Source organism: Micromonospora sp. NPDC049230 (assembly GCF_040647875.1).
Lineage (GTDB): Bacteria > Actinomycetota > Actinomycetes > Mycobacteriales > Micromonosporaceae > Micromonospora.
Window position 1 is genome coordinate 56,778 of record NZ_JBEZCZ010000004.1, and the last position, 230,686, is coordinate 287,463.

The 230,686-nt window shown below is 71.8% G+C and carries 202 protein-coding genes, 3 pseudogenes and 1 riboswitch (2 of these 206 only partly in view); of the genes and pseudogenes, 93 read left to right on the forward strand and 112 right to left on the reverse strand.

Annotation, left to right across the window (positions count from 1 at the left end):
• Positions 1–850 carry the 3' portion of a hypothetical protein gene (locus tag AB0A95_RS04760; RefSeq protein WP_357554244.1) on the forward strand. It extends 587 nt beyond the left edge of the window, so only the last 850 of its 1,437 coding nucleotides appear in the window; the start codon falls outside the window, past its left edge; its stop codon occupies positions 848–850.
• A gap of 85 nt (positions 851–935) precedes the next feature.
• On the opposite strand, the gene AB0A95_RS04765 is transcribed toward AB0A95_RS04760, so the two are convergent.
• The 3 genes from AB0A95_RS04765 to AB0A95_RS04775 form a co-directional block, all read right to left on the reverse strand.
• Positions 936–2,591 (reverse strand): carboxylesterase family protein, encoded by a 1,656-nt coding sequence (locus AB0A95_RS04765; RefSeq protein WP_357554245.1) that lies wholly within the window; start codon positions 2,589–2,591, stop codon positions 936–938.
• 304 nt (positions 2,592–2,895) lie between these two features.
• A complete protein-coding gene (locus AB0A95_RS04770) occupies positions 2,896–4,083 on the reverse strand; it encodes an MFS transporter (protein ID WP_357554247.1) in 1,188 nt (395 codons plus the stop codon).
• Positions 4,084–4,359: 276 nt separating this feature from the next.
• Positions 4,360–5,718: a glycoside hydrolase family 6 protein gene (locus AB0A95_RS04775; protein ID WP_357554249.1), complete on the reverse strand. Its 1,359-nt coding sequence runs from the start codon at positions 5,716–5,718 to the stop codon at positions 4,360–4,362.
• A 305-nt stretch (positions 5,719–6,023) separates the two neighbouring features.
• Here AB0A95_RS04775 and AB0A95_RS04780 point away from each other — a divergent pair, with 305 nt between their 5' ends.
• From AB0A95_RS04780 to AB0A95_RS04795, 4 genes are all read left to right on the forward strand, one after another.
• Entirely contained in the window at positions 6,024–7,610 is a 1,587-nt protein-coding gene (locus AB0A95_RS04780) for a hypothetical protein (protein ID WP_357554251.1), read from the forward strand.
• A 787-nt stretch (positions 7,611–8,397) separates the two neighbouring features.
• A complete protein-coding gene (locus AB0A95_RS04785; RefSeq protein ID WP_357554252.1) occupies positions 8,398–9,780 on the forward strand; it encodes a lectin in 1,383 nt (460 codons plus the stop codon).
• 287 nt (positions 9,781–10,067) lie between these two features.
• The gene (locus tag AB0A95_RS04790; RefSeq protein ID WP_357554497.1) at positions 10,068–12,413 is read left to right on the forward strand and encodes a ricin-type beta-trefoil lectin domain protein; all 2,346 of its coding nucleotides are present in this window, start codon (positions 10,068–10,070) and stop codon (positions 12,411–12,413) included.
• Positions 12,414–12,569: 156 nt separating this feature from the next.
• Entirely contained in the window at positions 12,570–13,814 is a 1,245-nt protein-coding gene (locus AB0A95_RS04795) for a PP2C family protein-serine/threonine phosphatase (protein ID WP_357554253.1), read from the forward strand.
• Positions 13,815–13,823: 9 nt separating this feature from the next.
• Here the strand turns inward: AB0A95_RS04795 and AB0A95_RS04800 are convergent, their stop codons facing one another.
• The 9 genes from AB0A95_RS04800 to AB0A95_RS04840 all read right to left on the reverse strand — a co-directional run bounded on the left by AB0A95_RS04800 (position 13,824) and on the right by AB0A95_RS04840 (position 23,522).
• Complete coding sequence (locus AB0A95_RS04800) at positions 13,824–14,171, reverse strand: STAS domain-containing protein (RefSeq protein ID WP_357554255.1); 348 nt, start codon at positions 14,169–14,171, stop codon at positions 13,824–13,826.
• Between the two features lie 120 nt (positions 14,172–14,291).
• Positions 14,292–14,462, reverse strand: a complete 171-nt coding sequence (locus AB0A95_RS04805) for a hypothetical protein (protein WP_357554256.1) — start codon at positions 14,460–14,462, stop codon at positions 14,292–14,294.
• A gap of 114 nt (positions 14,463–14,576) precedes the next feature.
• A complete protein-coding gene (locus AB0A95_RS04810; protein WP_357554257.1) occupies positions 14,577–15,764 on the reverse strand; it encodes an alanine racemase in 1,188 nt (395 codons plus the stop codon).
• Positions 15,761–17,359 carry an IucA/IucC family protein gene (locus AB0A95_RS04815; RefSeq protein ID WP_357554260.1) on the reverse strand — a complete coding sequence of 533 codons (1,599 nt, stop codon included), beginning with the start codon at positions 17,357–17,359 and terminating at the stop codon, positions 15,761–15,763. The genes AB0A95_RS04810 and AB0A95_RS04815 overlap by 4 nt, the downstream gene beginning before the upstream one ends.
• On the reverse strand, positions 17,356–18,981 hold the full coding sequence (locus AB0A95_RS04820; RefSeq protein WP_357554261.1) for an IucA/IucC family protein: 1,626 nt from the start codon (positions 18,979–18,981) through the stop codon (positions 17,356–17,358). Before AB0A95_RS04820 ends, AB0A95_RS04815 begins: the two co-directional genes overlap by 4 nt.
• The gene (locus AB0A95_RS04825; RefSeq protein ID WP_357554263.1) at positions 18,978–20,147 is read right to left on the reverse strand and encodes a siderophore biosynthesis protein; all 1,170 of its coding nucleotides are present in this window, start codon (positions 20,145–20,147) and stop codon (positions 18,978–18,980) included. Before AB0A95_RS04825 ends, AB0A95_RS04820 begins: the two co-directional genes overlap by 4 nt.
• 91 nt (positions 20,148–20,238) lie before the next feature.
• Positions 20,239–20,937 (reverse strand): hypothetical protein, encoded by a 699-nt coding sequence (locus AB0A95_RS04830; RefSeq protein ID WP_357554264.1) that lies wholly within the window; start codon positions 20,935–20,937, stop codon positions 20,239–20,241.
• Between the two features lie 24 nt (positions 20,938–20,961).
• Positions 20,962–21,618 (reverse strand): DUF305 domain-containing protein, encoded by a 657-nt coding sequence (locus AB0A95_RS04835; protein ID WP_357554266.1) that lies wholly within the window; start codon positions 21,616–21,618, stop codon positions 20,962–20,964.
• Positions 21,619–21,632: 14 nt separating this feature from the next.
• Entirely contained in the window at positions 21,633–23,522 is a 1,890-nt protein-coding gene (locus AB0A95_RS04840; protein WP_357554267.1) for a sigma-70 family RNA polymerase sigma factor, read from the reverse strand.
• Positions 23,523–23,839: 317 nt separating this feature from the next.
• Here AB0A95_RS04840 and AB0A95_RS04845 point away from each other — a divergent pair, with 317 nt between their 5' ends.
• Positions 23,840–24,025 carry a hypothetical protein gene (locus tag AB0A95_RS04845; RefSeq protein ID WP_357554268.1) on the forward strand — a complete coding sequence of 62 codons (186 nt, stop codon included), beginning with the start codon at positions 23,840–23,842 and terminating at the stop codon, positions 24,023–24,025.
• A gap of 220 nt (positions 24,026–24,245) precedes the next feature.
• On the forward strand, positions 24,246–25,058 hold the full coding sequence (locus AB0A95_RS04850; protein WP_357554270.1) for an RNA polymerase sigma factor SigF: 813 nt from the start codon (positions 24,246–24,248) through the stop codon (positions 25,056–25,058).
• A gap of 23 nt (positions 25,059–25,081) precedes the next feature.
• Here the strand turns inward: AB0A95_RS04850 and AB0A95_RS04855 are convergent, their stop codons facing one another.
• Positions 25,082–26,149: a DUF2855 family protein gene (locus tag AB0A95_RS04855; RefSeq protein ID WP_357554272.1), complete on the reverse strand. Its 1,068-nt coding sequence runs from the start codon at positions 26,147–26,149 to the stop codon at positions 25,082–25,084.
• A 69-nt stretch (positions 26,150–26,218) separates the two neighbouring features.
• A complete protein-coding gene (locus AB0A95_RS04860) occupies positions 26,219–27,430 on the reverse strand; it encodes a PP2C family protein-serine/threonine phosphatase (protein WP_357554274.1) in 1,212 nt (403 codons plus the stop codon).
• A gap of 269 nt (positions 27,431–27,699) precedes the next feature.
• On the opposite strand from AB0A95_RS04860, the gene AB0A95_RS04865 reads away from it, so the two are divergent.
• Entirely contained in the window at positions 27,700–28,764 is a 1,065-nt protein-coding gene (locus AB0A95_RS04865) for an ice-binding family protein (protein WP_357554275.1), read from the forward strand.
• A 56-nt stretch (positions 28,765–28,820) separates the two neighbouring features.
• Here AB0A95_RS04865 and AB0A95_RS04870 read toward each other — a convergent pair whose 3' ends face one another.
• From AB0A95_RS04870 to AB0A95_RS04905, 8 genes are all read right to left on the reverse strand, one after another.
• Positions 28,821–30,311 (reverse strand): glycoside hydrolase family 130 protein, encoded by a 1,491-nt coding sequence (locus AB0A95_RS04870; protein ID WP_357554277.1) that lies wholly within the window; start codon positions 30,309–30,311, stop codon positions 28,821–28,823.
• On the reverse strand, positions 30,308–31,360 hold the full coding sequence (locus AB0A95_RS04875) for a glycosyltransferase (protein ID WP_357554278.1): 1,053 nt from the start codon (positions 31,358–31,360) through the stop codon (positions 30,308–30,310). Before AB0A95_RS04875 ends, AB0A95_RS04870 begins: the two co-directional genes overlap by 4 nt.
• The gene (locus AB0A95_RS04880; protein ID WP_357554279.1) at positions 31,357–32,493 is read right to left on the reverse strand and encodes a glycosyltransferase; all 1,137 of its coding nucleotides are present in this window, start codon (positions 32,491–32,493) and stop codon (positions 31,357–31,359) included. The genes AB0A95_RS04875 and AB0A95_RS04880 overlap by 4 nt, the downstream gene beginning before the upstream one ends.
• 106 nt (positions 32,494–32,599) lie before the next feature.
• A complete protein-coding gene (locus AB0A95_RS04885; protein ID WP_357554281.1) occupies positions 32,600–33,604 on the reverse strand; it encodes a glycosyltransferase family 4 protein in 1,005 nt (334 codons plus the stop codon).
• Complete coding sequence (locus AB0A95_RS04890) at positions 33,601–33,774, reverse strand: hypothetical protein (RefSeq protein WP_357521035.1); 174 nt, start codon at positions 33,772–33,774, stop codon at positions 33,601–33,603. Before AB0A95_RS04890 ends, AB0A95_RS04885 begins: the two co-directional genes overlap by 4 nt.
• Before the next feature lie 318 nt (positions 33,775–34,092).
• Complete coding sequence (locus AB0A95_RS04895) at positions 34,093–35,124, reverse strand: medium chain dehydrogenase/reductase family protein (protein ID WP_357554282.1); 1,032 nt, start codon at positions 35,122–35,124, stop codon at positions 34,093–34,095.
• Positions 35,125–35,232: 108 nt separating this feature from the next.
• Positions 35,233–35,775 carry a TetR family transcriptional regulator gene (locus AB0A95_RS04900; protein WP_357554284.1) on the reverse strand — a complete coding sequence of 181 codons (543 nt, stop codon included), beginning with the start codon at positions 35,773–35,775 and terminating at the stop codon, positions 35,233–35,235.
• A 60-nt stretch (positions 35,776–35,835) separates the two neighbouring features.
• Entirely contained in the window at positions 35,836–35,964 is a 129-nt protein-coding gene (locus AB0A95_RS04905) for a hypothetical protein (RefSeq protein ID WP_357554285.1), read from the reverse strand.
• 29 nt (positions 35,965–35,993) lie between these two features.
• Between AB0A95_RS04905 and AB0A95_RS04910 the strand changes: the two genes are divergently transcribed.
• Positions 35,994–36,860: an oxidoreductase gene (locus AB0A95_RS04910; RefSeq protein WP_357554286.1), complete on the forward strand. Its 867-nt coding sequence runs from the start codon at positions 35,994–35,996 to the stop codon at positions 36,858–36,860.
• 6 nt (positions 36,861–36,866) lie between these two features.
• Here AB0A95_RS04910 and AB0A95_RS04915 read toward each other — a convergent pair whose 3' ends face one another.
• Positions 36,867–38,414 carry an MFS transporter gene (locus AB0A95_RS04915; protein WP_357554288.1) on the reverse strand — a complete coding sequence of 516 codons (1,548 nt, stop codon included), beginning with the start codon at positions 38,412–38,414 and terminating at the stop codon, positions 36,867–36,869.
• 105 nt (positions 38,415–38,519) lie between these two features.
• On the opposite strand from AB0A95_RS04915, the gene AB0A95_RS04920 reads away from it, so the two are divergent.
• The 3 genes from AB0A95_RS04920 to AB0A95_RS04930 all read left to right on the forward strand — a co-directional run bounded on the left by AB0A95_RS04920 (position 38,520) and on the right by AB0A95_RS04930 (position 41,365).
• On the forward strand, positions 38,520–38,999 hold the full coding sequence (locus tag AB0A95_RS04920; protein ID WP_357554289.1) for a helix-turn-helix domain-containing protein: 480 nt from the start codon (positions 38,520–38,522) through the stop codon (positions 38,997–38,999).
• Positions 39,000–39,664: 665 nt separating this feature from the next.
• Positions 39,665–39,838, forward strand: coding sequence for a hypothetical protein (locus tag AB0A95_RS04925; protein ID WP_357554290.1), 174 nt, complete (start codon positions 39,665–39,667; stop codon positions 39,836–39,838).
• Between the two features lie 276 nt (positions 39,839–40,114).
• Positions 40,115–41,365 carry a DUF222 domain-containing protein gene (locus AB0A95_RS04930; protein WP_357554292.1) on the forward strand — a complete coding sequence of 417 codons (1,251 nt, stop codon included), beginning with the start codon at positions 40,115–40,117 and terminating at the stop codon, positions 41,363–41,365.
• Positions 41,366–41,763: 398 nt separating this feature from the next.
• Here the strand turns inward: AB0A95_RS04930 and AB0A95_RS04935 are convergent, their stop codons facing one another.
• Positions 41,764–42,534, reverse strand: coding sequence for a serine/threonine protein kinase (locus AB0A95_RS04935; protein WP_357554294.1), 771 nt, complete (start codon positions 42,532–42,534; stop codon positions 41,764–41,766).
• Between the two features lie 180 nt (positions 42,535–42,714).
• On the opposite strand from AB0A95_RS04935, the gene AB0A95_RS04940 reads away from it, so the two are divergent.
• Positions 42,715–43,008 (forward strand): hypothetical protein, encoded by a 294-nt coding sequence (locus tag AB0A95_RS04940; protein WP_357554296.1) that lies wholly within the window; start codon positions 42,715–42,717, stop codon positions 43,006–43,008.
• 51 nt (positions 43,009–43,059) lie between these two features.
• On the opposite strand, the gene AB0A95_RS04945 is transcribed toward AB0A95_RS04940, so the two are convergent.
• From AB0A95_RS04945 to AB0A95_RS04960, 4 genes are read right to left on the reverse strand one after another with little or no spacing between them, the layout of a single operon-like run.
• Complete coding sequence (locus AB0A95_RS04945; protein ID WP_357554298.1) at positions 43,060–45,147, reverse strand: alpha-galactosidase; 2,088 nt, start codon at positions 45,145–45,147, stop codon at positions 43,060–43,062.
• Positions 45,144–45,965 (reverse strand): carbohydrate ABC transporter permease, encoded by an 822-nt coding sequence (locus tag AB0A95_RS04950; RefSeq protein ID WP_357554300.1) that lies wholly within the window; start codon positions 45,963–45,965, stop codon positions 45,144–45,146. Before AB0A95_RS04950 ends, AB0A95_RS04945 begins: the two co-directional genes overlap by 4 nt.
• Positions 45,965–46,882, reverse strand: a complete 918-nt coding sequence (locus AB0A95_RS04955; protein WP_357554302.1) for a sugar ABC transporter permease — start codon at positions 46,880–46,882, stop codon at positions 45,965–45,967. Before AB0A95_RS04955 ends, AB0A95_RS04950 begins: the two co-directional genes overlap by 1 nt.
• Position 46,883: 1 nt before the next feature.
• On the reverse strand, positions 46,884–48,179 hold the full coding sequence (locus AB0A95_RS04960) for an extracellular solute-binding protein (protein ID WP_357554303.1): 1,296 nt from the start codon (positions 48,177–48,179) through the stop codon (positions 46,884–46,886).
• 158 nt (positions 48,180–48,337) lie between these two features.
• Here AB0A95_RS04960 and AB0A95_RS04965 point away from each other — a divergent pair, with 158 nt between their 5' ends.
• The 8 genes from AB0A95_RS04965 (at position 48,338) to AB0A95_RS05000 (ending at position 55,475) form a co-directional block, all read left to right on the forward strand.
• Positions 48,338–49,084 carry an SDR family oxidoreductase gene (locus AB0A95_RS04965; RefSeq protein WP_357554304.1) on the forward strand — a complete coding sequence of 249 codons (747 nt, stop codon included), beginning with the start codon at positions 48,338–48,340 and terminating at the stop codon, positions 49,082–49,084.
• Between the two features lie 35 nt (positions 49,085–49,119).
• Positions 49,120–49,830 (forward strand): FadR/GntR family transcriptional regulator, encoded by a 711-nt coding sequence (locus AB0A95_RS04970; protein WP_357554306.1) that lies wholly within the window; start codon positions 49,120–49,122, stop codon positions 49,828–49,830.
• On the forward strand, positions 49,827–50,972 hold the full coding sequence (gene dgoD / locus AB0A95_RS04975) for a galactonate dehydratase (RefSeq protein WP_357554307.1): 1,146 nt from the start codon (positions 49,827–49,829) through the stop codon (positions 50,970–50,972). Before AB0A95_RS04970 ends, dgoD begins: the two co-directional genes overlap by 4 nt.
• A complete protein-coding gene (locus AB0A95_RS04980) occupies positions 50,966–51,805 on the forward strand; it encodes a hypothetical protein (protein WP_357554309.1) in 840 nt (279 codons plus the stop codon). Before dgoD ends, AB0A95_RS04980 begins: the two co-directional genes overlap by 7 nt.
• An 11-nt stretch (positions 51,806–51,816) precedes the next feature.
• Positions 51,817–52,437 carry a bifunctional 4-hydroxy-2-oxoglutarate aldolase/2-dehydro-3-deoxy-phosphogluconate aldolase gene (locus AB0A95_RS04985; RefSeq protein ID WP_357554310.1) on the forward strand — a complete coding sequence of 207 codons (621 nt, stop codon included), beginning with the start codon at positions 51,817–51,819 and terminating at the stop codon, positions 52,435–52,437.
• A complete protein-coding gene (locus tag AB0A95_RS04990; RefSeq protein ID WP_357554312.1) occupies positions 52,434–53,375 on the forward strand; it encodes a sugar kinase in 942 nt (313 codons plus the stop codon). Before AB0A95_RS04985 ends, AB0A95_RS04990 begins: the two co-directional genes overlap by 4 nt.
• 20 nt (positions 53,376–53,395) lie before the next feature.
• Positions 53,396–54,277: an SMP-30/gluconolactonase/LRE family protein gene (locus tag AB0A95_RS04995; RefSeq protein ID WP_357554313.1), complete on the forward strand. Its 882-nt coding sequence runs from the start codon at positions 53,396–53,398 to the stop codon at positions 54,275–54,277.
• Between the two features lie 94 nt (positions 54,278–54,371).
• Positions 54,372–55,475, forward strand: coding sequence for an L-dopachrome tautomerase-related protein (locus AB0A95_RS05000; protein WP_357554314.1), 1,104 nt, complete (start codon positions 54,372–54,374; stop codon positions 55,473–55,475).
• 19 nt (positions 55,476–55,494) lie between these two features.
• Here AB0A95_RS05000 and AB0A95_RS05005 read toward each other — a convergent pair whose 3' ends face one another.
• A complete protein-coding gene (locus AB0A95_RS05005; protein ID WP_357554315.1) occupies positions 55,495–56,250 on the reverse strand; it encodes a dienelactone hydrolase family protein in 756 nt (251 codons plus the stop codon).
• Positions 56,251–56,383: 133 nt separating this feature from the next.
• Between AB0A95_RS05005 and AB0A95_RS05010 the strand changes: the two genes are divergently transcribed.
• The gene (locus tag AB0A95_RS05010; RefSeq protein WP_357554317.1) at positions 56,384–57,346 is read left to right on the forward strand and encodes an SDR family oxidoreductase; all 963 of its coding nucleotides are present in this window, start codon (positions 56,384–56,386) and stop codon (positions 57,344–57,346) included.
• 7 nt (positions 57,347–57,353) lie between these two features.
• On the opposite strand, the gene AB0A95_RS05015 is transcribed toward AB0A95_RS05010, so the two are convergent.
• The 8 genes from AB0A95_RS05015 to AB0A95_RS05050 form a co-directional block, all read right to left on the reverse strand.
• On the reverse strand, positions 57,354–59,363 hold the full coding sequence (locus AB0A95_RS05015) for an FAD-dependent oxidoreductase (RefSeq protein ID WP_357554318.1): 2,010 nt from the start codon (positions 59,361–59,363) through the stop codon (positions 57,354–57,356).
• Between the two features lie 103 nt (positions 59,364–59,466).
• Positions 59,467–60,147 carry a response regulator gene (locus tag AB0A95_RS05020; protein WP_357072439.1) on the reverse strand — a complete coding sequence of 227 codons (681 nt, stop codon included), beginning with the start codon at positions 60,145–60,147 and terminating at the stop codon, positions 59,467–59,469.
• On the reverse strand, positions 60,144–62,696 hold the full coding sequence (locus AB0A95_RS05025; RefSeq protein ID WP_357554319.1) for a DUF4118 domain-containing protein: 2,553 nt from the start codon (positions 62,694–62,696) through the stop codon (positions 60,144–60,146). Before AB0A95_RS05025 ends, AB0A95_RS05020 begins: the two co-directional genes overlap by 4 nt.
• A 72-nt stretch (positions 62,697–62,768) precedes the next feature.
• Entirely contained in the window at positions 62,769–63,650 is an 882-nt protein-coding gene (locus tag AB0A95_RS05030; RefSeq protein WP_357554321.1) for a potassium-transporting ATPase subunit C, read from the reverse strand.
• Positions 63,650–65,833 (reverse strand): potassium-transporting ATPase subunit KdpB, encoded by a 2,184-nt coding sequence (kdpB, locus tag AB0A95_RS05035; RefSeq protein ID WP_357554323.1) that lies wholly within the window; start codon positions 65,831–65,833, stop codon positions 63,650–63,652. The genes AB0A95_RS05030 and kdpB overlap by 1 nt, the downstream gene beginning before the upstream one ends.
• 20 nt (positions 65,834–65,853) lie before the next feature.
• A complete protein-coding gene (gene kdpA / locus AB0A95_RS05040; RefSeq protein ID WP_357554324.1) occupies positions 65,854–67,509 on the reverse strand; it encodes a potassium-transporting ATPase subunit KdpA in 1,656 nt (551 codons plus the stop codon).
• Positions 67,509–67,598: a K(+)-transporting ATPase subunit F gene (kdpF, locus tag AB0A95_RS05045; protein ID WP_036410889.1), complete on the reverse strand. Its 90-nt coding sequence runs from the start codon at positions 67,596–67,598 to the stop codon at positions 67,509–67,511. The genes kdpA and kdpF overlap by 1 nt, the downstream gene beginning before the upstream one ends.
• Positions 67,599–68,029: 431 nt before the next feature.
• Entirely contained in the window at positions 68,030–69,070 is a 1,041-nt protein-coding gene (locus tag AB0A95_RS05050; RefSeq protein WP_357554326.1) for an SAM-dependent methyltransferase, read from the reverse strand.
• A 72-nt stretch (positions 69,071–69,142) separates the two neighbouring features.
• Between AB0A95_RS05050 and AB0A95_RS05055 the strand changes: the two genes are divergently transcribed.
• Positions 69,143–70,003, forward strand: a complete 861-nt coding sequence (locus AB0A95_RS05055; protein ID WP_357554328.1) for a zf-HC2 domain-containing protein — start codon at positions 69,143–69,145, stop codon at positions 70,001–70,003.
• 10 nt (positions 70,004–70,013) lie between these two features.
• Here the strand turns inward: AB0A95_RS05055 and AB0A95_RS05060 are convergent, their stop codons facing one another.
• A complete protein-coding gene (locus tag AB0A95_RS05060; RefSeq protein WP_357554330.1) occupies positions 70,014–70,658 on the reverse strand; it encodes a TetR/AcrR family transcriptional regulator in 645 nt (214 codons plus the stop codon).
• 290 nt (positions 70,659–70,948) lie between these two features.
• Here AB0A95_RS05060 and AB0A95_RS05065 point away from each other — a divergent pair, with 290 nt between their 5' ends.
• On the forward strand, positions 70,949–71,965 hold the full coding sequence (locus AB0A95_RS05065; protein WP_357554331.1) for a peptidoglycan recognition family protein: 1,017 nt from the start codon (positions 70,949–70,951) through the stop codon (positions 71,963–71,965).
• 111 nt (positions 71,966–72,076) lie between these two features.
• Here the strand turns inward: AB0A95_RS05065 and AB0A95_RS05070 are convergent, their stop codons facing one another.
• On the reverse strand, positions 72,077–72,475 hold the full coding sequence (locus AB0A95_RS05070; protein WP_030486426.1) for a VOC family protein: 399 nt from the start codon (positions 72,473–72,475) through the stop codon (positions 72,077–72,079).
• Positions 72,476–72,574: 99 nt separating this feature from the next.
• Here AB0A95_RS05070 and AB0A95_RS05075 point away from each other — a divergent pair, with 99 nt between their 5' ends.
• From AB0A95_RS05075 to AB0A95_RS05100, 6 genes are all read left to right on the forward strand, one after another.
• A complete protein-coding gene (locus AB0A95_RS05075; protein ID WP_357554333.1) occupies positions 72,575–73,552 on the forward strand; it encodes a YafY family protein in 978 nt (325 codons plus the stop codon).
• 59 nt (positions 73,553–73,611) lie between these two features.
• Entirely contained in the window at positions 73,612–74,772 is a 1,161-nt protein-coding gene (locus tag AB0A95_RS05080) for an acyl-CoA dehydrogenase family protein (RefSeq protein ID WP_357554334.1), read from the forward strand.
• A complete protein-coding gene (locus AB0A95_RS05085; protein WP_357554335.1) occupies positions 74,762–75,976 on the forward strand; it encodes an acetyl-CoA C-acetyltransferase in 1,215 nt (404 codons plus the stop codon). Before AB0A95_RS05080 ends, AB0A95_RS05085 begins: the two co-directional genes overlap by 11 nt.
• Positions 75,977–75,992: 16 nt before the next feature.
• Positions 75,993–78,158, forward strand: a complete 2,166-nt coding sequence (locus AB0A95_RS05090; protein WP_357554338.1) for a 3-hydroxyacyl-CoA dehydrogenase NAD-binding domain-containing protein — start codon at positions 75,993–75,995, stop codon at positions 78,156–78,158.
• Positions 78,159–78,292: 134 nt separating this feature from the next.
• A complete protein-coding gene (locus AB0A95_RS05095) occupies positions 78,293–79,381 on the forward strand; it encodes a CaiB/BaiF CoA-transferase family protein (RefSeq protein ID WP_357554339.1) in 1,089 nt (362 codons plus the stop codon).
• Positions 79,382–79,470: 89 nt separating this feature from the next.
• Entirely contained in the window at positions 79,471–79,737 is a 267-nt protein-coding gene (locus AB0A95_RS05100) for a hypothetical protein (RefSeq protein ID WP_357554340.1), read from the forward strand.
• Here the strand turns inward: AB0A95_RS05100 and AB0A95_RS05105 are convergent, their stop codons facing one another.
• From AB0A95_RS05105 to AB0A95_RS05115, 3 genes and pseudogenes are all read right to left on the reverse strand, one after another.
• Positions 79,738–80,136: a cytochrome c oxidase assembly protein gene (locus tag AB0A95_RS05105; protein ID WP_357554342.1), complete on the reverse strand. Its 399-nt coding sequence runs from the start codon at positions 80,134–80,136 to the stop codon at positions 79,738–79,740.
• A gap of 79 nt (positions 80,137–80,215) precedes the next feature.
• A pseudogene (locus AB0A95_RS05110) lies at positions 80,216–80,560 on the reverse strand (cytochrome c oxidase assembly protein); the annotation flags it as partial.
• Positions 80,557–81,039 carry a DUF2243 domain-containing protein gene (locus AB0A95_RS05115; protein WP_357554344.1) on the reverse strand — a complete coding sequence of 161 codons (483 nt, stop codon included), beginning with the start codon at positions 81,037–81,039 and terminating at the stop codon, positions 80,557–80,559. The pseudogene AB0A95_RS05110 and the gene AB0A95_RS05115, both read right to left, overlap by 4 nt.
• A gap of 346 nt (positions 81,040–81,385) precedes the next feature.
• On the opposite strand from AB0A95_RS05115, the gene AB0A95_RS05120 reads away from it, so the two are divergent.
• From AB0A95_RS05120 to AB0A95_RS05130, 3 genes are all read left to right on the forward strand, one after another.
• The gene (locus AB0A95_RS05120; RefSeq protein WP_357554345.1) at positions 81,386–82,648 is read left to right on the forward strand and encodes a DUF2786 domain-containing protein; all 1,263 of its coding nucleotides are present in this window, start codon (positions 81,386–81,388) and stop codon (positions 82,646–82,648) included.
• A gap of 207 nt (positions 82,649–82,855) precedes the next feature.
• On the forward strand, positions 82,856–83,212 hold the full coding sequence (locus AB0A95_RS05125) for a YciI family protein (RefSeq protein WP_357554498.1): 357 nt from the start codon (positions 82,856–82,858) through the stop codon (positions 83,210–83,212).
• Entirely contained in the window at positions 83,209–84,486 is a 1,278-nt protein-coding gene (locus tag AB0A95_RS05130) for a DUF6596 domain-containing protein (protein ID WP_357554346.1), read from the forward strand. The genes AB0A95_RS05125 and AB0A95_RS05130 overlap by 4 nt, the downstream gene beginning before the upstream one ends.
• A 24-nt stretch (positions 84,487–84,510) precedes the next feature.
• Here the strand turns inward: AB0A95_RS05130 and AB0A95_RS05135 are convergent, their stop codons facing one another.
• The 7 genes from AB0A95_RS05135 to AB0A95_RS05165 all read right to left on the reverse strand — a co-directional run bounded on the left by AB0A95_RS05135 (position 84,511) and on the right by AB0A95_RS05165 (position 90,537).
• The gene (locus AB0A95_RS05135) at positions 84,511–85,959 is read right to left on the reverse strand and encodes an alpha/beta hydrolase (RefSeq protein WP_357554348.1); all 1,449 of its coding nucleotides are present in this window, start codon (positions 85,957–85,959) and stop codon (positions 84,511–84,513) included.
• Between the two features lie 120 nt (positions 85,960–86,079).
• Entirely contained in the window at positions 86,080–86,349 is a 270-nt protein-coding gene (locus AB0A95_RS05140) for a hypothetical protein (RefSeq protein ID WP_357554350.1), read from the reverse strand.
• Positions 86,346–86,693, reverse strand: coding sequence for a helix-turn-helix domain-containing protein (locus tag AB0A95_RS05145; protein ID WP_357554351.1), 348 nt, complete (start codon positions 86,691–86,693; stop codon positions 86,346–86,348). Before AB0A95_RS05145 ends, AB0A95_RS05140 begins: the two co-directional genes overlap by 4 nt.
• A gap of 164 nt (positions 86,694–86,857) precedes the next feature.
• The gene (locus tag AB0A95_RS05150; protein ID WP_110564605.1) at positions 86,858–87,031 is read right to left on the reverse strand and encodes a CsbD family protein; all 174 of its coding nucleotides are present in this window, start codon (positions 87,029–87,031) and stop codon (positions 86,858–86,860) included.
• Between the two features lie 74 nt (positions 87,032–87,105).
• Positions 87,106–89,358, reverse strand: coding sequence for a heavy metal translocating P-type ATPase (locus AB0A95_RS05155; RefSeq protein WP_357554353.1), 2,253 nt, complete (start codon positions 89,356–89,358; stop codon positions 87,106–87,108).
• 13 nt (positions 89,359–89,371) lie between these two features.
• On the reverse strand, positions 89,372–90,313 hold the full coding sequence (locus AB0A95_RS05160; RefSeq protein WP_357554499.1) for a hypothetical protein: 942 nt from the start codon (positions 90,311–90,313) through the stop codon (positions 89,372–89,374).
• A gap of 14 nt (positions 90,314–90,327) precedes the next feature.
• Complete coding sequence (locus AB0A95_RS05165; protein ID WP_357554355.1) at positions 90,328–90,537, reverse strand: copper ion binding protein; 210 nt, start codon at positions 90,535–90,537, stop codon at positions 90,328–90,330.
• A 95-nt stretch (positions 90,538–90,632) separates the two neighbouring features.
• On the opposite strand from AB0A95_RS05165, the gene AB0A95_RS05170 reads away from it, so the two are divergent.
• From AB0A95_RS05170 to AB0A95_RS05180, 3 genes are all read left to right on the forward strand, one after another.
• Positions 90,633–90,929, forward strand: coding sequence for a metal-sensitive transcriptional regulator (locus AB0A95_RS05170; RefSeq protein ID WP_357554357.1), 297 nt, complete (start codon positions 90,633–90,635; stop codon positions 90,927–90,929).
• Between the two features lie 302 nt (positions 90,930–91,231).
• A complete protein-coding gene (locus AB0A95_RS05175) occupies positions 91,232–92,602 on the forward strand; it encodes a YibE/F family protein (protein WP_357554358.1) in 1,371 nt (456 codons plus the stop codon).
• A gap of 166 nt (positions 92,603–92,768) precedes the next feature.
• Positions 92,769–92,899, forward strand: a riboswitch (cyclic di-AMP (ydaO/yuaA leader).
• A gap of 4 nt (positions 92,900–92,903) precedes the next feature.
• Complete coding sequence (locus AB0A95_RS05180) at positions 92,904–93,923, forward strand: hypothetical protein (RefSeq protein WP_357554360.1); 1,020 nt, start codon at positions 92,904–92,906, stop codon at positions 93,921–93,923.
• Positions 93,924–93,980: 57 nt separating this feature from the next.
• Here AB0A95_RS05180 and AB0A95_RS05185 read toward each other — a convergent pair whose 3' ends face one another.
• Complete coding sequence (locus AB0A95_RS05185) at positions 93,981–94,688, reverse strand: carbonic anhydrase (protein WP_357554500.1); 708 nt, start codon at positions 94,686–94,688, stop codon at positions 93,981–93,983.
• Positions 94,689–94,928: 240 nt separating this feature from the next.
• Here AB0A95_RS05185 and AB0A95_RS05190 point away from each other — a divergent pair, with 240 nt between their 5' ends.
• Both AB0A95_RS05190 and mycP read left to right on the forward strand, forming a co-directional pair.
• Positions 94,929–95,264, forward strand: coding sequence for a helix-turn-helix domain-containing protein (locus AB0A95_RS05190; RefSeq protein WP_357554362.1), 336 nt, complete (start codon positions 94,929–94,931; stop codon positions 95,262–95,264).
• Positions 95,265–95,314: 50 nt separating this feature from the next.
• Positions 95,315–96,556, forward strand: coding sequence for a type VII secretion-associated serine protease mycosin (gene mycP / locus AB0A95_RS05195; RefSeq protein WP_357554364.1), 1,242 nt, complete (start codon positions 95,315–95,317; stop codon positions 96,554–96,556).
• A gap of 126 nt (positions 96,557–96,682) precedes the next feature.
• On the opposite strand, the gene AB0A95_RS05200 is transcribed toward mycP, so the two are convergent.
• The 3 genes from AB0A95_RS05200 to eccCa form a co-directional block, all read right to left on the reverse strand.
• Positions 96,683–96,961: a WXG100 family type VII secretion target gene (locus AB0A95_RS05200; protein ID WP_357072537.1), complete on the reverse strand. Its 279-nt coding sequence runs from the start codon at positions 96,959–96,961 to the stop codon at positions 96,683–96,685.
• A 25-nt stretch (positions 96,962–96,986) separates the two neighbouring features.
• On the reverse strand, positions 96,987–97,295 hold the full coding sequence (locus tag AB0A95_RS05205) for a WXG100 family type VII secretion target (protein ID WP_088986628.1): 309 nt from the start codon (positions 97,293–97,295) through the stop codon (positions 96,987–96,989).
• A 304-nt stretch (positions 97,296–97,599) separates the two neighbouring features.
• Positions 97,600–101,565, reverse strand: a complete 3,966-nt coding sequence (gene eccCa, locus AB0A95_RS05210; protein WP_357554366.1) for a type VII secretion protein EccCa — start codon at positions 101,563–101,565, stop codon at positions 97,600–97,602.
• Between the two features lie 166 nt (positions 101,566–101,731).
• Here eccCa and eccD point away from each other — a divergent pair, with 166 nt between their 5' ends.
• Complete coding sequence (gene eccD, locus AB0A95_RS05215) at positions 101,732–103,129, forward strand: type VII secretion integral membrane protein EccD (protein WP_357554368.1); 1,398 nt, start codon at positions 101,732–101,734, stop codon at positions 103,127–103,129.
• 22 nt (positions 103,130–103,151) lie between these two features.
• Here the strand turns inward: eccD and AB0A95_RS05220 are convergent, their stop codons facing one another.
• Positions 103,152–104,339, reverse strand: a complete 1,188-nt coding sequence (locus AB0A95_RS05220) for a type VII secretion protein EccE (RefSeq protein WP_357554369.1) — start codon at positions 104,337–104,339, stop codon at positions 103,152–103,154.
• 161 nt (positions 104,340–104,500) lie between these two features.
• On the opposite strand from AB0A95_RS05220, the gene eccB reads away from it, so the two are divergent.
• The 8 genes from eccB (at position 104,501) to AB0A95_RS05260 (ending at position 111,209) form a co-directional block, all read left to right on the forward strand.
• Complete coding sequence (gene eccB, locus AB0A95_RS05225; protein ID WP_357554370.1) at positions 104,501–106,015, forward strand: type VII secretion protein EccB; 1,515 nt, start codon at positions 104,501–104,503, stop codon at positions 106,013–106,015.
• Between the two features lie 88 nt (positions 106,016–106,103).
• The gene (locus tag AB0A95_RS05230) at positions 106,104–106,472 is read left to right on the forward strand and encodes a hypothetical protein (RefSeq protein WP_357554372.1); all 369 of its coding nucleotides are present in this window, start codon (positions 106,104–106,106) and stop codon (positions 106,470–106,472) included.
• Positions 106,465–107,730, forward strand: coding sequence for a hypothetical protein (locus AB0A95_RS05235; protein ID WP_357554374.1), 1,266 nt, complete (start codon positions 106,465–106,467; stop codon positions 107,728–107,730). Before AB0A95_RS05230 ends, AB0A95_RS05235 begins: the two co-directional genes overlap by 8 nt.
• 206 nt (positions 107,731–107,936) lie before the next feature.
• A complete protein-coding gene (locus AB0A95_RS05240; RefSeq protein WP_357554376.1) occupies positions 107,937–108,299 on the forward strand; it encodes a hypothetical protein in 363 nt (120 codons plus the stop codon).
• 155 nt (positions 108,300–108,454) lie between these two features.
• Positions 108,455–109,252, forward strand: a complete 798-nt coding sequence (locus AB0A95_RS05245; protein WP_357554377.1) for a hypothetical protein — start codon at positions 108,455–108,457, stop codon at positions 109,250–109,252.
• A gap of 111 nt (positions 109,253–109,363) precedes the next feature.
• A complete protein-coding gene (locus tag AB0A95_RS05250) occupies positions 109,364–109,705 on the forward strand; it encodes a YkvA family protein (RefSeq protein WP_357554379.1) in 342 nt (113 codons plus the stop codon).
• 31 nt (positions 109,706–109,736) lie between these two features.
• Positions 109,737–110,144, forward strand: coding sequence for a TIGR03618 family F420-dependent PPOX class oxidoreductase (locus AB0A95_RS05255; RefSeq protein WP_357554380.1), 408 nt, complete (start codon positions 109,737–109,739; stop codon positions 110,142–110,144).
• A 426-nt stretch (positions 110,145–110,570) separates the two neighbouring features.
• Positions 110,571–111,209, forward strand: coding sequence for a C39 family peptidase (locus tag AB0A95_RS05260; protein ID WP_357554501.1), 639 nt, complete (start codon positions 110,571–110,573; stop codon positions 111,207–111,209).
• 10 nt (positions 111,210–111,219) lie between these two features.
• Here AB0A95_RS05260 and AB0A95_RS05265 read toward each other — a convergent pair whose 3' ends face one another.
• Positions 111,220–112,623 (reverse strand): FUSC family protein, encoded by a 1,404-nt coding sequence (locus tag AB0A95_RS05265; protein WP_357554382.1) that lies wholly within the window; start codon positions 112,621–112,623, stop codon positions 111,220–111,222.
• Between the two features lie 84 nt (positions 112,624–112,707).
• Here AB0A95_RS05265 and AB0A95_RS05270 point away from each other — a divergent pair, with 84 nt between their 5' ends.
• Positions 112,708–113,313, forward strand: coding sequence for a hemerythrin domain-containing protein (locus AB0A95_RS05270; RefSeq protein ID WP_357554384.1), 606 nt, complete (start codon positions 112,708–112,710; stop codon positions 113,311–113,313).
• A gap of 123 nt (positions 113,314–113,436) precedes the next feature.
• Positions 113,437–114,540, forward strand: a complete 1,104-nt coding sequence (locus AB0A95_RS05275; RefSeq protein ID WP_357554386.1) for an AI-2E family transporter — start codon at positions 113,437–113,439, stop codon at positions 114,538–114,540.
• A 3-nt stretch (positions 114,541–114,543) separates the two neighbouring features.
• On the opposite strand, the gene AB0A95_RS05280 is transcribed toward AB0A95_RS05275, so the two are convergent.
• Entirely contained in the window at positions 114,544–115,194 is a 651-nt protein-coding gene (locus tag AB0A95_RS05280) for a hydrolase (RefSeq protein WP_357554388.1), read from the reverse strand.
• Positions 115,195–115,363: 169 nt separating this feature from the next.
• Between AB0A95_RS05280 and AB0A95_RS05285 the strand changes: the two genes are divergently transcribed.
• Entirely contained in the window at positions 115,364–115,558 is a 195-nt protein-coding gene (locus tag AB0A95_RS05285; RefSeq protein ID WP_357072596.1) for a hypothetical protein, read from the forward strand.
• 75 nt (positions 115,559–115,633) lie between these two features.
• Here the strand turns inward: AB0A95_RS05285 and AB0A95_RS05290 are convergent, their stop codons facing one another.
• The 10 genes from AB0A95_RS05290 to AB0A95_RS05335 all read right to left on the reverse strand — a co-directional run bounded on the left by AB0A95_RS05290 (position 115,634) and on the right by AB0A95_RS05335 (position 129,184).
• Positions 115,634–118,012 (reverse strand): glycosyl hydrolase family 65 protein, encoded by a 2,379-nt coding sequence (locus tag AB0A95_RS05290; RefSeq protein WP_357554390.1) that lies wholly within the window; start codon positions 118,010–118,012, stop codon positions 115,634–115,636.
• Positions 118,009–118,815, reverse strand: coding sequence for a beta-phosphoglucomutase family hydrolase (locus tag AB0A95_RS05295; RefSeq protein WP_357554392.1), 807 nt, complete (start codon positions 118,813–118,815; stop codon positions 118,009–118,011). Before AB0A95_RS05295 ends, AB0A95_RS05290 begins: the two co-directional genes overlap by 4 nt.
• Before the next feature lie 59 nt (positions 118,816–118,874).
• Positions 118,875–119,339, reverse strand: coding sequence for a DUF4442 domain-containing protein (locus tag AB0A95_RS05300; protein ID WP_357554394.1), 465 nt, complete (start codon positions 119,337–119,339; stop codon positions 118,875–118,877).
• A gap of 63 nt (positions 119,340–119,402) precedes the next feature.
• Positions 119,403–120,383, reverse strand: a complete 981-nt coding sequence (locus AB0A95_RS05305; RefSeq protein ID WP_357554396.1) for a hypothetical protein — start codon at positions 120,381–120,383, stop codon at positions 119,403–119,405.
• Between the two features lie 95 nt (positions 120,384–120,478).
• Positions 120,479–121,777 carry an ABC transporter ATP-binding protein gene (locus AB0A95_RS05310; protein ID WP_357554502.1) on the reverse strand — a complete coding sequence of 433 codons (1,299 nt, stop codon included), beginning with the start codon at positions 121,775–121,777 and terminating at the stop codon, positions 120,479–120,481.
• Positions 121,778–121,900: 123 nt separating this feature from the next.
• The gene (locus AB0A95_RS05315; protein WP_357554397.1) at positions 121,901–124,111 is read right to left on the reverse strand and encodes a bifunctional glycosyltransferase family 2 protein/CDP-glycerol:glycerophosphate glycerophosphotransferase; all 2,211 of its coding nucleotides are present in this window, start codon (positions 124,109–124,111) and stop codon (positions 121,901–121,903) included.
• Between the two features lie 15 nt (positions 124,112–124,126).
• Positions 124,127–126,124, reverse strand: coding sequence for a DUF5941 domain-containing protein (locus AB0A95_RS05320; protein WP_357554503.1), 1,998 nt, complete (start codon positions 126,122–126,124; stop codon positions 124,127–124,129).
• Between the two features lie 41 nt (positions 126,125–126,165).
• Positions 126,166–126,912 (reverse strand): ABC transporter ATP-binding protein, encoded by a 747-nt coding sequence (locus AB0A95_RS05325; protein WP_357554399.1) that lies wholly within the window; start codon positions 126,910–126,912, stop codon positions 126,166–126,168.
• Position 126,913: 1 nt separating this feature from the next.
• Complete coding sequence (locus tag AB0A95_RS05330; RefSeq protein WP_357554401.1) at positions 126,914–127,741, reverse strand: ABC transporter permease; 828 nt, start codon at positions 127,739–127,741, stop codon at positions 126,914–126,916.
• Between the two features lie 72 nt (positions 127,742–127,813).
• Positions 127,814–129,184, reverse strand: a complete 1,371-nt coding sequence (locus tag AB0A95_RS05335) for an L-serine ammonia-lyase (RefSeq protein WP_357554403.1) — start codon at positions 129,182–129,184, stop codon at positions 127,814–127,816.
• A 572-nt stretch (positions 129,185–129,756) separates the two neighbouring features.
• On the opposite strand from AB0A95_RS05335, the gene AB0A95_RS05340 reads away from it, so the two are divergent.
• Positions 129,757–129,966 carry a PspC domain-containing protein gene (locus AB0A95_RS05340; RefSeq protein WP_357072623.1) on the forward strand — a complete coding sequence of 70 codons (210 nt, stop codon included), beginning with the start codon at positions 129,757–129,759 and terminating at the stop codon, positions 129,964–129,966.
• A gap of 407 nt (positions 129,967–130,373) precedes the next feature.
• Here the strand turns inward: AB0A95_RS05340 and AB0A95_RS05345 are convergent, their stop codons facing one another.
• The 7 genes from AB0A95_RS05345 to pdxH all read right to left on the reverse strand — a co-directional run bounded on the left by AB0A95_RS05345 (position 130,374) and on the right by pdxH (position 136,538).
• Positions 130,374–131,225 carry a DUF4230 domain-containing protein gene (locus AB0A95_RS05345; protein ID WP_357554407.1) on the reverse strand — a complete coding sequence of 284 codons (852 nt, stop codon included), beginning with the start codon at positions 131,223–131,225 and terminating at the stop codon, positions 130,374–130,376.
• Positions 131,226–131,324: 99 nt separating this feature from the next.
• Positions 131,325–132,485, reverse strand: coding sequence for an acyl-CoA dehydrogenase family protein (locus AB0A95_RS05350; protein ID WP_357554409.1), 1,161 nt, complete (start codon positions 132,483–132,485; stop codon positions 131,325–131,327).
• Between the two features lie 88 nt (positions 132,486–132,573).
• The gene (locus AB0A95_RS05355) at positions 132,574–132,879 is read right to left on the reverse strand and encodes a type II toxin-antitoxin system VapB family antitoxin (RefSeq protein WP_357554411.1); all 306 of its coding nucleotides are present in this window, start codon (positions 132,877–132,879) and stop codon (positions 132,574–132,576) included.
• Between the two features lie 187 nt (positions 132,880–133,066).
• On the reverse strand, positions 133,067–133,669 hold the full coding sequence (locus tag AB0A95_RS05360; protein WP_357554413.1) for a nitroreductase family protein: 603 nt from the start codon (positions 133,667–133,669) through the stop codon (positions 133,067–133,069).
• Positions 133,669–134,598 (reverse strand): aldose 1-epimerase family protein, encoded by a 930-nt coding sequence (locus tag AB0A95_RS05365; RefSeq protein WP_357554415.1) that lies wholly within the window; start codon positions 134,596–134,598, stop codon positions 133,669–133,671. The genes AB0A95_RS05360 and AB0A95_RS05365 overlap by 1 nt, the downstream gene beginning before the upstream one ends.
• An 18-nt stretch (positions 134,599–134,616) precedes the next feature.
• Positions 134,617–135,912 (reverse strand): MFS transporter, encoded by a 1,296-nt coding sequence (locus AB0A95_RS05370; RefSeq protein ID WP_357554416.1) that lies wholly within the window; start codon positions 135,910–135,912, stop codon positions 134,617–134,619.
• Positions 135,909–136,538, reverse strand: coding sequence for a pyridoxamine 5'-phosphate oxidase (gene pdxH / locus AB0A95_RS05375; RefSeq protein WP_357554504.1), 630 nt, complete (start codon positions 136,536–136,538; stop codon positions 135,909–135,911). The genes AB0A95_RS05370 and pdxH overlap by 4 nt, the downstream gene beginning before the upstream one ends.
• A gap of 284 nt (positions 136,539–136,822) precedes the next feature.
• Between pdxH and AB0A95_RS05380 the strand changes: the two genes are divergently transcribed.
• The 4 genes from AB0A95_RS05380 to AB0A95_RS05395 all read left to right on the forward strand — a co-directional run bounded on the left by AB0A95_RS05380 (position 136,823) and on the right by AB0A95_RS05395 (position 140,806).
• Positions 136,823–137,929 carry a citrate synthase 2 gene (locus AB0A95_RS05380; RefSeq protein WP_357554417.1) on the forward strand — a complete coding sequence of 369 codons (1,107 nt, stop codon included), beginning with the start codon at positions 136,823–136,825 and terminating at the stop codon, positions 137,927–137,929.
• A 204-nt stretch (positions 137,930–138,133) separates the two neighbouring features.
• Positions 138,134–139,261, forward strand: coding sequence for a phosphoserine transaminase (serC, locus tag AB0A95_RS05385; RefSeq protein WP_357554418.1), 1,128 nt, complete (start codon positions 138,134–138,136; stop codon positions 139,259–139,261).
• Between the two features lie 185 nt (positions 139,262–139,446).
• Positions 139,447–140,529, forward strand: coding sequence for a septation protein SepH (sepH, locus tag AB0A95_RS05390; protein WP_357554419.1), 1,083 nt, complete (start codon positions 139,447–139,449; stop codon positions 140,527–140,529).
• Positions 140,530–140,545: 16 nt separating this feature from the next.
• Entirely contained in the window at positions 140,546–140,806 is a 261-nt protein-coding gene (locus tag AB0A95_RS05395) for a hypothetical protein (protein ID WP_357554420.1), read from the forward strand.
• Positions 140,807–140,897: 91 nt separating this feature from the next.
• On the opposite strand, the gene AB0A95_RS05400 is transcribed toward AB0A95_RS05395, so the two are convergent.
• Positions 140,898–141,737: an alpha/beta hydrolase gene (locus AB0A95_RS05400; RefSeq protein ID WP_357554421.1), complete on the reverse strand. Its 840-nt coding sequence runs from the start codon at positions 141,735–141,737 to the stop codon at positions 140,898–140,900.
• 15 nt (positions 141,738–141,752) lie between these two features.
• Positions 141,753–142,421, reverse strand: a complete 669-nt coding sequence (locus tag AB0A95_RS05405) for a DUF4097 family beta strand repeat-containing protein (RefSeq protein WP_357554422.1) — start codon at positions 142,419–142,421, stop codon at positions 141,753–141,755.
• 236 nt (positions 142,422–142,657) lie between these two features.
• Between AB0A95_RS05405 and AB0A95_RS05410 the strand changes: the two genes are divergently transcribed.
• A complete protein-coding gene (locus AB0A95_RS05410; protein ID WP_357554423.1) occupies positions 142,658–143,470 on the forward strand; it encodes a helix-turn-helix domain-containing protein in 813 nt (270 codons plus the stop codon).
• 52 nt (positions 143,471–143,522) lie between these two features.
• On the opposite strand, the gene AB0A95_RS05415 is transcribed toward AB0A95_RS05410, so the two are convergent.
• The 4 genes from AB0A95_RS05415 to AB0A95_RS05430 form a co-directional block, all read right to left on the reverse strand.
• Positions 143,523–144,032 (reverse strand): hypothetical protein, encoded by a 510-nt coding sequence (locus tag AB0A95_RS05415; protein WP_357554424.1) that lies wholly within the window; start codon positions 144,030–144,032, stop codon positions 143,523–143,525.
• Between the two features lie 97 nt (positions 144,033–144,129).
• Positions 144,130–145,413 carry an MFS transporter gene (locus AB0A95_RS05420; protein ID WP_357554425.1) on the reverse strand — a complete coding sequence of 428 codons (1,284 nt, stop codon included), beginning with the start codon at positions 145,411–145,413 and terminating at the stop codon, positions 144,130–144,132.
• Positions 145,414–145,485: 72 nt separating this feature from the next.
• The gene (locus tag AB0A95_RS05425; protein WP_357554426.1) at positions 145,486–145,935 is read right to left on the reverse strand and encodes a MarR family transcriptional regulator; all 450 of its coding nucleotides are present in this window, start codon (positions 145,933–145,935) and stop codon (positions 145,486–145,488) included.
• A gap of 115 nt (positions 145,936–146,050) precedes the next feature.
• Positions 146,051–147,529 (reverse strand): NCS2 family permease, encoded by a 1,479-nt coding sequence (locus tag AB0A95_RS05430; protein ID WP_357554505.1) that lies wholly within the window; start codon positions 147,527–147,529, stop codon positions 146,051–146,053.
• 88 nt (positions 147,530–147,617) lie between these two features.
• Here AB0A95_RS05430 and AB0A95_RS05435 point away from each other — a divergent pair, with 88 nt between their 5' ends.
• A complete protein-coding gene (locus AB0A95_RS05435) occupies positions 147,618–147,863 on the forward strand; it encodes a DUF2530 domain-containing protein (protein ID WP_357554427.1) in 246 nt (81 codons plus the stop codon).
• A gap of 37 nt (positions 147,864–147,900) precedes the next feature.
• Here AB0A95_RS05435 and AB0A95_RS05440 read toward each other — a convergent pair whose 3' ends face one another.
• A complete protein-coding gene (locus AB0A95_RS05440) occupies positions 147,901–148,830 on the reverse strand; it encodes a DUF3027 domain-containing protein (protein WP_357554428.1) in 930 nt (309 codons plus the stop codon).
• On the opposite strand from AB0A95_RS05440, the gene AB0A95_RS05445 reads away from it, so the two are divergent.
• The 3 genes from AB0A95_RS05445 (at position 148,829) to AB0A95_RS05455 (ending at position 152,176) form a co-directional block, all read left to right on the forward strand.
• Complete coding sequence (locus AB0A95_RS05445) at positions 148,829–150,430, forward strand: MFS transporter (RefSeq protein WP_357554429.1); 1,602 nt, start codon at positions 148,829–148,831, stop codon at positions 150,428–150,430. The two genes, AB0A95_RS05440 and AB0A95_RS05445, sit on opposite strands and share 2 nt — an antisense overlap.
• Positions 150,427–151,110 (forward strand): futalosine hydrolase, encoded by a 684-nt coding sequence (locus AB0A95_RS05450; RefSeq protein ID WP_357554430.1) that lies wholly within the window; start codon positions 150,427–150,429, stop codon positions 151,108–151,110. Before AB0A95_RS05445 ends, AB0A95_RS05450 begins: the two co-directional genes overlap by 4 nt.
• Before the next feature lie 217 nt (positions 151,111–151,327).
• Positions 151,328–152,176 (forward strand): 1,4-dihydroxy-6-naphthoate synthase, encoded by an 849-nt coding sequence (locus AB0A95_RS05455; RefSeq protein WP_357554431.1) that lies wholly within the window; start codon positions 151,328–151,330, stop codon positions 152,174–152,176.
• Here the strand turns inward: AB0A95_RS05455 and AB0A95_RS05460 are convergent.
• Complete coding sequence (locus AB0A95_RS05460; protein WP_088986676.1) at positions 152,137–152,523, reverse strand: cold shock domain-containing protein; 387 nt, start codon at positions 152,521–152,523, stop codon at positions 152,137–152,139. The two genes, AB0A95_RS05455 and AB0A95_RS05460, sit on opposite strands and share 40 nt — an antisense overlap.
• A 27-nt stretch (positions 152,524–152,550) precedes the next feature.
• A complete protein-coding gene (locus tag AB0A95_RS05465) occupies positions 152,551–153,174 on the reverse strand; it encodes an HAD family hydrolase (protein WP_357554432.1) in 624 nt (207 codons plus the stop codon).
• Between the two features lie 84 nt (positions 153,175–153,258).
• Between AB0A95_RS05465 and AB0A95_RS05470 the strand changes: the two genes are divergently transcribed.
• Complete coding sequence (locus AB0A95_RS05470) at positions 153,259–155,745, forward strand: helicase-associated domain-containing protein (protein WP_357554433.1); 2,487 nt, start codon at positions 153,259–153,261, stop codon at positions 155,743–155,745.
• Positions 155,746–155,775: 30 nt separating this feature from the next.
• On the opposite strand, the gene AB0A95_RS05475 is transcribed toward AB0A95_RS05470, so the two are convergent.
• Complete coding sequence (locus AB0A95_RS05475) at positions 155,776–156,012, reverse strand: hypothetical protein (protein WP_357554434.1); 237 nt, start codon at positions 156,010–156,012, stop codon at positions 155,776–155,778.
• Between the two features lie 520 nt (positions 156,013–156,532).
• Between AB0A95_RS05475 and AB0A95_RS05480 the strand changes: the two genes are divergently transcribed.
• Positions 156,533–158,212, forward strand: coding sequence for a DNA repair helicase XPB (locus AB0A95_RS05480; RefSeq protein ID WP_357554435.1), 1,680 nt, complete (start codon positions 156,533–156,535; stop codon positions 158,210–158,212).
• Positions 158,213–158,388: 176 nt separating this feature from the next.
• On the opposite strand, the gene AB0A95_RS05485 is transcribed toward AB0A95_RS05480, so the two are convergent.
• On the reverse strand, positions 158,389–158,961 hold the full coding sequence (locus AB0A95_RS05485; RefSeq protein WP_357554436.1) for a TetR/AcrR family transcriptional regulator: 573 nt from the start codon (positions 158,959–158,961) through the stop codon (positions 158,389–158,391).
• A gap of 88 nt (positions 158,962–159,049) precedes the next feature.
• On the opposite strand from AB0A95_RS05485, the gene AB0A95_RS05490 reads away from it, so the two are divergent.
• A complete protein-coding gene (locus AB0A95_RS05490) occupies positions 159,050–159,421 on the forward strand; it encodes a DUF4267 domain-containing protein (RefSeq protein WP_357554437.1) in 372 nt (123 codons plus the stop codon).
• 191 nt (positions 159,422–159,612) lie between these two features.
• Here the strand turns inward: AB0A95_RS05490 and AB0A95_RS05495 are convergent, their stop codons facing one another.
• The 3 genes from AB0A95_RS05495 to AB0A95_RS05505 form a co-directional block, all read right to left on the reverse strand.
• The gene (locus AB0A95_RS05495; RefSeq protein WP_357554438.1) at positions 159,613–164,544 is read right to left on the reverse strand and encodes a carbohydrate-binding protein; all 4,932 of its coding nucleotides are present in this window, start codon (positions 164,542–164,544) and stop codon (positions 159,613–159,615) included.
• Positions 164,545–164,696: 152 nt separating this feature from the next.
• Positions 164,697–165,416 (reverse strand): hypothetical protein, encoded by a 720-nt coding sequence (locus AB0A95_RS05500; RefSeq protein ID WP_357554439.1) that lies wholly within the window; start codon positions 165,414–165,416, stop codon positions 164,697–164,699.
• Positions 165,417–165,587: 171 nt separating this feature from the next.
• A complete protein-coding gene (locus tag AB0A95_RS05505; protein ID WP_357554440.1) occupies positions 165,588–165,755 on the reverse strand; it encodes a type II toxin-antitoxin system HicB family antitoxin in 168 nt (55 codons plus the stop codon).
• Positions 165,756–165,847: 92 nt separating this feature from the next.
• Here AB0A95_RS05505 and AB0A95_RS05510 point away from each other — a divergent pair.
• Positions 165,848–166,100: pseudogene (locus AB0A95_RS05510) on the forward strand (hypothetical protein).
• A gap of 337 nt (positions 166,101–166,437) precedes the next feature.
• On the opposite strand, the gene AB0A95_RS05515 reads toward AB0A95_RS05510, so the two are convergent.
• The gene (locus tag AB0A95_RS05515) at positions 166,438–167,190 is read right to left on the reverse strand and encodes a TIGR03089 family protein (RefSeq protein WP_357554441.1); all 753 of its coding nucleotides are present in this window, start codon (positions 167,188–167,190) and stop codon (positions 166,438–166,440) included.
• 294 nt (positions 167,191–167,484) lie between these two features.
• On the opposite strand from AB0A95_RS05515, the gene AB0A95_RS05520 reads away from it, so the two are divergent.
• Positions 167,485–168,426 (forward strand): esterase-like activity of phytase family protein, encoded by a 942-nt coding sequence (locus AB0A95_RS05520; protein WP_357554442.1) that lies wholly within the window; start codon positions 167,485–167,487, stop codon positions 168,424–168,426.
• A gap of 588 nt (positions 168,427–169,014) precedes the next feature.
• Positions 169,015–171,801, forward strand: a complete 2,787-nt coding sequence (locus AB0A95_RS05525) for a putative Ig domain-containing protein (RefSeq protein ID WP_357554443.1) — start codon at positions 169,015–169,017, stop codon at positions 171,799–171,801.
• 189 nt (positions 171,802–171,990) lie between these two features.
• On the opposite strand, the gene AB0A95_RS05530 is transcribed toward AB0A95_RS05525, so the two are convergent.
• The 3 genes from AB0A95_RS05530 to ligD (AB0A95_RS05540) all read right to left on the reverse strand — a co-directional run bounded on the left by AB0A95_RS05530 (position 171,991) and on the right by ligD (AB0A95_RS05540) (position 174,988).
• Positions 171,991–173,040: a hypothetical protein gene (locus AB0A95_RS05530; RefSeq protein WP_357554444.1), complete on the reverse strand. Its 1,050-nt coding sequence runs from the start codon at positions 173,038–173,040 to the stop codon at positions 171,991–171,993.
• A gap of 105 nt (positions 173,041–173,145) precedes the next feature.
• On the reverse strand, positions 173,146–174,057 hold the full coding sequence (ligD, locus tag AB0A95_RS05535; RefSeq protein WP_357554445.1) for a non-homologous end-joining DNA ligase: 912 nt from the start codon (positions 174,055–174,057) through the stop codon (positions 173,146–173,148).
• On the reverse strand, positions 174,047–174,988 hold the full coding sequence (gene ligD, locus AB0A95_RS05540; protein WP_357554446.1) for a non-homologous end-joining DNA ligase: 942 nt from the start codon (positions 174,986–174,988) through the stop codon (positions 174,047–174,049). The genes ligD (AB0A95_RS05535) and ligD (AB0A95_RS05540) overlap by 11 nt, the downstream gene beginning before the upstream one ends.
• Positions 174,989–175,073: 85 nt before the next feature.
• On the opposite strand from ligD (AB0A95_RS05540), the gene AB0A95_RS05545 reads away from it, so the two are divergent.
• The 6 genes from AB0A95_RS05545 (at position 175,074) to AB0A95_RS05570 (ending at position 180,401) form a co-directional block, all read left to right on the forward strand.
• On the forward strand, positions 175,074–176,099 hold the full coding sequence (locus AB0A95_RS05545; protein ID WP_357554447.1) for a Ku protein: 1,026 nt from the start codon (positions 175,074–175,076) through the stop codon (positions 176,097–176,099).
• 75 nt (positions 176,100–176,174) lie between these two features.
• A complete protein-coding gene (locus tag AB0A95_RS05550) occupies positions 176,175–176,813 on the forward strand; it encodes a DUF4241 domain-containing protein (RefSeq protein WP_357554448.1) in 639 nt (212 codons plus the stop codon).
• A 146-nt stretch (positions 176,814–176,959) separates the two neighbouring features.
• Entirely contained in the window at positions 176,960–177,634 is a 675-nt protein-coding gene (locus AB0A95_RS05555) for an FKBP-type peptidyl-prolyl cis-trans isomerase (protein WP_357554449.1), read from the forward strand.
• Between the two features lie 214 nt (positions 177,635–177,848).
• A complete protein-coding gene (locus tag AB0A95_RS05560) occupies positions 177,849–178,676 on the forward strand; it encodes a hypothetical protein (RefSeq protein WP_357554506.1) in 828 nt (275 codons plus the stop codon).
• A complete protein-coding gene (locus tag AB0A95_RS05565) occupies positions 178,673–179,362 on the forward strand; it encodes an HAD family phosphatase (protein WP_357554507.1) in 690 nt (229 codons plus the stop codon). Before AB0A95_RS05560 ends, AB0A95_RS05565 begins: the two co-directional genes overlap by 4 nt.
• A gap of 28 nt (positions 179,363–179,390) precedes the next feature.
• The gene (locus tag AB0A95_RS05570; RefSeq protein ID WP_357554450.1) at positions 179,391–180,401 is read left to right on the forward strand and encodes an NADPH:quinone reductase; all 1,011 of its coding nucleotides are present in this window, start codon (positions 179,391–179,393) and stop codon (positions 180,399–180,401) included.
• 186 nt (positions 180,402–180,587) lie between these two features.
• Here the strand turns inward: AB0A95_RS05570 and AB0A95_RS05575 are convergent, their stop codons facing one another.
• Positions 180,588–182,237, reverse strand: a complete 1,650-nt coding sequence (locus tag AB0A95_RS05575; protein ID WP_357554451.1) for a fatty acid--CoA ligase — start codon at positions 182,235–182,237, stop codon at positions 180,588–180,590.
• Between the two features lie 56 nt (positions 182,238–182,293).
• Here AB0A95_RS05575 and AB0A95_RS05580 point away from each other — a divergent pair, with 56 nt between their 5' ends.
• Positions 182,294–182,785 (forward strand): NUDIX domain-containing protein, encoded by a 492-nt coding sequence (locus tag AB0A95_RS05580; protein WP_357068488.1) that lies wholly within the window; start codon positions 182,294–182,296, stop codon positions 182,783–182,785.
• 94 nt (positions 182,786–182,879) lie between these two features.
• Here the strand turns inward: AB0A95_RS05580 and AB0A95_RS05585 are convergent, their stop codons facing one another.
• Positions 182,880–183,914: an aldo/keto reductase gene (locus AB0A95_RS05585; RefSeq protein WP_357554452.1), complete on the reverse strand. Its 1,035-nt coding sequence runs from the start codon at positions 183,912–183,914 to the stop codon at positions 182,880–182,882.
• A gap of 127 nt (positions 183,915–184,041) precedes the next feature.
• Here AB0A95_RS05585 and AB0A95_RS05590 point away from each other — a divergent pair, with 127 nt between their 5' ends.
• Positions 184,042–184,674, forward strand: coding sequence for a TetR/AcrR family transcriptional regulator (locus tag AB0A95_RS05590; protein WP_357554453.1), 633 nt, complete (start codon positions 184,042–184,044; stop codon positions 184,672–184,674).
• Between the two features lie 130 nt (positions 184,675–184,804).
• Here the strand turns inward: AB0A95_RS05590 and AB0A95_RS05595 are convergent, their stop codons facing one another.
• Positions 184,805–186,481, reverse strand: coding sequence for an MDR family MFS transporter (locus AB0A95_RS05595; protein WP_357554454.1), 1,677 nt, complete (start codon positions 186,479–186,481; stop codon positions 184,805–184,807).
• 178 nt (positions 186,482–186,659) lie between these two features.
• Complete coding sequence (locus AB0A95_RS05600) at positions 186,660–187,199, reverse strand: type 1 glutamine amidotransferase domain-containing protein (protein WP_357554455.1); 540 nt, start codon at positions 187,197–187,199, stop codon at positions 186,660–186,662.
• 155 nt (positions 187,200–187,354) lie between these two features.
• Here AB0A95_RS05600 and rfaE2 point away from each other — a divergent pair, with 155 nt between their 5' ends.
• On the forward strand, positions 187,355–189,175 hold the full coding sequence (gene rfaE2 / locus AB0A95_RS05605; protein ID WP_357554456.1) for a D-glycero-beta-D-manno-heptose 1-phosphate adenylyltransferase: 1,821 nt from the start codon (positions 187,355–187,357) through the stop codon (positions 189,173–189,175).
• Positions 189,172–190,050 (forward strand): glycosyltransferase family A protein, encoded by an 879-nt coding sequence (locus tag AB0A95_RS05610; RefSeq protein ID WP_357554457.1) that lies wholly within the window; start codon positions 189,172–189,174, stop codon positions 190,048–190,050. The genes rfaE2 and AB0A95_RS05610 overlap by 4 nt, the downstream gene beginning before the upstream one ends.
• 1 nt (position 190,051) lies before the next feature.
• Here AB0A95_RS05610 and AB0A95_RS05615 read toward each other — a convergent pair whose 3' ends face one another.
• Genes AB0A95_RS05615 through AB0A95_RS05625 form a run of 3 tightly spaced genes read right to left on the reverse strand, consistent with a single transcriptional unit; the run spans position 190,052 to position 192,221 of the window.
• Positions 190,052–191,158 carry a glycosyltransferase family 9 protein gene (locus AB0A95_RS05615; protein ID WP_357554458.1) on the reverse strand — a complete coding sequence of 369 codons (1,107 nt, stop codon included), beginning with the start codon at positions 191,156–191,158 and terminating at the stop codon, positions 190,052–190,054.
• Positions 191,159–191,166: 8 nt separating this feature from the next.
• Entirely contained in the window at positions 191,167–191,718 is a 552-nt protein-coding gene (locus AB0A95_RS05620) for an Hsp20/alpha crystallin family protein (RefSeq protein WP_357554459.1), read from the reverse strand.
• Positions 191,718–192,221 (reverse strand): DUF2231 domain-containing protein, encoded by a 504-nt coding sequence (locus AB0A95_RS05625; RefSeq protein WP_357554460.1) that lies wholly within the window; start codon positions 192,219–192,221, stop codon positions 191,718–191,720. Before AB0A95_RS05625 ends, AB0A95_RS05620 begins: the two co-directional genes overlap by 1 nt.
• 166 nt (positions 192,222–192,387) lie before the next feature.
• On the opposite strand from AB0A95_RS05625, the gene AB0A95_RS05630 reads away from it, so the two are divergent.
• Positions 192,388–193,005, forward strand: a complete 618-nt coding sequence (locus AB0A95_RS05630) for a pyridoxamine 5'-phosphate oxidase family protein (RefSeq protein ID WP_357554461.1) — start codon at positions 192,388–192,390, stop codon at positions 193,003–193,005.
• A gap of 87 nt (positions 193,006–193,092) precedes the next feature.
• Here AB0A95_RS05630 and AB0A95_RS05635 read toward each other — a convergent pair whose 3' ends face one another.
• Positions 193,093–194,232, reverse strand: a complete 1,140-nt coding sequence (locus tag AB0A95_RS05635; protein ID WP_357554462.1) for an MFS transporter — start codon at positions 194,230–194,232, stop codon at positions 193,093–193,095.
• A 124-nt stretch (positions 194,233–194,356) separates the two neighbouring features.
• Between AB0A95_RS05635 and AB0A95_RS05640 the strand changes: the two genes are divergently transcribed.
• The 4 genes and pseudogenes from AB0A95_RS05640 (at position 194,357) to AB0A95_RS05655 (ending at position 197,536) form a co-directional block, all read left to right on the forward strand.
• On the forward strand, positions 194,357–195,130 hold the full coding sequence (locus AB0A95_RS05640; protein WP_357554463.1) for a helix-turn-helix transcriptional regulator: 774 nt from the start codon (positions 194,357–194,359) through the stop codon (positions 195,128–195,130).
• Positions 195,131–195,237: 107 nt separating this feature from the next.
• A complete protein-coding gene (locus AB0A95_RS05645) occupies positions 195,238–196,089 on the forward strand; it encodes an aminopeptidase (RefSeq protein ID WP_357554464.1) in 852 nt (283 codons plus the stop codon).
• Between the two features lie 106 nt (positions 196,090–196,195).
• A pseudogene (locus AB0A95_RS05650) lies at positions 196,196–196,898 on the forward strand (LPXTG cell wall anchor domain-containing protein); the annotation flags it as partial.
• A gap of 110 nt (positions 196,899–197,008) precedes the next feature.
• Positions 197,009–197,536 (forward strand): GNAT family N-acetyltransferase, encoded by a 528-nt coding sequence (locus tag AB0A95_RS05655; RefSeq protein ID WP_357554465.1) that lies wholly within the window; start codon positions 197,009–197,011, stop codon positions 197,534–197,536.
• A 157-nt stretch (positions 197,537–197,693) separates the two neighbouring features.
• Here the strand turns inward: AB0A95_RS05655 and AB0A95_RS05660 are convergent, their stop codons facing one another.
• Genes AB0A95_RS05660 through AB0A95_RS05670 form a run of 3 tightly spaced genes read right to left on the reverse strand, consistent with a single transcriptional unit; the run spans position 197,694 to position 200,501 of the window.
• Positions 197,694–198,092, reverse strand: coding sequence for a peptidase inhibitor family I36 protein (locus AB0A95_RS05660; RefSeq protein WP_357554466.1), 399 nt, complete (start codon positions 198,090–198,092; stop codon positions 197,694–197,696).
• A 10-nt stretch (positions 198,093–198,102) separates the two neighbouring features.
• Positions 198,103–199,155 carry a polysaccharide deacetylase family protein gene (locus AB0A95_RS05665; RefSeq protein ID WP_357554467.1) on the reverse strand — a complete coding sequence of 351 codons (1,053 nt, stop codon included), beginning with the start codon at positions 199,153–199,155 and terminating at the stop codon, positions 198,103–198,105.
• Positions 199,156–199,196: 41 nt separating this feature from the next.
• Positions 199,197–200,501 (reverse strand): aspartate aminotransferase family protein, encoded by a 1,305-nt coding sequence (locus AB0A95_RS05670; protein ID WP_357554468.1) that lies wholly within the window; start codon positions 200,499–200,501, stop codon positions 199,197–199,199.
• 203 nt (positions 200,502–200,704) lie between these two features.
• Between AB0A95_RS05670 and AB0A95_RS05675 the strand changes: the two genes are divergently transcribed.
• The 3 genes from AB0A95_RS05675 to AB0A95_RS05685 all read left to right on the forward strand — a co-directional run bounded on the left by AB0A95_RS05675 (position 200,705) and on the right by AB0A95_RS05685 (position 204,705).
• A complete protein-coding gene (locus AB0A95_RS05675) occupies positions 200,705–202,021 on the forward strand; it encodes a helix-turn-helix domain-containing protein (RefSeq protein WP_357554469.1) in 1,317 nt (438 codons plus the stop codon).
• A gap of 117 nt (positions 202,022–202,138) precedes the next feature.
• On the forward strand, positions 202,139–203,530 hold the full coding sequence (locus tag AB0A95_RS05680; protein WP_357554470.1) for a condensation domain-containing protein: 1,392 nt from the start codon (positions 202,139–202,141) through the stop codon (positions 203,528–203,530).
• A complete protein-coding gene (locus AB0A95_RS05685; RefSeq protein WP_357554471.1) occupies positions 203,527–204,705 on the forward strand; it encodes a cytochrome P450 in 1,179 nt (392 codons plus the stop codon). Before AB0A95_RS05680 ends, AB0A95_RS05685 begins: the two co-directional genes overlap by 4 nt.
• 29 nt (positions 204,706–204,734) lie before the next feature.
• On the opposite strand, the gene AB0A95_RS05690 is transcribed toward AB0A95_RS05685, so the two are convergent.
• Both AB0A95_RS05690 and galE read right to left on the reverse strand, forming a co-directional pair.
• Positions 204,735–205,994: an FAD-binding protein gene (locus tag AB0A95_RS05690; protein WP_357554472.1), complete on the reverse strand. Its 1,260-nt coding sequence runs from the start codon at positions 205,992–205,994 to the stop codon at positions 204,735–204,737.
• A 29-nt stretch (positions 205,995–206,023) separates the two neighbouring features.
• The gene (gene galE, locus AB0A95_RS05695; RefSeq protein ID WP_357554473.1) at positions 206,024–206,980 is read right to left on the reverse strand and encodes a UDP-glucose 4-epimerase GalE; all 957 of its coding nucleotides are present in this window, start codon (positions 206,978–206,980) and stop codon (positions 206,024–206,026) included.
• A 167-nt stretch (positions 206,981–207,147) separates the two neighbouring features.
• Between galE and AB0A95_RS05700 the strand changes: the two genes are divergently transcribed.
• Genes AB0A95_RS05700 through AB0A95_RS05710 form a run of 3 tightly spaced genes read left to right on the forward strand, consistent with a single transcriptional unit; the run spans position 207,148 to position 210,002 of the window.
• The gene (locus tag AB0A95_RS05700) at positions 207,148–208,272 is read left to right on the forward strand and encodes a glycosyltransferase family protein (RefSeq protein WP_357554474.1); all 1,125 of its coding nucleotides are present in this window, start codon (positions 207,148–207,150) and stop codon (positions 208,270–208,272) included.
• Positions 208,273–208,287: 15 nt separating this feature from the next.
• Positions 208,288–209,493, forward strand: a complete 1,206-nt coding sequence (locus AB0A95_RS05705) for a nucleotide disphospho-sugar-binding domain-containing protein (RefSeq protein WP_357554475.1) — start codon at positions 208,288–208,290, stop codon at positions 209,491–209,493.
• Complete coding sequence (locus AB0A95_RS05710; protein WP_357554476.1) at positions 209,490–210,002, forward strand: S-adenosylmethionine decarboxylase; 513 nt, start codon at positions 209,490–209,492, stop codon at positions 210,000–210,002. The genes AB0A95_RS05705 and AB0A95_RS05710 overlap by 4 nt, the downstream gene beginning before the upstream one ends.
• Here AB0A95_RS05710 and AB0A95_RS05715 read toward each other — a convergent pair.
• Positions 209,920–210,987 (reverse strand): polysaccharide deacetylase family protein, encoded by a 1,068-nt coding sequence (locus AB0A95_RS05715; RefSeq protein WP_357554477.1) that lies wholly within the window; start codon positions 210,985–210,987, stop codon positions 209,920–209,922. The two genes, AB0A95_RS05710 and AB0A95_RS05715, sit on opposite strands and share 83 nt — an antisense overlap.
• Before the next feature lie 71 nt (positions 210,988–211,058).
• Here AB0A95_RS05715 and AB0A95_RS05720 point away from each other — a divergent pair, with 71 nt between their 5' ends.
• Complete coding sequence (locus AB0A95_RS05720) at positions 211,059–212,141, forward strand: hypothetical protein (protein WP_357554478.1); 1,083 nt, start codon at positions 211,059–211,061, stop codon at positions 212,139–212,141.
• Between the two features lie 200 nt (positions 212,142–212,341).
• Here the strand turns inward: AB0A95_RS05720 and AB0A95_RS05725 are convergent, their stop codons facing one another.
• Genes AB0A95_RS05725 through AB0A95_RS05745 form a run of 5 tightly spaced genes read right to left on the reverse strand, consistent with a single transcriptional unit; the run spans position 212,342 to position 219,813 of the window.
• Positions 212,342–213,154 (reverse strand): phytanoyl-CoA dioxygenase family protein, encoded by an 813-nt coding sequence (locus tag AB0A95_RS05725; RefSeq protein WP_357554479.1) that lies wholly within the window; start codon positions 213,152–213,154, stop codon positions 212,342–212,344.
• Entirely contained in the window at positions 213,151–214,212 is a 1,062-nt protein-coding gene (locus AB0A95_RS05730) for an alpha/beta hydrolase (protein ID WP_357554480.1), read from the reverse strand. The genes AB0A95_RS05725 and AB0A95_RS05730 overlap by 4 nt, the downstream gene beginning before the upstream one ends.
• Positions 214,209–214,946 (reverse strand): alpha/beta fold hydrolase, encoded by a 738-nt coding sequence (locus tag AB0A95_RS05735; protein ID WP_357554481.1) that lies wholly within the window; start codon positions 214,944–214,946, stop codon positions 214,209–214,211. Before AB0A95_RS05735 ends, AB0A95_RS05730 begins: the two co-directional genes overlap by 4 nt.
• Entirely contained in the window at positions 214,943–216,847 is a 1,905-nt protein-coding gene (locus tag AB0A95_RS05740) for a non-ribosomal peptide synthetase (protein WP_357554482.1), read from the reverse strand. The genes AB0A95_RS05735 and AB0A95_RS05740 overlap by 4 nt, the downstream gene beginning before the upstream one ends.
• A 23-nt stretch (positions 216,848–216,870) precedes the next feature.
• Positions 216,871–219,813, reverse strand: a complete 2,943-nt coding sequence (locus tag AB0A95_RS05745; RefSeq protein ID WP_357554483.1) for a beta-ketoacyl synthase N-terminal-like domain-containing protein — start codon at positions 219,811–219,813, stop codon at positions 216,871–216,873.
• 76 nt (positions 219,814–219,889) lie between these two features.
• Here AB0A95_RS05745 and AB0A95_RS05750 point away from each other — a divergent pair, with 76 nt between their 5' ends.
• Positions 219,890–222,856 (forward strand): amino acid adenylation domain-containing protein, encoded by a 2,967-nt coding sequence (locus AB0A95_RS05750; RefSeq protein WP_357554484.1) that lies wholly within the window; start codon positions 219,890–219,892, stop codon positions 222,854–222,856.
• A 12-nt stretch (positions 222,857–222,868) separates the two neighbouring features.
• Here AB0A95_RS05750 and AB0A95_RS05755 read toward each other — a convergent pair whose 3' ends face one another.
• On the reverse strand, positions 222,869–223,660 hold the full coding sequence (locus AB0A95_RS05755; protein ID WP_357554485.1) for an LLM class F420-dependent oxidoreductase: 792 nt from the start codon (positions 223,658–223,660) through the stop codon (positions 222,869–222,871).
• Positions 223,657–224,574: a glycosyltransferase gene (locus AB0A95_RS05760; protein ID WP_357554486.1), complete on the reverse strand. Its 918-nt coding sequence runs from the start codon at positions 224,572–224,574 to the stop codon at positions 223,657–223,659. Before AB0A95_RS05760 ends, AB0A95_RS05755 begins: the two co-directional genes overlap by 4 nt.
• A gap of 158 nt (positions 224,575–224,732) precedes the next feature.
• On the opposite strand from AB0A95_RS05760, the gene AB0A95_RS05765 reads away from it, so the two are divergent.
• The 4 genes from AB0A95_RS05765 to AB0A95_RS05780 all read left to right on the forward strand — a co-directional run.
• Entirely contained in the window at positions 224,733–226,622 is a 1,890-nt protein-coding gene (locus tag AB0A95_RS05765; RefSeq protein ID WP_357554487.1) for an ABC transporter ATP-binding protein, read from the forward strand.
• Positions 226,619–228,412 (forward strand): ABC transporter ATP-binding protein, encoded by a 1,794-nt coding sequence (locus tag AB0A95_RS05770; RefSeq protein ID WP_357554488.1) that lies wholly within the window; start codon positions 226,619–226,621, stop codon positions 228,410–228,412. The genes AB0A95_RS05765 and AB0A95_RS05770 overlap by 4 nt, the downstream gene beginning before the upstream one ends.
• A gap of 86 nt (positions 228,413–228,498) precedes the next feature.
• Positions 228,499–229,392, forward strand: a complete 894-nt coding sequence (locus AB0A95_RS05775; RefSeq protein WP_357554489.1) for a glycosyltransferase — start codon at positions 228,499–228,501, stop codon at positions 229,390–229,392.
• A gap of 9 nt (positions 229,393–229,401) precedes the next feature.
• Positions 229,402–230,686, forward strand: the 5' portion of a protein-coding gene (locus AB0A95_RS05780) for a GMC family oxidoreductase (protein WP_357554490.1). It continues 338 nt past the right edge of the window; 1,285 of the gene's 1,623 nt are visible here — the first part of the coding sequence; it begins with the start codon at positions 229,402–229,404; the stop codon falls past the right edge of the window.

Here is a 230,686-nt window from a genome sequence, read left to right on the forward strand (position 1 = left end):
CATCGTTGAGGTGTGGGACAGCGGCGTCGTCGGGCACGAGGTGACGCACCTGCTCGGCGCCGGCCACGCCTACATGTCCGAGCACGTCTGGCAGGACTCCAACGGTAACTGGCTGGCCGAGCAGTACTGCCCCGACATCACCATGTGCTGGGGCGACTGGTGGGCCTACGACATGGGCTACCGCCAGAACTACGACCCGAGCGAGACCAGCGCGTCGTTCTATGTGGACAACTACCCCTCGACGACGACGAGAAACACGGCGGTGCATCCGCTGCTCACCTCGCCGGTCTGCTGCGACGTCGGTGCCAACAACGACCTGCTGACCGCGCAGGAGCGGACCATCGAGGCACAGGCACCGGGCACCGCGAACCCCACCGGGTTCACCACCTCCGGCTCCGGGGCCGCCATCTCGGTGACGCCGCAGGGCTCGTTCACCGGGATTTCCGCCCGCTACTTCGACAACCGCCGCTCGCTACAGTTCGTCAGCTCGCCGCAGTCGGCGGAGAAGTCGGTGCTGGTGAGCCGTAAGCCGTCGGTGACGGTCGGGCACAACTACAAGTTCTTCGTCCGGCTGCGCGCCGACTCCGGCAACGCCGCGCTGCGCCTGCGGTGGTACAACTCCGGCGGCACGCTGCTGTCCACGTCGACAAGCAGCTCGTTCGCCCTGACGTCGAACTGGCTTGAGTGGTCCCACCAAGCGGTCGCACCGTCGAACGCGGCCACTGTGCAGATCTCCGTGGTGGCGCCGGCCGGTGGTTCGCAACCGGCGACCCTGACCATGAACGTGGACACCCTGCAACTGACCGACTGTAGCGCCAACGAGAGTTCGCTGTGCCGCCCCACCACCTGATCCCACCCGGGTGATCCGGTCTTTCCCCACGTCGCGCGAGCGCGACGTGGGGAAAGACGTGGGGGGACACCGACCCGACGAGGAATCAGCGGGGAACGCTCGACCAGAACCCGCACTGGTGCTCGGCGGCCAGGTCAACGTTGCCGCTCCGGTCATCGGCGAAGGTCTGCACATAGGGCATGCGGGGCCAGCCGGGTGTGCCGGTGGAGGCGAAACGCGACCACGCGGTCACGAATCGGGATCGCAGTTCGGGCTGGGTCTGGTCGGTCAGGAAATCCATGTCGAACAGGTAGGCCAGTTCGAGACCGTGCGCGGCACCCCAGGGATAGCGTGGGTCCAGGACCGGGCCGTCGCGTTCGGCAAATTCGTAGCCGTAGACGCGGTTCCGCTCGGCGAGCAGGCGGGTCTGTTCCAGTGTCGGGCAGGCCCAGATGCGGTCCGTGGCGACGGCCGCCCAGGCCAGGCCGGGCGTGCCCCACGCGGCGACCGGATAGCGGGCCTCGACCTGGCCGGCCCGGTCACCGAATGCCGTACGCAGCGCGGCCCGGTAGTCGCCCGGCGTGTACGGCTTGGGGACCGGGTACAACTCGGTGAAGCCGAGGAAGGCGCGATGCTCGTCGAGGTTTCCGCCTTCCAGGACCGGCATGTGCTGGTACCGGCCGCTGCGCAGGGCGTCGGCCGGGCGTGCCGGCAGCAGCGGGGTGCCGTACGCGGGTGTCGCGAACGCCGCCAGGCCGGCGCCCTGGGTCTGGTGGAGAAGATCGGTGTACGAAGCGGCGCGCAGGCAGGCCACTGTGGCGCAGCCGAACCGATCCCGGAGCTGCGCGCCCTGGTTCTGCACAGCGGCCAGGCTGCTGAACTGCGAACCCGCCTTGATACCGGGCAGGAACAGCCCGTCCGGCCAGTCGGTGAGACACGACCCGGACTGGATGATCGCCTTGTCGAACAGTCCCACCGCCGACGGCGCGGTCAGCTGGGCGCACACGCTCATGCCGCCGCTGGATTCGCCGGCGAGTGTCACGTGGCGCGGGTCCCCGCCGAACGCGGCGATGTTGCGCTGCACCCAGCGCAGTGCGGCCTGCTGGTCCTGAAGGCCGAAGGTGCCGGAGCCGGGCAGGCCGGGCAGGCCGAAATAGCCGAAGACGCCGAGCCGGTAGTTGACAGTGACCACGACCAGGTTGCCGTCGGCGGCGAGGCGGCGCGGGTCGTACTGGTTGGCGGAACCCGCGGTGAACGAGCCGCCGTGCAGGAAGACCAGCACCGGGTGCCTGCCGGTCCGGTTGGGGGGCGTCGTCACGTTGACGTGGAGGCAGTCCTCGGCACCGGTGATCGGGCCGCCCCCGCCTATCGGGTTCTGGGCGCACTCGGCGGGCAACGTGGTCGCGTCCCGGACGCCGTGCCAGTCCGTTGCCGGCTGCGGTACGCGCCAGCGGTTCGGGCCGGTGGGTGGCGCCGCGTACGGCACGCCGTTGAAGACCCGGTATCCGGCTCCGCTCGCGCCCTCGATCAGACCGTTCTCCGTGCGGGCGAGCGCACGGGCCGGCGTGTCGGCCGCCGGGCTCGCGAGCCGCTGACTGCCGGCGTACGCGGGAGTCACCGCGAGCACCACGGACAGCGCCGCGACCGCGGCCGGTAGAAGTTGTCGCACGTGTTCTCCTTCGACGTCGGCGTCGCCGACCGGCCGGTCGAACCAGGTGACCGGCCGGTCGAACCAGGTCACTGTGCCCGGCGGGACCAGCACGATCGAGACAGTGATGGTCTTGAGGCAGCGGGGGCCTTACCGGCACCGTTGGGGTCGAGCAGGGCGTCGACAGTGCCGGCCCCGATCGCGCGGTCGAGATCGTCGACAGGGCCGACGGGGGCCGAAGCGCCGGGTGACTCGGGACAGCTGCGCCGCAACGGCATTCATGCGGTCCACGCTAGGAACATGGCGAGGATGCCAGCAGAGCCACGAATACCGGATTCGCTGTGACAAATGTACCGACGGCAGTGCCCCGTCGCGGGCGGTCAGCCGGTGTCGGTGTGTGCGCGTAGTCCCGAGAGGGTCAGGTGTCCGTGCGCCGGCCGCGTTCCTCGCGGCGGCGGGCGGCGGCCGAGGCGAGCGCGACCGGTGCCATGATCATCGCGACGACCCCGATGAATCCGACGGCGACCGACAGGTTCGTCAGCTCCGCCACGCCGCCGATCGTGGGGGGGCCGATGAGGAACCCCGAGTAGGCGATGGTCGTGACGAACCCGATCTCCCGCTCGCCGCCGGTGCCGTCGCTGCGGCGGCCGACGGCACCGGCCAGGTCGATCGCCACCGGGAAGGCGAACGCGACGCCGCCGCCGGCCAGCACGTACCCGGCGTAGGTGAGCCAGGCCACCGGCACGACGGCCGCCAGCAGCAGGCCGGCCCCGGCGAGCAGCGAGCCGACGACCAGGACCCGGATGGCGCCGAAGCGGCGCTGGATCCGTTCGCCGAAGAGCCGGACCACCCCCATCGCGAGACAGAAGACGGAATACATGACGGCGCCGGCCGCCTCGGACAAGCCCCGCTCACGGACCGCGAACAACGCCGACCAGTCGCCGTTGGAGCCCTCGACGACGGCGGAGATGAACGCGACGCCGCCCAGCAGCCACAGGACCGGGCGGCGCAGCATGCTCCGGTCGAGCCCGCCCCGCTCCCGGTGGGCGCCGGTGGTCGGCTCCGCGGTCGGCACGAACCGGATCACGGCGGCGGTGACGGCCAGCGACGCGAGCGCGACCAGGGTGAAGTACGGGAGCAGGCCCACGCGGTGCCCCGCGGCGACCGCGGCGGCCAGTGAGCCACCCAGCGCGCCGAAGCTGAAGCCGGCGTGGAAGACCGGCATGAGGGGCCGGTCCGCGCGGCGGATGACGGTCACGGCGGCGACGTTCATCGACACGTCGAACACGCCGAAGGACGCACCGAGCAGGACCAGGACGAGGGCGAGTTGCACCGGCGAGGTGACGAGCGCGAGGACGGGCAGCAGGCCGGCGGCTGCGACCGCCGACACCAGGATCATCACCCGGGCGCCGAAGCGGGCGCACAACCGGCCCGCGACCGAGGCCGCCGCCGCCAGCCCGACGCTCGCGCCGAGCAGGACAAGACCGAGCACCCCCGGGCTGGCGCCGATCTGTTCGGCGAGGCTCGGCATGCGCGGCGCCCACGAGCCGGCGATGATCCCGTTGAGCAGGAAAACGACGAACACCGGAACTGCCCTCGTGCGCACCTGGTCATCCCCTCTCTGGCGGGCACCTGGCCGGCACCGCTCGCACAGGACTTCCACGGCAACGGCGTGCCGGTCGGTGCGGTGCGGCCGGTCCGGAGTGCATGAACGTCCTACCGCAGGGTTGCCGGATGCGCTACCACACGTTCGTGGACGAGAGCGGCTGAGCCGACAGGTCCACACGGCGTAGGGCAGCCATGTTGGTCCGGCCGTACCGCAGAACGGGGGCGGGCCCGGCGCGGAGGGTGGTCCTCCGTGCCGGGCCCGACATCGGGTGGGTCAGCTGGCCGCGCAGGTGGCCGTCGTGCTCGGGCCGGTGCCGGCGCCCTGGAAACCGAAGCTTGTCGACTGCCCGGCGCCGACGTGTCCGTTGTAGCCCACGTTGCTGAACCGGACGGTGCCGCTGGTGCCGCTGGCCTGGGCACTCCAGGTGCCGGTGACCGAGGCGCCGCCGGGCAGCGTGATGGTCACGGTCCAGCCGTTGATGTCCGCGGAGCCGGCGGTGACCGTCACGCTCGCGGTGAAGCCGCCGGTCCACTGGTTGATCGCCACGGACGCGAGGCAGCCGTTACCGGTCGGCGGCGGGGTCGTCGGCGGAGCCGTGGTCGGCGGAGCCGTGGTCGGCGGAGCGGTCGTCGGCGGAGCGGTGGTGGGCGGGTTGGGCGCGCCGTTCGCCAGGCTGAAGGCCAGGTCGGGCTGGAACGAACCGGCCGTGAAGCGGCAGCCATCCGCCTCCCCCGGCGGCTTCACCCAGAGGTACGCGTCGATGTTGCTGTCGCCGGTGTTGGTCGTCGGGTACTGCCCGATGCGCCGGTCGGTGTTGTCGTCACCGCACCAGTCCCCGCTGGCGCCCCCGTTGCGGCTGGTGTCGATGACCTGGCGCTTGCCCGAGATGCCCATGCCGTTGAGGGCGGAGATGACCGCCCGGCCGAAGTTGGCCTCACTGGAGGTGGAGTTGTAGTTCGACACGTTGGTGAAGAAACCGTCGGCGTACTGCACGCCGGCCGCCCGGAGCCGGTTGGCCGTCTCACCCGCGCTGTTCCAGGTGGAGTGGCCGCCGTCGAGGTACACCTTGGCGTTGGGGTTGCCCGACTTGATGGTCCGGGTGGCCGTCGAGATCGCCTGGTTGCGGGCGTTGATCTCGCCGCTGTTCAGGCACGTCAGCAGGGCGAGTGAGTCGGTTTCCAGGATGATGATGACGGTCTGGTTGCCCAGCCCTCTGGCGAAGTTGGACACCCACGTCTGGTACTGGTTGAGGTCCGGCGCTCCACCGGCGCTGGCCCCGCCGCAGTCCCGGTTGGTGATCTCGTACACCGCCAGCACCGGGATCTGCTGCGCCGCGTTGGCGGCGCCGACGAACCCGGAGACCTCGGACTGCACTGTCGACGGGTTGAAGTTGGCGAACCAGCGGGCCTGCGGCTGACTCGCGATCTTGTCGCGGATGACAGCGGTACGCGAGTCGCCGGGGTTGGCGGCCACCCAGCGGATGACTGCCGAACTCGGGTCGCGGTAGAGCGATCCGGACAGCGCGCCGGCGGAGGCGCTGCCGACGGCGAGGCAGACGCCGACGGCGGTGGCACCCGCGACGGCCGCCACGCCAGCCGCCGATCTGCGGCGGAGCGAGGAGAGGATAGCCACGACGTGTTGCCTCCTGATCACATCGATGTTTCTAAGTTTATGGGAGCGTTCCCATGGACGGTAGCGGAGGTGCGCGCCGCTGCCAAGATGTGCGGACGCGCCCATTGGGGCAACGGCCTGAATCGATGCCCCAAGAGGCTCGCGCGGAAGCTCGCGTACCGAATGTAGGGTTTTTTCGCATAAGCCCGGTTGATGCGAGTAACGCTCAACTACCGTCACCCTTGGCGACGACAACCGATTTGTTGCCGTCTGCACCTCATGTCACGTGCAGAGACACGGTGTACGGAGAAGGGCCAGGTAGCTCGATGTCCAACTATCCACACCCGAACATGAGCGAGGCGGCGGGAGCCCAGCCGCGTCGACCGAGGGGGCGGCGGTCGCGCTGGCTCGTCGCCGGGGTCGCCGGCCTGACCGGAATGGCTGGCCTGGCCGCCTTCACGCCGGGGGTGAGCGGGGCGTTCGGGAAGAGCGGAAGCAGCCTGTCGAACGCCGCGACGCAGCTCCTCGCCGACGGCGACCGGACCAGCGGCGACGACCATGGTGGCCAGGACCCGGGCGGCCGCGACGGCAAGGACCACAAAAAGGGTGACGACCACCAGAGGGGTGACGACCACCGTGCCGGCCGGGGCGACGACGTCCGGGCCGTACCCTGCGGCGCCGACGAGCTGATCGCGGCGATCGTCAGTGCGAACGCCGGTCAGGGAGCGAAACTCAGGCTCGCCGAGAAGTGCACCTACACGCTCACCCGGTCCGCGCCGCTCCCGCCCGTGCCCTTCGGCGCCGTCGGCCTGCCGATCATCACCCAGACGGTGACCATCGACGGCAACGGGTCCACCATCGTCCGCGCGGCCAACGCCACACCGTTCCGGATTCTCGAGGTGGGCTCCGGCGGAGACCTGACGCTGCGCGACGTCACCATCAAGGGCGGTCAGGCCGACAGTGGGGTCGGCGGCGGCGGCGGTGGCATCCGGGTCGACGCCGGTGGCAGAGCCACCATCGAGAACACCGACGTGGTCTACAACCGCACAAACGGCCTGGGGGGCGGCATCGCCAACTTCGGCGTCACGAAGATCCTCGGCAGGAGTGACCACGGCGAGGGCTGGGACAGCAAGGACAAGAACAAGGACAAGGACAGGCACGGGGACGGCCGCAGCGACATCAGCAACAACAGTGCCGTGTACGACGGCGGGGGCGTCCACAACAACGGCACCCTCACCGTGGAGAACACCCGACTGAGTTACAACAACACGATCGGGGTCTTCACCATCCTGCCGCTCGGCGGCGCGGGCGGTGGGCTGTCGAACAGCCGGAGCGCCGTACTCCACAACGTCCAGGTGGACAACAACACCGCTGGCTTCCGCGGCGGTGGCATTCGCGGCGGCATCAACTCCACCACCGAGGTCACGAACGCCGAGATCAACAACAACAGGGCCGGCAGCGAAGGCGGCGGAATCTTCACCGACGGCACCTTCCACCTCACGCACGGCAAGGTCCACCACAACGAGGCCGGCCAACGCGGCGGCGGCGTCTACAACCAGATCGGCCAGTTCACGGCCGACGAGAGCCGGATCAACGAGAACACCGCCAGCACGAACAGCAGCATCGAACACGGCGGCGGCATCTACAACGGCAGTGGCACAGTCGTCCTGCGCCGCACGGAGGTCGACCGGAACCGGGCCGTGGGTTCGAGTTCGCAGGCCGGCGGCATCTACAACAACGCCACACTCACACTGACCGAAACCAGGGTCACGGAGAACATCTCCACCCTGGCACCCGGCGGGATCTTCAACGACGGCGGCCAGGTCACCGTCGACCAGAAGTCGGCCATCACCGGCAACCGCCCCACCAACTGCACACCCAGCGCGCCCGCTGTCCCCAACTGCTTCGGCTGATCATCGATCACTCCCGCAGTCGGATCGGCAGAGGTAACGCGACGGAGTATCCGGTCCCGCCGCAGGTTCGATCACCACGATCGGACCTGTGCGGGACCGGATGCCCGTCTACGCGCCAACCGGCGTACGTGCTCGTCGAGACCGGCCCCGAGCAGGCCCTCACCTGGCGGACCGGCCACCTGGGACACGGCTGCGGCGCGCTACCCGACCTGTTCTTCCCCGCCGACCGCTCATGGCTGGTCGCCGCGGGCTCTGGAACGACACCTGGACCTGCGTCGGCGGCCCGGAGCCACTGATCCACACGCTCCACCGCGCCCCCGGACCAACGGGTGCCGGGTTCGACTCGACGAGGACGCGCTGCCACCGGGGCTGACCCGAGAGTGACAGCAAACATCTGACCTAATCGCGTCGGACGCTCGCCGGACCGCAACCTGCCGGACATGCCATTGACATCATTCACTGTGAGTTCTAGCGTCGGGACGAATCGATTCGGCGTCGAGCTGGGTGCTCCGGCGCCGTCCGGCGGTCGGTCACGTGGGGTTCGGGCACGCACGGCGTGGGCCACCAATGATCCGACGACCGACCGGTCCCGCGTGGGCGGCGAGACCGGTGGCAGAAGCCTGTGGCGACGAGCCGTTCGGGGCGCCGTGGGCACATTGCGCCTTCCGGGTTTCGTCCGCGGCGAGTGTGGCCGGCGGGGCAGCCGGGAGTGGCGCGTCGTGGCGGTGTGGAGGTCGCCGTGACCCCCGCACCTGAGTCAGTTCGTGTCGAGTGGCGGGAGCCCATCATGACAAGACGTAGACCCATCCTCGGATTACTCGCGACGGCGGCGGCTGTCGTCCTGACCGTGAGCGCGGGGGCACTGGCCGGCGGCCTGGGCACCACCGCGTCGGCCGCCGACATCGCACCGGCGGCGGCGACCGCCGGGTGCGGCAAGGCGCCCACGTTGACGAGCGGTCAGCGGTCCATCCAGAGCAGCGGTCAGAACCGTAGCTTCATCCTGCGGATCCCGGACAACTACGACCGGAACCACCCGTACCGGTTGATCTTCGGATTCCACTGGAACGGCGGCACGATGAACGACGTCGACGGTGGCGGGTCGGACGGGGCGGCCTGGTCCTACTACGGGCTGCGGCAGCAGGCGAACAACAGCACCATTTTCGTCGCCCCCCAGGGCAACGGCAACGGCTGGGCCAACCCCAACGGCCAGGACGTCACCTTCGTCGACAACATGATCAGCCTGATCGAGGCGGACCTGTGCGTCGACACGACGCAGCTCTTCGCGCTCGGCTTCAGCTACGGCGGAGGCATGAGCTACTCGCTGGCCTGCTCCCGGCCGACCGTCTTCCGCGCCGTCGCTGTCTACTCGGGCGGGCAGCTCAGCGGGTGCAGCGGCGGCACCCAGCCCATCGCGTACATGGGGATCCACGGCATCGGGGACCCGGTGCTCAACATCTCCGCCGGACGGTCCCTGCGGGACAGGTTCGTCCGCAACAACGGGTGCACCGCGCAGAACCCGCCCGAGCCACGAGCGGGCAGCCAGACCCACATCACCACCACCTACTCCGGCTGCCGATCCGGCTACCCGGTGGTGTGGGCCGCCTTCGACGGCGGGCACGGCCCCGGCCCGGTAGACGGCGGCGGCGACAGCGGCGCCCGGACCTGGACCAAGGGCGAGGTGTGGAGGTTCTTCACCCAGTTCGGCAGCACCGACCCGACGCCGACCCCGACCATGTCACCCACCACGTCGCCCACCTCCAGCCCGACCACTCCGCCACCGGGCGGCACGTCGCCCCTGCGTAACGCGTCCTCCGGACGGTGCCTGGACGTCAACGGCGCCTCGCAGGCCAACGGCTCGACGGCGATCATCTGGGATTGCCACGGCCAGACCAACCAGAGCTGGACCTCGACCGCCGCCGGGGAGCTGCGCGTCTTCGGGGGCAAGTGTCTCGACGTCAGCGGCGCCGGCACCGCGAACGGCAGCTCGGTGATCATTTGGGACTGCAACGGCCAGTCCAACCAGCGGTGGACGGTCAACGCCAACGGCTCGATCACCGGTGTTGGTTCGGGCCGGTGCCTGGACGTGGTCAACAGCGGTACGGCCAACGGCACGCGCGTCCAGATCTGGGACTGCAACGGTGCGGCCAACCAACGATGGAGCCGGAGCTGACCCCGGCGAACGTCGCGGGACGGCAACGGTAGGTCCGGCTCGGCGGCGGAACCACAGGGTTTCGCCGCCGACGCCGGCGCAACAGTGACATTCGATGGAAGCGACCGCGTGCGGTACGCCAGCTCGACGTGCGACGTACGGCTTCGCTGTCGAAACCGACTGGGGAGGCGGTTCAGATGTTCGATTGGGAGAGTCAACGGCGCGGTGTCGGCGAGATTGGGCCACGCGGGCGGTCCTGGCGGCGCACGTGGCGTCCGCGTCGGTTGACCGTCGCGGTGGTGGGGGCAATGGTGGCGGCGGCGGCTGTGCTGACCGGCTTCGCCTCCCCCGCCCAGGCGGCAACCGCAATCACGATCAACGGTGGGTCCGGTGGCCGGGCGCTCGACGGGATCGGCGCGGTCAGCGGTGGCGGTGGCAACAGCAGGTTGCTGATCGACTACCCGGAACCACAACGCAGTGACATCCTCGACTACCTGTTCAAGCCGGGCCGCGGCGCCGCGATGCAGCTGCTGAAGGTGGAGATCGGCGGGGACACCAACTCCACCTCTGGCGCGGAGCCCAGCCACGAGCACACCCGGGGCAACGTGAACTGCAACCGGGGCTACGAGTGGTGGCTGATGGAGCAGGCGAGGGCACGCAACGCCAACATCGCCCTGGCCGGCCTGTCCTGGGGGGCGCCGGGCTGGATCGGGAACGGCAACTTCTGGTCCAACGACTCGATCGACTACCTGCTGGCCTGGCTGGACTGCGCGGGTACCCACGGGCTGACCATCAACTATCTCGGCGGGTGGAACGAGAAGGGCTACAACGCCACCTGGTACAAGAACCTGCGTTCGGCCCTCAACTCCCACGGCTACAGCGCAGTGAAGATCGTCGCCTCGGACGACTTCGGCTGGGGCGCCGCCGACGAATCGCTGCGGGACCCGGCGTTCGCCAACGCCGTACAGGTCTTCGGCAGCCACTACGTCTGCGGCTACCGCAGCGCCCAGACCAGCTGCCCCAGCTCCGGCAACGCGGTCTCCACCGGCAAGTCGCTGTGGGCCAGTGAGAACGGCTCCGACGACTACAACGCCGGGGCGCAGGCCCTCGCCCGTGGCATCAACCGCGGCTACATCGACGGCAAGATGACCGGCTACATCAACTGGCCCGCCATCGCCGCCATCACCCCCAACATCCCCTGGGCGACCACGGGTGTGGCAGTGGCCCAACAGCCCTGGTCTGGTGCCTACTCGATCGGCAAGAACGCGTGGGTGATGGCGCAGACCACGCAGTTCACCGCCCCGGGCTGGCGCTACCTCGACGCGTCGAGCGGCTACCTCGGCGGCAACCGCAACAACGGCAGCTACGTCTCGCTGAAGTCGACGAACAACAGCGACTACAGCACCGTCATCGAGACGATGGACGCCGGGTCGGCGCAGACCCTCGACTTCACCGTCACCGGCGGGTTGTCCACCGGCGCCGTGCACGTCTGGTCGACGAACGTCAGGTCGAACAACACCGCGGACCACTTCGTCCGGGGCAGCGACATCACGCCGAGCGGGGGGCGTTTCTCGCTCACCGTCCAGCCCGGCTACGTCTACAGCATCACCACCACCACCGGTCAGGGCAAGGGCACCGCGGTCAGCCCGGCGCAGGGCAACCTGAAGCTGCCGTACAACGACACCTTCGACAGCTACGACGTGGGGCGCGAGGCGAAGTACCTGATGGACCAGCAGGGCTCGTTCGAGATCGTCGCCTGCGCCGCTGGTCGCGCCGGCCGGTGCGTACGGCAGATGTCGGAGCAGACGCCGATCTTCTGGACGTCCGGCAAGGCTGAGCCGTTCACGCTGTTGGGTGACCTGTCCTGGCGCAACTACACGGTCTCCTCGGACGTGCTGCTGGAGAAGTCCGGCTACGCGCAGCTCATCGGGCACGCCAACACGTACAACCACCAGGGGCCACAGAACCTCAACGGCTACTACTTCCGGGTGACCGACGGTGGCGCGTGGTCCATCCGTAGCAACAACACAAGCGGCAACTGGCGCACGCTGGCCAGCGGAAACACCTCGGCGCTGGGCACCGGACGCTGGCACACCCTGGCGCTCACCCTCAACGGGAGCACCCTCACCGCGGCCATCGACGGCACCACCGTCGGCACGGTCTCCGACTCGACCTGGGTCGCCGGCCAGATCGGGTACGGCACGGGTCAGGGAGTCACCGCCCAGTTCGACAACCTCACCATCACGCCGGTCGGCAACTCCGGGGAGCCGGGCGCGACGACGGCGATCCGGGGCGCGGGTTCCAACCGGTGCCTGGACGTCAACGGAGCCAGCCAGGCCGACGGCTCGGTCGTGCAGATCTGGGACTGCAACGGCGGCGCCAACCAGCAGTGGACGCTCACCACGAGCAACCAACTGACCATCTACGGCAACAAGTGCCTCGACGTGGCGGGCACCGCGACGGGAAGCCGCGCGCGGATCATGACCTGCAACGGCGGTAGCGGCCAACAGTGGCGAGTGAACGCCGACGGCACGATCTCCGGGATCGGATCGGGGCTCTGCCTGGACGTCAACGGTGCGGGCACCGCCAACGGCACAGCAGTCCAACTCTGGACCTGCACCGGTGGCAGCAACCAGCAGTGGGTCCGCGGCTGACCGGTTGGTGCGCGTACGAGGACTCGTACCCGATTCGTGGCTGCCGGCCGCTCACCTGAGCGGCCGGCAGTCGTCCGTGGCCGCCACGACTGGCCGACTGCGCCGCACGGCTGGCAGACCACGCCAGCGCAGCCACTGGTTGCCTATGCTCGACGGGTGGAGGACAACGATCAGGCCGTGCTGGCCGGGATGCTCCAGTCGGCCGAGGAGGCCGCTCCGGTCGAGGCGGTCCAGGCCGTCACCGGCACCATCGCCACCGCGTTGGACGCGCTCGGCGTCTCGCTGCTCATCGCCGACCTCAGCGGCCGGGCACTGGTCCGGCTGACCCACCAGTCGGCCATCGGCCGCCCCGATCGGCGTCAGGGCGCGGAGGCCGCAGAGGTCTTTCCCTTCGACGGCGGGCCGTACGAGCGCACACTGCGCCAACAGAGCACCCTGGTGCTCCCCGGCGACGGCCACTGGACGGTGCTCGCACCCGTCACCGAACGCGGTGAGGCCCTCGGCCTGCTGGAGATCGACCTGCCCGACGAGCCGGACGCCACAACCGTCGCGGAGATCGCCCGCACCGCGCACGCGCTGGCGTTCGTGGTCATCGCCAACCGCCGACACACGGACCTGTTCGAATGGGGGCAACGCAGTACCCCGTTCACGCTCTCCGCCGAGATCCAACGCCGACTGCTGCCCGCCTCGTTCACCTGCGAAGCCGGGGCGTTCGCACTCTCCGGCTGGCTGGAGCCCGCGGCGAGCGTCGGCGGGGACACCTTCGACTACAGCGTGGCCCGCGACACGCTGCACGTCAGCGTCACCGACGCGATGGGTCACGGCGTGGCCAGCGCGCTGACCGCCACCCTCGGGGTGGGCAGCCTGCGCAACACCCGCCGCCGCGGCGAGAGCCTGATCAGGCAGGCCGAGGAGGCCAACCGAGCCGTCGCCGAGCACGCCAACGTCCGCGGCGCCTACGTGACCGCCGTGCTGGGCCGCGTCGACCTGACCACCGGGCGGTGCGAGTTGCTCAACGCCGGGCACGTGCCGCCGATGCTGGTCCGGGACGGCCGGGCCGCACCACTGGAACTGCCCGCCAACTTCCCGCTGGGCATGTTTCCCGACGAGGGCTACCGCAGCGGCCAGGTGCCCCTGCGGCCCGGTGACCGGCTGGTCATCGTCACCGACGGGATGCGCGAACGCAACGCCGCCGACCTGGACCTGCCCGCCGCCCTGCTCCGCATCGCCCACCTGCATCCACGCGAGGCCGTGCGCGCGTTGTCCGACGCGGTGCTGGCAACCGCCGGGCCGGCCCTGGCCGACGACGCCACACTGCTCATCATCGACTGGTACGGCGGCCGGGAGCGACGGTCGAGCAGCGCCGGCGCGGACACCGCCCGCGCCAGCACCCTCCCCTAGCGAGGGTGGTCACGACACGCGGGACGCCTCCTCGGCGTCGTTAACCGTGTCGAAGACGTCGATGACCCGGTCCACCGAGGTGATCGACAACACCGTACGCACCGGCGGAGCGACGCCGGCCAGGGCGAGCGAGCCGCCCCGCTCCCGCAGATCCTTGTAGGCGACCACGAGGATGCCCAGGCCACTGGAGTCCATGAACCCGACGCCGCTCAGGTCGACCACCACCGACTGGGCGCCGCTCCGCACCACCTCGCGCAACCGGTCCCGTAGCTCCGGCGTGGTGCTCATGTCCAGGTCGCCGGCAACCTCGACCACGGTGCCGATCCGCCCCTGCCGCGTCGACAGCGTGAAGTCCACGAAACCCCCTCGATACGGCGCCGTCACCGGCAACTCGGTGACACGGCGCGCCGTACTCACGGTGCCAGAAACTGGCCGCGAGCGCTCGTCGACGCGTGCCCGCACCGGATGCGGCGGTCCTCACCGGCGGGCCTCGTCCAGGCAGGCGGCGTTCGCGCCGACCAGCCTGGGGAGCGCGGCCAGGAACTCACGCAGCACGTGCCGGGGGTCGTGCTCCCGGGTGTCCGCGACCCCGGCCTGCGCGCCGGCGTCGGCGACGACCTGGCAGACGTCCCACAGGCTGTCGCCCACGCTGCTCCACTCCGAGCCGGGCCGGCCCGATGTCCGACGGCACGTTGTTGCGGATGGACATGACATCCGTGTGGGAGCGCAACGGCTCTCCTTCCCGCTCTCGTGTCGGCACGGTCATCCGTCCAGCATGTCGTACGACGTCGCCTCGTCGGGCAGCGCGAAGCCCAACGGTCGGGCCGCCCACTCGGCGGCCACCTTCTGCGGGTCACCGGTGCGGAACAGCGGCGGTTCGTGCAGCAGGAAGTCGCGGTGGCTGATGTTCCAGGCGTACGCGCCGGCCATCGCGAAGGCCAGCACGTCACCCACGCCGATCGGCCCGGCGGTGGCCGAGAAGGACAGGACGTCCTTCGGGGTGCAGAGCTGCCCGACCACGGTGACCGGCCCACCGTCGGTGCGTACCGCGTCGAGCCCGCGCCGCCGGTGCACGGTGAACGGCTGCGGGTGCCCCTTCGCCGCCGGTGTGCGCAGGTGGTGGGTGCCGCCGGCCACCACCACGAACCACTCCCCGTAGGAGCGCTTCACGTCGATCACCTCGGTGAGGTACGCCCCGCAGTAGGCGGCGACCGACCGACCCGGCTCGATGCGCAGCCGCACCGCCGGGTACGCGTCGACGACGTCGGCCAGACCCCGGCCGTAGCCGACCCAGTCGAATCGTGCCGTCGGGTCGGCGTAGTCGACGGCCATGCCCCCGCCGACGTCGACCTCGACCGCACCGACCTCGGCTGCCGCCCAACGCACCACGGCGGCGGCGACAGTGGCGGCGAGCGGGGCGTCCAGCCCGCTGGCCAGGTGGGCGTGGACTCCGCGTACGTCGATGCCGGCGGGCGGGTTGCGGGCACACTCCACCGCATCGGCCGGGTCCATGCCGAACGGGCTGGGCCCGCCGCCCATGAGCAGGCTCGCGCCGGGCGCGTCGACCGGCAGGTTCACCCGCAGCAACACCGGGACCGACCGGCCCGAGGCGGCGGCCAGCGCGCCGAGTCGCCGCAGTTCGGCTGGCGACTCGACGTGGATGCGGCGCACCCCCGCGGCGAGGGCGGCGGCGAGGTCCGGGTCGGTCTTGCCCGGTCCGGCGTACGCGGCCGGGGCACGCCCCGGCAGCACCTCGGCCAGTCGGCGCAGCTCACCCCGGCTCGCGGCCTCGAACCCGTCGACCACCGGGGCGAGGGTCCGCAGCACGCCGGGATCCGGGTTGGCCTTGACCGCGTAGAGCAGCTCGACCGGGCTGGGCAGCGCCGCCCGGATGGCGCCGACGTGTGCGGCAAGCGCGTCGAGGTCGTGGACGTAGACCGGTCGCGTCACAGTGGCCCGCCCATCGGGTTGGGCACCGGCACGAACGGCGCGGCCCGGTCCGCGTCGCGGTGCCACCGGACCAGGAGGTTCGCCTTGGCCACCAGCGGCTCACCGTCGAGCAACGCGCGCAACTCGGGCGGATCGTCGAGGTCGGCGGCCACCACCTCGATCACGGCCCGCAACTCCTGCCACAGCCGCCGTTCGATCCCCGGGCGCGCGTCGGCGAGGGCCCCGCAGATGCCACCGAGGTGATTGACGAACAGGCAGTAGACGATCCGCCGGCGGGCGTCTCCGGGGCTGTACCTGACCTGCGCCGGTACGCCGTCCGGCCAGGTCGCCCAGCGCTCGGTGTCGAGTTTGACGCCCTCCAGGTCGCGCAGCAGCATGCGGACCGGGCGGTGGTCGCCGTCGAGCACGACGACAACGTTCTGTAGGTGTGCCTCGTGCACGACACCGTGGCGGAGCCAGCAGCGCAGCACCGCCGGCACCAGCAGCCCGACGTACGCCCGCCACCAGGCCACCGGGTCCGGTGTCCCGAGCGGCGTGGCGGCCAGCGCCGCGGCCAGTACCGGAGTGTCACCGGGACGCAGGTGCGGGCGTAGACCCTCGCGCAGGATCGTCCCGTACGCCTCGTCCGGGCCGGGCACGTCGACAGTGCGGTAGGCGGGTTCGGCGAGCAGCCCGACCCCGTCTGGCAGCGGCACCCGGGCCAGCAGGTCGGTCAGGGCCACCGCGCCGGTGAGTTCGTAGCGGGCGTTCTTGCGCAGGCAGTTGGTGATCCGGACGTGCAGGCTGGTCTTGACGAACAGGTCGGCCGCCGGGGCGTAGAGGGTGCGGACGCTCGCCGTCGGCCGCACCGGCACGCCGCCCTCCCCCAGGTCACGCAGCCGTGGGTGGGTCGGCGGAAGCAGCGACAACTGCCAGGGGTGCACCGGCAGGACGCGGTGCCCGTGCGGAGGTCGCGGCGGGTCGAGGGCGGCCACGAGCGGATCGAACGGGCCGGCGCCGGCGACCAGCTCATCCGGTACGGCAAGCCAGTGCAGCCGGAACGAGGTGCGCAGTTCCGGTGCGTACGCCCGCCACCGGTCCGGATCACCGCTGCGCCACTTCGGGGTCGGGTGGTGCGGGTGGCCGAAGACGAGCGACTGTTCGGAGTCGACGTACGCGTCGATGGCCGGCTCACCGGTGGGGGTGGGATCCTCGGCCGGTCGCTCGGCCAACAACCGGGCCACGGTGTCCCGACTGGCCCGGACCTGCTCGGCGAACTCGTCGTTGGCCAGGTCGGTACGACCCGCCAGTTCCGCGGCGACCAGACCGGCCAGCCCGTCGGCGTCCAGGTCTGCCCAGCCTCCGGTGTCGGTCGTCCGCTGCACCGGGCCGGTGTAGCGGTGCGCACCGAGCGGTGAGATCCGCGCGACGGCGCAACGCAGCGTGACGCGCTGGTGCCGCAGCAGCACCCGGGCGGCACCGTCGACCACTGTCGGCGTGCCTTCGGGCGGGGCGAGTTCGCGGAGCACGCAGCCGAAGACGGCGTGGGCGGCGGCCAGGTCGGCGAGCTGGCCGGTGGCGGTGGCCGGCCGGGAGCGCAACCGCACGCTCGTCATCGTGTCTCCCGGAGGTAGTTCGGGCCGGTACGCAGGTAGTACTTGTTGATGTCGGTGCAACCCAGCCGCTGCTTGGGCAGCAGGGTGCCGGCGGTGAGCATCGCCTTGACCGGCAGGTGGGCGGCGCACAGGACCCGTTCGGTGAGGGTCCGTGCCGTCGGCCCGTCGCCCCACCGGTCGCGGGCGGCGGCGAGCCGGGGCGCCAGCGCCTCGGCGGGGGACGGCACGGGCAGCCCTCGGGCGGCCAGGGCGACAAGCGGTGCGGCGGCGGCCAGGTGCAGGGTGATGGTGGTGAACACGTCGGCCAGCTCCCGCGGGTCGCGTGCCCACATCCGGTCGTCGTCCAGGGCGAGCCCGCGCGGGCCACCGTGCCGGGCGTCGAGTCGCGCGCCGTCGTTGTCCTTGTAGAGCAGGCCGATCGTGCCGTCCGGATGGACCAGCAGGTGGATGTTCTGCGGGTGCGCCTCCAGGGCGATGCCGTGGCGGAGCCACAGGAAGACATGCCAGTCGAGCAGCAGGTCCAGGTAGGACTCCAGCAGCGCCACGGGCCGCTCGGGGCTGATCCGTTCCAGGACGGTGCCCGCGACCGGGTCGGCCGCGGCGAGGGCCGCGACCGGCACCACGTGGACCCCGGCCAGGTCGCGGGGGAATCGGCGCAGCAGGAAGCTGCGCCGCTCGTCGCCGTCGACGTGTGCCCAGGTGCTCTCGTCGGCGTGCCGGATCCGGCCGGTGAAGGCGGGTTCGGTGCCGGCGATCCGGTCGAGCAGCCCGGCCACGGCCGCGCCGTCGGCGAGCGAACCCGGGCGCAGGGTGCGTCGGTTGCGGGCGCCGAGGCTCGCGGTCGGCAGCGGCAACTTGAGATGCAGGTACGGGTCGTGGTCGAGCGCCACCGTCCGCATGGAGAGGGTGGGCCGCACGGAGACCGCCGGCCGGTCCGTCACCGGTAGGGCGGTGCGGGCGGCGGTGATCGGGTGCACCGGCAGCAGCAGCTGGTCCGGTCGCGGCGCGCGCGGCCACCAGGACGGCAGCTCACCGCTGAGCCGGACGTCGTGGGCGGGTGCGGCGTACCACCGCAGCGTGAGACGTGGGGCGTGCTCCGGGGCGTACCGGAGCAGGTCGTCCTCTGTGAGATCGTGCCGGCACCGGTCGGTGGGGTAGACCGGGTGGCCCTGGTGGGCGGCGAGCACGTCGTCCAAGAGCGCCGCCGGCAGACCGGTCGGGGTGCTGGCGCGTTCGGCGGCCACCTCGGCGAACACCAGTGGTCGGTGCCGGGCCGCGAGTCGCCGGGCCAGCAGGTCGGCACGGCACTCGGCCTCGAAGTCCCGCCAGCCGGCCGCCGCCTCGGCGTCGTCGCGCGGGGCGAGCAGCGTCAACAGCCCGCCCAGGGTGTCCGTCCGGTGGGTGACGCCGTCGGCCAGCAGCAGCACCGTCGGCGCGGCGCTGCGCAGGGCCTGCTGGAAGCCGTCCACCCGCACCGGGATGCGCAGGAGGCCGGCGGGGTGCGGCACCTGCCACCAGTCCGGCCCGTCCGGTCGGCCAGCGCTGAACAGACCGAGGTGATCCTCGCGCAGCAGGGCGTCGAGCACCCGCGTGAACACCTCCCGCTCGCAGTCGTCGCTCACTCGACGATCGTCCACTGGAGGTCGCCGCGGAAGGCGGCCAACGCCTGCCGGACGCTGTCCTGGTCCGGGCCGATCGCGTGCAGCACGGCGAGGTAGTCGCGGTTCGTGCCGGTGTGCTCGGCGAAGTGGCCCACCGCACGCAGCGGTCGGCAGCCCAGCCGGACCTCGCCGTGGACGGTGTCCAGTGGGCCCGGCGCGGCGGTGAGCCGGCCCGAGGTGTCCGCGCAGACGTACTCGACCTGGGCGTGGCTGTCGACGGTGGCGGGCAGGCCCAGGGCGCTCACCGGCTCGCCCAGGTGCAGCCGGATGACGTGCTCGAACAGCGGCACACCGAGCAGCTCGGCGAGGATCAGGTCCATCCGGTCGCCGATGAGGCGGTAGTTCACCTCGATCAGCCGGACCCGGCCGTCGGAGATGACGTACTCGGTGTGGCAGGCACCGAAGCCGACCCCGAGCGCGTCGAGGCACGCCCGCAGTTGGGTGCTCGCCGGTTCTGCCGGTGGCGACCAGGCGAGGCTCTCCTCGGTGAAGGTCGGTGGTGGGCCGAGGCCGGTGCACCACCCGCCGAGGGAGGCGAGCGTCGTGCCGTCGCCGAGGCTTTCGAAGGTCCGCAGTTCGCCGGCCAGGTATTCCTCCACCACCAGGGCGACGTCCGGCCGCCGGCCACGGATCTCGGCGACCCGGGCGAGCAACTCGGGCAGGTCCGCCACCAGGTACGCGTCCTCGCTGGCCACCCCCTCGCGGGGCTTGACCACCGCCGGGAACATCCCAGCCGAGACCTCCGGCGTGGTGCCCGGGTCGACGGTGACGGTGCGGACCAGATCGAGGCCGGCAGTCGCGATGGCCCGCCGGGCCGCGGCCTTGTCCTTGCAGAGACGGGCGGCGTCCGGGTCCTTGCCGGGCAGGCCGAGCTTTCGGGCGGCGATCGCGGTGGCCTCCTGGAGATGGTCGCTGTTGGACAGTAGCGCCACCGGCCGGTTCGACACCGTCGCCGCGACCACCGCGGCCGCGTCCCGGACCGCGCAGCGCGTCACCGGCGCGTCCGCCGGCCATTCCGTGGGCCGGTCGGTCAGCACCGTGGCCGACAGCCCCAGCGACTCCGCCGCCGGGAGGAACCCTTCCAGGACAGCGTCGGTGGGGTTGAGCGCGGTCAGATAGATCCTCATACCGCCTCCGTCGACTACCCGATGTCGCGATTAGGGTAGCCTACCCTTATTGGCTCTTCTCGATCAGCATCAGCACGGCAGGCGGTCGGCGTCAGCCGTTGGCGTTCCAGAAGCCGACGAGAGTAGCGGTCCACCAGCTGAGCTGGGACAGGGTGGTGGCGGCGACGCCGGGGAGCAGGGCGGACCAGGGCGGACGGCCCCGCACCGCGACGAGGCGTTCCCGGACCCGGCCGAGGAACAGCCCGTTGACCCCGACCAGCAGCACCGCGAGCAGCTTGACCCAGACCAGCCCGGACGACGTGTCCGGGCCCAGGGCGGCGCCGCTGGCGAGCAGACCCACAAGGCCCAGCCAGATGAGCAGGTGCGCGCCCCGTGCGGCGGTCAGCACCGTGCCGAGCGGTTCCCGGCGTAGCAGCCAACGGAGGCTGAACCAGTCCACCGTCAGCACCGCGCCGAAGCCCACCACCAGGCAGGTCAGGTGGCAGAAGAGGGCAACCATCCGCCAACCCGGCGAGAGGGTGACGTGTGGCGCGGCGAGGATCGCGAGCAGCCATCCGACGCTGACCGTCAGGATCGAGGCGGTGACGGCGGCCCGCCCGGCCGCGCGACGATGGCCACCCCGCCAGCCCGCCGTCGGTGTCGAGACGAACGCGTCGGGCGGCGACGCTCTCCCCGTACGATCCGCGGCACGCCGAGCGGGGCGGGCGCCGTTCGACGTGCCGGCGCGGTGCGTCGCACGACGGGACGCCCGCGACGAGGACATGTCGGCCTGCGGGTCAGCTGTCCGCATCGGCCGGTCCCATGGGCGGCATGCTCAGTTGACCGGCGCTGCCCCGGGCGTGCCGGGCCGACTGTCCAGGGTCCTCAGCTCGGTGGTGCGCGCCTGCTGGATCCGGCCGGCGAGCGCCTTCAGCTCCGGGCTTCCACCGGCGGCCTGCTCACCCCGGCACAGCACCACGGTCTGCGCGAGGTGCGCTCGGAGCAGTGCAGCCGCCCGGTCCGGCACCTCGGCGTCCGGCGCGCCGCGCAACTCGGCGAGACTGGCGTCGGTGACCATGCCGGGCATCTGATGCCCCTGGTGGATGTTCAGCTCCGGAACGTTGCCCTCGGCCAGCAGCCCACGGAGGTCCCGCAACTCCGCCTGATGAGTCTCCCGGACCTCGCGCAGAAGCGTTCGCAGCGACGGATCCGCGTCCGCCGGCCGGGTGTCGAGGTGCTCGATCAACGCGAGCACACCTTCGTTCATCGGGATCAGCAGTTGGATGAAGGCGTCGTCGGTGCCGTTGAGCAGCACGGGCGCTGTCGTCACCGGAGCGGACGACCCGGCGGAGGGCGGCTGGTCGGGGCTGCCCCAACCCTGGGTGAGACCGACGGTCAGCGCCGTCGCGACAAGGGTCACCGCGACGCCGACGATCCGCCAGGCGTGGACGGTGAACCCGTGACGTTCGCCGCCGGTCTGGTGCTCGTCCATTTGTCCGCCCCCGCTCACCGGGCGGCTTGGAACGCGCGGCCGACGACTGTCGCCCCGGTGCCGTCGGTGAACAACCCGGATCGGTCCTTGTCCGTGGCGGGCAGGCCGAACCAGGCGTATCGCTGCACGTAGGACAGTTGGCCGAGCATGGCGGTGGCCGCGGTGAGGAACGCTGCCTGCTGCTCCTGGCTCGGGAACTGTTGACGGCCACCGTCGAAGCGGATCAGGGCGAACTCGGTAAGCCAGATCGGTTTCCGGTAGCGCTGGTGGACAGCCTCCAGATACTGCCGGAGTTGGTCGACGGCGGTGGCGCTCGTGAAGTCGGCGCCGAACCAGTGCAGCGTGACGAAGTCCACCCGGTGGCCCCGGGCCTGGGCGCCGGTCATGAACCGGTCCAGCCAACCCTGCGGGTCGGGCGCGCCCCAGGCAACCGCCGGGCTGCCCAGCCTGCTGCCCGTCGCCATCAGCTGCGGCCACAGGTCCAGCGCCTGCTCGACTGTCATGTTCGCCTGCTCGGGCAGGTCCGGTTCGTTGAAGGTGAGCAGCTCCGGCCCCACCGCCTTCGCCCGGGCCAACTCGGCGGCGGTGACGTTCTCCACGCCACGGATCATGGGCACGAACGTCACGCCCCGCGGCGTGCTGATCCCCGGGTGCTGGGTGCCCCACGTGTAGTACCAGCCGGCCTTCGAGTTCGCCAACGCCTGACTGGCTCCGGCGAAGTTCCACACCCCGACGCCCTTGCGGGCGGAACTGACCGCCGGGGCGACCGGAGCCTTCGACGAGGGACGTGCGCTCGGCGACGGCGGGCCGCTGGGCGAGGCCACGGCGGTGGGCGCCGCGGACGGCGGGGCAGCCCACGAGGGCGCCACCGGATCCTCCGGCTGGATGACCACCGCCAGGGTGATGGCGGCAACGGCCGCGGCGACACCGGCGGCCAGGGACGGCAGCAGGCCACGTGGCCGGTGCACCGCGAGGTCGAGAGCACTCGGACCGCCGCCCGCGTCGGTGGGCACGCCGCCGGCCGGGGTCTGCCCGGCGGCGTGTCCGGCCGGCGGGCCTGCGGAGTGGTACCCGACGGCCTCCGCACCACCCGGAGGCACCGCCGCGCCGGGAAGGTGAGCGCCGAGACCGGCCGGCAACGGCAGCATCGGCAGTCCGGCGAGCAGCCTGTCGATCGGCAGGAGGGTGGTGCCCAGTCGTCCACAGAACGCGCAGTCGCGGACGTGTCGGGCCAGTCGCTTGCGCCACAGCGGGCTGGGAGTGCCATCCCAGTCGGCGGTCACGGCCGCCAGGTCCGCACAGCCAGGGCGGGCGCGCAGCGCGCGGACCACACCACGGGCGCTCTGGATCTGCTCCTTCATCCGGTGGATCCGCACCGCGACGTGCCCGGGAGACAGGCCGAGCGCGTCGGCGACCTCGTCCCGGGCGATCTCGCCGGTCTCCTCCAGCCACCACAGCGACAGCAACTCCTGGTCGTCCGGGTCGAGCCAGCGGGTCGCCTCGGCGACCTCGCGTCGCTGGTCGGTGAGGCCGAGCCGCAGGATGGTCATGCCGGCGAAGTCGGAGGCGGGGTCGGGCACGTTGTGGATCGCGTCGAGCCCGGCGTCGCGGTTGAGGGCGAGACGTCGGCGCTGTTCCCAGTCGCGCACCTGGCGGATGGTGATCGCCACCAGCCAGGACCGGTACGCCGCCGGGTCGTTGAGCGCGGGCAGGTGCCGGATCACCCGTATCAACGTCTCCTGGACGACGTCGTCGACGTCGGCGTGGCCGCGCAGCGCACGCCCGACGATGTTGTAGACAAGCGGGAGCGAGGCCGCCGCGACGTCGTCGAGGGCGCGCTGGTCGCCCTGTCGGGCCGCGACGACCAACCCGACATCGGGTAGTGCTCGACCGGCTGACGACATGGGTCTCACTCCTCGTGTGCTGATCCGCGTGGTCCCGCACGGTGTGCGCTGACCGCCCTCACGTTTGGAGACTGGCACCGGTGGGTCGGATTACCGAAATTCTCGGTAATCGGTGGGTCCGCCGCGACCGGGGGGCGTCGGCGGCGCGTGCGGGTGGACGACGCCGGGTATGGTGCGAGGTGTCGGTGTCGCCGGGCGTTCGCCCGAGCACGAGACACCCTGATCGGGCGCCCCTGTGTGCGCCGCACCGTCCCGAGGTCGCACGGCAACGAGTGCCGTGGCCCGGACGCTCCCCTTCACCGAAGACAGGATTCTGCATGACATCGAACGACAACGCTCGACCCGCCCTGTTCCTCGCCACGTCGACGGCCGACGGGTCCGACGGGTCGGTGGCGACGGTCGACGGCAGCGAGGAGGCCATGCGCCGGCTGCGCCACCCGTTCGCGGTGCAGCCGGCCCCGCAGAGCCCGGCCGCCGCCGACGACGGCAACCGGCGCGGCTGATCCGGCAGGGCCGGGGCCCACTCATACTTTTGGCTAGTAATTAATAATCCTTTCGGGTAGGGTCCGGGTCAACGAATGAACGACATGACGCGGTGGCGAGGCCCGTGATCGTGGCCTTGCGACAGCGCATCTTCGCCCGTATGTGCGCTCCGGCGGCAGGCCGGTTCGGAGATCCTCCGGTCGATCCGATCGACGGGCAGGTTTGGGAAGGACCATCCCCATGGCCAGCATCGTCGGCACCGCCACCAGCACCCGCGTCGAGCAGCAGAGCGGCGACCAGAGCCCAGACGACCTCCTGGTCGCCCTGGCGGCGACCGACCCGAACGACCCGCGCCGCCCAGCCCTGCGGGCCCGCGCCATCGAGGCGTGGCTGCCGCTCGCCCGGCACCTGGCCCGCCGCTACTCCGGACGCGGCGCACCCGACGAGGATCTGACCCAGACCGCCTCGGTCGGGCTCATCAAGGCCGTGGACCACTTCGACCACGACCGGGGCGTCGACTTCAGCGGGTACGCCATTCCCACGATCATCGGCGAGATCAAGCGATACTTCCGGGATCGCACCTGGGCGGTGCGCGTGCCCCGCCGCCTCCAGGAGCTGCGCCTGTCGATCAGCGCGGCGAACAACGCGCTGACCCAGACCCTCGGTCGCTCGCCGACAGTGGCCGACATCGCGTCGCACCTCGACCTGTCCGAGGAGACCATCCTGGAAGGGCTGGAGGGCGCCCGCGCCTACCGGGCCACGTCGCTGTCCACCCCGGCCGGGGTCGACGGCAGTCGGGAGCTCGGCGACACCCTCGGCGGCGACGACCACGAGTTCGATCTCGTCGAGATCCGTGTCGCCCTCGGCCCGGCCCTCGCCACGCTGCCGGAGCGCGAACGCCAGATCCTGACCCTGCGCTTCTACGGCAACCTGACCCAGGCCCAGATCGCCGACCGGGTCGGCGTCTCGCAGATGCACGTCTCCCGCCTCATCACCCGGTCGTTGGCGGCGCTGCGGCACCACCTCGCCGACCTCGACCACAGCGCGTTCTGAGGCTGGCACCGCCGCTCGGCGGCTCAGAGTTGGACGACGTGACCCACCCGTGGCGGCGTACGACCGCCGAGGACGTCGAGCCACGCGCGCTGGAGGGCCTCCGGCCCGGCACCGACCTGGACGTCGAGCCACCCGCTCACGATGGCGGCGAAGCGCTGCCAGGCGTCGGTGAACCGCTGGTCCAGCCCGGCCCGGCCCCAGTCCTGGGCGCGCTTGCGCATCTGGACCGGCGCGAAGAACACCTCTTCGGCGGCGTCGGCGTTCGGCGTCTGGTTGGTGAGCCCGACCGCGATGTCCCGGACGAGGCGGTCGCCGAGGTGCCGACGCAGGGCGGCACGGGTCGCGGGTGCGCCGGACAGGTCGAGGTAGACGGTCGGCACCGCGTCCAGAGCGGCGATGTCGTCGTACGGGACGACCTCGTCGTAGCAACCGAGCGAACGGGTGAAGGCCAGGTTGCCGGGTGAGGTGAGCCCGACCAGGCGCGGCCCGCGACCGCGCAGCTCGAACGCGGCGGCGTACGCGGTCTTGCTCGACGCCGACGACAGCAGCAGCGCCTCGGCGCCGTAGAAGTCGTTGTCGACGACCTGGTCGGCCAGCATGAACGAGGTGAAGAACAGCGGCCGGAACAGGATCAGCAGATCCTCCTGGTCGGGCTGGTACGCCGGGTCGCCGGTGGTCGACCGGTACGCGTTGTACGGTGACGGCAACTCGGCCCGGTGCGGGCTGGCGTCGCGGAAACCGGTGGCGTCCACCCGGCTCGGCCGCACCAGCAGGTGGCCGGAGGGCGGGAGGTAGCCGTAGACCCGCTGGCCCACCTCGACGCCCGCGACTGTCGACGTGACCACCTCGGCGAAGCCCCAGAGCGGCGGCAGGCCCCACTGTGGCCCGAGCCCGACCGACGCCGGCGGGAAGAACTCCCAGTAGCGCATCGCGTCGCCGAGCACCGCGTAGGTGACGTTGTTGGCGGTGAGGCCGACCCGGTCCACCCGCAGCAGCGCCTCGCCGTCGGCCACCGGGGGCGGGGTGCCATCGACGAGAGTGGTCTGCCCGAGGTCGTCACGCGCCACGGCGAAGGTCCATGAGTCGGCCATGAGCTGACGCTAGACACCCCTGGAGACCGAGACAAGTGCACTGGGAGTGCAAAATCCCACTGTGCCCGGTCAGGTCCGGGCCGCGAGGTCGCGCAGGTGCGCGAGCGGCAGGTGCGGCGGTCGCCACTCCACGAAGAGGGCCGTCGCGTCGTCCTCAAGCCTGTCGTCCTGGTAGCCGACGACGGCGCGGACCAGACGACGCATCGTCTCCGGGCTGGGCAACCCGTCGTTGAGGGTGCGGTTGACGAAGTCGACGAGCCGGTCCAGCCCGAACTGTTCCCCGTCGGCGTTGCGCGCGTCGGTGATGCCGTCGGTGTAGGCGAGGATGCGGTCGCCCGGGTGCAGGTCCTCCACGTGCACCCGCGGGCGGCGGGCCGACAGGTGGCCCAGGCCGAGCGGCAACGCGGTCGGCCCCGGCAGCTCCCGAATGGCCTTGCCGTCGCGCAGCAGCATCGCACCGGGGTGACCCGCGTTGATCATGCCCAGTCGGCCGGTCCGATGGTCCAGCTCGATGAGCAGCCCGGTCGCGAAGAAGTTCGGGTGCTCGGAGCGCACCCATTTGTCGATGCTGATCGCCGTGTCGACCAGGTCGAGGCCACACCGGCGTGCGTTGCGGTACGCGCTCACCACCAGCGAGGCCAGGGTGCTCGCCTTGATGCCGTGGCCGCAGGTGTCGAAGAGCCCGACACTGAGCACGTCGTCGTTCAGCGCGTAGTCGAAGATGTCGCCGCCGACGTCGTAGCAGGGCTCGAGGATGGCGGTGACCACCAGGTCGTCGGTGGCGAAGGTCAGCGGCGGGAGCAGGCCCCAGACGATCTCGGCCGCGACCTGCATCGGGAGACGCCGCCGCATCCGCTCGACCACGTCACCGTAGAGCCGGCGGTTGACCAGGATCTGGGCGACGTTGACCGCCACCTCCCAGGCCGGCCCGTCCATGGCCGCGTCGGCGGCCAGCGGCGAGACGATCTCCAGCACGCCCATCCGTTCGCACCCGAGCAGCAGTGGCACCCAGACCCGATCCGGGTTGTCGGGCGCGCGCTGGATGTCGAGGCCGGTGAAGGCCCGACCGGCGAGGGTCGTCTCGATCGACAGCTCGTCCCGGACGAGACCCGCGCCGAGCAGCGGCACCAGCAGGGACTGCGTGTAGTCGGCCAGGTAGATCACGATCTCGGTGGCGTCGATGCCGGGAGCCGCCCGGGCGACGAGCTGGGACAGCTCGTCCGGGCCACCACGGGGTGCGTTGAGCTGTAGCCACCGCACCATCTCGCCGACGTCGCCCACCCTCCACCTCCCCCCCGTTTTCCCGAACCGTACGACCACAGCAGCGCGAGCGGTGAGGCTACCGCGCCCGGCCGTCATCCTCGCCCGCCGATCACCCGCTCCCGGTCGGCCGGGTCCCCTTTCGTCCCAGTCGTCACAGCCATCTCAGTCGTTTCGCAACTATTGCGTATTAGGTGTGCAAAAGTCCGATTGAGCAATCCGTGTGCGGTGTGGTTTCCGACCGCTGCACAACCGGCGTCTGGTGAGATGCCTTCGCGAAAGGGCACGTCGTGACAACCAAACTACTCAGCCATCGACGACGCGCGGCAATGTCCGCACTGGCGGCCGTCGCCGCCAGCGGCACAGCCGTCGCTGTCCTGATCTTCAGCGGCACCGGCGCGAGCGCCGCCGAGGCACCAGTCGACCTCGGTACGGCGGCGAACTTCTCCGTGCTGGCCGGCTCCACCGTCACCAACACCGGGCCAAGCTTCCTCGCCCAGAGCCTCGGCGTCAGCCCCGGCAACACCGCACCCGGCTTCCCGCCCGGCATCGTCGGCGGTGAAACCCACCTCGGTGACGCCGTCGCGTTGCAGGCCAAGAACGACCTGACCACCGCCTACAACGACGCCGCCGGCCGAACCCCGTTCACCAACCTTCCGGCCGAACTGGGCGGCACCACGCTGCTGCCCGGGGTCTACCGGATCGGGGCCGCGCAGCTGACCGGCACCCTGACGCTCGACAGCCAGGGTGACCCGGCTGCGGTATTCATCTTCCAGATCGACTCGACCCTCATCACCGCGTCCAACAGCAGCGTGGTGTTCATCAACGGGTCCTCGCCCTGCAACGTCTACTGGCAGGTGGGCAGCTCGGCCACCATCGGCACGGGCACCCGGTTCATGGGCAACATCCTGGCCCAGACCTCGATCACCATGAACACCGGCGCCACCCTCCAGGGCCGTGCCCTGGCCCAGACCGGCGCGGTCACCCTGGACACCAACACCATCAACGCCCCCGTCTGCCTCCAGCCGACGGGTACGCCCACCCAACCGACCGGAACACCAACCGGCACGCCCACGGGCACACCGACGAGCACGCCGACTGGAACCCCGACCGGGGCACCGACGGGCACCCCCACCGGTACGCCGACCGGCCAGCCCACGGGTACGCCCACCGGCCAGCCCACGGGTCAACCCACCGGCCAGCCCACGGTCACGCCCACCCGCACGAAGCTGCCCGTCACCGGCGGCAGCGGGGGCAGTGCTCTGGTGCCCGTCCTGACCGGGATCGGCGGTGTCGCCGTCGCCAGCGGCGCGGCCCTGCTGCTCCTCTACCGGCGTCGGACGACCGACTCCTGACCGAGGCGCCCCGGCGGCCGGTAACCAACCGGCCGCCGGGGCGGCCCCACCGCCTGTCACCCGTCCCGCCCACCCGCTGGCGAAGACTCCACCATCGCAGCGCGGAGGGCGGCCAACGACACTGTGGCGAAACCCACCCGGGAGTCACTCGCCCCGTACGGCAGCCACACCTCACCATCGTGGATGAGCGCCCCGCAGGAGTAGACGACGTTGGGTACGTACCCGTCCTGGTCGTCCTCCTCCGGCGACAGGAGCGCACCGGGAAGGTGCGCCACGACCCGCTCCGGTCGGTCCAGGTCCAGCAGGAGCGCGCCGATCGCGTACCGGCGCATCGGCCCGACGCCGTGGGTGAGCACGAGCCAGCCGGCGTCGGTCTCGATCGGAGATCCGCAGTTGCCGACCTGGATCAACTCCCAGCTGTCCCGCGGGCCGTGCAGCGGGATCGCTGCCTGCCAACGGTTCTCGCCGTCCAGGACGGTCAGGCCGATGGTCTCGCCGTCGGCGCGACAGAGCGCCAGGTGCCGGCCGCCGACAGTACGCGGAAACAGCGCGAGCCCCTTGTTGCGGGCACCCGGCCCGCGCATCGGGGTGGTCTCGAAGCGCCGCAGGTCGCTGCTGACCAGGGCGCGGGTGGCGATGCTCCGGCCGTCGTAGGCGGTGTAGGTGGCCCGGTACACCCGCCCGGACTCGTCGTCGAACCGGACGAACCGCGCGTCCTCCATGCCGTTGCTCTCGGCGGGGCTGGCCGGCCAGAGCACCCGTTGGTGCAGAGCCGTGTCGGCGGGGAAGGCCGTGGCGTAGCTGCCGGCGTTGGTGCGTCGCAGTTGTTCGAGGGTGCCCATCCCGGTGCTGCGGGAGAGCAGATCGGGTGGCAGGGCCCCGAGCACCCGCTCGAAGGTGGCCTCGTCGTACCGCTCGGGCAGGGCGTCCAGCACGGTGGCGGCCACCTCGTTGTCGCAGTCCTCCTCGGCGAGGCCGGCGACGAGCAGGTCCCGGCGGTGCCGTACGCCCGTCCGCTGCCCGACGGCCAGCGGCCCGGCCCGATCGGCGACGGTGAGCTGACGCCCGGGTCCGAGGACGGCGGTGGCGAACCCGATGGACGACACGTGACCCTCGCCGATCTGGCGCAGGCTGACCGCGACGCGCAACTGCCCGGTGCCCAGACCGGTCTGGTCCGGGTGGGCCACCATCGACGGGTTGCAGAGGGCGGCGGCCTCGACGGCGTACTCGTGGCTGAAGTAGGCCCCGACCAGCAGCCGGCTGGTCGGCGAGAGGTCTCGGGCCCGGGCGGCACGATGCCGGACGAGGTCGTAGTGGTGGTGGAACGTGCCGGCCAGGTCGCGGTGCCGGGCGCCGAAGCGGTCGAAGGTGTCCCGCAACAGCCGGCCGGCCTCCTCGTCGTCGAGGCGCGCGACCCGGTCGATGAGTGCCCGCGCCCGGGTGCGGACGACCGCCGCGTCCTCCCCCGGAACGAAGAGCTTGACGATGACCCGCCGAGGATCCGGGGCGAGAGTGGCGTCCTGCCGGACGGCCAGCCTCCGGGTCACGACCACCGCCGGGCGTGTTGCAGTGTGGAGATGAGCGCCAGGGTGGACTCGGCGCCCTGGTTGAGGTTGGGTCCGTGCGCGGTCAGCCCGTCGTAGCCGCCGCCGGTGGCCGGGTCCCACATCGGCGTGCCGAGGTCGTTGTCGCCGAGGAACCAGCCGACCGCCTGTCGCACCCCGTCGTCCCACCCGGGGTCGCCGGTGACAGTGGCCGCCGTGGCGCAGGCGTCGGCGAGCGCGGCGACCTCGATCGGCTGCTGGTCGTGGTGCAGCCGTACGCCGCCGTGCCGCCAACCACCGACCGGCACCACCGACAGCCGCCCGTCGCGCAGCTGGACGTCGCGCAACCAGGCCAGCATCCGCAGGCCGTCGTCCAGGGGTGGGCCACCCTCGCGCAGTTGACTGGCGACGATGACCACCTCGGCGAGGGCCGCGTTCGCGTAGGTCAGCTCCTGCCGTGGCCACGGCCAACGCGGGTCGGTGCCCGCCGGGCCGACAGTGCGGGCCGCGTCCGCCAGCAGCGACGCCGCGACCACGTGACCCGGGTGGCGGCGCAGCACCTCGGCCGCGCCCAGGCCGGCGAAGGCCATCGCGTGGGTGAACTTGGTGCGCCGGCCCGCGCCCCGGCTGAAGGCGACGAGCGCCTCCTCCCGTACCCAGGACGCGGGGCTGCGGGCGACGGCCGTGCCCAGGCCCCACAGCGCCCGACCCCACCAGTCGCCGAGCCCCGGTTCGTCGGCCCAGCGCCGGTCGTGTCCGAGCCGGTTGTGGAAGCCACCGTCGGCGTGCTGCGCGTGGGTCAGGAACGCGAGGTAACGCTCCGCGAGCCAGATCAGCTCCTCGCTCGGCTCCGGCTCGCGGCTGACGACGACCAGGCCACGGGCCACGTCGTCGGTGCAGTAGCCGTGTTCGCGGCGGACAATGGCGTGCCGGGCGTGTTCGAAGAGACCTGTGTCGTCACTCATCCGGAGCAGGTGCGCGAAGCTCGGCGCGGGCGCCGTCACCCAGCGTCCCCGCGTGGCTGTTCGGGGCCGGCCGATGGTCGCGGTCATGCCGGCACCACGCTGACCGCCGGCGGGCGGGCTTCGCTGAGCTGCTCCGCGAGCGTTTCGTACCGGGCCGCCACCGCCGGCCAGCGCAGGTGCGCGGCCAGCGGTCGGACCCGGCCGGCGAGCCGCGCCGGCAGGCCCGGCTCGGTCAGGACCCGCCGGATCGCCGCGGCCAGCGCCGCCGGGTTCTGATGGGGTACGACAAGACCCGGCCCGCCGGTCAGCAGCTCCACGGCGTGCGGGAACGCGGTGGCCACGACGGGCACCCCGGCGGCCACCGCCTCGATGAGTACGCCGGAGGTGACCTGTTCGCGGGAGTCGTAGGGCAGGACCACCACGTCGGCGGAGCGGATCAACCGGCCCAGCGCCTCCTGGTCGTGGTAGACGTCCTGGTAGTCGACGGCGTGCGCGACGCCCAACTGGGCGCCGAGCTGGTGCAGCCCCGCCCGGTACGCCTCGCCGTGGTGCTCGACCACCTTCGGGTGGGTCCGGCCGGCCACCGTGTAGGTGGGTGTCGGTTCCAGATCCTGCAACCGCGCGAGGGCCCGCAACGACCACTCGATGCCCTTGCCGGGGCCGAGCAGCCCCCAGGTCAGCAGGTGCGGGCGGGTGCGCCGCTCGACGGGTACGCCGGCCAGTTCGGCGGCGCCGTGCGGGATGACAGTCACCTTGGCCGGCGGCACGGCGTAGCCGATCAGCAGCCGGTCCCGCGCGGTGTCGGTCATCGTGACGACCGCCCCGGCGGTGGCCACGATCCGCTCCAACAGGGACTTCTGCCGGGCGGTGGGCTGGCGGAGCACTGTGTGCAGGACCACGATGCTGGGCACTGTGAGCCGCCGCAGCAGCGGCAGGACGTCCTCGCCGTCCGTGCCGGGGTAGATGCCGTACTCGTGCTGGACGATCGCCACGTCGAAGGTGTTCAGGGCGGCCGCCGCGTCCCGCCAGCCGCCCGGGGTGAGCGCCGACCAGGTGTGCACGACCCCGGGCACCGGACGCTGGTCGTCGCCGTGGTCGGTGACGCGGACGATGCCACCGCGTGTGCCGTCGGCGGTCAACTGGGCGGCGAGGGCGGAGTTGAACGTGGCCAGTCCACACCGGGTCGGTGGGTGGGTGCTGAGGAATCCGTAGCTGGGCATGAACGTCGGGCCTTTCCGGTTGTCGGCCCTCGCCGGAGTACGGGGCGAGCCTCACGCGGGAACGGCGCACGCCGGTCAGCGTGTGTGACCGGCGGGGCGGGTTGGTTCAGCCGTTGACGAGCTGGTCGTAGACGGCGAGATAGTCGGTGACCATGCGGTCCGCGCTGAAGCGCTCCAGGGCCCGCTCCCGGCACCGCGCCCGGTCCAGGCCGGTGACCCGGGTGACCGCGTCCACGGCCTGGTCGACGGTGTGCACGAGGAAGCCCGTCACCCCGTCGTCGACGACCTCCGACATGGACCCCCGCCGGTACGCGACGACCGGGGTGCCGCAGACCATCGACTCCACCACCGACAGTCCGAACGGCTCGTCGAAGGCGATCGGGTGCAGCAGTGCGGTGCTGTCACCCAGCACCTCCGCCCGCCGTCGCGGGCCCACCGACCCGAGGAACACGACCTGGTCACCGTCGATGTGCGGGGCCACCTGTTCGGCGAAGTACCGCTCGTCCTGCACGATGCCGCAGATGGTCAGGGGTCGGCCCGCGCGCCTGGCGATCTCGATCGCGGTGTGGGTGCCCTTGTCGGGGTGGATCCGGCCGAAGGCGGCCAGCCCGGGGCCGGCGTCGCCGGTGAACGGCAGCCCGCCGACGTCGACACCGTGGTGGACGGTGGCGACGTAGTCGAGCGTCGGTGCCCGGTCAGCGTCGGAGATCGACACGTACGACGAGCGGGCTCGGGCGTAGGCGGGCAGGATCTCCGCGCCGGAGAAGCCGTGCACAGTGGTCAGCAGCGGGGCGCGGCAGTGCTCGGCGAACGCCAACGGGAGCCAGTCGAGGTGACTGTGCACCAGATCGAACTCGGCCGAGCGGGCCAGCGCGTGGGAGACGTGCATCGCCTCCCACACCCGGCCGTCCAGGTCCGGGTCGTCCGCGTACCCCCGTGGGCAGACACCGTCGAGCTTCGCGGAGGTGACGGAGTCCAGTGTCGCGAAGAGCGTCACGTCGACGCCGTGGCTGGCCAGCCCCTCCGCGAGCAGGCCGGTCACCTGCTCCCACGGGCCGTAGTGGTGCGGCGGCGTACGCCAGGCGACCGGTCCGAGCAGGGCAACCCTCAAGGGGAGGACGCGTCGACGAGGTCAGCCGCGTTGAGGTGCAGTGTGGCGAGCAACCCGGAGTGCTTCGCCGGGTCCACGCGCTCGGGCAGCTCACGCTCGACCCAGTCGGCCCGGGCCTGCTGGCCCCTGTCGCGAAGTGCGGTGACGATCCTGTCCCTGGCGATCCTCATCTGGTGCTCCCCTGGTTAAGGCGTTCAAAACGATCATTCGCACGGATGGCGCCGGGGCTGGCCCACCGGCCGTACCGGGCTGCGATGACCAGCGAACCCGACAGCCGGGACGTGGCCGGCGATCAACAACACGACGGGCCGTCGCGGCGATGGGGATGACGATCGGTTACGCCCCTGACTGGGCTGGTGGCGACGGCGTCTGGCGGCCACCGGGATCCCGGGCGACATGTCCACCGTACGCCCTCGGGGTGCGCCGGCGCACACGCACCGGCCGCCGAGCCGGCCGGTGCGCGCCCACCCGCGGACTGGATCCGCTGGTCAGGGCTCCAGCACCACCTTGCCCGCCCGGCTGCGCGCCTCGGCGAACACCAGGGCGGCGGAGACCTCGCTGAGCGGGTAGCGGGCGGCGATCTGCGGCACGATCACCCCTTGCCGCAGGAGGTCGAGCACGATGCCCAGGTCGGTGCGCAGGCGACGCCGGAAGGCGGTACGGCGGGTGAGCTGACCGGCCCAGAAGTTGTAGAAGCCGGCCCGGTGACCGTTCGGCAGCGCGTTCCAGGTGTAGAGGCGGGCCAGCAGTTTCACGAAGACCCACACGACCGACTGGCCGGTGCCCACGGCGGCGGCGTTGCCGTAGACGACGAGCGTGCCGCCACGGGCGAGCAGGCCGTACGAGGTGCGGACACCCGGGCCGCCGACCGGGTCGAAGACGGCGTCGACACCACCCGGCGACAGCTCCCGAACACGCGCGGCCAGGTCCGGGGCACGGTAGTCCAGCGGTTCGACGCCGAGGTCGCGCAGCCCGGCGTGGTGCCGCTCGGCCGCGGTGCCGATGATCCGCAGGCCGAGGTGGCGCCCGAGTTGGACGAGTACGCTCCCGACGCCGCCGTTCGCGCCGTGCACGAGGATGGTCTGCCCGGCCCGCAGGCTGGCGCTCTGCACCATCTGCCACGCCGTCACGCCGTTGACGACGACTGTCTCGGCGGCGGCGGGGTCCAGATCCACGGGTACGGGGGTCAGGGCGTCGATGTCGACGAGCGCGTGCGTGGCCCAGGCGCCGGTCTTGGTGACCGCCGCCACCCGGGTGCCGACGAGCGAGTCGCCGCCGCCGGGGCCGACCGCCCGGACCGTGCCGACGAGGTCGTAGCCGGGCACGAACGGGAACTTCGGCTGGCCGGGGTAGAGGGCGTGGCGCATCTGCTGCTCGGCGAACGAGATGCCGGTGGCCTCGACCTGGACGAGCGCCTGCCCCGGGGCCGGGGTGGGCATGGCGCGACGGTGCAGTTGGAGTCCCTCGGGCTCCACCACGCCGGGCAGCACCACTTCGGTGATCATCGTGTCGGTGGTCATGGGATCCTCCTAGTTTGTAAGTGTGCACTCACACACTTCGCGGGGTAAGAATGTGGGGCCACAGTCGCGGCCCGAGGGTCGGCGGCCGGGTGGCTGGTCGTGGAGGTGTCAGGGGTGGCGGATGCCCGCGGTCAGCGCACGGGCCCACGGCTCGGGGACCTGGTCCAGCCCGGCGGTGACGATCAGGTGGCAGAGCTGGCCGTACGCGAAGAACTGCTGCACCTGCGCGTCGCTGGCACCGGACCGGTCCTGCACGAAGGTCGCGACCCGCCGGTAGCCGGCCCGCACCACCTGGGCGATCTCGGGAATGTCCGTGACGGCCTGCGCCTGCACCTGGAAGAGGAGCAGATCGCGGTCGGCGATCAACTCGGCGTAGGCACCGCCCATCGCGTCGAGGATCTCCTCCGCGCCGCCGCCGGCGGCACGCTCGGCCCCGGCCTCTATCGCCGCGGCGATCCGCTCGAAACACGTGTCGGCGGCCGCCACGAACAGCCCGAGCTTGCCGGCGAAGAGCCGGAAGACGTACGCCTCGGAGATGCCGGCGGCAGCGGCCACGGCGGTGACCGGGGTGGCGTGGAAGCCGGTGCGCGCGAACGCCGACACCGCGGCGTTCAGAACGGTGATCCGGCGGGCCTCGGCAGTCGATCGCATGTTTGTAAGTGTGCACTCACAAACTAGGCGCGTCAAGTCAGGCGCCGATTGAATCCGCGCTCACTCCAGCGGGTAGAGCCGGGCCGGGTCGGCGCGCATCTGCCCCACCACGCTCTGCATCGCCTGCCGCCGGTCGCGGAACAGCTCCCGCTCGGCCGGGTCCAGAAACACCGCGCGGAGTCGCCGCATATCCACTCCGATTACGGATAGAGGACGACATGCGCGAGCACCTTCCCGGTGGAACCGTGACCCCCGCCGACGGCCTCACCCTGAGCCGGATGGGCTACGGGGCGATGCAGTTGGCCGGCCCGGATGTCTTCGGCCCACCCCGCGACCGCGAGCAGGCGCTCGCCGTGCTCCGCGAGGCCGTCGACCTCGGTGTCCGGCACATCGACACCAGCGACTTCTACGGCCCGGTGGTGGTCAACGAGCTGATCCGCGAGGCGCTGCACCCGTACCCCGAGGATCTGCACCTGGTCACGAAGGTCGGCGCGCGACGCGGCGCCGACCGCTCCTGGATCCCGGCGCTGGAGCCGGACGAGCTGAAGGCCCAGGTCCGGGACAACCTCAGCCACCTCGGCCTGGACGTCCTGGACGTCGTCAACCTGCGGGTCGGTGTGGCGGAGGGCACCGGCGACGATCCCCTCTCCGAGCAGTTCGGCGCCCTCGCCGAACTGCGGCAGGAGGGGCTGATCCGACACCTCGGGCTCAGCAACGTCACGCTCGACCAGCTCACCGAGGCCCAGGCCATCGCCCCGGTGGTCACCGTCCAGAACCTCTACAACCTCGCCAACCGGCAGGACGACGCCCTGGTGGACAGGTGCGCGGCGGAGAACATCGCGTTCGCCGCGTTCTTCCCGCTCGGCGGGTTCACGCCGTTGCAGTCCGACACACTCAACGACGTGGCCGCCCGGGTGGGGTCGTCGCCGCAGCAGGTCGCCCTCGCGTGGTTGCTTCAGCGCTCCCCCACCACAGTGCTGATCCCGGGCACCTCGACGCTGGCGCACCTGCGGGAGAACCTCGCGGCTGCCGACCTCAAGCTGTCGGCCGACGCGATCGAGCAGTTGGACGCGATCGGTTCCTAGTGCGCGCTAGTGCTGGTGCGGCCGGTTGCGGACCAGGGTGAGCGTGAGCACGGCGGTGACGAGGAAGACGATGCCGCTGACGCGCAACCCGGCCTGGACGCCGGCGGTCAGTGCCTCGGCGAGCGCCGCGCGTACCGGATCGGGCAGTGGTTGGTCGCCGGTGGCACCGGCGGCCACCGCCGCCCGCACGGCGGCCCGGGTGGGTTCGCCGACCTGGTGCGCGGCCAGCCGGTCGGGCAGGTCGGCCACCATCGTGGTGGTCAGGAGCGTGCCCAGGAGGGACGAGCCGAGCACCGAGCCGACCTGGCGGGCGGCGTTTACCGCTCCGGCGGCCATGCCGGCCTGAGCGGGCGCGACGCTGGCCAACGCCGCCGCCGTCGCCGGTGCGACCACCAGACCGCTGGCGGCACCGAACAGCGCGAACAGCGCCCAGCGGTGACCGAACGACGCGGTCGGCCCCTGGGTCGCCAGCCCGAAACTGGCCACCGCACCGAGGACCAGGCCGAGGGCGATCGGCGCCTTGAAGCCGGTACGACGGACCACTCGCCCGGCACCGAAGGCGACGAGCACGTAGGCGCCGAAGAGCACGAGCATCCGCCAGCCGGTGTCCAGCGGGCTGAGTGCCTGGGCACGTTCGTGGAAGAGGACAAGCAGGATCGCCACGCCGGTGAAGCCGAACAGCGACACCGCGGCGACGACAGTGACGGCGCTGAAGGACGCGGACCGGAACAGCCGTACGTCGAGCATTGGCGCGCTGGACCGCAGCTCGACGAGCACGAACCCGACAAGCGCGACGAGCGCGATGATCCAGGCGGCCAGAACCACCGGGCTGGCGTAGCCGTCCTTGCCGCCCTGGATCGTCGCGTAGACGGCGGCGGCGATGGCCACCGTGCCCAGCACCAGGCCGGGTACGTCGAGTCGGGCGGCGCTCGGCCGGGATTCGGCCACCCCGACGGCTGCCACGACGAGGGTGATCAGGCCGAGCACGATCGTCGACAGGTAGACGCTGTGCCACGGGTGGTGCCGCAGCAGCGCGCCGGCGATGAGCGGGCCGATCGCGAGGCCGATGCCCGAGGCCGCCGACCATGCGGTGATGACCTCGGTACGTCGGTGCGGGTCGGTGAATGTCGCACCGAGGATCGCCAGGCTGTTCGGCAGGATCAGGGCCCCGCCGAGGCCGGCGACCAGCTGCCCGGCGATCACCCAGGCCACGCTCGGGGCGCTGGCCACCACGGCGGCGCCGACGATCATCGCGACGACTCCGGCACCGAACATGCGCTTGCGTCCGTAGCGGTTGCCCAGCGTGGCGGCCGACAGCACCACGCTCGCCACCATCAGGGTGTAGGCGCTGGGAACCCAGATCAGGGTGGTCGGGTCGACCCGCAGGTCCTGCTGGATCGTGGTCAGGGCGGAGACCGTCGCGGTGATCTGGAGAAACGTGATCATCGCGCCCAGACACATGGCGAGCAGAGTCACCGCGCGGGAGCCGCGCACTGCGGAACGGACGGCACCGGCCGGTCCAGGCGCGGGTGGGGCTGCGATGTTGCTGGTCACGGGGCTTCCTCACGGACTGAGTAAGCTGACTTGCCTTTGCGCAAGTCAGCATACCCCAGTGAAGCACCTGACTAGTCTCCATGCAAGTCAGGTAGGCTTGACGGCATGGAGGATCTCCGGGACGACCGCGACTCCTGGTCGAGTGAGAACTGCTCGGTGGCCCGGGCGATGGACATCGTGGGCAGCAGGTCGACGGTCCTGATCATGCGCGAGGCCCTGCTCGGCACCCGCCGCTTCGACGACTTCGTCCGCCGGGTCGGCGTCGGCGAACCCGCCATGGCCGCCCGACTCAAGGACATGGTCGCCGCCGACCTGCTCGAACGAATCCCCTACCGCGAACCGGGGCAACGCACCCGCCACGAATACCAGCTCACCCGCAAGGGCCGCGAACTCCTGCCCGTCATCACCGCCCTGCGCAACTGGGGCGACACCTGGGCCGCCGACGACGCCGGCCCATCCGTCGTCGCCACCCACCACGACTGCGGCCAACCGGTCCGCGCGGTCCTCCGCTGCGCCGCCGGCCACGAAATTGAGGACGGCGACATCGACATCGCCGCCGGCCCAGGCCTCATCCGGCGCGGCTGACAGCTCTTCTTCGTCACGCCCGGCCGCGCGGGTCCTTCGGGTGCCGCTCGGGAGAGCTGAGCAGGGTGTTACACCGCCGCACCCACCCTTTGATGCGTGTCTCAAACTGCTGCCGCAGCGCGCCCGCTTCCTGTGCCGGGAGGCGCGCAAGTCCCGGCACGGACGCGTCGGGCGGCGGTCCGCGGCCCACCTCCAGTGGTTCCGCAATGGTGTCGACCTCGCGCCCTGCGCTGACATGGCCTGCTCATGGCGCTGTCCGGCCGGCCGACATGAGGAACAACCCGACAACGCCGTTTCCGGCTTGGCTGCTCGCTACCTTTCGGCGAGCGGTATGGGAATCACTGCGTGGGAGACCGGCGCTGAGAATCACATTCGTCGGCATGCCTGTGGCAATGTTCGGACGCGATTCGGTGCGCGGACAGTGGAGCCGCCGAGATCGCCTCGACTCATGCTCCACCAGAAAAGAGGCCCGTAAATACGCATCAAGGCGGATACCCGGAGACTGCCATCCCGAGTCCGCCTTCACGGGTCACGTCGCACCACCATGTCCCGAGCAGGACCAATCAGGAAGACGGACAGAACCAGTGCACACAGCAGGTTGTACATCTACCGATCGCCACCGGAACGCAACGAACGACACAGAGAACGTCCTGATCGCGGCCCTGGTGACGGCCGAGATCATCGCGATCGGGCCGCTGATCTACATCGCCAAGCTCAGCGGACCGGACCTGGGCCTCATCGCTCAGGCGACCATCACCACCATCGGCGGGATCGCACTGGCCGTGGTCGGGGCGATCACGGCAGTGCGGCGCAAGCGGCCTATCTGGAGCCGGCGCTGACGCGAGCGAAGTCGGGCGCGGATCCATGCGGGGATCCATGCGCCCGACTTCGCTTGCTCCGTCCGCGCTCATCGGGCCTCCCGCCGGTACGCGGCGGAGGACCGACCACGGCCGGAATGAGCCAGGTCGGGCGGTAGGGCTGCTCCACACGCGCTCGGTCACGTCACCCGGCGCGCAGTACGGCCGGTCGATCGTGCCGTCCGTGCGACCTCCGAGCGCCGCCATCAATCGATCATGATGACTGAAGATGTCGTACAGGCGTTCTAGTGTCAGGGCATGGTTGAGGCGTTGGCGCTGGCAGACGAGGCGGTCTCCACCTGTGTCGACGACGCCACCTGGGCCCTCGCCGAGGACGAGTTGGTCGCCGCGCTCGACGCCACACACCGCCTGGAGCAACGGCTCGCCGCCGTCAAGCTCGCCCTGGTCCGCGAGATCGACAGTCGAGGCACCGCTCGCGCGCAGGGCGCCTCCAGCACAGCGGTCTGGCTGCGCGAGCGACTCCACCTCACCATCTCCGCCGCCCGCCGGCTCGTCGACCTTGCCGCCGCCCTCGACACGGGCAACCCTGAGGTGCGCGCCGCGCTGGCAAACGGGGATATCACGGTGGATCAGGCCCGGGTCATCGCCGACACCGTCGCCACCGTGCACGCGGCCGCCGGCGCGGAGGCAGCCGACAAGGCCGTCGGCGTGCTCACCGACTGGGCCAACCAGTTCGACCCCACCCTCCTGCGCAAACTCGGCACCCGCATCCTCGACCACGTCGCCCCCGACATCGCCGACGCCGCAGCCCAAGCCGCACTGGAGGCCGAGGCCCGCCGAGCCAGCCGCGACCGCCACCTCACCCTCACCGAGCTGAGCGACGGCCGTCTCCGACTTACCGGCATCCTCGACACCGAAACCGCAGGCCTCCTCCGCACCACCATCGACCCACTGACCGCACCCGGTGGCCCCGACGACCAACGCTCCCCCGCACAACGCCGCCACGACGCCCTCGCCGACATCTGCCGACTCACCCTGCGCACCGGCGACCTACCCGAGCACGGTGGCGGCCCCGCGCAAATCGTCGTCACCACCACCTTCGACACGCTCGCACAGCAACTCGGCGCAGGCACCCTCGACACCGGCCTACACCTCACCCCGGAAACGGTCCGCCGACTCGCCTGCGACGCCGCGATCCTCCCCGCCGTCCTCGGCAGCGCCAGCCAGACGCTCGACCTGGGCCGACAACGCCGCCTCGTCAGCGGCCCGCTGCGCCGCGCCCTCGTGCTGCGCGACCGCGGCTGCGCCTTCCCCGGCTGCGACCGCCCACCACGCTGGTGCGACGCCCACCACATCCGGCACTGGGCCGACGGCGGCACCACCAGCCTGGCCAACGCTGTGCTGCTGTGCGGCCACCACCACCGACACCTGCACCACAGCGACTGGGTCGTGCGACTTGGCGGCGACGGCCACCCCGAATTCACCCCACCCGCCTGGCTCGACCCCGACCAGATCCCCCGCCGCAACCACTACCACCGACGAACGTAGAAACGGCCTGCCGGCGCTGAGCACTCTGTCGCCGTGCAGCCTGATCCAGGTGGTCCCACGCGACGGCTCCGCCCTCCACGACCGAGACCCCGGATGCCCCCGCATGCGCGCCGCGCCGCCACGTTGGTGCGCTGGCACGCCGCCACCTTGGTGCGTTGGTGCGTTGGTGCGCCGCCACGTCGGTTGCGCCGCCACGTCGGTTGCGCCGCCACGTCGGTTGCGCCGCCACGTCGGTTGCGCCGCCACGTCGGTTGCGCCGCCACGTTGGTTGCGCCGCCACGTTGGTGCGCCGCCACGTTGGTGCGACGGCGCAGGCCGGCGCTGGACGTGAGCCGGACGGACTGCGGGCCGTATTTGCCTTCCGCGGGACAACCAGGTCACCGGCGCCAGGATCGGCGTCAGGGTGTCGTGGACCGGTGACAAGAGCATCCCGGGAGGCAACGAGCCTGCCGCCAAGCGCGGACCAGCGCTGGCACGTCCGCGTAACGGGCGGCAGGGACGGCCCTTGTCGCTCGGTCCACGACGCGACGTTGATCGTCGTTGCCCCGCCAGCCCTCTTCGGAGTCGAGCAGGTGGTGCAGCGTGCGGCCGAGCAGGTGCACGGTGGTCCGCTCGTCGATCACCGCGCCACGGACGAACTCCTCAGGTGCCATGTAGCGCCGCGAGCCGGGCAGCCGTTCGGCGTGGAGCCGGAAGGGTCCGGGTCGGTACTCGTCCAGGTCGATCAGGCGCATCCGGCCGGCCGAGAAGTCGTACAGGAAGCAGCCGTCGTAGAGGTCGACCGCGACCAGGCCGGCGGCGCTGACGGCGAGATGGGCGTCGAGAATCGCGTCAAGGGCCGCCTCGACCTGCGGCAGCGGAAGTTGCTGGAACCGGGTGAGGGCGCCCCGGTTCGCGCCGTGCACGGTGGCGTGGTTCAACACGTCGCCGTCGTACCAGGGGTAGACGAGCGTGAGCCCGGCCGGTCCGTGCACTGCCTGCTCTGGACGGACGATCACCGGGTGGCGGACTGCGGCATGCACCGCGCAGGCTCGGTCGAGGGAAGCTCTGCCCTCGGCCGTGGTGGCCGTCTTGACGAGCCAACGCCGGCCCGCCTCTTCGACCCCGTAGGACAGGCAACCGGAGTCCTGCTCGTCGAAGACCGCGAAGGCCGAATCGATCGACGGCACGGAAACCCCCCGGAATGGCATGGACACCCCCCCGAGTCGGCAGCGTAAATGACGCGCAAAGCACCCGGCGCGTTGCGAACTTGTTTCCAAGGTGACGGCCAGGTTACGAGTACTTCTCGATGATCTATACCGATCCTAGGTTTCGGCCACCGTCACCGGTCGTGGCGGCCGGCACCGAACGTGGAGGCAACGACGTGCCACAACCGGACACACATCGACCTGACCAGCCTGCCCGACAGCGCCACCGCCGCGCCGACCAGCAGCGGCCTGCGCCGGCAGCGCACGTCCGTGCTGGACCACGTCGGCGTGCCGGCCGAGCGTACCCGCGTGACGATGGAGAGCCGGAAGGTGCACGCGACCACCTCGCACACCCCGGACTACCTGGGCCTGACCGGCAAGAGCGGGGTGTGGAAGATGCTGGCAACTCGTCCCCGCCGGAGCCGCCCGGCCGGTGCGGGTGCGGCATCGACCTGACTTCGGCCTCGGTGGGATCGCCACCGAGGCCGAAGCCCTGGTGCTCCGGCCTCAGTCGCGGGTCAGCACGATGAGGTCGGCGTCGTGGGTCGCGCTCCACCGCACGGGCAGGCCGACCGTGGCGAGGTGGCTGCCGGAGTAGCGCCGGTCGCCGTGCGAGTAGCGGGCCGCCGGGTCGAGGCCGCGCAGTGGCAGCCGGACCGGGCGGGACGGGAGCAGACCGGCACCGTCGAGCCGGCCGGTGTGCCAGGCCAGGACGACCACCCGGCTCTGGTCCGGCGCGGTGTACTGCACCGCGCAGCGGGCCTGGTCGGGTCCACCGATCAGGTGCACCTCGCCGTGCGTGACGACGTCCCGGATCTCCTTGTAGCGGGCGATCCAGCCGGCCGCCTCGGCCCGTTCCGCAGGGGTCCACGCCCGGATGTCCGCGCCGACGCCGAGGACGCCGGCCATCGCCAGCACGAACCGGAACGCAAGCGAGCGTGGTCGCCTGTCGAACAGGCCGGGCGCGTCGGTGACCCAGGAGCTGAGCAGGTGCGGGGCGTTGGCGTGCAGGAAGCCGTACTGGATGGCCAGCCGGTCCAGCGGGCCGGTGTTGTCGCTGGGCCAGAACACGTCGGCGCGGGCGGCCATCGCCAGGTCGGTCCGCCCACCGCCTCCGGCACACGCCTCGATCAGCACGCCGGGGTGGTCCCGTCGCAGCCGCTCGTAGACGCGGTGCAGGTTGGTGACGTGCGCGCCGTCCAGGTCGACCGGGCCGACCCCACCGGGCCGACCCGGTTCGGTACGCGGCCGGTTGAAGTCCCACTTCAGGTAGTCGATGTCGTACCGGCGGAGCAAATCGTCCACCGTGGAGTGCACGAACTCGGCGACCTCCGGCCGACCCAGGTCGAGCAGGTACTGGTTGCGTACCGCGGTGAGCGGTCGCCCGTCGACGGAGTAGACCCACTCCGGGTGCTCGGCGTAGAGGGCCGACGTCGGGTTGACGCACTCCGGCTCGACCCAGAGCCCGAAGTTCAGCCCGAGCGCGCGGACGTCGGCGATGAACGCGTCGAACCCGGCCGGGAACTTCGCCGGGTCGGGCGTCCAGTCACCCAGCCCGGCGGTGTCGTCGTCGCGGCCGACGAACCAGCCGTCGTCCACGACGAACGTCTCCACGCCCAGCTCGGCGGCGATCCGGGCGAGCGCGAGCTGGCTCTGCGCCTCGACGGCGAAGTAGGTGGCCTCCCACGAGTTGTAGAGCACCGGGCGCGGGGTGAGCCGGTCGCCGGCCAGCAGCCGCTGGTGGGTGTGCCAGACCCGGGCCAGCCCGTCCAGGCCCTCCGGGCTGTACGCGCCGGTGACCACCGGCAGGCTCAGCCGCTCGCCCGGGCCCAGCTCCAGCGGGCCGTCGACGAGCTGACGGCCGACCCGGACCCGGGTCAGGCCGCCGGTGTCCCGCTCGGCGCTGATCTCCCACGAGCCGGTCCAGGACAACCCCATTCCCCACGCCGGACCGGCCGGGTCGGCGGTGTCCCGCACGGCCAGCCAGGGCACGTGCAGATGCCCGGGTACGCCCTGGGAGCTGCCGATGCGGAACGTGCCGTGGCCCAACTCGACGTGGGAGAGCTGGAACTCCTGCGACCACTGCCCCCACTGGTGGCTGAGCAGCGCGCCGTGCGGCGTGGGTACGCAGAACCCGCCCGATCCGGCCCGGACCACCCGCAGCGGGCCGGTGCCGTCGTTGCTCAGCTCGACCCAGCGCTGCACCACGTCGGTGCCCTCGGGCACCCGGTAGTGCACAGTGGCGCGCAGCCCGGTCACCGTGTCGGCGAAGTCGACGGCCAGCTCCCGCCCGTCGGCGTCGGCCCGTACCCCGGTGTGGGAGAAGCCGACCCGGCGCTGCCCTCCGGGGGTCTCGATCACCAGGTCCGCGCCGGTGAACGGGCGGTCGGCGTCGGTGGCGTACTCGATGGGGGCGCCGTCACCGGCGGTGAGGAACGGCACCGGGCCGTCGTAGGCGACAGGCGACGGCCCGTCGGAGACGCCGTGCGGGCCCCACGCGACGAGTTCCAGCCAGCGGCCGTGCGCCGGCACGGTCACCGTGTACTCGGTCCGTGTGCCGCGCAGCGTCCAGCGCTGCCCCTGCCGGGCGGTCACTTGACCGCTCCGAGCGCCAGGCCGGACACGAAGTGTCGTTGGAAGCGCAGGAAGACAGCGACGGTGGGGATGGCCGCGATGACGGTGCCGGCGGCGATGACGTTCCAGGACGAGACGAACTGCCCCTGGAGGCCGAGCAGCGCCGGGGTGACCGGCATGTTGTCGTCGGTACGCAGCACGGTGATCGCCCAGAGCAGGTCGTTGAAGATCCAGGTGAAGGACAACGCGCCGAGGGCGGCCAGCGCGGGCCGGGTCAGCGGCAGCATCACCCTCGTGAAGATCTGGGCCGTGCCGGCGCCGTCGATGGTGGCGGCCTCCTGGATCTCGCCCGGCAGGTCCCGCATGAAACCGTGCAGGACGAAGGTGTAGAAGCCGAGCCCGAAGCCGACCTGCACCGCGATCAGTGCCCAGAGCGTGTCGTACAGGCCGGTCAGCTCACTGAACTTGGCAACCGGGATGAGCAGGATCTGCGGTGGCAGCAGGTTGCCGGCGAGCATCAGCAGCAGGATCGTGCGCCGCCCCGGGATCCGGAAGCGGCTCAGCGCGAACGCGGCCATCGCGGCCAGCGCCAGGCTCAACGCCACCGACGGGACGGTGACCAGCATGCTGTTGATCAACGCGCGCAGTTCGCCGCCGTCGGTCCACGCCTGTCGGTAGGTGTCCAGTGTGAACGACCGGGGCAGGCTGCCCACGCCGTGCGCGGCGATGTCGTCGAACGATCGGGTGGACATCACCACGACCCAGATCACCGGTCCGAGCCACAGCAGCGAGAGCAGGATCATGGCGGTGTGGAAGGCGCCGGTGCGGAGCTTGTTCATCAGGCTTCCTCCCGGAACGCGCGGACCAGGTAGCCGAGGATGACGGCCAGCGCGAGCACGAAGATCACGACAGCGATGGCGGAGGCGTAGCCCAGCCGCAGGCTCTGGAACGCTGTCGAGTACATGTAGGTGCTGAGCAGCTCCGACGAGTGGTACGGCCCGCCCTTGGTCAGCGACCAGACGATGTCGAACGAGCGCAGCGAGTCGATCACGATGACCGACAACACAACGGCGTTGACCCCCTTGAGCTGGGGGATGGTGACATGCCGCAGCCGCTGCCAGGCGTTGGCGCCGTCCATCCGGGCCGCCTCGTGCAGCGCCGGGTCGATCGCCTTGAGCCCGGCCAGGAACAGCACCATCACGTAGCCGATCTGCCGCCACAGGGCGGGCAGGATCACCGCGTACAGGGCGGTCTGCGGGTCGGCGAGCCAGGGCCGGATCAGGCTCTCCAGGCCGACGGCCCGCAGGATCGTGTCGGCGATGCCGTCGGGCTGGTAGAACACCCGCCAGACCAGCGCGGTCACCACCAGCGAGAACACGACAGGGGTGAACAGCGCCGCCCGGTAGAAGCCGACGCCGCGTCGCTCCTTCTGCAACACCAGCGCCATGCCGAAGCCGCCCAGCACGGAGAGGCCGCCGAAGAGCACGAGCCAGATCACCGTGTTGACGAGCGCACCGCGGAAGGTGGCGTCGCCGGCCAGCTCGACGTAGTTGTCGGTGCCGACGAAGGCCGGCGACGACATCCCGTCCCAGCGGGTGAGCGAGAACCAGAAACCCTGTAACGCCGGCCAGAACACCCAGATGCTCTCGACCGCGAACGGCACCAGGACGAACGCCACCAGCAGCGGCGACAGTCGAGCCGACCGTCGCCGCCGCCGGGTGGGTGTGACCGAGGTCGGGGAAATCGTCGCTGTCACGTCAGCCCTTGAAGACCTTCTCGGCGCCGGCCTGCCACTCCCGCAGGATCGCGTCGATCTGGTCCGGCTTGTCGATGAACTTGGTCAGCGCGGTGTCCGCGGTCGGCTGGAGTGCGTCGCTGGAGTCGCGGTTGAAGAACTGGGTCAGCTCCTTGGCCTCGTCGAGCATCGCCTTGCCCTTGGCCACCAGCGGCGAGTCGGACGCCCTGGCCTTGGGGTTGGCCGGCAGCACGATGCCGGAGCTGGCCTTGACGTACGCCTCCTGGGCCTCGACCCCGGAGAGGTAGCTGAGCAGGGCCTTGGTGCCTGTCGGGTTGGCGGTCTTCGCGCTGGCGAAGAAGCCGTCCGTCGGGGCCTCCTCGGCCAACGGCACCGCCGGGTCGATGATCGGGAACCGGAAGAAGTCCAGGTCACCGAGGGCGTCCTTGGGGGCGGCGTCGGCGAAGAACGTGCCGATCAGGAACATGCCGGTCTTGCCGGCCAGCAGGGCGGTGGTCGCCTCCTGGAACGGGTACGCCTTGCCCTTGGGGTCGAAGTAGGGCAGGGCCTCGTGCCAGCGGGTGAGGACCGCCTTGACCTTGGGGTCGTCGAAGCGCTGCTTGCCGGCGAGCAGCTCGCGGTGGAACGGCGCACCGTTGATCCGGATGTTGAGGTAGTCGAACCAGGCCGAGGCCACCCACGGGGTGTCGCCGAGGCCGATGCCGATCGGCGGAACGCCCTTGCTCTTCAGCGTCTCGCAGACCGCCAGGAACTCGGTCCAGGTCTTCGGCTCCCGCACGCCCCACTTGGCGAAGTTGGACTTGCGGTAGAAGAAGCCCCACCAGTAGTTGTTCATCGGCACGAAGACCTGCTTGCCGCTGGCGTCGGTGGAGAGGGCGCGCAGCGACTGCGGATAGTCACCGAGCGACTTCCAGACGTCGGAGACGTCCAGCAGCAGGTTCTTGCTGGCGTAGTCGTTGGCGACCGAGCCCGCGTACCAGGTGTAGAGGTCCGGGGGGTTCGCCGAGGTCAGGTACGTCGGCAGCTGGGTGCGGAAGGTTTCCGAGGCGATCGTGTTGAGGCTCGCCGTGCCCTTGCCCTGCGCGTTGAAGGTCTCGATCAGCTTCTCCATCGCGGCCTTGGCCTGCGGCGAGGAGAGGTTGGACTGGATGGTGACAGCGCCCGAGCCGCCGCTCGTCGTCGGCCCGCTGGCGGAACTGGCGCACGCGCTGAGGAACGAGCTGGCGCCGAGGGCACCCAGGCCAGCGAGCCCGAGGTGGCCAAGGAATCGCCGGCGACCGGGGTCGAAGTCGCTCACGGAGGTATCCCTTCCTCTACGACACGTAGCGTCACCGCGCGATGTGTCGTCCATGTGAATGCTGTGACGAGAAGGTTGCATCGGCCGTCGCCGACTGTCAAGATATCTTCGTAATTAATGATTAGACGAGACCAAGGCGAGGTCAGGTGGATCAGCCTATGCGCCGGCTTGAAGGCAAGAACGCGCTGGTCACTGGTGCAATGGGCGGGATCGGCGCGGCCACGGCCCGGCGGCTCGCCGCCGAGGGCGCGGCGATCGCGCTGCTCGACGTGCACGATCCGGCCCCGCTGGCCGACGAACTGACCGCGCGTGGCTACCGAGCACTTTCCGTAGTGGGCGATGTCAGCGACGAGAGTGACTGGGCAGCGGCGGTCTCGACCGCGCGCGCCCACCTCGGCCCGATCGACATCCTGGTCAGCACCGCGTACGCCGTGCGGGTCGCTCCGGCCCACCAGACCAGCCGGCAGTCCTGGGACCACCAGCTCGGCGTCAGCCTCACCGGCTCGTTCCTCGGCGTCCGTGCCTGCCTGGACGACCTGCGGGCGCGCAACGGCGCGGTCGTGCTGATCTCCTCGGTGCACGCGCTTGTCGGGTTGCCCGGTCGGCCCGCGTACGCCGCGGCCAAGGGCGGCCTGGTCGCGCTCGGCCGCCAACTGGCAGTGGAGTACGGCCCCGAGGTGCGGGTCAACACCGTGCTGCCCGGCCCCATCCTTACCGCTGCCTGGGCGGACGTGTCCGAAGAGGACCGCGAACGCAGCGTCGCGGAAACAGTGGCGAGACGCTTCGGCACGCCGGACGAGGTGGCCTCGACAGTCGCCTTCCTCGCCTCACCCGACGCCGCGTACGTCACCGGCGCGAGCCTCGTTGTGGACGGTGGCTGGACAGCGGTGAAAGCCTCGGCCTGAGAGATCGATACCAACCAGCGAAAAGGCCAGGAGCATTGGCACAGTACGCACGCCGCGGCGTCCACGGGCAGACCGTCGAAGCGATCGCGCGTCGCATCCTCACCGGCGAGATCCCCGCCGGCGCGACCCTGAACATCGTCGCCCTCCAGGAGGAGTTCGACGTCAGCCTGACGGCGCTCCGCGAGGCACTGAAGGTCCTCTCGGCCAAGGGTATCGTCGACGCCCGGCAGAAACGCGGCACCTTCGTCCGGCCCCGCGCCGACTGGAACCTGCTCGACGGTGACGTGATCCGCTGGCAGTTCGCCGAGGGCCCCGACGAGCGCCTGCTGGAAAAGCTGCACGAGGTCCGCGCGATCATCGAGCCGGCCGCCGCCCGGCTGGCCGCCATCCGGGCGACCGAGGACGACCTGGCCGCCCTCGACCGGGCACTGGCCGAGATGGCCCAGGCCGACGGTGATCCCACCGCCGCCGTCGCCGCCGACCTCGCCTTCCACCGCGCGCTGCTCACCGCCACGCACAACGAGCTGCTGGAGCGGATGGAGGTGGTGATGGAGACCGGGCTCGCCGAACGGGACCGCCTGGTGCACGGCGGCGCCGCGCACGACGACCCGGTGCCCAGCCACCGCGCCGTGGTCGACGCGCTGCGCGAGCGGGACGAGACGGCGGCGGAGACCGCCATGCGTGAGTTGCTGGACAAGGCCGTCCGCGACGTCGAGAAGGCACGGGGACGAAGGGGCAGTCAGTGAAGATCGAGCGCATCGAGACCTTCCTGGTCGCGCCACGGTGGCTGTTCTGCCGGGTGGAGACCGACGACGGGCTGGTCGGCTGGGGTGAACCGGTGGTGGAGGGGCGCGCGGAGGTGGTGCGCGCCGCGGTCGAGGTGCTCTCCGAATACCTGATCGGTGCCGATCCGCTGCGGATCGAACAGCACTGGCAGGTGCTCACCAAGGGCGGCTTCTACCGGGGTGGCCCGATCCTCTCCAGCGCTGTCGCCGGCCTCGACCAGGCGCTCTGGGACATCGCCGGGCAGGCGTACGCCGCGCCGGTGCACGCGCTCCTCGGCGGGCCGGTGCGCGAGAAGGTGCGGATCTACTCGTGGATCGGCGGGGACGAGCCCGGCGAGGTCGCCGACGCCGCCGCCGCGCAGGTCGCCGCCGGCCTCACCGGCGTCAAGATGAACGCGTGCGGGCGACTCTCCCCCATCCCCACCTCCGCCGAGGTGGACGAGGTGGTCGGCCGGGTCGCCGCCGCCCGCGAGGTGCTCGGCGGAGACCGGGACATCGCCGTGGACTTCCACGGCCGGGCCGGGCTGGCCGCGGTCCGCCGGATCCTGCCCGAGCTGGCGCCCCTGCGCCCGTTCTTCGTGGAGGAGCCGGTCCTGCCCGACCAGGCCCACCACCTGCGCGACATCGTCGCCAGCACACCGATCCCGGTGGCCACCGGCGAGCGGCTCTACGGCCGCTCCGAGTTTCTCGGCCCGTTGCAGGCCGGGGTCGCCGTGGTCCAGCCGGACCTGTCGCACGCCGGGGGGATCTCCGAGGTCCGCCGGATCGCCACGCTGGCCGAGACGTACGGCGCGCTGCTCGCCCCGCACTGCCCGCTGGGCCCGATCTCCCTGGCGGCCAGCCTCCAGGTGGCGTTCGCGACACCGAACTTCCTGATCCAGGAGCAGAGCATCGGCATCCACTACAACGCCGGCTCGGAGTTGCTGGACTACCTGGTCGACCCGGAGCCGTTCCGGTTCGTGGACGGGCACATCGCCCGCCTCGACCGACCCGGCCTGGGCATCACCGTGGACGAGGCCGCGGTCCGCAAGGCCGCGCGGACACCGCACGCCTGGCGCAACCCGGTCTGGCAGCACGCCGACGGGTCGTTCGCGGAATGGTGACCGGCGCGACGTCGGTGCCGCTGCGGGTGGCGTACGACGCGGCGCACGGCGGCCGGTGGACAAGCCTGCGCGGCGGTGGCCGGGAGTGGCTCTGGCGCGGCCCGGATCCCGGCCGAGACGAGGTACGCCCCGACGACGCGTTCGTCGACGCCGGCGGCCTGGAGGAGTGCCTGCCCACCGTGCGCGGCTTACCCGACCACGGCGAGGTGTGGTCGCGCCGGTGGCGCGGTGCCGGCCCCGGCACAGCGGTGATCGAGCGACCGACGTTCACAGTGAGCCGCCGGATCACCGACGACGGCGGTGTGGTGGTGGCCGACTACCGGCTGGCCGCCGACCCCGGGCACCGGTTCATCTGGGCCGCACACGCCCTGCTCGACCTGTCCCCCTCAGCCCGCCTCGACGCACCCGCCGGCACACCGACCCGGCTGCACCCGGAGGCCGCCGCGTTCCTACCGCCGGGCACCTGGCCCACCGGCGACCCCTGGTTGACCGGGGCGTGGCCGGCACCCGCCGGGCTGCGGATGGACAATCTCGGCCCGGACGACGGGACCGCACTCGGCGCGGTGCTGCTCGACTGCCCACGGGTCCAGGTGCGCGACGGCGCCGACCGGCTGAGCCTGGAGCTGGAGTGCGCGGGGCAGCCCCGCAGCACCGCGCTCTGGCGCAACCTGGGCGGCTGGCCGGCCAGCGGCCCCTACCGCAGCATCGGCGTCGAACCGATGCTCGGCGCGGCCTTCGACCTGGCCGACGCTGGCCCCGCCGACGCGGCGACAGTTCCGCCGGCCGGTGAGGTCACCTGGCGACTCACCATCTCCGCCCACCGCATCCACTGAGGACACCCGTGATGAACCTGCTCGACGAGCTGCGTACCCACCGGCTGCTGGCCATCGTGCGCGGCCCGGACCCGGCCGCCGCGCTGGCCGCCGTACTCACAGTGGCCGAGAACGGCGTCGCCCTGGTCGAGGTCTCGCTGACCAGTGCCGACGCGCTCGGCGTCATCCGACGCGCCCGGGCCGCCCTCGGGCCGGACTACGCCCTGGGTGCGGGCACCGTGCTCAGCGCCGAGGACGCCCGCGCGGCGGCGGACGCGGGCGCCGGTTTCCTGGTCACCCCGGCGATCGCACCGAGCCTCGCCGAGGGTGGCCGACTCGGGCTGCCGGTGCTGGCCGGGGCACTCACCCCCACCGAGGTGGTGCAGGCCACCGGTGGCGGGGCCAGCGCCGTCAAGCTCTTCCCGGCCTCCCTCGGCGGGCCCGACTACCTCGGCGCGCTGCGCGACCCGTTCCCGGGCACCGCGTTCGTGCCGGTCGGCGGGGTCGACGCGGACGGCGCGCGGCACTACCTCGACCGGGGCGCCGTCGCGGTCGGCGTCGGCTCTCCGCTGCTCGGTGACGCCGTCCGGGGCGGCGACCTGGCGGCGCTGCGCGAGCGCGCTGCCACCTTCCGCGCGGCGGTGCAGCGGTGACCGACCTGCTCACGCTCGGCGAGACGATGGCGGCGTTCCGCACCACCGGCCCGCTGCGACTGGGCGGCACCGCCGGGATCTCCGTCGCCGGCGCCGAGTCGACGGTGGCCATCGGGGTGGCCCGGCTCGGCCACCGGGCCGCCTGGGTCGGGGTCACCGGCGCTGACGAGCCCGGTGAGCTGGTCCGCCGTACGTTGCGCGCTGAGGGTGTCGACCTGGCCTGGTCCCGGATCGACGCGACAGCGCCCACCGGGCTGATCCTCTTCGAGAACCGGGTCGCCGACATCAACCGGGTCACCTACCACCGCGCCGGGTCGGCCGGCTCCCGGCTGCGCCCGGCCGACGTGACACGTGCCTTCGACGCGCCCGGGCCACCACCCCGGCTGCTGCACGTCACAGGCATCACCTGCGCGCTGGGCGCCGAGCCGTACCAGGCGGTGCTGGAGGCCGTGCGGCGTGCCCGCGCGGCCGGCAGCACTGTCTGCCTGGACGTCAACCACCGGCAGCGGCTCTGGTCGGTCGCCGAGGCCGCCGCCGCGCTTCGACCGCTGCTGCCCGCGCTCGACCTGGTCGTCGCCTCCGACGACGAGTTGGCCGTCCTGACCGACGCGGCCGACCCGGTCGCGGCGCTCCTCTCGGCCGGCGTGACCGAGGTCGTGGTCAAGCACGGCGCCGACGGGGCGACCAGCCACCGCGCGACCGGCACCGTGCACCGGCCGGCCCGGACGGTGCCGGTGGTGGACACCGTCGGCGCGGGCGACGCGTTCGTGGCCGGCCTGCTCTCCGCCTGGCTCGACGGTGCCGACGCGCCGACCCGGCTGGACCGGGCGGTCACCACCGGCGCGTTCGCGGTGGCGACCCGGGGTGACTGGGAGGGTCTGCCCGACCGGGCCGAGCTGGCGCTGCTCGACCACGGCCCCGGCGGTACGGTCCGCTGACGATCCCTTGGAGGAGCACCATGGAGCTGACCGAACCGACCGTCTGGAGCAGCGACCGGCTGGAGCTGGGCGAAGGGCTGCGCTGGGTCGACGACCGGCTGGTCCTCGTCGACCTGCTGGCCGGACGACTGCTGGAGACCGACGGTGACGCCCCCGCCCCGCTGCGGGAGGTTCGCCGCCTCGACGTGCCGCTCGGCGCGGTCGCCCCGGTGGCCGACCGACCCGGTGACTGGCTCGCCGCCGCCGGCACCGGCATCACGGTGCTACCCGCCGGCGACGACCCCCGGCCGGTCGCCGACCTGGTCGCGGACGCCCCCGAGCCGACCCGGATGAACGACGCGGTCGCCGACCCGCACTGCCGCTTCTGGGCCGGCAGCATGACGTACGCGATGGTGCCCGGCGGGGGCACGCTGTTCCGGCTGGCCCCGGGCGCCGAGCCGGTGCCCGCGGTGACCGGGTTGACCATCCCGAACGGGCCGGCGTTCGACGCGGCCGGCACCACCATGTACCTGGCCGACACGCCGCGTGGCGAGGTCGACAGGTTCACCGTCGACCCGCGCACCGGTGACCTGCACGGGCGGGAGCCGTTCCTGCGGTTGTCCCCCGCCGACGGTGGCCCGGACGGCATGACTGTCGACGCGGCGGGCCACCTCTGGATCGCGTTCTGGGGCGGCTCGGCGGTCCGCCGCTACCGGCCGGACGGCACCCTGGACCGGGAGATCCGGCTACCCGCGACGCAACCGGCCGGCATCTGCCTGGGCGGCCCCGACCTGCGCCGGCTCTTCATCGGCACGGCCCGGGTGGGGCTGGACCCGGCGGGCCCGCAGGACGGCGCGCTGCTCGCGGTGGACGTCGAGGTCCCCGGCCTGCCCGCCGCGTACGCCGCCGCACCGGTGAGCTGACGGAGGCATATCGGACGCCAGGGCGGGAAGAACCGCACCGGAGCGCGCAACCGACGGCAGGGGGCGAGACGGTGGGCATCGTGGGGTGGACGTCATGAACGGACCGGTCGGCGACGAGCCGATGGGCGAGTTGGAACTGGTGCACACCTTCACCGGCCCGATGCCGACCGGGGTGAGCGTCTCGCACCGGGGCCGGATCTTCGTCAACTTCCCGAGGTGGGGCGACGAGGTGCCGGCCACCGTCGTGGAGCTGCGCGACGGCCGGGAGGTGCCCTACCCCGACCAGGCGTGGAACACCCCGTCCGGTGACGACGACGCGGGCGCGTTCGTGTCGGTGCAGAGCATCGTGGTGGACCCGGCCGACCGGCTCTGGGTGGTGGACACCGGCAGCCCGATGTTCCAACCGACGAAGCCGGGTGGGCCGAAGCTGGTCCGGATCGACCTGGACACCGACACTGTCGCCCAGGTGATCACCTTCCCGCAGGACGTGGCGCCGCCGACGACGTACCTCAACGACGTCCGCTTCGATCTGCGCCGGGGCGAGGCGGGAGTCGCCTACATCACCGACTCGACCGACTCCGGGCCGAACGGGATCATCGTCGTGGACCTGGCCAGCGGGGCCTCCTGGCGGCGGCTGCACGACCACCCGTCCACGAAGGCGGAACCGCTGAAGAACTACCGCCCCTTCGTCGAGGGCCGGCCGCTTCTGTCCCGCCCGAAGGACGGGCCGCCGAAGCCGCTGGCGATGGGCTCCGACGGCATCGCCATCTCGGCCGACGGCAGCCGGCTGTACTACTCGCCGCTGATCTCCCGACGCCTGCACAGCGTGTCCACCGAGGCGCTGGCCGACCCGTCGGTCACCCAGGAGGCGGTGGCGGCCACTGTCGTGGACGAGGGCGACAAGGCCACCGGGTCGGACGGCTTGGAGAGCGACGACGCGGGGCGGCTCTACCTCACCTCGTACGAGCACAACGCGGTGCTGCGCCGACTGCCCGACGGCCAGGTCGAAACCCTGGTCCACGACCCGCGACTGCTCTGGCCGGACACCATGTCGGTGGCCACCGACGGGCACCTCTACGTCACCGCCAACCAGCTGCACCGGCAGCCGCAGTACCAGCGGGGCCAGGACCTGCGGCGCAAGCCGTACGCGCTGTTCCGCACCCGCATCGACGCCGGCCCGGTGCTGCTGCGCCGCTGACCGGGCCGGACGTCGTCGGTCAGCGCGTCGGCAGGCTGCGGTCCAGGAGGTCGAAGAGGGCGGCCCAGTGGCGTTCGGCGGCCTGCTCGTCGTACATGGGGGTGTCGGCCATGGTGAAGCCGTGGTGGGCGCCCGCGTACACCTCGGAGCGGTAGCGCACGCCGGCGGCGTCGAGGGCCTTCTCCAGGGTGGCGATCTGCTCCGGGGTCATCGACCGGTCGGCGTCGGCGTGCCCGAAGTACACCTCGCCGGTGATCGAGCCGACGCCCAGGTGGGGGCTGTCCGGCGCGTCGGTGGCGAGGTATCCGCCGTGGAAGCTGGCGATCGCGGCGATGCGGTCCGGGTGCGCCTCGATGGCCCGCAGCGCGTTCGTGCCGCCCAGGCAGTAGCCGGTGATGGCGACCGGGCCCGGCCGGACGTCGTCGCGGGCGGCCAGGAAGTCGAGGTACGCGGTGGTGTCCCTGTCGAACACGTCCGGGGTCAACGCGCCGACCAACGGCATGATCTTCTCGAAGAGCGCGCCGCGCTGGTCGGCCTCGCCGAGTCGGGACAGGTCGAACAGCGGTGCTCGGCCGGCCCGGTAGAAGAGGTGGGGCGTCAGCACCAGGTAGCCCCGGGCGGCGATCCGCTCCGCCATCTCGACAAGGCGCGGGCGCGGCCCGAAGGCGTCCATCAAGAGCAGCACCGCCGGGAAGGGGCCGTCGCCGTCCGGCCGGGTCACTGACGCGTCCGCGACCCCGTCGCCGGTCGGGATATCCACAGTCGTCGTCTCCACCGCGCCTCCTCGTCCGAAAGTCCTTGATCGTCGGGAACGCTACCCGCCGGGCAGCCGACCCGGGGACCGTCACTCCCTGGATAGGCCGACCCTGGGTGGTCGTCGACGGCCGATCCAGGCTTGGCGGTGACCGATGAGGGACACCGCCGACCTGGGAGATGTTGTGCTCGACCTGACAGTTCCGAACCTGACCGGAAAACTCGCAGTCGTCACCGGCGGCAGCGACGGCCTGGGCCTCGGCCTGGCCACCCGGCTGGCACGCGCCGGGGCCGAGGTGGTGCTGCCGGTCCGCAACCCGGCCAAGGGCGCCGCCGCGCTGGACGCCGTCCGGGCCGCCGCGCCGGGTGCCGTCGTCTCGACGCGGGAGCTGGACCTCGCGTCGTTGGACTCGGTGGCCACGCTTGCCGACACGCTGCTCGCCGAGGGTCGACCGGTCCACCTTCTGATCAACAACGCGGGTGTGATGACGCCGCCGACCCGGCACGCCACCGCCGAGGCCTTCGAGCTACAGTTCGGCACCAACCACCTCGGGCACTTCGCGCTGACCGGGCGGCTGCTGCCGCTGCTGCGGGCCGGCCACGCCCGGGTCACCACCATGTCGAGCAGCGCCGCCCGTTCCGGCAGGCTCGACTGGGACGACCTCCAGAGCACCCGCCGGTACGCGGCGATCCGCGCGTACAACGCCTCCAAGCTGGCCACCCTGCACTTCGGGCTGGAACTTGATCGACGGAGTCGGGCCGGCGGTTGGGGCATCGTCAGCAACGTCGCCCATCCCGGCACCACAATGACCAACCTGTACGCGTCCGGTCCCAACCTGGGCCGCGGCCGACCCTCGCCGCACCACTCGATCATGAGCCGGCTGGCCCGCTGGGGCGTCCTGGTGCACTCGGTGGACGCCGGGCTGCTGCCCGCCCTCTACGCCGCCACCAGCCCGCAGGCACGGGGCGGAGCGTTCTACGGCCCGGACGGGCTGGGGCAGTTCACCGGCAGACCGACAGAGCTGGTCGTGTACCGCTCCGCGCGTGGCACCGACGACGCGGCACGGCTGTGGACGGTGTCGGAGCGGCTGGTGGGTGTCGAGTTCCCCGACAACTGACCGTCGGTCAGGCGCGGACGAAGCGCACCGCGTCCGCGATCACGTGGCCGTCGGTGTCCTCGGTGCGGATCAGCACGCTTCCGTCGCTGCCCGCCGTGAACGGGTAGGTGCCCAACGCCACCCACTGGCCGCCGGCCTGCCGCTGGTCCACGGTGCGGGTGACCAGCCCGCCGGAGTACTCGATGTCGACGGGCACGTTCGTCGCCCGGTTCGGGTTGGCGGTCCAGCGCAGGTGCACGGTCCACGACCCGGCGGCGGGCAGCGTCGGGCGGAACCGCAGCCGGTTGACGCCCTTGGCGGTGTTGCCGTCGTGCTCGTAGTCCGGGCCGTAGTAGCCGCCGACGCTTGTGCTGCGCAGCCACGTGCCGGCCCGGGTGATGCCGCTGCTCGCCGCGTTGTCCAGGATCACCTCGCTCGTCGAGCCCCACTCCAGCACCGCGCCGTCCTGCCGCAGCCGGGCCTGGAGGGTGGGCACTGGCACCTCCTGCACGGCGAGGTTCCCGGCGAGGGCCAGCGACGCGGCGGTGGCCGCCGCCTGGCCGAGGATCATGAACACCGGTTCCATCCGGATCGAGCCGTACGCGATGTGGCTCGCCGAGAGGCACACCGGCACCACCAGGTTGGCGCACTGCGCCCGGTGCGGCACGATCGCCCGGTAGCTCACCGGGTACGGCGCAGGCACTCCGATCTGCACGTCCCCCTCGTTGCGTACCCGGCCGTCGACCACCACCCGTTGGCAGTTGTGCGAGTCCATCGTGTAGCTGGCCAGCCCCACCGAGTCGGCGGCCCGGACCCGGCCCCGGCAGTCGGCCTCGGTCATCACGTACGCGGCGACCATCCGGCGGGCCTCGCGGATGTAGAGCAGCGGTGGCCAGCCACCCGTGGAGGTGAACTCGTCCACCGGCAGCCCCCAGCGGGCTGTCGAGTCGCGGACCGACGCCGGCAGCCGGGGGTCGTTGGCCAGGAACCACATCAGCCCCTGCTGGTAGGTACGGTGCTCGGCGATGATGCTCTCCCGGACAGCCCAGCTCGCCGTCGGGTACGCGTGGTTGAAGCCGATGTTGTCGGTGGACACGGCGCCGTTGTTGTTGGAGTCGGTCTTCCCGCCGCCGATCGAGTGCGTGGTGAAGTACGGCCCGGCATAGCCGGCCTGGATGTGGCGCAGCAGCAGCTCGTACCGGATCGGGTCGTAGCCGGACGGCTTGCCGAACGGGATCCGGTTGGCCGCCTGGGTCAGGCACATCCGGAAGCAGTACGCCTGGATCCGGTCGTCGGCGCTGCCGCGCGGGGCGAGCGGCGTGGCGGAGATGCCCGGCAGCAGGCCGCTGGCGGGCGAGCCGGCCGTCACGTACGGGTCGACGGGGTAGGCGAACTGGTGGGTGTTGCCGGACTGCACCCCGTTGATCGTCTCGCCGTACGTGTCGTTGGACTCCCGCCCGACGGTGAAACCCACACCGGCCATGGCCAGCAGGTCACCCTCGTAGGTGGCGTCGACGAACACTCCGCCCCGGTAGATCGCGCCGTCCTCGGTACGCAGCTCGGTGATCCGGTCGCCGCTGCGGCCGACACCGCTCAGCCGGGCGTCGACGATCACCGGCACCCCCGCCTCGGCCAGCAGGTCGGCGAAGACGTCGGCGGCGACGTGCGGTTCGAAGGTCATCCGCAGCGGTGACGTCGGCGTGAGGGTTCCGCCGTGGTATTTCACGTACACCCGGCGGTAGAACTCGGCGGCGAGGCCGCCGATGGCTGCCTGGACGCCGGTGTCGGTGGCGCCCAGCCCGGCGGTGCTCAGCCCGCCGACGTGGCTTGTGGGCTCCACCACCACTGCGCTGCGACCGAGCCGGCGCATGGTGATCGCGGCGGCCAGCCCGCCGGAGGTGGCACCGTAGACGACCAGGTCGGCGGTGGTGACCGCGGCTCGGGCGGGGCCGGCGCGGAACGGGTCGGTGAGGCCGGCCAGGACGAGGCCGGCACCGCCGGCGGTCAGCAGCCGACGACGGGACAGGGGCAGGGACACGGCGGGGCTCCCGAGGGGTAACCGGTGGAGGGGACGGTTACAGAAGCACGCCGCTGCCGCTGCTAGCGAAATTCTTCAATCTCTGCCGGCGGGTGTCAACGGGTCAGGGGCGGTAGCGGTAGCCCATTCCCGGCTCGGTGATCAGGTGGCGGGGGCGGGCCGGGTCGTCCTCCAGCTTGCGCCGCAACTGGGCCAGGTACTGCCGCAGGTAGTTTGTCTCGTTCTGGTATTCCGGCCCCCACACGTCCTGGAGGAGCTGACGCTGGCTGACCAGCTTGCCGGGGTGGCGCAGCAGCTTCTCCAGCACGCTCCACTGGATCGGAGTCAGCTTGACCTCGGTGCCGTCGTCCCGCCGTACCCGGTGGTCGGCCAGGTCGACGGTGTGCTGGCCGATCCGCAGCGCCGGCACCGCCTCGCTGGGCCCGCCGAGCCGCCTGGTCACCGCGCGGATGCGGGCCAGCAGCTCCTCCACCCCGAACGGCTTGGTGACGTAGTCGTCAGCGCCCGCGTCCAGGGCGGCGACCTTGTCCGCACTGCCGGCCCGGCCGGAGAGCACGATGATCGGCACTGTGGTCCAGCCGCGCAGGCCGCGGATCACCTCCACGCCGTCGATGTCGGGCAGGCCGAGGTCGAGGACCACCAGGTCGGGCGGGTGACTGGCGGCTGCCTTCAACGCGGCGGCGCCGGTCGCGGCGACGTCCACGTCGTACCGGCGGGCCCGCAGGTTGATCCGCAGCGCGCGCAGGATCTGCGGTTCGTCGTCGACGACCAGGATGCGCGTCATTCCCGCGGCTCCTCCGAACTGGTCTGCGCGGCGGCCGGCAGCCGCAACACCATGGTGAGGCCGCCACCGGGGGTGGTCTCCGGGGTGATGCTGCCGCCCATCGCCTCGGCCAACCCCCGGGACAGGGCCAGCCCGAGACCGACGCCGGTCTGGTTGTCCCGGTCGCCGAGGCGTTGGAACGGCAGGAAGACGTGCTCCCACTGGTCCTCCGGGATGCCCGGCCCCTTGTCGATCACCCGCAGCTCGACCTGGCCGGCGTGTGCGCTGGCGGTCACCGTGGGCGGTTGGTCGGGCGGGCTGTGGCGCAGGGCGTTGGCGATGATGTTGACGAGCACCCGTTCCAGCAGGCCCGGGTCGGCGGTGGCCGCCGGCAGGTCGGCCGGGATGTCAGTGCCGACCGTCGCGGCGGCCGGGCCAAGTTCGTCGAGCGCCAGGGGTACGGCGTCCTCCAGGCCGATCGCGGTCGCGGTGATGCCGAGCACGCCCGCCTGGAGCCGGCTCATGTCCAGCAGGTTGCCGACCAGCCGGGCGAGCCGGTCCAGTGACTCCTCGGCGGTCTCCAGCAACTCCTCGCGGTCGGACTCGTCGAACTCGATGTCGTGGCTGCGCAGGCTTGTCACCGCCGCCTTCGCCGAGGCCAGTGGCGTACGCAGGTCGTGGCTGACCGCGGCGAGCAGCGCGGTGCGCATCCGGTCGGCGGCGGCGAGGGGACGGGCAGTGGCGGCCTCCTCGGCGAGGCGTTCCTGGCGCAACGCGACGGCGGCCTGGGCGGCGAACGCCTCGACGATCCGCCGGTCGGCAGCCTCCAGGCGTCGACCGCAGAGCACGACGGTGATCCGGTCGTCGACAGGTACGGCGGTCTCACCGCCCTGCGGGGTGCAGGGCGGCTGGTCGCCCACACTGGCCACGACGTCCCAGGCGTGCTCCTCGCGGGCCCGCTCCGGGCGCCCGCCGGCGTCCTCGGCCAACTCCAGCACGCTCACCGCGCGCAGCCCGAAGGTCTCCCGGAGCTGTTCCAGCAGGGCGGGCAGGGGGCGTTCGCCGCGCAGCACGCCACCGGCGACGGCGGCGAGGGTCTGCGCGTCGGCGGCGGCGCGGGCTGCCTCCCTGGTACGGCGGGCGGCCACGTCGACGATCCAGCTCACCGCCAGTGCCACGCCGACGAAGACGGCCAGGGCGAGCAGGTTGTCCGCCTCGGCGATGGTCAGCGTCCGGTACGGCGGGGTGAAGAACCAGTTGAGCAGCAGCGACCCGCCGAGCGCGGCGACCAGGGCCGGCCACACCCCGCCGACCAGCGCGACCCCGACCACCCCGGCGAGGAACAGCAGGATGTCGTTTGTCAGCGTCAGGTCGGGCAGGGTCTTCAGCAGCACAGTGAGCAGCGGCATGCCAAGCACCGCCAGGCCGAAGCCGAGCAGCCGTCGACGTCGGGACAGCGCCGCCGGCACGGCCATCGCCCGACGGCCCCTGCCGGCCTGCTTGTGGGTGACCAGGTGCACGTCGATCGAGCCGGACAGCGCGGTGGTGGTCACCCCGACTCCCCGGGCGAAGATCTGCGCGAGGCGACCCCGCCGGCTCGCCCCGAGCACCAGTTGGGTGGCGTTCACGCCCTGGGCGAAGTCCAGCAGCGCGGCCGGCACGTCGGTGCCGAGCACCTGGTGGTACGTGCCGCCCAGGCTCTCGACGAGGACCCGCTGGCGGGCCAGTTGGGCCGGATCCGCGCCGGCCAGGCCGTCGCTGCGGGCCACGTGCACGGCGAGCAGGTCGGCGCCCTTGCCGCGGGCCGCGACCCGGGCCGCGCGGCGGATCAGCGTCTCGCCCTCCGGACCACCGGTCAGCGCGACCACCACCCGTTCCCGGGCCTCCCAGGTGGCGGCGATGCCCTGTTGGCTGCGGTACCTGTCGAGCTGCTCGTCGACCTTGTCGGCCAGCCAGAGCAGCGCCAGCTCACGCAGGGCGGTGAGGTTGCCGACCCGGAAGTAGTTGCCGAGCGCGGCGTCGATCTTGTCGGGTCGGTAGATGTTGCCGTGCGCCATCCGCCGGCGCAGCGCCTCCGGTGTCATGTCGACAAGCTCGACCTGCTCGGCGGCGCGGACGATCTCGTCCGGCACTGTCTCCCGCTGGGTCGCGCCGGTGATCTGGGCGACCACGTCGTTCAGCGACTCCAGGTGCTGCACGTTGACGGTGGACAGCACGTCGATCCCCGCGTCGAGCAGCTCCTGGACGTCCTGCCAGCGCTTGTCGTGCCGGGAGCCTGGCACGTTGGTGTGCGCCAACTCGTCGACCACAGCGATCTCCGGCCGACGGGTGAGCACCGCGTCCAGGTCCATCTCGGTGAACTCGGCGCCCCGGTAGTCCATGGTTCGGCGGGGCACCTGCTCCAGGTCGCCGAGCATCGCGGCGGTGTGTTGCCGGCCGTGGGTCTCCACGAAACCGATCACCACGTCGGTGCCGCGCGCGGCCCGCCGCTGAGCCTCCTCCAACATGGCGTACGTCTTGCCGACGCCGGGAGCGGCCCCGAGATAGATGCGCAGTTCTCCGCGTGGCACGGGGACCATCCTCCCTGGTCAGGTCGGCGGGCGGGGCCGCGCCGGTCGGCACGGCCCCATCCGCGAGTGCGCTCAGCGCGCGGCGAACTGCCTGTCGAGGGCGAGGTTGAGCTCCAACACGTTGACCCCGGGCTCGCCCATGAACCCGAGCCCCCGACCGTCGGTGTGCTCCCTGACCACCTTGCGGACCGCCGCCGGGTCCGCGCCGCGCTCGCGCGCGACCCGGTTCACCTGCAATTCGGCGTACGCCGGGCTGATCTGCGGGTCGAGGCCGCTGGCGCTGGCGGTGACCGCGTCGGCGGGGACCGCCGGGTCGGCGGGCGCGTCGCCCCGGATCGGGGTGACCACCCCGCCGGCGGCCACGTAGTCCTCGCCGGGTTGGGCCGGCTCCACCGGCACCCCCTGGTACTCGGTGACGAACGGCGTGGCCGGGGCCGCCTGGTTGACGCTCACCGCCCGGGTGACCGGACCGGTCAGACCACCGGCGTGGAAGACCGCGAGCACGGCGCCCACCCCGTCGTCGGTGCAGTACGGGCGTCGGCCGTCGACACCGTTCAGCTCGCCGACGGACTTGCTGCGCCCGCAGACCTGGGTGAGCAGGCTCTCGCTGGACTCCTCCGGGTCGGTGGCGATGGTGTCGACGACGCTCTCCGGCCCGAGGTTGCTGGCCGAGGTGGACGTCGGGTCGTAGCCGTCGCCGGCGGCCGAGGGGCGGGACTGGAAGTAGCGGGCGATCGGGTCGCCGTCCGCGTCGGTGAAGGACTGGCCGATCAGCGCGCTGCCGACGGCGTTCCCGCCTGCGGTGATCAGCGAACCGTCGGCCCCGTGGTGGAGGCCGGGTAGCTGACCGAGCGCCACCAGGGCCAGCGGGTAGACCAGGCCGAGCAGCACTGTGAAGACGAGTACGGCGCGCAGCGCGGCGAGGTGTTGGGCGATCCAGGTGGGTAGGCGCATCACGAAATCCCCGGGATGAACTGGATGAGCAGGTCGATGAGCTTGATCCCGATGAACGGCACGATGATGCCACCCAGTCCGTAGACCAGCAGGTTGCGGCTGAGCAGCTTCGACGCGGCGGCCGGCCGGTACCGCACGCCCCGCAGGGCGAGTGGGATCAGCGCGATGATCACCAGGGCGTTGAAGATGACAGCGGCCAGGATCGCCGACTCGGGGCCGGACAGCCGCATGATGTTCAGCGCGTCCAGGCTCGGGTAGAGGCCGGCGAACATGGCCGGGATGATCGCGAAGTACTTCGCGATGTCGTTGGCGATGCTGAACGTGGTGAGCGCGCCACGCGTGATCAGCAACTGCTTGCCGATCTCCACGATCTCGATCAGCTTGGTCGGGTCGGAGTCGAGGTCGACCATGTTGCCGGCCTCCTTGGCGGCCGACGTACCGGTGTTCATGGCCACCCCGACGTCGGCCTGGGCGAGCGCCGGCGCGTCGTTGGTGCCGTCACCGGTCATCGCGACCAGCCGACCACCCTCCTGCTCCCGCCTGATCAGCGCGAGCTTGTCCTCCGGCGTCGCCTCGGCCAGGAAGTCGTCCACCCCGGCCTCGTCGGCGATGGCCTTCGCGGTACGCGGGTTGTCACCGGTGATCATCACGGTCCGGATGCCCATCCGGCGCATCTCGTCGAACCGCTCGCGCATGCCGGACTTGACGACGTCCTTGAGGTGGATGACACCCAGGGCGCGGGCGGGTTCACCGCCGACGTGCTCGGCGACGACGAGCGGGGTGCCACCGGTGCCGCTTATCGCGTCCACGATCTCGCCGACCTGCTCGGTCGGGTGACCGCCGTTCTCGCGTACCCACTTCATCACCGCGGCGGCGGCGCCCTTGCGGACCCGGCGGGCCGTGCCCACCGCGCCGGCGTCCACGCTGGCGTCCGGGGTCAGGTCGACGCCGCTCATCCGGGTCTGGGCGGTGAACGGTACGAAGGTGGCGTGCGGCATCACGCCGGGCTCGCGTTCGCGCAGCCCGAAATCGTTCTTCGCCAGGACGACCACCGAGCGCCCCTCCGGGGTCTCGTCGGCCAGGCTGGACAGCTGCGCGGCGTCGGCCACGGTCGCGGCCGTGATGCCCTCGACGGGTACGAACTCGGCGGCCTGCCGGTTTCCCAGCGTGATGGTGCCGGTCTTGTCCAGCAACAGGGTGTTGACGTCACCGGCCGCCTCGACGGCCCGGCCGCTCATGGCCAGGACGTTGCGCTGCACCAGCCGGTCCATGCCGGCGATGCCGATGGCGGAGAGCAGCGCGCCGATGGTGGTGGGAATCAGGCAGACCAGCAGCGAGATCAGCACCACCCCGGTGACGCCGGAGCCGGTGATCGCGCCGCTGTCCGGGGCGGCCGCCTGGTACGCCCTGGAGAAGATGGCCAGCGGTTGGAGGGTGACGACGGCCAGCAGGAAGATGACGGTCAGCGCGGCGAGCAGAATGTTCAGCGCGATCTCGTTCGGTGTCTTCTGCCGGTTGGCGCCCTCGACCAGGGCGATCATCCGGTCGATGAAGCTCTCCCCCGGCTTCTGCGTGATCTTCACGATGATCCGGTCGGACAGCACCTTCGTGCCACCGGTCACCGCGCTGCGGTCACCGCCGGACTCCCGGATCACCGGGGCGGACTCGCCGGTGATGGCCGACTCGTCGACGCTGGCGATGCCCTCGACGATGTCGCCGTCACCGGGGATGATCCCGCCGGCCTCGACGAGCACCACGTCGCCCTGGCGCAACTCCGGCGCGGGCACCGCCTCGTCGCGGTAGGTGTTGGCCCGCGCGCCCGGCTTCCAGTCGACCAGCCGGGTGGCGATGGTGTCCTTCTTCGCCTGGCGCAGCGTGGCGGCCTGGGCCTTGCCCCGGCCCTCGGCGACCGCCTCGGCCAGGTTGGCGAAGACCACTGTCAGCCAGAGCCAGATGGTGATCGCCCAGGCGAACACCGACGGGTCGAGCACCGCCAGGACTGTGGTGAAGGCCGCACCGACCTCCACGATCAGCATCACCGGGTTACGCCAGAGCGTGGTGGGGTTGAGCTTGCGTACCGCGTCGGGCAGGGACCGGACGAGCTGCTGGGGGTCGAGCAGACCCCCGCCGGTCCGGTTGCCCTGATCGGCCTCGGTGGCGGGTAGCCCGGGTGTCACGGACATTGCTTCGTTCCTCATGGTGGTCAGAGCCCCTCTGCCAGCGGGCCGAGCGCGAGCGCGGGCAGGAAGGTCAGCGCGACCAGGACGACCGTGACGCCGACGACCATCCCGATGAACAGCGGTCGGTGGGTCGGCAGGGTGCCCTCGGACGCGGGGGTGGGTGCCTGGCGGGCCAGCGAGCCGGCCAACGCGAGCACGAAGATGATCGGCAGGAACCGGCCCAGCAGCATGCACAACCCGAGCGCGGTGTCCCACCAGGTGGTGTTGACAGTGATGCCACCGAAGGCGGAGCCGTTGTTGTTGCTGGCCGAGGTGAACGCGTACAGCACCTCGGAGAGGCCGTGCGGGCCGACGTTGAGCGCTGTGGCGTTGTTGCCGGTGGCGAACGCCGCCGCCGTACCGACGAGCACCAGGATCGGCGTGATCAGGAAGTAGAGCGAGGCGAACTTGATCTCCCGCGCCCCGATCTTCTTGCTCAGGTATTCGGGGGTGCGGCCCACCATCAGACCGGCCACGAAGACCGTGATCACCGCGAGGATCAGCAGACCATAGAGACCCGAACCGGTGCCACCCGGCGCGACCTCGCCGAGCATCATGTTGACCATCGTCATCATGCCGCCGAGCGAGGTGAACGAGTCGTGGAACGAGTTGACCGCACCGGTCGAGGTCAGCGTCGTGGCGGCGGCGAAGGTGGCCGAGTTCGACACGTCGAACCGCACCTCCTTGCCCTCCATCGCCGCACCGACCGCCTGCGGCACAGTGCCGTGGCCAGCCAGCTCGAAGATGTTGGTGATGGCGACGCTGAGGAACGCGAGGATGCCCATCACCGCGGCGATGGCGTAGCCCTGCCGGTTCTGCCCGACCATCCGGCCGAAGACCCGGGGCAGGCTGAACGGGATCAGGAAGATCAGGAAGATCTGGAGCCAGTTCGTCCAGGTGGTGGGGTTCTCGAACGGGTGCGCGCTGTTGACGTTGTAGAAGCCGCCACCGTTGGTACCCAGCTCCTTGATCACTTCCTGGCTGGCGACCGGGCCGCCGGTGATGGTCTGGGTGCCGCCGGTCAGCGTGCTCACGTCGGTGCCGCCGGAGAGGTTCTGCACCACGCCGCCGATCATCAGCGCGATGGCGCCGAGCACGGCGATCGGCAGCAGGATCCGCAGCACGATCCGGGTCAGGTCGACCCAGAAGTTGCCGAGCTGCCCGGTGCGGCTGCGGGCGAAGCCGCGGACCAGCGCGACCGCCACCGCGATGCCGACCGCCGCGGAGACGAAGTTCTGCACAGCCAGGCCGGCCATCTGCACCAGGTGGCCCATCGTCGACTCACCCGAGTACGACTGCCAGTTGGTGTTCGTCACGAACGACACGGCGGTGTTCCAGGCGCCGTGCGCCACCACCGGATCGAAGCCCAGCGACAGCCACAGGTGGTTCTGCACCCGCTGGAACAGGTACAGGAAGAGGATCGAGACCGCGGAGAACGCGAGCACACTGCGGGCGTACACACCCCAGGTCTGCTCGGCGGCCGGATTGACCCCGACCAGCCGGAAGATGCCCCGCTCGACCCGCGACTGTTTCGTGCCGGCGACGGCCCGGAACATGTAGTCGCCGAACGGCTTGTAGACGGCGACGAGGGCCGCCACCAGCGTCACGATGAAGATGACGCCCGCTGTTGTCATGGTCATCAGAAGCGCTCCGGAAACAACAGGGCGAACACCAGGAACGCGCCCAGGACGACCGCGAGCACCAGACCGACGGCGTTTACCGCGTTCACAGCTTCTCCACCGCCCGGACCACCAGGGCGAGCACTGCGAACAGCACCACCGTCAGGACCACGAACACCACGTCAGACACGCTGACTCCTCTTACCGGAAAGGTTCGTCGCGACCGCCTTCCGGTCGCGCCGGGCAAGCAAAGCCCGCCACCCGCCGGACGGGAGGGGTCATAACGCGACAGTGACGGCGGCGAACCTTTTCTTGACGTGGTTTTCACACCCGCCCACTGAGCAGGTGAGATGCGGCACAGGCCCTCGATGGTCCGCGGAGGCCAGGACCAGTTACCCGCCCCTTTGCTCTGCACCCGCGGAGGCGACGCTCACGGTCGGTAGCTGGCGCCTCCGCGGGTGCGGAGCAAAGGGAACGCACCAGGGCCATGCGACCCGGATGGGGTGGCGCATGGCACGGTGGGGCGGAGGTGGGCGGCCGGTCAGGCCGGGCGGCGGGCCACCAGCACGTCGCGCATGATCGACTGGTCGACCCGGTGCCGCAGCGCGCGGTAGGGCTCGGCGTCGACCACTGTCAGTCCGGCGTCGGTCAACGCCGCCGCCGCGTCGTCACGGCTGGCGACGTGGGTGTTCCACGAGATCCCCAGCGCGCCCCCGGGGCGCAACAACCGGGCCCAGACCGGCGCGGCGTCCGCGAGCAACGCCAGCGGGTCACGGGTCAGGCCCTTGTCGGCGGTACGGCTGCCGTGCTGCACGCCGTACGGGGCGTCGGCGACGATCAGGTCGACGGTCTCCGGGCGGAAGAACTCCCCCGAGCGGGCCGTGTCGGCGTTGACCACGTCCAGCAGCTGCGTCTGGCCGGCCTTGTGCGCCTCGCGGGTGGGCGCCAGCTCGATCCGCACCCGCCGGCCGACCACCTTGCGTTCGCGCCGCACCGGCCCCGACTCCAGCACCCGGTGCTTGACCCGCTTCTGCTTCAGCCAGGTGGTGATGAACGTCCGGTACGCCTCGACGTCCTTCTGGTCGCGCTCGATGCCGGCGGCGTCGAACCCGTACATCAGGGCCTGGTTGAGGGTGGTGCCCCGACCGCAGAGCGGGTCGAGCACCCGGAACCGTCGGCTGGTCAGCTCGCCGGCCCAGTTCGAGGCGAGCAGGGTGACGTTGAGCAGCAGCTTGGTGAACTGCTCGTTGGTCTTGCCGGGGTACTTCTGGATGGTGAGCAGGTCGTCGTCGTAGCGGTCCAGTCGGCTCCACTCGATCGGCCGCAGCAGCTCGCCGACGATCTCGAACAGCGCGTACCCCGCGGAGAGGTTGCCCAGGACGGCCAGGTCACGCTCGGTCAGCCCGTCGCCGGTGAACGTGACGTAGGACGCCCCTCCGACAACCTCGGTGTCCAGCTCACCGACCTGGCCGTCCAGGGCCGAACGGCCGAAGATCTCCAGCTCGGCCCGGGTGAGGTCGACGGCGGAGCGGGCGTACACCCGGTTGGTGGCGGGCAGGATCAGCAGGCCGTAACGCGTCATGATCCGGCGAGTATTCCACAACCCGTCACGGTCGCCGGGAACCGGAGCGGCGACTGGAGCGACTACCGGTACATGGGGTGTGAGCAGTGGCGGGAGGTCCTGTCCGCGCAGTTGGACGGGGAGGAGACCGCCGCCGAACTGGCGGCGGTGCAGGGGCACCTCGACGGGTGTGCCGAGTGCCGGGCCTGGTTCACGGCGGCGGCCGCGGTGACGCGTCGGGTCCGTACCCGGTTGGTCGCCGATGTGCCCGACCGCACCGCGGCGATCCTGGCCGCCGTCGCGGCCGAGCCGACCCGCCGATCGCGGTGGCGGCGCCTGGCCGGCGCTGGTCGGCTGGTGGCCGGCCTGCGCGCGGCGCTCGGGCGTGGTCGGTTGGTCACCGGGCTGCGCGCGGCGCTCGGGCTGCTCGGCGCGGTGCAGTTGGTGCTCGGCCTGGCCCAGGTGGGTCGGGGCGCGACCGCCGACCACCTGCACCCGACCGGCCAGCACCTGTGGCACGAGTCGGCCGCGTGGAACGTGGCGGTGGGCGCCGGCTTCCTCTTCGTCGCGGTACGCCGCAGCCCGCCGGCCGGGCTACTGCCGATGCTCAGCGCGTTCGTCGGCACGTTGCTGCTGCTCTCGGTCAACGACCTGGCCACCGGCTCGGTGGGCGGGGAGCGGTTGGTCAGTCACGGCTTCCTGGTGGTCGGCTACCTGATCACTGTGGTGCTGTCCCGGCCCGGTCTGCGCCCCGGTGGACCCGCGCCGCAGCGGCAACCGGCGCCGTCACGCTGGCGGTTCGGGGCCGACGAGGTGGACCGGCCGCTGCGGGTGGTTCGCCCCGAGTCGTACCCGGCGCAGGCCGCCGACCGCTACCCGGCCCCGGCGGCGCGTACCGACCAGGCCGCCCCGGCGGCGCATGGCGGGCAGGCCGGCGGACGCCGCGCCGCCTGAGCGGGCTCCGTCAGCCCTCCGGTCGCGCCGGTTCGCCGCCGCCGACGGCCTGCGGGATGACCTGTTCGACGATTGTCAGCAGGGTGGTGGCGAGCAGCAGGTGCACCTGGGCACGGGTCAACGCGCCGCGCTGGAGCCACTCCCGGGCGGTCGACGTGGCCAGCCCGCCGTACGCGCGAGCCATGGCACGCAACTCCTCCCGGTGCCCTGCCTCGCCGGCCAGGCCGACGGCGACGAGCATGCGGTCCGCGGCGACCTCCTCGGCTTCGGCGAGCACCCGCTCCACGTCGGCGTCGCCGCCCATTCCTCGGGCGGTGACCGCGGCCAACCACGAGGTGCTGTGCCGCGACACCACGTCGAGAAACCAGGAGACGCTCGCGTCGACCCGGGTCCGCAGGTCACCCTTGGGCAACCGTTCGAGGGCGACCTCCGGGATTGTCACCATGACCCGGACGACCTCCAGATAGAGGTCCTTCTTCGCGCCGAAGTAGTGGTTGACCAGGCCGCGAGCGACGCCTGCCTCCCGGGCGACGTCGGTGGTCGACACGTCCGCGTACGGGCGTTCGCCGAACAGCCGGACCGCGCAGGCCAGGATCTGCCCACGCCGGGCGTCCGGCTCCAGACGGCGGCGGCGCGGAGCCGTCTCGACATTCATCTGCCCGACCCTATCGAGCGCCGTTCGAGCGGCCTGCGGTGATCCACCTTCTGCTTTACCCTTGCCACGCATCAGTGACAGTCCGACCGGCCCGGCCTCGCCGTGCATGCCATCGGACCGGATCAACTGAGTAAGGGAGCGAAGCCTTGGTTTCTCGACGTCGATTGTTGTCTGGCGCGGCCGGTGCGGCCGTCGGCCTCTCGGCCGCCGGTGCGTTCGGCGGGTCGGCGACAGCGGCCCCGTCCACCTCCACGGTGACGGCGCCGCTCGCGGCCCGCCGTGGTCGACTGATGAGCCGAACGGTGGTGACCGCACCGGCCATCCCGTTGACTCACCTGTCCGTCGCGCACAGCGGCCCGGCGGCGGCGGTACGCCTGCGGACCGGCAAGGGGTGGAGCGACTGGCTGGAGATCAGCGCGTGCCCGAACGGTCGGGACGGTCGGGCGGTGTCGGCCCGGTCGGACATCGTGGTGGCCAACGGCGCGACCGGATACGAGGTCCAGGTCGGCGACGGCTCGGCTGCCACGGTCGTCGAGCTGAACATGGTCGACGGGGCTCGGCAGACGGTCGCGAACGCGGAGACGAACAGCCTTCCGCTGCCGCCCGGCGCGCCGCGGCCGCCGACGTATCTGCCCCGTTCCGGCTGGGGAGCTGACGAGTCGTTGCGGGTCGGCCCGAACGGCAGCGTGCTGTGGCCTGGCGAGTTCTACCCGGTGCAGACGCTGACGGTCCACCACAGTGGGGTGTACGAGCACAACGAGGACCCCGATCCGGCGGCCACGGTTCGTGCCATCTACTACGACCAGTGCGTACTCCAGGAGTTCGGCGACATCGGCTACCACCTGTTGATCGACGAGGGCGGACGGGTCTACGAGGGTCGCTACTCCGACCCGGGGCCGCAGCCGGTCTACGGCCCAGGTGTCGGCAGCGACGGTCGACCACTCATGGTCAACGCGGCGCACGTGGGCGGTTTCAACGCGGGCAACATCGGCGTCTGCCTGCTGGGCCGGTACACGTCCCGCCTGCCCAGCCCCGCCGCGCAACGGTCGTTGGCCCTCGTCCTCGCGGGGCTCAGCCTCACGAGTCGACTCGACCCCACGGCTCGGACCGGATACGTCAATCCGGTCAGCGGGGCGGGTGGCAACGTGGCTGTCATCTCGGGCCACCGGGACTGGGCGAGCGTCGGGGCCGATCCGACGGAGTGCCCGGGCGACTATTTCCACCCCTACCTCGGCCAGCTACGCCAGGACGTGGCGACTCTGGCCGCGATGCGCCCGACGCCGCCGCCGCGGCCACCAAGGCGCTAGTTCACGGCCCTGCCACGCCGCCCCCCGCCAGCGCGCACACCGCCCTGGTGGGGGGCGGTGCCGCATCCTGACCACCGAACCCCGAGATCAGCCAAGGCTGCGCCCAGCTGGTCACCGGCCGAACTTCTCGATCGCGTCGGGGGTCACCGGGGTGAAGAAGTTGACCAGGTTGCCGTCGGGGTCGCGGAAGAGCAGGGCTCGGTTACCCCAGGGCATGGTCGTGGGCTCGTTCACGAAGTCCTCCACCACATTCTTCAGCTTCTCGTAGAGCGCGTCCACGTCTGCCACGAGGAACTCGATGATCACGGTGTGGTTGTCGGCCGGGCGGGCCGACCCTGGCGCGAACAGGGGGACGGTGCGGGTACTGCCGATCGCCAGCGTGCCGTGGGCGGTGCGCAACTCGGCGAAGTCCTCGTTGCCCCAGGCCGCCTGCACGCCCGTGATCTTCTCGTAGAAGCCGACCAGGCGGTTGATGTCGCCGGTGATGATGCGGATCGATACGAAATCCATGCCTTCTCCCTGTTCAGTACGGTCGGCACCGGTCTGTCGTCAGTACGCTAACTCGAATACTGGACACATCTGGTCCAGTATTCGAGTTAGGTTCAGGACGTGGCACGACCGACAGCCCAGGTGCTCGCACTGCTGGGGCTCCTACAGTCCGGCGGCGTCCGGACGATGGCCGAGCTTGCCGAGCGCCTCGGCGTCGAACCGCGCACAGTGCGGCGCTACGTGAGTCACCTGGTCGACCTCGACGTGCCGGTGGAGTCGGTGCGCGGTCGCTACGGCGGCTATCGGCTCGCCGCCGGTTATCGTCTGCCGCCGCTGATGTTCAGCGACGACGAAGCCTTGGCCGTCCTCCTCGGCCTGGTTGCCGGCCGCCGTGCCGGGCTGGCGACGGCTACGGGTACGGCGGGCGAGACTGCCACCGCGAAAATCCGGCGCGTCCTGCCGTCGCGGATCGCGGACCGGCTGGACGCCGTACTCCAATCCCTGGCCTTCACCACCGAACCCGGCGACCTGCCCGCGCCGCGGACAGACGTACTACTCACGGTCGCCGAGGCGGTCCGCCAACACCGGCCGATCTCACTTCGGTACACCTCGCGCGACGGCAGGCGTAGCGTGCGCGCGCTGCATCCGTTCGGGCTGGTCAACCACGCGGGCCGGTGGTATGTCACCGGAGCCGACCCGGATATCGGTGAGGATCGGACCCTTCGGCTCGACCGCATCGCGGACGCGAGAACGCTGCCCGGCTCGTTCGAGCCGCCCGTCGGGAACGATCCCGCAGGGCACCTCCTCACCTCGATGGCACAGGCGCCATACCAGCATGCGGTGTCGCTGCGGATCCGCGGAACACGTGAGCAGATCCGCAGGCAGCTACCGGCCAGCATCGCCGAGGTGCGAGAGGGTGCGGACGAAGGCTGGCAGGACGTGGAGATCCGGGCAGAGAGTCTCGACTGGTTACCCGCTGTGCTCGCCGCGCTCGACCTGCCGTTCGTCATCGAACGCCCCGACGAACTCCGCGACCGGGTCGTCGCACTCGCTGAGCGATTGGCGGCCTCCGGACGACGTGAGTCGACCCGCAGCTAGGGCTGGCTGCTGATCGAGAGTTATTGACATGCTGCCAACAGCGCGCGAGGGTGGTGCACATGCCGACGCCCGACGGTTCCCCCTCGCCCTGGCGCGAACCGGAGCACGACGACCTCGCCGACCTCGCCCGCGCCTTCTTCACCAAGGAGGTGCTGCCGCACACCGACCGCCTGCTGGCGCAGGGCCACCCGGACCGCGAGCACTACCGACGCGCCGGTGAGCTGGGGCTGCTGGGCCTGTCCGTCCCGGAGGAGTACGGCGGCGGGGGCGGCCGCTTCACGCACGAGGCGGTGCTGCTGCACGAGCAGGCGTACACCGGGGAGAGCAGCCTCGGGTTGGCCGTCCACAGTGGCATCGTCACCGGCTACCTGGTCGCGTACGGCAGCGCGGAGCAGAAGCGGCGGTGGTTGCCCGGCCTGTGCAGCGGCGAACTGGTCGGCGCGATCGCGATGACCGAGCCGGACGGCGGCTCCGATCTCCAGGCGATGCGGACCCGGGCGGTCCGCGACGGCGACGACTACCTGGTCACCGGCGCGAAGACGTTCATCACCAACGGCGGCCTCGCCGACCTGATCATCGTGGCCGTGAAGACCGACCCCGAGCAGCGGGCGGCAGGTGTCTCGCTGCTGGTCTGTGAGGTCGCCGGCGACCCGGAGGGTTTCCGTCGGGGCCGACTGCTCTCCAAGATCGGGCTGCACGCCAACGACACCGCCGAGTTGTTCTTCGACGAGTTCCGGGTGCCGGCGGCCAACCTGCTCGGCGACGCCGAAGGGCTGGGCTTCGTCCAGCTCATGCGGCAGCTCCCGCAGGAACGGCTGGTCATCGGCGTCGGCGCGGTCGCGGCCATGGAACGGGCCGTCGAGCTGACCGTCGCGTACGCCAAGGAGCGCACCGCCTTCGGCAAGACGCTGATGGGCCACCAGAACACCCGGATGGTGCTCGCCGAGTGCGCCACCCGCACCCGGGTCAGCCGGGTCTTCCTGGACGACTGCATCGTCCGGCACACGCGCGGCGACCTGGACGTGACGACCGCGGCGATGGCGAAGTCCTGGCTCACCGACGGGCAGTGCGAGGTCGTCGACAGGTGTCTCCAGCTGTTCGGCGGCTACGGGTACACGACGGAGTACCCGATCGCCCGGATGTACGCCGACGCCCGCGTCCAGAAAATCTACGGCGGCACCAACGAGATCATGAAGGAGTTGATCGCCCGTGCCCTCTGAGGCGTACGTCTATGACGCGGTCCGCACCCCGCGCGGACGCGGCCGGGACACCGGCGCGCTGCACGGGGTCAAGCCGATCTCGCTGGTGGTCGGCCTGATCGACGCGTTGCGCGAGCGCAACCCCGGCCTGGACGTGGGCCGGCTGGAGGACCTGCTGCTCGGCATCGTGACCCCGGTCGGCGAGCAGGGCGGCGACCTGGCACGCGCCGCCGCGTTGCTGGCCGGGCTGCCCGACCAGGTGGGCGGGGTGCAGCTCAACCGGTTCTGCGCCTCCGGGTTGGAGGCGGTCAACTCGGCCGCCGCGCGGATCCGCTCCGGCTGGGAGCATCTGCTGCTCGCCGGCGGGGTCGAGTCGATGTCCCGGGTGCCGATGGGCTCCGACGGCGCGGCCTGGGCCACCGATCCGCAGACCGCGCTCGCCACGTCCTTCGTACCCCAGGGGGTCAGCGCCGACCTGATCGCCACCCTGGAGGGCTTCACCCGCGACGACGTCGACGGCTACGCGCTGCGGTCGCAGGAGCGGGCCGCCAAGGCCTGGGCCGGTGGGCACTTCAACCGCTCGGTGGTGCCGGTCCGTGACGGCAACGGGCTCGACATCCTCACCACCGACGAACACCCGCGCCCGGAGACCACCCGGGAGGCGCTGGCCCGGCTGACCCCGTCCTTCGCCACGGTGGGCGAGGCCGCCGGCTTCGACGCTGTCGCGTTGCAGAAGTTCCACTGGCTGGAGGCGATCGACCACGTCCACCACGCCGGCAACTCGTCGGGCATCGTGGACGGCGCCGCGCTCGTACTGATCGGTTCGGAGCAGGTGGGCCGGGACCTCGGCCTCACCCCGCGGGCCCGGATCGTCAGCGCGGCGGTCAGCGGTGCGGACCCGACGCTGATGCTTACCGGCCCGATCCCGGCCACGCAGAAGGCGCTCGCCGTCGCCGGGCTGACGGTCGACGACATCGACCTGTTCGAGATCAACGAGGCGTTCGCCGCGGTGGTGCTCAAGTACGTCCGCGACCTGGGCCTCGACCCGGACCTGGTGAACGTCAACGGTGGCGCGATCGCGCTCGGCCACCCGCTGGGCGCGACCGGGGCGATGTTGCTCGGCACGGCGTTGGACGAGTTGGAGCGCCGCGACCTGCGCCGCGCCGTGGTGACCCTCTGCATCGGCGGCGGCATGGGCGTCGCCACAGTTCTCGAGCGCTGCTGACCCGGGGGAAAGACCAATGACCACCACCATCCGGTACGACCGCAGCGACGACGGCATCGTCACGCTCACCCTGGACGACCCCGACCAGTCGGCCAACACCATGAACCGGGCGTACGCCGCCTCGATGAGCGCGGTGCTCGATCGGCTGGAGGCCGAACGCGATCTCGTCGGCGTGATCGTGACAAGCGCGAAGCCGACGTTCTTCGCCGGCGGCGACCTGCCGGAGATGATCCGGGCCACCCGCGCCGACGCGCCCGAGCTGGCCGAGCTGCTCGACACCATCAAGCGGGACCTGCGTCGGCTGGAGACGCTGGGCAGACCGGTGGTCGCGGCGATCAACGGCTCGGCGCTCGGCGGTGGCCTGGAGATCGCCCTCGCCTGTCACCACCGGATCGCGCTGGACGTGCCGGACAGCCGGCTCGGGCTGCCCGAGGTGACCCTGGGTCTGCTGCCGGGTGCGGGCGGTGTCACCCGGACGGTACGGATGCTCGGCCTGGCCGCTGCGCTGACCACAGTGCTGCTCACCGGTCGACGGATGCGCCCGGCCGACGCCCTGGCCGCCGGCATCGTGGACGAGGTGGTCGCCACGCCCACCGAGCTGCTGGATCGCGCACGGGCCTGGGTCGCGGCGAACCCGCACCCGGCCCAGCCCTGGGACCGGCCGGACTATCGGATGCCCGGTGGCACCCCGGCCAGCCGCTCGCTGGCCGCGCAGTTGCCCGCCTTCCCCGCGACCCTGCGCAAGCAGCTCAAGGGGGCCCGGCTGCCCGCACCCGAGGCGATCCTGGCGACCGCCGTGGAGGGCGCGCAGGTCGACCTGGCGACCGCGTTCACCGTGGAGACCCGGCACCTGATCGGCCTGCTCACCGGGCAGGTCGCCAAGAACATGATCGGGGCGTTCTTCTTCGACCTGAAGGCCGTCAACGGCGGCGCGGCCCGACCGGCCGACGTGCACGCCCCGCCGGTGCGCCGGGTGGCGGTGCTCGGTGCCGGCATGATGGGCGCGGGCATCGCGTACGCCTGCGCCAGCGCCGGGTTGGACGTGGTGGTCAGGGACGTCACGCCAGAGGCCGCCGGCCGGGCGCGGGAGCACGCCGAGCGGTTGCTGGCCCGTACGGTTCGCAGGGGCCGCGCGACGGAGACGGACGCCCGAGCCGTGCTGGACCGCATCACCACCACCGACCAGGTCGACGCGTTGGCCGGCTGCGACGTCGTGATCGAGGCGGTCTTCGAGGACCCGACGCTGAAGAAGGCGGTCTTCGCCGAGGTGCTGCCGGTGCTCGCGCCGGGCGCGTTGCTCGCCTCCAACACCTCCACCCTGCCGATAACCGGGCTGGCCGAGGGTGTGGACCGGCCGTCCGACTTCATCGGCATGCACTTCTTCTCCCCGGTGGACCGGATGCCGCTGCTGGAGATCGTGGTCGGCGCGCGGACCAGCGACACCGCCCTGGCGCGGGCTTTCGACCTGGGCCGGCGGATCGGCAAGACCCCGATCGTGGTCAACGACGGCCGGGGCTTCTTCACCAGCCGGGTGATCGGTCGGTTCCTGGACGAGGCGGTCGGCATGGTCGCCGAGGGCGTACCGGCCGCGTCGGTGGAGCAGGCCGCGGTGCAGGCCGGCTACCCGACCGGGCCCCTCGCCCTGGCCGACGAGGTCAGTCTCACCCTGATCCAGCGGATCCGCCGCCAGTTCGAGGCGGCCAGCGAGGAGTACCTGCCGCTGCCCGCGCACCGGCTCGTCGACGAGCTTGTCGACGCGTACGACAGGTCGGGGCGTACCGCCGGTCGGGGCTTCTACTCCTACGACGACGGCACCCGGGGCCGGTTGTGGCCCGGCCTCGCCGACCTGGTCACCGACGCCGGCCGGGCGGTGCCGTTCACCGACCTCCAGGAACGGATGCTCTTCGCCGAGGCGCTGGACGCGCTGCGCTGCCTCGACGAGGGGGTGCTGCGCACCGAGACCGACGCCAACATCGGCTCGATCTTCGGCATCGGCTACCCCGCCTGGACCGGCGGGGTCATCCGCTACGTCCGGCAGTACGCGGGCGGTCCCGCCGGCTTCGCGGCCCGCGCCGCCGAGCTGGCCGAACGCTACGGCGACCGGTTCACGCCCCCGGCCGACCTGGTCGACAGGCTCGCCGCCTCGACCGCCCCTTCCACAGCACCGGCCGGCGCCGCGTGAAGGGGCCCGCAGCACCGTCCGAGCCGCCCACCGACTCGCCCGACAGCGGCGGCTCAGCGCACAGCGGCTCAGCGCACAGCGGCTCAGCGCACAGCGGGCGGGCGCGTGGCGGGCCGTTGGCCGGGGTTCGGGTCGTGGAGTTGGCCAGCCTCGCGCCGGCGCCGTTCGGCTGCATGGTGCTCGCCGACCTCGGCGCGGACGTGGTGCGGGTGGACCGGCCGGGAGGCCCGGGTGCGGGGCGGCTGGCCGCGCCGACCGGTGGGCCGTTGCAGCGCGGCCGGCGGGTGACCGCACTGGATTTGAAATCTTCGGCCGGCGTGGCCGACCTGCTGCGCCTCGTCGACCGGGCGGACGTGCTCGTCGAGGCGTACCGGCCGGGGGTCGCCGAACGGCTCGGCTTCGGCCCGGAGGTCTGCCAGGCCCGCAACCCCCGGCTGGTGTACGCGCGGATGACCGGCTGGGGTCAGGACGGCCCGCTGGCGGCGCGCGCCGGGCACGACATCGACTACATCGCGGTGGCGGGGGCGTTGGAGCCACTGGGTCGGGTCGGTGAGCGCCCGTACGCGCCGATGAACCTCCTCGCCGACTTCGCCGGCGGCGGCATGCTGCTCGCCGTCGGCGTGTTGGCCGCACTGTTGGAACGGGAACGCTCCGGCGTCGGCCAGGTGGTCGACGCGGCGATGGTGGACGGGTCGGCGTTGCTCACGTCGTTCCTGCACGGGCTGCTCGGCAGTGGCCTGTGGTCCGCGCCGCGCGGGCGCAACCTGTTCGACGGTGGAGCGCCGTTCTACGACACGTACGCCACCGCCGACGGTGGGTTCATGGCCGTCGGCGCGATGGAACCGGCCTTCTACGCCGTACTCCTCAGCGGTCTCGACCTCGCCGACGACCCGGACCTGCCCGCCCAGTACGACCCGAGCGGCTGGGACGAGCTGCGCCGGCGCTTCACCGAACGGTTCGCCGAGCGGACCCGGGACGAGTGGACGGCGGTCTTCACCGACCTGGACGCCTGCGTCGCGCCGGTGCTCGCCCCCGGCGAGGCGCATGGGCATCCGCACAACGCTGCCCGGGGCACGTTCGTCGAGGTCGGCGGCGAGATCCAACCGGCCCCGGCCCCCCGCTTCGACCGGACGCCCACCGATCAACCAACCCCGGCGCCGGACCCGGAACGGGACATCCGGCCGGCGGCGGAGATTCTCGACACCTGGCCACGACGGACCTGACGGGTCCGCGCTCTCGGAAAGTGGTGGCACGCTCGGCAGAGCCGATCCCAGCCGGGACGGCAGCCATTTCTGCCAGGGAGTCGACGAGCATGGCCACGGACCTGTGGAAGGGCCACATCAACGGAATCCTCTACGGAATCCAGTTCGAGCAGGTGCTTGACGACTCGGTGGTGGCCTGGGTCGCCAGTGGCGTGATCGAGGGGCGCTACCCGGGCGACCGGGCCGCGACGCTGGACGCGCTGGACCAGGCGCTGCGCTCGGAGGTCCCGCTCAACGACGCGATCGAAACCCGGCACAGCGAGGAGAGCATCCGCGCGTTCCTCCAGGGCCTCTCCACCGCCCTCCGGTCGCGCTGATCAGGAGCTTTGCGCAAACCTCCTGGTCAACGGACTGCGGCGGTGCGGGTGGTGGTGGTACCAGGTGGCGAAGAGGGCGATCGCCAGCAGGAGTTCCGCCAGGTCGCCGCCGTAGTACATGAGCTGGGCGGCGGCGCGGAACGCCTCCGGATCCGGGTTGCCGAGGCCGGGCGGGAGGGTGCCGGCCTGGGCGTACAGGTACTTGGCCAGCACGGCGTGGCCGGCCGCCGCACCGAGCAACGCGCCGACCCGTACCGCCAGCCCCGGCCGGCGCGGCGCCGGGTCCGGCCCGGCCAGGGACCAGGCGAAGAGGTAGCCGGCGGCCAGGTAGTGCAGGTGTACGGCGTGGTGCAGCACGGGCTGCCGCCCGGCCGCCGCGTACAGCGGGGTGAGCAGCACCAGCGCCAGCCTGACCCGTGCCGAGCAGCGCCGCGGTGACCGGGTGCGCGATCAGGTGCAGCGGGCGGGCGCGCAGCAACCGGCCCACCGTCCGGCGTACCGGTGTCGGTGCGACCCGCAGCAGCAGGGTCACCGGGGCACCGAGCACCAGCCCGAGCGGGGCCAGCATGCCGAGCAGCAGATGCTGCGCCATGTGCCGGCGCGGGTCGCCGGGGAATTGGGCCAACGGCCCGACGGCCGCCGCCAGCGTTCCGCACCCAACCAGCCAGGCGGCGGTACGCCGATGGTCCCAACCCCGGGGGTCACGCACGGCGGCCAGCAGGTAGCCGCCGGCCAGCAACGCGACAGGGAACAGCGGAAGCCAGGCCGGCCCACCCGTCGCGTGCCCACCGTGCGCGAACGCGGGCGGCACGGCCACCGTCATCGGCGGCGCTCGCTCGACCGGACGTGCCAGAGCAGCAGGGCACCGGCCAGCAGCAGCGCCGCGCCCGCCACGTTCCACACCACGTCGTACGGTACGAGGTGCACCCCGTAACGGATCTGGTGCAGCCGCAGCACCTTGTGGTCGATCAGCCCGTCGAAGAGCTGGAACCCTCCGGCGCCGAGGAGGAAGCCACCCCCGGCGAGCCGGGCCGACAGGGCGTGCCGCCGGCGCAGGTCGGCGAACCAGAACAACCCACCGACCAGGGCGATCACCTCGGCGGCGTGCAGCAGCCCGTCCGAGAGCAGCGCCACCATGGGGGTCGACCGGTCGTAGAAGTGGTGCCAGCCCAGCAGCTGGTGGAAGACGATCTCGTCCACCGCCGCCATGATCGCGATGCCGATCAGGACGCCGGTGAGCGCCGAGGCACGTACGTCCGGCACGTCGGCGGTGCGCCCACTCGGCAGGCTCGAACCGACCACCACACACCTCACATCCGCCAGCCAAGCCCCAAAATACCCCAAATTCGACGAATAACCGCCACCGGAGCCGGCGTGGCGATCCGCCCCCGCCAAGGTCAACACGAGTTCAGGAAAATCGGGGTGTCCAGCCCGATGGGATGCCCCGCTTTCAAGGAACCCGTGTTGATCAAGCGCGCGGCGGGCGCGGCGGGCGGCGGGCGCGGCGGGCGGCGGGCGCGGCGGGCGCGGCGGGCGCAGCCGGCGGCAACATCCCCGTTTCGTGTCTCCGGAGCCTCGCGCGGCATGATCATGGAGCTGGGGCGGGTCGGCAGCCTCGCCGGCAGCGGAACCCGAGAAGGAGGTGCCCGTGCCGGACGCGGACGAACTCGTCGCCAACGCACTCGCGGCGGTGCGCGGCACCGACGTACGGCAGGCCGAACGGCAGCTGGACCAGCTGATTGTCGGCACCGGCGCGGCGGACGGCACCACGGCGGTGGACGCGGCGCTGCTGCGTCGCCTGGTCCGTGGCCTGGCGCGGCTCTGGCCGCGCGGCTGGCAGCCGGTCGACGTGGACCGGATCACCGCGCGGCGACTCGACGGCCGCGCGGCGCGACTGGTCCGCGACGCGATGGCAGTACAGCGGCACGCGCAGTCGGATCCGGTCCCGGCCTGGTTCGACGAACAGTTGCGGGCGTTGGCCGCCGAGCCGCGGGCGGACGACGAGAAGGTGCTGTCCGGCTGGTCCGCGCGGGAGGCGCTGGACCGGGTCGACGCGCTCCGCGCGGCCGTGGACGTCCTCGCGCTCGTGGAGAGCCTGCCGCCGATCGCGGTGCTGCGCCCGCCACCCGGGTCGAGCGGGGCGGTGACCGCCCGGTCGGCCGGTACGGGGCGCAGCGGGTCGCCGATGCTGGACCGGGTACGGGCGCTGCTGGCCAAGGCCGAGTCGACGACCTTCCCGGCGGAGGCGGAGGCGCTGACCGGCAAGGCGCAGGAGTTGATCGCCCGACACAGCATCGACGAGGCGTTGCTGGCCGCCGGGTCGGAGCGCGGCGACGTGCCCGGCGGGGTACGCCTGAGCACCGACACCCCGTACGCGGGCGCGAAGGCACTGCTGGTGCAGGAGGTGGCGGCGGCGAACAGGTGCGAGGCGGTCTGGTCCGACGATCTCGGCTTCGCCACAGTGCTGGGCTGGCCGGCCGACCTGGTGGCGGTGGAGTTGCTCTACACCTCGCTGCTGGTGCAGGCCACCGCCGCCATGTTGCGGGGTCGGGCCGAGCGGCGGCCGGGGTCGGGGCGGCGGACGAAGGTCTGGGACGAGTCGTTCCTCAACGCGTTCGCGCTGCGGATCGGCGAGCGGTTGCGCGCGGCCACCGACGCGGCCACCGACGCGGCGGACCGGGCAACTGCCGAGACGGCCGGGGCGGAGCGGCTGCTGCCGGTGCTCGCCGCCCGGGGCGAGGCGGTCCGGGAGCGGCTGGACACGCTCTTCCCCGGCGTCACCCGGCACCGACTCAGCGTTCGCGACGCCGAGGGCTGGTCGTCGGGCACGTCGGCCGCCGACCAGGCGTCGCTCGACGTCGGCGGCGGACGCAAGCCCCGCCAGGTGCCCGGCCGACCCAATCGGCGCTGAGGCACCTCGCGCCGACCCGATCGGCGCTGAGCCACCTCGCGCCGACCCGATCGGCGCTGAGCCATGCGGCGTGGGACCGCCGCCGGGGGAGATATCTGCGATTTCCTTCGGTACGCCGTAGGGATCGGGTTGTCGGCTCCGACCCTCCGGTGAGTCGCGCCCCGACCGGGGGGTGACAAGAGCCTGAGGAGCGTCGCCGTGAAGTACATGCTGCTGATCTGGAACCGGCCCGGCTTCACCGAGGAGCTTTCCGAGCAGGACCGCACCGCCCTGTTCGGTGAGGTCGACGAGATCATGAAGGAGTTGACCGAGACCGGCGAGTTGATCGGCGGCCAGGCGCTGGCCAACCCGTCGCAGACGTTGACGGTCCGGGCCGTCGACGGCCGGGCCGAGGTCATCGACGGGCCGTTCATGGAGAGCAAGGAGCAGTTCGCCGGCTACCTGTCGGTCGACTGCGACAGCCCGCAGCGGGCCGCCGAGATCGCCGCCCGCTGGCCGGACGTGCGCTTCGGTGGCGCCATGGAGGTCCGCCCGATCATGGACGAGTCCGGAGCGGAGATGTGACGGACGACCGGACGGTCGAGGATCTGCTGCGCACTGTCGCGCCGCAGGTCCTCGGCCTGCTGGTCCGCCGGCACGGCCAGTTCGACAGGTGCGAGGACGCGGTCCAGGAGGCGCTGCTCGCCGCCGCGACACAGTGGCCGACGCAGGGCGTACCGGACAGTCCGCGCGGGTGGCTGCTCACCGTGGCCACCCGCCGGCTCACCGACGAGTGGCGCAGCGAGAGCGCCCGCCGGGACCGCGAGCTGGCGGTGGCGCTGCGCGAGCCGGCGTACGCCGCGGTGGCGCCGGCGGCCGACGCGGAGCCCGCGGCGGCGGACGCCGACGACACTTTCACCCTGCTGTTCCTCTGCTGCCACCCGGCGCTGACCGGTTCGGCTCAGGTGGCGCTCACCCTGCGGGCGGTCGGCGGTCTCAGCACCGCCCAGATCGCCCGGGCGCACCTGCTGCCGGAGGCGACGATGAGTCAACGGATCCGCCGGGCGAAGCAGCGGATCGAGGCTGCCGGGGCCCGGTTCACCATGCCCGGGCCGGCCGAGCGGGAGGAGCGGCTGCGCACGGTGCTCCGGGTGCTCTACCTGATCTTCAACGAGGGCTACACCGCGTCCAGTGGTCCGGACCTGCACCGGGCCGAGCTGACCGGGGAGGCGATCCGGTTGACGCGCGTCCTGCACGGGCTGCTGCCCGACGACGGCGAGGTGACCGGGCTGCTGGCGCTGATGCTGCTCACCGACGCGCACCGGGCGGCCCGGCTCGGCCCGGACGGGGAGCTGGTGCCCCTCGCCGAGCAGGACCGCAGCCGGTGGGACGCCGCCGCCAGCGCGGAGGGGATCGCGTTGATCACCGACGCGTTGACCTGGTCGCCGCCCGGCCCGTACCAACTCCAGGCCGCGATCGCCGCCGTGCACGCCGAGGCGCCGACGGCCGCGGAGACCGACTGGCGGCAGATCGTCGCCCTCTACCGGCTGCTGGCCCGGATCGCACCGAACCCGCTTGTCACCCTCAACCAGGCGGTGGCGGTTGCCATGGTGGACGGGCCTCGGGCCGGGCTGGCCCTGCTCACGTCCCTGGACGCCGACGACCGCACTGCCGGGCACCACCGGCTCGCCGCCGTCCGGGCGCACCTGTTGGAGTTGGCCGGGGAGGCCGGTGCGGCGCGGGACGCGTACCTGGCGGCGGCCCGGGGCACCACGAGCCGGCCCGAGCAGCGATATCTGGAGCTGAAGGCCGCTCGACTGGCCGGAGCGCGACAGCCGCCGACCGCCGGGCAGCTCTGACCCTGGCGGCCGGCGGCGGCGCTGTCACACGTCGGGGTCGACGGCCGGGCAGGTGGTGCCCCGGGCCGGCACCTTCTGGTCGATCAGGTAGGCGTCGACGGCCCGCTCGACACACGGGCTGGTGGTGTAGCTGCCGTGCCCCCACCCTTCGTAGGTGAGCAGCACGCCGTGCCGGCCCAACTGCCGCGCCACGTTAGTGGCCCAGTTGTACCCGCTGGCCGGGTCGTGCACGGTGGCGGCGACCAGCAGCGGCACCTCGGTGCGTACCCGCAGGCGGTGCTGCGGGTTGGCGACCGGCGTCGGGGTGCCCAGGCAGGTCGCGAGGGCGAACACCGCCGTCGGATACCGCAGGTCGGGCGCGAGCCGGGCCACCCGGCGCAGGTGTTCGTCGTACTCCCGGTAGTCACGGACGGGCAGGCTCCAGTCCTGGCAGAAGACCGCGAAGGGGTACGCCGCCACGGCGTCGCCGGTCGACGGTCCGGCGCTTCGCCCGGTGGCTGGGGCTCCCATGTCTTCCAGCCACTCGGCGAGCCCCGGCCACCGCCAGGTGTCGTAGAACTCCCGGTGGGTGAGCCGGCTCAACTCGAACGGGGTCAGCACGACCCCGGGCCGTTTCGGGTCGGTGAGCGTGCCGGCCTCGGCCCGGGCGCGCAGCCCCTCCCAGATGGCCCCGAAGTCCCGGCCGTGCAGCGCGCAGGCGGCGGACCTGTCACACCAGGCGACGAACTCGTCGAACGCGTCCTGCGAGGTGACGGCCTGGGTGTCCAGGAACGCGCGGGTGCCGACGCCGTGGTCCACCGCGGCCTCCAACACCATGGCCCGGACCCGGTGTGGGAACAGTTCGGCGTACTGCTCACCGAGCAGGGTGCCGTACGAGCTGCCGTGGAAGGTCAACTGCCGCTCGCCGAGCGCGGCGCGGATCGCGTCCAGGTCGCGGGCGGCGCTGATGGTGTCCACGTGGTCGTAGAGCGGCCCGGTGCGGGCCCGGCAGTCGGCCCGCAGCAGCGCGTTGCCGGCCAGCGTGGCGTCGAACTGGGCCTGGTCGGCGATCAGTTGCGGCTGCTGGGCGAGCAGGGCCCGGGAGCAGACCACCGGGTGGCTGCCGCCGGTGCCGCGCGGGTCGAAGCTGACGATGTCGAACCGGCGGCGCAGGTCGGCGCTGAACCGGGAGCTGCCGTTGACCACCCGGTCGACGCCGCTGTCACCCGGGCCGCCGGGCCCGAAGACCAGCGTGCCCTCGCGAGTGGCGGGCTTGGCGACCCGGCGGGCCAGGGCCAGGGCGAAGTGCTCTCCCCGGGGTCGGTCCCAGTCGACCGGTAGCGACAGGGTGCCGCACTCGGCGGAGTCGTCGGCGGCGCACGGCTGCCAGTCGATCGTGGGGTGGGCGGCGGCCGGGCTCGCCGGGGTCAGGCCGGCGGCCGTGAGGGCCAGGGCGACCGCCCAGCCGACCGCGGATTTGCGTACGCGCAGCATGAGGTGCTGTCCTCTCCTCGAAGGAGCGTTGCCGGTGAAACTCGCCCAGTGGGCGAGGTGATGCTGCTTCCACCCGGGCCGTCGAGTAGCCGCTCGACGGCCCGGGGCCTTCGGCAGCGGTCAGTCGACCTCGACCAGGACGCGTTCGACACCTGTCATCCGGGTCTCCATCCCGGCGAGCCGGCCGTCCATCGCCGCGAGCAGTCGGGCGTTCTCCGCCTGCGCCCGGGCGGCCGTCTCGGCGAGCTGGCGGTAGTCGTCCGCGCGGGCCGCCTCGTACCGGGCCCGCCGGGTCTTGGCGAGCTGCACGATGGTCACCGTGGCCACGCTGACCAGGAAGGCGAAGATGCCGATCGCGCCGACCACCTCGGTCCAGTCGTGCTCGCTCATCGGTCCGCTCCTGGTTGCTCGGCCGAGTCGGGCACGGTCAGCGTCTCGACCGCCGCCGCGATGATCTCGGGGGTGAGGGTGAGCACGAACGGCTGCACCTCGTAGTAGTTCATGGCCTTCCCGTCCTCCGACAACTCCAGGCTCGCGGTGACCAGCCCGGCCGCCGCCAGCTTCCGTAGGTGGACCTGCAACAGCGCTCGGCTGATGCCCAGTTGCCGGGCCAACCCGCTGACGTAGGCACGCTCGCGGGCCAGCGCGGCGACGATTCGCAGCCGGTGCGGGTTGGCCAACGAGGCCAGCACCCGGACCAGGTCGTCGCCGATCGGCGATGGAGCACTGCTCACAACCGGCCCTCGCACATGCAAAGAGAAGCTAGCAGGTATGCCCGCGCGGTGATACGGACCGAGGACGGAATCAGGGGGTTCTCAGGGTCGCGACCGAGCCCGGACAGACAGACACGCCGGGCCGGTGAATGATCACCGGCCCGGCGTGCGGGTTACGTCGTACGTCAGCTCTTGAAGGCGTCCTTGATCTTCTCGCCGGCCTGCTTGAGCTTGGCCGTGGACTGGTCCGCGCGACCCTCGGCCTCGAGCTGCTCGTTATCGGTGGCGCGACCAGCGCCTTCCTTCAGCTTGCCGGCCGCGTCCTCGGTGGCGTTGTTGATCTTGTCGTCGATACCCATTGCCAACCTCCATTGCAAGCGTCGCTACGACAGGACCAGTACCCCCACCGTCGGCGGTCCAACCATTACCGCCGTCACAGTCCGCGATCGCCCGCCGCCGGTCGGAACCGGCGCAGCCGCAGACTGTTGGCCACCACGAAGACCGAGGACAACGCCATCGTGGCACCGGCGATCATCGGGTTGAGCAGCCCGGCGGCGGCCAGCGGCAGGGCCGCCACGTTGTAGCCGAACGCCCAGAACAGGTTGCCCCTGATGATGCCGAGCGTGCGTCGGGACAGGCGGATGGCGTCCACGGCGGCGTCCAGGTCGCCCCGGACGAGGGTGAGGTCGGACGCCTCGATCGCGACGTCGGTGCCGGTGCCCATGGCCAACCCCAGGTCGGCCTGGGCCAGCGCCGGCGCGTCGTTGACCCCGTCACCGACCATCGCCACCGAGCGCCCCCGCGCCTGGAGCCGCTTGACCACGTCGACCTTGCCGGCCGGCAGCACCTCGGCGATCACCTCGTCGATGCCCACCTCGGCGGCGATCGCGCGGGCCACAGTGGTGTTGTCCCCGGTCAGCAGGATCGGGGTGAGCCCCAGCGCCCGCAGCCGGGCCACCGCCGCCCGGCTGGTCGGCCGGACCACGTCGGCGACCGCGAGCACACCCCGGGCCCGCCCGTCCCAGCCCGCGACGATCGCCGTACGGCCGGCGGCCTCCGCGGCGCCGACGGCCGACTCGACCTCCGGCGGCACCTCGATCTCGCGCTCGCGCAGCAGCCGGGCCCGACCGACGAGCACGGCCCGCCCGTCGACAGTGCCTGTCACGCCCAGCCCTTCGAGGTTGCGGAAGCCCGTCACCGGGGGCAGCGACCCCGCCTCGCCCGCACCCGCCGCGACCGCTCGGGCGATCGGGTGCTCGGAGGCGGCCTCCACCGCCCCGGCGAGCCGGAGCAGCTCGGCCCGCTCCTCGCCACTCGCCGGCACCACGTCCACCAGTGTCATCCGGCCGGTCGTCACGGTGCCGGTCTTGTCCAGCACCACGGTGTCCACCCGGCGGGTGGACTCCAGCACCTCCGGCCCCTTGATCAGCACACCCAGTTGGGCGCCTCGACCGGTGCCGACGAGCAGCGCGGTCGGGGTGGCCAGGCCGAGCGCGCAGGGGCAGGCGATGATCAACACGGCGACGGCGGCGGTGAACGCGGCGGTCGGGCCGGCACCGGTGCCGAGCCACCAACCGAGCGTGCCGACGGCCAGGGTGATGACGATCGGCACGAAGACACCGGAGATCCGGTCCGCCAGCCGCTGCACGGCCGCCTTGCCGCTCTGCGCCTGCTCGACCAGGTCGGCCATTCGGGCGAGCTGGGTGTCCGCGCCGACCCGGGTGGCACTGACGATCAGCCGTCCGCCAGCGTTGATGGTGGCGCCGACCACACCGTCACCCGGGCCGACCTCGACCGGCACCGACTCACCGGTGAGCATGCTGGCGTCGACGGCGGAGGTGCCCTCCTCGACCACCCCGTCGGTGGCGATCTTCTCACCGGGTCGGACCACGAACCGGTCGCCGACGACGAGCCGATCCACCGGGATCAGGGTCTCCACCCCGTCGCGCAGCACCGCCACCTCCCTGGCGCCGAGCGCGAGCAGGGCGCGCAGCGCCGCACCGGCGGTCCGCTTGGACCGGGCCTCGAAGTAGCGACCGGCCAGGATGAACACCGTCACCCCGGCGGCCGCCTCCAGGTAGATGTTGCCGGCACCGTCGCTGCGGGTGATGGCGAAGCGGAACGGGTGCGTCATCCCGGGCAGGCCGGCGTCACCGAGGAAGAGCGCCCAGAGCGACCAGCCGAACGCGGCAAGCGTGCCGAGCGACACCAGCGTGTCCATCGTCGCCGCGCCGTGGCGCAGGTTGGTCCAGGCGGCCCTGTGGAACGGCAGCCCACCCCAGACCACCACCGGGGCGGCCAGGGTCAGCGACAGCCACTGCCAGTAGTCGAACTGCCAGGCCGGGACCATCGCCAGCAGGACCACCGGCACGCTGAGGGCCACCGAGACCCAGAGCCGGGTACGCGGGCCGCGCAGCGGATCCGCCGGCTCCTCGGCCGTCGGCGGGGCCGGCAGCGCCGCCGTGTACCCGGTCTTCCGCACGGTCTCGATCAGGTCGTCCGGTGTGACGCCGTCGGCGTACCGGACGGACGCCTTCTCGGTGGCGTAGTTGACGGCGGCGCTCACCCCGTCCATCCGGTTGAGTTTCTTCTCGATCCGGGCGGCACAGGCGGCGCAGGTCATCCCGCCGATCGCCAACTCGATCCGGTTGGGCGCCTCGGGCAGCGGGCTGCTGGTGGTGGTCATCGTCGTCGTCCCGTCAGTTGTGCCCGCGCCCGGGGGTGCCGTGGTCGGCACCCCCGCTTGGCTCGGGTCCGCTCGGGTCGCTCCCGGCCGGCGGGGTGCCGGTCACGACCGTGAACTCGGCGGTGTGCACCGCCCCGCCGTGCCGGAAGTCGAGGTAGAGCCGATAGCTGCCGGCCGAGGGCACGTCGGCGAGGAAGGTGACGGCCGGGCCGGGTCGGGTCCGCCCGTCGCCCGGCGTCCCGTCCGGGCGCACGTGCAGGTACGCGAGGTCACCCCGGCGCAGTGCCACCAGGTGCCCGTACGCGCCCTGGTAGGGCTCCAGGTCGGTGACCGGCCGCCCGTCCCGGCTCACGGTGAGGGTGAGCGCCGCGGTGCGGCCGGGCTGCGGCACGCCGGTCAGGGTGACCGTGTAGCCGTCGACCGTGGTGCTTGTCGCCGGAGCCGGCAGCGGTCGCTCGCTCAGCGCACCGGGGACCGTCACGTCCACGCCGAGCGTCAGCGGCTCACCCCCGGTCGGGGTGAAGTCGGCGAACGCCCGCCACTGCCCGGGGCCGGCCAGCGGTGTGCCGACCCGCCAGGTGCCGTCCGCGGCCAGGTCGGGGTGCACGTGCCGGAAACCGGACAGGTCCCGGCGGGCCACGATCAGGTGCATCCGCCTGTCCTGCGCCACGTCGTACCGGGTCACCGGCTGGCCGTCCGGACCGGTGACCCGGAAGGCGAACTGGTCGGCCGGGGCGTCGACCAGGTCGAGGGTGTAGCCGCGGTCGGAGACGAGCAGCCCACCGGGAATCCGGGCGGCCGGCTCGCCGCGTTCTTCAGTCGCGTGGACGGCGTCGCCGTCGTGCCGGCCCTCGACGACCGGGGTGCGGTCGACCGCTCGGCCGACCCCGTAGGTGGCGCCGAAGACCGCCGCGAGGCCGACAGCGAACCCGGCAAGCCTCGGCACGGTACGCATGCCGGCCCCCGCGCTCACGCGTCGACGAGGTCGTAGCCGGCCTCGTCGACGGCGGCCCGGACGACCCGCACGTCCAGCGGCTGCTCACTGCTCACGCTGACCTGCCCGGTCGCGAGGTCGACCTGGACGTCACGCACGCCAGCGATGGCGCCGACCTCGGCGCTCACCGCGCTGACGCAGTGCCCACAGGTCATGCCCTGCACCTGGAACGTCGTGTTCACCATCGGATCGTCTCCTTGTCGTTACCGGTACCCGGTGGGGGTATCACATCCAGGAGCGACCGTACCATACCCCCAGGGGGTACGCTATCCTGGTCGGCATGACCGCATCCACCCCGATCCGCGGGTACACCGCCAGCAAGGACCAGCTGCTCGCGCGGCTCCGCCGAGTCGAGGGCCAGGTCCGCGGCATCGAGAAGATGGTCGACGACGACCGCTACTGCATCGACGTGCTCACCCAGATCTCCGCGATCCAGGCCGCCCTCGACAAGGTGGCGCTGGGGCTGCTCGACGGACACGCCCGGCACTGCATGCACGAGGGGGCCGCCGAGGGGCGGGCCGACGAGATGGCCACCGAGATGATGGCGGCCGTCGGCCGGCTGATGAAGCGCGGCTGACCGCCCCGCACCCCGACGCCGGCACGCGGCCCCGCACCGACGACACCCCGCCACGACCTGCGCCCCCGAGCCGGGCTGGTTAGCATTCCCCTCGATGACCCCCCGCATGCCGCTGCGCGAACGGGCACCGGCGTCGCCACGCCGTGGCGTCGCCGCTGACCGCCGGGGCCGGGCACTGGCCATCAGTGATCAGGTGGTCGCCGGTCAGCGATCCGCCGCGTCTCGCGCCACGATTCCACGGTGCGGATGAACCGACCGGCGCACTGACACGTATCCCGCACCGGATCGTTGGGAGTCTCGTCTTGGGTTCCGACCACACCCGTTCCGCTCCGCCCGCCCCGCCCCGGGTGCGGCGGCTCCTCGTCGTGACGGTGGCGCCCCTCTTCGTCGCCACGGTGCTCGCCGCGGCGCTGCTCTGGCCGCGCGGCGGGACACCGCAGACCGACGGCGGGGCGGACGTGCCGCGCTACGGCGGCACGGTGACCCGGGTGGTGACCGAGCCGTGCCCGCCGCTGCCGTCGAGCCCGGAGGGCACACCCCGGGTCGGCGGCGGGCCGTGCGGCACCGTCGACGTCCGGGTGGACGACGGGCCGACCGCCGGTCAACAGGTACGGACACCGATCCCCGACGGACCCGGCGCGCCACGGGTCGAGGTCGGCGACGAGGTCATCCTCGTCGAGCTGACCGATCCCACCGACCCCGCCACCAGCAACTGGAACATCGCCGAGCACCAGCGCGGCACCCCGCTGCTGTGGCTGGCGGTGATCTTCGCCGCGGCGATCGTCGCGTTCGGCCGCTGGCGGGGTCTGGCCGCGCTCGCCGGGCTGGCGGCCAGCTTCGCCATCCTGCTCACGTTCGTGCTGCCGGCCATCGCCGCCGGCGGATCACCCCTCCTGGTGGCGGTGGTCGGCGCGGCCCTGATCATGTTCGTGGTGCTCTATCTGACGCACGGCGTCACCGCACAGACCTCGGTGGCGGTGCTGGGCACCCTGGGCAGCCTGGTGCTGACCGGTGTGTTGGCCACCATCGCCACGGCCGCGACCCACCTCACCGGCTTCGGCAGCGAGGACGCGACGACACTGTCGATGTTCCAGGCCGACGTGGACCTGCACGGCCTGCTGCTCGCCGGGATCATCATCGGATCGCTCGGGGTGCTCGACGACGTGACGGTCACCCAGGCGGCCACCGTCACCGAGCTGGCGCACGCCAACCCCGGGCTGACCCGGTTGCAGCTGTACCGTGCCGCGACCCGGGTGGGCCGTGCGCACATCGCCTCCACTGTCAACACCATCGTGCTGGCGTACGCGGGCGCGTCGCTGCCCCTGCTCCTCCTGCTCACCGCCGACGCACGACCGATCGGGCAGATCCTCACCAGTGAGTTCCTCGCGCAGGAGATCGTCCGCAGCGCGGTCGCCACGCTCGGTCTGATCGCCGCCGTGCCACTGACCACCGGGCTGGCCGCGATCGTCACCGCCGCCGGGCGGGCCGATGCCACACCGCCCGCCGACGCCGCCCGGCGACCACCGGAGCCGGACCCGGCGGAGGCGATGGCCGCCCTCAGCTCACCGCGAACCTCTCGGACCAACGAGCCGGACCAGACGCGGACCCCGCCCCCATCCACGGCCATCGACGGGTGGCCGGATTCGAACAGGAGCACGGAAACGACATGGTGACACTCCTCAGCGTGACCAGATCGGGTCTCCACCCTGAGAACCGCGTCACTGATCACCCAGCGCAATGGCGAAATGACACTTTTGGTCGGTATCCAGGCGTAGCTCACCCAGTCCACTCTCGGGTAACCTCGCTGCCGGTTACCGATGAAGGCGCGAAGCGGCGCCTGCGGGGCCACCGCCCAATCGCCAACCGGCGAGCCGGGGACCCAGGTACGTGGGGTGAATCCGCGTCAGCGGTAGGGGCCACTTCCGCCCCGAACCCGTCAGCTAACCCGGTCGGCGGTCGACGGAAGGGAACATTGTGACGGCACCCCTACGCCGCTGGTTGACACCCGTGGTGGCCGTGATCGCCGCACTGACAGTGCTCGCCGGGCCCCAGCCGGCCCACGCCGCCCCGACGACCCCGACACCGTCCGGGCACGAGGAGGACGGCGAGCCGAAGCTGCTCAACGACGTCATCGAGCAGGCCAACCGCGACTACTCCGCCGCCAAGTCCAAACTGGACAAGTCCAAGAAGCGGCAGCTTGAGCTGGCGCGGGAGGTGGACCGGGCCAAGGCCGACCTGGACGCGTTGGCACCACAGGTCGGGCAGATCGCCGCCCAGTCGTACCGGACCGGTCGGATCGGCGCGCTCGCGATGCTGCTCGAAAGCGACGCTCCCGACACCTTCGTCCAGCGCGCCGCGATGCTCGACGAGATCAACATGGTGAACGAGAACAAGCTCGCCGAGGTCAACGCGGCAAAGGCCCGTGCCGAGGAGGCCAAGCTGGCCCTCGACACCGAGGTTCGCGAGCAGCAGAAGCAGACCGCCGTGATGGCCAAGCGGAAGAACGAGGCCGACAAGGCGCTCTCCCTGGTCGGCGGCAAGGGCTTCACCGGCGGCCTGGTGGACGCCACCTCGCCGGTCGCCAAGATCGGGCCGGGCCGCACCGCCGACGGTGACTGGAAGGCGCAGTCGTGCAGCGAGAACGATCCGACCACGTCCGGCTGCATCACGCCGCGGACGCTGCACGCGTACAAGGAGGTCAAGCGGGCCGGCTTCAACCGGTTCGTCGGCTGCTACCGCCCCGGCGGGCCGTGGGAGCACCCGAAGGGCCGCGCCTGCGACTGGTCGCTACAGAAGAGCGGCTTCGCACCCTGGCACAACGAGGACACCCGGACGTACGGCAACAACGTCGCCGCGTTCCTCATCCGTAACGCCGACCGGCTCGGCATCTACTACGTGATCTGGAACCGGCAGATCTGGTTCCCGGCGAGCGGCTGGAAATCGTACAGCGGGCCGTCGGACCACACCGACCACGTCCACATGTCACTGCTCTGACCCACCGGATCCTCCGTCGAGGGCCGCTCCGCCTCGCGCGGGGCGGCCCTCGACGTGTCAGGCGGCCGCGGCCGGGTCCGGTGACCCGGTCGGCACGTCGGGCGTCGCGAAGCCGGCCGGCACCGCCGCCACCGGGCGTACGACGCCGGCGGCGAGCCGGTACGACACACCCACCACCGCGCACCGCCCCTGCGCCACCTCGTCGGCCAGCACGGGCGACTGCCCGAGCAGCGTCTCGACGGTCTGCGCGATGTGGATGTCGACGATGCCGTCGATGTCCTCCACACCCTCGCTACGGGCCCGGGACAGACTGGGCAGCACGGCATCGACCACCGCGCCCAGGTGCCCGGGAGGCTGCGTGCCGGTCGCCGCGGACTCCCGCGCCGCCTGCACCGCCCCACACGAGTCGTGGCCGAGCACCACCACCAGCGGGGTGCCGAGGACTGTCACCGCGTACTCCACGCTGCCCAGCACCTCCGGACCGGCGGTGTGCCCGGCCGTGCGGACCACGAACAGGTCACCAAGCCCCCGGTCAAAGATGATCTCGGCGGCCAGGCGGGAGTCGGAGCAGCCGACGATCACCGCGAACGGGTGCTGCCCGTCGGCCACCGCCGCCCGGCGCCCGGCGTCCTGGTTGGGGTGGCGCGGGGCGCCGCTGACGAAGCGCCGGTTTCCGGCGGTCAGCTCGGCGTACGCCTGCGCCGGATCGCTGATCGCGGACGCCCGGTCGGTGGTCCGCTGCGGACCCGGCTGCCCGCCAGACATTCCGGGAAGACTCATCCCCGCACCTCGTATTCACGCGTTTGACCTGGTCAACCGGCTTGTCAGCCGGGCCGGCGGCGGGCGCTGGCTCGGGCTCCACCGTCACACGCACCGTAAGATGCGTCAAGGTATGCGTGATTTACATTTCATACGTTGACTTCGGGTCGACCCCTGGGCGACGCACCGGGGGCAGGGCGGGCGAGACTTCCGGGGCGGGGCGGACATCCGGAAAGGCGGTCACACATGGCGAGCACTGCGACGGGCGACACCGGCGGCGGGCGGAACTGGACGTTCCTCACCAACCACGGGCACGTCCTGCTGGCCATCGCCCGCGACCCCACCGCCCGGCTACGCGACGTCGCGGCCGAGGTCGGCGTGACCGAACGGGCCGCGCAGGCGATCGTCGCCGACCTGGAGGCGGGCGGGTACCTGCACCGCACCCGCGTGGGGCGGCGCAACGAATACACCCTCAACCCGTCCGGTCGGTTCCGGCACCCCGCCGAGGCCTACCGTCAGGTCGGCGACCTGCTCGCGCTGTTCGCCGAAGCGCCCACCACGGAGGTCGACCCGCAGGCCTGACCCGCGTTGCCGGGCCGCTGCCCGGCGGGGCACAGCGGTAATCTCTGCGAGTGCGCGAATGCCCCCCGTTGAGCGCGACCAACCCGTTCCGCCGCAGTGGCCGTGCCGCTCGCGGTGTCCTCAGCGCGGCCCTGGCTGCCCTGCTCGGCACCGCACTCGTGGCACCCGCACCCGCACGGGCGGCACTGCCCGCCTGCGGTCCGGTCAGCGAGGAGGGCCTGACGGCGATGCCGTGGGCGCTGCGCCGACTGGAGCCGTCCGCGGCGTGGCCGCTGTCCCGGGGCGCCGGCGTGACGGTGGCAGTCATCGATTCCGGGGTCTCCGCCGTCCACCCGCTCCTGGCGGGCCAGGTGCTGGAGGGTCGCGACTTCAACGGCCTGGCGGCCAACCAGGGCCAGTGCGACCTGGTCGGGCACGGCACCATGATCGCCGGCATCATCGCTGGCCGGGAGGGCACCGGCGCCCCGTTCAGCGGGGTCGCCCCGGCGGCCCGCATCCTGCCGATCCGGGTCCTGCCGGACCTCAGGGACACCCGGGACGCGCAGCTTCCGGTGCAGATCGCCGCGGCTATCGACTGGGCTGTCGAGCAGGGCGCCGACGTGATCAACCTGTCCCTCACGACAATTCCCGGTCCCGAGCTGACGGCCGCGGTCGAGCGTGCGCTGGCCAAGCAGGTGGTGCTCGTCGCCGCCGCCGGCAACCGGGTGGAAAATCAGCAGGACCGGCCGGGATACCCGGCCGCGTACCCCGGGGTCATCGCCGTCGGCGGAGTGGACGAGCAGGGCGGTCACGTCGGCAGCTCGATCAGCGGCGACTACGTCGACATCGCCGCACCGGGGTTGAACATCGTCGGGCCGGCGCCCCAGGGCTCCGGCTACCGCGCCGAGCCGACCGGCGGCACCAGCTTCGCCGCCGCGTACGTCTCGGGGGTGGCCGCGCTGGTCCGGGCCGCCTACCCCGGTCTCACCCCGCGGCAGGTCGCCGAACGGCTGGAACGCACTGCGGACAACCCACCGGGGGGCCACAACGCCGACATCGGTTACGGCGTGGTCAACCCGTACCGGGCGGTGTCGAGCCTGCTGGGCACCCGGGAGAACCCGCCCGCCGCCGCGCTCCCGGCGCCCGTCGCGCACGACGACCCCCTGGGCTGGCAGCGCACCGCCGCGATCTGGGCCGCGGCGGTCGGCGGGCTGCTCACCGTGCTGCTGCTGATCGCACGACCGATCGTGGCCCGGGGCCGCAAACGCGACTGGCGCCCGGGCCGACGCCCCGACGCACCGGCGGCCAGCTGACCTGGTGGATGGTGGCCGGCGACGGGGCCGGCACACGTCGGCCCGCTGCCGCCGCGACACGGGCACCACAGAGACAATGCGGCTCCGGCCCGGGTGAACCGGACCGGAGCCGCATCGCGGAATGCGTCAGCTCCACACCTTGGAGTTGCTCATCTCCGTGGTGAGGTAGTTTTCCCGGGCGATGCCGACGGCACCGCCGATCTCGTTCAGGATTCGGTTGATGTCCCCAACCGCCGCATCCCACTTCGCCTGGTGCTGCTCGTAGGCAACCCGGTCCTCGCCGTCCCAGTGGAGCTTGGTCAGCATCGCCCGAAGCGTGTCGAGCTTTTCCTCAAGCGTCTTCGAGATGGCCTGCATCTGCTGATTGCTGCTCTCGAGGACCGCGTAGTCAACCTTGATCGTCACGATTTCCCCCTCTGCTGCCTACGGATCACGGGTTGAGAGCAGAGTGGAACTTGTCCAGCATCTGCTGCTGCTCTTCGTCGTTGACCTGATGCGTCGTACCCGACTTGTCGAGCAGGTCAGCGATGTTGTCCATCGCCGTCAGCAGTTTGACGGTGTCCTCGTTCCAGCGCGTCATCAGCGACTGGAAGCCCGTGGACGCCTGACCCTTCCACGCCATGGCCAGGTCGTCGACAACGTTCCACAGCTTCTTGAGCTCGCCGTCGACCTCGCTGCGCGTGGACCGCACGTCACTCGCGGCGGTATGCAGAGTCGCAGCTTCGACCTCGAACGCCATGCTTCACACCCTTCCGTCATGTTGTGGTGGCGGCTTTGCCGCACCCCTCCCCCGCGGCAAGGCAGCAACACCCCACCGACGGACACTCCAGTGAAGACCGTAGCGGAATACGGCCAGCCCTCGCAGCCCTGGCCGGAGCCATCCGATGGATGCCGGTGGATCGGATCAGGCCGCCTGGCGCAGCAGCCCGTCGAGACCGGCACCCAACCCGGCGCCCGGCGTCCACGATGTGCCCACGGGGGCTTCCCGTCGGATGTGGCGGTACGCCGCGCGTTACCGAACCAGCCCAGCCCTGACCGTCCCGTCAGGACGGATCGGACCAGGCGGTCTGAATCAGCTGTTGGCCATCGCGTCGGCGGACGAGGGTGCCCCGGCCCGGCGGTTGCGGGCTCGGTCGCAGGGTGCCGAAGACGGCGCCCTCCTCCCGGTTGCCGGACATCAGCAGACCCGGCGAGTCCAGTTCGCGCAGCCGCTGGAGCACCGGCTCGTAGAGCGCCCTGGACACGCCGCCGACGCGACGGGTGACGATCAGGTGCAGGCCGATGTCGCGCGCCTGCGGCAGCAACTCCTGTAGGGCGCTGAGCGGGTTGCTGCCACCGGAGGCCACCAGGTCGTAGTCGTCCACCAGGATGTACAGGTCCGGGCCCTTCCACCAGCTGCGATCGCGCAGCTGGGCGGTGGTCACGTCCGGGCCGGGCAGCCGGTTGGACAGCGCGCTGCGGATCGACGCGAGCCCCTGCGCGAACGCCTGGTTGGACGGGGCGTAGTCGAGCAGGTGATCGCCCTCCACCGCGCCCAGCAGGCCACGCCGGTAGTCGGCGATCACCAGCCGCGCCTGCGCGGGCGTGTACCGCTCGGTGATGCCCCGGGCGATCAGCCGCAGCAGGTTGGTCTTGCCGCACTCGGCGTCGCCGAAGACCGTCAGGTGCGGCTCGTTGGCCAGATCCAGGTAGACCGGCGCGAGCGCCGACTCGTTGACGCCGATCGGCAGACCGGGCGCCGACCGATCGATGATCCGGGCCAGCTCGGCCACCGGCAGCCGGCGCGGCAGCAGCCGCACCTTCGGCGCCGGACGACCCGGCCAGTTGGCGGCCACGTGCCCGGCCAGGGCCACCGACGCCTCGCCCAGGTCGTCGATGTCCCGACGACCATCGAGCCGCGAGACGGCGGTGAGGAAGTGCAGCTTGTCGCGGGTCAGGCCACGGCCGGGCGCCTTCTCCGGCACGTTCATCGCCGCGCGACGGTCGATCTCGGACTCGGACGCGTCACCGAGACGCAGCTCCAGCTTGGTGCCGAGCAGATCACGCATGTTGATCCGGATCTCCGCCCACCGCACCGCGGTGAGCACCACGTGCACGCCGAAACCGAGGCCCCGGTTGGCAAGCGTGGTGATGGTCTGCTCCAGCTCCTCGTACTCCTGGCGCACCGTGTTCCAACCATCCACCACCAGGAACACGTCACCGAACGGGTCGTCGGCGAACTCGCCGGCCGCCCGGCGACGACGGTAACTGGCCACCGAGTCGATGCCGTGCTGGGCGAAGCGCGTCTCCCGGTCGTCCAGGATGGCGACCACCTCGGCCACCGTCCGGCGGACCGCCTCGACGTCCCGGCGACCGGCGACCCCGGCCAGGTGCGGCAGGCGCTCCAGGCTGCGCAGCGCGCCTCCGCCGAAGTCCAGGCAGAAGAACTGCACCTCACGTGGTGTGTGGGTGAGCGCCAGCGAGGCGAGCAGCGTACGCAGCATCGTGCTCTTGCCACTCAACGACCGGCCGACGATGACCACGTTGCCGCCGGCCCCGGCCAGCTCGACCATCATCGGGTCACGGCGCTGCTCGTACGGGCGGTCCACCACCCCGACCGGCACTGTCAGCCGCCCGCGCCCGGGCCAGGACGCGGTGCACAACCCGTAGGTCGGGTCGACGGCCAACGGGCCGAGCAGCTCACCCAGGCCCGGCGGGTCGGCCAGCGGTGGAAGCCACACCTGGTGTGCCGGACGGCCCCGACCCTTGAGCTGGCCGATCAGCACGTCGAGCATCGCCACGGCCTTGCCGTCGGCCGGCTGCTCGGGCTCCGGCGCGGTGTCCACCGGCATCTGCGGGAGCTGTGCCGCGACGAAGTCCAGGCCGTACGGCACGATCCTGCGCTGCACGAGCGCCTGTGACGCGGCGGCCTGCTGCCCCGGCGCCCGGTACGCCCCGGACACGTACGCGGCCCGGAACCGCAGCATGGTGCTGGTGTCCGTCTTCAGGTAACCGTGGCCCGGCGCGTTCGGCAGCTCGTACGCGTCCGGCACGCCGAGCACGATCCGGCTCTCCACGGCCGAGAAGGTCCGCAGACCGATCCGGTACGACAGGTGGGTGTCCAGGCCACGCAGCTTGCCCTCTTCGAGTCGCTGACTGGCCAGCAGCAGGTGCACGCCCAGCGACCGGCCCAACCGGCCGATCATCACGAACAGGTCGATGAAGTCGGGTTTGGCGGCGAGCAGCTCGCTGAACTCGTCACAGATGATCAGCAGGCTGGGCATCGGGGCCAGCGGTTCACCGGCGGCCCGCGCCTTCTCGTACTCGAAGCGGGAGACGTAGTTGCCCGCGGCCCGCAGCAACTCCTGCCGGCGCACCATCTCGCCGGCGAGCGCGTCGCGCATGCGGTCGACGAGCGGCAGCTCGTCGGCCAGGTTGGTGATCACCGCGCTGGTGTGCGGCAGCGCCTCCAACGAGGCGAACGTCGCGCCGCCCTTGAAGTCCACAAGGACGAAGTTGAGCTCCTCCGACGAGTGGGTCACCGCCAGGGCGGCCACCACCGTCCGGAGCAGCTCGCTCTTGCCGGAGCCGGTGGCGCCGATCACCAGGCCGTGCGGGCCCATGCCCTCGTGCGCCGACTCCTTGAAGTCGAGCTCGACCACGTTGCCGTCCGGGCCGACGCCGAGCGGGATGCGCAGCCGGTCCCGGTGACCGCGCGGGCGCCAGGTGTGCTGCACGTCCACTGTCGCGGCGTCGCCCACGCCGAGCAGGTCCGGCAGCTCCGTGCTGCGGGCCAACGGCTCGTCGCTGCTGGCCTGCTGCTGGGAGAGTCGGTAGGGGGCGATCTGCCGGGCCAGCCCCTCGGCCGCCTCGGCGCTGAGCTGGTCGGGGCGACCCAGTGGCGACGACGAGCTGCCGCGCACCAGGTCGAGCGACCTGCCGTCGGCCGCGTCGAGGCAGAGCAGCCAGCGACCGGCGTCGCGGGGCACCGTCCCGGAGAGGTCGATCACCGTGGTGCCGAGCAGCCCCGGACCCACCAGTTGGCAGGTCGGCGAGACCTCACCGCCGTCGATCACCACGACCAGGTGCGGGGCGGTGGTCAGCGGCTTCGCCTCGGGCGCGAACCGGGGCCGTCCGGCCAACTCGGCGGCGAGCGACGCCTCGGCCTCGGCGAGACTGGCGAAGACCAGCCGACGGGCGCCGGCGGCGTCGGTCCGGGCACCGTGGTGCGCGTGCGGCAGCCACTTCACCCAGTTCCAGGAGGGCTGCCGGTCGGGCGCGGCGACAACCGCGACCACCAGGTCGTCCGGGGCGTGGAAGGTGACCAACTGCCCGAGTGCCGCCCGGGTCAGGTCGAGCACGGGCCCGCGGTCGCCCCGCAGCACCACCCGGCTGAACGCGCGCACCGACAACGCGGTCGGCAACTCCGGGACTGTGGAGTGGGCGCGGACGAACCGGCGCAGCGCGATGGCGCTCATCGGCTCCAGGTCCTCCACCGGCTTCGTCTCCGGCGGGACGATCTCCACAGCCAGGCGCTGCGGGCCGAGCGCGATCCGGGTCTCGCCGAAGTCGTCCTCGGTGGTCCGTCGCTCCCAGAGTCGCCGGGACGCCGCGATCGACCAGAGCGCGTCCGGCTCCGGGTGCCGCCAGGTCATCGCCGCCCGCTGCTGCTCGGCGGCACGTCGGGTGCGCTTGCGCATCTGGGCCAGGTAGCGCATGTAGTCGCGCCGGTCGGCGTTCAGTTCGGCCTTGTCCTTGCCACCGTTGTTGGCCAGCGAGCCGATCGCCATGCCGAGCATCGAGACGCCGAAGAGGCCACCTGCGACGTACGTCATCATGCCGCCGCCCTTGCCGGCGTAGAGGAACGCCATCGCGCCGACCCCGCAGAACATCGGCAGGATCATGAGCAGCTGCCCCATCCCGCGGGGCGTCGGCTCGGGCAGCTCGGGAGGGGACTCCAGCAGCACCTCACCGCGCGGTAGAGCCGGTCCCGGCTGACGCGGGAGCCGGCGGAACACCACAGTGCTCACGGCTGTCTCCTCCCCCAGAAGCGGCCCGATGACGTGCCGCCGCGGGCCGGAGCCCGCGGGTGGGCATCGTACGCGTCCGCCATCGTAGGTAATCTGCCGTGGGCGCGGTGGTCCCGCAGCGCGGCAACCCGGCCAGCCGAACACCGACGCACACCTGGAGGCCACTGTGGCGACGAAGACGGCGACCGGTGGGCTGAGCCGGATCACCATCGTGGCTCCCCGTACCCGGATGGACCTGGCCCTGCCGTCGGACGTGCCGATGGCCGACCTGCTGCCCACCCTGCTGCTGTACGCGGGCGAGGACATGGCCGACGAGGGGGCGCGGCACGGCGGCTGGGCACTGTCCAGGTTGGGTGGTGCGCCGCTGGACGGTGGTCGTACCGCCGCGCAGCTCAGTGTCCGCGACGGTGAGGTGCTCTACTTCAACCCCCGGTCCGCGGCGGCCCCGGAGATCGTGTTCGACGACGTGGTGGATGCCGTCGCCACCGCGACCAACCAACGCCCCGGTGCCTGGCAGGTCGGCGCGACCCGGTCCTTCGCTGTGGTGTTCGCGGCGTCGGCGCTCGGCGCCGGCGCGCTCGCCGCGCTCTTCGCGGGCCCGCCGCACCTGCCTGGCGCGCTGGCCGCCCTGCTGGTGGCGGTGGCGTTGCTTGTCGGCTCGGCGGTGCTGTCCCGGGCCGCCGGGGACAGCCGCACCGGCGCGGTGCTGGCCATGGTCGCCCTGGGGCATGCCGCCGTCGGCGGCCTGTTGCTGCTCGCCGGCGATCGCCCACTGACCGAGCTGGCCAGCCCGCACGTCCTGCTCGCCGCGACAGCGGCGGTGGTCGCCGGTGCGGTCGCCGTGCTCGCGGTCGGTGACAGGTATCCGCTCTTCTTCGCCGCGATCGGGGTGGCGGCCGCGACCGGGTTGGGCGCGTTGCTCAGCCTGGTCCTCGACCTCGACGCGCCGGCCTCCGCCGCGGTGGTGGCGGCTGTCGCGTTCGCCGTGGTGCCGGCACTGCCGATGGCTGCCTACCGGCTGGCGCGACTGCCGGTGCCCTCGATCCCGACGGGCCCGGAGGACCTGAAGACCGACAGCGAGTCCGTCGACGGCCGGCAGGTGCTCCAGCGCAGCGAACGCGCCGACCAGTTCATGACGGGTCTGCTGTGGACCGTCTCGGTACTTGTGCTCGGCGCGCAGATCGTGCTCGCCCTGGACGGGCGGTTGTCGGCGGTGCTGCTGTGTCTGGTGCTGGCTCTGCTGTCGCTGCTGCGGGCCCGACCGCTGCTGGGCCGCGCCCAGCGCACCCCCGTGCTGCTGGCCGGCACCGTGGGGTTGGGCCTGGCCGCCGCGACGACCTTCGCCGGCGGGTCGCTGCCGGTCCAGCTCGGCCTGATCCTCGGCGGGCTGGTGTTGGCCGCGGTGGTCAGCCTGATCTACGGCCTGACCGTCGCCGGCAAGCGCATCTCGCCGGTCTGGGGCCGGCTGCTCGACATCGCCGAGATCATGCTGATCATCTCGCTGGTTCCGCTCGCCTTCTGGGTCTGCGGGCTCTACGGCTGGATCGTCAACCTCCGGCCCTGACCGCCCCCGGTCGCGACACCGGTCAGCGCTGTTGCGGACGGGTGGTGGCGCCCAGCGCCGACGCGACGGGCGCGGTGGCGTAGACGCCCGGTCCGTGCTGACCGTCCATGGCCCGGGTGGACGTGCCGGTGCGTTGCGCGATGTCCCGGACCACCTTGACCAACGCCTCGACGTGGTTGTCCATCGCCGCGACCCGCAGCAGCGGCGACGCCACCCGGCCGTCGGCCGACACCGTCGTGGCCACCGTGTGCGACGGCGCGGAGGTCGCGGTGACCGCTTCCACGAGCGGGCCGAGCGGCACCTCCGTTCGGCCACGCAGCACCAGACAACGGTGGGTCCAGCCGCCGCCGCGCAACCCTTGCCAGGTCTCCGCCGGCACCTCCGGCCCCAGGTCCAGCCCGGCGGCCGAGACGATGGCCGCGCGCAGCTCGTCGCGGGTGAGCGGTCGATGGGCCAGGCCCGCCGAGGTCAGCGCCTTTCCCAGCCGACCGATCCCGGCGGCCACCGTCCGGTGCACGCCGGCGAGCCCGCCGCCCCGGCTCACCGCCTCGGCCCGCGCGTCGCCGACGGTCAGCCGCAGCGCCACCCAGACGGTCCGGTGCGCCGCCGGCGGAGCGCCGGGCGCCGGGTACCAGACCAGGGTGTGTGCGACCACCTGGGTACGCGAGACCGGGGCGCTGAAGTCCGTGAGCACCCGCAACACCTCGTCCACCGTGGACGCCTCCACCGAACCGGCGGTCGCCCCGCCGGTGGGCTGTAGTGCGACCGCCGCGAACCACCCCTCGTCGTCGCGCCCGATGCCGAGCCGGGTGCCGCGGTCGGTCAACTCGATCACGCTCAGCTCGGGGGCGAGCGGGGCCAACCGTGGGTCGCCGGCCGTGCCGCCGCCCAGCGCGGCCGACGCGCGCTCGCCGCGCCGCCGCAACCGCCCCCGCAGCAGCAGGTCCTCGAACCACCAGAGGCCCCCTCGGCGGGCGAAGGTCGCGGCGAGGATCAGCACCGCCACAGCGGTCGCCGCGCCGAGCAGCCAGCTGGGCCCGGCCGACGCGGCCCACACGCCGACCACGCACAACTCCAGTACGACGAGCTGCCCGACGAGCACCGGACCGACGCGTCCACGGCCGGGTCGGTCGATCGGCGGCGTCGGTCGCGTCGCCCCGTCGGACGGGGCCGTGGCCGCTCGGGCTTGTCGCACCTGAACCTGCGTCATCGCTGACTGTCCCTCCTGCACGGCACGGCTGGGCACCGGGTCGGTCCGGTGCCGGCCACGAGCGGTGGTCCCGACGAACCTCCGTCGGCCCCTTATCGTAGGGAAGCCCGCGACGGCGCCCCGACCTGATCGTCGCGGATCCACCCTGCCGGAGGTAAGTCATGCGGACCCGCCGCGATCAGGTGCAGGCGTACCGCTTCGTCACCCGCCGGATCGTCTCCGCGCTGCTGTCGGGCGACCCGGAGACCACCAACCTGCCGATGCGACGGCTCGGCATGGCCGTCTTCGGCAGTGTCATCACCGCGGCCGTCGTGCTGGGTGGGGTTGGCGCCTACGGCCAGTTCACCGGTGGCACCGCGCCACTGAACGACCAGACCCTGGTCATCGAACGGGAGACCGGCGCGACGTACGTGTTCCTGAACGGGCGGCTGCATCCGACGCTCAACTACACCTCGGCCCGTCTGGTGCTGAACAAGCCGGATGCGACGGCGCGGACGATGTCCCAGGCCGCACTGCGGGACCGGCCGCGCGGGCTCACCCTCGGCATCGTCGGGGCACCGGACGCCCTGCCGGACCGCAAGTCGCTGACCGGCCTGCCCTGGTCGGTCTGCGACGTGCCCGACCCGGTCGACCCCGCGCGCTCCAGCACCAAGGTGGTGATCGACCGGGCGCTGTCCGGCGGCGTGCCGCTGGGTGACCGTTCGGTGCTTGTCGAGGTGGACGGTCAGCGCTACCTGCTCGCCAACAACACCCGACTCCAGGTGCTTGACGGGGACCCGACGATCACGGCGCTGAAGATGTCCCGCGCCACTCCGCTACGGGTCGGTCAGCAACTGCTCAACGCCGTGCCGGCCGGGCCACCGCTGCGCAAGCCGGCACTGCCCGGCGAGGGGGAGAGCAGCGTACGCAGGGTGGCCGGCCGACCGGCGGTCATCGGTCAGGTGTTCAGCGCCGCCGGGCAGCACTACGTGTTGACCCGGGAGGGTCTCGCCCCGGTCAGTGAGATCACCGCTCTGTTGATGGTCCGGGGCGGTGGCCAGATCACCGACATCACCCCGGACCAGGCCGGCGAACTGTACGTCGAGCAGCGGGTGGACGAGGAGGGGCTGCCGGCGACGCTGCCCGCCGTCTACCCGGCCAGGCCCGGTCAGACCGCGCTCTGCGCGACGTACCGGGCGGGCAGCGCGGGCGGCCCGCCGACCACCACCCTGGAAGTGTTCGACCGGGCGCCGACCGAGCTGACCGCGAGCGACCCGGGGCCGGTGCCGGTGCCCCAGACCAGGCGGGACGCCGTACGCACCGCCGAGGCGGTGCTGCTGCCCGGTGGCAAGGGCGTCATCGCGCAGGCCTCGCCCGGTGCCGGGACCAGCGGGTCCGGTGCCGCCGGGTCGACGATCTACCTGATCAGCCCGCAGGGCATCCGGTACCCGCTCGGCTCGGCGGAGACCCTGGCTGTGCTCGGCTACGGCGGGGTCACCCCGCTCGCGGTGCCCGGCTCGCTGCTCGCACTGATCCCGACCGGGCCCACCCTGACCCAGGAGGACGCGATGGCCGTCTTCTCGCCCGACGCACCGGCACCTGCCGCACCGCCGGCAGCCGCGCCCCCGCCGGCAGCCCCACCGGCCGGCGGGGCGGGCGGCGGGATGCCCGGGGGATCGACCGGGGCCGCCGGCTGAGCAGCCGCGACGGGTCGCACCGAATCGCGGCTGTGGACTAACCTGAATGTCGCTGACGGTTGTCAACCAGAACGACGGGGATGTTGCCATGACCGGGCGTACGGAAGTCGACCTGCTGTCCCTTGAGGACTTTCACCAGCACCTCGCGTCGCGGTTGAGTCAGGTCGAGACGGTGCTGCGCAAGCTCAACTCCGAGATGCAGTGCCGCCCTCCGGCACTTGGTGCTTTCTTCGACGCCACCGACAAGGCGCGTCGCTACACCGAGGTCCACCAGTCCTATGTCGACCAGGCCGAGCGGATCCGGCAGGCGGTGCTGGCCGCGCAGCAGGCGACGAGCACGATCCTGACCAACTACCGCACCGCCGAGGCGCGCAACGCCGCCAACGCCACCGACGTGACCGCCGCGCTGTCCGGTGTCGATCGGGCGTTGCAGCCGAAGGAGAACGGCAGTGTCTGAGTACACCCAGCGCTACCAGGGCAGCAGCCACCAGGAGCTGTACGACGGCGTGATGGCCGGCAAGCCGGAGCAGATCGAGGGCGTCGCCGCCCAGTGGGCCGAGCTCAAGGGCGTCCTCGACGGTCTCGGCCGGGAGTTGAGCGGCGACCTGGAAAAGCTCGGCAACACCTGGACGGGCTCGGCCGGCCGGGAGTTCCACCGGCGGCTCAGTCTGATCGTCGCCCACTCCGACGCGTTGGGCGAGGGGATGGCGGGCATCAAGCAGGGGCTGACCATGATGGCCGAGCACCTGCGCACCGCCCACAAGGAGGCCGAGAGCCCCGAGGAGACCGACGACAACGACAAGGCGATCTCCGGCACGATCAAGGGTGCCGTCACCTTCGGTCTGCCCGGTGCGATGGTCATGGGCATCGTCGGTCACCAGCAGGACAAGCAGGAGCAGGAGAAGGCCCACCAGCGGATGGTCAACCTGGTGGCCGAGTTGGCCAGCGGCTACGAGATCTCCGCGTACGACCGGGTGGTCGACCCCCCGCTGCCCGACCCGGACACCCCGAACCGGATCAACACGGAGCCGACGACGCCACAGAGCGTTTCGGCCGTCGCCAAGGCGAGCGCCGGGCCCGGCAGCAGCAACGTCACCGCGCACACCGGCGACGCGACAGTCTCGAGGCTTGAGCGCGCCGCCCCGCCACCTGGCGTCGGTGACGGCTCGGGCACCGGTGGCAGGCCCGCCGTGACCACCGGCCCGCTCGGCGCTGTCAGCGACTACGACTCCCGCGGCACCGTCCTCGCCGGCGCGGATCCGCTTGTCGGCGGCGCACTGCTCACCGGGGGCGCCGCCGCCGGGCTGGCCGGTCTGACCGGGTCGGCCACGGTGCCGGCCAGCGCGGGCGTCGGCCCCGGGCTGCTCTACGGCACGCCGGGCGGGTCACCGGCCGGCGGTGTCCTGCGCACCGCCGCGCTCGCCGGTTCGAGCGGCACGCCCACCACCTCGGCTCGTCCGTCCGGTGGAGCGCCCCCGGCCGAAGCCCGCTCCGCCAACGGCATCGGGCGCAGCATGGACGGCCAGCGTGGCGGCAGCGGCGGCCGGGCCGCGACGACCGGTGGCTCGGCCCGCAACGGCTCCGGGGTGCTGGGCGGGCGGGGTCGGTCGGAGGACGACGACTCCGACGAGCGGCTGACCTGGTTGACCGAGGACGAGATGGTGTGGGGCGACGGCGCGGACGCCGCGCCGCCGGTGCTCGGCTCCGGCGGCTGACCACGACCCGCCGCGGGGCGACCATTCGTCACCGGCGACGCCAACCGAACGACGCGCGGTGCCCCCGATCGGACCGATCCGGCCGGGGGCACCGCCCGTTTCCGGCTGTGACAGTCGTCGTCCACTGTGTGCGGGGTGGTGGCGGTCACGCCGGACCGGGCCGTCGCCGTGCTGCGGCATGCCGGGGCAGGCGATAGGTTGGTGGGGTGTCGTCCGCAGTGTTCGTCCGCCCGGCCCGCTGGGCTGTGCTGCGGTCACTGCGTGAGCTGACCCGGCTGGCGATCACCGCGCTGGTGCTCGCGGTCGGCCTGGGCGGCGCCCTCGCCGCGACCCCACCGCCCGCCTCGACGCAGCTGCGGCCCAGTGCCGTGAGCAGCCGGGTGGCAAGTGTCCGCCCCGATGCCACGCCGGTCACCGAGCGGTCGGTGGCGCAGCCCGCTGCCGCCCGACCGACCGGCCAGGTCGACACCGCCGCACCGGCCGGGCCGATCGTCCAGGGCCCGGGTCATGCGCCGGCCCTCGATCCCGGCCGTGGCGCTCCCGCCCGACGCGGCCCACCCACCCGCTGATCCTGGCCCGGCACACTCCGGGGCCCGGTCCCGGGTAATCCGTCGCGGCGGCTGAGTCGCCCCCGACGGGTCTGACCCCGGCACCCGGCCGACCGGTGCTCCTCGGGCTCCTCTGCCACCCGTCGATACCCGCCTTCGACCGCGAGGTGCTGATCATGCAAACCATCCTTTCCGCCGCCCTACCCGACGTCTCCCGAGCTGCCGTCATCTGGCTGAGCCTGCTCGGGGTGGTCGGCGTCGCTGTCTCGGCTCTGCTGCTACGGCCCGGCCGGCTCCGGCTCGACCCGGGTGCCCGGATCCGCCGCGCGGCAATGCCGAGCCAACTCGAGCAGGCACAGGAGGAGCGGGAGCAGAGCCGCTACGCGCAGGAAGTCGCGGTGGCCGCCGCGCGGGCGACCACCACCGCCCAGCGCCGTCGCACCGAGTGGGTGGCCGCGCAGGAGGCGGTCGAGACAGCCTGGGAGGCGTACGAGGCGGCGGAGGCAGCAGTCCGGCGGCTCGGTGCGGCAGCCGCCATGCCACTGCCGCAGACCGCCCGCACCCCCGCCGAGTACGCGGACCGCGAGCGTTACCTGCACCGTGCCGCGCTGGACGCGTACTGGCGGCGGGAGCTGTCGGTGGAGCAGCTCAGCGATGTCTTCGCGCACCGCGACGGCTGGGACCCGCGGCTGCACCCGGTCGCGCAGGAGCTGGTGCTCCGGCGGGCGATTCGGGACAATCTGGCGGCCCGGCACGCCGCGGCCCGGGAGCAGGAGCAGGTCGCCTGGCGGGCGGCGGAGTTGGCCGTCGCGGCGGCCCGCAGCCTGCGCGAGGAGGCCCACGCCGCCACCGGGCGACGGGTGGCCGATTCGGCGTCGGTGCTGCCGCTCAGCGAGGTTGCCCGGCCGTCGGTCGAGCAGACCCGGGAGAACAAGGTGACCGCTCGCGGCCGTGCGGCGGTGCCGGCGTTCTGAGCCGCGTGGCGGTCGTCGCGTGCTGAGCCGCGTGGCGGCTCCCGCGTGCTGAGCCGCGTGGCGGCCCCGCCGTTCTGAGCCGCCCGACGCCGGGTGGGTTAGCGTGACAGCATGTCCCGACAGGCGTGGGTCCTCGTGGTGATCGCCGGCATCCTGGCGCTCGGCACGCTTGTCGGTGCCGTGGTGCTGGCGGTGCGCGTGGTGCGTACGCGACGGATGCTCACCGGGCTCGGCGCGGGCGGCAAGGTCGCCTTCTACGGTGCGCTGATCTACACGATCTTCCCGGTGGACGTGCTGCCGGACCCGATCTACCTGGATGACATGGGCGTCCTGGCCGCCGCGCTGATCTACCTAACCCGGCTGGCGCACCAGCGCCGGACCGCCGGCCGCCAACTACCCGGCCAGCCGGATTCCCCGCCGGACGCCGATCGCGTACGTCGCAGCGTGCCATGATCGGGGTCGCTTCGGTGAACAGGGGACGGGCATGGCGGGCGATCATCGGTTGGACGTGCACGACGAGCGCGTTGTCGCCTTCTGTGCGGAACGGCACCTCGCCACGCTGACCACGATTCGTGCGGACGGGACCCCGCACGTCGTACCGGTCGGGGTGACCCTCGACCCGGCGGCCGGGCTGGCCCGGGTCATCACCTCCGGCGGCTCCCGCAAGGCCCGGCAGGTTGCCGCCGCCGGTGCGGCGGGCGCGGCGGTGGCGGTCTGCCACGTGGACGGCCGCCGCTGGCTGACCATCGAGGGCCGCGCGGTGCTGCGGTCGGATCCGGCCGCCGTGGCGGACGCGGAGCGCCGCTACGCCGAGCGGTATCGACCCCCGCGCCCGAATCCGGAACGGGTCGTCATCGAGATCACCGTCACCGGTCTGCTCGGGAGCCTCTGACTCCGGCTCAGGAGCCGACAACTTCGGGGATGTTGCTGCCTCAAGTGCGGTGGAGGCAGCAACATCCCCGAAGTTGTGCGGATCTTGCCGGCGTGCGGCTTCGACCCCGTGGCGTGCGGGCCATCGCCGACGCACCCCCCGCTGACCGATTTATCCGCTGCGGTGGCATATCCTGCTCGGTCGCACCCGCCCCGGCGGCGGACCGTGAGGGGCCACCGGAATCCCACCCCGCCGGTGGTCGTTTCCCCTGTTCGCGGCACCCGGGCTGCCGGAATGCCAGCCACCACCGACCCGTTACGCATCCGGTACGCCCACGGCCGACAGCCGGCCGCCGGTCGTCGCCCCGTGCTGAGCCGAGCGCCATTCCCGGTGCTGCTGCCCTCCGCCCGGTCGGAGGCGCACCAACCCCCGAACGGAGACTCGATCATGAACCCGATCGTCCAGAAGAGCGGTTTGTCCGTCGTCGGCCTGCTTGTCGCCGGCGGTTGCGCCCTCGGCCCGGCGGTGGCCGCGCAGGCGGCGCAGACCACGCCGACGTCGTCGAGCCAGCCCGATCGGTCCGCCGAGCGGATCCTCAGCATCGACTACCAGGCCCAGCCGAACTTCTTCTACTGCGGCCCCGCCGCGACGCGGATCGCGTTGTCCGCCCAGGGCAAGGCGCTCTCCCAGGACGCGGTGGCCAAACTGCTGGGCACCACCGAGGCGGGCACCCCGTCGGCCCTGGACACCACGCGGGTCCTGAACGAACTGACCGGCGGCAAGTACCGGACCACCGAGATCCGTGACGCGGTGGCCCGTCCCGACCAGGTCGAGCAGCTCCGCCGGGACGTGGTGGCCGCGGTGGACGCGGGTCGACCGGTGGTGGCCAACATCATGGGCACCACAGTGGACACCGATGGCAACCCGCACTCGTACGAGGGCGGCCACTACCTGACCCTCGTCGGTTACCGCGACGGTGGTGACACCCTCCGGGTCGCCGACCCGGCCGACCCGGCGCTGGGCGAGTACTGGATGAGCCTGCCGAAGGTCGCCAACTGGATCGCCGAACGCGGCTACTCCTCCTGACCCAGCCAGCTCACCGGGCCGGTCTCTCCCTCGCGGGGAGGCCGGCCCGGCCATCGTTGCGCATCCGGGCGGCCAGGTGCGCACGCCGACGAAACCGGGCGGCTCGCGTCGGACGGATCCGCCGCAGTTGTCGATGGACCGGTGGGTGGACCTCGGCCTCGCCGGCACCGGCCGCCCGACGCACGATCCGGTTGGCGTCGTCGGGTTCGTAGCCGGCCGCCCGGAGCAGGTCGCTGGCCGAGGTACGCAGCCCGGTGACGATTGCCTCGCCGAACGACTTGACCCCGCTCTGGGAGGCCCGCCCGGCCAACTCGGCGCACTGCTCGACCAACCGGCGGGTGTGCTGGGGGTACTCACCGACCCGGCGCTCCGTCCGCATCGCTGCCACCGCCTGGCCCAGTCGGCTCATCGCGTCCGGCAATTCGGGTGGGATCGGCTCGTCGTACTGCAACGCGGTCGTCGACCAGCGGGCCAACCCGCGGCTGTCCAGCAGCAGCCGCTCCAGGTGGTCCGCGGTGCGGGCGTACCTGTGGTACTGCTGGCGGCGGTGCCAGCGGACCGGCGCGATGGTCACCACCTCCTCGGCGCCGCTGAGCGCGTCGTGCAGCCGACTCAGGTCGTCGTCGGTGTCCCGCAGCCGCTCCAGGACGCGCATCGTCCGCTCGCCGTCACGCGCCCGCATCGCGTGCGACAACTCGTCGAGTTGCCCGCAGAGAGTCGCGTAGATCGGCGCAGCGGCCCGGTCCAGCACGCGCAGGGGGTTGATCGGCAACAGCAGTGCGACCACCACCAGGCCGACACCCCCGCCGACCAGCGCGTCGAAGATCCGGGGCAGCTCCAGGCCTCTCTCCATCGGGGCCAGCGTGGCGATCAGCACCGCGGTACCGCCGGCCTGACCGACAAGCGGACCGCCCTTCCCGGCCACCAGCAGCGCGGTGGCGATGGCCAGTGCGACCACCACGCCGGTCTGCCACGGGCCGGAGCCGAGGACGAAACGCAGCGTGTCGCCGATGATGATGCCCAGGGCCACTCCGGCCAGCAGCGCGAAGGTCCGACGGGCCCGCTGACCGATGGCGGTGGCGATCGTTCCGACGGCGGCGGCGGGAGCGAAGACGTGCGCGCCGGGGCCGAGCAGATGCTTGGCGAGCAGAGCGGCGATCGCCGCGGCCAACCCGGCCTGAAGAGAGATCACCAGAGTGACCTCCCACTGCCGGGCCCGGATCCGGCCTGCCTTCCCGCCGCGGTGTCGCGCCCGCCGGACCGCCCGGCCGCTCCGCTCGGCGGCGTCGTCGAGCCGCGACTGCTCGCGGTCGGCGGGTGGGCGGTCGTCGGCCATGGCGGCGGTTACCCCGACGGCGCCAGGGCAACCGTGCCGGCCCCGCACCACCGGCACCAGCGGCACCGTGGAACCCATCGTCATCCGTAGGTTTGCGCAGCCCCGTGGGGGTACCAGGGCCACACACCTCCCACCGATCCGCAACCGGTAAGGGGCCGTCAGATGAGTAACCGAGAGACCGCCGACGACCACGACGTCGTCGACCTCCTGGTCGCCGACCATCGTGAGGTCGAGACACTCCTTGTCGAGTTGGAGACCCGGCAGGGCACCCCCGAGCACCGCCGCCGTCTCGCCGACGTGGTGATCGCCGAACTCGTCCGCCACACGGTGGCCGAGGAGGCGTACGTCTATCCGATCGCGCGCAAGGCACTGCCCGACGGTGACGAGATCGCCGACCGGGAGATCTCCGAGCACGCCGACGCCGAGCGGACCATGAAGCAGTGGGAGTCCGTCGACCCGTCCGACCCCCGCTTCGACGAACTCCTCGCCCACCTGACCGACACCATCCGGCAGCACGTACGGGAGGAGGAGAACGAACTCTTCCCCCGACTGCGTGCCGCGACGGCCCGGGAGGAGCTGATCGACGCGGCCGACAGGGTGCTGGCGGTCAAGCGGATCGGCCCCACCCGGCCCCATCCGGGCGCGCCGGACCATCCACCGGCGAACCGGCTGCTCGCCCCCGGCATCGGTCTGGTCGACCGGATACGCGACGCGTTGAGCGGCCGGCCCAGTTCGGTGGACGAACTCCACGAGCAGCAACAGCACTAACGAACACCCCACCGGGCGGCGTCGGCCGGCGTACGATCCGCGCGGGCAGCGGCAGCGCACCGGTACGGGTGTCAGCACGTCACCGGTTGGGTACCGACCTCGCCGAGATCGAGGAGGACCGACATGGCGACAGAGGGACCCGACGCGACAACCGGCGACTCCGGACCACGCCAGACCTGGGCGGCACTGCCCTGGCTGGTCCGGACCGCGGTGTCGTGGAGCGCCTGCCTGGTGGTGGTCATCGCCGGTCTCTACCTGCTCGGCCGGATCGCCGTCCTGCTGGCACCGCTGGCCATCGCGCTGGCCGCCACCATCTTCCTCACCGCACTGCTCGACCCGGTGCTGCTCCTGCTGCGCCGGCTGCGTCTGCCGGCGGCGCTTGCCGCACTGTGCACCGTACTGCTGCTGCTCGGCATCCTGGTCGGTGTCGGCGCCCTGGTGTGGAACCTGACCGCCAGCCAGTTCGACCAGCTCAGCCAACAGTTGACCGAGGGGGTCGAGCGCAGCCGGGACTTCGTGACGTCCACGCTGCCGGTCAGCGACGCACAGCTGGACCGGCTGGTCGACCAGGCCCGGCAGGGCCTCAGCGGCAGCTCGCCGGACCCGGTCGCCGGGGCGCGGACCGCCACCGAGGTGTTCGGCTCCGCGCTGCTCGCCCTGGTGCTGCTCTTCTTCCTGCTCAAGGACGGCCGGTCGATGTGGCACTGGGTGCTGTCGCGGGTGTCCGGCACGACCCAGCCGGTGCTGGCCGAGGCCGGCCGGGCCGGTTGGCAGACGTTGGGCGCGTACAGCCGGGGCACCATGTTCATCGCCGCCATCGACGCGCTGGGCATCGGGTTGGCTCTGGTGGTGCTGCGCGTGCCGCTCGCCCTGCCGCTGGCGCTGATCACCTTCCTCGGCGGTTTCGTGCCGATCATCGGAGCGACGGTGGCCGGTGCGGTCGCGGTGTTGGTGGCGCTGGCCGCGAAGGGCCCCACCACCGCACTGCTCACCCTGGCCGCCGTGATCGCCGTGCAACAGATCGAGGGCAACCTGCTGGAGCCGCTGGTCATGAAGCGACAGGTCCGCCTGCACCCGGCGGTGATCCTGGTGGCGGTCACCGCCGGCACGCTGATCGCGGGGATAGCCGGCGCGTTCGTCAGCGTCCCGATCACCGCGGTCCTGTGGCGCGTCATCGACACCGTCCAACAGCGTCGCTCGGCCTCGGCCCGCACGTCCCCGGGCTGATCCTCAGCGGAGGTGCGTGGTGAACCACCCGCCGGCCTGCTCGGCGACCTGCTCCAGCGTGCCGGGCTCCTCGAAGAGGTGGGTGGCACCGGGGATCACCCGCAGCTCGCCGACCTCCCCCAACTCCGCCAGCGCCCGCTCGTTGAGCGTGATCACTTCCTCGTCCAGGCCGCCCACCAGCAACAACGTCGGGGTACGCACCTGGGCCAGCGCGGCACCGGCCAGGTCCGGCCGACCGCCCCGACTGACCACGGCACCCACCCGGTCCGCGCGGGTCGACGCCGCGACCAGGGCGGCGGCGGCTCCCGTGCTGGCGCCGAACAGGCCGATCGGTACGGCGCCGGCCGGACGCTCTCCGGCCAACCAGTCGACGATCCCGGCCAGTCGGCTGGCCAGCAACCCGATGTCGAACCGCAGCTCGGCGGTGCGGGCGTCCACCTCGTCCTCGCTCGGGCTGAGCAGGTCCACGAGCACCGTCGCGAGCCCGCGACCGTTCAGGGTGCGGGCCACCGCCACGTTGCGCGGGCTGTGCCGGGAGCTGCCGCTGCCGTGCGCGAAGAGCACCACACCGACCGACTGAGCGGGCAGCATCAGGTCGGCGGGGAGTCGGGCGTCCCCGACCGGGATTGTCACAGCGCGGCGCTGCTCGTCCATGCCCACCTCCGGGGTGCTCGCCTGCCGCCGGGTTACCCCACCCACCGCACCGCACGCACCCGGACGACCTCGCCGCCGGCCGCGTTTGCCGAAAAGACCGTCGGGTACGCGACGAGCGACCGCAGACCGTGTCGGCGCAACAGCGCCCCGACGGATCGCGAGGATCGCCATGGCCAAGCAGCAGATTTCCCGGCAGCAGCAACTGACCGAGCGGACCCAGCGGGAACAGGACGCCGAGCGCACCCAGGACGTCGGGGATCAGGACTTCGGGGACCAGGCCGCCTCGGCGCGGCTGCCCGACGACCCGAAGGCGGCGGCGCCCCGGGACGCGATCGGGCGGCCGTCCACCGGCGAACCGGTCTGATTGCCGGGGCCGACGAGCCGGTCTGACCAGGACTAGTCGTGGCGGTCGGGGCGGGACAACATCCCGCCCCGACCGTCACTGCGCGTTCACGCGTTCGGGCAGCCGCAGCAGCGGCGACCTGCCCGGTGGCTGCTCGGGCGGAGGGCCGGCCGGCTCGGCCGGCGGCACCGGCACCGTGACCGGTTCGTCGCAGGTCACCCGCAGCACCTGGTCGTGGTGGCGCAGCTCCACCACGTCGTCCGGGCCGCCATGACGCAGTGAGTACGTCGTCTGGTGCGGCCGGACATCCACCCGCAGCGACAGCCCGCGCCACTGGAGCGAGAACTCCAGCCGGTTGAGTCGACTGGAGAGCCGGGGCGCGAAGGACAGCTCGCCGTCGTGGTCCCGGAGCCCGCCGAGCCCACTGACCAGGGCCAGCCAGGCGCCGGCCAACGACGCCATGTGCACGCCGTCGCGGGTGTTCTCGTTGAGGTCGTGCAGGTCCATCAGCGCGGCCTCGCGCAGGTAGGAGTGGGCCAGCTCGGGGTGACCCACCTCGGCGGCGAGCACCGCCTGGGTGCAGGCCGACAACGACGAGTCGCGGACGGTCCGGCGCTCGTAGTAGAGGAAGTTGCGGACCTTCTGCTCCGGGGTGAACGCGTCCCCGCGCCAGTGCATGGCGAGGACCAGGTCGGCCTGCTTGACCACCTGCTTGCGGTACAGCTCGAAGTACGGGTAGTGCAGCAGCAGCGGATACTTCTCCGCCGGCGTGTGCGTGAAGTCCCACTCCTGAAGGCGGGTGAAGCCCTCGACCTGCTGGTGGACGTCGAGCTCCTCGTCGTAGGGGACGTGCATGGAGGTGGCGGCATCCCGCCAGCTCGCCGCCTCCTCGTCGGTGACCCCCAGGTGGAACGCCTCGTCCTGGTAGCGCACCACCACGTCGGCGGCGGCGAGCAGGTTCCGTTGTGCCATCAGGTTGGTGTAGATGTTGTCGTTCTTCACGGCGGTGTACTCGTCCGGGCCGGTGACACCGTCGATGTGGAACTCGCCGTGCCGGTCGTGGTGGCCGATCGAGCGCCACAGCCGGGCGGTCTCCACAAGCAACTCCAGCCCGATCTCCCGCTCGAACTGGTTGTCCCCGGTGACCATGACGTAGCGGCGCGCGGCATCGGCGATGTCGGCGGCGATGTGGAAGGCCGCCGTGCCCGCCGGCCAGTATCCGGAGGATTCCGGGCCCTCGATGGTCCGCCACGGGAACGCGGCACCCCGGAGATTGAGCGTCTCGGCACGCTCCCGCGCCGAGTCCAGCGTGCTGTGCCGCCACTGCAACGCGCTGCGCACCGCGCTCGGCTGGGTGTAGGTCAGCACCGGCAGGACGAACATCTCGGTGTCCCAGAAGGCGTGCCCGTCGTAGCCGGGACCGGTCAGCCCCTTCGCCGAGATCGGCCGCTGCTCGGCGCGTGCGCCGGCCTGGAGCACGTGGAAGAGACCGAACCGGACCGCCTGCTGCACCTCCGGGTCACCCTCGACCAGCACGTCGGACGCGTCCCAGAACGCGTCGAGGTAGTTGCGCTGCTCCCGGTGCAGCCCGTCCCAGCCGTCCAGCCGGGCGCCGGCCAGTGCCGCGCCGACCTGGTCGCGCAGCGCCGGCAGCGACCGCCGACTCGACCAGCTGTACGTCAGATACTTGATCACCCGTAGCTTCTCGCCGGGCTTGAGCACGCAGGCGATAGTGGTGCGGACCCAGTCCTGGTAGCCCTCGGACTCGATGGTGGTGCGATCCGGGCCGTGCACCTCGTGCTCCATCGCGGCGGCGACCCGCAACCCGGAGACCTTGGTGCGGTGGATGAGCTGCCCCCCGTCCGGGGTGGTCAGCTCCTCCTCGGCCTGCAGGGGTGACTCCAGCACCGCCGCCACCCGGGGGTCCTTGCTCTGCGCCGGCAGCGACTCGTTGGCCACCAGCTCGGACTGCACGATCAGCCGGAGCGGGCCGTCAACGGCCTCCACCTCGTAGCTGATGGCGGCGACCGACCGCTGGGTGAACGAGACAAGGCGGGTGCTGCGGACCTTGACCTCCCGGCCGGCGGGCGAGCGCCAGTGCAGCTCCCGGTGCAGGGTGCCGGCCCGCATGTCGAGGATCCGCTCGTGGGCCAGCAGTTCCCCGTAGCGCACGTCGAGTGGTTCGTCGTCGACGAGCAGGCGGATCAGCTTGCCGTTCGTGACGTTGACGATGGTCTGCCCGGACTCGGGGAAGCCGTAGCCGGCCTCCGCGTACGGCAGTGGGCGCAACTCGTAGAACGAGTTGAGGTAGGTGCCGGGCAGGCCGTGCGGTTCACCCTCGTCGAGGTTGCCGCGCAGCCCGACGTGCCCGTTGGAGAGCGCGAAGACCGACTCCGACTGGGCCAGCACGTCCATGTCCAGCCGGGTCTCGCGGACGTGCCACGGCTCGACCGGATAGGCCCGCTCCCGGATCACGCGAGGCCCCCTTCGGTGCCCGGGTGCGGCGCGGCGGCGGTGCGTGCCGGCGCCGCCGGATCGGCGGTGTCGAGCAGGTCGGCGAGGTCCCGCACGACGATGTCGGCGCCGTGCGCGAGCAACTCGTCCGCCTGCCCGACCCGGTCCACGCCGACCACGTACCCGAAGCCACCGGCACGGCCGGCGGCCACCCCGGAGAGCGCGTCCTCGAAGACGGCGGCCTGCGTCGGGTCCACGCCGAGCAGCCGGGCGCCGGCGAGGAACGTGTCCGGCTGTGGCTTTCCGCGTAGCCCCTGCGCTCGGGCGACAAGCCCGTCGACCCGGGCCTCCAGGAGTGGTTCGAGCCCCGCCGCGGCGACCACCTCGCCGCCGTTGGCGCTCGCTGTCACCACCGCTCGGCGCAGCCCGGCGGTGACAGCGGCCTTCAGGTACCGCACCGACCCCGGGTAGACCTCGACGCCGGAGTCGCGCAGGCGCTGGAGCAGCAGGACGTTCTTGCGGTTGCCCACGCCGTTGACGGTGTCGGCGTCCGGTGGGTCGTCCGGGGTGCCCTCGGGCAGCACTATGCCGCGGGAGGCGAGGAACGACCGGACGCCGTCGGCACGGGGTCGGCCATCGACGTAGCGGTTGTAGTCCGGGCCGGGATCGAAGGGTTGGAACGGCTCGCCGGAAGCGGCGGCGCGCTGCCGGAGAAACTCGTCGAACGTCTGCGTCCAGGCGGCGTTGTGTACGCGGGCGGTCTGCGTCAGCACACCGTCCAGATCGAAGAGACAGGCGGTCACGTGAGCAGGTAGGCCCAGCACGGTACGAATCTATCCATCCCGCTGGGCCGGCAAACCCGTTTCGGCCTCCGCGACACGGTTCAGTTCGGCCGCAGTGTCCAGATCACCGTCATCGCCGAGGTCGGCGTGCCGTCCTCGGTGGCGATCTCCACCTCCACGCCGAATTCCGGCCTTCGGCCGGACTCCAGCTCCTCGATCACGTCGAGGGCCGGCCGGCCGAGTCGCGCGGTGGCCAGCACCGGGCCCATGGCGAGCTTGCGGTAGGCGATCTCGGCCCGGACGGCGAGCGGCACGGCCCGGTCGAGCAGCTGCCCGAAGGCCGCCAGCACGACCGCGCCGGAGGCCGTCTCGCCGAGGGTGAAGATGGCGCCCGCGTGCGGGCCGCCGACGTGGTTGTGGGTGGCCGGCGAGTCGGGCATCCGGACGACTGCCCGGACCCCGCCCTCCGCCTCGGGCGCCACCTCGACGAATTCGAAGCCGAGCGTACGGGCGAAGGGCACCGCTTCGAGCATGCCGGCCGCCACCTGGCGGGAGTCGATTGTCATGAGCTGACGTTACTAGCCGGTAACCAGGCCGGCAAGCAGCTGTTTCTCACGTTCGGCCGAGGCTCAGAGATTGGCGATCGTCCGCAGGATCTCCGCGTAGAAGTTGCCGTCGATGCTGCGGAAGAAGGCGAAGTCCTGACCCGGGTCGCCGAAGAACGGGCGCAGCGTCCAGGCCAGTTGGGTGCCGACGAAACCGAAGAGCAGGATCCAGATGTAGAGCAGGGTCATGCTGGCCGGCCGCTGCGTCGGCTCGCCGCGTCGGACCGGGCGCTCGTTCCAGGAGCGCGGATAGCCCGGCACCGCGCCCCCGGGAGGCGCACCGGCCGGCTGGCCGCTCCACTGCGCCGGAACGTGCGCCGGCGCGACGGCGACCGCGCCGTTCGGAGCCGACCCGGCCGGTACGGCCACCGGCTCGGCACTCGCACCCGCGACCGGAGCGGCAGCCGGCACCGAGCCGGCGGGCACCGCTGCCGGCACGGCCGGAGCGGTGGCCGGCACAGCCGGGGCGGTGGTGTTGGCCTGGGCGGTGGCGACCGGCGGAGCGAGCAGGCCGTGGTCGTTGAGCACCTGCATGCCGCCGGTCAGGAAGCGCAGCCCGACAAGCGCCGACAGGGCCAGGATCGCCACGTTGAGCAGCTTGAAGAACCCGTAGTCGGGCGCGGTGATCAGGAAGAACAGGCTGATCGGCGCGAACGCCACAGCGAGCATCGACGTGACGGTGATCGCCACCATCACCAGCGCCAACGACTGCCGCACCGAGAGTCGGGCGCCGAAGACCAGGTTGAACAGGTAGAGCGTGGGCAGGCAGATGGCCAACGTGACAAGGAACAGCAGTGGCAGTTTCAGCGCCGAGGTGAGCGCCATCAATGGGCTGTGGAAGGCGCCGAGCACCGCCCCGTAGCAGGCCAGCGCGATGGCGGAGCTGGCCAGCATCCGCCCGGTCAGCCGGTTCAGGTCACCTTCGGCCACGATCTGCTGCCAGACGCCCTCGCGATCGCGCAGGATGCGCTCGATGACGAGCGGGCTGGGACTGTCACCCGACACGGGCGCACCTCTTTCGGTGGTCTGTCACCTATGGACTGAATGGGCAGACGGTAGGACATCGCGGAGCCGGGCCGCCACCCCGCTCCGGTGCGTCGTCAGCGCCAACCCACGTCGATCCGGGCGCCCCGCTCGTCGAAGAAGTGCAGCGCGTCCATCCGAACCGAGACGGCGAGCGGGTGACCGGCGCTGACCGCCGGGTACGGTGCCAGCCGCACCGCCAGCTCCGCCGGGCGGCGGTGGTGCCGGCCCGGATCGGGAAGCACGCTGGTCTGGGTGCCGCTGCTCGGTGGCTCCTGCGGCTCCACCGGCTTACCGGTGAGTCGCTGCATCACCGAGCCGAACCGGCGCAGGCCACGCTGGCCCACCGGCGGCGGGTCGAGCGGAGTGCCCATCTCGTCGACCATGATCGCGGTGGCGCCGATGTCGAGGAACGCCAGCGACTCGTGCCCGTGGTGCTCCAGGTAGCGGATCCGCCCGCGCAGCACGTCGCCCGGGCTGTCCGGTGCGACAGGGGTGAGCGCCTCGGCCCGCATGCCGACCACGATCCGCTCACCGTGGTAGTGCGCCACCGCCCGACTGCGGATGTCGTTCCAGGGCAGGTAGAGCGACTGGTCACCGAGGTTGAGCGTGACGTACCGGTCGAGGTGGACGTAGACCGAGGCCTCCAGCAGGTTCATCCGCGGACTGCCCAGGAAGGCGGCCACGTAGAGGGTCGCCGGCCGGCCGTACACCTGGGTGGGTGTGCCCACGTCCTGGAGGACGCCCCGGCGCATGATGGCCACCCGGTCGGCCATGGTGAGCGCCTCGGCCTGGTCGTGGGTGACGTAGACGGTGGTGACGCCCAGCTCCCGGGTCAGGCCCGAGATCTCCGCGCGCAGCTCCGCCCGCAGCCCGCTGTCCAGGTTGGACAGCGGCTCGTCCATGAGGAACAGGCCGGGCCGGCGGACGATCGCCCGGCCCATCGCCACCCGCTGCCGCTGCCCGCCGGAGAGCTGACCGGGCTTGCGGGCCAGCACGTCACCGATGCCCAGGGCGCTGGCCACGTCACCGACCCGCTCCCCGCGCGGCTCCGGCTCGACCCCGGCCAGCCGCAGCGGAAAGGCGATGTTGTCGCCGACGGTCATGTGCGGGTAGAGCGCGAAGTCCTGGAAGACCATGGCGATCTTGCGGTCCCGTGGTGGCAGGTCGTTCGCCAACTCTCCGTCCAGCAGGACGGCGCCGTGGGTCGGATCCTCCAACCCGGCGATCATCCGTAGCACTGTGGACTTGCCGCAGCCCGACGGCCCGAGAAGCACCATGAACTCGCCGTCGTTGACATCAAGGTTGATGCTGTCGACGGCGACCGTGCCGTCCCTGAAGATCTTGCTCACATCCTTGAGCGTGACGGTGCTCACCGTCTTCCCCCCCAGCTCGTCGGCCGAACCCCAGAAGACTGTGACCAGGATCATGAGTTTAGGACATCGGGTAAACGTCTCATGTTCGGTCGGTGACGGTGCCATTAAGCGACATAAGTCCGATCAGCAGCCCGCCGCCGGCTCGCCCGGCTCACCGAGGAACACCCGGCGCACCACCCGCTCCGCCGCGCGCCCGTCGTCCAAAGTGCAGAACCGGCCCCGAAAATGCTCGCGGGCCTTGGTCGCGGCGTCCGATCGCACCGCGTTGGTACGGAAGAGGTCGAGCAGATCGTCGAAGGTGCTGGCAACCGCGCCCGGCGGCTCGGCCGTCACGTCGAAGTAGACGCCCCGGGCCAGCCGGTACGCCTCCCAGTCGGGAGCGTAGAGCACGATCGGTCGATCCAACACCGCGTAGTCGAACATCGCCGACGAGTAGTCGGTGACCAGCACGTCCGCCACCAGGTAGAGATCCTCCACCCGCTGGTGGCCGCTGACGTCCCGAACACGTTCCCAGGCCGCCGGGTGGCCCGGATGCCGATCGCGATCGTGGAAGTAGTGGCTGCGCATCAACAGCCGGCCCGAGTCACCGAGCGCCTGGACGAACCGGTCCGGGTCGAACGGCGGCCGATAGCCGGGCAGGTGCTCGCGGTGCGTCGGGGCGTACAGCACGACCTGCTCGTCCGGGCCGAGGCCGAACTCGGCGCGGAGTCGGCGAACCTCGTCCGGACCGGCGGTGACCAGCCGGTCGTTGCGCGGGTAGCCCACCTCCAGTGTCGTGTACGCGGCCGGGTACGCCCGGTCCCACATCTGGGTGGAAAAGCTGTTCGCGCTGACGCTGTAGTCCCAGCGGTCCACCCGGCGCAGCAGCCCGGCGAAGTCCATCCGCCCCGCCCCGATCGGGTAACGCTGCTGGTCGAGCCCCATCACCTTGACCGGGGTGCCGTGGTGGGTCTGGAGGTGCACCTGTTCTGGTCGCTTGCGGACGAAGTCCGGGAAGTTGACGTTGTTGACCAACCACCGGGCGCGGGCGAGGACCCGGTAGTACGCGGGGGTGCCGGCGACCACGTACTCCACCCCGGCCGGCACGGTGTCCACCCGGTCCCGTCGCACGATCCACACCCCGCGCACCCCCGGTGCCAGCCGGCGGGCGACCTCGTAGATCGCCGCCGGGTTGCAGGAGTAACCCCGGTACCAGTACGCGGCGTACACGGCGAGCGTCGAGTCGATCGGCCGACGCAGCTCCGCCCGGTAGTACTCGCGCAGCAACCCGTCGCGGGTGAGCCGCGCACCGCGCCGAGCGACCGGGCCGACCCGCCGCCGGGCGGTGCGCGCCTTCCGGTGGGCGGCGTCCCGCGCCCGGCTCGCGGCCCGCAGCGCGCTGAAGGTGTGCCAGCGGCCGGAGGCGACGAGCCGGTGCTTGATCCCCTCCACCCCGTCCGGCACCGGATAGCCACCGGGCGGCAGCCAGCGTTCGTAGTCGGCGGTGATCTGCGCGAAGAACGCCGGCCGCAGCTCCGGGGCGATCCGCTGACCGTTGCCGAGCACTGTCAGGTAGTGCCAGATCATCCGCTCGAAGACCGCCGGCCGCAGGGCCTCCGTCGCCGACCCCCACTCGTCCATCAGGTGGAAGACCCGGTGCCACTGGGGAAAGACCTCGAAGTGCCGGTCCCCCCGGGTCCGGGTGATCGCACCGGCGCGGCGTTGCCGGTAGTTGACGCAGACCCGGTCCAGTACGCCGATCCGCCGCGCCGCCATCAGCACCGGGTAGCTGAACGAGACATCCTCGTACCAGCCGGGCGCGAAGCGCAGCCCCAGGTCGGCCAGGAACTCCCGGCGGACCAGCCGGTTCCACGCGGTGTGCAGCAGGCGCATCGCCTCCGGCCGGTCCCGCAACCGGAAGGTGCCGGTGCCGGGCGACTCGGGAAACACCTCGGCCATCGCGCTGCGGGTGGCGGTGTCGTTCCAGTGGGTGCGGACGTGGTCGACGAGCAGCACGTCCGGTCGGGTCACCCGCAGTCGCTCGGCGACCTCCGGCAGGCACTCCGGCGTCAGCCAGTCGTCGCCGTCGAGGAACCACACGTACTCGCCGACGGCCCGGTCCAGCCCGATGTTGCGGGCTGGACCCAGGCCGACGTTCTGCGGCAGCCGGACCGGGCGGACCCGCTGGTCGCGGGCCGCGTACTCGTCGATGATCTCGCCGCTGGCATCCGGCGAGCAGTCGTCGATGGCGATCACCTCGATGTCGGTCTCCGGCTGGCCGAGGATCGAGTCGAGGCATTCGCGCAGGTATCCCTGCACCCGGAAGGCCGGCACCACGAAGCTGATCAGGGTCATCCGGCCGTCCCTCCGTCAGCGTGGCGCGGCACCTCCGGCGCCCACCGGCGCGACCTGCGCCCGCGCGCTACGGGCCGGTCGGACGAACCAGGCCAGGACGACGCTCACCACGAAAACCACGAGAAGGTACGCACCGAGTGTAGCCAGCCCGATACCCGCGATGCCGGCAATCGCCGCGAGGGCCAGCAGCACCGACCGCCCGTCCCAGCCCAGCGTGGCCGGGTGCAGCGGCGGTGCGGCCTGCCGCTTCTCCAGCCGGGCCGTCAGGTCGTAGTGGTGCACGGTGAGCACGAAGACGTACCCGAAGATCAACCAACCCGGCACGCCACCGACCACCCCGACCGCTATCGCGAACAGGTACTCGGCGGCCCGCAGCGCCGCCGGCACCAGCCAGTCCAGCGGGCCGTTGTGCGCGGCCCCGGCACCCAGCCCGGCGACCAGCAGCACCAGCAGCGCCACCGGCACCGCCCGGCGCAGCCCGTCCGGCGCGTCACCCAGCAGCGCCACGACCAGCAGCAGCGCCGGGCCGAGCGCGGCGACCACCGCCAGGGTGAGCGGCCCCAGCGGGCGGAGGGCCGGCAGGCGGCGGGCCAACGGCCCGTCGTCGCGGTGCAGCGTCGCGTCGACAGTGTCCAGCACCGGCACCCACATCCAGCGCGCGCGCAGCGTCCGCAGAGCCCCGGTGTACGCGAACGCCAGCACGCCCCAGACCAGCACCGCGAGCAGGCTGACCAGCGGGTTGAACAGCGCCACGGTCAGCGCGATCAACGCCCAGCGCTCACCGATCGGAAAGACCACTGTGCGCTTGAGCCAGTACGACACCGAGCCGGTGTCGGCCTGCACCCGGGTCGACGCCGCGTTCAGCCGGTCGCCGATGCCGCCGCTGGCGCCCGTCGCCGTACGCGGTCGGCGGGCCGCCTCGTCGTGCAGCACCCCGTACCAGGTGTCGGTCATGTGCCGGACGGTCTGCAACGTCATCGCCGCGATGGCCAGCGCCCAGCCGTTGCCCAACCCGGCGTGGCTCACCCCGAAGCCCAGGCCGGCGTAGACCAGGTATTCCTTGGCCCGGTCCGCCATCGTGTCCAGCCAGCCGCCCCAGGCGCTGAAGTGCCGGGTGTAGCGGGCCAGTTGGCCGTCCACGCAGTCCAGCACGAAGCCGAGGTAGAGCAGCACCGCGCCGCCGACCAGGGCGGGCCGCCCGCCGACGCCGAACAGCACCGCCGCCGCCAACGCGAACAGCACCGAGATCGCCGTCACCCCGGTCGGGGTGAGCCGGAGCCGGGCCGACAGCCGGACCACGTACGGCGACCAGGTGCTGACGAAGTAGGTGGAGAAGAAGTCGTCCTTCTCCTTGACCGACAGCCGCAGCTCGGCCCGGTCCTCGTCGACGGCGGTCACCGCCGTTTCGGCAGCCACCAACCCGGGCGCGTCCGCGACCCGGTGCGCGACGAGCAGGCGTACCCGCTGGGCGAAGATCAGCGTGCCGAGCGCCGCGAGACCCGCGACGAGCCGGTCCACGGCGGCCCCCGGGTTGTCGGGCCCGGCTTGCCCGGCGGCCGGCAGCGGCGACACGTCGCCGGGCGGGCCGAGCGGGGCGGTGACCGGCCGCGCGCCGACGGCGGCGGCCCGCGCCGCGGCGGCGAGGGTCGGCAGGTCGTCCACGCCGACCCGCAGCGCACCACCGAACACGCCCGTGGCGTCGCCGTCGAGGGCGTCCAACGGGCCGGCGTCGACCACCTGACCGCGTTCCTCGCGCACTGCGGTCTGACCGGGCACCGGCGGGTCGGTCAGCACCAACGCCACGGTCGGCCCGACCGGGCTGGTGGCCAGGTGCCGCAGCACCGCCGTGTGGGCGACCAGGTCGGTGCCGGTGACCAGCAGTGGGACGTCGGCGGCGTCGGCCAGCGCGGCCAACTCGTCGAGGTCGCCGGCGAAGCGCACCTCGGCGGCCCCGGCCCGGCGCAACTGGGCGGCCAGTCGCTCGGCCAGCGGCTCGCCCGTCGACGTGGTCAGGCCCGCCGCGGATGTTCCGGCGGCGAGCACGATCGCGAGCGTCACCGCGGGACCGCGGCGTGGTACGCGTCGAGCGCCTCGGCGATGGTGCCGTCGAGCGTCAGCCGGCCCGCGTCGAGGTACAACCCCCGACGGCAGAACCGGGTCAGGTCCTTTTCGTTGTGTGACACCAGCACCAGTGTGCGCCCCTCCCCGAGCAGACGATCAATCGTCGCGTAACACTTCTTGCGGAACTCCGCGTCGCCGACCGCGGTCACCTCGTCCATCAGCAGGATCGGGTGCGGCAGGTGCGAGATGATCGCGAAGCCGAGCCGCACCTTCATCCCCGACGAGTAGTGCCGCACCGACGTGTCGATGGCACCCTGCACCTGCTCACCGGCGAACTCGACGATCTCGTCGAAGTGCCGCTTCAGATAACCCGCCGACAACCCGTGCAGACCACCGACCAGGTGCAGGTTCTCCCGCCCGGTCAGCTCGTTGGAGAAACCGGCCGACAACTCCAGCAGCGGCGCCACCGCGCCGTGCACCCGGATGCTGCCCTCGTCCGGGATGAGCACCCCGGCGATCAGTCGCAGCAGGGTGCTCTTGCCGGTGCCGTTGCGGCCGATCACCCCGACTGTCTCGCCCGGCTCGACGGTGAACGACACGTCACGCAGTGGCCAGAACTGACCGGGCAGGGCGCCGCGCCCGCCCCGGTGGATGAACAGCTCGCGCAGCCGCAGCTGCCGACGCCGGTTACGGACGAACCGGATGCCCAGACCGTCGGCCTCGATGATCGGCGCGGCCACGTCACAGTTCCTTGAGCACTGCGGGTTCCAACCGGCGAAACGACCACCAGCCGGCGGCCAGCACCAGCACGCTGCCGACGACAGTCGTGGCGAGCAGCCGGGCGTCCGGGAACTCGTCCGGGTACCAGATCGCGTGGTGCAGCTGGAAGATCCCGACCAGCGGGTTCAGCTCGTAGACCACCTTCAGCCACCCCGGCAGGTCCGACTCCCGGACCAGGCTGAGCGGGTAGATGATCGGCGTGGCGTAGAAGAGCACCCGGATGATCAGCCGGAGGAACCGCTCCACGTCGCGCATCAGCACGTTCCACGCGGACAGCAACAGGGCCAGCCCGGTCAACAGGACGGCCTGCACGGCCACCGCGAGCGGCAGGGCGAGCAGCGACCAGCCGGGGTGGATCCGACCGTGCACCGCGTAGCCCACCGCGATGGCGATCAGGATCGGCAGGCCGGCAGCGTACTCGGCGAACCGGCCGGTGACCCGGCCGATCGGGAAGACCTGACGCGGCACGTTCATCGTGGTGATCAGCCGGGACTGGCCGGTCAGCGCGTTCGTCGCCTCACTCAACGCCGAACTTGTCCACATCCAGGCGAAGATCCCGGTGATCAGGAACAGCGGGTACGACCCGGCCGCCTCGCCCAGGTGCCGACCGGTGTCGGAGGAGTAGAGCACCCCGAAGACGAACCAGTAGATGGCACCCATGCCGAGCGGCTCGATCAACGACCAGAAGTAGCCCAGGACCGACTGCTGGTACTTGACCGCCAGATCCCGCCGGACCAGGATGCGCAGCGAGTTGCGGTGCGACCACAACGCCGCGACGCCAGAGGTCACCGCGAGCCTCCCGCCTCCTGAAACGGACGACAGGTTAGCAGTCGGTGAACGAATGCCCCGAATCGGCCGGACTCAGCACTCGATCACGTTGACGGCCAGACCGCCACGCGCCGTCTCCTTGTATTTGACCTTCATGTCGGCGCCCGTCTCCCGCATGGTCTTGATGACCTTGTCCAGCGACACCTTGTGCACACCGTCGCCGCGCAGCGCCAGCCGGGCGGCCGTGATCGCCTTGATGCTAGCCACCGCGTTGCGCTCGATGCAGGGGATCTGCACCAGGCCACCCACCGGGTCACAGGTCAACCCGAGGTTGTGCTCCATCCCGATCTCGGCCGCGTTCTCCACCTGCTCCGGGGTGCCACCGAGCACCTCGGCCAGGCCCGCCGCCGCCATCGAGCACGCCGACCCGACCTCACCCTGGCAGCCGACCTCCGCGCCGGAGATCGACGCGTTCTCCTTGAACAGCACACCGATCGCGCCGGCCGCCAGCAGGAACCGCACCACACCGTCGTCGTCGGCGTCCGGCACGAAGCGGCTGTAGTAGTGCAGCACCGCCGGAATGATCCCGGCCGCACCGTTCGTCGGCGCGGTGACCACCCGGCCGCCGGCCGCGTTCTCCTCGTTGACCGCGAGCGCGAACAGCGTCACCCAGTCCATCGCGTGCAGCGGGTCGGGTGTCCCGGCGTCCGCCTCCAGGCCGCGCCGCAACTCCGCCGCGCGCCGCCGAACCTTCAACCCCCCAGGGAGTACGCCGTCCCGCTCGCAACCGCGCCGCACGCACTCCCGCATCACCCGCCAGATCTCCAGCAGGCCGGCCCGGATGTCCGCCTCGCTGCGCCAGGAGCGCTCGTTGGCCAGCATCACCTCGCTGATCGACAGGCCGGTGCGGCTGGTCACCTCCAGCAACTGCGCCCCGGTCAGGAAGGGGTACCGCACCCGGGTGCTGTCCGGCTTGATCCGGTCCGCGCCGGCCGCCGCCTCGTCCACCACGAACCCGCCACCGACGGAGTAGTAGGTGCGGCGGCGCAACTCGGCACCGTTGTCGTCGTACGCCGCGAAGGTCATCCCGTTCGGGTGGTACGGCAGCGACCGACGCCTGTGCAACGTCAGGTCCCGATCCGGATCGAAGTCGATCTCGTGCGCGGCCAGGATGCTGATCCGCCGCTCGGCCCGGATCCGCTCGACCCGAGGGCCGACGGTGTCCGTGTCGACAGTCTCCGGCGACTCGCCCGCCAACCCGAGCAACACCGCCGGGCCGCTGCCGTGGCCGTGCCCGGTGGCCCCCAACGAGCCGAACAGCTCGGCCTGCACCCGTGCGACATCGGTGAGCAGCCCGTCGGCCTTGAGCCCGGCGACGAACGTCCGCGCCGCCCGCATCGGCCCCACCGTGTGCGAGCTGGACGGCCCGATGCCGACGCTGAAGAGGTCGAAAACACTGATCATGGCTGCGCTTCCTCGCCGTCGTCCCGGCGTACGGGACCCGGCCGGGTCAGGACCGCCAAGCTGACGGCCCTGCTCATGATCGACCAGGGTAGGGTGTCGGCCGCCCGGGGTGTGGGTGGCCGATCTGCCAGCGTACCCGCCCAGCTCAACGCCCACCCGGCCACCGGGACGCGCACACCTGCCCGCCGCCTCCCCCGCCACCCGCGCCGGCCCGCCGACCTCGCTGGGCCACCGCCCGCACCCACGCCCACAGGGCCGCCCCGCCCGCGCCCCGCCGCAAGATCGCGCTCGATCCAGGATCTAGTGGTCTCGCTCCGCCCTCGATGCCACTACAACCGGGATCGAGCGCGACCTTCGTCTGGCTCCGACCGACGCCGTGGCCGGCGGCGGACACAGCGGGCCCCAGCGGACGGCGCCGGACGGCTCGGGGAGGCGTCAGCGAGGGGTTGCCCGGGTAAAGCACCTACGGGTCCACGGGTTGCCGCTCATCCTCAGGACCGAGGGCGAGGTGGCCACCCCCTTCTACCGTGGATTGCAGACGCGGCGCACCGCCGCAGAGTGGGAGTACGACGATGAGTCGCAAACTGGTCCGGCCCCGCGAGGGGCGCATGCTCGCCGGTGTCTGCGCCGGCCTCGGTCGGCGGTTCGGCATGTCCGCCGGGATGGTCCGGCTGCTGTTCCTGCTGTCCCTGCTGCTGCCCGGCACCCAGGTGATCGTCTACCTGATCCTGTGGGTACTCATGCCGAACGAGGACCGCTACCTGGCCTCCACCCAGCACTGACCCGCGCCTCTCGCCGCGCGCCACCAGCGCCCCCGTCGAGGCCAGAACCCCTGACCGTGAGGCAGCAACTTCACCGAAGTTGCTGCCTCACCAGCGTCAGAGGCAGCACCATCCCCGAAGTTGCGCAGATCTTGCCCGGTGAGCACTGGGCGACACGGGCAACGCCCGAGCGGCGGTGCCGCGCGTGCGGGGCAGCACGGGGCAGCGGAGCGGCGTCCGCGCGGGGCGTGTTCCTCTAGATCCACTCGGGTTTACTGAAACTGGGGTGTCCGGGGGGTCGCGATACCCCGACTTCAATGAAGCCGAGTGGATCATGGCGTGCGCTTCGCGCGAAGGGCCGCGAGAAAGGGCAGCGCCCGCTCCGACGGACTGTCGGGGCGGGCGCTCGGCCTTACGGGTTTGGCAGGTCAGGGGGCCACGTAGGTCACGGTGATCTGCTGGTAGCCGAGGGAACGCAGCAACCCTTCCAGCATCTTGCGGGTGTTCTCCTCGGCGCGGGCGGAGAGCCCGCTGTCCCGGGCGGCGGCGGTGATCCGCTCCTCGGCGAGCTTGTAGACCTGCTGCTGCCGGTTGGGGTCGTTGCCGACCAGGTCGCCGAGCCGGTTGAGCAGACCGCGCTGCTCCGCGAAGACGTAGCTCCTCTCCATGTCGAGGTTGGTCTCGCCGAGCTGCGGGGCGGGCAGCTTGATCTCGACGGACTTGCCGTCGGCGGACTGGACGACGGCGCCCTCACCGATCTTGGTGAAGTCGACGTACGCCTCGACACTGCCGGCTCCGACGAACAGGGTGCGCTCGTTGAGCAGGAAGTCCGGCACGTTGCGCCTGTCGTTCTGGGTGTCGACAACGACCTGGAAGTTGCCCTCCGCGGCCACGTAGCGGCTGAGGTCCTGGATCGACTTCAGCAGCGGTGGCTGGCTGCGGTCGGTCTGCTCCTTGGCGAACGGGTTGCGGAAGTCCGGCAGGAAGCCGGTCGCCTGGATGCCGAGCAGCACCACCACGGCCAGCGCGGCAGCGCCGAGCAGCAGGAGCAGGCCACGGGCCGCCCCACCACCACCGCCGCCGAAGCCACCGGCGGTCGGGCCCTCGGGCGGACCGGCCGGAGGGTCACCGGGGCCACCGGGGCCACCAGAGCCTCCGGAGCCGCCCGGAGTATCCGTGGTCGGCTCGGGTGTAGCGGTCGACCGCTCCCGGAGGTCGTCGCCGGTCGGGTAACCGGGAAACTCCCTCGTGGGCTCGTTGCTGTCAGCATCGCGGGCCATCACGCTCACCGTCCTCGTCAGACACGTCGTCTGTCAATGACGGTACGGCCCCACTGCGACAGTCGCGCGTCGAGCGTCAGGAAGTGACAAGAGGGCAGGTCAGGCGAGTGCGGAGAGCCCGGTGAGCCGCTGCCCGACGACGAGCTGGTGGATCTCGGAAGTGCCCTCGTACGTCAGCACGCTCTCCAGGTTGTTGGCGTGCCGCATCACCGGGTATTCGCCGGAGACTCCGTTGGCGCCGAGGATGGTGCGGCACTGCCGGGCGATGGCCAGGGCCTCCCGGACGTTGTTCAGTTTGCCCACGCTGACCTGCTCGGGCCGCAGCCGGTGGGCGTCGGCGAGCCGACCGAGGTGCAGCGCGAGCAGTTGCCCCTTCACCAGCTCGACGGCCATGTCGGCGAGCTTCGCCTGGGTGAGCTGGAAGCCGGCGATCGGGCGACCGAACTGGGTGCGGGTGGTGGCGTACGCCAGTGTGGTTTCCAGGCAGTCACGGGCGGCGCCGAGCGCGCCCCAGATGATGCCGTACCGGGCTTCGGTGAGGCAGCTCAGCGGCGCCTTGAGCCCGACCGCCTCGGGTAGTTGGGCCTCCGCCGGGAGCCGGACGTCGTCGAGCACGATCTCGCCGGTCACCGACGCGCGCAGCGACATCTTGCGGCGGATCTCCCGGGCCGTGACACCTGGTGTGTCCATGGGTACGGCGAAACCGCGCACGCCCTCGTCGGTGCGCGCCCAGATCACCGCGACGTCGGCGATCGGCGCGTTGGTGATCCACATCTTCCCGCCGGTGAGCAGCCAGTCGTCGCCGTCGCGGCGGGCCCGGGTGGTCATCGAGGCGGGGTCGGAGCCGTGGTCCGGTTCGGTGAGGCCGAAGCAGCCGATCGCCGCGCCGGTGGCCATCGACGGCAGCCAGCGTTGCTTCTGCTCCTCACTGCCGTAGCGCCAGATGGCGTACATGGCGAGCGAGCCCTGCACGGAGACCAGGGAACGGAGGCCGGAGTCCCCGGCTTCCAGCTCCTGGCAGGCCAGCCCGTACGCGACGGCGGAGGCGCCCGCGCAGCCGTAGCCGGTCAGGTGCATGCCGAGCAGCCCGAGCTTGCCGAATTCGAGGGCCAGCTCCCGGGCCGGGACCCGGCCGTCCTCGTACCAGTCGGCGACATGCGGTCGCACCCGGTCGTCGACGAGCTGGCGGACGACGTCGCGGATCTGCCGCTCCTCCTCGCCGAGCGACGAGTCCAGGTCGAGCAGATCGAGGGCAGTCATGCCGTCACCTTAACGAAGCCTCAACCGACAACGAAGCGTCAGCCGACAACGAAGCCTCCACCGACAGCGAAGCCTCGGCCGACGCCGCTCAGTCGATCGGCCCGGAGAGCACCAGCACCCGCGCGTGGATCTGGTTGCGCTGTTGCAGGGCGGCGCGCAGTGCGCGGTGCAGCCCGTCCTCCAGGTAGAGCCCGCCGTTCCACTGCACGACATGGGGGAAGAGGTCACCGTAGAAGGTGGAATCCTCGGCGAGGAGCTTGTCGAGCGCCAACTCGCGCTTGGTGGTGATCATCTGATCGAGGCGCAGTGGGCGGGGCGGGATCTCCGCCCACTGCTTCAGGGTCAGGTTGTGCTCCGGGTAGGGACGCCCGTCCCGGACCGCTCTGAAGATCACGACGGCACGCTCCCCTCCCCGTGGCCGGGCCGACCGACAGCGCCGAGCCGGGCCGCGGCGGGCACCGCGCGGCGCGGCACCGATGACCGTGCCAGCCTAGCCGCCCAGCACGCGCTGCGTTCTGCTCCCTGATGTCAGTTTCGCTACCGGTCGTCCGATCCGCATTCGGACGAACGGGACGTCGCGCTCAGCTCCACCTGCCGCGCCGGACAACCTCGTCCACTCCACGACGTCCACGGCGCAGCGACGGTGACCGATGGTCGGGTGCCCGGTAACCGATTGTGAGGGCACCGATGGGCTGGTACTCCGCCGGCACCCCGAACGCGTCCCGGTAACTGGCCAGCCGCTGCGGGGCGATGCCGAAGAAACACGCCCCCAGCCCCTCGTCCACCGCGGTGAGCAATATCAGCAACGCCGCGAAGCCGGTGTCCACGTGCCAGTACGGCACCGGCCACCGATCGGTGGACCGGTCCGTCCAGCCCTTGTCCGGCTCGGCGTAACGCCGCAGGTACGCCGACTCGTTGGCGTGCGGCACCACGATCAGCGGCGCCCTGCGCATCCCCGCCAGCCAGCGCTCCCGCCCACCGCCCTCCGGCGTGGTGGCCGCCCAGAACCGCTCCCGGTCAGCCGGCTCCTCCAACACCAGGAAGCCCCAGCCCTGGGCGAAACCGGCCGACGGGGCGCGGATCGCGTGGTCGAGCAGCCGATCCAGCACGTCGGGCGGGACCGGACGGTCCGGGTCGTAGTTGCGCACCATCCGCCGACGTCGGACGACCTCGGCGAACTCCATCAGGCCCCGGGCCGGATGCCCCAGGCACCCCGCCAGGTCGTACCGGGCTTGATCGTGAGCAGGTCCTTACCCGACCGGAACGCGTCCGGCGGGCAGGTCATCGGCTCGATCGCCACCGAACGGCGGTGCCGCGCACCGGTGAGCGCGTCCCCGGTGAACACCTGCCACCAGCCGAACTCCGCATCGGCCCAGATGCTCACCCCGGTCGAGGAGTCCGGCGCGGCCAGGCTCACCGACGAGCCACCGTCGGCGTCGCGGATCACCTCACCGAAGCAGGAGTCCAGCACGGCCGGGCCGATCCGGCGGGGGCTGGTCCAGTCGTACTCGGTGCCGGCCACCGGGGTCACTCCGACCGGCAGCAGCCGACCGTCGACAAGCACCCGGCCCCGGGTGGGCAGCCGCATGACCAGGTCGTCGACCGCGACGCCCGGCAGTTGCAGGTACGGGTGCACGGAGAACCCGAACGGCGCCGACTCGCCGCCAATGTTCGTCACCTCGTGCTCGGCGCGCAGACCGTCAGTACCGACGCTCCACCTGCTGAGCAGCCGCAACGGCCACGGGTAGCCGGGCTGTGGCGGCAGGTCGTAGCCCACTGTCACCGCGTCCGCCGACTGCTCCAGCAACTGCCAGGGCACCCAGTTGACAAGCCCGTGGATGGCCACGTGCCGCTCCGGCTCGGTCAGCGGGAGCTGGTGCGTCCGCTCGCCGAACGAGTAGCGGCCATCGCGGATCCGGTTCGGCCAGGGTGCCAGCACCTGCCCGGCGCAGCCGGGGCAGACCTCGTCGGTCTGGTACCCGTCGACCAGGTCGACACCGTCGTGCCGGTACGTCCGGAGCCCACCGCCCACCTCCACGATGACGGCCTCGTGGCCGGCGGCGGAGATGGTCCACTGGGCGCCGGAGAACGCGCGCTGCTCGGGGCTTTCCATGTCGGCGACCCTAACCGGTCAGGTCCGGTCCCCGCTCGACGCCGCCGCCCGGTAGCGCAGCAGTGCCGGGAACGCGACAGCGAGTACCACGACGAGCACCGCCGAGGCGAGCCCGCCGGCCACCCAGGCCACCCCGCCTCCGAACCCGGCGGCCATCGTGCCGGCCCGCAGGTCGCCCAGCCGCGGGCCACCGGCCACCACCACCGTGTTGACGCCCTGGAGCCGGCCGCGCATCCGGTCCGGTGCGTAGACCAGCAGCATCGACTGGCGCAGCACCGCGCTGACCAGGTCGGCGGCACCGGCCACGGCGAGCAGCAGGACCATCAGCCAGAGGTGGTGGGCCAGCCCGGCCGCGGCGATCGCGAGGCCCCAGGCGACCACCGCGACCACCAGACCGACGCCCTGCCGGCGGAGTCGGCCGATCCAGCCGGAGGTCAGCCCACCGATCATCGAGCCGATCGCGATGGCGCTGTAGAGCAGGCCGACCGCTCCGCCGCCACCGAACCTCTCGTGGGCGATCTCCGGGAAGAGCGCCCGTGGCATCGCCAGGATCATCGCGATCAGGTCCACCCCGAAGGAGAGGAGCAGCACCGGCGTGGTGGCCAGGTAGCGGAAACCGTCGACCACACTGGCCAGGCCGGCGCGGCGGGGCGCACCGTCGGCGGTCGGCTCGGGCGGCAGCGCGGGCAGGCGCAGCGCCGCCCAGAGCATCGCGGTGAACAGCACCGCGTCCACCCCGTACGCGATCGGCAGGACGACAGTGGTGTCCGGCGACGCGGCGAGGATCAGGCCGGCGGCGAGCGGGCCGGCTACCGATGCGGCGGTGAAGGTCGTGTAGTTCAGGGTGGTGGCGGAGGCCACCAGGTCGTCGGGCACCAACCGGGGCAGCATGGCGCTGCGGGCCGGCGAGCTGATCGCGAACGCCACCGACTGCACCGCCATCAACGCCAGCAGCAGCACCGGGCTGCCCACGTTCAGCAACGCCTGGACCAGCAGACCGAGGGTGGATGCCCAGAGCAACAATGAGCCGCCGAGCAGCACCGCACGGCGGTCGCGGGCGTCGGCGACCGCACCGCCCCAGAGCCCGAAGACCAGCAACGGTACGAAGGCAGCCACACCCAGCAGCCCCACCCAGAACGAGTCCCGGGTCAGGGCGTACATCTCCACCGGCACCGCGACGGCGGTGAACTGGAAACCGAACATCGCCACCGTGTTGCCGAGCCAGAGTCGCCGGTACGCGGGCACCCGCAGCGGACGGACGTCGATCGCCCAGCGGCGCGCTCCGCGCGACCGGGCCTCCCGCACACCCGTCACGGCGCCAGCCGCTCGACGGTCCAGCCACCCTCGTCGAGGCGGCGGAAACGGAGCCGGTCGTGCAGCCGGCCGGCCCGACCCTGCCAGAACTCCACCGACTCGGGTCGCACCCGCAACCCGCCCCAGTGCGGCGGGGTCGGGATCTCGGCCTGGTCGGCGAACCGCTCGGCCGCTTCCTGGTACCGCTCCTCCAACGCCGCCCGGCCGGACACCACCTGTGACTGCGGGCTGGCCCAGGCACCCAGTTGGGAGCCGCGCGGCCGGCTGGCGAAGTAGGCGGCACTCGTCGCGCGGTCGACGGGTGTGACGGGTCCGGCGACCACCACCTGCCGCTGCATGGGAAACCACGGGAAGACCAGGCTGGCGTACGGGTTGGCGGACACCTCGACGCCCTTGCGCGACTCGTGGTTGGTGAAGAAGACGAAGCCCTCCGGGTCGTACCCCTTGAGCAGCACGGTCCGGCCGCTCGGCCGGCCGGCCGAGTCGGCGGTGCCCACCACCATGGCGTTCGGTTCGGGTAGCCCGAAGGCCACCGCGTCGGCGAACCAGTTGTCGAACTGGCTGTGCCAGTCGGCGGCCAGGTCAGCCTCGGTCAGGCCCAGGTCCGCGGCGTACTCGTTACGCATCGCGGCCGGGGCGGGTGTGTCGCCCGTCACGTCGCCACTCCTTCTCGGCAGGTCCGCCGGCACGCCCTCCCGCGCTGGCCAGCCCGCACCGCCCAGTCTCACCGAGTCCGGCGGAGAATGCGCGTCCGGGGATGTCGCGTGCAGCACAGTCGCCCTGGGTCGCGTATCCGGTTACTCAGCAGGCAAGATGTTGCGAACACATCCCTGATGGTCGCCTAGAGGGCGCTCGGCCGACCGGGCCGGATGAGCCGACCGGGCGCACCGACCAGATCCAGGAGAGCGACATGGCCGATTTCAAACCCGGGCTGGAGGGCGTCGTCGCCTTCGAGACCGAGATCGCCGAACCCGACCGCGAGGGTGGCGCGCTGCGCTACCGCGGGGTCGACATCGAGGATCTGATCGGTCAGGTGTCGTTCGGCAACGTGTGGGCGCTGCTCGTCGACGGCCGGTTCGGGCCGGGCCTGCCGCCGGCGGAGCCGTTCCCGGTGCCTGTGCACTCCGGTGACATCCGCGTCGACGTGCAGTCGGCGGTCGCCATGCTCGCCCCGTACTGGGGGCTCAGCCAACTGCTTGACATCTCCGACGAGCAGGCTCGCGAGGACCTCGCCCGCGTCTCGGTGACCGCGCTCTCCTTCGTCGCCCAGTCCGCCCGGGGCCTCGGCCTGCCGGCGGTGCCCCAGAAGGAGATCGACAAGGCGCAGACAATCGTCGAGCGGTTCATGAAGCGGTGGCGCGGCGAGCCCGACCCGCGGCACGTCAAGGCCGTCGACGCCTACTTCATCTCGGCCGCCGAGCACGGCCTGAACGCCTCCACCTTCACCGCCCGCATCGTCGCCTCCACCGGAGCGGACGCGGCGGCCTGCATCTCGTCGGGCATCGGCGCGCTCTCCGGCCCGCTGCACGGTGGCGCTCCCTCCCGGGTGCTCAGCATGTTGGAGGCGGTGGAGCGCAGCGGCGACGCGGAGGGTTACGTCAAGGGCGTGCTCGATCGCGGCGAGCGGCTGATGGGCTTCGGCCACCGCGTCTACCGGGCCGAGGACCCGCGGGCCCGGGTGCTCCGGCGCACGGCCAAGGAGTTGAGCGCACCGCGCTTCGAGATCGCCGAGGCGCTGGAGAAGGCCGCGCTCGCCGAGTTGCAGGCCCGCCGCCCGGACCGGGTGCTGGCCACCAACGTCGAGTTCTGGTCGGCCGTCGTGCTGGACTTCGCCGAGGTGCCGGCGCACATGTTCACCTCGATGTTCACCTGCGCGCGAATGGGCGGTTGGAGCGCGCACATCCTGGAGCAGAAGCGCCTACAGCGGCTGGTGCGCCCGTCCGCCCGCTACGTCGGCCCGGAGACGCGCAAGCCGTCCGACGTCGAGGGCTGGGCCGCCATCCCGCACGGCGTCTGAGCTGTACGGAAGGGCCCCGCTTATCGCCTGGCGATGGGCGGGGCCCTTTTTTTGCGTACACCTGGCGGTCGCCCGCCGAGGTGTGGCGAAGGACTCAGCCCAGTCCTCGGGGGCCCGGCTTCCACCGATGGGTCCGGGTGCGAGGATGAGGGCCGGCAGTGTCGCCGGGCCCGCCCTCGCCCTTGCGGAAGGATCTTCAAGACCGTGGCTGACGCACCGACCATCCGGATTCCCGATGACCTCAAGCCCGCCGACGGCCGTTTCGGTTGCGGCCCGTCCAAGGTCCGCCCTGCGGCGGTGTCCGCACTCGCCGACGTCGCCACCACCTACCTGGGCACCTCGCACCGGCAGAAGACGGTCCGCGACCAGGTGGCCCGGTTGCGCTCCGGCATCGCCGAGTTCTTCGCGCTGCCCGAGGGTTACGAGGTCGTGATCGGCAACGGCGGCACCACCGCGTTCTGGGAGGTCGCCACCTTCGGCCTGATCCGCGACCGGGCCCAGTTCGCCAGCTTCGGCGAGTTCGGCGCCAAGTTCGCCAAGTCGGTCAAGGACGCGCCGTTCCTCGGTGACCCGACAGTTCGCAAGGCCGACGCGGGCAGCGCCCCGACGCTCGTCGCCGAGTCCGGTGTGGACGCGTACGCGACCCCGCAGAACGAGACCTCCACCGGCGTGGCGGTGCCGATCGGCCGGGTGGCCGGTGCGGACGAGGGCGCGTTGCTGCTCGTCGACGCGACCTCCGCCGCCGGCGGCCTGGACGTCAACGTCGGCGAGACCGATGTCTACTACTTCGCTCCGCAGAAGTGCTTCGGCTCCGACGGTGGCCTGTGGCTGGCCCTGATGTCACCGGCAGCGCTGGAGCGCGCCGCCGAGATCAAGGCGTCCGGGCGCTACATCCCCGCCTTCCTCGACCTGGTCACCGCGATCGACAACTCGCGGCTGGAGCAGACCTACAACACCCCGGCGCTGGCCACCATCTTCCTGGCCGCCGAGCAGACCGACTGGATGAACGCGCAGGGTGGCCTGTCCTGGGCGGCCAAGCGCACCGCCGAGAGTGCCGCCGCGGTATATGGCTGGGCGGAGCGGTCCACCGTGGCCACCCCGTTCGTCACCGACCCGGCCCTGCGTTCCAACGTGGTCGCCACGATCGACTTCGCCGACGGGGTGGACGCCACCGCCATCGCGAAGGCGCTGCGCGCGAACGGCATCGTCGACACCGAGCCGTACCGCAAGCTCGGTCGCAACCAGTTGCGGGTGGCGCTGTTCCCGGCCGTCGAGCCGGCGGATGTCGAGGCGCTCACCGCGTCCATCGACTACGTCATCGAACGACTCTGACGTTCGTCACGGTCGGTGTTCGTGGGGGCCTCCACGGACACCGACCGTGATCATCGCCGCAGCTCAGTCGCGACATGCGGGGTGTCGCTTCCCCCACCCCGAGACAGATGCGCGTACGGTGGTCCGAGACGCCTGGGTGGCCGACTCGTGGCGTGCGGCCAGCGAAGCGGGACGGAGGCAACGCTATGCGCCCAGTACGCTTCGTCGCCCTCTCCGAGGACGGCCATGCCCTGGTTCTCGCCGACGAGGTCGGGCGGTTGCTCGCCCTCCCGATCGACGACCGGATCTCGGGGGCGCTGCACGCCGAGCCCGGCGCGCCGCCGCTGCCGGCGGCACCGACCACCGTCGACCCGACTCCCTCGCTGTCCCCTCGGGACATCCAGGCCCGCATCCGCTCCGGTGAGTCCGCCGAGGACGTCGCCCGGATCGCCGGGGTGCCGGTCGACCGGGTGCTGCGTTACGCCGGCCCGGTCCTCCAGGAGCGGGCGATGCTCGCCCAGCACGCCCGCCGCACCCGGCTCAAGGGCGCGGAGAAGCCCACCCCGCTCGCCGAGGTGGTCAACGGCCGGTTGAGCCAGCACGGCATCGACACCGAGAAGATCTCCTGGGACGCCTATCGGCGGGACGACGGCACCTGGCGGATCATCGCCACCTGGCCGTCCGGCAAGGCCACCGCGCAGGCCATCTGGGATCTCGACAAGACCCGGCAGTCGGTCGCCCCGCACGACGACATGGCGCAATACCTGTGCGCCGAGCGACCCACGCCGATCCTCGGCCAGGAGCCGGCGCCGGAGCGGGGTGGGCACGGCCTGCCCGGTCCCTCGCGCGGCGAGCCGAGCCGTGGTGGGCACGGGTTGCCGGCGGCGTCCGAGCACCCGCGCCCGGGCCGGGATCCGATCCGGGCCGGTCGGGACGCGCTGCTCGCCTCACTGGACCGCCCGCTGGGCGCCTCGTCGGGTCGTGGCCTTGAGCCGCGTACCCCTGCTGCTCTTGCCGGTTCGGACGCGCCTCGGCAGCGACCGGTCGGCGGGGGTGCCGCCGCGCTGCTCGGCGGCGGCCAGGGGTCGGCCTTCGACGACGACTCGGACGCGCCCAAGGAGGTGCCGGCCGTGCCGTCGCTGGCGGTGCTGCGGCCCCGCCGCACGGGCGCGGCGGCGGCTGCCGGTGGTGGCGAGTCCACGGATGCCAACGGCAAGCCCCGCAAGCGCCTGCCGAGCTGGGACGACGTGCTCTTCGGCAGCGGGCCGGCCGCACGCGAGTCTTCCTGACCCTGCGCGTCGATGGGTGGTCAACGGCCACCCATCGACGCGAGGCAGGGCCGCTGAAGAGGCGCTGCCCCAGGCGGAAGATCAGGCCGCACGTGCCGCCCGGCAGATCAAGGCCGAAGCTCGGGCTCGGGTCGACCAGGCCCGCACGGAGCTGCACCGTGCCATGGCGGCGGAGTACCGGGCCGGTGTCCGCCAGGTGGATCTGGTCAAGCGGACCGGCTACAGCCGCGAGCGGGTCCGCCAGATCCTGCGCGCCGCCGGCATCGAGGCCGACTAGCGGGACGCTCGCAGGACGAACGCCCAGCCCGAGTCCCGCCCTTCGACGGCGACACGGACTGGGCGTACCCAGGAAATGCTGGCCTCGCCCACTACAGCAGGCCATCTCGCGAGGTCCCCGACGCCTGGTCAAGGGCGGCGACCGCACCCACGGCCTCAGCGACGGCGCGGAAGTCCTTCTTGAGGATCGCGCCGTGGTTGCTGGCGACCTTCGCGGCGATCTGGATGTGCGGGTTGCGGGCGGTTACCGCGTCGAGGCTGGCACGGATCTTCTCCTGCTCGTCACCGCGACTGCCGAGGGACGTGCCGGAGGCGACGACGTACCGCACCGGGACGGTGATGCCGTCCAACACGGGGCCCAACTCGCGCTCACGGGAAAGTCTGCCCAGCTCGATGTTGCTGTCCGCCATCTGGTCGGCATTCATTCGCGGGGTCAGACCGGTGGGGCGCAGCAGCGGCATGAACAGGTTCATCCGTCGGAACATCTTCCGGATCCGCTGCTCCATGGCCTGGTCGAGCCAGTCGTGCGGGAACGCGCCGTCGACCAGGACCGCGCCGATGGTGCGCTCCGGGTTCCGGTTGGCCCAGTGCGCCCCGACGACCGCCCCGTAGGACCAGCCCACCAGCAGCGCGCGGTCCACACCCCGGGCCGCGAGTACGGCGTCGACGTCCCGGACGGCGGCCTCGAAGGAATAGTCCGCCGATCGCTTCGACGTCCTGCCGCGAGCCCGCTCGTCGTAGGTGATGTGCCGCCAACCCGTGCCCAGGTCGGCGATGACTCGACGCCAGTAGCCCTGGGTGGCGAACTGGCCGTTGAGGTAGACCACCGGGATGCCGGGGCCGCCGGTGTCGGTGACGGCCAGGGCCGTGTCGTCGACCGGCACCAGGCCGGTCCACATCGAACTGGTCGCGGACATGCTGTTGTTCGTCATCGTGTTCCGTCCTGTTCAGAGGCTGCGGGCGGCGATGTCGCCGTGGGAGGTGGTGGCGCGGATGTCCAGTGCGGTGGTGCCGTCGTTGCGGAGGGCGTTGCTGACCCCGCCGTGGCCGGTGCCGGCATCCAGCGCGGCCGAGACGCCGGCGGCGGCGGTGACCGAGATGTCGCCGGACTGGGTCGTCAGCACGACGGCGCCGCGTACGGCTTCGGCGATCCGGATGTCGCCCCTGGTGGTGCTGATCTCCGCAGGGCCGGTCAGCCGACCGACCTCGACGTCGCCGTCGATCGCGGTGAGGCGGACGCTCGCCGCCTCATCGATCTTGATTTGGCGGTACGCGCCGTCGAAGATCACGTCGCCGAGGCGCCCGACACCCCGCAGCTCGGCGCTGGCGGCCTTGGCGTCGATGCGGGAGTCGGCGGGCAGTCGAACGGTCACCTGCAGGGATCCCGAAGCACCGACGAGCGGGTTGCCGGGGGTTGCGGCGTCGATCCGCAGCACGCCGTCGGCGTACGTGACGGTGGCCTGTTCGGCGGCCCTGGTGTCGCGGCTCCTGGTCGGGTCGGTGGGCAGAATCTCGACAGTGGTGTCGACGCGGTCCGCGGCGATGAGCTGGATGCGCCCGGCGGGGACGTTCAGGATGGCGGAGATCGGGGCGGGGGTGTCGAACGTCTTCATCATGCTCTCCGATGCTCGTGCGTTGTTTCTGATATCGGAAACGCTACGTTGCTTTCCAGAATCAGCCAACAAGCATGTTGCGTCCGTAAGACGTTTTTCCAGCTCACAGCAGTGAGATCATTGCAACGATGGTGTCGGGCAATGCAACGATCGCCATCGGGCCTGTTGCAATGGGTGAGAAGTGAAAGCTATGGTGAAGGGGCCACGAGGCCGCCACCAAGAATCACCAGGGAGATCAGATGCCGGGGGGCCGACTCACCCAGCAGGAACGCCAGCAGATCGCGCTGGGGCTGGCCGACAGCCTCCCCTACGCGGAGATCGCCCGACGTCTCGACCGACCCACCTCGACGATCACCCGCGAGGTGATGCGCAACGGCGGCCCCCTGGGCTACCGCGCCGACCTGGCTCACCGCGCCACCGAACGCCGCGCCCACCGGCGCAGGCCAGCTACCTCCCGCCCGACGGCAGCGGTCCTCCCGCAGCACGGGCGCGACGCCGAGGCCGTGGCCGACTACGAGGAGGCCTTCACCACAGTCCTCATGGCGTCGGGTCTGAACAAGATGGGGGCCCGCGTGTTGACCTGCCTGTTCACCACCGATGCGGGCGCCCTCACCGCGTCCGAGCTCGCCCAGCGCCTCCAGGTCAGCCCGGCGTCCATCTCCAAGGCGATCAGCTTCCTGGAAGGCCAGAGCCTGGTCCGCCGCGAACGCGACGAACGCCGCCGCGACCGCTACGTCATCGACAACGAGCTCTTCTACCAGGCGACGATCGCCAGTGCCCGATCCAACGACCAGCTCGTCGCCACCGCGCGGCAGGGCGTCGCCCTCCTCGGTGCGCACACCCCGGCCGCCGCCCGCCTGGAGAACATCGCCCGCTTCCTCGACTTCATGAGCGAGAGCATCGTCCGCGCCGCCGAGCAGGCCCGCGAAGTCCTCCGCAGCGGACCCGAGACTGCCGCTGCCCCACCCGCCTCGGCCCATGGGCAGGCCCCCGTGCGGGTGGTCCCGCCGACGGCACCGGATCAGAGCGGCCAGGCGGCGAGCCGGTCGTAGCGCGAGCCGCGGGAGCCGAGCTGGCCGCGCGACGAAGAGCCGCAACCGGCGCTCAGCGGTGCCGTTGCCAGTGCCCGGCTCGGGCCGCGGGCAGGGTCAGCCCGGCGGCGTGCAGCACACCCTCCACCCGGACCCGCTCGATCTCCTGGTCGACGCCCTCCAGCTCGGCGAGGTGTTCGGTGATGCCGAGGGCGCGGCAGGCCAACCGGAGCCGATCGTCGTACGCCTTCAGGAGCGCGCCGTGCCAGACCATCGACCGGCCGGTGGCACCGAGCCGCTGACCACCGAGGCGGCGCAGGTCGGCGGCGACCTGCTCCAGGGGCCGACGGTCGACACTGTCGAAACCGCTGAGGTCGATGTCCCGGGTCAGCGCGTCGGCCTCGACGGCTCGGTCGAGGCGGGCGATGGTGCGCTTCTCCCGTCTGCGCTCACGCCACTCGGACCAGCCGCAGACGACCCGGTCGAGGATCTCGTCATAGCAGAAGAGCAGGGCGAACGCCGCCGGCAGACTGGCGACGGCAAGGAACGCCAGGGCCAGCATCAGCGCGCGTCCGACTCCCACGTATCGACGCTAAGCCCCGTTGTGCCGCCCCGCCAGTGATTTGCCCGCATCCGCACATTCCGTGCGACGAGGTTGCCGTGGTCGCCGCGCCAAAACCTCAGCAGTCGGTGGAGGTCACGTAGAAGCGGGGCATCGGGAGCACCCGGAAACGCAGCCGGGCACCGGAGCGGCGCAACTGCCAGGTGAGGGCGATCAGCGCGGCGGCCAGTGAGATCAACGCGCCCATCCAGATGCTGGCCCCGGCACCGAAGTGCTCCGCGACCCAGCCGATCAGCGGCGCGCCGACCGGGTTGGTGCCCAGGAAGACGAGCACCCACAGGGACATCACCCGACCCCGGAAGGCCGCGTCCACGCCCAGCTGCACCCGCTGGTTGGCGGCCTGGGCGAAGAAGACCATGAAGAAGCCGGTCGGCACCAGCAGCACCACGACCAGCCAGTACGCCGACGCGAGGCCGACCAGAGTGCCGAAGCTGGCGCAGGCGATCGCCGCACCGAGCACCAGCCAGACCGACGGGCGGCTGCGCCGACCGGTGCCGCTGAGCGCGCCGCCGAGCGCGCCGACGGCCAGCGCCGTGCTGAACAGACCGAAGGAGGCGGCACCGGTGTTGAAGACCGTCTTCGCCAGCGCGGCCAGGGTGAGCTGGAAGTTGAAGAGCGACATGCCGATCACCGACATGACCGCCATGGGCAGCAGCAGGTCGGGCCGACGCCACACGTACCGCAGGCCGTCGATGACCCGTGCGGACGCCCGCTCGTCGCGCGGCAGCAGGGCGTCGCGGTGCAGGTCGGCGGTGCGCATCCGGACGACGTTGACCAGGGGCGCGATGGAGCTGACGGCGGTGAAGAGGAACACCGGGCCGACGTCGAACGCGGCGATGGCCAGGCCGGCGACGGCCGGCCCGACGATCCGGGCCGAGTTGAACACGGCGGCGTTCAGCGACAGCGCGTTGGGCAGCAGGGGCGTGCCGACGAGTTCGGAGACGAACGCCTGCCGGACCGGGGTCTCCACGGCGTTGGCCGTGCCGAGCAGCGCGGCGAAGGCGAACACGTGCCAGAGCTGCACCAGGTCGGTGAGGACCAGCAGGGACATGCCGAGCGCCAGCAGGCTCCAGAAGGCGTTGGCGGCGAAGAGCAGCACCCGCTTGTCGTACCGGTCGGCCAGTCGGCCGGAGAGCAGGGTGAGCAGCAGCACCGGCGTGAACTGACAGGCGGTGACCACGCCCAGCGCGGTGGCCGAGTTGTCGGAGAGGTCGAGGACGAGCCAGTCCTGGGCGATGAACATCATCCAGACGCCGATCAACTTGATCAGCTGCCCGGATGCGAAGAGGCGGTAGTTGCGAACCTGTAGGGACTGGAACATCGTGCTCAGCTTGGCCTGCACTCTTGGTGCGCCTCCTTGGACGTACGCGTCATCGACAGGTGACGGCACGGCCCGGTGGCGCTGGGCGCGGGCTCAGGCGCGAGCGAGCTGCTGGAGAATCTCGGCGGCCCTCCGCAGGGTCTCCCGTTCGTCCTCGTCGAGCGCGGCCAGCCGGTGGGCCAGCCATTCGTCGCGGGCCCGCTCGAACTGGTCGAGCACGGCGTGCCCTCCCTCGGTCGCCGCGAGGATGACCTGCCGACCGTCGGTCGGATGGGGTGTCCGCCGCACGAGGCCGCGGTCCTCCAACTTCCCGACGATCTTGGTCATCGTCGGTGGCTGCACCCGCTCGACGTCGGCCAGCTCCCGGGGGGTCATCGCACCCGCCAGCCGCAGGCTGGTGAGCGCGGAGACCTGGGTGACCGTGAGGTCGCCGACCGGTCGGGCCTGGCGGACCCGCCGGTTGAGTCGGGTGATCGCATCACGCAACTGGGGGGCCAGCTGCGCCGGTGGCACGCGTTCCGCCGTCACCGTCCGCTCCGTCACAGTAGTTAGCTTAACTAATGAGCATGGCTAACGACATCGGTTATGACCAGGCTCACGAGGACGTTAGTGCTGTTCCGGGCGGGGAATCCTGTTCGGTTCCCCGCCCGGACGAGCGTCAGAGCACAAGCGACTCGATCGGCCCACGCAGGAAGTACAGCACGAACAGCGCGGCCACCCCGTACAGCAGCGGGTGGACCTCCCGGGCCTTACCCCGGGCCAGCTTGAGCAGCACGAAGGTGATCAGGCCGGCACCGATCCCGTTGGAGATGGAGTAGGTGAACGGCATCAGCACGATCGTGAGGAACGCCGGGATGGCGATCTCGTAGTCGGACCAGTCGATCGTCCGGACCGCTGTCATCATCAGGAAACCGACGACCACCAGGGCCGTCGAGGCCGCCTCGAACGGCACGACCACCACCAGCGGCGCGAGGAACATCGCCAGCAGGAAGAGCACGCCGGTGACCAGGCTGGCCACACCGGTCCGCGCACCCTCCGCGACACCTGCGGCACTCTCGATGTACGACGTGTTGCTGGAGGTGCTTGCCGCACCTCCGGCCGCCGCGGCGATCGAGTCGACGAGCAGGATCTCCTTGGTACGCGGCGGGGTGCCCTGCTCGTCGAGCAGGCCGCCCTCCTGGCCCACCGCCACCATCGTGCCCATGGTGTCGAAGAAGTCCGTGATCAGCAGCGTGAAGACGAACATCAGCACTACCACCCAGCCGGCCCGCCCCCACGAGTCGAGCACGTTGAACTTGCCGAGCAGCGACAGGTCCGGCAGGTCCACCACCGTCTTCGGCAGTTCCGGCACGTTCAGCGCCCAGCCCTTCGGGTTGGGCTTCCCGTCCACGAACGACGGGCCGATGTTGCCGACCGCCTCCACGATCACCGCCAGCACTGTGGAGGCGAGGATGCCGATCAGGATCGCGCCCTTCACCCGGCGCACCACCAGCACCAGCGTGATCAACAGACCCACCACGAAGACCAGCAGCGGCCAGCTCACCAGCTTGCCGCCGATGCCCAGGCCGACCGGGACCGTGGTGTTCGCGGCATCCGGGAGCCGCCGGACGAAGCCGGCGTCCACCAGACCGATGATGGTCAGGAACAGACCGATGCCGACCCCGATCGCGGTCTTCAGCTGCGTCGGCACCGAACGGAACACCGCGGTCCGCAGACCGGTCAGCACCAACACCGCGATGAGCACACCCTCGATCACCACCAGGCCCATCGCGTCGGCCCAGGTCATCTCGGGAGCGATCTCGTACGCGATGAGCGCGTTGACACCCAGACCGGCCGCGAGCGCCAGCGGGAACCGGCCGACCACACCCATCAGGATCGTCATCAGGCCGGCGACCAGCGCGGTCGCGGCAGCCAGCGCCGGAATCGGGAGGGTCTTGCCGTCCCCGTCGACGGCGCCACCCAGAATCAGTGGGTTGAGCACCACGATGTACGCCATCGTGAAGAAGGTCGCCAGGCCACCGCGTACCTCACGGCTCACCGTCGAGCCACGGGCGGAGATCTCGAAGAACCTGTCGAAGCCGTTACGCGGGTGGGCGGGGTTGGGAGGTGTGCCCTTCTCGGGCGGCGCTACTGCCATCGGGTCCTCGCAGGTGATCTTCCGGTTGTCGCGCGCATCGTCCCAGATCACGAGCGGGCAGGGGAAGTGGATCGCGTACGCTTGCCGAATGCCGAACGAGCAACCACCGCGGCCCGCACCACTGGACCCGCCGATGGTGCCGTTCGCTCTCGCCGGGCTGGTCGCGTGGGCGGTGGCCGGGCTGGTCCTGCTGATCTTCTTTCGGGGTTGGCTGACCGACCACGGTCACCAGAACTGGCTCTGGACCTGCCTCGCCGGTTTCCTCTGGGGTTTCCCGGGTCTCGCCGTGATGATGCGCCACGACGCCAACCGCCGCCGGCGACGCACGAGCTGACCCCACCACCGCACCCGGGTCGCCCCGGCGCGAACGGTCAGGAGTGCCCGTACGGCTCCGCCGGCTCGGTCGTCTCCACCGAGCCCGGGGCGCGACTGACCGACATGGCCTCCACAGCGCTGTCGTCGTACACCGTCGGTAGTTCTTCGACGGCGGTCTCGGCCGCCTCGATCAGCGTCTCGGAGTGGGCGCCGCAACCGTGGTCGGCGCTCACCACCCGGCCGTCGTCGGGGGCGTAGAAGTTGCCGCACGCCCCGAAAGCCTGCCGCATCGCACCGGCCAGCGGCAGGTAGAAACCGCAGGTGCCGCAGCGGGCGGAGGCCGGCGCTGCCGTGGAGATGGGCGCGGCGGGGCCGTGGTCGCCGTCATACCAGCGCTGCGCCGCCTCGATGCGACCCTCCCGGGAGAGCACGCGCGCTCGCCCGAGGCCCAACTCCCAGGCCGTCTCCTCGACCGCCGGGTCGTCGGAGAGCAGGTAGCCGGGGACCAGCCGATCGTCGTCCGGCGAGGTCGGCAGCAGGTCGCCCGGGCCCAGATCGCCCGGCTTGAGCCGCTCCTGCCAGGGCAGCCAGCCGGGCGCGAGCAGCGCGTCCGGGCCGGGCAGCAAAACCGTCTCGCAGATGGTCACCGTCTTGCTGCGCGACACGCGGGTGACGGTGACCGCCCACCGCCAGCCGCGATAGCCAGCGAGGCGACACTCGAAGTAGTGGGTCACCAGCCGTTCACCCTCGGCCACGACCTGCAGGTGGTCACCGACGTCGTCGGCGTCCACCTCGGTGATGCCAGCGCGGGCCACCTCGACGGCGGCGGCGCAGACCTGGTCGAGACGGGCGGCGCGGATGGAGGCGGGCCTGGTCACCTCACCATTGTTCCCCATGCGCCCCGCAGGGGTGACAGTGACTCCCGGGGAACCTTTCCCCGTGGTGGCGCGGCGTACCCGGATCGGATGGGCGAGGATGGTGCACATGCCGTCGTACTCCCGCTCCGGGCGATCCGTCCTCGGCCGGACCGTCGGCACCGGCATTCGTGCCGTTCGTCTGCTGCTGCGTGGTTCGGTGGGCAGCGGCCGTTGGGTGACCCGGCGGGCCGGTCGGGCCCGGGCCCGGGGTGCCGGCGGCGAGGTCGGCATGGTCCGCCTGTTCGACCTGCACGCGGTCTCCTGTGCCGGGGACACGCTGATCGCCATCGGCCTGGCCGGGACGATCTTCTTCAACGTCCCGCTCGGCGAGGCCCGCAGCAAGGTCGCCCTCTACCTGCTGGTGACAATGGTGCCGTTCGCCATGCTCGCCCCCGTGGTGGGCCCACTGTTGGACCACTTCCGGCACGGCCGGCGGTACGCCCTGGCCGCCACGATGCTCGGCCGCGCGTTCCTGGCCTGGTTGATCTCCGACTACATCCACGGTTTCGGGCTCTATCCGGCCGCGTTCGGGGTGCTCGCACTGTCCCGGGCGTACGGCGTGGCCCGTTCCGCTGCGGTGCCCCGGTTGTTGCCGGAGGGGCTCGGCCTCTCCCAGGTGGGCGCCCGGGCCAGCGTCTACGGCACTGTCGCGGGCGCGTTGGTGGCGCCGATCGGGTTGGCCGCGTTCTGGTTCGGCCCGCAGTGGCCGCTGCGCGTCGCGTCGGTGATCTTCCTGATCGGCATGGTGATCTCCCTGCGGTTGCCGCCGAAGGCCGACTCGGAGCCACCGGAGCGGGTGCCCCGGCCGCTGCGCGCGCTGGGCCGCCGCGGTGGCGATCGGCCACTGGGTCGGGGCCGTCCCGCCGGTCGAGTGGTGATCGCCACCCTGATCGGTGCCGCGACGCTACGCGCGGTGTACGGCTTCCTGCTGCTCTTCCTCGCCTTCGCGATCAAGAAGGGTGACCTGACCACTGTGGTGTTCGGCCGGGATCTGGGGGCCGAGTGGGCGTTGGGGGTGGTCGGCGGGGCGCTCGCGGTCGGCACCTTCCTGGCCACCGCCATCGGCACCCGACTTCGCATCCACCGACCGGCCGCCATCCAGTCCAGCAGCATGATCATCGTGGCCGGGGTGGCGGTGCTCACCGTCATCCAGTTCTCGCTGGTGATGGTCGCCCTGCTCTGCCTGGTCGCGGCGTTGGCCAGTGGGATCTCGAAGCTGGCCGTGGACGCCTCCATCCAGGAACGCATCCCGGAGCGGCTGCGGGCCAGTTCCTTCGCCCACTCCGAGACGGTGCTGATGCTCGCCTTCGTCGCCGGAGGAGGGTTGGGCCTGGTCCCGTTCGACGGCCGGATGGGCATCGCCGTCGCCGCCGGGGTGGGTGTCCTGGCCGCGATCCGGGGTGTGCTGATCGCCGCCCGGCTGCGCGGCGAGAAGCTGGCCGGCCGACCGCTCGGCGACGACGAGCTGACCGAGGACGAACCGGCGGACGAGCCCGAGGACTCCACCCCCACCTCGCCGGCACCGGCGCAGAGCAGCTCCCCGCCGTACGAGGATCCGAGCCTGGCCCCGCCGGGCTATCACATCTACCGGCCGTCCTCCGCCGTCGGTGGCCCGGGTGGCGGCGCCGACGAGGAGAGCCGCCGCGAGTCCCCCGGCTCGCACTCGTGACCGGTCTGCTGGTGGTGACGGCGGTGCCGGCCGAGGCGGACGCGGTCCGCGCCGGGCTGACCGACCCGACAGTGACAGTCGCCCCGATCGGCGTCGGCCCGGCCGTCGCCGGTGCCGCCACCGCGCGCCTGCTGGCGCTGGCCGAGGCCGCCGGACGCCCGTACCGCGCGGTGGTCAGCGCCGGCGTCGCCGGCGGCTTCACCGGCCGGGCCGAGGTCGGCGACACGGTGCTCGGCACCGCCAGCATCGCCGCCGACCTGGGCGCCGAGTCACCTGACGGTTTCATCCCCGTCGACGAGCTGGGCATGCCACTCGTGCTGCTCGGCGTCGGCGGTGTGGTGCCGGCCGATCCGGTCCTGCTGGCGGCGCTGCGGGCCGCCCTCCCGGCGGCCACTGTCGGTCCGGTGCTCACGGTCAGCACTGTCACCGGCACCGCTGCCAGCACCGGAGAGCTGCGCGGCAGGCATCCGGAGGCAGTCGCCGAGGCCATGGAGGGGTACGGCGTGGCGGTCGCCGCAGCACAGGCCGGGGTGCCCTTCGCCGAGCTACGCACCATCTCCAACCCGATCGGCCCCCGCGATCGTGATGCCTGGCGCCTGCGCGAAGCTCTCACCGCCCTGACCGCGGCGGCCCCGGCGTTCGCGCTGACCGCTGCCGAGGAGGACGGGCTTCGAGCGTGAGCGCCGACGGCCGACTCGCGCCGTCAACAGCATCAGCCCACCTGTGGATAACCCTGTGGACAGCGCCCCTGGTGCTGTGTACATCCCTTCGTCAGCACCTGTAGAGCTGCCCCGCCGACGGGGCAAGAGGGTGCACCTCGCCGGCACGGGCACGGCCCAGATCACAGGCACCAGTCCGCGCCGACTGGACGCGCGGGGGCGGGGCTAACGTGGGGGCGTGGCGCTCTCTCTGGCGATCTCGCCCTGCCCCAACGACACGTTCGTCTTTCACGCCCTGGTGCACGGGCGGGTGCCGGGCGCGCCGCCGGTCGAGGTGACGTACGCCGACGTGGACGTCACCAACACGGCCGCCGAAAAGGGCGCGTTCGACCTGGTGAAGGTGAGCTTCGCGGCACTTCCCTGGCTGCTCGACGACTACCACCTGCTGCCCTGCGGCGGCGCGCTTGGTCGCGGATGCGGTCCGCTGGTGCTCACCCGGGGTGACCGCGACGGCGGGCCGGACCGCACCGACCTGACCGGTGCCACGGTGGCGGTGCCGGGCGACCGGACCACCGCGTACCTGCTGTTTCGGCTCTGGTCGGCCGGACGGCCGCCGGCCCGCATCGAGGTGGTGCCGTTCCACGAGATCATGCCGGGCGTCGCGGCTGGCCGCTACGACGCCGGGTTGGTCATCCACGAGGCCCGGTTCACCTACCACCGGCACGGCCTGAGTGCCCTCGTCGACCTCGGCGAGTGGTGGGAGGCCGACACCGGCCTGCCCATCCCCCTCGGCGCGATTCTGGCCCGACGCGACGCGGTGGACCCGGAGGCCGCGGCAGGGTGGGTCCGCGAGTCGGTCCGGCAGGCCTGGGCGGACCCGGCGGCCAGCCGGGATTACGTGCTGGCGCACGCCCAGGAGATGGAACTCGACGTGGTGGACCGGCACATCGGCCTCTACGTCAACGAGTTCACCGCAGACCTCGGCGAGGCCGGTTTCGCCGCGGTGGCGGCACTGCTCGACCGCGCCGCCACCGCCGGCCTGGTGCCTCAGACCTCCAGCTCGCGGGCGACCGCGTGGACCAGCTGAGCGATCTTCTGCGCCGTCTTCTTGTCCGGGTACCGACCTCGGCGCAGGTCCGGCTGGACCTTCGCCTCCAGCACCTTGATCATGTCTTCGACGAGGCCGTGCAGCTCCTCGGCCGGACGACGGCGCAACTCCGCCATCGACGGCGGCGCGTCCAGCAGCTTGACTCCCATGGCCTGTGCGCCCCGACGACTGTCAACCACGCTGAAGTCGACCCGTTGGCCACCCTTGAGGTCGGTGACACCCGCCGGCAGCGCGCCCTTGGGCAGGAACACGTCGCCGCCCTCGTCACTGGTGACGAAGCCATACCCCTTGGCCGTGTCGTACCACTTCACTCGCCCCGTAGGCACCTGAGAACCCCTGCTTCACTTGAGCCGCTACTGCTCCAAGGCTAGCTGGATCATGCCGTCGAGCGCCGCCGGGAATTCACTGAGATCGTCCAGCACCACCCTCGCCCCGGCCGCGCGCAGCTCATCGCGGGAACACGGGCCGGTCGCGACACCGATGCCGGGCACCCCCGCGGTCGCCGCCGCGACCATGTCCGCCACGTGGTCACCGACGTAGTGGGTCGCGTCATGCTCCCGCAGGGCCGTCGCCTTCTGTTCGGCGAACAGGTCGCCGGCCAACTCGTCGACAGTGAGGCCGAGGTGCTCCAGGTGCAGCCGGGCCAGCCGACCCATCTTCGACGTGACGACCAGCACACGGCCGCCCCGAGCGCGGATCGCGTCGATGGCCTCCCGCGCGCCCGGCAACGGGACCGTCGGGGTGATCGCGTACGCCGGATACAGCTCGCGGTACACCCGTACGGCCGACTCGACCTGCTCCGGCGGGAACCAGTGCGCGATCTCGGTACGCAGCGGCGGCCCGAGCCGCGACACCGCCAGCTCCGCGTCCACCGGCACGCCGGTCCTCGCCGTCAGCGCCCGATAGGCCGCGGCGATGCCGGGCCGGGAATCCACCAGGGTCATGTCGAGATCGAATCCGACGGTCAGTGCGGGCATGTCGAGAAACCTACCCGGCGACTCCCGGTCGGCCGGACGTCCGAGGGGCGCGAGAGCCCACTGCCGGGCTAGCGTGGAAAGACGATGACCACCTCACTCGCCGACCACCTGCGGTCGCTGCCCGACGAGTCACTGGCCGCGCTCCTCCAACTGCGGCCCGACCTCGTCGTGCCCGTGCCGGCCGACGTCTCCGCCCTGGCCATCCGGGCCCAGTCCCGGGTCTCGGTGGCGCGCGCGCTGGACGGGCTGGACCAGTTCACCCTCCAGATCCTCGACGCCGCCCGCCTCACCCGGAACCCGGACGACGGCACCACGGCCACCGACGCGGTGCTCGCCATGGCGACCGCCGGGCCACACCCGCCCGCTCCGACGGCCATCCGAGCCGCCGTGGGCCGGCTGCGTGCGCTCTTTCTGTTGTACGGCCCGGAGCACGCCCTACAGGTGGTGCCAGCCGTCGACGAAGTCGCCCCGTACCCGGCGGGGCTCGGCCGGCCAGCCGCGGAGCTGGACCCGCGCACGGCCGCGCTCTGCGCGGACCCGGCGAAACTACGACGGACGCTGCTCGCCGCCCCACCCTCGGCGCGGGCGATCCTGGACCGGTTGGCGGCTGGCCCACCGGTGGGCAGCGTGCCGCCTGGCGCTCTCCAGGCGCCGCCGCTGGGCGCGGAGGATCCGGTGCTCTCCGACCCGACGAACGGTGGCGCCCCGACCGGCTCCCCGGTGCGCTGGCTCGTCGACAACCGGCTCCTGGTCCCCGTGACGACCGGCTCGTCGACGGCCAGCGGCACCGTGGAGTTGCCCCGGGAGGTCGGCCTGCTGCTCCGCCGCGACAGCGGGCCGCTCGGGCCGCTGCGCACCAGCCCACCGCCGGTCGCCGCCGCGCCACGCGAGGCGAAGGCTGTCGACTCGGCCGGCGCCGGGCAGACGATGGAGGTGGTCCGACAGACCGAGGGGCTGCTGGAACAACTCGCCGACGAGCCCGCCCCGGTGCTTCGCTCGGGCGGCATCGGTGTGCGGGACCTGCGTCGGTTGGCCCGCACCGGTGGGCTGGACGAGCCGACCGCGGCGCTGCTGCTCGAGGTGGCGTACGCGGCGGGGCTCGCGGGTGAGCTGGAGATGCCCGGTGCGACCACCAGCCGGTACGGGGCGGACCAGCAGGTGCTGCCGACCGGCGGGTACGAGGTGTGGCGGGCCGCCTCGCTGGCCCAGCGTTGGGAGCAACTCGCCCGAGCCTGGTTGACCATGAGCCGGCAGGTGGGCCTGGTCGGCCGGCGCGACGACCGGGATCGGCCCATCACCGCGCTCTCCGCCGAGGCCGAACGGGCCAGCGCGCCGGCCACCCGCCGGGCGGTGCTCGGTGTGCTCGCCGACCTGGAGCCGGCGACCGCTCCCACCCCCGAGGAGGTGCAGGAGCTGTTGGACTGGCGGGCACCACGACGCAGCCGGGGCCGGGACGCCGCCCACCGGGAGGTGCTGGCCGAGGCCGCGCAGCTGGGCGTGACCGGGCTGGGGGCGCTCACCTCGTACGGGCGGCTGCTGCTGGGTGACCTGACGTCGGCCGACGAGCGGGGCGACGACGACCCGCTGGGCGTACACGCCGACGTGGAGAGCGGTGACCCGTCCAGTGCCGCCCGAGCCCTGGACGCGCTGCTACCCGCCCCGGTCGACCACTTCCTGGTGCAGGCCGACCTGACAGTGGTGGTGCCCGGCCCACCCGAACCGGCGCTCGCCGCCGAGTTGGAGGCGATGACCGAACTCGAGTCGGCCGGCGGGGCCAGCGTGCACCGGGTCACCACGGCGAGCGTGCGGCGCGCCCTGGATTCCGGCTACACGGCCGACGACCTGCACGACGTGTTCCGGCGCCGGTCGCGTACCCCGGTGCCGCAGGGGCTCACCTACCTGGTGGACGACGTGGCCCGTAAGCACGGCGGGCTGCGGGTCGGGCTGGCCGGGGCGTACCTGCGCAGCGACGACGAGACTCTGATCAGCGAGGTGCTCGCCGACCGCCGGTTGGAGTCGTTGACGCTGCGCCGGCTCGCGCCGACGGTGCTGTGTACGCCGTACCAGGTTGGTCGGTTGTTGGGTGCGTTGCGCGACGCCGGGTTCGCCCCGGTGCAGGAGGACGGCACCGGCAGCACCGTGCTGGCCCGGCCCCGGATCCGGCGGGCGCCGGCCCGGGTGTCGATGACCACCCGGACACTCGATCCGCTGGCCACCCCGAAGCTGCCCATGCCCCGACTGCTCGGGGTGGTGGAGCACATCCGACGGGGTGACGCGGCGGCGCGGGCGGCCCGACGGGCACCGGCGGTGGTGCGCGGTGGTGCACCGGGGCTGGGCGGCGGCCCGGTGCCGGCGCACACGCACAGCGAGGCCCTGGCGGTGCTCCAGCAGGCGGTCCGCGACAGGGCGCTGGTCTGGGTCGGTTACGTCGACGCCCACGGGGCGACCGCGTCGCGCCTGCTCAAACCGGTGTCGATAGGTGCCGGCTACCTACGCGCCGAGGACGAACGGACCGAAATGTTGCACACGTTCGCGCTGCACCGGATCACCGCGGCGGTGCTGGCGGACTGAGCGGGGCGATGCCGCCGCTGGCCCGGTCGGTCAGCGGCGGCTGCGGCGGACGGTGCCGATCACCGAGATGACGAGCAGCAACGCGAAGCCGGCGCCGGCGGACTCCCCGACCGAGTCGACGAAGCCCTGCCGCAGCACCAGCCAGCCGAAGAGGAACCACCCGACGAGGAGCGTCGCGGCGACGGCGTAGGCGATCACCGTCGCGCGGGACACCTCGTCGGGTGGTGATTGTTCGTGTTCTCGGATCACCTCACGGTCGACCGTCATGCCCAGCCTCCCCGCCCGGTCCAGCCCTGGCCTCCCAGCGTGACACTCGTTGGACCGGTCGGACAGGGGGTTATCCCCGTGATTCGTTCCGTGTCGATCGGGTGCCGGGGCGGCGGCCGATCAGCCGGGAGGCCTTGGCGTCGGCGTGGGTGCGGCCGGCGTGGGCCGGCTGGGCTGGTCCGGCCCGGGCGCAGCGCTCACCCCCGTTACCTGTTCCGCAGCGCCGGCTGGGGCGGCTCCCCCGCCACCACTCCCACCGGACTGCGGATCGAACGCGCACGCACCGGCGCCGACCAGCACAACCACCACCAGAGCGACCAGCCGGGAAGGAATCCGGACAGGCGTCAGGGAACCTCCCCTGGCTGTCGTTCTCCTACTAGACGTTCGTAAGTGCCGTCACGGTTGCGGTCGGCGCGCATCTTTCTTCGCGGATCCCACATCGTGCAACACTGGATGGTCGGCCAGCGGCGGGTATGCGACCCGTCCCAGCCGGACGACCAACCGAGGAGAGGACGCTGGCGTGAGCGGTGGACCACTGATCGTGCAGTCGGACAAGACGCTGCTGCTGGAGATCGACCACCCTGACGCGCAGGCCTGCCGGATGGCCATCGCGCCGTTCGCCGAGCTGGAGCGCTCCCCGGAGCATGTGCACACCTATCGGCTGACCCCACTGGGTCTGTGGAACGCCCGGGCGGCGGGGCACGACGCGGAGGGTGTGGTCGACTCGCTGCTCAAGTACTCGCGCTACCCGGTGCCGCACGCGCTGCTCGTGGACGTGGCCGACACGATGGACCGGTACGGCCGGCTCCAGCTCGCCAACGACCCGGCGTACGGGCTGGTGCTGCGCGCACTGGACCGGCTGGTGCTGATCGAGGTGGCGAAGAGCAAGAAGCTCGCCGGGATGCTCGGCGACAAGATCGACGACGACACCATCCGGGTGCACCCGTCCGAGCGTGGTCGCCTGAAGCAGGCCCTGCTCAAGCTGGGCTGGCCGGCGGAGGACCTGGCCGGCTACGTGGACGGCGAGGCGCACCCCATCGAGCTGGCCGAGGCCGGCAAGGACGGGCGCAAGCCGTGGACGCTGCGGTCGTACCAGCGGGAGGCCGTCGAGGCGTTCTGGGCCGGCGGGTCGGGTGTGGTGGTGCTGCCGTGCGGCGCCGGTAAGACCCTGGTCGGCGCGGCGGCGATGGCTGAGGCGAAGGCGACCACGCTGATCCTGGTCACCAACACCGTCGCGGGCCGGCAGTGGAAGCGGGAGCTGATCGCCCGCACGTCGCTGACCGAGGAGGAGATCGGCGAATACTCCGGCGAGCGCAAGGAGATCCGCCCGGTCACCATCGCGACGTACCAGGTGCTCACCTCGCGGCGCGGCGGCGCGTTCACCCACCTGGACCTGTTCGGGGCCCGCGACTGGGGCCTGGTCGTCTACGACGAGGTGCACCTGCTGCCCGCGCCGATCTTCCGGTTCACCGCGGACCTCCAGGCCCGCCGCCGGCTGGGCCTCACTGCCACTCTGGTACGCGAGGACGGCCGCGAGGGTGACGTGTTCAGCCTGATCGGCCCGAAGCGGTACGACGCGCCGTGGAAGGACATCGAGTCGCAGGGCTGGATCGCCCCGGCCGAGTGCACCGAGGTCCGGGTGACCCTGACCGACGCGGAGCGGATGTCGTACGCGACGGCGGAGGCCGAGGAGCGCTACCGGATGGCGGCGACCGCCCGCACGAAGCTGCCGGTGGTTCGCGCGCTGGTGGAGCGGCACCCGGATGACCAGGTGTTGGTGATCGGCGCGTACATCGACCAGCTGCACCAACTCGGCGAATACCTCGACGCGCCGATCATCCAGGGCTCGACCACCAACAAGGAGCGGGAGCGGCTGTTCGACGCGTTCCGGTCCGGCTCGCTGCGGACCCTCGTCATCTCCAAGGTTGGCAACTTCTCCATCGACCTGCCCGAGGCGGCGGTGGCGATCCAGGTGTCCGGGACGTTCGGGTCACGGCAGGAGGAGGCGCAGCGGCTGGGCCGGGTGCTCCGGCCGAAGGCCGACGGCCGGCAGGCGCACTTCTACACGGTCGTCTCCCGCGACACGATCGACACCGAGTACGCGGCCCACCGGCAACGCTTCCTCGCCGAGCAGGGGTACGCGTACACGATCGTCGACGCCGACGACGTCCTCGGCCCGCCCCTCCCGACCGTCGACTGACCGCCCGACGGTCGGCGCCCGGCGACCCGGCGACCCGGCGACCCGGCGGCCTTGATCGACTCGGTTTTCAGGAAGTCGGGGTGTCCGGGGCAGTCCGATACCGCGTTTTCCTGAAAGCCGAGTCGATCAACACGTCGGGCCCGGCGCGGGGACGGCGGGGGCCCAGCCGGCGAGGCTCAGTGGGAGAAGCGACGCACGAGCACTGCCAGCCGCTGCTCGTGGCCGGCGCGGCGGAGCCGGCCGCTGCGCATCAGCGTGACCAGGCCGTGCAGGCCGCTCCAGAACGTCTCGGTGAACGTCTCCAGGTCGTTGTCCCCGGCGGCTGGGCGCACCGTCTCGGCCAGCTCGGCGAAGCCCCGGGCCAGGTCGGTCGGGACGCCCTGGCTGGCGAACGGCAGGTCAACGGCGAGGGTGAACATCGCGTCGTAGAGCGCGGGACGCTGCTCGGCGAACGCGACGTACGCCGCCGCGACGTCGGCGACCGCCTGGCGGGGGTCGGCGGCTGAGGCGCGGGCCGAGGCCAGCGCGGTGGCCAGCTCGGCGAAGCCCTCGACGGCGACGGCCGCCATGATGGCGTCCTTGCCCCTGAAGTGGCTGTAGAGGACGGGCTGACTGTATTCGATCTCGGCGGCGAGCCGTCGGGTGGTCACCGCGTCCCAGCCTTCCGCCAGGGCCAGGTCGCGTGCCGCGGCGACGATGGCCCGTTCCCGTTCCGCCCGCTCGCGCTCACGGCGCACCTGAGTCGACATGACCGGAATTCTAGCACCGCTAGCGTTGCTGTCGATGCTCTGCTAGCGTCGCTCCTACATCTAGCAGTGCTAGCAACTGGAGCGGACCATGTTGTCACCCCTCGCCTACGGGCTCGCCGTCGTGCTCAGCCTCTTCGTCGTCTTCATCGGTGCGCGGTTCCTGCTGGTGCCGCAGGCCGCAGCAGCCGGGTACGGCGTACCGGCCCGGCCGGACGGAGATCCCGCCTACCTCACCGTCAAGGGAGTACGCGATCTCAGCTACGGACTGCTCGGCCTCGCCCTGATCGCCTTCACCACCGCCGACGCGGTCGCGTGGTTCATGCTGATCGTCGCGCTCGTCCCGCTGGGCGACACCCTCATCGTGCTCCGCAACGGCGGAACGAAGGCCGTAGCCTTCGGCATCCACTTCGCCACCGCCGTCGTCGTCCTCCTCGACGCCGCCCTGCTGTTCGCCCTGTAACCACCGACCCTGCCGCACCGCACGGATTTGATCGACTCGGGTTTCAGGAAGTCGCGGCATCCGAGGCCCGTCGACACCCCGTCTTTCTGAAAACCGAGTCGATCAAGGAGGGAGGGGCCGCACGGCACGGGCCCGCACGCGCACCGGCCCGGGACCAGCAGCGGTCCCGGGCCGGCACTGCGCGAGCCGGACTACTTGATCAGCTTCCAGGGGCCGACCCTGTCACCCGGTTCCTGGCCGCGGGTCCACCACTTCGCCTCGTAGACGTGACCCTTGAAGGAGACCCGGTCACCGGCGTTGTAGACCTTCGTGAGCGTCCAGGCCGCCGGGCTGTTGTCCGGCGGGATGGGGGCGATCTCCTCCCAGGAGCCGTTGCGGTCGCCCGGCTTCTGGTTGCGCGTGTACCACTGGGCTCGCCACTTCCTGCCGTCGTACATCGCGAAGTCGCCCGAGTTGAAGATCCGCGACGCGGTCCAGATGGCCGTGCCGTCCTCGGTCATGGCGATTTCCTGCCAGGCCCCGTTGGGGTCGACGCCCGGCTTCTGGTTCTTGCTGTACCAGGAGGCCCGGAAGACCCGGCCCTGGTAGGTGGCCCGGTCCCCGTCGTTGTAGACAATCGACGAACTCCACTCCGCCGGCAGGTTCACCGTCAGGGTGGTGGTGGCCTGCACCGCAGTGAGGTGGTCGTCGCCCGAATACGACGCGGTCAGCAGGTGCTGGCCACCCGCGAGGCCCACCGGGAGCGTGAACGTCGCTACGCCGTTGGTCACCGTGGCCGAGCCGCGGACAGTCGTGCCTTCGCGCAACTCCACCGCACCGGTGACCGGCGTGCTGCCGGCCGCGACCCGCACGGTCACCGTCGCCGCGGTGCCCCAGGTGGCCGGGGCGGCGGTGACTGTCATCGTCGGGACCTGCTTGGCGGTCGTGAACACGGCCGGCTGGGCCACCGCCTCGCCGCCGTCGGCGCTCCTCGCGGAGACGATCCAGCCGTACGAGGTGCCTGGCAGGAGCTTGTCCCAGGTCGCCGTGGCGACACCGTTCGAGGTGACAGCGTCGGTGCCGATCGTGCCGGACGGCACGTACGCGGCCAGCGAGTCGGTGGCGAACGAGGTCTTGCGGGTGGTGAGGTCCACCGGCAGTGTCAGGTTGTCCTCCGAGCCGTTGTAGCGCGGCTTGGGCTGGCTGCCGTCCTGGCGGACGTCGTACTCGGTCGCGCCGAAGTTCTTCAGGAACGGCGAGTACGTGTCGATGTGCATCTCGGACCGGTCCACGTCGAACTGGAGCAGACGCAGGAAGCTCGCCCCGAACTGCAACCGGTCGGTGGCCTTGTGGTCCGGTTTGCCGTCCCCGTTGACATCGATGGTGCCGTCGGTAGCCACCTGCTTCGGCCACAGCTCGGCGGCGGTCACCGTGTAGAACTGGTAGTCCGCCAGCAGTTCGACGACGTCGTGGCTGACTGTCACGCCGATCTTCGACTTCAGGTTGGTGCCGACGCCGTGCTCGTGGCCGGCGAGGACCAGGAAGACGTTCGGGTTGGTCTCGACGACCTGTTTGAAGAGCGGCGAGCCGTCCGGTGCGGAGAAGTCCGCCCCACGGCCGTCGGGGTTGGGCGACGGCTTCAGGTAGTCGTGGGAGAGCAGGATCCCGTTGCGGTCCTTGTACCGCTTGAAGATCGAGTCAGCCCACTTGGCCTCGGCCGGCGTGACGCCGTAGGACAGGCCGACCGCCACGAAGTCCAGGCCACCGGCGGAGAAGAGCAGGTAGTTGTTCTGGTTGTCCTTGCCCGGCGTGACCGTACCGTCGGCCTTTGTCACCTCGTCCCACGCGTGGTATTCGGTGCCCCTCGGCCAGGACTTCGCCGTCCCGTAGTACCGGTCGGCGCTGAAGGTCCGGCTGAACCGGGACGTGGGGCCCGTCTCGGCGCCCAACTGGTCGTCGTGGTTGCCCGCGATGACCTGGTTGACCACACCGTTGTCGTCGAGGATCTTCTGGAAACCGGAGGCGGTGGCCAACTCCTTCTCCACCTGCTCGTGCAGGCCGGGCCGCTTCAGCGTGCCGTCCGGGTTCTTGGCGAGTGGGTCGTAGTAGTCGTTCTCGATGACGTCGCCGGTGTGCGCGGCGTACGCGATCTTGCGGCTGGCCGCGTTGTCGGCGATCCACTGCATCTGGTCGCGGTACGCCGCCGACCAGATCGCCTGCTCCTCGGCAGTCTCGACGTCGGAGGGCTCGGCGTTGCCGTCGAAGTCGTCGTACGTGCCGCCGGCCGCACCCTCGGTGACGTACTGGGTGTCGGTGAAGTGCGCCAGCGAGAAGTCGTACGACGCGGGATCCTCGAAGCGGTCCTTGTCGTTCTGTGCCGACGCGTCGTGCGGCGACAGGTCGTCGGCGAACGGGTCCTCGCCGGTGACCAGCACGTGCACGACGCGGCCGTCGTGGTAGCCGGCCTCGATCTGCGCGGTCAGGACGGTGTCCTGCCCGACCTGCCCCCGCGAACTGGTCAGCACCACCCATTTCTTGGTGGCCGGGTGCCACGCCCGCAGCGCCACGATCCGCGCCGGGTCGACGGTGCCCGACCAGCGCAGTGTCGGCTCCTGCTTGGTCGCGCCCAGCGGCAGGTCGTACCGCTGGAAGATCACCCCACGGCTGGACGGGGTGTCGATCGTCGCACCGTCGAGCGGACGCAGCGAGGCGACGTCGACGGTCTTGTCGTGCTGGACGTCGAGCGTGGTCGGCACGTCGGCCGCCTCGCCCTGGTAGCCGCTCGTGGGCAGGACCACGTCCGCCCTGGTGAAGGTGGCGGTCAGCCCGACGCCCTCGGCGCCGGGGATCCGGGCGGACAACTCGGCCGAGAGCGGGTCCGTGCTCTTGACCGTCGAGTTCAGCTCGGTCGGAACGTCCGGGATGCTCGCACTGCTGAAGCGCACCTCGCGGGTGGCGGTGTTGCCGAGCGCGTCGGTCGCCGTCAGCGCGATGGTGTGCGCACCGGCCGGCAGGCCGTGGCCGATCTGGTCGCCCTGCTTCACGGCCGTGCCGTCCAGCGTGACGACCGGCGTACCGGCCACGCCGGAGGCGTCCTTGACCTTGAGGTTGAGCGCGACCGCCGCGGTCAGCCGCTGCCCGGCCGCCGGCACGCTGCTCTCGATCTCCGGGGCGGTGTTGTCGGTGGTGAAGCGCCGCGTCGAGGTCTTGTCACCGACGACCGCCCTGATGGTGTGGACGCCGTCCGCGATCGAGGTCGTGTCCACGTCGGCGCGCTTGCCCAGCGCCGGCAGCGCCGCGCCGTCGGGCGCGGTGACGTCGAACAGGACCATCTTGGTCAGCACCGCGTTGTAGCTGCTGCCGCAGGTGCCGTCACCGAGGTACGTGGTCACCTGGGATCCGGGCGGGTAGCTCCCCGAGCCGATGGTGACAGTGGTCTGCGCTATCGAGCGGGTCAGCTGGGTCGCCTTCGCACCTGTCGGCAGCAACTGGAAGTCCCGCAGCGTGAAGTCGTCGAAGTTGTCGCAGCCGCCCGGCTTGGCACTGCCGTGGTCGTTGCCCGCGACGAACTCCACGGCGTTGACACCGGGCACCAGCCACTCGTTCGGGAAGGCGAGGTCGGCGACCTCCTTCTCCCACATGCCGATCTCCAGCGGGATGCCGTTGATCAGCACCTTGTTGTCGTACCCGTTGTCGCTGCCGTTGCCGCCGACGAACACCTTCAGGTGCGCGTCGCCGCCGCTGCCGAGGGTGTCGACAGTGCGGGTCGTCGGGGCGTCCGCGATGGTGAAGTGGAACTCCGCGTCCTTGTTGGCCGCGCAGTTCCCGTCGCCCAACACCAGCGTGGCGGCGGTCGTCTCCGCCTTCGTCACGGCCGTGCCGCTTGTGGTGACGAGGTACGTGGTGCCGGCCGTCACCGTGCCCGCGGTGCTCAGGGCGAGGCTCGTCGCCTCCCGGGTGAGGGTGAAGTCGTCGTGGTTGGCGCAGGTCGCACCGTTGAGAGTGCCGTTGTAGTCGCCGGTCCGGATCTCGACGACGTTGTCACCGAGGTGCAGGAACCGGGTCGGGAACGCCAGCCTGACGTCCTCCGCTCCGGTGGCGCCGTAGTCACCGCCGAGGTCGACCCGGTGGCCGTTGACCAGCACGTAGCTCTGGTAGCGGGCCTCGATGGAGTTGCCCGCCTCGACCCGGAGGCCGAGGGTGGCGGTGCCGGTGGCCAGTGCCTCCGCGTTCTCGGCGGGCTTGTCGTCGATGGCCAGCGACTCGACGTGCTCCTTGCCACCGCTGGGCAGCGCGGCGATGACCGGACGCGTGCCACGGATACGGGCACCGTCACCGGGGGTGACGACTGCGGCGCCTGCCGGTGAGTTGTTGACGTCGACAGTCACCGACGTCTTCGCGCCCGACAGGGTGGTCGCGCTGACCGTGTGCGTACCGTTGGTCAGCTTCGTGGTGTCCAGGTCGGTACGCAGGCCGGAGGTGCTGCCCGGTTGGCCGGAGATGACGAAGGTCAGGGCCTGGTTGAGCAGCTTCGCGGAGCTGCCGCAGGTGCCGTCGCCGAAGCTGTAGCTGAACAGGTTCTGCTCACCGTCGGCGACCACGCCGAGCAGGCTGAGGCTGATGCTGCTCAACGCGTAGTCGTCGTAGTTGGGGCAGCGGCCACCCTCACCGTTCGGCAACTCCTCGTAGCCGACGGCGGTCTTGGTGGTCGTGTCGACCCAGTTCGCTCCGGCCTGGACGGTGACGGTGTTCGTGCCGGGCTGCAACCAGTCACCGGGGAAGTCGAGGGTGCCGACCTGCCCGCCCGGGATGTCCGGGAGGTACACCCGGTCGGCCTCGGCGGTGTGGCCGTTGACTGTGATGTAGTTGCGGTAGCGGGCTTCGGTGCCGTTGCCGCCCATCTCGAAGGCGAAGTGGGCGGTGCCGGCGGTCTTGGTGGCGCCGATCCGGTCGCCGTCGACGGCGAGGGTGGTGACCGAGTCGTTCTCGGTGACCGGCTCGACGACGACGGGGACCGTGCCTTCGACGTTCTGCCCGTCGGTCAGGTTGATCAGCGGCATGTTACCGCTGGTCGGGACCGTCTGCGCTCCGGCGAGGGTGGGGCTGAGGGTCGTCGCCGGTCCGGCGATGAGCAGGAGCGCCACCGCGGACAGGAGTCCGTGTGTTCGCTTCCTACGCGCACGTGGTGCGTGCGTCATGGCGAGGTTTCTCCTTTGTTGGGCGCGAGGAACCGCCGACGTCGAGCACCGGAATGCCGACCGTGGCGGGCAAGGGGGGCCAGAGCGGGTGGCCGGTCTCAGGACGACTGTCGGGGGCGGGCGACCCGCCGGCGACGTACCTGGCGTCGCAGCAGTGTGACGACGGCCGCGACGAGCAGCAGGGGGCCGACACTCCGGGCGACCTTCCCGGCGGTCGCGCGGTCGTCGTCGGCGACGTTCGCCCCGCTCGCGGCGGGCGCGTCGCCGAGCGCCCAGTCGTGGGCGTACCGGCCGGGGCCGTACACCTGGCGCTGGCCCTGCGGGCCGGTCGCCACCGTCTGGTACGCGGGGTCGAGATCGCTCAACATCCGGACCTCGATGCGGGCCGCGCCAATCGGCCCCGCGCAGGTGTAGTCGACGTCCACACCGGAGCCCGCGAGGTCGCCCGGCGGGTCGACGGTGCCGGCGCACGCGTGTCCGTCGCTGCTCACCGTCATCTGCGTGAGCAGGTAGTTCGTGAACGGCGCGGACGAGGCGAGGATTCTCGCGTCCGAAGCCTGGAAGGAGATCGCGCCGTCGAGCAGAACACGGTCCTGCGGCAGCAGGCCGAGCCGGACGCCGAGCAGGGTCAGTTCGTCGACGCCACCCGCCTTCCACGTCAGGCGCACCACCTCGGGACGGGTCGCGTCCGCCGCGATGGTCACTGTCTGCGGATAGCCGTACGGGTGGGCCTGGGCGGGGACCGCCGTCGCGAGCAGGGTGAGGGCGAACGCCACCGCGGTCACGACGCGGCGGGGCCACAGTGCGGCTGAGGGCATGCCAGCGCTCCGGTCTACAGGTGCTGTGGCACGCCGGTGGGCGCGGCCGTTCAGTGACCCTGCCGGCCGTCGGCGAACTCGCCAGGCGAGCTTGATGAGAAGCGAGCGCAGCGGGGATGAACAGTTAGTTGATCAACTGGGCTCTCCAGCACGCCACGGGCTGTCGACCACTCAGGCGGCGCTGAGCTTCCGCAGGACGTACTGGTTGAGGCTCATGCCGTCCTCGGCGGCGTGGATGGCCAGCTCGCGGTGCAGGGTTTCGCCGACGCGGAGGTTGAACTTGCCCGAGTAGCTGCGCTCGGCGAACGGCTGCGGCACCTGCTCGTCCTGCTCCTCCATGTCCGCGATCACTTCACGCAGCAGGTCCCAAGCGGTACGACGCGAGAGCGCACCCCGGGGCGGACGGTCCGTTCGACGAACCGCCGCCTCCGATGAGCGACCGTTGGGTGATCCACCTGCCGATCACCGCGCCGGACCTGCTGCGCGCGCGGATCTTCGCGCGTACCGCGGGTTCGGGTGTTGGTCCGGCTCACCGCGCGTGTCGAAGCGGGCGGGGTGACCGTCTCCGCCGAGGACCAGCAGGGCGTACGTCATTGGGTGTTCTGTGATCGACCACTGCCCGGCGGCGGGCGGTGTGGGCTGCCCACCGACCACACGGCGCGCTGTGCGCGACGCCCGCGCTGACGCGAAGCCAGCGGCCGGCCGGGGCTTGGCGGCGACGTTCAGCGGAAGAAGCCACGCACGAGCACGGCCAGGCGGTGCGCGTGGCCGGCGCGGCGGAGCCGGCCGCTGCGCGCATCAGCGTGACCCGCCACCGCCGTCGTCGTCTCCTGGACGCCGCCCTGCTGTTCGCCCGGTAACCACCGGCCCCCTGCCGCGCGGCACAGGCTTGATCGACTCGGCCTTCTGAAAATCGGGGCATCCACGACAGGCTGATGCCCCGATTTCACGAAAGGCGAGTCGATCAAGGTGCGAGGCCGCGCATAGGTGAGCGCTAGTTGATCGACTGCCCCGGACGGCGTCAGAGGATGCGCGTCACCCGCTCGGCGGCGACAATCGCGTCCCGTCGCGCCGGGTCGAGGTTGGCGCTGATCACCACTGACGCACCGGCCGAGAGCGGCGCGAGCAGCCACTTCAGGGGCTCCTCGTGCTCGGCGGCGTCGACAAGCAGTCGATCGCCGGCGCGCAGGTCCAGCATCTTCGCGTACTCCTGGGCGATCGCACCCCACTGCCCGTAGGTGGTGCCGTCCGCGGTGGCCGGGTCCGACGGGCGGATGGCGGTGTGGTCGGGCGTGGCCTCGCCGTGGCGAAGCACCTCGGCGGACCAGTCCAACCAGCCCAGCGGCACGTCGGCCAACGGCCCCGGGCCGGTGCCGACGAGGTAGCGGTGGGGGGCGTCGGGCACGTCCTCCAGCCAGTCGTCCTGCCGCTCGGGGGTCACGAGGACCGCGTCGAACGGCCGGTCACCGCCCGGTTCGAGCACCGCCAGGCCCGCCGTGGCGCGCGGCCGGAACGACACTGCCAGGCCCGAGGCCCACGCGCCCAACAACACCGCGGCGGTACGCCAGTGCGGCGGCAGCAGGACCGCTACGCGGCTGCCGGGGCCGAGACCGCAGCCGTCCCGCAGCAGGCTCGCGCTGCGTGCCGCCCAGGAACCGACCTGCTGTGCGGTCAGGTCGACGCGCTCGCCGGTCGCCTCGTCGCGGTAGCTGAGCAGGGGCTGCTCGGCATCGGCGGGCTGGGCGACCAGGTCGGCCGTGACTGTTGGCTGCATCTCCACGCTCCCCGGGTGCGGCGTCGGCACCACCCTACTGAACGACTTTGGCCGCGGCGGTCGTCGCCCGATGGCCGTGTCGGGTGGCCGGCGCACGGTACAGGTGACCCCCGTAACGCCGAGGGCGGTGCTTCGCCGACTGTTCATGTCGGCGCAAGCTGACGCTCCCCGACAGCTGTCAGCCTCCGTGCGGGTACGACCTGACGGCCCGAGGGGCTGCTGCCCATCCCGTCGCGCGGGCTGCTCGCGGTCTCCAGTGAGGAGGACGACGCCTCGGTCAACGTCCGCGCCTCGGTGTCGCTCTTCCAGCTCGGCAGGGGCACCCCGGCGTTCCCGAGCATCGTCTCCGGCGCGGACCGCACCGGCACCCCGATCGGTTGGGGCGCGCTCGGCGCGTTGAGCGCGGTGCCGGGCAAGCGGGACCAGCTCTACAGCGTCACCGACGCGGCGTACGGCCAGACCCGGATCCTCACCATCGACGCGAAGCGGTCACCCGCGGTGATCACCGGCGCGCTGCCGGTGCGGGACGCGGCTGACGCACCGGTCGGGTACGACGCGGAGGGCATCGTCGCCCGCCCGCAGGGCGGCTTCTGGCTCGCCGTCGAGGGTGCCAAGGGTGCGGAGAACAAGCTGGTCCGGCTCGACGCCGCCGGGGTGACCCGGCAGACCGTCGCGCTGCCCGCCGAGGTCGCCGCCGCCCTGGGCAAGCAGGGCTTGGAGGGCGTCACGGCGACCACCGACCGGCAGGGCCGGGAGATCGTCTGGGTGGCCGTGCAGCGGGAGCTGAGCACCGACCCGGCCGGGATCGTCCGGCTGGGCCGCTACGACGTCACGGCGGGCACCTGGAGCTGGTACGGCTACCAGCTGGGCGCCACCACCGTGCCCGGTGACTGGATGGGCCTCTCCGAGATCACAGTGGTCGGCGACCGGCTCGCGGTCATCGAGCGGGACAAGCTGAACGGCCCGGCCGCCACGGTCAAGCGGATCTACACGGTGCCGCTGCCCGCCGCAGCGGCGACCGGCCCGCTGACCGTGCTGCCGAAGACGCTCGCCGTCGACGTGCTGCCCGCGCTGCGCGCCACGAACGGCTGGACCCAGGAGAAGCTGGAGGGCCTGACCGTGGCCGGCAACGGCGAGGTGTACGCGATCACCGACAACGACGGGGTGCAGGACGCCACCGGCGAGACGGTGCTGCTGCGGCTCGGCCCCAGCCGGAAGGTCTTCGAGCACCGCTGACCCGGCACCGATCGGGCCCGGCGTCCACCCGCGTGACGCCGGGCCCCCTTTTTCGCCAGCACAAGGCTTAGCGACACCTGGCCGTCTCGTCGATGCCAGAGTCGAACAGTTTTTGCGGTCGCGCACAAGGCAGTGAGAAAAACGGCCGCACCATCGGCGCCGACATTGACAACCACCGCACAATCCCATGAACCACGCAAGATCGACACCTCGGCGAACTGATCACAAATGATGATGGCGATCGGCAAAGCACCAGGTCAGAGGACATTCCGAGATCAAGTGCAACGCCCGCGACTGTCTGATTAATGACCGTAACCCTCTCGGCTCACTCGACTCCAGCGCGCACGACCAGGAATTGCGACTATTCCGATCCGACGGGGCCAGAGAGTGTCGTTCTTCCTATTGCGCCCGCACGACACCGACATGCTATATATCTAAGTGCATTTATCTCATTAAATGAGATGGAGGCTCACGTTCAGGTCCGGCGGAAATTGTCCACCGGGCGAGCTGCGGCGACCGCCGCAGTGGTGCCACGGCAGCCGCGATCGGACCTGAAGCGAGTTTTGCGCATCTAGAGCTAGGAGTCGCATGTCGAGTTCGAGTCGTATCCGGGCGCTCGCGGGATCGGTGCTTGCCGTCGCACTTGTCGTCGCCGCAATGGGCCCCGCACCAGCGTCCGCCCGCCCACCGGGCGCCGCCTCGGCCACCCAACCCAGCATGGCCGCCAGCAGATCACCAGCCGTGTTCACCGACTCGGCGAAGGCCGCCATGGCTGGCAAGGCCGCCGTGGCCAGCAAGCCGGCGGCCAAGGCCGCCAATAAGCCCGCCGCACCCGCCCGCCCAACCGCCGGCAAGCGCGGCGGCACCGCCCTGGTCACCTGGAAGAAGCCGGCGGCGAACGGCAGCACGATCACCGGGTACGTGGTGACGCCGTACCGCAACGGCAAGGCCACCAAACCGGCGACCTTCGACGCCTCGACCACGAGCCGCCCGGTGAAGATCTCGACCAGCGGAAAGTGGACCTTCACCGTCGCCGCGACCAACAGCGTCGGCACCGGCCCGGCCAGCAAACCGTCAGCTCTGCCCCGGGTGCTCGCCCTGCCGAGCGCGCCCACCATCGTCGCGGTCAACGGCGGCTCCATCACGGCCGTGTTGAGCTGGACCCGACCGGCCTCCGACGGCGGGGCCACGATCACCGGTTACGTCATCACCCCGTACATCGCTGAGGTTCCCCAGCCCGCGCAGGTCGTGCCGCCGGTGATCACCGCGACCGCGACCGGCCTGGTCTCGTCGGTCACCTACACGTTCACTGTGGCGGCCCGCACCGCGCTCGGCACCGGTCCGGAATCGGCACCGTCCCTGCCGGTCACCCTGGATGTGTCGCCAAACATCGACTTCGTCGGCGGCGAGGGCACTGTCAACGCGTCCTACCTGGGAAACCTCGTCGTCTCCCAGGGCGTACCGCCCTACACCTGGTCGATCGCCCCGAGCCCGATCTCCGGAGATCTGCCCCCCGGGCTGTCGCTGCAAGCCAACACCGGCGCCATCACCGGCGTGCCCACCACCGACGGCCTCTACCCGGTCATCTTCCGCGTGCGCGACGCCACCGGGCTGGAGGGCACCCGCCTGATCGTCCTCGAGATCAACGCACGACCCCAACTCATCGCCCCGACGCCTCCGCTCGCCGAGGTGGGCGCCCCCTACACCGACCGGCTCAACGTGCTCGGCGGGACCGCGCCGTTCGCCTGGTCCGTCGCGTCCGGCGCACTGCCGCCCGGCCTGACCCTGGGCCCGGCCAACGGGTTGATCGAGGGGGCGCCCACCCAGGCCGGCACCTACGGGGTCGACGTGCAGGTGATCGACGCCTTCGGCGCGACAGACGTCCAGCAGATCCGCCTGGTGGTCCAGGAGCGCAGTGTGGTCACCCTGGCGGCCAGCCAGACGACGGCGGTCTTCGCGCACGAGGTGACCTTCACGGTCAACATCGGCCCCGGCGAGGCACAGGGCACTGTCGACCTCTCCGACAAGGCCGGCGGGGCCACCACCCTGCTCGGCACCTTTCCCATCACCTTCAGCCGGGCCACGTTCACCGTCCGGATGCCGCAGTTCGGGGTGAACACCTTCCAGGTGCAGTACAACTCCACGAACACCAACGCGGTCGCCTTCTCCAACACGGTGAATGTCCAGGTGAACGGGGAGACCGGCCAACTGCTGATCTCGGAGTTCCGTCAGTCCGGCATCGGCGGGCCACTCGACCAGTACGTGTCGCTCTACAACGCCGCACCGATCCCCATGCCGGTGACCGGCATCCGGATCGAGGCACCCGATGGCACGGTTGTCACAGTGCCCGCGACCAGGCTGGCCATGGAGCCCGGGGCCGCCTTCCTGATCACCGCGCCGCGTTACGCGCTGGGATCGGTCGCCGAACCGGACGTGATGGTCCCCTACCTCGGCGAGGCCGGCGGCCTGCGAGTCAAGTTCCCTGATGCCGCGACGCCGGAGGCCGGCACACTGGCCGACGCCGCCGGCTCCGCAGACGGCTTCCATCGCGGCACCGCGCTACAGGCGTTCACCAGCCAGCCGTACGTCCGCGCCACCTGGGCCCGGCTGCGGCACGCCGGCAAGCCGTTGGACACCGGAAACAACCTGTCCGACTTCCGGCTGGTCGCCACCGTGCTGGGCCCGATCAACGGAGTGCCGTCGGCGCTCGGGTCACCGTTCCCGCGCAACTCAAGTGGGGCGCGGGTCCGCAACGACGTGATCCAGGCGACCCTGCTGGATCCGGGCGTGCGCGCCAATGTCGCGCCCAACCGAGAGTACATCCCGGCCACCCCGACCAGCTCACGGAAGATGGTCCTCCGGCGAGTGATCACCAACCGGGCCACCACTCCAGCGACCCAGATCATCCTGCGGATCTCCACAATCAGCCAAAAGAATGGGCCGCTCCCACCGGCCGGCTCGACAACCCCGCCCCCCTACGCCGACCTGCGGGCTGCCAACCCGGCGACACCGACCAGCACAATCACGCTGAGCGACGGCAGGATCGTCACGGTGAACAACCTGCCGATGGACTTCCCGGCAGAGGACCCACCGGGCGGCGGGCTGTTCACCCGCTTCAGCCTGCCGCTGCCGATCGGTGGGTTGCCAACGGGCGAGTCGATAAACATCGCACTCACCCTGTCGATCGAGACGCCGGGACCGTTCTGGATCGGCTGGGACCTCCTCGCCCTGGGGGTCAGCTCGTCCAGCCCGGCAACCCTCGCCCAGTCGAGCGAGGCCAAGGCCAAGGCTGCGGCCAACCTGGACACCGGCTCGATACCGAAGGCCAAGGCCAAGGCCAAGCCGGGCAAGGCAAAGGCCACCGCCCGACGCTGACCGCACCAACCCTCGCGGGCGGCGGCCGAGTGGCCGCCGCCCGCGAGGTGTGTCCAGACGATCGCGATCCCGGCCGGTACGCCTCCGGTCGTCACGCGCCTTCACACCGGAAGGTCACCGAAAGTTGTCACGTCTGCCGGAGGTTGTCCCACCCCGCCGGGCTGGAAGGTGGCGGTGCACCCCGGGAGGTTAGGCAAGCCGCCGGGCGCGGGTGGCGGTGACCGTCGCGGTGCCACTGCTGGACAACCCCGAGATCAGGTACGCCCGGTAGGTGCCATTCGGCAGCACCGTCCACAGGTCCGGGGTGCCGTCGGCGTTGATGTCGGCGGCCTGCAACGCGCTGATCGCGACGCCGGTGTTCCAGTTCGTCGCCACCCGGTACTGGGTGTGCGTCAACGTGCCGGTGCCGTCACCGTTGTCGACCATGGTGACCCCGGTCCACAGGTACAGGTGCCCGGTGCCAGCGTTACGCAGGAAGAGAGCCACCCCCGACGCGGTCTCGGTGCTGGCGATGGTCCAGTTCTGCCAGTCCGCCGCGCCGGTCGGCGTGGGGTTGGTCAGGTCGGTGACACCGAAGTAGAGGCCCGGCGCGGAGAAGTTGGGGTGGTAGCCGAGCCGGTAGCCGTTGGTGGCGTCGCCGGCGATGCCGAACAGATCCGGGATGCCGGTGTCGACGCCGTCAGCCTGGAACGCGTTCGCGAGTTGCAGCGGGCTGTTGCCGTTGGCGTCGGCCAGAAACTCGCCCGGAATGGAGAACTGGTTGTTGTAGGGGCTGGGCATCGTGCCGTCTCCGGCACCGCGGAGGACGCCGCCGATACCGGCGGCGGTGCCGGTCGGGTAGTAGTAGAGGAAGTCCTGGCGTTCGGTGCCGGTGAAGCGACCGGTGATGACCTGGGCGCCGTCGAAGTCCGCCCCGGACTCGTTTCCGGTGACACCATTGCCGAGTAGGCCGATGTTGGTGGCCGGGGTCTGCACTTCGCCGGTGCCGACGCCGGTCCTGCGAGACTTCAGGCCCAGCGCCGACCAGACCCCGGAGGCCAGGCGAGTGCCTGGGCCACCGACAGCGACCAGGTCCGCGACGCCGTCACCGTTGAGGTCCTTGTCGACCGGACCGGCGGTGACGATGGGGGTGGGCTTCGCCGCGGCCTGGGCCGGCAGGGCCGGGGCGAGCGCGGTCAGCGCCAGCGCCACGGGCGCGGTCCAGGCCAGGACGCGGCGGGAAGTGAAGGACTTCGTCAAGGGTGCCCCCGTGTGGTGAGGAGTTGGGGCTCGGACGGTACCGAACAAGAACAACTCTTACGACCCGGTTCAGGGCCTGTGGTCCGCGCCCGCTCGGTCGGCTTGCTAGGCCGGCAGTTCCGGGCCGCCGTCGAGCAGCGGGGCGAGCAGGTCGTCGTACTCCTCGACCCGGGTCAGCACCTCGGCGGCGGTGAACTGGCGGACGGCCGGTTTCCGGCCGCGGGCGCCGGCCTCGACCTCGTCCCAGGTCAGCGGCGTCGACACCGACGGCACCGACTGGGCCCGCAGCGAGTACGGGGCGACAGTGGTCTTCGCCGCGTTGTTCTGGCTCCAGTCGATGAAGACCTTGCCGGGGCGCAGGTTCTTCGCCATCCTCGACACGATCAGCTTCGGGTGCTCCTTCTCCAGCTCCTGGGCGATCCGCCGGGCGTACGCGGAGACGTCGTCGGAGGACTGGGTGCCGGCGATCGGGCAGCAGAGCTGCATGCCCTTCTTGCCGGACGTCTTCGGGTACGACTCGATGCCGTCGTCGGCGAGCCGGTCGCGCATCAGCACCGCCACCGGACAGCACTCGGCGAGCCCGGCCGGCGGCCCCGGGTCCAGGTCGACGACCATCATGTCCGGGTGTTCGCCGACCTTCCACTGCGGCGTGTGCAGCTCCAACGCGGCAAGGTTGGCCAGCCAGACCAGGGTGGGCAGGTCGTCGGCGACCACGTAGTCGATCGTCTCCCGACCCTTCGTCGACCCCGGCGCGGGCAGGTTTTCCACACGCACCCAGTCCGGGGTCGCGGCCGGGGTGTTCTTCTCGAAGAACGACTTGTCGTCGACCCCGTTGGGGAAGCGGATCCGGGTCACCGGCCGGTCGCGCAGGTGCGGCAGCAGCACCGGCGAGATCCGGGTGTAGTAGTCGATGACCTCACCCTTGGTGAAGCCGGCCGCCGGGTAGAGCACCTTGTCCAGGTTGGAAAGCTCCAACGGGCGACCCTCGACGTCCACCCGTAGCCGCTCAGCCGGCATCGTCGACCTCCTCGGGAGGCTTGTCCGGGCGCAACCGCAGCACCCGGGGGAAGCGCAGTCGGCCGTCCGGGGTGCGCTGGCCGTACTTCACCTCCACCACCACCCGGGGTCCTACCCAGATGGCACCCCGGGCATCCTCGCGCGGAACACCCGGCGCGAACGGTGACACGCCGGAGCGCAGCGGCTCCAGCTCGGCGAGGAGCTGCCGTTCGATGGCCGCGCCGATGCCGCCACCGACCCGACCCCGGTAGACCAACCGGCCGTCCGGGCCGGGCACGCCGACCAGCAGCCCGCCGATCCGACGCGCGCCCGGTCGCCAACCGCCGATGACGAAGTCGCCGGTCACCTCCAGCTTGACCTTCACCCAGTCCGGCGAGCGCACCCCCGGGCGGTAGACGGCACCGACCCGCTTGGCCATGACGCCCTCCAGACCGTGCTCCCCGGCGGCCTCGTAGGTGGCGGGGCCGTCGGCGAAGACCGGCGGCACCGCCCAGCGGAGACCACCGAGGGCGAGGGCGTCCAGGGCCTCCCGGCGGCGCTCGTACGGCCACCCGGTCAGGTCGTCGCCGTCGAGGCGGAGCACGTCGAAGATCATGTACGTCACCGGCATGACCGCGGCCAGCCGGGCTGCCTTGGCCCGGTCCCGGACGTGCATCCGCTCGGCCAACGCGGTGAACGACGGCTGCCCGCCCGCACCGAGCAGCACCACCTCGCCGTCGAGCAGGGCGTCGTCGACCTGCTCGTTGAGGGTGGCCAGTTCGGGGTACGCGGCGGTGATCTCCACGCCGGAGCGGGCGTACAGGTGCTGGTCGCCGCCGCGGATGTCGGCGAGCGCGCGGACCCCGTCCCACTTGAACTCGTACGCCCAGTCGGCACCCGCCGGGAGCGGCCCGGTCATCGCGAGCATCGGCTTGAGCGGCGCGCCGGGCACGACCCGACTGTAGTAGCAGGCCGAACACCTCGCGTCATGTTCTTTCGGATGCGAGCATTGTCGATACCGGGGAAGGGAGCGCAGGATGCGTGCCATCTGGAAGGGAGCCGTGTCGTTCGGGCTCGTCTCGATCGGGGTGAGGCTCTACTCCGCGACCGAGGAGAAGGACATTCGGTTCCACCAGGTGCACCGCGAGGACGGCGGTCGGATCCGCTACAAGCGCACCTGCTCGGTCTGCGGCGAGGAGGTCACCTACGACGACATCGCCAAGGGCTACGACATCGGCGGCGGCGAGATGGTGATCCTCACCGACGCGGACTTCGCCGACCTGCCGCTGACCAGCTCCCGCGCGATCGACGTGCTGGAGTTCGTCCCGGCCGAGCAGGTCGACCCGATCCTCTACAACAAGGCGTATTTTCTCGAACCGGAGGGCACGGCCACCAAGCCGTACGTGCTGCTGCGCGACGCGCTCATCGACTCGGAGCGGGTGGCCATCGTCAAGGTGGCGCTGCGCCAGCGGGAGCAGCTCGCGACGCTGCGGGTCCGCGAGGGGGTGCTGCTGCTCAACACCATGCTCTGGCCGGACGAGATTCGTACCCCGGATTTTGGTTTCCTCGACGAGGACCTCAAGGTGCGCCCGCCGGAGTTGGCGATGGCCAGTTCCCTGATCGACTCGATGACCGGCGAGTTCGAGCCGGACGTCTTCACCGACGACTACCGGGCCGCGTTGCAGGAGGTCATCGACGCCAAGGTGGAGGGCCGGGAGGTCGTCCAGCCGGAGGAGGCCGAGGAGGCCCCGGCCGCAGCGGTGGACCTGATGGCCGCGCTGAAGGCCTCGGTGGAGCGGGCCAAGGCGTCCCGCGGCGAGCAACCCGCCAGTGGCGGCGGTAGCGGCGAGCCGACACCCATCTCGTCGGCCCGGTCGGCGCAGAAGGCGGCGGAGAAGAAGGCGGCCAAGGCCCCCGCGAAGAAGACAGCGGCGAAGAAGACGGCCGAGAAGAAGGCCGCCGAGCCGGCGAAGAAGACCGCCGCCAAGAAGACCACAGCGAAGAAGGCGGAGCCGGCGAAGAAGACGGCCGCCCGCAAGACCGCACCCCGCAAGAGCGCCTGACCGGGTACGGCAGCGACGGCGGTGTCCGCCCGGTTGGGTACGCTCCGCCGGCCGCTGGCCACCGGAGGAGCCCTCATGCCGTACACCCCTGACCTGGACCGGTTGTTGACGTCCGGCGCCCGTTTCACCGACCAGCACGGCGCGTACCTGATCGAGGCCCACCCGGTGGGTGACGTCGTGCTGCCCACCGGCCAGGTGGTCGGGTGCGACCCGCTGGTCTGCCCGGAGGCCGAGCCGTTCACAGTGACAGTGCCGCCGGGGCGGTATGCCGCCCGCGCCTGGGTGGCCGTGGTGCTCCGGGAGGACGCCGAGGTGGACAGGCGGGTGGCCGCGTTCCAGCTGCTGGTCTCCGACGAGCCGACCACCCACTGGGAGCTGGCCGTCGCGGGCGACCAGGACATCGCCACGCTCGGTGCGGACGACTACTTCGGGTACGGGGTGGACGCCGGCGCCGGCACCCTCGCCGACCCGACAGCGCTCAGTGTCCTGGAAGGCTGGGACCACGACCAGGTCGAGCGGGTCTTCATCCCCGACGAGCCGCCCTCGTCCCCGGTCCCGGGGCTGATCACCGCCGTCCTGGACGAGGCAAGCGGCGCCAACGTGGTCACCGTGACCACCGGTTGGGGCGACGGCTGCTACGGCACCTGGATCGGCCGTGCCGCCGACGGCCGGGTCACCTCGTTCGTGACGGACTTCATGGTCGTCCCGGAATAACCAACCGGCAACGGCACCGAACCGCCGCGTTGGGCGATCCGCCACGTCCGCGGCGGGCACGGTGGGCCGTGGTGCGGGTACCGTGTGCGTCGGCTTTCCCCCCGGCACCGGGTGCCGGCCACACTTCGCAGCAGGGAGTCGACGACGTGAGCGAGCGGACGCAGCAGACGGGCCCGGACCAGAGCCCGGCAACCAAGTCGGGGCGCCGGCTGGCCGCCCAGTTGGCGGCGAAGAAGGCCGCCGACCGGAAGCGTAAGCGCAACGCGGTGATCAGCGGCCTCGCCGCCGTGGCCGTTGCCGGGGTGCTGATCGGCGTCTTCGTGACAATCGGTGGCGGGGGCGACGACAAGCCCAAGAACCAGGCCGACGCGACCCCGTCCGCGACCGTCCCGGCCCCCGACGAGCCCGCCGCGCCGCCCGCCCCGCAGCTGCCCGCGGACGCCGATCCGGCGCTGAAGACCAAGCCGACGGTGAAGCCGGGCACGGGCGAGCTCAAGAAGCTCGCGGTCACCCCGCTGATCAAGGGGACCGGCCCGGCCGTCAAGAAGGGCCAGAACATCACCACCAACTACGTGGGGGTGTTCTACAAGGACGGCAAGGAGTTCGACTCCTCCTGGAAGGGCGGACAGCCGGTGACCTTCCCGATCGGCGTCGGCCAGGTCATTCCCGGCTGGGACCAGGGCCTGGTCGGCGTGACGGTGGGCAGCCGGGTGCAGCTCGACATCCCGGGCGAGCTGGGCTACGGCAACGACCCGGCCGCCGCCGGTGGGCGCCCGACCGGCCCGCTGCGCTTCGTGGTGGACGTGCTCGCCGCCCAGTGACCTGCGGCGTGCTCGCCGCCCAGTGATCTGCCCGGATCGCCCCGGTTGTCGCCGGGGCGCGATGGAGTTGTTCACATGGGGCTTCCGGCCCGTCACCCAGCGGCAGTAGGTTCGGCGTCACCCCGGGCGGTTCGCCGCCCGGGGTGAGATCCGGGACTCCGACGCGGAGGTGCAGATGACGGCGCTGGACGAGCCTGGGCGGGCCGCCCGGTCGATGTGGGCGTACTTCGAGCCGGTGCACGCTGTCACCTACCTGCACCCCCGGGCCCGTGCCGCGTTTGAGGCGGTGGGGCTGCGCGGCTACTGGCGTGGCTACTTCGCCGGCCGGGCCGCGCCGCTGGGCGCCACCGAGGCGGCCCCGGTGATCGCCGCCTTCTTCAACTTCGCGCCGCAGATGGTGACCCGCGCGCTGCCGGCGGTGTGGCGGTTGGCCACCCCGCCGGAGGCGCTGCGCGCCCGACTGACAGGTGCCGTGCAGGCGCTCGCCGAGCTGACCTACGAGCTGCCGGAGTCGCACCTGGCGGAGGCCGCCGACCTGCTGGAACGGGCCGCCTCGGCGGCGCAGACCGCCGGCCGGGTGCTCGGTGCGGCCAACGCGGCGCTGCCGGTCGGGGAATATCCGCTGGCGCGGCTGTGGCAGGCCGCCACCACGCTGCGCGAACACCGGGGCGACGGGCACGTGGCGGCGCTGGTGGCCGCCGGCCTGGACCCGGTGGAGACGTTGACCTGGCGGGTCGCGTTGGACGGTTCGCCGCCGCAGTACCTGCTGGGCCGGGGCTGGTCCGAGGAGCAGTGGCAGGCCGCCCGCGAGCGGCTGACGCGGCGGGGCTGGCTGACCGGCGACGGCGCGCCCGCCGAACAGGGCCGGGCCGAGTTCCAGGCCGTGGAGGACGCCACCGACCGGGCCGCCGCGCACCCGTGGCAGGCGCTCGGCGCCCCCGGCACGGACCGGCTCCGGGAGCTGCTGGAGCCGATCGCCCGGTCCGGCCACACCCTGCTGCCCGAGAGCAGCCCGCTCGGCCTGCCCGCGCTGCCCGGCTGACCCGCCGCGCACCGGTCAGGCAGGATGGGCCCGTGACAGATGCGGTGGTCTTCGACCTGGACGGCGTGATCGTGGATTCCGAGCCGGTGTGGGAGGAGGTCCGCCGGGCGTACGTGGCGACGCACGGCGGGACGTGGCAGCCGGACACCCAGAAACGGCTGATGGGGATGAGCACCGGCGAGTGGGCCCACTACCTCAGCGGCGAGCTGGGCGTCGGGCGTACCGCCGAGCAGGTCGCCGTCGAGGTGGTCGAGGAGATGACCCGACGCTACCGGGCCCACGTACCCCTGATCGCGGGCGCCGATGAGGTCGTCCGCCGGCTGGCCGGGCGGTGGCCGCTGGGGTTGGCCAGTTCGTCGCCGACCCGGCTGATCGAGGCGGCGTTGGCCGCCACCGGCCTGACCGACGCGTTCGGCGCGACCCTGTCCACCGAACAGACCGAGCGGGGCAAGCCCGCACCCGACGTCTACCTGAGCGTCGCCGAGCGCCTCGGCGTCGACCCGGCCCACTGTGTGGCAGTGGAGGACTCGTCGAACGGGGTGCGGTCGGCCGCCGCGGCGGGGATGCGGGTGGTGGCCGTGCCGCACGGCTCGTATCCCCTCGACCCGGACGCCGCCCAACTCGCCGTGGTGACGCTGGGGCCGATCGGTGAGCTGACCCCGGAGCTGGTGGACAGCCTGGGTTGACGCCAGCCGAGGGGGGTACAGATCACGCATGAAAGCCATCGTGTACGAGCACACCGGCGACCCTTCGGTGCTGAAACTGGTCGACCGGCCGGTGCCGACACCCGGGGCGGGTGAGGTCCTGGTGCGGGTGGCGGTGTCGGGGGTCAACCCGACCGACTGGAAGTCCCGCCGGTCTTCCGCGCCGCAGGGCTGGCAGATTCCCGGGCAGGACGGCGCGGGCGTGGTGGAGGCGGTCGGCGAGGGGGTCGACCCGGACCTGATCGGTGAGCGCGTCTGGATCTGGGAGGCCGCCTGGCAGCGGCCGTGGGGCACGGCGGCGGAGTACACGCTGGTGCCGGTGCGTCAGGCGGTCCGCCTCGGTGACGCCTCGTTCGAGGTGGGGGCCGCCCTGGGCATCCCGTTCCTCACCGCGCACCGCTGCCTGACCGCCGGCGAGTTCATGCCGGACACGCTGCGCGCCGGCGCGTTGGCCGATCACACAGTGCTGGTGCAGGGCGGGGCGGGTGCGGTCGGCAATGCGGCGATCCAGCTCGCCCGCTGGGCCGACGCCACTGTGGTCGCCACAGTGAGCAGCGCCGAGAAGGCCCAGCTCGCGGCGGCAGCCGGTGCTTCGTACGTGGTGAACTACCGCGAGCAGGACGTGGTCGAGGAGGTCCGCAAGATCGCCCCCGACGGGGTCCACACGATCGTGGAGGTCGCTCCGGCGACGAACGCGGCCATAGATGTGCAGGTGCTGCGGCACGGCGGCGCGGTCTGCATGTACGCCGACGACGGCGGCGACGAGGTGGCCATCCCGATCCGGGCGATGATGGTGCCGAACGCGCGCTGGCAGTTCGTGCTCGTCTACACCGAGCCGAAGGCGGCCAAGGCGCAGGGTGTCAAGGACGTGGCGGCAGCGGCCAGCCAGGGCGGCATCCGGGTCGGGGTCGATGCCGGCCTGCCGCTGCACCACTACTCCCTGGCCGAGACGGCCGCGGCGCACCAGGCGGTGGAGGACTCGGCGGTGGGCAAGGTGCTCGTCACCACCAGCGACGCCTGATCGGGTCGCCGACCATCTGATTTCCCCGTCATCAGGACAGAAGCGAATAAGTTTCGCAACAATGACTGTGCGGGTCGCCCCGCGTGGAACGGGCGGCCCCGGCGCGGTGCGAACGCCGGGGCCGCCCCCAGCGGAGGAACGTCCAGCAGCACTCCACCGCCAGCGGCGACAGTGCCGGGGAAGACGTTACGGCGCTGCCAACTCCCGAACGGTCAGCTCGCCCGCGGCGTACCGCGAACGGACGACCTTCTTGTCGAACTTGCCCACGCTCGTCTTCGGCACCGAGTCGATGAACGCCCAGCGCTCCGGCAACTGCCAGCGCGCCACCGAGCCGGCCAGGAAGTCGCGCAGCTCCTCGGCCGTCACCGAGGCACCCTCCCGGACCACAACGGTGGCCAGCGGTCGCTCGTCCCACCGCTCGTCCGGCACACCCACCACGCACGCCTCCAGCACCGCCGGGTGACCCATCAGCGCGTTCTCCAACTCCACCGACGAGATCCACTCACCGCCGGACTTGATCACGTCCTTGGCGCGGTCGGTCAGCGTGATGTACCCGTCCGGCGAGAGGGTGCCCACGTCACCGGTACGCAGCCAGCCGTCCCGGAACTTCTCCTCGTCCGGGGTGTCGTCGCCGACGTACCGTGCGGTCACCCACGGCCCACGGACCTCCAGCTCGCCCACTGCCTCGCCGTCGGCGGGCAACTGCTCGCCGGACGGCCCGACGATCCGCGCCCGCACACCCGCCGGCACCCGCCCCTGCGTGTAGCGGTAGCGCCACGCCTGCTCGCCCGTCGCACCGGCGGGCAGACGCGAGACCGACCCCAGTGGGGACATCTCGGTCATCCCCCAGGCGTGGATGACGTCGATCCCGTGCCGCTCGTCGAACGCGTGCATCAGCGCCGGCGGGCAGGCCGAGCCGCCGACGATCACCTCGGTGAGCGAGGACGTGTCCACGTCGTGGCTGTCCAGGTAGGCCAGCAGGTCGGTCCAGATGGTCGGCACCGCCCCGGCCAGGGTGGGTCGCTCGGCCGCGATCATCTCGGCGATCGGCGCGGCCTGGAGGAACCGGTCCGGCATGATCAGCGACGCGCCGGAGAGGAAGGCCGCGTACGGCAGGCCCCACGACATGGCATGGAACATCGGCACGATGGCCAACTCCCGGTCGGTCGGCCCGAGGCCGAAGCCCTCCGGCATGCAGACCTGCAACGAGTGCAGGTAGATGGACCGGTGCGAGTAGGCCACCCCCTTCGGGTTGCCCGTGGTGCCGGAGGTGTAGCAGAGCGCGGCGGCGTCGTGCTCGTCCACCTCGGGCCAGTCGAAGACGTCCGGCCGGTCGGCGAGCAGCGCCTCCCAGTGGTGCACGGTGATCCGGTCGCCGGCAGCCGCCACCAGCGGCGCCGGGTCACCACCACCGACCACCACCACGTGCCGCACCGTGGTCAACTCACCGATCACCCGGGCCAGCAGCGGGATGAGCGTGCTGTCGACGAGCACCACCCGGTCCTCGGCGTGGTTGGCGATGTAGACGACCTGGTCGGGAAAGAGTCGGATGTTGAGCGTGTGCAGCACCGCACCCATGCTCGGCACCGCGAAGTAGGCGACCAGGTGCTCGTTGTTGTTCCACATGAAGGTGGCGACCCGCTCGTCGCCGGTCACCCCACACGCGTCGCGCAGCGCGTGGGCCAGCCGGGCGGCCGTGCGCCCCACCTCGGCGTACGTCATCCGGCGGGGCTCGGCGCCCGTCCAGGTGACCACCTCGGCAGTGCCGTGCACTGCCGCGCCGTGCTCGAGGATCCGGGAGACCTGGAGAGGGGCGTCCATCATCGTGCTACGCATGGGTAACAAGCTAGTGTCGGCGGTCACACGTTGGGAACCCCCGTAAATTGGCGCAGGTGAGCATCTCCTGGGCCGACTCGTACGTTGGGCAGTTGCGCGCGCTAGCCGGGGACCGGACGCTGATGTTCGTCGGTGCCCGCGCCGTGGTCAGCGACAACGCCGGACGCATCCTGCTGATCCAACGCTCGGACAACGGCCAGTGGGCCATGCCGGCCGGGGCGATGGAGTTGGGCGAGTCGATCGCCGACTGCGCGGTCCGTGAGGTCCGCGAGGAGACCGGGCTGCGGGCGCTGCGCGTCTGCGCGTTCGCCCTCTACACCGGCCCGGACCGGACGAGCACCAACATGTACGGGCACACCTACCAGGTCTTCACCACGGCGTTCAAGGTGGAGGAGTGGGACGGGCAACTGGCCCGGGTCACCGACGAGACCACCGACGCCGGCTTCTTCCCCCGTGACCGGTTCCCCGCCCCGCTCTCCGCCTCGGTCACCGAGACCCTTGCCGACCTGGACGTCTTCGAGCAGACCAACCGGCTCATCCTGAAGTAGCACGGCCCCGGAGTCACCGACTCCGGGGCCGTGCGTCGCTACGGCCCGACCCCCCCGGGCCGTGCGTCACCGCGGCCCGCCCCCGGGCCGTGCGTCACTGCGGCAGGCGCATCCCGGCGAAGAACCCCTCCTGGATCCAGTTCGGGTACGCGACGGGCAGCTTGGTGGCCTCGTCCAGCTCGCTGAGGTCCTGCTCGGTCAGCGTGAGATCCGACGCGGCGATGTTGTCCTCCAACTGCTCCTGCTTGCGGGCACCGACGATCACGCTGGTCACGGCGGGCCGGGACAGCAGCCAGGCGACCGCCACCCGGGCCGGGCTGACCCCGTGCCGCTCGGCGACACCCTTGAGCACGTCGACGACGCCGAAGGCGTGCTCGGGGTCGAACGGCGTGAAGCTGGAGTAGCCGGGCTGGGCGCTGCGTGCGCCACTGTCGGCGACGGCGCCGTCCCGGCCGACCTTGCCGGAGAGGAAGCCACCGGCGAGCGGGCTCCAGACGGTCAGCCCGACGCCCTCGTTGAGCGCCATCGGCACCACGTCGCGTTCCACGTCCCGGCCCAGCAGCGAGTAGTACTCCTGCACCGAGACGAAGCCGGCCAGCTTCTCGCGGGCGGAGATGCCCAGCGCCTTGGAGATCTGCCAGGCGGCGAAGTTGGCCGCGCCGATGTAGCGGACCTTGCCCTGCCGAACCGCGTCATCCAACGCGCGCAGCATCTCCTCCATGGGAGTGATCTGGTCGAAGTTGTGGATCTGGTAGAGGTCGATGTGGTCGGTGCCCAGCCGACGCAGGCTGTCCTCCAGGTTCTGCATGATGTGCAGCCGGGAGGTGCCGACGTCGTTCGGGCCGGGCCCGGTGCGGGAGTGCACCTTGGTGGCCAGCACCACGTCGCGACGCCGCTTGCCGAGCGCCTGGCCGAGCAGTTCCTCACTCTCGCCGTCGCTGTAGCCGTCCGCGGTGTCAACGAAGTTGACCCCCGCGTCCAGCGCGGTGTCCACCAGCCGCTGGGCATCGGGCAGGGACAGCCCGCCGAGGCTGCCGTAGATCGGGTGCCCACTGCCACCGAAGGTCATCGCGCCGAGCGAGATCTCCGAGACGTACACCCCGGTGGTGCCCAACAGTCGGTACTTCACGTGTGTCGCTCCTCGTGGTGCGCGGTTCGGAGCCCGCGAGCGGGCTTCCTGGTCACTATGTCGGACAGTGTGTCCGGCAACGAGACTACGTCGCCGATCGAGCAGCTGGCCACCTAGGATTCCGGCTATGCCCTCGATCACCCGCCGCCGTCCGAGCAACCCCGAGGGGCGTGCCGCCGTCGAAGCGCGGGTGTTGGCGGCCACCGAGCGGCTGCTGAAGCAGGGGGCTCGCTTCACCGACCTCGGCGTCCAGCGGATCGCCGCCGAGGCCGGGGTGGCGCGGTCGACCTTCTACACCCACTTCCGGGACAAGAGCGAGCTGCTCATGCGCCTCGCCGGCACCATGCGGGAGAGTTCGTTCGGCCGTACCGGCGAGTGGAGCCCCAGCGCACCTGGCGATCCGCTCGCGGTGCTGACCGAGACCTTCGCCGACGTGATCCGGATCTACCGGACGTACGCCCCGGTGCTGGCGGCGATCAACGAGGTCGCCGCGTACGACGAGGTGGTCCGGGAGTACTGGGCGGCGGGGTTGGAGCAGTTCGTCACCCGCACCGTCGACGTGCTGCGGATCGAGCAACAGGCCGGGCGTACCCCTGCCGACCTGGACGTGACGACGGCCAGCCGGCTGATCGTGGTCGGCGGCGAGCGCTTCCTGGCCGACCACGTCAGCGCGACCCCGGCCGACACCGAGACCGACGCGGCGGCCGCCCGGGAGTTGGCCGCGACCTGGTGGTACGGCGTCTACCGCCGCCCCGCCTGACCGACTCCGGCGCACGGAAGTCGGGGTCTCCTCCGCGCCCGGACACCCGACCTCACCGACCTTGAGTCGATCAGGCGGTCGGCCGGTCGTCTCCGGCGGCGGTCGGGCCGAACCGGCCGGCAGGCACCGGTCAGATCATCGTCTGGGACTTGGCCTCCATGTCGGCGGCGGCCTCCTCCTTGGATTCGCGGGTCAGCGGCTTGCCACCCGGGGCCGGAGCCTCACCGCCGAGCGGATCGGCGCCGCCGGTGGCACCCTGCGGGCCGGTACCCCGCAGCTGCGTGTTCGGCAGCGTCAGGGTGACCACCACCGCCACTATCGCGATCAGGCCGGCGGTCAGGAAGACCATGTCCAGCGCGTCGACGAAGGCGCCCTGGATGGCCGCGCGTACCGGCCCCGGCAGGGCCAGGATGGTGGCCGGGTCGTTGATCGAGATGTTGGTGCCGCCACTGGCCGCCACCGCGGCCTGCTCCTGCGGCGGGAGCTGCGCGATCGCGCCGGGCAGCCGGTCGCCCAACCCGCTGGTCAGCCGGGACGAGAGCACAGTGCCGAGGATCGCCACCCCGAACGACCCGCCCAGTGACCGGAAAAAGGTCGCCGAGGAGGTGCCGGCACCCAGGTCGCGGACGGAGACAGCGTTCTGCACCGCCAGGATCAGCGACTGCATGCACAGGCCCAGCCCGATGCCGATCACCACCATGTACCCGAACGCGACCCAGAGGGAGGTGCTCACCTCCAACTGGGTGAACAGGAACATGCCGACCAGCAGGGTCACCGAGCCGGCCACCGGGAACCACTTGTACCTGCCGATCCGGGTCATCGCGCGACCGGTCAGGATCGAGGTGATGATGATGCCGGCCATCATCGGCAGCATCAGCAGACCGCTGCGGGTCGGCGAGGCGCCCTTGACGATCTGTAGGTAGAGCGGGATGAAGATGATCGAACCGAACATCACCAGACCGATGACGAGCAGTGCCGCGTTGGCCAGGGCGAAGGTGGCGCTGCGGAACAGCCGCAGCGGCAGGATCGGCTCCGCCACCCGGGCCTCCTGGAGGACGAAGAGCACCCCCAGCACCGCGCCGACCACGAAGAGCGTGATGATCACACCGGAGCCCCAGGCGTACTCGTTGCCACCCCAGCTCAACGCCAGCAGCAGCGAACTCACGCCGGCGACCAGCAGACCGGCACCGAGCCAGTCGATCGAGTGGTCCCGGCGTTCGAACGGGATCAGCCGCATCACGTGGTAACAGACCACGATCGCCAGGACCGCCAGCGGCACGTTGATGTAGAAGATCCACCGCCAGTCGGTCTCCGCGAAGTAACCACCGACGAGCGGCCCCGCCACCGACGAGATCCCGAAGACCGCGCCGAAGAGGCCCTGGTAGCGCCCACGCTCCCGGGGTGACACCACGTCCGAGATGATGGTGAACGCGAGGGTCAGCAGACCACCGGCACCGAGACCCTGGATGCCCCGGGTGACGATCAGCTGGGTCATGTTCTGCGACAGCCCGGCCAGCAGCGACCCGACCAGGAACGTGCCGATCGAGAAGAGGAAGACCGGGCGACGCCCGTACAGGTCGGCCATCTTGCCGTACAGCGGTGTCGACGCCGTCGACGCGAGCAGGTACGCGGTGACCACCCACGAGTAGTGGTTGATCCCGCCCAACTCCCCGACGATGGTCGGCAGGGCCGTACCGACGATGGTCTGGTCGAGTGCGGCCAACAGCATGCCGGTCATCAGGCCGAACATGAGCAGCCGGATCTGCTGACGATTCAGCACCGGCGCGGCGGAGGCTTCGCTGGTCATGTGCCCTTCTATCCCGCAAGCCAAAAAACATGCGCCCAACCCCCAAAAAACCCCACCCACCCCCACCCTCCCCACCCCCCAAACGCGGCGTTGATCATGAGGTTATTGCCACGACACGCCGAGCTGGAGGGCAATAACCTCATGATCAACGGGGTGGGGGACGGGGGGACGGGGGCGGTTAGGTGGCGAAGGTTTTGGTGATTTTTGCGCAGAAGGCGGGGAGGTCGTCGGGGTTGCGGCTGCTGGTCAGGTTGCCGTCGGTTACGCACTCCTCGTCGACCCAGCTGGCGCCGGCGTTGGTCAGGTCGGTACGGAGGGTCGGCCAGGACGTGATGCGTCGGCCGCGCACCACGTCGGCCTCGATCAGCGTCCACGGACCGTGACAGATCACCCCGACCGGCTTGCCCGCGTCGAAGAACGCCTTCACGAAGCGCACCGCGTCCGGGTCGCCGCGCAGGAAGTCCGGGTTCGCGACGCCGCCGGGGAGCACCAGCGCGTCGTAGCCGGCGGCGTCCGCCTTGTCCGCTGTCACATCCACGTCGTACGTCTTCGACCGGTCCAGGTGGTTGAAGGACTGGATGGACCCGGGCTTGAGGGAGACCAGCTCGACTGTCGCGCCGGCGTCCTCGACCGCCGCCCGCGGCTGGACGTACTCGACCTCCTCGACGCCGTCGGCGGCCAGGAAGGCGACCCGCTTGCCCTGAAGTGTCGTTGCCATCTCGGTACGTCTCCTTTCCGGGGTTACCGCAATCTCCTTCCCGGCTCCGGACGTCCGAAACGACCCAGCCGGGCAGCAAGGGCACGCTGGTGACACTGCCGCAGGTCGGGCGCGGGCCAGGTTTGGCCCGGGGGGCGCTGGGGACCCGGGGAGGCATGGCAGGAGCAGCAGCGGAACAGCGCCGGCTCGCCACCGTCGTGGAGAGCTGGCTCGAACGCCCAGTCCTGATCGTCGGTGACGCCATGTTGGACGAGTGGCGGTTCGCCGACTCCGAGCGGCTCTGCCGGGAGGCGCCCGCGCCGGTCCTCACCCTGCGTCGGCGGATCTCCGCCGCCGGTGGGGCCGCGAACACCGCGGTCAACGTCGCCGCCCTCGGCGGGCGGGCGGTGCTTGTGGCGCCTGTCGGCGCGGACGTGGCCGGCGACGAGTTGCACGACTGTCTGGACCGGGCGGGCGTCTGGGACCGCACCGTCAACCAGCCCGGACGGCCCACGCCGGTGAAGCGGCGGATGCTGGCCGGCAATCAGATCCTGTTGCGGGAGGACTCCGGCGACGCGGACGACGCCCTCGACCCGGAGGGCGTGACCCGGCTGCTCACCGCCCTGAGCTGCGCCACCGAGGAGCTACGCGCCGCCGCCGGTGGGGAGGCGCCGACCCTGGTGGTCTGCGACTACGGCCTGGGGGCGCTGCCCGCCCCGGTGCGCGCGTGGCTTGTCGAGCAACGCGAGCGGTACGCCACTGTCGCGCTGGACGCCCACGACCTGGCCGACTGGCGGGGCCTCGCGCCGACGGTGGTCACGCCCAGCTTCGCCGAGGCGACCCGGCTGCTGGCCCGGGCCGGCGGGGCGACCCGACCGACCACCGGCATCGACCTGCACCTGGAACACCCGCACGGCGACCCGTCCGACGGCCCGTCCGAACTGAGCGTGGGCGCGGCACCCGGCGGGGTACGCACCGACGAGGTCACCGAGAACCACCCGGGGCCGGTCGGTGAGCCCACCCCGGGCGAGGGCCGGGTGGCTCTCACCGGCGACGGGCTCAGCGTCACCGGCACCGGCGTCACAGTGAACACCCGGGCCGGTGAGGGCGTCGACCGGGCCGTCCTGGCGGAGTCGCGCCTCGCGGAGCTGCGCGCGCACACCGGCGCCGACGTGGTCGCGGTGACCCTGGACACGGAGGGGGCGGTGGTCGGTGGCGCCGACGGCGAGCCACGGCGCAGCCACAGCACCCCGGTCCCGGCCAGCCATGCCGTGGGTGCCGGCGACGCGTACCTGGCGGCGATGACGTTGGCCCTGGCCGCCGACGCGCCGCTGCCCACCGCCGCCCAGCTCGCCCAGTTGGCGGCCACCATCACCGTCTCGGACACCGGCACCTGTGTGTGCCGGCGGGAGGATCTGCTCGCCGCACTCGATCAACCGAGGAAGACCATGAGCCATCCCGCGTTGGTCGGCAGCGACGAGTTGGACGCGATCGTCGCCGAGTACCGCGAGGCGGGACGGTCGGTGGTGTTCACCAACGGCTGCTTCGACGTGCTGCACCGGGGGCACGTGCGTTACCTGGAGCAGGCCCGCGCCTTGGGTGACCTGCTGATCGTGGCGGTCAACTCGGACGGCAGCGTACGCCGACTGAAGGGCCCGGACCGGCCGGTCAACCCGGTCGAGGACCGGGGAGCCCTGCTCGCCGCGCTCGCCTGTGTGGACCATGTGGTGGTCTTCGAGGAGGACTCGCCCGCGGCACTGATCGAGGCGGTCCGGCCGGACATCTACGTCAAGGGCGGGGACTACCCGCCGGAGCTGGTGCCGGAGGCGCCGCTGGTGCGCCGGCTGGGTGGCCAGGTGCACACGCTGGGGTACGTGCCGGACCGGTCCACCTCGGCGATCATCGAGCGGATCCGGTCACACAGCCAGGACCCGTCGCCAGCCACAGGTGAGCGGGAGCCCGACCCGTCGCTCAGCTCCCGCACCCAGGCGTCGTGAACCGCCCCCTCGACCTCGGCACCCCGGCGGAGTTCCGCGCCGACCGGCTGGTCGACGTGTTGATACCGACCCGGAACCGGCCCGCCGAGTTGGCGGTCACCCTGGGCGGGCTCGCCGCCCAGGACGGGGTGCCCGGCTTCGGGGTGGTGGTCAGCGACCAGTCCGACGGAGATCCGGCGTACACGGATCCCGCCGCCGCCACCATGGTCCGGGCGCTGCGGCACCGGGGTCACCCGGTGCTGCTGACCCGCCGACTGCCCCGCCGGGGCTTGGCCGAGCACCGGGCGTACCTGCTCGCCGCCTCGACCGCCCGGTACGTCCTCAGCCTCGACGACGACATCTGGCTGGAACCAGGGACACTGCACCGGCTGGTGACGGCGATCGGCGAGCTGGGCTGCGGCTTCGTCGGCAACGGGGTGCACGGCCTCTCGTACGCCGACGACGTGCGGCCGGACTCGCACGGGCACTACGAGGAGTGGACCGGCTCGCCCATACCCGAGCGGATCCGACCGGACACCCCGGAGTGGAACAGGGCCCGGATCCACTCGGCCGCCAACCTGCTGCACGTCACCGAGCGCCTGGCGCTGCCGCCGGGTGCGTGGCGGGCGTACAAGGTGTCCTGGATCGGCGGGTGCGTCCTGTACGACCGGGCCAAGCTCGTCGCCGCCGGTGGCTTCGACTTCTGGCGTCGGGTGCAGGAGAAGCACCAGGGCGAGGACGTGGCCGCGCAGCTCGCGGTGTTGGCCCGCGATGGTGGTGCGGGCATCCTGCCCAGCGGCGCCTACCACCTGGAATCGCCCACCACCGTCACCGACCGGGACGTGGAGGCGTGGGAGGTCGTCCTCGCCGACGAGGACACCCCGCAGCCGGCCTGACCTACGGGGTGAGCAACTCCCGGGCGGCTTCCAGCACCTCGATCACCGGGACGTCGGTGACGAAGGAATCGCGGTGCGGGCACTCACCGTCGCCGGGCCGGTGCGGATAGATGCCCGGCGTGCAGTCCACACCGCACACCGGGCAGTGCACAGTCCACGAGCTGATCGGCCGGTGCCGGCCCCGCAGCGGGCTGGCCCCGTTGATCAGGTTGCCGACCCAGAAGATCCCCACAGTGGGCGTGCCGACTGCGGCGGCCAGGTGCAACGGGCCGGTGTCGTTCGAGACGACCAACGCGCAGTCGGCGTAGCAGCCCACCAGCCCGCCCAGGCTGAGCGTGCCCACCTGTGGGCGCACCGGCACCCGTGCCGCATCGACGACCCGGTCCACCACCTCCCGCTCGGCGGGCGTACCTGTGACAAGCACCTCGTAGCCGTCCTCGTGCAGCGCACGGGCCACCTCGGCGAAGTGCTCGGCGGGCCAGCGGCGACGCGTGTCGGTGGCGCCCGGGTGCAGTGCCACCCGGGGACGGTCGGTCGGGCCGAGCACCCGGGCGGCCTCGGCGCGATCGGCGTCGGTCACCGCGAGTGTCGGCGTGATGGTGGTCGCCGGTGCTCCGACCAGCGCCACCACCTCCAGGTAACGGATCACCTCGTGCTGGTAGTAGACGTACCGCAGCCACCGGTCCAGTGGTGGCGCGTCGTCGGCGCGCAGGCCAACTGTCACCCGGGCACCGAGCCGACCCATCAGCGGGTTGGAGTTCGCGCCACCACCGTGGATCTGCACCGCCAGGTCGAACGCCGCGCCGGTGGCGGCGGCCAGGAAGTCGTCCATCGACGACTCCGCCTCGCCCTGGTCCGGGGCACGGATGCCGGGCGCCGGCGGCACCACCAGCACCCGGTCCACCGGGCCGGGCCGGTCGCGCCAGAGCTTCGCGTGCCACGGCGCTCCGAGCAGCACGATCTCCGCCACGGGGTACGCGGCACGCAACGCGTCAAGTGCCGGCAGCGCGAAGATGAAGTCGCCGAGCGCGTTGGCGCGCAGCACCGCGATCCGCCGCACGTCTTCGACTCGCTCGCCGGTCGGGCCCAGCAGGGACGGGGTGACCACGCAGCCCGCTATGTCCGGTCCACCTCGCCGACGGTGTCCGGGCGGTGCAACTCCCGGTCCGCGGCGGGGTCGGCCGGCATCGGCGTACCCGTGGAGAGGTCGCCGGAGCGCGGCCCGGTGCGACCGACGGTGATGGTGCGCGGCGCGGGCCGGGTCGCCCGGGGCAACCGGACCCGGAGCAGGCCGTGGTCCATGACCGCGTCGATGGCCTCCGGGTCGACCCGCGACGGCAGGTTGACGCGGTACTCGAAGCCGCGGGTCTCGAAGCCGCCGGGGATGCCCTGGTCGGCGTTGACCTCCGCCTCGGAGCGGGCCCGTACGCACAACTCAATGTCGTCCAGCTCGACAGCCACCTCCTCCGGTGCCACCCCGGGCAGCCGCACGACGACCTCCCAGCCGTCCGCGGTCTCGGTCAACTCGACGTCGGACGCGCCGGCCCGGCCGCCGACCAGGCGACTCAACTCGGCGCGCAGCGACTGCAACTCCCCCATCGGGTCCCAGCCCTGCTGCCGGCCGCTCCGCCACCCCCGACCGAATCCGCCGGCCTGCTGTTCGCTCATCACACCTCTCCGATCCGCTGGGTGGCCGTTGGCGGCCGCAGTGAGCTGGGCGCGTCCAGGCCGGCGTCGCGGTCGACGCCCACACCGAGCCGGTCGACAAGCTCGCCACCCAGCCAGGCGCTGATGCCGAGGATTCCCACCGCGACCACCTCGATGGCGACGAGGGCACCGCCCGCGGCCCGGGATTCGGCATTGAGCCGGACGGCCCACACCGCGGCGAAGAGCAGGATCACCGCGACGTTGGCGGCGGCGTGCAGCAGACCCACCCGCTTGGCACGGGTGCCGGTCGGGATGGCCAGCAGGTCGAACGAGCCGGCCGCCGCCGCGAGGAGACCGCCGATCAGGCCGACGGTGATGTTCCAGTACGCGACCTCGCCGAGCAGGTCGGGACCACCGACGGTGTCGATCACGTCGAACAGCACCGCCGTGGCCAGCAGCGCGACCGGGAACATGACGAGCATCGGATGGACTGGATGACCCAGCACCTTGAGTCGGCTCTCCATCTCCGGGCCTCCACTTGTCGGCGTCCTGCGGAACGGTCTCGTGCGGCGGGCGCGTCGGGTGAGGCCCTACCCCCGGCGACCGTGCACAAACCTCACCCTGGTCACGGCGGCCTAGGCTGACGATTGGCGGTGCCCGCCAACGGGTCAACGCCTGAGGGAGGATCACGTGACGGTGGAGATCACTTCGCACGAGGAACTGCGTGAGCTACTCGGGGCACCAACGGCGCGGGCCCTCAACAAGGAACGCCAACGCCTGCACGAGCGGGACCGTGAGTGGCTCGCCGCGTCGCCGTTCTGTCTGCTGGCCACCGCCGGTACGGACGGCAGTTGCGACGTCTCCCCCAAGGGCGACCCGGCCGGGTTCGCCATGGTGCTCGACGACACGACAATCGCGCTGCCCGAGCGGCCGGGCAACAGGCGGGCCGACGGTTACCGCAACATCCTGGACAACCCACACGTCGGGTTGCTCTTCCTGATCCCGGGGCGCACCGACACGCTGCGGATCAACGGGCGGGCCCGCCTGGTCAGCGACGCGCCCTGGTTCGACGACATGGTGGTCAAGGGGCACCGACCGGTGCTCGCCGTGGTGGTGGAGATCGAGCAGATCTTCTACCACTGCGCGAAGGCGTTCCTGCGGTCCGCGCTGTGGCAGCCGGAGACCTGGCAACCCGACGTGCTGCCGTCCCGCCCCCGCCTGATCAAGGAGGTCGAGGCGTCGGTGGAGAGCCTGGAGGTTCTCGAGCGGTACTACGGCCCGGAGTACGCCAAGAACATCTACACCTGAGCGAGGTGCCCGCCGTCCTACCCGCGACGGGGCGCGGGTCGACGTCCCGAGCCTCGATCATCGTGTCGCCCGGGCCGGTCTGGCGGCTCACCTGCGCGGCTCGCTGAGGAACACGCCGAGAGCCAGCGCCACCAGCGGAATCAGACAGATGATGGTGAACACTCCCTCCGGGCCCCAGCTTTCCGCCGCCACGCCGAGGACTGGCGCGAGGAGGCCGCCGATGCTCACGGCGAGCCCGAGCGTCACGCCGGCCGCGGTGCCGGGCCGCGTGGGCAGATAGTCCTGGCCCAGCTTGACCAGCACGGCGAACGGAATGTTCAGAGCGATGCCGGCGAGCACGGCGAAGAGGAGCGGTGGGTACTCCCCGGGCGTGAGCCGCAGGCCGACGAGCGCGGGGATGGCGACTATCGCGCCGAGTTGCACGGTGCGGACCATCCCGACCCGGTCGGCGATCCGGCCACCCAGCAACGTTCCGACCACCCCACCGACCAGGAAGCAGGCCAGCGCGGCCCCGGCGAGGCTCTTGCCCGCGCCCAGATGGCGTATCCAGAACAACTCGATGAAGGTGATCGCACCGAAGAAGGCGACAGATCTGACGGTCTCGATGCAGGTCAGCACCAGGAAGGGAACCCAGCGGTCCCGGCCGTCGTGCGCGACGACGCGCGCGGCCGGCCGCCGTAGCCGATTCCGGTGGAGCAGAAACCCCATGAGTACGGCAGGCGGAATGAAGAGCGCTGTCGCTCCGACGCCCATCGCGATGAGTGCGGGAGTGGCCAGCACCGGTGCCAGGAAGAACCCGACACTGCCGCCGGCGGCGAAGATGCTCATCGCCGTGGCGCTGTCACCTGCCGCCACCCGGGCCGACTTTCCCGCAGCCGGATGGAACATCGCCACGCCGATTCCCGACGCGCAGAGCAGGAGCCAGACCGCCACGTAACCGTGCACGAGACCGGAGAGGCCGAGCCCGATTCCGGCAAGCGTCACTCCCGCACCGGCGAGCCAGTCGAGCCGGTACCTGTCGACGGCGACGCCGATGAACGGCTGCGGAATGGCGCTGCCCAGGGTCGCGGCGAGCGTCAGACCGCCGGCGGCCACGTAGCTGTAGTGACGGTCCAGCACGAAGTACGGAACGCAGGCCGGCACCAGACCCTGGTAGAGGTCGTCGACAGCGTGGGCCGCGCTCCACAGTCGCATCCGCCGCCACGCCGACTGTTGCTCGTCAAGCACTGTCTCAGGGTTGGCCGGGCTCACTCGGCTGCCTGTCCGCGTCACCATCAGCTCTCTCGTTCGGGGTGTCGCAGGAAGAATGCCGGGTCACAGCGGGTGCGGGCTATCGATATCCTGCCGACTTATGTCGCCAAGCAGCCAAGACGTCGATGGTCCCGCCCGGGTGCCCCTGGCCGACCGCGACCGGATCGACTGGCACAGCCACCCACGCCACCAGCTTGTCTGCCCGCGCAACGGCGTGCTGGGGGTGTCGACACCGACCGGGATGTGGACACTGCCGCCGGATCGGGCGGTGTGGATCCCGGCCGGCGTCGCCCACGCGCACCGGGCGTACGGGCCCACCGACATGCGCGCGATCATGTTCGACCGCCCGGTGAACCCGTTGGGTGTGGATCAGCCGACCGCCCTGGCCGTCTCGCCGCTGCTGCGCGAGGTGATCGTCAGCCTCACCGATGGCGAGGAGCGGACCGACGACGAACGGGACAACCTCGAACGCGTGGCTCTTGACCAGCTCCGACGGGTGGCCACGTTGCGGCTGCGCCTGCCGTACCCGGCCGACCCCCGGTTGCGGGACCTTGCCGAGATCCTGCTCGACGACCCCACCGACCGACGCACCCTCGGCGAGTTGGGCAGGGCGGTGGGTGCCGGCGCGCGTACCCTCAGCCGGCTCTTTCGGGAGCAGACCGGAATGTCGTTCCCGCACTGGCGGACCCAGCTGCGGCTGCACCACTCGCTGCGGTTGATCGCCGAGGGTGAGTCGGTCACCACGACCGCCGTGGCCAGCGGTTACAGCGGTCCCAGTGCGTTCATCCAGGCATTCCGGGCCTACTTCGGGATCACGCCGGGCGAGTACTGCCGAAGCCGGCGCGACGACGATCCTTCCCCCACCTCGAACTGACCGGCCGCGGTCCGGGCCCGCGGCGGCCACCGCACCAATCCCATGCCCGTCCCACACGGCTCGGCTGGGGACCACGTTGTTGCGACCCACGTGTCACGATCTCGGCCATGCGCCTTCCGTTCGGCCTGCTCGTCGCATCCGTCGCGGCCGGTGTGCTCTCGGCTGCGGCGGCGCTGCTCGCCATGACGGCCGCGTCGTTGCAGTTCGGCCTGGTCATGCTGCTCGCACTGTTCGGCCACGTCCTGCTGGGTCGCGGTGCGCGCCGCGTGCGGTGGGCCGTGGCCGCCGGCATCGGGCTCCTTGCCGTGGTCGCGGCCGTGAGGCTGTTCTGGCATCAGGAGCAGGTCGTCGCAGTGGGCTGGACGGCATACGGGCCAGCGGCAGCGGAGACGTCCATCCTGGGGCCCTGGCGGGACTCGATCGACAGGCAACGGCTCGCGGCGCTGGGCCTGGCGCTCGGCGTCGTCTGTCTCGCGGCCGGCGTGTTGGCACTGCCGGCGCGCGGCAGGCGGCGGGGTGTGACGACGGTGATCCTCGCGCTGTTGCTGCTCGCCTGGTTCGGGCTGGACTCCGCTCCTGAGTTCGTCGACTACCCGCTGCCGGACCTGCTCGCAACTGTGTGGCCGGCGCTGCTCGCCGTCCTCGGGACCATTGGGGCACTCGCGCTGTCCGGGTCGCGGGCCGACCGCCGCTGGCTGCTCCCGGTGGGGTTGTTCCTGCTGTCACTCGCAGCGGCCAACACGTACTCGGATCTCGCCGGAATATGGTCGGGCTGGTGGGACATGGCCAACCCGAACCAGAACGCCTTCCTGCAATTGGGAATGAGGGTGGGCAGATCAGCGGGAGACTCGCTTGAGGTGTCGGCGGCCGTGGAGAAGGCGATCGCGCTCGCCGGAGCAGGGCTGACGGCAGTCGGCGCGCTGCGCAGCTCCCGGGAGACCCCGACTTCTTCCGCGTAGCACAGGTCTGAATTGCGGCCTCCGAACCCTCGCCCACCCCTTCGATCCTTCGCCCGGCAACGCTAATATCTCAATGTTTTGATCTACAACGGGGAGGATGACCCGCATGCGGTGGAAGTTCCCGGCCGGCGCCCTGATAGCGCTGGCCCTTTTGATTCCGGCGGCACCGGCGGCGGCGCAAGCCGGATCACCCGGGCTGAACGAGGCCTGCCAGACGGTCGAGCGCAAGGTGTACACGGACATTCGCACGCTCGTCACCATCGACCTGGACACCGCCAACACCGCCCAGCTACGGCTGTTGGCCTATCGGATCCTGGACACGGCTACCGAAGAGAATTTGCCCGTTCTACCGAAAGCCATTGCGGAGCGACTGAACGGCACCACTGAAGAACTCCGCGCATTCCTCAAGGCGGATATGCAGAGTGCCTGGTCAGCGGCGTTGCGGATCTCGGTGTACCGGACGCTGCCGGGTGCTGGTGCCAACGTGAACGAGGCCGCGCAGCAGACGCTCGCTGTCACGTCCGTCGACGCCTACCTGGCGTACCTGAACGACGGCCTGTACGCCGCACGTGAGCTTGACTGCGCGTCGCAGCCCCCTTCGACGCCCAGCGCCACGTCCAGCGCCGCGACGACAGTTGCACCGGGCCCCTACGTCCTCAGCCAGCCTGGGCGCCTCCGGCGGTGAGGGCGGTGGGCTGCCCGTCACCGGCGCCAACACCGTGACCGTGGCCAGCATCGGCGGTGCGCTTCTGCTCCTCGGCGGCGCGGGTTACCTGATCGGACGCCGCCGCCGTTCCCGCTTCGTGGCACAGCTCGCACGACGCGCCCGGCTCGGCGCTTCGTCGAGCCGGGCGCGATCAGCGTTGGCCAGTGCGTCTGTCCATAAGCGATACTCGCCGTCATGATCCGTCATGACCGTGTGGAGATCCGGCAGATCTCCCACCCGTCCGAGATCAGTGCCCGGCAGACACGCGAGCTGGTCGAATGCTGGGTCGCGGTGGCGAACATGGGCGGTGCGGTGGGTTTCGCGTTCCCACCCGTCGACTCCGAACAGGTCGCTCCCGTGGCCGAGCGCCTCATCGCCGACCTCGGCCCGCAGCGCAGCAGGCTCCTGCTGACGGTGGTCGACGGGGCACTGGCGGGTTGGCTGCACCTGTCCCGTCACGTGGATCCGCTCGTGGCTCACTGGGGCACCGTCAGCCGCGTCCAAACACATCCCGACCACCGAGGTCGCGGGATCGGCGCAGCGATGATGCATCGGGTTCGGCAGATCGGCCGCGACGAGATGGGGCTCGAACAGTTGCGCCTCTGCGCGCGAGGCGGAGCCGGCCTGGAAGACTTCTACGGTCGGCTCGGCTGGAAGGAAGTCGGCCGGTGGCCCGGGGCGCTGCGGTTCGGCGCGGGCGATGACCGCGACGAGATCCTCATGGTCCTCGCGCCGTTGTGACGTGCCGAGGGTAGAGAGGCTGGTTGGAGAAAGGCCCCGCGACCTTGGCTTATCGCCTGGTCACAGGGCCTTTCCTCTACCTCTACCCGAGCCGCCTGCCGGAATCGAACCGTCGACCTACGCGTACCGCCGAGCAGTCAGTGGCGGTGGCCGGCGCTCAGTACACGTAGACGCTGTTGGAGTTGTAGCTGATCGACCCGTAGGAGCCAGCGGGCATGATCTGGTAGTAGCTGCCGGTGCAGTTGGTGGTGGTGTAGAGGCGGGCAGGCAGGTTGGCGGTGTTGCGGGCGGACTCGGCGCGGCCGCTGCCCCAGCCGTGGGCCGCGAGGTTGACACACGTGCCGGTGCTCGGGTCGTCCGCCTGGGCGGTGAAGCGCTCACCGGTGTAGCTGGTGCCGTCCCACAGGCAGAGCGTGCGGGTTGTCGTGCACGTGCTGTCGGCCGCCGCACCGGTGGCGGACGCCCCCGCCGGAGTGGCGGTCAGCGCCAACGCCGGGGCCGCGGCGCAGAGCACGGTGGCCGCCAGCAAGCGGACGCGCGTGGTTCCGTTGGTCATGAGATCTCCTCTACACATTGCCGATACTGACCGAACTAGGGGATGAAACGGGTGGGGTGAGCGCCTCCACGGGCACGAACCGATACCCGCGCGCGAGGAGCCCTTCGATGATCGGCGGCAGGGCCGCGACGGTCTGCGACCGGTCGCCACCGCCGTCGTGCAGCAGGATGACCGACCCGGGACGGGCCTGGTCGAGGATCCGGCGGGCGATGACGTCGGCGCCGGGCATCGCCCAGTCCTCCGCCTCGGCGTCCCAGAGCACGACCGTTGGATCCAGCTCGGACAACCAGCCGATGACCTGCGGGGTGCGCGAACCGTACGGCGGCCGGAAGCACGACGGCACCGGTCCGCCGCTCGCCGTGGCCACCGCCTCGCCGGCCCGCCGCACCTGGTCCGCCAGCTCCGTGCGGGACAGCTCCTGTAGGAACGGGTGGGACCAGGTGTGGTTGCCGACCTGGTGGCCCTGCTCCCGCATCCGCACCAGCTCGTCCGGATACCCCCCGGCGTGCAGGCCGACGCTGAAGAACGTTGCCGGGACGCCATATCGTTCCAGTACGTCCAGGATCTGTCCGGTGTAGGGCGGCTGGGGGCCGTCGTCGAAGGTCAGCGCTACCTCCGGCCGAGCCCGGTCACCGTGGCTCAGGCAACGTCCGGCCGCCGTGGCCGCGGCGAGAGCCGGCTCGGTGCGGGCGATGACGGCCGCCAGCTCGTCCTCGCGGCCGGTCTGGGTGCCGCGGTGGCGTTCCAACCGGGTCAGCGCGGAGAGGTCGCGCTGCGCCGCCCGGGCGATGTCGATCGCCGGAACGGAACCGAACCCGGGCCGGGGCGGTAGAACGTGTGGGTCGGCCCGGTAGACCGGCAGTCCGGCCGCCATCAGCTGGCCGTCGACTATCCCGTTGGTGCTGTCCACCACCGCGGATCCGGCGGTGTTCCGCACATAGGCCACCAGGTCCGCGAGTCGTCCCCGGCCGAACAGCACCGGCTCGACCGGCTGCCGTCCATGCTCGTCGACGACCGCGACCTGGTAGCCATCCGCACCCCACGCAACTGCCGCGTACCGCATGTCGCCTCCTTCCGTCGGTCCTGCCTTACACCCGGTCGGACTCACACCCGGACTGGCAGCGCCACCGCCAGCCGCTCCAGCAGCTGCTCGACGCCGTCGTCGTCGATGACGAGCGGCGGCACGATCAGGACCGCGTCGGTCTGCCGGCGCACCAGCAGCCCGGCCTCCCGGGCACGTTCCACCACCGCGGTCGCGGCGGCCTCCGAGGTCAGCTCGATGGCGACGATGAGCCCGAGCCGCCGGACGTCGACCACGTCACCGGACCCGGCCAGCGGCGCCAGCCGGTCCAGCAGCGTGCCGCCCAGCCGCTCGGCGCGCTCGGCCAGCTGCTCCTTCTCCACGACGTCGAGCGTGGCGAGAGCGGCAGCGCAGGCGACGGCGTGGCCGGACGTGGTGTGCCCGTAGCGCAGGCCGCCCAGCACCGGATCGGCGCTGAAGCTGTCGTGCACCCGGTCCGTCACGGTCACCGCCGCGATCGCCGCGTAGCCGCCGGCCAGGCCCTTGCTGGACACCACGATGTCGGGGATCACGTCCTCGCGGTTGACCGCGAACATCCGCCCGCACCGGCCGTACGCGGTGAACACCTCGTCGACGACGAGCAGCGCGCCGGCCCTGTCGCACAGCTGCCGCAGGCCGGTGAGGAAACCGTCCGGCAGCACCACACCGCCGCCGACGTTGAGGAACGGCTCGACGACCACCGCGGCCGGCGGCTCGGCCGGATCCGCGTCGATCGCCCGCGCGAACGCCTCCAGCAGCACCGGGAGCGACTCCGGCCGGCGCAGCTCCCGCGGCGGCACCGGCAGGTCGACGAGCGTCGTCGGCACCGGAGCGGGCAGCGGGTGCCGGTTGCGCGGCAGGCTCGACAGGCTGCGGCTGAGCAGCGTGGCGCCCTGGTAGCCGCGGGCGAACGAGACGATCCGCGACCGGGGGCGGCCGGCGTGCTCGGCGAACTGGACGGCCATCAACAGGGCCGCGTCGAAACCCTCGGAACCGCTGTTGACGAACAGCGTCCGGTTGAGCGAGCCGGGCAGGTAGGACGCGAGCCGCTCGGCCAGGACGCCGGCGAGCTCGTGCGTGCTCAATGACAGGTCGACGTGCTGTAGCCGGCCCGCCTGCTCGGCGAGGCTGCGCACCACGGCCGGGTGCGCGTAGCCACACGTCGAGTTGAGCGCGGACGCCTCGATGAACTCCCGTCCGTGCACATCCCAGAGCCGGTAACCCTCGCCGTGCGAGAACATCGGGTGCGACCGTTCGGAGTCCACCGGCGACCAGGTGTGCCAGACGTACCGGCGGTCGCGTTGCCCGGCCGGGTCGGCGCCGAGGTGCCGTTGGTTGCTGTTGGCCATGGTCTGCTCCTCGTCCGCGAAAACGGGTGCCGCCCTAGTTGGCAACTATTGCCTGACGAGGTTACCAAACTTGCCAAGAGTCTGCGCTGCTCGGACTCGGTTACACACTGAATTCGCCTCAATACGCCAGCGGGCAGATGTGCCAGAGTTGGGTCAGTGGCGACGTGACCTGGCATAGTAGGCACACGAGGCATTGTCGGTCGGTGTCAGCATGGTTTGCCGACTGCGAGGAAACCAGCGAGGAGCCAATGTTCGAGCAGCCGACCTTCGGCCAGCGCCTCCGGGCTCTGCGAATCAAGCGTGGGCTGTCGCAGGCGTCCCTCGCTGGCGATGTGATCTCGACGGGCTATCTGTCCCGGCTCGAGTCCGGCGCCCGCCGCCCGAAGCTGAGAGTCGCGGAATACCTGGCGGAGCGGCTGAATGTGCCGATGACCGAGTTCGAGGCGCCACCGGGCGAGGCTGGTCCGGCCGCCGTCCAGATGTCGGTCGTGGCGCCGATCCTGGCCGCGGCCATCTCCGGTGCCGACGACGACACCGCCGACACGCTCGCGGACGCGTTGCGCACCGGAGAGCAGTGGGATCCGGCGCTGCGCTGGGAGGGTCTGTGGTTACTGGCCGGCGCCCGGGGCCGGCAGGGCCGCGTCGACGACGAGTACGCGTTGTTCGGCAAGCTCGTGGAACTGAGTGACGAGTTGGGCATCCCGACCCTGCAGGCGCGCGCCCGCACCCAGCTGTCCCGCTGCGCCCGCATCCGGGGTGACAACGTGGCGGCGCGCGAGCACGCGGCCGAGGCGCTCCGGGTCGCCGACGAGATCCCGTTGAGCGACCGCGTCGCCGCCCTACAGTCCCTGGTCTCCGCGGAGGCCGAGCTCGGCTTCGTCAGCGAGGCGCGCACGCACGTCGACGAGCTGTGCGAGCTGACCGAGCCGGCCGGCGACAAGCACCACGCGGAGGCGCTGTGGGCCGCCGCCACCGTGCGCGTACGGCAGAACGACCATGCGGGCGCCCGCGAGCTGCTCGAGCGGGCACTGCTCATCCTGGACAGCCGCCGGGACCTGGTCATGTGGATCCGGCTCCGGCTGGCCGCCGCCTCGCTGTACCTACAGGCCAGCCCGCCCGTCACCGACCGCGCCCGCACGGTGCTGGAGGAGGTGGCCCCGGTGATCGGTCTGGTCGGCACCGAGCTGCACCAGCAGCAACTGCTGACGCTACGCGCCCACCTGGCGTTCGGGGAAGACCGGCTGGACGAGGCTCGGGAGATCTGCGCCCAGGTCGGCGACGAGCCGGCCCTGCTGTCGTTCCGGGACCGCATCCGGTTCGGCGCGCTGTGCGGGCGGCTGCGGATCGCCGACGGCGACCGCGATGGCGGCATCGAGGCACTGCAGAGCCTGGCCCGGCAGAGCGAGGCCGCGCACAACATCGAACTCGTCGCGGAGATCTGGCGCGTGCTCGCCAAGACGCTCGCGGCCGGATACCCCGCCACGCCGAAGCAGAGCCGAGCGCGCTCGCGCGTCCGCTGACCATCTTTCCCGGTGCGGCTGGGCGCGCTCCCACGATTCGGGTTGCCACCGTGGGCAACCTCGTGACAACCTCGAACCATCGATGACATCGAGGGTGCACACCACGGGGAGAAGCACGTGCAACCAGATTCGGCAACGACGGTTGGCCTGGTCACCGGTCACCCGGCAGACAATCGGAGCGGCAGTGTCGCCGACAGTCCCCGCACCCGGCAGGCGGCACCGGCGCAGCTTCGAAGCACCGCGCCGGTGCCCGACGACCTGGTGCCGCTGACCGACACCCAGCTGCTCTATCTCACCCGCCACCTGCTCGACCCGAGCGACCTGACGTCGCACTGCCTGCTCACCTGGGTGGTCGACGGAGAGCTGGACCGGGAGTCGCTGGCGGTGGCCGTCGCGGCGGTGCACCGGCGACACGAGCCGCTGCAGGCGGCCTACCGCGCCGAGCCCACGCCTGTCGCCCAGGTGCTCGACGTGGACCCGCCGCCGCTGGAGGAGCTTCCGGACCAGCCCTCCGTGGACGCGGCGATCGCCGCGCTCCGTGCGCTGCTCGCGGGCGAACTGCTCGTCGAGGAGGCCGACGTCTGGCGGGTGGCAGTGGCGTCCGCCGGCTCGCAGGCCGTGATCGGGTGCGTCGTGCACCACATCGCCTTCGACGGGTGGTCGGAGTCGGTGCTGGCACGGGATCTCGCGACGGCGTACAACGCGGTGGTGCGCGGCGGGGATCCCGCCTCCGTCATGGCGGCGCCCCGGAAGCTGGCGCACGTCCACCGCCACTATGTGCGCCGCCGCGCGGATCCGGCGCTGCACGAGCGACGCGAGCAGCAGCGCGTCGAGCTGGCCGACGTCCCGCCCCTGCGCTGGCCCGCGGAACCAGCCAAGGCCGAGGCCGTAGGCCCGGAGATGATCCACGTGTCGCTGCCGGCCGATGTCCGGACCGATGTGCGGCGGTGGGCCGCCCAGACCGGCGAGAACGAGTTCACAGTGCTTTTCGCGGAGTATGCCGCGGCTTTCGCAGAGGTGACCGGCCTGCGGGATTTCACGATCGCCGTGCCGGTGTCGCAGCGGCACGACCAGGACCTCGACGACGCGATCGGCTGCCACACCGCGTTGACCTGCATCCGGCTGCGCGGTGCTGCGCTCAACGGCGGGGCGGCCGGCGTCAGCGCGGTGGGCCGGCTCTTCAGCACCGCGCGGGACGTGCCGTTCCAGGAGCTGATCCCGCCATCGGGCCAGTCCGGGGAGCCGTTCCCGCCGCTGTTCCGGACCCTGTTCGCGGTGCAGGACGACACGTCCGTGCAGCTGCCGCTCGACAACCTGCGCACCACGTTCGTCCGCCAGCCCTATCTGGACCTGCCACTCGACCTCTACACGGAGTTGTGGCCGGCCGACGACGGGCTGACGTTGACAGTGTGCTTCCGGCCCGACCTGGTCGCGCGGTCCTGCGCCGCGGCGATCGCCGAGCGGTATGAGGGGCGGCTTCGTCCCAGCACCACGGAAGGCAGGCCATGACCACAGCCGTGACACCTGAGGTGCTGACCGATCCGGAGCTGCACGCACACGGCGACCCACACGAGGTGTGGCGCTGGATGCGTCGCCACGCGCCGGTGCACCGCCACCCCGCGACGGCGCTGCCGGCGTTCTGGTCGGTGACCCGCTACGACGATGTGCGTGCGGTCTACCGCGACCCGGAGACGTTCTCCTCCCGGCACGGTGTGCTGCTGCGCCCGGTCGACCGCGGTGTGGATCCCGGCGGCGGCATGACCCTGGCGCTGTCTGATCCGCCGCGGCACAAGCAGTTGCGAGCCGTCGTTGCCGACTGGTTCAGCACCCGGGCCGTGCGCGATCTGGAGGAGACGACGCTCCAGGCGGTGCGCGACGTGCTCGACCGGCTGCCCGCCGACGGCACCTGCGAGTTCGCGCACGACGTCGCCGGGCGGCTGTCGATGTACCTCATCGGCGGCATCATCGGCGTGCCCCGCCACGACCACGAGCGCCTCTTCCAGTGGACCACCGAGGCGTTCGCCGCGGGCGTGTCCCTCGCTGCCCATCAGGACCTGATGCGGTACTTCATCGACCTCATGGGCCGGCGCACCGCCGAGCCGACGGACGACATGGTCAGTGCCCTGCTCGGCGGCACGATAGACGGCGAGCTGCTCACCGAGGAGGAGATCCTCCTCAACTGCGAGAACATCATCGGCGCGACGGAGAACGGCGGGCTCGCCGTCGCCGGCGGCATACTGGCCCTCGTGCGGCACCCGGACATGTGGCGGCGTCTCGCCGAGGATCCGGAGGTACTGCCCGGCGCCGTCGAGGAGATCCTGCGATGGACGTCCAGTGCGACGCACAGCATGCGCACGGCGACGCGGGACTGTGAGATAGCCGGCCAGGCCATCGCCGCCGGTGACCGGGTGGTGCTCTGGGTGCCGTCGGCCAACCGGGACGAGGACGTGTTCCCCGAGCCGTACCGGTTCGACGTGGGCCGCAGCCCGAACCGACACCTGGCGCTCGGGTCGGGCGAGCACTTCTGTCTCGGCGCCACGCTGGCCCGCAGCCAGATGCGCCTGCTCCTCATGGAGCTGCTGGAGCGTACCGTGCGAATCGAGCTGTGCGGGCCGGTGCACCGGATCAGCTCGATCGCGGTGTCCGGCCCGGAGTCACTGCCGCTGCGCCTGGTCCCCCGGTAGGTAGCGGTCCCCCGGTAGGTAGAGCGAGGTCAAACCCGCGGAAAGAGTGCCTCGACGAACGCGTTGCCGAACGTGCCGTCGGGGTCCATCGTCTCCACCAGCTTCGCGAAGTCTGTGGCCCGCGGATAGGCGGCGACGATCTCGTCCGGCCGCATCCGGGTCAGCTTGCCCCAGTGCGGCCGCGGCTGGAACGGGCGCAGCCGCTCCTCGACCGCCTCGATCACCGGCGTCACGGCGGCCAGGTCGTCCACCCAGGTGAAGTGGACGGTCACCGTGTCCCGGCCGTACGCCGGGCTGAGCCACAGCTCGTCGCCGCGCACCGCGCGTAGTTCGGATATCTGCAGGACCGGCGCCATCATGTCGGCGAGCCCGCGCAGAGCCGTGATCGCCGCGGCGGCGGACTCGCGCGGCAGGAAGTACTCGGACTGAAGCTCCACACCGGAGCCGGGCACGTACTCGGGGCGGAAGTGCGGCAGCCGTTCATGCCACGGACCGGGCCGGTCGCCCTGCTCGGTGCAATTGTCGGCGGGCTGCTCGGGCACCGGGTGCACCGGGGCCGTCGCCGCGTGGCCACCCGCCCAGGTCCCGGCCGGCCGGTCGGTGCGCCGCTTCAAGAACACGGAGGCCCGGCCGGTGCGCCACGAGGTGAAGACACTCACGCTGTACGCCGCGGCGAACACCTCGTCCAGTCGTGCCGTGATCTCGTCCAGCGGCACGTCGAGCCGGACCCGTTGGGCCACCTCGTACGCCGGCTCGATGTCGAGCGTCAGCCGGGTCACGATCCCGAGCGCGCCGAGGGCGACCACCGCGCCGGGAAACCCGGCGGGGTCACGGTCGCGGTCGAGCTCGACCAGGTCGCCGTCGGCTCCGACCAACTGGACCGCGCGGACGGCGGCGGCCAGCGACCGCTGCGTCTCACCGGATCCGTGGGTGCCGGTGGAGCACGACCCGGCCACCGAGATGTGTGGCAGGGACGCGAGGTTGGCCAGCGCGAAGCCGGCCGGGTGCAACCTGCTGGCCAGGTGCGCGTACGTCGTACCGGCGGAGACCTCGACGGTGCCCGCCGCGGCGTCGATCCGCACCGTGTCCGGCATCCGGTCCAGGCGGACGAGTTCCGCTGTGGTGTCGGCGGCGCGGCTGAACGAGTGACCGGTGCCCAGCGCGCGGATACGAGGGCTGCCGGACACCGTCCGGCGCAGCTCGTCGAGCGTCGTCGGCCGGTGCAGTCTGGTGGGGCCGTAGGTGAGGTTGCCCGCCCAGTTGCGCAGGGGCGGTGAGATGTCGTGCATGCGAGCTCCGATCGTCGGGGGCCGGGCGGTCACGTCCGGCGGAATGCCTGCCAGGTGCTGTTGACCATCTCTGGCAGGCCGTTACTGGCCTTCCAGCCGAGATCGCGCCCGATTTTGTCGACCTCGGCCACCACCTCGGACGGGTCGCCGGGCCGCGCGGGCTGAATCTCGACGTCGACCGGCAGACCGGTCACCTCGCGGACGGCGTCGAGCACTTCGAGGACCGAGTAGCCGTCGCCGGTGCCGACGTTGTACACCTCCGCGCACGTGTCGGTCTCGAGCCGGGCGACAGCGGCCGCGTGCGCGTCGGCGACGTCGGCCACGTGGACGTAGTCACGCACGCCGGTGCCGTCCGGGGTGGGGAAGTTGCAGCCGCAGACCACGGCCGGCTCGCCTGCGGTGATCCGCCGGAACACCAGCGGGAAGAGGTTGTCGCCGTTGGTCTCGCAGCACACCGGGTCCTCGACGCCCACCACGTTGAAGTAGCGCAGGGCGATCCAGGACAGCCCGTGTGCGTTGCCCGCCGAGCGGAGCATCCACTCGCACATCAGCTTTGTCTCGCCGTAGGGATTGATCGGCTCGGTGGGGGTCTCCTCGTCGATCCGCGTCGCCGCCGGCCGCCCGTAGACCGCCGCGCTGGACGAGAAGAGCATCCGCCGGACGCCCTTCTCGACCATCGCCTCAAGGAGCACCCGCATGTTCTCGACGTTGTCCCGGTAGTACCCCAACGGCTCCTCGACGGACTCGGGGGCGGACTTGCGGGCAGCGAGGTTGACGACACCGGTGATCCGGTGCCGGTCCAGCGCGTCGCAGACGGCGTCGCGGTCGCCGCTGCTGGCGACGACGAGCGGCACGCCCTGCGGGACCCGTTCCCGCCTGCCGTTGGACAGGTCGTCGAGCACGACCACCTGCGCGCCCTCGGCGTGCAGGTGGCGCACGACGTGCGAGCCGATATACCCCGCCCCGCCCACCACCAGCCAGCTCACGACGTGGTCCGAAAATGCTTCATGACGATTGACCTCCGGTGTGGAAGCGCTCGTTTGCCAGCTATGACAAGTCCATCTTGCCAAGATTCGCCTGACATTGCCAACACAGGCAACCCCATGCAACAGTTGGCGGGACCGCACCGCGTCGAAACTGGAAAGGACCAACCATGGCCGAATCCGGCGTCCCGCCCTCCGCCCCCGCCGCGCAGCGTGTCCTCGTAGGCGCCTGCGGGATGGGCAACGGACACGCGTCCCGCCAGTTGAACCTGGTGAGCCAGCTACAGCAGCGCGGGCACCAGGTCGCGATCGTCACCTTCGGCGACGGCATCGCCGCGCTCGACGAGGCGTTCCCCGCGCACGTGCCGATCGCCGTGCCCACCCACCATCCCGGCGGCTGGGTCGCAATGACGCCAACCGGCATCGATGTCAGCCGCAGCGCCGACAACGGGCGCGCCCTCGACCCGCGCGGCGACGCGTGGAACTTCGCGCTGTGCGAGCAGGTCGTCGAGCAGCTCGGCGGCGCGCCGGACGTCGTGCTGACCGACTACGAGCCGGCCAGCGCGCAGATCGCGTACATGCTCGGCTCCCGCCTGGTCACCACCGAACAGCAGAGCAAGTTCCTGATGTACCACACGCCCGACGCCGGCGGCTACACGCGTTGGCACGAGGCGGCGAAGCTGCGGTACTTCTTCCCGGCGGCCGACCACCGGATCGCCTCGTCGTTCTTCCCGATGGAGTGGGACCGCGACGAGCGGTACTCCGGCGAGCTGATCGAGCCGATCCTCCGCCCGGACATCCCGCTGCTCGTGCCCGAGGTCGACGACACGTCGGTGGTGGTGTACCTGTCGCCGTACGCGCCGCTGCACCAGGATCCCTCCGGGTTCCTGGCCGCGCTCGCCGAGTTCCCGCAGGTCACCTTCACCGTGTTCACCAACTGGCCGATCGACGACGCCCCGCAGAACGTCGCGGTGTCCCCGTTCGACAGGCAGAAGTTCACCGAGGCCCTGCGCTCGTGTTCGGCAGTGGTGTCGACCGCCGGCCACCAACTGCTGTCGGAATGCCTGTACCTGCACAAGCCGGTGCTCGCCCTCCCGTTCGACGTGTACGAGCAGCAGTTCAACGCCATGATGCTCGAACACTTCGGTATCGGCATGCGCTCGGACGGGCTGAGCCCGGACGTGCTGCGGACGTTCCTGGCGGGCCGGGAGGAGTTCGCCGCACGCGCCCGGGACCTGGCTGCCCGCCGCTTCACCGGCTCGTCGGCGGGCCTGCTGGATCGCATCGGCCTGTGAGTCGGGGAGGCCGCTATGCGCATCGCTCTGGTGCCCGGGATCTGGTCCTACGGGATCGGCTCCGCGTCGACAGTGCTGTCCGTCCGTGAGGCGGCGCTGCGGTCCGGCGACGAGCCTGTCGTCTTCTCCGGCCCGCACTTCGCCCCGCTGTTGCGGCGGATGGACGTGGCCGCAGTGCCGCTGCCCGGTTTGCCGGCCACCGACTATCCCGATCAGGATGACGTCCTGCGACTCGATGACCTGCTCTCACGCTCGGTGTATACGGACAGCCGGTTCGTGACGGAGCTGATCGAGCGGCAGTGTGACCTGCTGGCGGAACACCGCATCGACGCGGTGTTCCACGACTACGACGTCACCTCGGTGGTGGCCGGACGGCTGCTCGGTGTACCGGTGGTCTCCCCGGTCACCTGGCCGGACCACAGCGGGTTCGGGGCGGGAAGCAGTGGTTTCCAGCCACCGGCACGCGCCGCCACCGCGGCATTCGGTAAGGCGTTGGGCCGCTTCGGCCTGACTGCTCCGCCGGACCTGTCGCAGCTGCTGTTCGCCTGGAGCACCCGGCTGGTGTTTCCGCTGCCGCCGGTGCTCGACCCGATCGTCGCGCTGCACGCTGACGGTGAGTATGTCGGCCGGCTGGCCTGGGACGCGCTCGACCGCGCGCTGCCGTCCGGCGTGGCCGATGACTGGCCGCGTCCCGGCCGGGTGGCGGTCCTCGCCTACAGCAGCGGCCCGCCCACCGACGTGCCGGAGTACTTCGCCCGGTGCGTGGCGGCGTTCGACGGCACCGACGTCGACGTACTCATCACCGCCGGCCGGGTGGATCCCCGGTGGTCGGACCGGTCGCCCGCCGGAAACGTCCGGGTGGCCCCGCTCGTGCCGCTGCGGCGGCTGCTCGACCGCGCCGACGTGCTGATCTGCCACGGCGGCCGCAACACCCTGGCGAGCGCGGTGGAGGCGGAGGTGCCAGCACTCGTGTTCGCCGGGACCGACCCGGAACGCGGCTACTTCGCGGACATGCTCGCCCGGCAGGGCCTGGGGCTCAACTGTGCCGACGAGGACTGGTCGGCGCCGCGCCTGCGCGCCCTGGTCCGCGGGGCGGCCGGGCACCGCGCGGCCCCGAGCCGGGGGCCCGGTTCAGGGACCGGCGGCGCGGACCGGGTCGTCGAGGTGCTCCACGAGGTCGGCCGGTCCGCCGTCCTCACCAACGTTGGGAGGTTCTCATGACATCCGAGCAGTACAGCGACCATTACGGCACCGAACTGACTCTCCGGCTGGTCGGCATCGCCGACCGCGGGCCGCTGGATGACGGCCACGCGCTCGGCGAGTTCCTACGCCGGATGGTGGCCGCCGTCGGCATGCGGATCATCGCCGGTCCGGCCATCGGGTCCGAGGACGGCCCACCGCAGCGGGCGGGCTACTCCGCAGTGGTGATCCTGGCGGAGTCGCACGCCGCGGTGCACACCTACCCCGGTCTCGGCGAGCTGTTCTTCAATCTGTTCTCCTGCAAGCCGTTTGCCGAGGAGACGGTGTTCGAGCAGTTCCGCGAGTTCGTCGGTGACTTCACGGTGCTGGAGCGCACCTCGGTGCGCCGGGGTGAGAACTGGCCGCGCGCAATCGAGCGGGCCGTCCGCCACTGGCACGACGTCCGGCTCACCCCTCAGGTGCCGAGCCCGCGCCGGCCGCGGAGCGTGCCGCCGCGGCGGACAACAGGTCGTGCACCCCGGCGAAGCTGAGATCCCGGTCGAGTAGACCCTCGATGATGGCCGGCAGCGCCGCGACGGTCTGCTGTCGGTCACCGCCGCCGTCGTGCAGCAGCACGACCGACCCGGGTTGCACCTTGTCGAGCACGGAAGTGCTGATGTGCCGAGCGCCGGGCAGCGCCCAGTCGGAGCCCATCGCGTCCCAGAGCACGACGATCGAGTCCAGCTCGTCGAGGTGGCGCAGCAGCTGCGGTGATCGTCCGCCGTAGGGCGGGCGGAACAGTACCGGCGGCTCGCCGCCGGACGCCCGCGCGATCGCCTCACCGGCACGTTCCACCTGGGCCGCCACCTCCGGGCGGGTGAGCTCCGGCAGAAACGGGTGGGACCACGTGTGGTTGCCGAGCGCGTGGCCCCGCGCGACGATGTCGGCGACAGTGTCCGGGAACGCGTCGGCCAGCATTCCGACGCAGAAGAACGTCGCCCGGACCGCATACCGGTCGAGGATGTCCAGCACCTGGCCGGTGTAGGGCGGCAGCGGCCCGTCGTCGAAGGTCAGCGCGATGGCCCGCCGGTCGCGGGCGCCATTGGTGAGGCACCGCCCGGCCGCGGTGAGCTCGGCGACCGCCTCCACACTGGACGCGACGCCGGCGTTGAGGTCCTCGCCCCGGCCGCCCAGCGTCCCGTCCGCCAGGTCCAGTGGGGCGAGCCGGGTCAGGCCCTGCTGCGCGGCGCGGGCCAGCGTGCCCGCCGCCACCGACCCGAACCGCGGACGCGGTGGCAGGACCCCGGGATCAGCCCGGTAGACCTGGATCCCGGCGACGGTCAGGTGCCCGTCAATCAGCCCGTTGGTGCTGTCGATCACCGCCACCGCCGGCTGCTCGAGGGCCCGCAGGTAACCGGCGATCCCGCCGGCCCGCCGCGCGGGGAACCGGGTCGCCGGCCGCACCGTCCGGCCCGCCTCGTCGACCACCTCGACCTCGAAGCCCGCACCGTCCCAGGAGATTCCCGAATACCACATGAAGCTATGCTGACCGCTCTGGCAATATTTGGCAACTGCATGACTCACTTGGCATGCTTGGAGGCAGCGACATGTCCGACGAGAGTTCCCCGGTGCCACACCGCGCCGTCCTCGATCGCGCGGTCACCTGGGTATGTGCCGCGCACGACGCGACCGGCCAGCAGGGCGTCTCGGCCGGCTACGACCTGCGATGTGGCTGGCAGCCGCCGTATCCGGAGACCAGTGGATACCTCATCCCCACCCTGCTGCGGGCCGCCGAAGCGCTGGACCGGCCGGAGCTGGCCGACCGGGCCGCGCTGGTCGGCGACTGGTTGTTGGGCCTACAGCGCGCCGACGGCAGCTTTCCCGGCGGCATGGGCGTCGACGGGCCGCCTGTCGCGTTCGACACCGGCCAGATCCTGCTGGGCCTGCTCGCGCTGTGGCACCACACGCGCCGGGCGCCGGTACTCGACGCGGCGGTCCGGGCCGGCGTCTGGCTGCTCGCGGCACAACAGCCGTCCGGCACGTGGCTGTCGCACTTCGATGCTCCGAACACATACTCGTCGCGCATCACCTGGGCGCTGGCCGAGCTGTGGCGGGTCACCGCCGAGCCGGGCCTCCTCGCGGCCGTCGGCCGGTCCCTCGACTGGCTGAGCAGTCAGGTCCGCCCCGACGGCTGGATCGACGGTATGGCCTTCAGTCCGGACCATCCGCAATGGACCCACACGATCGGGTACACGCTGCGCGGCATGCTGCGCACTGCCGACCTGGTCGGCGCCGAGCTGCCCGAGCCGGCGGGCCGGTGCGCCGACGCCGCGGTGCGGTGCGCGACGGGGCTGGCGGCACTGCGCACCGACCTGGATCCGCTGCTGCCCGGCGAGATCGGCCCCGGTTTCACGCCGCGAGCAGAGTACGCATGCCTGACCGGCGACGCCCAGCTGGTCACGGTCTGGCTCGACGTCGCCCGCCGCACCGGTGACGTGGGCATGCGCGCCCGCTGCGACAGCGTTCTGGACCGGCTGGCGCAGCTACAGGTACAGCAGCCGATCGAGCCTGCCACGGTGGGCGCCATCGCGGGTTCCTGGCCACTGACCGGCGGCTTCGAGCCGCTGACGTTTCCCAACTGGGCGGTCAAGTTCCTGGCCGACGCCGTCCTGGACCACACCACGCGCTGACACCCGCACGCCGCGGGCGCGGGACCACCTTCGGTCCCGCGCCCGCCGAGTCATCCTCGTTGTCTCATCTGGGCCAGTCGATGTCCGAGCTAGCACCAACCGTCCGGCTCACGCACCAGAAAACCATGGGTGTTGTCTCCCCCCGACAGCATCACCTTCCATCGACTACTGTCTCCTGGTAGCGCCGGTTTGAAACACAATCATTCAGCCGGTCGCTGATAACCGCTGAAGTGCCGCTCATCGAACAGATCCGGCCACGACGCGCCGAGACCCAGCTCGCGCGCCCGGGTCAGGGAAGAGCGCCAGTAGGGCTTGACCTGAGGCCACTGGGTCCCGGCCTGGCAGTACGACGCGTCGATGAAGTAGCGGTCCCGGCCCCCGCCGCCGGGGAGCGCGCGACGGGCGTGGAAGAGCGCCGAATGCAGCACGACGGTCGAGCCGCGCGGCAGCCGGTCGATCACCACCTCGCCGGGCAGCGAGTCGGTACCCGTCGCGGCGCGGGCGTCCTTCTCCGCGACTTCGAGGTGCGAGCCGGGCAGGACGACCAACTGCGCGGTGTCGGCGTCGAGGCCGTCGAGGTAGTGCAACGTGTGGATCATCGTGTACGTCCGGTCGGTCTGCGGCTGTTGCTCGTAGTCGTGGTGCCACGCCTTGCCCGGACGCTCCGGCTCCTGCCGGTCGCTGTGCAGGTGGTGAAACGCGAACGACGGGCCCATCAGCCGGGCGAGCACCGCCATCAGCGGCGGGTGTGTGATCAGCTCGCCGTGCGCCGGCAGCTCCAGCTCCAGCACCTGCGGCACGCCGTGGGTGTCCGGATCGATGCTGCACTGGATCGACTGGGCACGCAGCCCTTCGTCCACCCACCGGTCGACCTCGGGCCGGATCCGGTCCACCAGGTCGTCCGACAGGAAGCCAGGCAGGATCAGGTAACCGGACCGGCGGAACTGGTCGACATCCAGCGACGCGGCCAGGCCGTCGACGGCCGTTTCCGGTGTTGCGGTGCGCGGGGTCATGTGATCCCTCCACTCTCGTCGTGGTCGGTGTTGCCGGTCAGTTGTTGGCACCCCCGGCCGCTGCGTTCCAGCAGCCGGCGCAGCCAGTCCTTACGGGTCTGCTTCGCGGTGCGGGAGACGACCGCGTCCGGGACCCACTGGTCGAAGCTGTGGAAGGCCCCGGACCAGACGTGCAGTTCGGCCTCACCGCCGGCCTGCCAGATCCGCGTGACGTAGGCGATCGCCTCGTCCCGCAGTGCCTCGACGGACCCCACGTCGACGAACGCGGGTGGCAGGCCGGACAGGTCGACGGCCCGGGCCGGCGCGGTCAGCGCGGAGACGTCCGCCGTGCCGCGGCGTTCGCCCAGCAGCGCCGTCCATCCGGCGCGGTTGGAGGCGCCGTCCCACAATCCGGTGCGGCGGAGCTGGTGCTGCGCGGGCGCGTCGCACCGGTCGTCGAGCATCGGGCACTGCAGCATCTGCCCGAGCAGCGGCGGGCCACCACGGTCGCGGGCGGCAAGAGCCAGCCCGGCGGCCAGGCAGCCGCCCGCGCTGTTGCCGCTCACCACGATCCGCTCCGGATCCAGCCCAAGCCCGGCGGCGTGACGCGCGAGCCAAACCAGTCCCGCGTAACAGTCCTCGCGCGGTGCGGGGTCGGGGTGCTCCGGCGCCAGCCGGTAGTCCACCGCCACGACCGCCAGTCCCAGCGCCTGCGCCCGGTCCAGGTCGTCGGCCAGCTCCGCGGTACGGGTGCCGCCAGCCACCATCCCGCCACCATGCGTGTGATAGATGACCGGATACGGTCCGACGCCCGTGGTGGGGCGACACAGCAGCAGCGGCACCTCCGGCGCGCCGGGCGGACCCGGCGCGGTCAGCTCGGTCAGCTCGAACACGCCGGCCCGCCGGATGTCCTCATCCGGCAGGCGGCCCGCCGCGGTGCGCGCGCGCCGATCGGCGATCAGCTCCGGGCTGAGCGGGCCGGGCATCCCGGCCAGGATCGCCGACAGCGGCGCGGCCAGCTCGTGGTCGACCGCGGGCGGCGGCCCGACCGTCGCGGGTGCGTCGTGCGGCGCCGTCACCGGGTCACCGCCAGCGCGTTGCGGAGCAGCTCGTACGGCGGTTCGTCGACCAGATAGAAGTGGTGCCCGGCGACGACGTGTTCGCGGAACCCGGCGGTCGTCAGCTCCGGCCACGGGCGCTGGTCGGCGTCGGTGTCGTCCGCGCCCACCACCGCGGTGACCGGGCAGTGCAGCACGGGTTCCCGCCGATGACGGTAGGCGTGGAACATCTCGCCGTCGCTGCGGATGTACGGCAGCACCAGCTCCCGGAAGAACGGGTCGTCGAGCATCGCCGCGTCGGTGCCGCCGAGCGCGGCCAGCCGGAGCGCGAGTTCGTCGGCCTCCAGCTCGGTCGGCGGCGCCACCTCCGGCAGCGGGCCCGCGCGGGAGCCAGACACGATGAGGTGCGCCGGCCGGACGCCCAGCTCCTCCAGCGCGCGGGCGGTCTCCAGCGCCACGACCGCCCCCATGCTGTGCCCGAACAGGGTCAGTGGGACGTCGGTGTCCGCCAGCAACTCGCCGAGGGCGTCCGCGATGTCCCTGCCGAGCCGCACCATGTCGGCCGGTGGCGGCTCGTCGATCCGCTCGGCGCGGCCCGGATAACGCACCGCCAGTACGTCGGCGCCGGGCAGATGCGTGGCCCAGTCACGAAAGAACCCGGCGGAGCCGCCGGCGTGCGGGAACGCCACGAGGACCTGCCGCAGTTCGCGGCACTCGACAGTGCGCTGGAACCACCGGTCCGGCTGGGCGCTCATGCCGACCGCTCCCCCGAGTTGGCGCGCTGACGCCGGGCCCGCACAGCGCGGGCACGCCGGGCGACGGCCGCGCTGCGGTCCGGTGCCGACTGGCCGGTACTCGTGCCACCCGCGGTGACCAGGTCGGCCTGCGCCGACACTGTGGTGTGCTGGAAGAGCGCCACCACGGAGGGCCGCACGCCGGTGTGCCGTTCGAGGGCGTCCTGTAGCTGGAACATCGCCAGCGAGTGCCCACCGAGGTCGAAGAAGTTGCCGTCGGCCGGCACCTGCGGGATTTTCAGCACCTCCGACCATGCGGCAGTGACCCCGGCCACCACGCCCGCCTGCGGCGCCTGTGGGGCAGGTGCCGCGGTCGGCTCGTCCGCGGCGGCACGTAGCTGCTCCCGGTCGACCTTGCCGCTGAACGTGAGCGGGAAGTGGTCCAGCACGCGGATGTGGGATGGGACCATGGCCTGTGGGAGCCGCTCGGCGAGCGCGTCGTGCACCTGCTTGGGGTCGATCCCGGGGTCCGCCCGGACGAAGCCGACGAGAACGCTGTGGCCGGAGTCCGGGAGCACGACGGCGTCGCGGATGCCCGGCACGGCGGCGAGGGCGGACTCGACAGCGCCCAGCTCGACCCGGTGGCCCCGGATCTTCACCTGGTGGTCCTGGCGGCCGACGAAGTGCAGCGTGCCGTCCGGGTTCCAGCGAACGCGGTCGCCGGTGCGGTACATCCGCGCGCCAGCCACAGGGGTGAACGGGTCGAGCGGGAAAGCTTTGGCGGTGGCGTCGGGCCGACCCAGGTAGCCGGCGGTGACGCCCGCGCCGCCCACGCACAACTCACCGACGGTGCCGGGCGGTACCGGCCGGAGATCGTCGTCCAGGACGTACAGCCGGGCACCGGGAATCGGCCCGCCGATCGACACCGGCCCGGGCGCGTCGAACGCGCGGTAGCTCGCCCACACCGTCGCCTCTGTCGGGCCGTACTCGTTGACCAGGGTGACGCCGGCCCGGAGCTCGGCGAAGTGCCGCTCGACCAGCTGCTCGGGCAGCGGCTCACCAGCCACCACGACGGTCTGGAGGCTGTCCAGCGCGCCGGGGCCGGCCCGCCGGGCGGCGTCAAGCAGCACACCGTACAGCGACGGCACACACAGCGTGTGCGTCACGTTGTGACGGCGGATCAGCTCGACCAGCCGCTCCGGGTCGCGGACCTCCGCACGGGACGCGACGACCAGCGTGCCACCGGCGGTCAACGTTCCCCACAGCCCGGCGACAGAGGAGTCGAAGGCCAGTGGCGACACAAGCAGGAAGGTCGGCGCGCCGGGGTAGACCAACCGGCGGGCCAGCGTGGACGCGGCGAGTTGCCCGTGCGTGACGAGCACGCCCTTGGGTTCGCCGGTGCTGCCGGAGGTGTAGATGACGTAGGCGCCGGCGTCGTCGGACACGAGGTCCGTGGAGGGCTCCGCCGGGTGTCCGTCCGGTTCGGGCTCCCCCGCCAGTACGAGCGGGACAGTGGTCCCGGCGAGGCGCGACGCGTCGCCGCCGGCGCACACCACGGCGGCGACCCCGGCGTCGTCGAGCACCTCGGTGATCCGGCGATCGGGCCAGGCGGGGTCGACCGGGACATACGCGGCGCCGGCGCGCAGGATGCCGACGACAGCCGCGACCATCGCCGGTGACGGTTCGGCCAGGACGCCCACCCGGGTGCCGGTCCCGGCACCGGCCGCGGCCAGGTCCGCGGCCACGCGGGCGGACCAGGCGTCCAGCTGCCGGTAGCTGACGCAGGTGCCGCCGCCGCGGACCGCGGGATGGCCTGGCCGGCTGTGGGCGTATCGGATGACGGCCTGGTGTACCGGTTCGCGGCCGGTCTCGGGCAGTGGTGCGCCCAGGCCTGCCATGGCTGGCTCGACGGTGACTGTCATTGCTTCTCCTCAGGTCTCGGGGTTCAGGAGGTGGTGCCGGCCGCGGCACTGCGCAACGTGTCGCGGACGAGGGCCGTCTGCCGGCCGAGCGTGCGACCGGCGAGCAACTCGCGTAGCGGCACCCGGAGCCCGAACTCCTCGTGGATGCGGCGGGCGAGTTGCGTGATGAGCAGCGAGTCTCCGCCCAGCGCGAAGAAGTCGGAGTCGTCGTCCAGGTCGCCGTGTCCGAGCACCTCGGCCCAGAGCTTGGGCAGCACGACGGCGGGGGCGGCAGCCGGGACCTGGTCGGCCGGTGCCGGACCGGCCGCCGGGCCGGCGCCCGCCACCGGGGCTCGCGTCGCGGTCGCCGCGGCCACCGGCGCCACCTCCGGCGCGCTCCATCGCCGGTCGGCGAACGGGTAGCTGGGCAGGTGCACGGGCCGGCCACCGTCCGCGCCGAGCAGCTCCGGCGCCAGCGGCTGCCCACGCGTCCAGAGCGTGCCGAGCGCGTCGACCACTTCCCGGGCCGGCCTCTCGTCGCGCATCGGCAGCAGCGGGACGGCGGCGAGACCGGCGGCCGCGGCGAGACCGGACAGCACCCGACCCGGCCCCACCTCGATCGCCAGGCAGCCGGGCAGCCGCTCGGCGACCGCGGCCAGGCCACCGGCGAAGAGCACGGGGCGGCGGGCCTGTGCGACGAGGTCGTCCGCCGAGATCGGCTCGCCCGGCTCGATCAGGCGTCCGCTGAGGTTGCTCGCGTAGGGCACGGCCGGCGGGCGCAGCGTGACACCGGTCAACGCCTGGGCCAGCGCGGGCAGCGCCGGCTCGATCAGGCTGCTGTGGAACGCGTGGCTGGTCGGCAGCACCCGGGTCAGGACCCGGTCACCCAGCCAGGCGCGGAACCGCTCGATCTCCTCGTCCGGCCCGGCGACCGCGCAGCTCTCGGCGCCGTTCTCGGTGGCCAGTTCGAGGTCCGCACCGGCGTCGGCGAGCAATGACCGCGCGGTCCCCGGGTCGCAGCCGAGCGCCAGCATGCTCCCGCGCGGGCAAGCGTGCATCGCCTCACCGCGGGCGGCGACGAACCGGGCGGCGTCGGGCAGGTCGATCGCGCCGGCCAGGCAGGCGGCGGTCAGTTCGCCGAGGCTGTGGCCGACCAGCGCGGCCGGGGCGACGCCGAGTCCGATCAGGGCCCGGCCGATGGCGTACTCCATCGCGAACAGCGCCGGCTGAGCCAGCGCGGTCGCGGCCAGGTCCTCGGCCGGGAACTTCGGGTCGTACAGCGCGTGGCGCAGCTGCGCGGCGAGCGCGGCGCCGTACCCCCGCAGGCATGCGTCCAACTCGTCGGCGAACCCGGGCAGCACGGCGGCCGGCCCGATCGCCATGCCCGGCCGTTGGGTGCCCTGCCCAGGCAGCAGGAACACGACCGGCGCGGGACCCTCGGTCGGGCAGGCGCCGCGGGCCACGCCGGCGGCGTGCTCGAGGCGCTCAGCGATCTCCGCGGCGGTCCGGCCGGTGACTGCCAGCCGGCTGTTCAGCGGGTCGCGGGCGGTGGCCAGGGTGTACGCCACATCGGCCAGATCGGGCTCGGCACGGCGCAGGTGGCTGGCGAGCCGGTCCGCCGCGCGGTCGAGGACGTCCGCGCTGGCGGTGGACAGGACCACGAGCCGCTCCCGCTCGGGCCGGGGCGGAACCACCGGCGCGGGCGGCGGCTGCTCGACGATGACGTGGGCGTTGGTGCCGCCGATGCCGAACGAGCTGACCCCGGCGCGGCGCGGCTCCGGACCGGCCCACGGACCGGCGGCGGTCGGCACGTACAGCGGGCAGCCGGCGACATCGAGCAACGGGTTGAGCTCGGTGAAGCCGGTGACCGGCGGCACCACGCCCTCGCGGAGCACCCGCATCGCGCGGATCAGCCCGGCCAGCCCGGACGCCGAGTCGAGGTGGCCGATTGTGGACTTGAGTGCGCCGACCGCCACCTGACCCGGGCGCGCGCCGCCGGCCGACAACGCGGCGCTCGCGGCCGACCACTCGATCGGGTCGCCGACGTGCGTGCCTGTCGCGTGAGCCTCCAGGTAGCCGATCGAGTCCGCGCCGACGTCCGCGGCGGCGAGGGCGGCGACGATGACTGCCTCCTGGCCCTCGGCCGACGGCGCGTAGTAGCCCGCCTTGGCGGAGCCGTCGTTGTTGGTGGCCGTGCCGAGCAGCACGCCGTACAACGGCGGGCCGTCAGTGACGTCGGCGAGCCTGCGCAGCACGACGCAGGCGACGCCGGAGCCGGCCACCACGCCGTCGGCCCGCGCGTCGAACGGGCGGCAGTGCCCCGACACCGACTGGATGCCGCCGGGCACGTGCAGGTGGCCGGCCTGCGGGTAGTCGATGCCGGCGGCGACCACGACGGCCTGGTCGCACTCGCCGTTGATCAGCGCCTGCACGGCCAGGTGCACGCTGACCAGCGACGAGGAACATGCGGTGCGCACGCCGAGCGCCGTGCCGGTGAGGCCCAGTTTGTACGCGATGAGGCTGGCGATGAAGTCGGGCTCGGTGCCGTGCAGCGCCTGGTCGAGCGTGAGCGGATCGAGCGGTCCGGCGGCGAGCATCGCCCGCAGGTAACCGCTACCGCTGTCCGACGCGTAGACGGCGGTGGTGAGGTCTGCGGACCGCCCGGCGGCGTCCTCCAGGGCCGCCCATGCGGATTCGAGCATGAGGCGGTGCTGCGGGTCCATCAGCTCCGCATCGCGGGCGCTGATCCGGAACAGGACGTGGTCGAAGCGGTCGGCATCGTCGAGATGTCCCCGCACCGGCACGTAGTCGGGGTCGTCGGCGAGTTCCGGCGGAACCCCGGCGGAGAGCAGGTCGGCGCGGTCGAGCCGGGTGGTGAGCACCCGGCCGGCCAGCATGGCCTCCCACCAGTCGTCCAGGTCGGCGGCTCCGGGGAACAGGGCGTGCACGCCCGTGACGGCGATGTCGAGCGATCGGTCGCGGCTCATGTCTCCAGGTTGCCTCAGTAGGCAAATTTAGGCAACATGGGAGACCGCTGGCTGGAAACACGGACGGGAGGCAGCCATGCCGAACGAAGTCGACGAGGGTCTGCACCAGCGGGTCGCGCGGTTGGCCCGGCTCCGGCCCGACGCCGTCGCCCTCGTCGCCGGGGAGCGCTCCGTCACCTACGACGAGCTGGACCGCACCGCGGACGGCTGGGCCGCTCGGCTCGCCAGCGCCGGGGTCGGCCCCGGCAGCTGCGTCCCGGTGGTTCTCCCCCGGGGCACCGACCAGGTGACGGCGCTGCTGGCCGTGTTGAAGACCGGGGCGGCGTACGCACTGCTCGACCCGGCCTGGCCGGCGGCGCGCCTCGGCGAGGTGACAGCGATGCTGCCCGCGCCGGTGCTGATCGCCGACCGCCCGGTGCCCGGCGTCCGTCGTCCGGTGTGGACGCCACCGGACGAGCCACTGTCCCCGCCGCCGGACTTCCGGCCCGCCGAGGTCGGCGGGCACGCGCCGTGCTGCGTGTTCTTCACCTCGGGGACGACCGGGCGGCCAAAGGGCGTCCTCACCCCACACCGGGCCACCGCGCGGCTGTTCACGGACGGGACGTTCGCCACGTTCGACGAGCACACGGTCGTCCCGCTGGCGGCACCGTCACCGTGGGACGCGTACTCCCTCGAGTTGTGGGCAGCGCTGCTGAACGGCGGCACGTCGGTGATCGTCGCGGAGCCCTACCTGACGGCCGGCGCGCTGCGCGAGGGCGTCTCCCGCCACGGCGTGACGACGGTCTGGCTGACCAGCAGCCTGTTCAACATGGTCGTGGACGAGGACCTCGGCGCGTTCGACGGGGTGCGGCAACTGATGATCGGCGGTGAACGCCTCTCCCCCACGCACGTGAGCCGGTTCCTGCGGCAGCACCCCGATGTGCTGCTGCTCAACGGATACGGCCCGGTGGAGAGCACGGTGTTCACGACGACTCACCGGATCCGCCCGGAGGACGCCCGACGGGCCGACGGTGTTCCGCTCGGCCGGCCCGTGCCGGGCACCGAAGTGCTCGTGCTGGACGGCGACCGGCGGTGCGCGCCCGGTGCGGTCGGCGAGATCTGCGTCGCTGGCGCCGGGCTGGCGCTGCGCTACCTCGGCGACGAGGAACTGACCGCACAGAAGTTCGTGAACGTCACGGCCGACGGCCGGACCGTGCGCGTGTACCGGACCGGCGACCTGGGCCTCCACGACGTCGACGGGCTGCTGCACTTCCGCGGCCGCGCCGACCGCCAGGTGAAGATCCGGGGGCACCGCATCGAACCCGCGGAGATCGAGCGCCGCGTCGAAGAACTGCTGCCCGTGCGTTCCTGCCGGGTGGTGGCCGACCGGACCGGCGGCGGCGAGCCCGCGCTGGTCGCCTGGTGCATTCCCGAACGGCCCGGCGACCCGCTCGACGGTGCCATCGGCACGCTGCGTGAGGTGCTGCCCGCCTATCAGGTGCCGACGGCGGTGCACACCGTCGGCGCGTTCCCCGTGACGCCACAGGGCAAGCTGGACGAGCGGGCACTGCTCGCCACGCTCGATCCCCGGCCCACGCGCGCCGTAGGCGTGACCACGCCCGCCGACGACGGCGAGGCGCTTGTGGCCGAGGTGTTCGCCGAGGTGCTCGGCCACCACAGCGCGCCGGTCGACGTGCCCCTCACCGAGCTGGGCGCCACCTCACTCGACCTGGGGCGGGCATGCGCGCGGCTGGCGGCGCGGCTCGACCGCCCGGTGCCGCTGGCCCGCCTGCTGGAACACCCGACCGCGCGGGCCCTCGCGCAGTGGCTCCGCGCGGACAAGCCGGCCCCGGACACCCCGGATGGCGACGCGGTCCCGCTCACGCCCATGCAGCTGGTCTACCTCACCCGGCACCTCGTCGACCCCGCCGACCGGACCGGGCACTGCCTGCTCACCTGGGTCATTGAGGGCGATCTGGACCACGCGGCGCTGGAAACCGCGGTGGGGGCGGTACACGCGCGGCACGAGCCGCTACGCGCCGCGTACGTGGCCGACCCCCGGCCGGTGGCGGAGGTCCTCGACATCGATCCGCCGCCGCTGGAGGTGCTGCCGGCCGCGTCCTCGGTGGAGGAGGCGATGGCGGCGCTGCGGCGGCTCTTCGCCGACGAGCTGGTGATCGGCGACGCCGACGTGTGGCGTGTGGCGGTCGCCGGGGCCGGCGATGCCACGGTGTTCGGTTGCGTGATCCACCACATCGCGTTCGACGGCTGGTCGGAGGCCGTACTCGCGCGGGACCTCGCGACGGCGTACAACGCCGCCCGGCGCGGCGCCGAGCCACCCACCACACCGGCTCCGCCGTCCCTCGCCCGCTCCTACCGCGACCACATCGCGCGGGTCGCGGCCAGCGGGACCGACGTTCGGCCCGACCGCGCGGGGTACGCCGGCCCGCCGCCGGTGCGCTGGCCGGGCAGCCCGGCGGACGGTGCCGGCAGCAACGGTCCCGGGCTGGTTCCGACCCGGATCGAGCCGGCAGTCCTCGCCGCGGTGGACGACGCGGCCCGTTCCGCCGGCGTCAGCCGGTTCGCCGTCCTGCTGCACCACTTCGGCGCCGCCCTGGCCGAGGTCACCGGTCAGCGGGACCTGGCCGTGGGCGTGCCGGTGGCGCAGCGCCACGGCGCCGGATCGGAGCTTGCCGTCGGCTGCCACCTCACGATGCTCTGCCTGCGGCTGCGCGGCGCCGCGCTCGCCGATGGCCCCGCCGCCCTGCGCGCGACCGGGCAGTGTTTCGGCGACGCGTTCGCCGCACAGGACGGGCCCGCGTCCGAGCTGGCGTACCAGGTGCTCTTCGCGCTACAGGACAACGCACCCGCGGAGCTGCGCCTCGACGGGGCCCGCACGACGTTCGTCCGCCAGCGGTACCTGGACCTCCCGCTGGACCTGCACGTGGAGCTCTGGCCGGAGGACGACGGCCTGCGGCTGACCGCTTACCACCGGCCGGAGCGGGTCACCGAGGAGACGGCACGCGACCTGGTGAAGCGCCTGGACGAGCGGCTGCGGGCGTGAGCCGGGCACCGGTCACTGGGCGTCGCGCCAGGCCACCCAGCGGCGCAGCGCGCCGTAGTCGTAGTCCGGGCCGGACACGCCGAGGGTGAACAGCGACACTCCGAGATCGCGCAGCTGCGGCCCGAGGTCCTCCGGCTCACCGGCCGGCGACGGCCCGCCGCCGATGCTGGCGGAGATCTCGATGTCGCCGGGGTCACGACCGATCTCGGCGCAGTGGCGGTGCAGCACCGCGATCTTGTGCCGCATCGTGTCGACGTCGCCGAAGCTGTGCCAGCGGTCGGCATACCGGGCCACGAGGCGCAGCGTCCGCCGCTCGCCGCTGCCGCCGATCAGCAGCGGAATCGGGCGCACCGGCGGCGGGTTGAGCGCCCCCAGCCGCGCCCGGATGCGGGGCAGCGCGGCGGCGAACTCGTCCAGCCGCTCGACCGGAGTGGCCGGCGGATAGCCGTACTCGACGAAATCCTTGTCGAACCAGCCGGAGCCCAGCCCCAGCACCACCCGACCGCCGCTGATGTGGTCGACGGTGCGCGCCATGTCGGCCAGCAGATCCGGGTTTCGGTATCCGCTGCACGACACGAGCGGCCCGAGCTCCACCCGCGTTGTGGCTTCGGCCCAGGCGGCCAGCATGGTCCAGCACTCGAAATGCCGGCCGTCAGGGTCGCCGGTCAACGGAAAGAAGTGGTCCCACGTGCAGACCATGTCGACGCCGAGTTCCTCGGCCTGCACGACGGCGGTCCGGATCGCTCGGTAGTCGGCGTGCTGCGGCTGCACCTGGACGGCGATGCGGACAGGTCGGCCCGTCACGTCGGCGTTCCCACACGCGTCGTCCGGTACTCGGCACAACTGGGCAACCCGCGCTCCTTGATGAGATCGTTCATGTCGAAGAAATCGATGACCGGCTGCACGGCGAGCAGCCGGGTGATCGGCGTGTCGTACTTGTCGGCGATGTAGTAGCGGTTGCGCATCGCCATCGCCCTGTCCAGCCCGAGCTTGGGGTGCGGGTGGTGCAGTGCGCCGGCGTCGCGGTCGATCAGGAAGACCGCACCGTCCTGGTGCAGCCGGTAGGCCAGGTCGATGTCCTCCGAGCCCCAGGTGCGAAACTCCTCGTCGAACGCGCCAACCGCGCGCACCTGCCTGGTGCGGGCCGACACGTTGCACGTCCAGTACATCAGCCACGGCGCCGGCAGGTCGCGCAGCCGATCGTCGACGCGCGTGTAGAAGTCCTCGCGGATGTCCAGCCACCGGCCCTCCCGGCGCAGCAGCCCGATGGTGCCGTCGACGTCGTCGAAGTCGAGCGTCTCCTGCATGTCGCCGGCGTCCTCGTTGGCGTAGTTGAAGCAGTAGACGTAGCCGATCACCGCGGCCGGCTGCTCGGCCGCGTGACTGCGCAGGTGAGCGCGTAGGCAGCCGGAGTGCGCCAGCACGCCGGAGTCGAGGAAGACGAGGACGTCACCCCGCGCCTCGGCGATGCCGATGTTGCGCGCGGCCGCGACCCGGAACCCCTCGTCCGGCTGGAAGAAATACCGCACGTCCAGCCGGTCGCGGAAGCTGGCAACCATTGCCTCGGTGTCGTCGCTGGAGCCGTCGTCGACGACCAGCACCTCGAACGCGTCGGTCCCGATGTCCTGCCGGGTCAGCGCGTCCAGCGTCCGCCGCAGCAGGTCCATCCGGTTGTACGTGGGGATCACGACGCTGCACGCCGGGGAGTTACCCGTCATCGTTGCGCTGCCCTCCGTTCTCGGCCGACGAGAGCCATCGGCGTGGATGCGAAAGCTCATCTAGGCAACAGGCTAAGCAGATTTGTCAAAAGTTGCCAGACGGGCGGCTGCGTGGTCTGCTGATGACTGATTCTTGGACGACGCGGCGGGAGTCGAATATGAAGGTGATACGGCGCGAGCGCATCCGGTCCTGGCTGCGGATGGCGGCGCTGCTCCGGTATGCGGGGTGGGACGTCCTGGTGCCGACGGTGGTCCTGGCGATCCTGTCCGGGTTGCTGCCGGCGGCGTTCATCGTGGCGATGGCCCGGGTGCTGACCCGCCTGACCGAGGCGGTGGGCACCACCGGTCTCGGCGGCGTGATCAGCGAGGCCGGGCCAGAACTGGTCTTCGCGTTCGTCACGCTCGCCGGGCAGCAACTGGTGCCGCCGTTCCAGGAGGCGCTCGCGAAGTGGGCGGGGCGCCGCATCGACGCGCACGTCCTCGGCGACCACCTGTCGGCGGCGCTGCGGGCGCCGCTCGACCGGGTGGAGCAGGAGCGCGCGGTGTCGGCGATGGCCGAGATCAGCGACGCCTACCTGCGCGCCGCACCGACGCCGGGCGTGGGCGCCGGCGTGCTACCGATGCTCGCGGGCCGCTACCTTCAGCTGGCCGCCGCGCTCGCGCTGGTCGGCGCGACGGTGTCGTGGTGGGTCGCCGCGCTGCTGCTCATCGGGGCGCTGGTGATCCGGTTCGGCCAGCGCGGTGCGCTCGCGACGTTCACCGACGACTGGGCCCGGTTCGGCGACGCCCGTCAGCGGATGAACTACATCCAGGCGCTGGGCGTCGAGCCGGGGGCCGCCAAGGAGATCCGCGTGCTGGGCCTGCTGCCGTGGTTACAGCGGCGCTTCACCGCCGAGTCCGACGGCTACCTGCGGCCATTGTGGCGCCGCCGCCGCGAGGTGTACCTGCGGCCGTTCCTCGGTTACACAGCGATCGGGTTCGTGGTCGCGGTCGCGTCGTTCGTGCTACTCAGCCGGTCGTACGCCCCGGCGGAGGGCGTCGCGGTGCTGGTCGTCGCGGTGCAGGCGATACTGCTGCCGCTGCGCTTCGGCGCGTACTTCCCGGAATGTGACGTCCAGACGCAGTACGGCCTCCAGTACCAGAACACCATGGCGGAGTACCGGGCACTGGTCGGCGAAGCCGCCCCGACCGAGCGGCGGGCCGTCACGGCACCCCGCGTGGCGCCCGAGGATCGCACACCACACGAGATCCGCTTCGACGACGTGCGCTTCCGCTATCCGAACTCCGAGCGGGAGGTCTTGCGCGGACTGGACCTGACGCTGGCCGCCGGCCGGTCGACGGCGCTCGTCGGGATCAACGGCGCAGGCAAGACCACGCTCGTCAAGCTGCTCGCCGGTGGCTATCCGCCCACGTCCGGCGCGGTGCTTGTCGACGGGCAGGATCTGACCACCCTCGACCCGCTGCGGTGGCGACGCGACCTGGCCGTCATCTTCCAGAAGTTCGTCCGGTTCGACCTGAGCCTGCGAGAAAACCTGCACCTCGGCGCGGCGCATCTGCCCGTGGACGAGGAGGCGATGCACGCGGCGCTCGCCCGGGCCAACGCTGTCGACGTGCTCGACCGCCTGCCGTCCGGACTGGACACCGTGCTGTCGCCCGAGTACGAGGGGGGCACCGGCCTGTCCGGGGGCCAGTGGCAGCGGGTGGCGCTGGCCCGCGCCTTCTACGCGGTGCACCAGGGCGCGACGGTGCTCGTGCTGGACGAGCCGACCGCGCAGCTCGACGTGCGCTCGGAGGTGGACTTCTACGACCGGTTCCTGGAGCTGACCGAAGGGCTCACCACGCTCGTGATCTCGCACCGGTTCTCCACCGTCCGCCGTGCCGACGCGATCGCGGTGCTGGAGGACGGCCGGATCACCGAGTTCGGCGACCACGACCAGCTGCTGTCGGGTTCCGAGACGTACGCGTCGATGTTCCGCACCCAGGCCGGACGGTTCGCCGCGGCGGCGGCCGAGGGACCGGCCGACTACCACGCAGGAGGCCGCTCGTGAGAACGCTGACCGCCGCCCGGGAACTGCTGACGATGGCGTGGCGGATCGACCGGAGCAAGCTCATCCGGTCGATCCTGCTGCTGCTCGCCGGGTTCCTGGCCACGCCGTTCATCGCGCTGGGCCTGCGCGAGCTCACCGACGCGCTGCTCGCCGGCCGTACCGGATGGGCCGCCTGGCTGGGCGTGCTCCTCGCCGGGCTGCTGCTGGTCGAGCTGATGGGCGGGCACTTCGCCCACCTGCTCTACTTCGAGCTCGGCGAACAGTCGCACACCCACCTGCAACAGCGGTTGTTCACCGCGGCTAACGCTGGCGTGCCGCTGTCGCAGCGTGAACAGCCCGACTACGCCGACGACCTGCAGGTCGCCCAGTCGCGCACGTTCGAGATCAACCGGGCGCTCGAGTCGATCCTGCAGTTCGGCGGGCTGGCGCTACAGCTGGCCATCAGCACCGTGCTGATCGCCCGGCTGCACGTGGTGCTGGTGCTGGTGCCATGCCTGGCGGTCTTCCTGGTGATGGCAAGCGCGTGGGCGCACCGCGAGGTCGAGCGCGCCCAGGAGCGCGCGGCCGAGGAAAACCGCCGCGCCCGGCACTTCCTCGAGTTGTCCACCGCGCCGGAGAGCCTCCTGGAGCTACGGCTGTGGGGCCTACAGGACGAGGTGGTGGCCCGCCACACGGCTGCCTGGGAGGAGGCCACCCGGCGGCTGGGGCGGGGCCAACTGCGCGCCGCGTTGGGCAAGGTCGTCGGGCAGCTGGCGTTCGCCGCCGGATACGCCGGCGCGCTGCTGTTCGTGTTCCAGCAACTGGCTGAGGGCCGGGCGACGGTCGGCGACTTCGTCATGGTGCTCGCGCTGACGGTGCAGACGACCATGCAGATCATCACGGCGGTGGGCCTGCTCGGCGTGTTGCAACAGGCGGGGCGGACGATCGCCCGGGTCGAGAAGCTCGGCGAGCCCCGCCCCGGCGCGGAGCCCGACCCGGTGGAGGCGACAGTGGCGGACGCCGACCCGCCGGCCGGCCGCGGCATCGTGCTGCGCGACGTTTCGTTCGCCTATCCGGGTGCCGACCGCCCGGTGCTGGACCGGATCAGCCTGACGCTGCCGCCCGGCGGGGTGGTCGCCGTGGTCGGCGAGAACGGTGCCGGCAAGAGCACGCTGGTGAAGCTGCTGTGCGGGCTCTACCGGCCGACGGGCGGGCGGATCTGGTTCGACGGACGCGACGTGACCGCGGCCACCCCCGACCGTCCCACCACCGCCGCCCTGTTCCAGGACTTCGCGCGGTTGGAGCTGGCGGTACGCGACAGCGTCGGCGTCGGTGCCGTCGACGGTGAAGTGATCGCCGACGACCGGGCCGTTGCGGACGCGATCCACCGGGCGGACCTCGACGACCTGCTGGAGCGCCTGCCGGACGGGCTGGGTTCGGTGCTGGGCTCGCGATACGAGCACGGCGCCGAGCTTTCCGGTGGCCAGTGGCAGCGCGTCGGCCTGGCCCGGGCGCTCATCCGGGAACGACCGGCACTGCTCACGCTCGACGAGCCCGCCGCGGCGCTGGACCCGATGGCCGAGCACGCGCTGTTCGAACGCTTCGCCGCGGCGGCACGGGAACAGGACGTCCACGGCGCGGTGACCGTGTACGTCTCGCACCGGTTCTCCACAGTGCGGATGGCCGACGTCATCGTGGTCCTGAAGGGCGGCCGGGTCGACGCCTGCGGCACGCACGAGGAGCTGATGGGCGCGGGCGGCACCTACGCGGAGCTGTACACGATGCAGGCGCGGGCGTACGCCTCAGCCTGATCCGCCGCGCGGCAAAGCTGGCACAGAATTTGCCAAGCTTGGCAACATGTGGCAACGTCTTTTGTATCCGCCGAGGAGGATGTGTGATGGACAGTCGACCAGACTGCAGTGTCATCGTGCCCACCTACAACCGGGTCGCGCTGCTTGCCCGCACGCTCGACGCGCTCAGCCGCCAGGAGATGGACGGCCGCCGGTTCGAGGTGCTGGTGGTGGACGACGGGTCGACCGACAACACCGCCGAGGTGGTGGACACCTTCCGCGAGCGCCTCGACCTGCGGTACTTCTACCAGCCCGATGAGGGCTTCCGGGTGGCCGCCGCGCGCAACGTAGGGATTCAGCACGCCGCCGCCGATGTGTGCGTCTTCCTCGACTCGGGCGTGCTGGCCCACTCGCGTTGCGTGCGAGCCCATCTGGACAACCACACCGGCGCCACCTCGGTCGCGGTGATCGGCTACGTGTACTGCTTCAACCACAACAACGAAGACGCCGAGCAGATGCACGCCTCGCTCGACTTCGACGACGTCGACGGCACGATCGCCGCGCTGGCGGAGCAAGGCCGGTGGCTGGATGACCGCGAGCACTTCTACCGCCGCTACCCGGGCGACGCGATCGCCGACCTGCCCGCACCCTGGCTGATGTACTGGACGTGCGACGTGTCGGCCCGCACCGCCGACCTGCGCGCGATCGGCGGCTTCGACGAGGCGTTCCGGTCCTGGGGATACGAGGACGTCGACCTGGCCTACCGACTGCACCGAGCCGGAGCGCGGTTCGTCGTCGACCGGGCGGCCAGCGCGATCCACTTCCCGCACGACAAGGACCACGCGCACAACAAACGGGCCGCCGCCACCAACCTCCGGTACCTCCTCGAAAAATACGACACCCCGGAGATCCGGGTACTGTCCGCGGACCCGCCCGTCGGCTACTTCGACATCAACGACCACCTGCTTGAGCGGCAGACGCAGGCGAGCAACGCCGGATGAGGTGACGGGATGTCGAGTAGCGTGCACAGCCCTGACGTTCTGGTCGTCGGCTCGGGCTTCGCCGGGTCGTGGGCGGCCAAGGAACTGACCGAGGCTGGCTGGCAGACCCTCGTGCTGGAGGCCGGCCCGCCCCGCGCGGCACGCGACGTCCCGCGGCGTTTCCCGTCCAGTTCCGACGAGCCGGCCGACGAGCCGGCCCTCGGACCGGGGTGTGCCGCGCCACGCCTGGACGGTGCACTGCCGGCGACCCTCCCCACCCCGGTCGGCGACCCGGGGCAGCACGTGCAACGGGTTCACCCGGGATTCGGCCCGCGCGGCCCGCACCTGTTCGTCGACGACGACGAACACCCGTACCGGACGCCCGACGACCAGCCGTACCACTGGATCCGTGGGATGCAGATCGGTGGCCGGTCACTGACCTGGGGCGGCACCGCGCTTCGCCTGTCGCGCTACGAGCTGGACGCCGCGCCGCTCGACGGCTGCACGTTGGCATGGCCGGTGCGATACGAGACCCTCGCGCCCTTCTACGCGCTCGTCGAGGACGTGCTGTGCCCGACCGGCAGCCGCGAGGGCCTCCCCCAGCTACCCGACAGCCGGTTCCGGCACGAGCCGCCCGCGCTGACCCCCGCGGAGAAGGATTTTCGTGAGGCGTACCGGCCACCCGGCACCCACCCGGTCCCGGTGCGCTTCATCCCCGACGAGGGCGGGCGGGAGGGCTGGCCGCGATTCACGATGCAGGCCAACGCGCTGGCCGCGGCCGAGCGCACCGGCCGGTTGGAGCTGCGGCCGAACGCCGTCGCCACCGACGTGACGATCGACCAGGACAGCGGCCGGGCCACCGGCGTCCGCTACGTCGACACGACAACCGGCGCCCGACACCACGTCACCGCGCGGATCGTCTTCCTCTGCGCGGGCACTGTCGAGACCGCCCGGCTGATGCTCAACTCGCGCGGCCCGCGCCACCCCGACGGGCTCGGCAACACCAGCGACTGGGTCGGCCGCGGACTCATGGACCATCCGGTGCTGGCGGCCTCGGGCGTGCTCGACGGGCACCCGCCCGCCGATGGGTACGAGTGGTCCGCGCGGCAGCGTGGTCTCATGGTCCCGCCCGCGCCCACCACAGGCGACGTCCGGCCGTTCGGTCTATGGGTGACGCTGCAACGGCTCACCGCTGACGGCGTACCCGTCGGGAGCATCGACGCGCAGGGCGAGATGCTCCCGTACCGGCACAACCGGGTCCGACTCGACGACGGCCGCACCGACCGCTGGGGTGTGCCCACACCGGTCATCGAGT

Bases quoted from the DNA above. Each gene is read 5' to 3' on its own strand.
- AB0A95_RS05340 (WP_357072623.1), top strand. From the start codon at position 129,757: ATGAGTCGCAAACTGGTCCGGCCCCGCGAGGGGCGCATGCTCGCCGGT.
- AB0A95_RS05350 (WP_357554409.1), bottom strand. From the start codon at position 132,485: ATGACTGCCCTCGATCTGCTCGACCTGGACTCGTCGCTCGGCGAGGAG.
- AB0A95_RS05065 (WP_357554331.1), top strand. From the start codon at position 70,949: ATGAGCCGAACGGTGGTGACCGCACCGGCCATCCCGTTGACTCACCTG.
- AB0A95_RS05725 (WP_357554479.1), bottom strand. From the start codon at position 213,154: ATGACCCCGCGCACCGCAACACCGGAAACGGCCGTCGACGGCCTGGCC.
- AB0A95_RS05360 (WP_357554413.1), bottom strand. From the start codon at position 133,669: ATGGAGTTCGCCGAGGTCGTCCGACGTCGGCGGATGGTGCGCAACTAC.
- AB0A95_RS05500 (WP_357554439.1), bottom strand. From the start codon at position 165,416: ATGCCCTCAGCCGCACTGTGGCCCCGCCGCGTCGTGACCGCGGTGGCG.
- AB0A95_RS04880 (WP_357554279.1), bottom strand. From the start codon at position 32,493: ATGCCCAGCTACGGATTCCTCAGCACCCACCCACCGACCCGGTGTGGA.
- AB0A95_RS05690 (WP_357554472.1), bottom strand. From the start codon at position 205,994: ATGCACGACATCTCACCGCCCCTGCGCAACTGGGCGGGCAACCTCACC.
- AB0A95_RS05670 (WP_357554468.1), bottom strand. From the start codon at position 200,501: ATGGCCAACAGCAACCAACGGCACCTCGGCGCCGACCCGGCCGGGCAA.
- AB0A95_RS04785 (WP_357554252.1), top strand. From the start codon at position 8,398: ATGACAAGACGTAGACCCATCCTCGGATTACTCGCGACGGCGGCGGCT.
- AB0A95_RS05715 (WP_357554477.1), bottom strand. From the start codon at position 210,987: ATGTGGTATTCGGGAATCTCCTGGGACGGTGCGGGCTTCGAGGTCGAG.
- AB0A95_RS05265 (WP_357554382.1), bottom strand. From the start codon at position 112,623: ATGGGTTCCACGGTGCCGCTGGTGCCGGTGGTGCGGGGCCGGCACGGT.
- AB0A95_RS05595 (WP_357554454.1), bottom strand. From the start codon at position 186,481: ATGACCAGCGAAGCCTCCGCCGCGCCGGTGCTGAATCGTCAGCAGATC.
- AB0A95_RS04830 (WP_357554264.1), bottom strand. From the start codon at position 20,937: ATGCGGACAGCTGACCCGCAGGCCGACATGTCCTCGTCGCGGGCGTCC.
- AB0A95_RS05245 (WP_357554377.1), top strand. From the start codon at position 108,455: ATGCAAACCATCCTTTCCGCCGCCCTACCCGACGTCTCCCGAGCTGCC.
- AB0A95_RS05010 (WP_357554317.1), top strand. From the start codon at position 56,384: ATGAGGGACACCGCCGACCTGGGAGATGTTGTGCTCGACCTGACAGTT.
- AB0A95_RS05050 (WP_357554326.1), bottom strand. From the start codon at position 69,070: ATGACGCGTTACGGCCTGCTGATCCTGCCCGCCACCAACCGGGTGTAC.
- AB0A95_RS05685 (WP_357554471.1), top strand. From the start codon at position 203,527: ATGACCACAGCCGTGACACCTGAGGTGCTGACCGATCCGGAGCTGCAC.
- AB0A95_RS05255 (WP_357554380.1), top strand. From the start codon at position 109,737: ATGGCGGGCGATCATCGGTTGGACGTGCACGACGAGCGCGTTGTCGCC.
- AB0A95_RS05230 (WP_357554372.1), top strand. From the start codon at position 106,104: ATGACCGGGCGTACGGAAGTCGACCTGCTGTCCCTTGAGGACTTTCAC.
- AB0A95_RS05625 (WP_357554460.1), bottom strand. From the start codon at position 192,221: ATGGAGAGCCGACTCAAGGTGCTGGGTCATCCAGTCCATCCGATGCTC.
- AB0A95_RS05165 (WP_357554355.1), bottom strand. From the start codon at position 90,537: ATGGTGAACACGACGTTCCAGGTGCAGGGCATGACCTGTGGGCACTGC.
- AB0A95_RS05280 (WP_357554388.1), bottom strand. From the start codon at position 115,194: ATGGACGAGCAGCGCCGCGCTGTGACAATCCCGGTCGGGGACGCCCGA.
- AB0A95_RS05545 (WP_357554447.1), top strand. From the start codon at position 175,074: ATGCGTGCCATCTGGAAGGGAGCCGTGTCGTTCGGGCTCGTCTCGATC.
- AB0A95_RS05060 (WP_357554330.1), bottom strand. From the start codon at position 70,658: ATGAATGTCGAGACGGCTCCGCGCCGCCGCCGTCTGGAGCCGGACGCC.
- AB0A95_RS05775 (WP_357554489.1), top strand. From the start codon at position 228,499: ATGGACAGTCGACCAGACTGCAGTGTCATCGTGCCCACCTACAACCGG.
- AB0A95_RS05475 (WP_357554434.1), bottom strand. From the start codon at position 156,012: ATGACGGTCGACCGTGAGGTGATCCGAGAACACGAACAATCACCACCC.
- AB0A95_RS05465 (WP_357554432.1), bottom strand. From the start codon at position 153,174: ATGCCCGCACTGACCGTCGGATTCGATCTCGACATGACCCTGGTGGAT.
- AB0A95_RS05205 (WP_088986628.1), bottom strand. From the start codon at position 97,295: ATGGCGTTCGAGGTCGAAGCTGCGACTCTGCATACCGCCGCGAGTGAC.
- AB0A95_RS04790 (WP_357554497.1), top strand. From the start codon at position 10,068: ATGGTGGCGGCGGCGGCTGTGCTGACCGGCTTCGCCTCCCCCGCCCAG.
- AB0A95_RS05710 (WP_357554476.1), top strand. From the start codon at position 209,490: ATGACATCCGAGCAGTACAGCGACCATTACGGCACCGAACTGACTCTC.
- rfaE2 (WP_357554456.1), top strand. From the start codon at position 187,355: ATGGCAGGAGCAGCAGCGGAACAGCGCCGGCTCGCCACCGTCGTGGAG.
- AB0A95_RS05505 (WP_357554440.1), bottom strand. From the start codon at position 165,755: ATGGAGGAGCAGGACGAGCAGGTGCCGCAGCCGTTCGCCGAGCGCAGC.
- AB0A95_RS04950 (WP_357554300.1), bottom strand. From the start codon at position 45,965: ATGAACAAGCTCCGCACCGGCGCCTTCCACACCGCCATGATCCTGCTC.
- AB0A95_RS04875 (WP_357554278.1), bottom strand. From the start codon at position 31,360: ATGACCGCGACCATCGGCCGGCCCCGAACAGCCACGCGGGGACGCTGG.
- AB0A95_RS05720 (WP_357554478.1), top strand. From the start codon at position 211,059: ATGTCCGACGAGAGTTCCCCGGTGCCACACCGCGCCGTCCTCGATCGC.
- AB0A95_RS05260 (WP_357554501.1), top strand. From the start codon at position 110,571: ATGAACCCGATCGTCCAGAAGAGCGGTTTGTCCGTCGTCGGCCTGCTT.
- AB0A95_RS05485 (WP_357554436.1), bottom strand. From the start codon at position 158,961: ATGTCGACTCAGGTGCGCCGTGAGCGCGAGCGGGCGGAACGGGAACGG.
- AB0A95_RS05190 (WP_357554362.1), top strand. From the start codon at position 94,929: ATGGCGAGCACTGCGACGGGCGACACCGGCGGCGGGCGGAACTGGACG.
- AB0A95_RS05090 (WP_357554338.1), top strand. From the start codon at position 75,993: ATGACCACCACCATCCGGTACGACCGCAGCGACGACGGCATCGTCACG.
- AB0A95_RS04965 (WP_357554304.1), top strand. From the start codon at position 48,338: ATGCGCCGGCTTGAAGGCAAGAACGCGCTGGTCACTGGTGCAATGGGC.
- AB0A95_RS04890 (WP_357521035.1), bottom strand. From the start codon at position 33,774: ATGAGGATCGCCAGGGACAGGATCGTCACCGCACTTCGCGACAGGGGC.
- AB0A95_RS04780 (WP_357554251.1), top strand. From the start codon at position 6,024: ATGTCCAACTATCCACACCCGAACATGAGCGAGGCGGCGGGAGCCCAG.
- AB0A95_RS05345 (WP_357554407.1), bottom strand. From the start codon at position 131,225: ATGGCCCGCGATGCTGACAGCAACGAGCCCACGAGGGAGTTTCCCGGT.
- AB0A95_RS04900 (WP_357554284.1), bottom strand. From the start codon at position 35,775: ATGCGATCGACTGCCGAGGCCCGCCGGATCACCGTTCTGAACGCCGCG.
- AB0A95_RS04850 (WP_357554270.1), top strand. From the start codon at position 24,246: ATGGCCAGCATCGTCGGCACCGCCACCAGCACCCGCGTCGAGCAGCAG.
- AB0A95_RS04910 (WP_357554286.1), top strand. From the start codon at position 35,994: ATGCGCGAGCACCTTCCCGGTGGAACCGTGACCCCCGCCGACGGCCTC.
- eccB (WP_357554370.1), top strand. From the start codon at position 104,501: ATGCGGACCCGCCGCGATCAGGTGCAGGCGTACCGCTTCGTCACCCGC.
- AB0A95_RS05405 (WP_357554422.1), bottom strand. From the start codon at position 142,421: ATGATGAAGACGTTCGACACCCCCGCCCCGATCTCCGCCATCCTGAAC.
- AB0A95_RS05645 (WP_357554464.1), top strand. From the start codon at position 195,238: ATGCGCCTTCCGTTCGGCCTGCTCGTCGCATCCGTCGCGGCCGGTGTG.
- AB0A95_RS04895 (WP_357554282.1), bottom strand. From the start codon at position 35,124: ATGACCACCGACACGATGATCACCGAAGTGGTGCTGCCCGGCGTGGTG.
- AB0A95_RS04985 (WP_357554310.1), top strand. From the start codon at position 51,817: ATGAACCTGCTCGACGAGCTGCGTACCCACCGGCTGCTGGCCATCGTG.
- AB0A95_RS04845 (WP_357554268.1), top strand. From the start codon at position 23,840: ATGACATCGAACGACAACGCTCGACCCGCCCTGTTCCTCGCCACGTCG.
- AB0A95_RS04835 (WP_357554266.1), bottom strand. From the start codon at position 21,618: ATGGACGAGCACCAGACCGGCGGCGAACGTCACGGGTTCACCGTCCAC.
- AB0A95_RS05430 (WP_357554505.1), bottom strand. From the start codon at position 147,529: ATGGCAGTAGCGCCGCCCGAGAAGGGCACACCTCCCAACCCCGCCCAC.
- AB0A95_RS05440 (WP_357554428.1), bottom strand. From the start codon at position 148,830: ATGTGCACCATCCTCGCCCATCCGATCCGGGTACGCCGCGCCACCACG.
- AB0A95_RS05560 (WP_357554506.1), top strand. From the start codon at position 177,849: ATGTGGGCGTACTTCGAGCCGGTGCACGCTGTCACCTACCTGCACCCC.
- AB0A95_RS05285 (WP_357072596.1), top strand. From the start codon at position 115,364: ATGGCCAAGCAGCAGATTTCCCGGCAGCAGCAACTGACCGAGCGGACC.
- AB0A95_RS05705 (WP_357554475.1), top strand. From the start codon at position 208,288: ATGCGCATCGCTCTGGTGCCCGGGATCTGGTCCTACGGGATCGGCTCC.
- AB0A95_RS05315 (WP_357554397.1), bottom strand. From the start codon at position 124,111: ATGACCCTGATCAGCTTCGTGGTGCCGGCCTTCCGGGTGCAGGGATAC.
- AB0A95_RS05185 (WP_357554500.1), bottom strand. From the start codon at position 94,688: ATGTCTGGCGGGCAGCCGGGTCCGCAGCGGACCACCGACCGGGCGTCC.
- AB0A95_RS04815 (WP_357554260.1), bottom strand. From the start codon at position 17,359: ATGACGAGCGTGCGGTTGCGCTCCCGGCCGGCCACCGCCACCGGCCAG.
- AB0A95_RS05640 (WP_357554463.1), top strand. From the start codon at position 194,357: ATGTCGCCAAGCAGCCAAGACGTCGATGGTCCCGCCCGGGTGCCCCTG.
- AB0A95_RS05570 (WP_357554450.1), top strand. From the start codon at position 179,391: ATGAAAGCCATCGTGTACGAGCACACCGGCGACCCTTCGGTGCTGAAA.
- AB0A95_RS05125 (WP_357554498.1), top strand. From the start codon at position 82,856: ATGCTGCTGATCTGGAACCGGCCCGGCTTCACCGAGGAGCTTTCCGAG.
- AB0A95_RS05070 (WP_030486426.1), bottom strand. From the start codon at position 72,475: ATGGATTTCGTATCGATCCGCATCATCACCGGCGACATCAACCGCCTG.
- AB0A95_RS05250 (WP_357554379.1), top strand. From the start codon at position 109,364: ATGTCCCGACAGGCGTGGGTCCTCGTGGTGATCGCCGGCATCCTGGCG.
- AB0A95_RS05620 (WP_357554459.1), bottom strand. From the start codon at position 191,718: ATGAGCGAACAGCAGGCCGGCGGATTCGGTCGGGGGTGGCGGAGCGGC.
- AB0A95_RS05735 (WP_357554481.1), bottom strand. From the start codon at position 214,946: ATGAGCGCCCAGCCGGACCGGTGGTTCCAGCGCACTGTCGAGTGCCGC.
- AB0A95_RS05410 (WP_357554423.1), top strand. From the start codon at position 142,658: ATGCCGGGGGGCCGACTCACCCAGCAGGAACGCCAGCAGATCGCGCTG.
- AB0A95_RS05445 (WP_357554429.1), top strand. From the start codon at position 148,829: ATGCCGTCGTACTCCCGCTCCGGGCGATCCGTCCTCGGCCGGACCGTC.
- AB0A95_RS04905 (WP_357554285.1), bottom strand. From the start codon at position 35,964: ATGCGGCGACTCCGCGCGGTGTTTCTGGACCCGGCCGAGCGGGAGCTG.
- AB0A95_RS05335 (WP_357554403.1), bottom strand. From the start codon at position 129,184: ATGATCAGTGTTTTCGACCTCTTCAGCGTCGGCATCGGGCCGTCCAGC.
- AB0A95_RS05030 (WP_357554321.1), bottom strand. From the start codon at position 63,650: ATGCGCCTACCCACCTGGATCGCCCAACACCTCGCCGCGCTGCGCGCC.
- AB0A95_RS05270 (WP_357554384.1), top strand. From the start codon at position 112,708: ATGAGTAACCGAGAGACCGCCGACGACCACGACGTCGTCGACCTCCTG.
- AB0A95_RS05435 (WP_357554427.1), top strand. From the start codon at position 147,618: ATGCCGAACGAGCAACCACCGCGGCCCGCACCACTGGACCCGCCGATG.
- AB0A95_RS05525 (WP_357554443.1), top strand. From the start codon at position 169,015: ATGTCGAGTTCGAGTCGTATCCGGGCGCTCGCGGGATCGGTGCTTGCC.
- AB0A95_RS05055 (WP_357554328.1), top strand. From the start codon at position 69,143: ATGGGGTGTGAGCAGTGGCGGGAGGTCCTGTCCGCGCAGTTGGACGGG.
- AB0A95_RS05135 (WP_357554348.1), bottom strand. From the start codon at position 85,959: ATGCTGCGCGTACGCAAATCCGCGGTCGGCTGGGCGGTCGCCCTGGCC.
- AB0A95_RS05080 (WP_357554334.1), top strand. From the start codon at position 73,612: ATGCCGACGCCCGACGGTTCCCCCTCGCCCTGGCGCGAACCGGAGCAC.
- kdpB (WP_357554323.1), bottom strand. From the start codon at position 65,833: ATGTCCGTGACACCCGGGCTACCCGCCACCGAGGCCGATCAGGGCAAC.
- AB0A95_RS05590 (WP_357554453.1), top strand. From the start codon at position 184,042: ATGCCCTCGATCACCCGCCGCCGTCCGAGCAACCCCGAGGGGCGTGCC.
- AB0A95_RS05600 (WP_357554455.1), bottom strand. From the start codon at position 187,199: ATGGCAACGACACTTCAGGGCAAGCGGGTCGCCTTCCTGGCCGCCGAC.
- AB0A95_RS05740 (WP_357554482.1), bottom strand. From the start codon at position 216,847: ATGACAGTCACCGTCGAGCCAGCCATGGCAGGCCTGGGCGCACCACTG.
- AB0A95_RS05365 (WP_357554415.1), bottom strand. From the start codon at position 134,598: ATGGAAAGCCCCGAGCAGCGCGCGTTCTCCGGCGCCCAGTGGACCATC.
- AB0A95_RS05700 (WP_357554474.1), top strand. From the start codon at position 207,148: ATGGCCGAATCCGGCGTCCCGCCCTCCGCCCCCGCCGCGCAGCGTGTC.
- AB0A95_RS05100 (WP_357554340.1), top strand. From the start codon at position 79,471: ATGGCCACGGACCTGTGGAAGGGCCACATCAACGGAATCCTCTACGGA.
- AB0A95_RS05170 (WP_357554357.1), top strand. From the start codon at position 90,633: ATGACCGCATCCACCCCGATCCGCGGGTACACCGCCAGCAAGGACCAG.
- AB0A95_RS05020 (WP_357072439.1), bottom strand. From the start codon at position 60,147: ATGACGCGCATCCTGGTCGTCGACGACGAACCGCAGATCCTGCGCGCG.
- AB0A95_RS04995 (WP_357554313.1), top strand. From the start codon at position 53,396: ATGGAGCTGACCGAACCGACCGTCTGGAGCAGCGACCGGCTGGAGCTG.
- AB0A95_RS05490 (WP_357554437.1), top strand. From the start codon at position 159,050: ATGTTGTCACCCCTCGCCTACGGGCTCGCCGTCGTGCTCAGCCTCTTC.
- AB0A95_RS05400 (WP_357554421.1), bottom strand. From the start codon at position 141,737: ATGACGAACAACAGCATGTCCGCGACCAGTTCGATGTGGACCGGCCTG.
- AB0A95_RS05765 (WP_357554487.1), top strand. From the start codon at position 224,733: ATGAAGGTGATACGGCGCGAGCGCATCCGGTCCTGGCTGCGGATGGCG.
- AB0A95_RS05275 (WP_357554386.1), top strand. From the start codon at position 113,437: ATGGCGACAGAGGGACCCGACGCGACAACCGGCGACTCCGGACCACGC.
- AB0A95_RS04855 (WP_357554272.1), bottom strand. From the start codon at position 26,149: ATGGCCGACTCATGGACCTTCGCCGTGGCGCGTGACGACCTCGGGCAG.
- AB0A95_RS05665 (WP_357554467.1), bottom strand. From the start codon at position 199,155: ATGCGGTACGCGGCAGTTGCGTGGGGTGCGGATGGCTACCAGGTCGCG.
- ligD (WP_357554445.1), bottom strand. From the start codon at position 174,057: ATGCCGGCTGAGCGGCTACGGGTGGACGTCGAGGGTCGCCCGTTGGAG.
- AB0A95_RS05300 (WP_357554394.1), bottom strand. From the start codon at position 119,339: ATGACAATCGACTCCCGCCAGGTGGCGGCCGGCATGCTCGAAGCGGTG.
- AB0A95_RS05220 (WP_357554369.1), bottom strand. From the start codon at position 104,339: ATGACGCAGGTTCAGGTGCGACAAGCCCGAGCGGCCACGGCCCCGTCC.
- AB0A95_RS05745 (WP_357554483.1), bottom strand. From the start codon at position 219,813: ATGAGCCGCGACCGATCGCTCGACATCGCCGTCACGGGCGTGCACGCC.
- AB0A95_RS05380 (WP_357554417.1), top strand. From the start codon at position 136,823: ATGGCCGATTTCAAACCCGGGCTGGAGGGCGTCGTCGCCTTCGAGACC.
- AB0A95_RS04840 (WP_357554267.1), bottom strand. From the start codon at position 23,522: ATGTCGTCAGCCGGTCGAGCACTACCCGATGTCGGGTTGGTCGTCGCG.
- AB0A95_RS04920 (WP_357554289.1), top strand. From the start codon at position 38,520: ATGGAGGATCTCCGGGACGACCGCGACTCCTGGTCGAGTGAGAACTGC.
- AB0A95_RS04930 (WP_357554292.1), top strand. From the start codon at position 40,115: ATGGTTGAGGCGTTGGCGCTGGCAGACGAGGCGGTCTCCACCTGTGTC.
- AB0A95_RS05470 (WP_357554433.1), top strand. From the start codon at position 153,259: ATGACCACCTCACTCGCCGACCACCTGCGGTCGCTGCCCGACGAGTCA.
- AB0A95_RS05575 (WP_357554451.1), bottom strand. From the start codon at position 182,237: ATGCGTAGCACGATGATGGACGCCCCTCTCCAGGTCTCCCGGATCCTC.
- AB0A95_RS05000 (WP_357554314.1), top strand. From the start codon at position 54,372: ATGAACGGACCGGTCGGCGACGAGCCGATGGGCGAGTTGGAACTGGTG.
- AB0A95_RS05155 (WP_357554353.1), bottom strand. From the start codon at position 89,358: ATGACCACCACCAGCAGCCCGCTGCCCGAGGCGCCCAACCGGATCGAG.
- kdpA (WP_357554324.1), bottom strand. From the start codon at position 67,509: ATGACCATGACAACAGCGGGCGTCATCTTCATCGTGACGCTGGTGGCG.
- AB0A95_RS05150 (WP_110564605.1), bottom strand. From the start codon at position 87,031: ATGGGTATCGACGACAAGATCAACAACGCCACCGAGGACGCGGCCGGC.
- pdxH (WP_357554504.1), bottom strand. From the start codon at position 136,538: ATGCGTAACGAGTACGCCGCGGACCTGGGCCTGACCGAGGCTGACCTG.
- sepH (WP_357554419.1), top strand. From the start codon at position 139,447: ATGCGCCCAGTACGCTTCGTCGCCCTCTCCGAGGACGGCCATGCCCTG.
- AB0A95_RS04980 (WP_357554309.1), top strand. From the start codon at position 50,966: ATGGTGACCGGCGCGACGTCGGTGCCGCTGCGGGTGGCGTACGACGCG.
- AB0A95_RS05515 (WP_357554441.1), bottom strand. From the start codon at position 167,190: ATGCAGCCAACAGTCACGGCCGACCTGGTCGCCCAGCCCGCCGATGCC.
- AB0A95_RS05660 (WP_357554466.1), bottom strand. From the start codon at position 198,092: ATGACCAACGGAACCACGCGCGTCCGCTTGCTGGCGGCCACCGTGCTC.
- AB0A95_RS05760 (WP_357554486.1), bottom strand. From the start codon at position 224,574: ATGACGGGTAACTCCCCGGCGTGCAGCGTCGTGATCCCCACGTACAAC.
- AB0A95_RS05140 (WP_357554350.1), bottom strand. From the start codon at position 86,349: ATGAGCGAGCACGACTGGACCGAGGTGGTCGGCGCGATCGGCATCTTC.
- AB0A95_RS04825 (WP_357554263.1), bottom strand. From the start codon at position 20,147: ATGAGGATCTATCTGACCGCGCTCAACCCCACCGACGCTGTCCTGGAA.
- AB0A95_RS05750 (WP_357554484.1), top strand. From the start codon at position 219,890: ATGCCGAACGAAGTCGACGAGGGTCTGCACCAGCGGGTCGCGCGGTTG.
- AB0A95_RS05550 (WP_357554448.1), top strand. From the start codon at position 176,175: ATGCCGTACACCCCTGACCTGGACCGGTTGTTGACGTCCGGCGCCCGT.
- AB0A95_RS05160 (WP_357554499.1), bottom strand. From the start codon at position 90,313: ATGCGTACCGTGCCGAGGCTTGCCGGGTTCGCTGTCGGCCTCGCGGCG.